At 59.2% G+C, this 226,135-nt stretch carries 199 protein-coding genes, 17 tRNA genes, 1 other RNA gene and 6 pseudogenes (2 of these 223 cut by a window edge); 126 read left to right on the top strand and 97 right to left on the bottom strand.

Features of this window, described 5'->3' with window-relative positions:
* Nucleotides 1-399 carry the 3' end of an AMP-binding protein gene (locus tag QYQ99_RS05255; protein ID WP_302091729.1) on the top strand. It extends 1,227 nt beyond the left edge of the window, so 399 of the gene's 1,626 nt are visible here — the last part of the coding sequence; the start codon falls outside the window, past its left edge; it ends in the stop codon at nt 397-399.
* A 102-nt stretch (nt 400-501) separates the two neighbouring features.
* Here the strand turns inward: QYQ99_RS05255 and QYQ99_RS05250 are convergent, their stop codons facing one another.
* Nucleotides 502-954, bottom strand: coding sequence for a hypothetical protein (locus QYQ99_RS05250; RefSeq protein WP_302091728.1), 453 nt, complete (start codon nt 952-954; stop codon nt 502-504).
* A gap of 225 nt (nt 955-1,179) precedes the next feature.
* Nucleotides 1,180-2,895, bottom strand: a complete 1,716-nt coding sequence (locus QYQ99_RS05245; protein ID WP_302091727.1) for an N-acyl-D-amino-acid deacylase family protein — start codon at nt 2,893-2,895, stop codon at nt 1,180-1,182.
* A 244-nt stretch (nt 2,896-3,139) separates the two neighbouring features.
* Here QYQ99_RS05245 and QYQ99_RS05240 point away from each other — a divergent pair, with 244 nt between their 5' ends.
* Both QYQ99_RS05240 and QYQ99_RS05235 read left to right on the top strand, forming a co-directional pair.
* Nucleotides 3,140-4,435 (top strand): MFS transporter, encoded by a 1,296-nt coding sequence (locus QYQ99_RS05240; protein ID WP_302091726.1) that lies wholly within the window; start codon nt 3,140-3,142, stop codon nt 4,433-4,435.
* 11 nt (nt 4,436-4,446) lie between these two features.
* On the top strand, nt 4,447-5,157 hold the full coding sequence (locus QYQ99_RS05235; protein ID WP_302091725.1) for an EthD domain-containing protein: 711 nt from the start codon (nt 4,447-4,449) through the stop codon (nt 5,155-5,157).
* Between the two features lie 172 nt (nt 5,158-5,329).
* Here the strand turns inward: QYQ99_RS05235 and QYQ99_RS05230 are convergent, their stop codons facing one another.
* The 3 genes from QYQ99_RS05230 to QYQ99_RS05220 all read right to left on the bottom strand — a co-directional run bounded on the left by QYQ99_RS05230 (nt 5,330) and on the right by QYQ99_RS05220 (nt 8,791).
* Entirely contained in the window at nt 5,330-6,439 is a 1,110-nt protein-coding gene (locus QYQ99_RS05230) for a Rieske 2Fe-2S domain-containing protein (protein ID WP_302091724.1), read from the bottom strand.
* A gap of 158 nt (nt 6,440-6,597) precedes the next feature.
* A complete protein-coding gene (locus QYQ99_RS05225) occupies nt 6,598-7,434 on the bottom strand; it encodes an SDR family NAD(P)-dependent oxidoreductase (protein WP_302091723.1) in 837 nt (278 codons plus the stop codon).
* A 22-nt stretch (nt 7,435-7,456) separates the two neighbouring features.
* The gene (locus QYQ99_RS05220) at nt 7,457-8,791 is read right to left on the bottom strand and encodes a spinster family MFS transporter (RefSeq protein WP_302091722.1); all 1,335 of its coding nucleotides are present in this window, start codon (nt 8,789-8,791) and stop codon (nt 7,457-7,459) included.
* Nucleotides 8,792-8,915: 124 nt separating this feature from the next.
* On the opposite strand from QYQ99_RS05220, the gene QYQ99_RS05215 reads away from it, so the two are divergent.
* Nucleotides 8,916-10,340, top strand: coding sequence for a coniferyl aldehyde dehydrogenase (locus tag QYQ99_RS05215; RefSeq protein WP_302091721.1), 1,425 nt, complete (start codon nt 8,916-8,918; stop codon nt 10,338-10,340).
* A gap of 250 nt (nt 10,341-10,590) precedes the next feature.
* On the top strand, nt 10,591-11,361 hold the full coding sequence (locus QYQ99_RS05210; RefSeq protein ID WP_302091720.1) for a glucose 1-dehydrogenase: 771 nt from the start codon (nt 10,591-10,593) through the stop codon (nt 11,359-11,361).
* A gap of 284 nt (nt 11,362-11,645) precedes the next feature.
* On the opposite strand, the gene QYQ99_RS05205 is transcribed toward QYQ99_RS05210, so the two are convergent.
* Nucleotides 11,646-12,581 carry a LysR family transcriptional regulator gene (locus QYQ99_RS05205; protein ID WP_302091719.1) on the bottom strand — a complete coding sequence of 312 codons (936 nt, stop codon included), beginning with the start codon at nt 12,579-12,581 and terminating at the stop codon, nt 11,646-11,648.
* A gap of 67 nt (nt 12,582-12,648) precedes the next feature.
* Here QYQ99_RS05205 and QYQ99_RS05200 point away from each other — a divergent pair, with 67 nt between their 5' ends.
* From QYQ99_RS05200 to QYQ99_RS05185, 4 genes are read left to right on the top strand one after another with little or no spacing between them, the layout of a single operon-like run.
* The gene (locus QYQ99_RS05200) at nt 12,649-13,299 is read left to right on the top strand and encodes a DsbA family protein (protein WP_302091718.1); all 651 of its coding nucleotides are present in this window, start codon (nt 12,649-12,651) and stop codon (nt 13,297-13,299) included.
* Between the two features lie 48 nt (nt 13,300-13,347).
* Nucleotides 13,348-14,247, top strand: a complete 900-nt coding sequence (locus QYQ99_RS05195) for an MBL fold metallo-hydrolase (protein WP_302091717.1) — start codon at nt 13,348-13,350, stop codon at nt 14,245-14,247.
* Nucleotides 14,248-14,264: 17 nt separating this feature from the next.
* Nucleotides 14,265-14,657, top strand: a complete 393-nt coding sequence (locus QYQ99_RS05190; protein ID WP_302091716.1) for a nuclear transport factor 2 family protein — start codon at nt 14,265-14,267, stop codon at nt 14,655-14,657.
* Nucleotides 14,658-14,675: 18 nt separating this feature from the next.
* Nucleotides 14,676-14,936, top strand: a complete 261-nt coding sequence (locus QYQ99_RS05185; RefSeq protein ID WP_302091715.1) for a hypothetical protein — start codon at nt 14,676-14,678, stop codon at nt 14,934-14,936.
* 87 nt (nt 14,937-15,023) lie between these two features.
* Here QYQ99_RS05185 and QYQ99_RS05180 read toward each other — a convergent pair whose 3' ends face one another.
* The 6 genes from QYQ99_RS05180 to QYQ99_RS05155 all read right to left on the bottom strand — a co-directional run bounded on the left by QYQ99_RS05180 (nt 15,024) and on the right by QYQ99_RS05155 (nt 22,315).
* Complete coding sequence (locus tag QYQ99_RS05180) at nt 15,024-15,857, bottom strand: aminoglycoside phosphotransferase family protein (RefSeq protein ID WP_302093116.1); 834 nt, start codon at nt 15,855-15,857, stop codon at nt 15,024-15,026.
* Between the two features lie 139 nt (nt 15,858-15,996).
* Nucleotides 15,997-16,488 (bottom strand): hypothetical protein, encoded by a 492-nt coding sequence (locus QYQ99_RS05175; RefSeq protein ID WP_302091714.1) that lies wholly within the window; start codon nt 16,486-16,488, stop codon nt 15,997-15,999.
* Nucleotides 16,489-16,735: 247 nt separating this feature from the next.
* Nucleotides 16,736-17,212: a GNAT family N-acetyltransferase gene (locus QYQ99_RS05170; RefSeq protein ID WP_302091713.1), complete on the bottom strand. Its 477-nt coding sequence runs from the start codon at nt 17,210-17,212 to the stop codon at nt 16,736-16,738.
* Nucleotides 17,213-17,335: 123 nt separating this feature from the next.
* Nucleotides 17,336-17,920, bottom strand: coding sequence for a nucleotidyltransferase family protein (locus tag QYQ99_RS05165; RefSeq protein WP_302091712.1), 585 nt, complete (start codon nt 17,918-17,920; stop codon nt 17,336-17,338).
* A 236-nt stretch (nt 17,921-18,156) separates the two neighbouring features.
* Entirely contained in the window at nt 18,157-20,283 is a 2,127-nt protein-coding gene (locus tag QYQ99_RS05160; RefSeq protein WP_302091711.1) for an NAD(P)/FAD-dependent oxidoreductase, read from the bottom strand.
* 16 nt (nt 20,284-20,299) lie between these two features.
* Nucleotides 20,300-22,315 (bottom strand): NADPH-dependent 2,4-dienoyl-CoA reductase, encoded by a 2,016-nt coding sequence (locus QYQ99_RS05155; protein ID WP_302091710.1) that lies wholly within the window; start codon nt 22,313-22,315, stop codon nt 20,300-20,302.
* Between the two features lie 154 nt (nt 22,316-22,469).
* On the opposite strand from QYQ99_RS05155, the gene QYQ99_RS05150 reads away from it, so the two are divergent.
* Entirely contained in the window at nt 22,470-23,243 is a 774-nt protein-coding gene (locus QYQ99_RS05150) for a 3-alpha-hydroxysteroid 3-dehydrogenase (RefSeq protein ID WP_302091709.1), read from the top strand.
* A gap of 157 nt (nt 23,244-23,400) precedes the next feature.
* Entirely contained in the window at nt 23,401-23,778 is a 378-nt protein-coding gene (locus tag QYQ99_RS05145; protein ID WP_302091708.1) for a steroid Delta-isomerase, read from the top strand.
* A gap of 162 nt (nt 23,779-23,940) precedes the next feature.
* Here QYQ99_RS05145 and QYQ99_RS05140 read toward each other — a convergent pair whose 3' ends face one another.
* The 3 genes from QYQ99_RS05140 to QYQ99_RS05130 form a co-directional block, all read right to left on the bottom strand.
* Nucleotides 23,941-24,852 (bottom strand): bifunctional GNAT family N-acetyltransferase/nucleoside diphosphate kinase regulator, encoded by a 912-nt coding sequence (locus tag QYQ99_RS05140; RefSeq protein ID WP_302091707.1) that lies wholly within the window; start codon nt 24,850-24,852, stop codon nt 23,941-23,943.
* A gap of 402 nt (nt 24,853-25,254) precedes the next feature.
* The gene (locus QYQ99_RS05135; protein WP_302091706.1) at nt 25,255-25,695 is read right to left on the bottom strand and encodes an acetyltransferase; all 441 of its coding nucleotides are present in this window, start codon (nt 25,693-25,695) and stop codon (nt 25,255-25,257) included.
* 44 nt (nt 25,696-25,739) lie between these two features.
* Nucleotides 25,740-26,651, bottom strand: a complete 912-nt coding sequence (locus QYQ99_RS05130) for a LysR family transcriptional regulator (RefSeq protein WP_302091705.1) — start codon at nt 26,649-26,651, stop codon at nt 25,740-25,742.
* A 108-nt stretch (nt 26,652-26,759) separates the two neighbouring features.
* Here QYQ99_RS05130 and QYQ99_RS05125 point away from each other — a divergent pair, with 108 nt between their 5' ends.
* Together QYQ99_RS05125 and QYQ99_RS05120 are read left to right on the top strand one after the other, a co-directional pair.
* Nucleotides 26,760-27,527, top strand: a complete 768-nt coding sequence (locus QYQ99_RS05125) for an SDR family NAD(P)-dependent oxidoreductase (protein WP_302091704.1) — start codon at nt 26,760-26,762, stop codon at nt 27,525-27,527.
* Nucleotides 27,528-27,653: 126 nt separating this feature from the next.
* The gene (locus QYQ99_RS05120) at nt 27,654-28,133 is read left to right on the top strand and encodes a GFA family protein (RefSeq protein WP_302091703.1); all 480 of its coding nucleotides are present in this window, start codon (nt 27,654-27,656) and stop codon (nt 28,131-28,133) included.
* A 5-nt stretch (nt 28,134-28,138) separates the two neighbouring features.
* Here QYQ99_RS05120 and QYQ99_RS05115 read toward each other — a convergent pair whose 3' ends face one another.
* Nucleotides 28,139-28,951: an enoyl-CoA hydratase gene (locus QYQ99_RS05115; RefSeq protein WP_302091702.1), complete on the bottom strand. Its 813-nt coding sequence runs from the start codon at nt 28,949-28,951 to the stop codon at nt 28,139-28,141.
* Between the two features lie 108 nt (nt 28,952-29,059).
* Here QYQ99_RS05115 and QYQ99_RS05110 point away from each other — a divergent pair, with 108 nt between their 5' ends.
* From QYQ99_RS05110 to QYQ99_RS05045, 14 genes are all read left to right on the top strand, one after another.
* Nucleotides 29,060-29,851 carry an SDR family oxidoreductase gene (locus tag QYQ99_RS05110; RefSeq protein ID WP_302091701.1) on the top strand — a complete coding sequence of 264 codons (792 nt, stop codon included), beginning with the start codon at nt 29,060-29,062 and terminating at the stop codon, nt 29,849-29,851.
* Nucleotides 29,852-29,869: 18 nt separating this feature from the next.
* Complete coding sequence (locus QYQ99_RS05105) at nt 29,870-30,814, top strand: Zn-ribbon domain-containing OB-fold protein (RefSeq protein WP_302091700.1); 945 nt, start codon at nt 29,870-29,872, stop codon at nt 30,812-30,814.
* A 15-nt stretch (nt 30,815-30,829) separates the two neighbouring features.
* On the top strand, nt 30,830-31,933 hold the full coding sequence (locus tag QYQ99_RS05100) for an acyl-CoA dehydrogenase family protein (RefSeq protein ID WP_302091699.1): 1,104 nt from the start codon (nt 30,830-30,832) through the stop codon (nt 31,931-31,933).
* A 12-nt stretch (nt 31,934-31,945) separates the two neighbouring features.
* Nucleotides 31,946-32,362, top strand: a complete 417-nt coding sequence (locus QYQ99_RS05095; RefSeq protein WP_302091698.1) for a MaoC family dehydratase — start codon at nt 31,946-31,948, stop codon at nt 32,360-32,362.
* A 32-nt stretch (nt 32,363-32,394) separates the two neighbouring features.
* Complete coding sequence (locus tag QYQ99_RS05090) at nt 32,395-33,567, top strand: lipid-transfer protein (protein WP_302093115.1); 1,173 nt, start codon at nt 32,395-32,397, stop codon at nt 33,565-33,567.
* 17 nt (nt 33,568-33,584) lie between these two features.
* Entirely contained in the window at nt 33,585-34,766 is a 1,182-nt protein-coding gene (locus tag QYQ99_RS05085) for an acyl-CoA dehydrogenase family protein (protein ID WP_302091697.1), read from the top strand.
* Nucleotides 34,767-34,808: 42 nt separating this feature from the next.
* Nucleotides 34,809-36,620, top strand: coding sequence for a long-chain-acyl-CoA synthetase (locus QYQ99_RS05080; protein ID WP_302091696.1), 1,812 nt, complete (start codon nt 34,809-34,811; stop codon nt 36,618-36,620).
* Nucleotides 36,613-37,680: an MBL fold metallo-hydrolase gene (locus tag QYQ99_RS05075; RefSeq protein ID WP_302091695.1), complete on the top strand. Its 1,068-nt coding sequence runs from the start codon at nt 36,613-36,615 to the stop codon at nt 37,678-37,680. The genes QYQ99_RS05080 and QYQ99_RS05075 overlap by 8 nt, the downstream gene beginning before the upstream one ends.
* Nucleotides 37,681-37,692: 12 nt before the next feature.
* The gene (locus QYQ99_RS05070; protein ID WP_302091694.1) at nt 37,693-38,889 is read left to right on the top strand and encodes an acyl-CoA dehydrogenase family protein; all 1,197 of its coding nucleotides are present in this window, start codon (nt 37,693-37,695) and stop codon (nt 38,887-38,889) included.
* A gap of 133 nt (nt 38,890-39,022) precedes the next feature.
* On the top strand, nt 39,023-40,150 hold the full coding sequence (locus QYQ99_RS05065) for an acyl-CoA dehydrogenase family protein (protein WP_302091693.1): 1,128 nt from the start codon (nt 39,023-39,025) through the stop codon (nt 40,148-40,150).
* A 1-nt stretch (nt 40,151) separates the two neighbouring features.
* The gene (locus tag QYQ99_RS05060; protein ID WP_302091692.1) at nt 40,152-41,858 is read left to right on the top strand and encodes a class I adenylate-forming enzyme family protein; all 1,707 of its coding nucleotides are present in this window, start codon (nt 40,152-40,154) and stop codon (nt 41,856-41,858) included.
* 282 nt (nt 41,859-42,140) lie between these two features.
* Complete coding sequence (locus QYQ99_RS05055; RefSeq protein ID WP_302091691.1) at nt 42,141-43,520, top strand: DUF1329 domain-containing protein; 1,380 nt, start codon at nt 42,141-42,143, stop codon at nt 43,518-43,520.
* A gap of 35 nt (nt 43,521-43,555) precedes the next feature.
* Nucleotides 43,556-45,067, top strand: a complete 1,512-nt coding sequence (locus QYQ99_RS05050; protein WP_302091690.1) for a DUF1302 domain-containing protein — start codon at nt 43,556-43,558, stop codon at nt 45,065-45,067.
* Nucleotides 45,068-45,138: 71 nt separating this feature from the next.
* On the top strand, nt 45,139-46,242 hold the full coding sequence (locus QYQ99_RS05045) for a dienelactone hydrolase family protein (protein ID WP_302091689.1): 1,104 nt from the start codon (nt 45,139-45,141) through the stop codon (nt 46,240-46,242).
* 169 nt (nt 46,243-46,411) lie between these two features.
* On the opposite strand, the gene QYQ99_RS05040 is transcribed toward QYQ99_RS05045, so the two are convergent.
* The 3 genes from QYQ99_RS05040 to QYQ99_RS05030 are packed head-to-tail and all read right to left on the bottom strand — an operon-like array spanning nt 46,412 to nt 50,357.
* Entirely contained in the window at nt 46,412-46,870 is a 459-nt protein-coding gene (locus tag QYQ99_RS05040) for a nuclear transport factor 2 family protein (protein WP_302091688.1), read from the bottom strand.
* A complete protein-coding gene (locus tag QYQ99_RS05035) occupies nt 46,870-49,353 on the bottom strand; it encodes an efflux RND transporter permease subunit (RefSeq protein WP_302091687.1) in 2,484 nt (827 codons plus the stop codon). Before QYQ99_RS05035 ends, QYQ99_RS05040 begins: the two co-directional genes overlap by 1 nt.
* On the bottom strand, nt 49,350-50,357 hold the full coding sequence (locus QYQ99_RS05030) for a WD40/YVTN/BNR-like repeat-containing protein (RefSeq protein ID WP_302091686.1): 1,008 nt from the start codon (nt 50,355-50,357) through the stop codon (nt 49,350-49,352). The genes QYQ99_RS05035 and QYQ99_RS05030 overlap by 4 nt, the downstream gene beginning before the upstream one ends.
* Nucleotides 50,358-50,567: 210 nt before the next feature.
* On the opposite strand from QYQ99_RS05030, the gene QYQ99_RS05025 reads away from it, so the two are divergent.
* From QYQ99_RS05025 to QYQ99_RS05010, 4 genes are all read left to right on the top strand, one after another.
* Nucleotides 50,568-51,782, top strand: coding sequence for a thiolase family protein (locus tag QYQ99_RS05025; RefSeq protein WP_302091685.1), 1,215 nt, complete (start codon nt 50,568-50,570; stop codon nt 51,780-51,782).
* A gap of 4 nt (nt 51,783-51,786) precedes the next feature.
* The gene (locus QYQ99_RS05020) at nt 51,787-52,725 is read left to right on the top strand and encodes an OB-fold domain-containing protein (RefSeq protein ID WP_302091684.1); all 939 of its coding nucleotides are present in this window, start codon (nt 51,787-51,789) and stop codon (nt 52,723-52,725) included.
* 351 nt (nt 52,726-53,076) lie between these two features.
* Entirely contained in the window at nt 53,077-53,280 is a 204-nt protein-coding gene (locus QYQ99_RS05015) for a hypothetical protein (RefSeq protein ID WP_003057306.1), read from the top strand.
* Nucleotides 53,281-53,469: 189 nt separating this feature from the next.
* Nucleotides 53,470-55,569 carry a TonB-dependent receptor gene (locus QYQ99_RS05010; RefSeq protein WP_302091683.1) on the top strand — a complete coding sequence of 700 codons (2,100 nt, stop codon included), beginning with the start codon at nt 53,470-53,472 and terminating at the stop codon, nt 55,567-55,569.
* 243 nt (nt 55,570-55,812) lie between these two features.
* On the opposite strand, the gene tesG is transcribed toward QYQ99_RS05010, so the two are convergent.
* From tesG to QYQ99_RS04985, 5 genes are all read right to left on the bottom strand, one after another.
* Nucleotides 55,813-56,865 carry a 4-hydroxy-2-oxovalerate aldolase TesG gene (tesG, locus tag QYQ99_RS05005; RefSeq protein WP_302091682.1) on the bottom strand — a complete coding sequence of 351 codons (1,053 nt, stop codon included), beginning with the start codon at nt 56,863-56,865 and terminating at the stop codon, nt 55,813-55,815.
* Nucleotides 56,866-56,879: 14 nt separating this feature from the next.
* The gene (tesF, locus tag QYQ99_RS05000; protein WP_302091681.1) at nt 56,880-57,803 is read right to left on the bottom strand and encodes an acetaldehyde dehydrogenase TesF; all 924 of its coding nucleotides are present in this window, start codon (nt 57,801-57,803) and stop codon (nt 56,880-56,882) included.
* A 6-nt stretch (nt 57,804-57,809) separates the two neighbouring features.
* Nucleotides 57,810-58,604: a 2-hydroxyhexa-2,4-dienoate hydratase TesE gene (tesE, locus tag QYQ99_RS04995; protein ID WP_302091680.1), complete on the bottom strand. Its 795-nt coding sequence runs from the start codon at nt 58,602-58,604 to the stop codon at nt 57,810-57,812.
* 20 nt (nt 58,605-58,624) lie between these two features.
* Nucleotides 58,625-59,464, bottom strand: coding sequence for an alpha/beta fold hydrolase (locus tag QYQ99_RS04990; RefSeq protein WP_302091679.1), 840 nt, complete (start codon nt 59,462-59,464; stop codon nt 58,625-58,627).
* Between the two features lie 76 nt (nt 59,465-59,540).
* A complete protein-coding gene (locus tag QYQ99_RS04985; protein ID WP_302091678.1) occupies nt 59,541-60,521 on the bottom strand; it encodes a flavin reductase in 981 nt (326 codons plus the stop codon).
* 288 nt (nt 60,522-60,809) lie between these two features.
* Between QYQ99_RS04985 and QYQ99_RS04980 the strand changes: the two genes are divergently transcribed.
* The 9 genes from QYQ99_RS04980 (at nt 60,810) to QYQ99_RS04940 (ending at nt 70,271) form a co-directional block, all read left to right on the top strand.
* A complete protein-coding gene (locus tag QYQ99_RS04980) occupies nt 60,810-61,997 on the top strand; it encodes an acyl-CoA dehydrogenase family protein (protein ID WP_302093114.1) in 1,188 nt (395 codons plus the stop codon).
* 105 nt (nt 61,998-62,102) lie between these two features.
* Nucleotides 62,103-63,833 carry an FAD-dependent oxidoreductase gene (locus QYQ99_RS04975; protein WP_302091677.1) on the top strand — a complete coding sequence of 577 codons (1,731 nt, stop codon included), beginning with the start codon at nt 62,103-62,105 and terminating at the stop codon, nt 63,831-63,833.
* Between the two features lie 15 nt (nt 63,834-63,848).
* Nucleotides 63,849-65,585, top strand: a complete 1,737-nt coding sequence (locus QYQ99_RS04970; protein ID WP_302091676.1) for an FAD-binding protein — start codon at nt 63,849-63,851, stop codon at nt 65,583-65,585.
* Nucleotides 65,586-65,668: 83 nt separating this feature from the next.
* On the top strand, nt 65,669-66,736 hold the full coding sequence (locus QYQ99_RS04965) for a ferredoxin--NADP reductase (protein WP_302091675.1): 1,068 nt from the start codon (nt 65,669-65,671) through the stop codon (nt 66,734-66,736).
* A 3-nt stretch (nt 66,737-66,739) separates the two neighbouring features.
* Nucleotides 66,740-68,362, top strand: coding sequence for a FadD3 family acyl-CoA ligase (locus QYQ99_RS04960; RefSeq protein WP_302091674.1), 1,623 nt, complete (start codon nt 66,740-66,742; stop codon nt 68,360-68,362).
* A 99-nt stretch (nt 68,363-68,461) separates the two neighbouring features.
* Nucleotides 68,462-68,537: transfer RNA gene (locus QYQ99_RS04955), tRNA-Gly, on the top strand.
* Nucleotides 68,538-68,636: 99 nt separating this feature from the next.
* Nucleotides 68,637-68,725 (top strand) — tRNA-Leu (locus QYQ99_RS04950).
* 225 nt (nt 68,726-68,950) lie between these two features.
* On the top strand, nt 68,951-69,580 hold the full coding sequence (locus QYQ99_RS04945) for a DUF6806 family protein (protein WP_302091673.1): 630 nt from the start codon (nt 68,951-68,953) through the stop codon (nt 69,578-69,580).
* A 73-nt stretch (nt 69,581-69,653) separates the two neighbouring features.
* Nucleotides 69,654-70,271, top strand: a complete 618-nt coding sequence (locus QYQ99_RS04940) for a YgjP-like metallopeptidase domain-containing protein (protein ID WP_302091672.1) — start codon at nt 69,654-69,656, stop codon at nt 70,269-70,271.
* 9 nt (nt 70,272-70,280) lie between these two features.
* Here QYQ99_RS04940 and murI read toward each other — a convergent pair whose 3' ends face one another.
* From murI to QYQ99_RS04920, 4 genes are all read right to left on the bottom strand, one after another.
* A complete protein-coding gene (gene murI / locus QYQ99_RS04935; RefSeq protein ID WP_302091671.1) occupies nt 70,281-71,177 on the bottom strand; it encodes a glutamate racemase in 897 nt (298 codons plus the stop codon).
* Nucleotides 71,178-71,262: 85 nt separating this feature from the next.
* Nucleotides 71,263-71,655 (bottom strand): hypothetical protein, encoded by a 393-nt coding sequence (locus QYQ99_RS04930; protein WP_302091670.1) that lies wholly within the window; start codon nt 71,653-71,655, stop codon nt 71,263-71,265.
* A gap of 241 nt (nt 71,656-71,896) precedes the next feature.
* Nucleotides 71,897-72,487 (bottom strand): hypothetical protein, encoded by a 591-nt coding sequence (locus QYQ99_RS04925; RefSeq protein ID WP_302091669.1) that lies wholly within the window; start codon nt 72,485-72,487, stop codon nt 71,897-71,899.
* A 49-nt stretch (nt 72,488-72,536) separates the two neighbouring features.
* On the bottom strand, nt 72,537-73,001 hold the full coding sequence (locus QYQ99_RS04920) for a GNAT family N-acetyltransferase (RefSeq protein WP_302091668.1): 465 nt from the start codon (nt 72,999-73,001) through the stop codon (nt 72,537-72,539).
* 224 nt (nt 73,002-73,225) lie between these two features.
* Here QYQ99_RS04920 and QYQ99_RS04915 point away from each other — a divergent pair, with 224 nt between their 5' ends.
* From QYQ99_RS04915 to QYQ99_RS04880, 8 genes are all read left to right on the top strand, one after another.
* Nucleotides 73,226-76,201 carry a monovalent cation/H+ antiporter subunit A gene (locus tag QYQ99_RS04915; RefSeq protein ID WP_302091667.1) on the top strand — a complete coding sequence of 992 codons (2,976 nt, stop codon included), beginning with the start codon at nt 73,226-73,228 and terminating at the stop codon, nt 76,199-76,201.
* Entirely contained in the window at nt 76,201-76,566 is a 366-nt protein-coding gene (locus QYQ99_RS04910; RefSeq protein WP_003057261.1) for a Na+/H+ antiporter subunit C, read from the top strand. Before QYQ99_RS04915 ends, QYQ99_RS04910 begins: the two co-directional genes overlap by 1 nt.
* Nucleotides 76,563-78,395: a monovalent cation/H+ antiporter subunit D gene (locus QYQ99_RS04905; RefSeq protein ID WP_302091666.1), complete on the top strand. Its 1,833-nt coding sequence runs from the start codon at nt 76,563-76,565 to the stop codon at nt 78,393-78,395. Before QYQ99_RS04910 ends, QYQ99_RS04905 begins: the two co-directional genes overlap by 4 nt.
* Nucleotides 78,392-78,892: a Na+/H+ antiporter subunit E gene (locus QYQ99_RS04900; RefSeq protein WP_302091665.1), complete on the top strand. Its 501-nt coding sequence runs from the start codon at nt 78,392-78,394 to the stop codon at nt 78,890-78,892. The genes QYQ99_RS04905 and QYQ99_RS04900 overlap by 4 nt, the downstream gene beginning before the upstream one ends.
* Nucleotides 78,889-79,167 (top strand): K+/H+ antiporter subunit F, encoded by a 279-nt coding sequence (locus QYQ99_RS04895; protein ID WP_003057255.1) that lies wholly within the window; start codon nt 78,889-78,891, stop codon nt 79,165-79,167. The genes QYQ99_RS04900 and QYQ99_RS04895 overlap by 4 nt, the downstream gene beginning before the upstream one ends.
* Complete coding sequence (mnhG, locus tag QYQ99_RS04890) at nt 79,164-79,592, top strand: monovalent cation/H(+) antiporter subunit G (protein WP_302091664.1); 429 nt, start codon at nt 79,164-79,166, stop codon at nt 79,590-79,592. The genes QYQ99_RS04895 and mnhG overlap by 4 nt, the downstream gene beginning before the upstream one ends.
* A gap of 53 nt (nt 79,593-79,645) precedes the next feature.
* Entirely contained in the window at nt 79,646-80,023 is a 378-nt protein-coding gene (gene crcB, locus QYQ99_RS04885; RefSeq protein WP_302091663.1) for a fluoride efflux transporter CrcB, read from the top strand.
* A gap of 217 nt (nt 80,024-80,240) precedes the next feature.
* Nucleotides 80,241-81,119: a TIGR00730 family Rossman fold protein gene (locus QYQ99_RS04880; protein WP_302091662.1), complete on the top strand. Its 879-nt coding sequence runs from the start codon at nt 80,241-80,243 to the stop codon at nt 81,117-81,119.
* Nucleotides 81,120-81,241: 122 nt separating this feature from the next.
* On the opposite strand, the gene QYQ99_RS04875 is transcribed toward QYQ99_RS04880, so the two are convergent.
* From QYQ99_RS04875 to QYQ99_RS04845, 7 genes are all read right to left on the bottom strand, one after another.
* Nucleotides 81,242-81,763, bottom strand: coding sequence for a DUF2199 domain-containing protein (locus QYQ99_RS04875; RefSeq protein WP_302091661.1), 522 nt, complete (start codon nt 81,761-81,763; stop codon nt 81,242-81,244).
* 11 nt (nt 81,764-81,774) lie between these two features.
* Nucleotides 81,775-82,407, bottom strand: a complete 633-nt coding sequence (locus QYQ99_RS04870; RefSeq protein WP_302091660.1) for a DUF938 domain-containing protein — start codon at nt 82,405-82,407, stop codon at nt 81,775-81,777.
* Between the two features lie 79 nt (nt 82,408-82,486).
* Nucleotides 82,487-83,071: a hypothetical protein gene (locus tag QYQ99_RS04865; RefSeq protein WP_302091659.1), complete on the bottom strand. Its 585-nt coding sequence runs from the start codon at nt 83,069-83,071 to the stop codon at nt 82,487-82,489.
* A 189-nt stretch (nt 83,072-83,260) separates the two neighbouring features.
* Nucleotides 83,261-83,980 (bottom strand): hypothetical protein, encoded by a 720-nt coding sequence (locus QYQ99_RS04860; RefSeq protein WP_302091658.1) that lies wholly within the window; start codon nt 83,978-83,980, stop codon nt 83,261-83,263.
* A 300-nt stretch (nt 83,981-84,280) separates the two neighbouring features.
* Nucleotides 84,281-84,781: a GNAT family N-acetyltransferase gene (locus QYQ99_RS04855; RefSeq protein ID WP_302091657.1), complete on the bottom strand. Its 501-nt coding sequence runs from the start codon at nt 84,779-84,781 to the stop codon at nt 84,281-84,283.
* A gap of 135 nt (nt 84,782-84,916) precedes the next feature.
* A complete protein-coding gene (locus QYQ99_RS04850) occupies nt 84,917-86,470 on the bottom strand; it encodes a fumarate hydratase (protein WP_003061052.1) in 1,554 nt (517 codons plus the stop codon).
* A 135-nt stretch (nt 86,471-86,605) separates the two neighbouring features.
* Complete coding sequence (locus tag QYQ99_RS04845) at nt 86,606-88,792, bottom strand: putative bifunctional diguanylate cyclase/phosphodiesterase (protein ID WP_302091656.1); 2,187 nt, start codon at nt 88,790-88,792, stop codon at nt 86,606-86,608.
* Nucleotides 88,793-89,037: 245 nt separating this feature from the next.
* On the opposite strand from QYQ99_RS04845, the gene fumC reads away from it, so the two are divergent.
* From fumC to QYQ99_RS04830, 3 genes are all read left to right on the top strand, one after another.
* Nucleotides 89,038-90,429 carry a class II fumarate hydratase gene (gene fumC, locus QYQ99_RS04840; protein WP_302091655.1) on the top strand — a complete coding sequence of 464 codons (1,392 nt, stop codon included), beginning with the start codon at nt 89,038-89,040 and terminating at the stop codon, nt 90,427-90,429.
* A 105-nt stretch (nt 90,430-90,534) separates the two neighbouring features.
* Nucleotides 90,535-91,179: a ParB-like protein gene (locus QYQ99_RS04835; protein WP_302091654.1), complete on the top strand. Its 645-nt coding sequence runs from the start codon at nt 90,535-90,537 to the stop codon at nt 91,177-91,179.
* A complete protein-coding gene (locus tag QYQ99_RS04830; protein ID WP_302091653.1) occupies nt 91,176-92,843 on the top strand; it encodes a SulP family inorganic anion transporter in 1,668 nt (555 codons plus the stop codon). The genes QYQ99_RS04835 and QYQ99_RS04830 overlap by 4 nt, the downstream gene beginning before the upstream one ends.
* Here QYQ99_RS04830 and QYQ99_RS04825 read toward each other — a convergent pair.
* Genes QYQ99_RS04825 through QYQ99_RS04815 form a run of 3 tightly spaced genes read right to left on the bottom strand, consistent with a single transcriptional unit; the run spans nt 92,798 to nt 95,160 of the window.
* Entirely contained in the window at nt 92,798-93,376 is a 579-nt protein-coding gene (locus QYQ99_RS04825) for an SMI1/KNR4 family protein (protein ID WP_302091652.1), read from the bottom strand. The two genes, QYQ99_RS04830 and QYQ99_RS04825, sit on opposite strands and share 46 nt — an antisense overlap.
* 53 nt (nt 93,377-93,429) lie before the next feature.
* Nucleotides 93,430-94,626: a multidrug effflux MFS transporter gene (locus QYQ99_RS04820; protein ID WP_302091651.1), complete on the bottom strand. Its 1,197-nt coding sequence runs from the start codon at nt 94,624-94,626 to the stop codon at nt 93,430-93,432.
* A 51-nt stretch (nt 94,627-94,677) separates the two neighbouring features.
* Nucleotides 94,678-95,160, bottom strand: a complete 483-nt coding sequence (locus QYQ99_RS04815) for a MarR family winged helix-turn-helix transcriptional regulator (RefSeq protein ID WP_302091650.1) — start codon at nt 95,158-95,160, stop codon at nt 94,678-94,680.
* Nucleotides 95,161-95,411: 251 nt separating this feature from the next.
* Between QYQ99_RS04815 and QYQ99_RS04810 the strand changes: the two genes are divergently transcribed.
* Nucleotides 95,412-97,532 carry a PQQ-dependent dehydrogenase, methanol/ethanol family gene (locus QYQ99_RS04810; RefSeq protein WP_302091649.1) on the top strand — a complete coding sequence of 707 codons (2,121 nt, stop codon included), beginning with the start codon at nt 95,412-95,414 and terminating at the stop codon, nt 97,530-97,532.
* Between the two features lie 74 nt (nt 97,533-97,606).
* On the opposite strand, the gene QYQ99_RS04805 is transcribed toward QYQ99_RS04810, so the two are convergent.
* On the bottom strand, nt 97,607-98,305 hold the full coding sequence (locus QYQ99_RS04805; protein WP_302091648.1) for a DUF3334 family protein: 699 nt from the start codon (nt 98,303-98,305) through the stop codon (nt 97,607-97,609).
* Between the two features lie 124 nt (nt 98,306-98,429).
* Here QYQ99_RS04805 and QYQ99_RS04800 point away from each other — a divergent pair, with 124 nt between their 5' ends.
* Nucleotides 98,430-98,942, top strand: a complete 513-nt coding sequence (locus tag QYQ99_RS04800; protein ID WP_302091647.1) for a hypothetical protein — start codon at nt 98,430-98,432, stop codon at nt 98,940-98,942.
* A gap of 76 nt (nt 98,943-99,018) precedes the next feature.
* Here the strand turns inward: QYQ99_RS04800 and proX (QYQ99_RS04795) are convergent, their stop codons facing one another.
* From proX (QYQ99_RS04795) to QYQ99_RS04770, 6 genes are all read right to left on the bottom strand, one after another.
* On the bottom strand, nt 99,019-100,065 hold the full coding sequence (gene proX, locus QYQ99_RS04795; RefSeq protein WP_302091646.1) for a glycine betaine/L-proline ABC transporter substrate-binding protein ProX: 1,047 nt from the start codon (nt 100,063-100,065) through the stop codon (nt 99,019-99,021).
* 107 nt (nt 100,066-100,172) lie between these two features.
* Nucleotides 100,173-101,243 carry a glycine betaine/L-proline ABC transporter substrate-binding protein ProX gene (gene proX / locus QYQ99_RS04790; RefSeq protein WP_302091645.1) on the bottom strand — a complete coding sequence of 357 codons (1,071 nt, stop codon included), beginning with the start codon at nt 101,241-101,243 and terminating at the stop codon, nt 100,173-100,175.
* A gap of 175 nt (nt 101,244-101,418) precedes the next feature.
* Complete coding sequence (gene proX / locus QYQ99_RS04785; RefSeq protein WP_302091644.1) at nt 101,419-102,474, bottom strand: glycine betaine/L-proline ABC transporter substrate-binding protein ProX; 1,056 nt, start codon at nt 102,472-102,474, stop codon at nt 101,419-101,421.
* 20 nt (nt 102,475-102,494) lie between these two features.
* A complete protein-coding gene (proW, locus tag QYQ99_RS04780) occupies nt 102,495-103,736 on the bottom strand; it encodes a glycine betaine/L-proline ABC transporter permease ProW (protein WP_302091643.1) in 1,242 nt (413 codons plus the stop codon).
* A 15-nt stretch (nt 103,737-103,751) separates the two neighbouring features.
* Complete coding sequence (gene proV, locus QYQ99_RS04775; RefSeq protein WP_302091642.1) at nt 103,752-105,047, bottom strand: glycine betaine/L-proline ABC transporter ATP-binding protein ProV; 1,296 nt, start codon at nt 105,045-105,047, stop codon at nt 103,752-103,754.
* A gap of 719 nt (nt 105,048-105,766) precedes the next feature.
* Nucleotides 105,767-106,405 (bottom strand): YqhA family protein, encoded by a 639-nt coding sequence (locus QYQ99_RS04770; protein ID WP_302091641.1) that lies wholly within the window; start codon nt 106,403-106,405, stop codon nt 105,767-105,769.
* 358 nt (nt 106,406-106,763) lie between these two features.
* Here QYQ99_RS04770 and acs point away from each other — a divergent pair, with 358 nt between their 5' ends.
* Complete coding sequence (gene acs / locus QYQ99_RS04765; RefSeq protein WP_302091640.1) at nt 106,764-108,758, top strand: acetate--CoA ligase; 1,995 nt, start codon at nt 106,764-106,766, stop codon at nt 108,756-108,758.
* Nucleotides 108,759-108,899: 141 nt separating this feature from the next.
* Complete coding sequence (locus QYQ99_RS04760; RefSeq protein ID WP_302091639.1) at nt 108,900-109,355, top strand: LapA family protein; 456 nt, start codon at nt 108,900-108,902, stop codon at nt 109,353-109,355.
* A gap of 106 nt (nt 109,356-109,461) precedes the next feature.
* Here QYQ99_RS04760 and argG read toward each other — a convergent pair whose 3' ends face one another.
* The 5 genes from argG to QYQ99_RS04735 all read right to left on the bottom strand — a co-directional run bounded on the left by argG (nt 109,462) and on the right by QYQ99_RS04735 (nt 112,976).
* Nucleotides 109,462-110,799, bottom strand: coding sequence for an argininosuccinate synthase (gene argG, locus QYQ99_RS04755; RefSeq protein ID WP_302091638.1), 1,338 nt, complete (start codon nt 110,797-110,799; stop codon nt 109,462-109,464).
* 106 nt (nt 110,800-110,905) lie between these two features.
* Nucleotides 110,906-111,223 (bottom strand): pyrimidine/purine nucleoside phosphorylase, encoded by a 318-nt coding sequence (locus QYQ99_RS04750; RefSeq protein WP_302091637.1) that lies wholly within the window; start codon nt 111,221-111,223, stop codon nt 110,906-110,908.
* Between the two features lie 149 nt (nt 111,224-111,372).
* Nucleotides 111,373-112,116, bottom strand: coding sequence for a glycine zipper 2TM domain-containing protein (locus QYQ99_RS04745; protein WP_302091636.1), 744 nt, complete (start codon nt 112,114-112,116; stop codon nt 111,373-111,375).
* 125 nt (nt 112,117-112,241) lie between these two features.
* Nucleotides 112,242-112,613 carry an ArsC family reductase gene (locus QYQ99_RS04740; RefSeq protein WP_302093113.1) on the bottom strand — a complete coding sequence of 124 codons (372 nt, stop codon included), beginning with the start codon at nt 112,611-112,613 and terminating at the stop codon, nt 112,242-112,244.
* Nucleotides 112,614-112,709: 96 nt separating this feature from the next.
* Nucleotides 112,710-112,976, bottom strand: a complete 267-nt coding sequence (locus QYQ99_RS04735) for a helix-turn-helix domain-containing protein (RefSeq protein WP_302091635.1) — start codon at nt 112,974-112,976, stop codon at nt 112,710-112,712.
* 185 nt (nt 112,977-113,161) lie between these two features.
* Here QYQ99_RS04735 and QYQ99_RS04730 point away from each other — a divergent pair, with 185 nt between their 5' ends.
* The 5 genes from QYQ99_RS04730 to QYQ99_RS04710 all read left to right on the top strand — a co-directional run bounded on the left by QYQ99_RS04730 (nt 113,162) and on the right by QYQ99_RS04710 (nt 115,932).
* Nucleotides 113,162-113,389 carry a hypothetical protein gene (locus QYQ99_RS04730; protein ID WP_302091634.1) on the top strand — a complete coding sequence of 76 codons (228 nt, stop codon included), beginning with the start codon at nt 113,162-113,164 and terminating at the stop codon, nt 113,387-113,389.
* A gap of 12 nt (nt 113,390-113,401) precedes the next feature.
* Entirely contained in the window at nt 113,402-113,677 is a 276-nt protein-coding gene (locus QYQ99_RS04725; RefSeq protein ID WP_302091633.1) for a hypothetical protein, read from the top strand.
* A gap of 198 nt (nt 113,678-113,875) precedes the next feature.
* Nucleotides 113,876-114,790 (top strand): hypothetical protein, encoded by a 915-nt coding sequence (locus tag QYQ99_RS04720; RefSeq protein WP_302091632.1) that lies wholly within the window; start codon nt 113,876-113,878, stop codon nt 114,788-114,790.
* 2 nt (nt 114,791-114,792) lie between these two features.
* Complete coding sequence (locus QYQ99_RS04715; RefSeq protein WP_302091631.1) at nt 114,793-115,434, top strand: hypothetical protein; 642 nt, start codon at nt 114,793-114,795, stop codon at nt 115,432-115,434.
* A 126-nt stretch (nt 115,435-115,560) separates the two neighbouring features.
* Entirely contained in the window at nt 115,561-115,932 is a 372-nt protein-coding gene (locus tag QYQ99_RS04710; protein WP_302091630.1) for an H-NS histone family protein, read from the top strand.
* Between the two features lie 48 nt (nt 115,933-115,980).
* On the opposite strand, the gene QYQ99_RS04705 is transcribed toward QYQ99_RS04710, so the two are convergent.
* Nucleotides 115,981-116,280 carry a hypothetical protein gene (locus QYQ99_RS04705; RefSeq protein WP_302091629.1) on the bottom strand — a complete coding sequence of 100 codons (300 nt, stop codon included), beginning with the start codon at nt 116,278-116,280 and terminating at the stop codon, nt 115,981-115,983.
* A gap of 122 nt (nt 116,281-116,402) precedes the next feature.
* On the opposite strand from QYQ99_RS04705, the gene QYQ99_RS04700 reads away from it, so the two are divergent.
* Nucleotides 116,403-116,786: a hypothetical protein gene (locus tag QYQ99_RS04700; RefSeq protein WP_302091628.1), complete on the top strand. Its 384-nt coding sequence runs from the start codon at nt 116,403-116,405 to the stop codon at nt 116,784-116,786.
* Nucleotides 116,787-116,816: 30 nt separating this feature from the next.
* On the opposite strand, the gene QYQ99_RS04695 is transcribed toward QYQ99_RS04700, so the two are convergent.
* The 9 genes from QYQ99_RS04695 to QYQ99_RS04655 form a co-directional block, all read right to left on the bottom strand.
* A complete protein-coding gene (locus QYQ99_RS04695) occupies nt 116,817-117,929 on the bottom strand; it encodes a prepilin-type N-terminal cleavage/methylation domain-containing protein (protein WP_302091627.1) in 1,113 nt (370 codons plus the stop codon).
* An 11-nt stretch (nt 117,930-117,940) separates the two neighbouring features.
* Nucleotides 117,941-119,242, bottom strand: coding sequence for a relaxase/mobilization nuclease domain-containing protein (locus QYQ99_RS04690; RefSeq protein ID WP_302091626.1), 1,302 nt, complete (start codon nt 119,240-119,242; stop codon nt 117,941-117,943).
* Nucleotides 119,223-119,594, bottom strand: coding sequence for a plasmid mobilization protein (locus QYQ99_RS04685; protein WP_302091625.1), 372 nt, complete (start codon nt 119,592-119,594; stop codon nt 119,223-119,225). The genes QYQ99_RS04690 and QYQ99_RS04685 overlap by 20 nt, the downstream gene beginning before the upstream one ends.
* 217 nt (nt 119,595-119,811) lie before the next feature.
* The gene (locus tag QYQ99_RS04680; protein ID WP_302091624.1) at nt 119,812-120,012 is read right to left on the bottom strand and encodes a hypothetical protein; all 201 of its coding nucleotides are present in this window, start codon (nt 120,010-120,012) and stop codon (nt 119,812-119,814) included.
* A gap of 20 nt (nt 120,013-120,032) precedes the next feature.
* Entirely contained in the window at nt 120,033-120,317 is a 285-nt protein-coding gene (locus QYQ99_RS04675; RefSeq protein ID WP_302091623.1) for a hypothetical protein, read from the bottom strand.
* A gap of 9 nt (nt 120,318-120,326) precedes the next feature.
* A complete protein-coding gene (locus QYQ99_RS04670; protein ID WP_302091622.1) occupies nt 120,327-120,656 on the bottom strand; it encodes a hypothetical protein in 330 nt (109 codons plus the stop codon).
* Nucleotides 120,650-120,796: a hypothetical protein gene (locus QYQ99_RS04665; protein ID WP_302091621.1), complete on the bottom strand. Its 147-nt coding sequence runs from the start codon at nt 120,794-120,796 to the stop codon at nt 120,650-120,652. Before QYQ99_RS04665 ends, QYQ99_RS04670 begins: the two co-directional genes overlap by 7 nt.
* 995 nt (nt 120,797-121,791) lie before the next feature.
* Nucleotides 121,792-122,079, bottom strand: a complete 288-nt coding sequence (locus tag QYQ99_RS04660; RefSeq protein ID WP_302091620.1) for a hypothetical protein — start codon at nt 122,077-122,079, stop codon at nt 121,792-121,794.
* A 95-nt stretch (nt 122,080-122,174) separates the two neighbouring features.
* Nucleotides 122,175-123,512, bottom strand: a complete 1,338-nt coding sequence (locus tag QYQ99_RS04655) for a tyrosine-type recombinase/integrase (RefSeq protein ID WP_437439075.1) — start codon at nt 123,510-123,512, stop codon at nt 122,175-122,177.
* A 267-nt stretch (nt 123,513-123,779) separates the two neighbouring features.
* Between QYQ99_RS04655 and folC the strand changes: the two genes are divergently transcribed.
* The 26 genes from folC (at nt 123,780) to QYQ99_RS04525 (ending at nt 140,228) form a co-directional block, all read left to right on the top strand.
* Nucleotides 123,780-125,105, top strand: coding sequence for a bifunctional tetrahydrofolate synthase/dihydrofolate synthase (gene folC, locus QYQ99_RS04650; protein ID WP_302091618.1), 1,326 nt, complete (start codon nt 123,780-123,782; stop codon nt 125,103-125,105).
* 58 nt (nt 125,106-125,163) lie between these two features.
* Nucleotides 125,164-126,114 carry an SPOR domain-containing protein gene (locus QYQ99_RS04645; RefSeq protein WP_302091617.1) on the top strand — a complete coding sequence of 317 codons (951 nt, stop codon included), beginning with the start codon at nt 125,164-125,166 and terminating at the stop codon, nt 126,112-126,114.
* Between the two features lie 28 nt (nt 126,115-126,142).
* The gene (locus tag QYQ99_RS04640) at nt 126,143-126,640 is read left to right on the top strand and encodes a CvpA family protein (RefSeq protein WP_034393958.1); all 498 of its coding nucleotides are present in this window, start codon (nt 126,143-126,145) and stop codon (nt 126,638-126,640) included.
* 106 nt (nt 126,641-126,746) lie between these two features.
* On the top strand, nt 126,747-126,893 hold the full coding sequence (locus QYQ99_RS04635) for a hypothetical protein (RefSeq protein WP_230847665.1): 147 nt from the start codon (nt 126,747-126,749) through the stop codon (nt 126,891-126,893).
* The gene (gene purF, locus QYQ99_RS04630; protein WP_302091616.1) at nt 126,838-128,346 is read left to right on the top strand and encodes an amidophosphoribosyltransferase; all 1,509 of its coding nucleotides are present in this window, start codon (nt 126,838-126,840) and stop codon (nt 128,344-128,346) included. Before QYQ99_RS04635 ends, purF begins: the two co-directional genes overlap by 56 nt.
* A 304-nt stretch (nt 128,347-128,650) precedes the next feature.
* Nucleotides 128,651-129,862: an O-succinylhomoserine sulfhydrylase gene (locus tag QYQ99_RS04625; RefSeq protein WP_003061097.1), complete on the top strand. Its 1,212-nt coding sequence runs from the start codon at nt 128,651-128,653 to the stop codon at nt 129,860-129,862.
* Nucleotides 129,863-130,012: 150 nt separating this feature from the next.
* Entirely contained in the window at nt 130,013-131,422 is a 1,410-nt protein-coding gene (gltX, locus tag QYQ99_RS04620) for a glutamate--tRNA ligase (protein ID WP_302091615.1), read from the top strand.
* Between the two features lie 70 nt (nt 131,423-131,492).
* Nucleotides 131,493-131,568 (top strand) — tRNA-Ala (locus QYQ99_RS04615).
* A gap of 44 nt (nt 131,569-131,612) precedes the next feature.
* Nucleotides 131,613-131,688: transfer RNA gene (locus QYQ99_RS04610), tRNA-Glu, on the top strand.
* Nucleotides 131,689-131,736: 48 nt separating this feature from the next.
* Nucleotides 131,737-131,813 (top strand) — tRNA-Asp (locus QYQ99_RS04605).
* 86 nt (nt 131,814-131,899) lie between these two features.
* A tRNA-Glu gene (locus tag QYQ99_RS04600) sits at nt 131,900-131,975 on the top strand.
* 48 nt (nt 131,976-132,023) lie between these two features.
* A tRNA-Asp gene (locus tag QYQ99_RS04595) sits at nt 132,024-132,100 on the top strand.
* A gap of 9 nt (nt 132,101-132,109) precedes the next feature.
* Nucleotides 132,110-132,185, top strand: a tRNA-Ala gene (locus QYQ99_RS04590).
* Nucleotides 132,186-132,229: 44 nt separating this feature from the next.
* A tRNA-Glu gene (locus QYQ99_RS04585) sits at nt 132,230-132,305 on the top strand.
* A gap of 48 nt (nt 132,306-132,353) precedes the next feature.
* Nucleotides 132,354-132,430: transfer RNA gene (locus QYQ99_RS04580), tRNA-Asp, on the top strand.
* A gap of 8 nt (nt 132,431-132,438) precedes the next feature.
* Nucleotides 132,439-132,514: transfer RNA gene (locus tag QYQ99_RS04575), tRNA-Ala, on the top strand.
* A 44-nt stretch (nt 132,515-132,558) separates the two neighbouring features.
* Nucleotides 132,559-132,634: transfer RNA gene (locus tag QYQ99_RS04570), tRNA-Glu, on the top strand.
* A gap of 48 nt (nt 132,635-132,682) precedes the next feature.
* Nucleotides 132,683-132,759: transfer RNA gene (locus QYQ99_RS04565), tRNA-Asp, on the top strand.
* Nucleotides 132,760-133,140: 381 nt separating this feature from the next.
* A complete protein-coding gene (locus QYQ99_RS04560; RefSeq protein ID WP_302091614.1) occupies nt 133,141-133,434 on the top strand; it encodes a hypothetical protein in 294 nt (97 codons plus the stop codon).
* A gap of 332 nt (nt 133,435-133,766) precedes the next feature.
* Nucleotides 133,767-135,056, top strand: a complete 1,290-nt coding sequence (locus QYQ99_RS04555) for a TolC family protein (RefSeq protein ID WP_302091613.1) — start codon at nt 133,767-133,769, stop codon at nt 135,054-135,056.
* Nucleotides 135,057-135,102: 46 nt separating this feature from the next.
* Nucleotides 135,103-136,308, top strand: a complete 1,206-nt coding sequence (locus QYQ99_RS04550) for an efflux RND transporter periplasmic adaptor subunit (RefSeq protein WP_302091612.1) — start codon at nt 135,103-135,105, stop codon at nt 136,306-136,308.
* Between the two features lie 4 nt (nt 136,309-136,312).
* Nucleotides 136,313-139,402, top strand: a complete 3,090-nt coding sequence (locus QYQ99_RS04545) for an efflux RND transporter permease subunit (RefSeq protein ID WP_302091611.1) — start codon at nt 136,313-136,315, stop codon at nt 139,400-139,402.
* Between the two features lie 20 nt (nt 139,403-139,422).
* Nucleotides 139,423-139,758 (top strand): P-II family nitrogen regulator, encoded by a 336-nt coding sequence (locus QYQ99_RS04540; protein WP_302091610.1) that lies wholly within the window; start codon nt 139,423-139,425, stop codon nt 139,756-139,758.
* Nucleotides 139,759-139,907: 149 nt separating this feature from the next.
* Nucleotides 139,908-139,983, top strand: a tRNA-Ala gene (locus QYQ99_RS04535).
* Nucleotides 139,984-140,027: 44 nt separating this feature from the next.
* Nucleotides 140,028-140,103 (top strand) — tRNA-Glu (locus QYQ99_RS04530).
* A gap of 48 nt (nt 140,104-140,151) precedes the next feature.
* Nucleotides 140,152-140,228: transfer RNA gene (locus tag QYQ99_RS04525), tRNA-Asp, on the top strand.
* Between the two features lie 94 nt (nt 140,229-140,322).
* Here QYQ99_RS04525 and QYQ99_RS04520 read toward each other — a convergent pair.
* Both QYQ99_RS04520 and QYQ99_RS04515 read right to left on the bottom strand, forming a co-directional pair.
* A complete protein-coding gene (locus QYQ99_RS04520; RefSeq protein ID WP_302091609.1) occupies nt 140,323-141,081 on the bottom strand; it encodes a 3-hydroxyacyl-CoA dehydrogenase in 759 nt (252 codons plus the stop codon).
* Between the two features lie 266 nt (nt 141,082-141,347).
* A complete protein-coding gene (locus QYQ99_RS04515; RefSeq protein ID WP_003076988.1) occupies nt 141,348-141,896 on the bottom strand; it encodes a phasin family protein in 549 nt (182 codons plus the stop codon).
* Nucleotides 141,897-142,247: 351 nt separating this feature from the next.
* Here QYQ99_RS04515 and QYQ99_RS04510 point away from each other — a divergent pair, with 351 nt between their 5' ends.
* The 7 genes from QYQ99_RS04510 to QYQ99_RS04480 all read left to right on the top strand — a co-directional run bounded on the left by QYQ99_RS04510 (nt 142,248) and on the right by QYQ99_RS04480 (nt 150,360).
* Nucleotides 142,248-142,727: an acyl-CoA thioesterase gene (locus tag QYQ99_RS04510; protein WP_302091608.1), complete on the top strand. Its 480-nt coding sequence runs from the start codon at nt 142,248-142,250 to the stop codon at nt 142,725-142,727.
* A 228-nt stretch (nt 142,728-142,955) separates the two neighbouring features.
* Entirely contained in the window at nt 142,956-144,191 is a 1,236-nt protein-coding gene (gene pncB, locus QYQ99_RS04505) for a nicotinate phosphoribosyltransferase (protein ID WP_302091607.1), read from the top strand.
* Nucleotides 144,192-144,273: 82 nt separating this feature from the next.
* Complete coding sequence (locus QYQ99_RS04500; RefSeq protein WP_302091606.1) at nt 144,274-145,692, top strand: sodium:proton antiporter; 1,419 nt, start codon at nt 144,274-144,276, stop codon at nt 145,690-145,692.
* Between the two features lie 64 nt (nt 145,693-145,756).
* Nucleotides 145,757-146,734 (top strand): 2-hydroxyacid dehydrogenase, encoded by a 978-nt coding sequence (locus QYQ99_RS04495; protein ID WP_302091605.1) that lies wholly within the window; start codon nt 145,757-145,759, stop codon nt 146,732-146,734.
* A 139-nt stretch (nt 146,735-146,873) separates the two neighbouring features.
* Complete coding sequence (locus tag QYQ99_RS04490; protein ID WP_302091604.1) at nt 146,874-147,281, top strand: tautomerase family protein; 408 nt, start codon at nt 146,874-146,876, stop codon at nt 147,279-147,281.
* Nucleotides 147,282-147,559: 278 nt separating this feature from the next.
* The gene (rmuC, locus tag QYQ99_RS04485) at nt 147,560-149,170 is read left to right on the top strand and encodes a DNA recombination protein RmuC (RefSeq protein WP_302093112.1); all 1,611 of its coding nucleotides are present in this window, start codon (nt 147,560-147,562) and stop codon (nt 149,168-149,170) included.
* Nucleotides 149,167-150,360, top strand: coding sequence for an MFS transporter (locus tag QYQ99_RS04480; protein ID WP_302091603.1), 1,194 nt, complete (start codon nt 149,167-149,169; stop codon nt 150,358-150,360). The genes rmuC and QYQ99_RS04480 overlap by 4 nt, the downstream gene beginning before the upstream one ends.
* Before the next feature lie 50 nt (nt 150,361-150,410).
* Here QYQ99_RS04480 and lapB read toward each other — a convergent pair whose 3' ends face one another.
* From lapB to gyrA, 9 genes are all read right to left on the bottom strand, one after another.
* The gene (gene lapB / locus QYQ99_RS04475) at nt 150,411-151,568 is read right to left on the bottom strand and encodes a lipopolysaccharide assembly protein LapB (protein WP_302091602.1); all 1,158 of its coding nucleotides are present in this window, start codon (nt 151,566-151,568) and stop codon (nt 150,411-150,413) included.
* Nucleotides 151,558-151,893: a LapA family protein gene (locus QYQ99_RS04470; RefSeq protein WP_302091601.1), complete on the bottom strand. Its 336-nt coding sequence runs from the start codon at nt 151,891-151,893 to the stop codon at nt 151,558-151,560. The genes lapB and QYQ99_RS04470 overlap by 11 nt, the downstream gene beginning before the upstream one ends.
* A 110-nt stretch (nt 151,894-152,003) precedes the next feature.
* Nucleotides 152,004-152,324: an integration host factor subunit beta gene (locus QYQ99_RS04465; RefSeq protein ID WP_003077008.1), complete on the bottom strand. Its 321-nt coding sequence runs from the start codon at nt 152,322-152,324 to the stop codon at nt 152,004-152,006.
* 109 nt (nt 152,325-152,433) lie between these two features.
* Complete coding sequence (gene rpsA, locus QYQ99_RS04460; protein ID WP_034371361.1) at nt 152,434-154,116, bottom strand: 30S ribosomal protein S1; 1,683 nt, start codon at nt 154,114-154,116, stop codon at nt 152,434-152,436.
* A gap of 197 nt (nt 154,117-154,313) precedes the next feature.
* The gene (locus QYQ99_RS04455; protein ID WP_302091600.1) at nt 154,314-156,386 is read right to left on the bottom strand and encodes a bifunctional 3-phosphoshikimate 1-carboxyvinyltransferase/cytidylate kinase; all 2,073 of its coding nucleotides are present in this window, start codon (nt 156,384-156,386) and stop codon (nt 154,314-154,316) included.
* Nucleotides 156,387-156,493: 107 nt separating this feature from the next.
* Complete coding sequence (locus QYQ99_RS04450; protein ID WP_302091599.1) at nt 156,494-157,390, bottom strand: prephenate dehydrogenase; 897 nt, start codon at nt 157,388-157,390, stop codon at nt 156,494-156,496.
* The gene (pheA, locus tag QYQ99_RS04445; RefSeq protein WP_302091598.1) at nt 157,390-158,490 is read right to left on the bottom strand and encodes a prephenate dehydratase; all 1,101 of its coding nucleotides are present in this window, start codon (nt 158,488-158,490) and stop codon (nt 157,390-157,392) included. Before pheA ends, QYQ99_RS04450 begins: the two co-directional genes overlap by 1 nt.
* 122 nt (nt 158,491-158,612) lie before the next feature.
* Entirely contained in the window at nt 158,613-159,722 is a 1,110-nt protein-coding gene (gene serC, locus QYQ99_RS04440) for a 3-phosphoserine/phosphohydroxythreonine transaminase (protein ID WP_302091597.1), read from the bottom strand.
* A 129-nt stretch (nt 159,723-159,851) separates the two neighbouring features.
* A complete protein-coding gene (gene gyrA / locus QYQ99_RS04435) occupies nt 159,852-162,551 on the bottom strand; it encodes a DNA gyrase subunit A (RefSeq protein ID WP_302091596.1) in 2,700 nt (899 codons plus the stop codon).
* Between the two features lie 229 nt (nt 162,552-162,780).
* On the opposite strand from gyrA, the gene ompA reads away from it, so the two are divergent.
* The 14 genes from ompA (at nt 162,781) to QYQ99_RS04365 (ending at nt 177,024) form a co-directional block, all read left to right on the top strand.
* Entirely contained in the window at nt 162,781-163,425 is a 645-nt protein-coding gene (ompA, locus tag QYQ99_RS04430) for an outer membrane protein OmpA (RefSeq protein ID WP_003077020.1), read from the top strand.
* Between the two features lie 83 nt (nt 163,426-163,508).
* Complete coding sequence (gene ubiG / locus QYQ99_RS04425; protein ID WP_302091595.1) at nt 163,509-164,222, top strand: bifunctional 2-polyprenyl-6-hydroxyphenol methylase/3-demethylubiquinol 3-O-methyltransferase UbiG; 714 nt, start codon at nt 163,509-163,511, stop codon at nt 164,220-164,222.
* A gap of 5 nt (nt 164,223-164,227) precedes the next feature.
* Nucleotides 164,228-164,887: an HAD-IA family hydrolase gene (locus tag QYQ99_RS04420; protein ID WP_302093111.1), complete on the top strand. Its 660-nt coding sequence runs from the start codon at nt 164,228-164,230 to the stop codon at nt 164,885-164,887.
* A 19-nt stretch (nt 164,888-164,906) separates the two neighbouring features.
* Nucleotides 164,907-165,283, top strand: a transfer-messenger RNA (tmRNA) gene (ssrA, locus tag QYQ99_RS04415).
* A 283-nt stretch (nt 165,284-165,566) separates the two neighbouring features.
* Nucleotides 165,567-166,811 (top strand): tyrosine-type recombinase/integrase, encoded by a 1,245-nt coding sequence (locus tag QYQ99_RS04410; RefSeq protein ID WP_302091594.1) that lies wholly within the window; start codon nt 165,567-165,569, stop codon nt 166,809-166,811.
* An 847-nt stretch (nt 166,812-167,658) separates the two neighbouring features.
* Nucleotides 167,659-168,828 (top strand): PP2C family protein-serine/threonine phosphatase, encoded by a 1,170-nt coding sequence (locus QYQ99_RS04405; protein ID WP_302091593.1) that lies wholly within the window; start codon nt 167,659-167,661, stop codon nt 168,826-168,828.
* A 2-nt stretch (nt 168,829-168,830) separates the two neighbouring features.
* Nucleotides 168,831-169,892, top strand: coding sequence for a serine/threonine-protein kinase (locus QYQ99_RS04400; protein ID WP_302091592.1), 1,062 nt, complete (start codon nt 168,831-168,833; stop codon nt 169,890-169,892).
* A 71-nt stretch (nt 169,893-169,963) separates the two neighbouring features.
* The gene (locus QYQ99_RS04395) at nt 169,964-170,968 is read left to right on the top strand and encodes a serine/threonine-protein kinase (RefSeq protein WP_302091591.1); all 1,005 of its coding nucleotides are present in this window, start codon (nt 169,964-169,966) and stop codon (nt 170,966-170,968) included.
* A 447-nt stretch (nt 170,969-171,415) separates the two neighbouring features.
* Nucleotides 171,416-171,664 (top strand): hypothetical protein, encoded by a 249-nt coding sequence (locus QYQ99_RS04390; protein WP_302091590.1) that lies wholly within the window; start codon nt 171,416-171,418, stop codon nt 171,662-171,664.
* 3 nt (nt 171,665-171,667) lie between these two features.
* Nucleotides 171,668-172,111, top strand: coding sequence for a hypothetical protein (locus tag QYQ99_RS04385; protein WP_302091589.1), 444 nt, complete (start codon nt 171,668-171,670; stop codon nt 172,109-172,111).
* A gap of 139 nt (nt 172,112-172,250) precedes the next feature.
* Entirely contained in the window at nt 172,251-173,084 is an 834-nt protein-coding gene (locus QYQ99_RS04380; RefSeq protein WP_302091588.1) for a hypothetical protein, read from the top strand.
* A gap of 201 nt (nt 173,085-173,285) precedes the next feature.
* The gene (locus QYQ99_RS04375) at nt 173,286-173,510 is read left to right on the top strand and encodes a helix-turn-helix transcriptional regulator (protein WP_149355957.1); all 225 of its coding nucleotides are present in this window, start codon (nt 173,286-173,288) and stop codon (nt 173,508-173,510) included.
* A 17-nt stretch (nt 173,511-173,527) separates the two neighbouring features.
* Nucleotides 173,528-174,049 (top strand): hypothetical protein, encoded by a 522-nt coding sequence (locus tag QYQ99_RS04370; protein WP_302091587.1) that lies wholly within the window; start codon nt 173,528-173,530, stop codon nt 174,047-174,049.
* Nucleotides 174,046-177,024: a DUF927 domain-containing protein gene (locus QYQ99_RS04365; protein WP_302091586.1), complete on the top strand. Its 2,979-nt coding sequence runs from the start codon at nt 174,046-174,048 to the stop codon at nt 177,022-177,024. Before QYQ99_RS04370 ends, QYQ99_RS04365 begins: the two co-directional genes overlap by 4 nt.
* Before the next feature lie 452 nt (nt 177,025-177,476).
* On the opposite strand, the gene QYQ99_RS04360 is transcribed toward QYQ99_RS04365, so the two are convergent.
* Nucleotides 177,477-177,869, bottom strand: a complete 393-nt coding sequence (locus QYQ99_RS04360; RefSeq protein WP_302093110.1) for a very short patch repair endonuclease — start codon at nt 177,867-177,869, stop codon at nt 177,477-177,479.
* Between the two features lie 157 nt (nt 177,870-178,026).
* Here QYQ99_RS04360 and QYQ99_RS04355 point away from each other — a divergent pair, with 157 nt between their 5' ends.
* Entirely contained in the window at nt 178,027-179,643 is a 1,617-nt protein-coding gene (locus QYQ99_RS04355) for a DNA cytosine methyltransferase (RefSeq protein ID WP_302091585.1), read from the top strand.
* A 71-nt stretch (nt 179,644-179,714) separates the two neighbouring features.
* On the opposite strand, the gene QYQ99_RS04350 is transcribed toward QYQ99_RS04355, so the two are convergent.
* The 4 genes and pseudogenes from QYQ99_RS04350 to QYQ99_RS04335 all read right to left on the bottom strand — a co-directional run.
* A complete protein-coding gene (locus QYQ99_RS04350; RefSeq protein WP_302091584.1) occupies nt 179,715-184,850 on the bottom strand; it encodes an FtsK/SpoIIIE domain-containing protein in 5,136 nt (1,711 codons plus the stop codon).
* 68 nt (nt 184,851-184,918) lie between these two features.
* The gene (locus QYQ99_RS04345) at nt 184,919-186,211 is read right to left on the bottom strand and encodes a hypothetical protein (protein ID WP_302091583.1); all 1,293 of its coding nucleotides are present in this window, start codon (nt 186,209-186,211) and stop codon (nt 184,919-184,921) included.
* Nucleotides 186,211-188,088 (bottom strand): hypothetical protein, encoded by a 1,878-nt coding sequence (locus QYQ99_RS04340; protein WP_302091582.1) that lies wholly within the window; start codon nt 188,086-188,088, stop codon nt 186,211-186,213. Before QYQ99_RS04340 ends, QYQ99_RS04345 begins: the two co-directional genes overlap by 1 nt.
* A gap of 1,568 nt (nt 188,089-189,656) precedes the next feature.
* Nucleotides 189,657-190,208, bottom strand: a pseudogene (locus QYQ99_RS04335) (site-specific integrase); the annotation flags it as partial.
* On the opposite strand from QYQ99_RS04335, the pseudogene QYQ99_RS04330 reads away from it, so the two are divergent.
* Together QYQ99_RS04330 and QYQ99_RS04325 are read left to right on the top strand one after the other, a co-directional pair.
* Nucleotides 190,203-190,301 (top strand): annotated as a pseudogene (locus tag QYQ99_RS04330) (IS5/IS1182 family transposase); the annotation flags it as partial. The pseudogenes QYQ99_RS04335 and QYQ99_RS04330 overlap by 6 nt on opposite strands.
* 256 nt (nt 190,302-190,557) lie before the next feature.
* A pseudogene (locus QYQ99_RS04325) lies at nt 190,558-190,809 on the top strand (lipocalin family protein); the annotation flags it as partial.
* A gap of 219 nt (nt 190,810-191,028) precedes the next feature.
* Here QYQ99_RS04325 and QYQ99_RS04320 read toward each other — a convergent pair.
* On the bottom strand, nt 191,029-191,211 hold the full coding sequence (locus tag QYQ99_RS04320) for a hypothetical protein (RefSeq protein WP_302091581.1): 183 nt from the start codon (nt 191,209-191,211) through the stop codon (nt 191,029-191,031).
* 401 nt (nt 191,212-191,612) lie between these two features.
* Between QYQ99_RS04320 and QYQ99_RS04315 the strand changes: the two genes are divergently transcribed.
* The 6 genes and pseudogenes from QYQ99_RS04315 to QYQ99_RS04290 all read left to right on the top strand — a co-directional run bounded on the left by QYQ99_RS04315 (nt 191,613) and on the right by QYQ99_RS04290 (nt 193,522).
* Nucleotides 191,613-191,831, top strand: coding sequence for a hypothetical protein (locus QYQ99_RS04315; RefSeq protein WP_302091580.1), 219 nt, complete (start codon nt 191,613-191,615; stop codon nt 191,829-191,831).
* Between the two features lie 31 nt (nt 191,832-191,862).
* Nucleotides 191,863-192,132, top strand: a complete 270-nt coding sequence (gene infA, locus QYQ99_RS04310; protein WP_302091579.1) for a translation initiation factor IF-1 — start codon at nt 191,863-191,865, stop codon at nt 192,130-192,132.
* 61 nt (nt 192,133-192,193) lie between these two features.
* Nucleotides 192,194-192,445 (top strand): RNA recognition motif domain-containing protein, encoded by a 252-nt coding sequence (locus QYQ99_RS04305; protein WP_302091578.1) that lies wholly within the window; start codon nt 192,194-192,196, stop codon nt 192,443-192,445.
* A gap of 185 nt (nt 192,446-192,630) precedes the next feature.
* A pseudogene (locus QYQ99_RS04300) lies at nt 192,631-193,005 on the top strand (integrase core domain-containing protein); the annotation flags it as partial.
* 57 nt (nt 193,006-193,062) lie between these two features.
* Nucleotides 193,063-193,359: a DUF2829 domain-containing protein gene (locus tag QYQ99_RS04295; RefSeq protein ID WP_302091577.1), complete on the top strand. Its 297-nt coding sequence runs from the start codon at nt 193,063-193,065 to the stop codon at nt 193,357-193,359.
* Entirely contained in the window at nt 193,349-193,522 is a 174-nt protein-coding gene (locus QYQ99_RS04290) for a crAss001_48 related protein (protein ID WP_302091576.1), read from the top strand. The genes QYQ99_RS04295 and QYQ99_RS04290 overlap by 11 nt, the downstream gene beginning before the upstream one ends.
* Nucleotides 193,523-193,640: 118 nt before the next feature.
* On the opposite strand, the gene QYQ99_RS04285 is transcribed toward QYQ99_RS04290, so the two are convergent.
* The 5 genes from QYQ99_RS04285 to QYQ99_RS04265 form a co-directional block, all read right to left on the bottom strand.
* Nucleotides 193,641-194,876, bottom strand: a complete 1,236-nt coding sequence (locus tag QYQ99_RS04285) for an MgtC/SapB family protein (RefSeq protein WP_302091575.1) — start codon at nt 194,874-194,876, stop codon at nt 193,641-193,643.
* Between the two features lie 327 nt (nt 194,877-195,203).
* Nucleotides 195,204-195,767 (bottom strand): fasciclin domain-containing protein, encoded by a 564-nt coding sequence (locus QYQ99_RS04280; RefSeq protein WP_302091574.1) that lies wholly within the window; start codon nt 195,765-195,767, stop codon nt 195,204-195,206.
* Between the two features lie 206 nt (nt 195,768-195,973).
* On the bottom strand, nt 195,974-196,702 hold the full coding sequence (locus tag QYQ99_RS04275) for an anti-sigma factor (protein WP_302091573.1): 729 nt from the start codon (nt 196,700-196,702) through the stop codon (nt 195,974-195,976).
* Complete coding sequence (locus tag QYQ99_RS04270; protein ID WP_302091572.1) at nt 196,699-197,277, bottom strand: sigma-70 family RNA polymerase sigma factor; 579 nt, start codon at nt 197,275-197,277, stop codon at nt 196,699-196,701. Before QYQ99_RS04270 ends, QYQ99_RS04275 begins: the two co-directional genes overlap by 4 nt.
* Before the next feature lie 66 nt (nt 197,278-197,343).
* The gene (locus tag QYQ99_RS04265) at nt 197,344-197,919 is read right to left on the bottom strand and encodes a DUF3455 domain-containing protein (RefSeq protein ID WP_302091571.1); all 576 of its coding nucleotides are present in this window, start codon (nt 197,917-197,919) and stop codon (nt 197,344-197,346) included.
* 591 nt (nt 197,920-198,510) lie between these two features.
* Between QYQ99_RS04265 and QYQ99_RS04260 the strand changes: the two genes are divergently transcribed.
* The gene (locus tag QYQ99_RS04260; protein ID WP_302091570.1) at nt 198,511-198,807 is read left to right on the top strand and encodes a hypothetical protein; all 297 of its coding nucleotides are present in this window, start codon (nt 198,511-198,513) and stop codon (nt 198,805-198,807) included.
* A gap of 407 nt (nt 198,808-199,214) precedes the next feature.
* Here the strand turns inward: QYQ99_RS04260 and QYQ99_RS04255 are convergent, their stop codons facing one another.
* A complete protein-coding gene (locus QYQ99_RS04255; RefSeq protein ID WP_302091569.1) occupies nt 199,215-200,183 on the bottom strand; it encodes a Bug family tripartite tricarboxylate transporter substrate binding protein in 969 nt (322 codons plus the stop codon).
* A gap of 86 nt (nt 200,184-200,269) precedes the next feature.
* Here QYQ99_RS04255 and QYQ99_RS04250 point away from each other — a divergent pair, with 86 nt between their 5' ends.
* On the top strand, nt 200,270-201,169 hold the full coding sequence (locus QYQ99_RS04250; protein ID WP_302091568.1) for a LysR family transcriptional regulator: 900 nt from the start codon (nt 200,270-200,272) through the stop codon (nt 201,167-201,169).
* Between the two features lie 2,029 nt (nt 201,170-203,198).
* Here QYQ99_RS04250 and QYQ99_RS04245 read toward each other — a convergent pair.
* Together QYQ99_RS04245 and QYQ99_RS04240 are read right to left on the bottom strand one after the other, a co-directional pair.
* Nucleotides 203,199-204,268, bottom strand: a pseudogene (locus QYQ99_RS04245) (ISL3 family transposase).
* Nucleotides 204,269-204,701: 433 nt separating this feature from the next.
* Nucleotides 204,702-204,920 (bottom strand): hypothetical protein, encoded by a 219-nt coding sequence (locus tag QYQ99_RS04240; RefSeq protein ID WP_302093295.1) that lies wholly within the window; start codon nt 204,918-204,920, stop codon nt 204,702-204,704.
* Nucleotides 204,921-205,234: 314 nt separating this feature from the next.
* On the opposite strand from QYQ99_RS04240, the gene QYQ99_RS04235 reads away from it, so the two are divergent.
* Nucleotides 205,235-205,311: transfer RNA gene (locus QYQ99_RS04235), tRNA-Arg, on the top strand.
* 108 nt (nt 205,312-205,419) lie between these two features.
* Here QYQ99_RS04235 and QYQ99_RS04230 read toward each other — a convergent pair.
* Together QYQ99_RS04230 and QYQ99_RS04225 are read right to left on the bottom strand one after the other, a co-directional pair.
* A complete protein-coding gene (locus QYQ99_RS04230) occupies nt 205,420-207,297 on the bottom strand; it encodes a M14 family zinc carboxypeptidase (protein WP_302091567.1) in 1,878 nt (625 codons plus the stop codon).
* A gap of 71 nt (nt 207,298-207,368) precedes the next feature.
* Entirely contained in the window at nt 207,369-209,216 is a 1,848-nt protein-coding gene (locus tag QYQ99_RS04225) for a DEAD/DEAH box helicase (RefSeq protein WP_302091566.1), read from the bottom strand.
* 264 nt (nt 209,217-209,480) lie between these two features.
* Here QYQ99_RS04225 and ettA point away from each other — a divergent pair, with 264 nt between their 5' ends.
* Together ettA and QYQ99_RS04215 are read left to right on the top strand one after the other, a co-directional pair.
* A complete protein-coding gene (ettA, locus tag QYQ99_RS04220; protein WP_302091565.1) occupies nt 209,481-211,142 on the top strand; it encodes an energy-dependent translational throttle protein EttA in 1,662 nt (553 codons plus the stop codon).
* A 48-nt stretch (nt 211,143-211,190) separates the two neighbouring features.
* The gene (locus QYQ99_RS04215; protein ID WP_302091564.1) at nt 211,191-213,494 is read left to right on the top strand and encodes a DUF1631 family protein; all 2,304 of its coding nucleotides are present in this window, start codon (nt 211,191-211,193) and stop codon (nt 213,492-213,494) included.
* Here QYQ99_RS04215 and QYQ99_RS04210 read toward each other — a convergent pair.
* On the bottom strand, nt 213,491-214,528 hold the full coding sequence (locus QYQ99_RS04210) for a P1 family peptidase (RefSeq protein ID WP_302091563.1): 1,038 nt from the start codon (nt 214,526-214,528) through the stop codon (nt 213,491-213,493). The two genes, QYQ99_RS04215 and QYQ99_RS04210, sit on opposite strands and share 4 nt — an antisense overlap.
* A gap of 162 nt (nt 214,529-214,690) precedes the next feature.
* Here QYQ99_RS04210 and QYQ99_RS04205 point away from each other — a divergent pair, with 162 nt between their 5' ends.
* Together QYQ99_RS04205 and QYQ99_RS04200 are read left to right on the top strand one after the other, a co-directional pair.
* A complete protein-coding gene (locus tag QYQ99_RS04205) occupies nt 214,691-215,527 on the top strand; it encodes a MetQ/NlpA family ABC transporter substrate-binding protein (RefSeq protein ID WP_302091562.1) in 837 nt (278 codons plus the stop codon).
* A 206-nt stretch (nt 215,528-215,733) separates the two neighbouring features.
* The gene (locus QYQ99_RS04200; RefSeq protein ID WP_302091561.1) at nt 215,734-216,576 is read left to right on the top strand and encodes a MetQ/NlpA family ABC transporter substrate-binding protein; all 843 of its coding nucleotides are present in this window, start codon (nt 215,734-215,736) and stop codon (nt 216,574-216,576) included.
* Nucleotides 216,577-216,579: 3 nt separating this feature from the next.
* Here the strand turns inward: QYQ99_RS04200 and QYQ99_RS04195 are convergent, their stop codons facing one another.
* A complete protein-coding gene (locus QYQ99_RS04195; protein ID WP_302091560.1) occupies nt 216,580-217,782 on the bottom strand; it encodes a leucine-rich repeat-containing protein kinase family protein in 1,203 nt (400 codons plus the stop codon).
* Nucleotides 217,783-217,847: 65 nt separating this feature from the next.
* On the opposite strand from QYQ99_RS04195, the gene QYQ99_RS04190 reads away from it, so the two are divergent.
* Both QYQ99_RS04190 and QYQ99_RS04185 read left to right on the top strand, forming a co-directional pair.
* Nucleotides 217,848-218,825 (top strand): SMI1/KNR4 family protein, encoded by a 978-nt coding sequence (locus QYQ99_RS04190; RefSeq protein ID WP_302091559.1) that lies wholly within the window; start codon nt 217,848-217,850, stop codon nt 218,823-218,825.
* A 1-nt stretch (nt 218,826) separates the two neighbouring features.
* Nucleotides 218,827-219,336, top strand: a complete 510-nt coding sequence (locus QYQ99_RS04185) for an ankyrin repeat domain-containing protein (protein ID WP_302091558.1) — start codon at nt 218,827-218,829, stop codon at nt 219,334-219,336.
* A gap of 57 nt (nt 219,337-219,393) precedes the next feature.
* Here QYQ99_RS04185 and QYQ99_RS04180 read toward each other — a convergent pair whose 3' ends face one another.
* The 8 genes and pseudogenes from QYQ99_RS04180 to QYQ99_RS04145 form a co-directional block, all read right to left on the bottom strand.
* The gene (locus QYQ99_RS04180) at nt 219,394-219,762 is read right to left on the bottom strand and encodes a copper-binding protein (protein WP_302093109.1); all 369 of its coding nucleotides are present in this window, start codon (nt 219,760-219,762) and stop codon (nt 219,394-219,396) included.
* A 23-nt stretch (nt 219,763-219,785) separates the two neighbouring features.
* Nucleotides 219,786-220,274 carry a DUF411 domain-containing protein gene (locus QYQ99_RS04175; RefSeq protein ID WP_302091557.1) on the bottom strand — a complete coding sequence of 163 codons (489 nt, stop codon included), beginning with the start codon at nt 220,272-220,274 and terminating at the stop codon, nt 219,786-219,788.
* A gap of 19 nt (nt 220,275-220,293) precedes the next feature.
* Nucleotides 220,294-220,776: pseudogene (locus tag QYQ99_RS04170) on the bottom strand (cupredoxin domain-containing protein).
* A gap of 15 nt (nt 220,777-220,791) precedes the next feature.
* Nucleotides 220,792-222,198 carry a multicopper oxidase family protein gene (locus QYQ99_RS04165; protein ID WP_302091556.1) on the bottom strand — a complete coding sequence of 469 codons (1,407 nt, stop codon included), beginning with the start codon at nt 222,196-222,198 and terminating at the stop codon, nt 220,792-220,794.
* Nucleotide 222,199: 1 nt separating this feature from the next.
* Nucleotides 222,200-223,645, bottom strand: a complete 1,446-nt coding sequence (locus QYQ99_RS04160) for a TolC family protein (RefSeq protein WP_302091555.1) — start codon at nt 223,643-223,645, stop codon at nt 222,200-222,202.
* Nucleotides 223,642-224,001, bottom strand: coding sequence for a hypothetical protein (locus QYQ99_RS04155; RefSeq protein WP_437439062.1), 360 nt, complete (start codon nt 223,999-224,001; stop codon nt 223,642-223,644). Before QYQ99_RS04155 ends, QYQ99_RS04160 begins: the two co-directional genes overlap by 4 nt.
* A gap of 115 nt (nt 224,002-224,116) precedes the next feature.
* On the bottom strand, nt 224,117-224,578 hold the full coding sequence (locus tag QYQ99_RS04150; protein WP_302091553.1) for a hypothetical protein: 462 nt from the start codon (nt 224,576-224,578) through the stop codon (nt 224,117-224,119).
* Between the two features lie 104 nt (nt 224,579-224,682).
* Nucleotides 224,683-226,135: the 3' portion of a heavy metal translocating P-type ATPase gene (locus QYQ99_RS04145; protein ID WP_302091552.1), read on the bottom strand. It continues 683 nt past the right edge of the window; the window shows 1,453 of its 2,136 coding nt (coding positions 684-2,136); its start codon lies beyond the right edge, outside the window; the stop codon is at nt 224,683-224,685.

Genomic DNA, 226,135 nt, shown 5'->3' with positions numbered 1-226,135 from the left:
GTGCTGACGGGAGACAGGGCCCGCATCGACACCACGGGTGAATTGATGGTGCTTGGACGAGGCTCGCAGTGCATCAACACCGGAGGTGAGAAGGTCTACCCCGAAGAGGTGGAGGAAACCGCGCGCCGCTACCCGCCGGTTCAGGATGTGGTGGTCGTGGGGCTTCCCGACGAGCGCTGGGGCAGCAAGGTGGTGGCCGTGGTGCAGGTGCAGCAGGGCCGCGAGTTCGATCTGCAGGAGTTCGAAAAGATCTGCCGCAGCAATCTGTCGGGCTACAAGATCCCGCGTGCCGTGTATCTGGCCCCGGAAGTCAAGCGCAGCCCGGCAGGCAAGGCGGATTACCGTTGGGCCAAGGCCTATGCGGCCGAGCATGAACCGCTGAGCGCCATAGAGGCCTGAACCGGAGGCAAGAGAGCAGTTGCAGACAGCAGAAAGAATACCCTGTTCGTCGCGCCTGACGACGGGATTTAAAGGAGGCTTCGGCCTCCTTCTTTTTTATCTTCAGCGTGCCGCAGCGCAGATCCGGCGCGCCGTCTTCTCGGACTTCAGCTCCACAAAGGCCTTGGCCTGCGCGTCATAGCGGTGTGCGATCACATACCGGCTGCAGCGGTCCGAATAGCGTGCGCAGGTCTGCATGGCAATGCAAAGATGAGGCCCGTTCCCCCAGACCTTGGCGGGCGGCCTGTCGTAAATGCCTTCGTACAGCGTCTGCTCCTGCGCTTCCCCGTCATTCCATCTGGCCACGATTTCAGAAGAGAAATGGTCAAAGCCGGCGCTGCTGTAGCTCACCTCGTAGTCAATCCTGCCCAGCTTGGTGATGGATGTGTGGCCCGTGACCTGCTTTTCCCAGGCCGCAGCTTCCTGCGCGCCGCAAGGCATGGCGCAAAAGCCCAGCAGCATGAGCCACGTTTGAAGCGGGGGGTAGAACTTGCGCAAATGCATGGGGGCAGACATGGAGGATGACGGGGTCACTATATCGCCGGCATCACGCATGGCGTGAACACGATCTGCCCAAGGCACCTGTTCGATGCACCTGCTTGATGCACCTGCTTGAGGCGCTTGGTCGAGACGCTTGGTCGATGCGTCCGATCTGTGCGAAGGAGGCCAGGGGGTATGGCGGCTCGCAAGCAGGGCGGATCGAGCGGATCTGCTCCGCTCTGGCGGCAGGACTCACAGCGTTCAGCTGGCCCTTTGCTCGCTGCGCTTGAGCAAGCGGCCCGGCAATGCATCGGTGGCCATGCTGTCGCGGTAGGTGATCTGGCCGGACTTGATGGTGTAGCGGTAGCCTTGCGCCCCTTGCAAGAAGCGCTTGCCGCCGGCGGGCAGGTCGCGAGCGATGTGCGGCGGCAGAATTTTGAGCGCCTGCAGATCGATGATGTTTATATCAGCCAGTTGGCCGACCTGCAGGACTCCTCGGTCGGCAAAGCCGTAGAGCGAGGCCGGCCGCTGCGTCAGCATATGGACGGCCTGCTCGATACTGAACAGGCCGCGCTCGCGCACCCATTCGGTGAGCAGAAAAGTCGTTGCGCTGCCATCGCAGATGGTGCCCACATGGGCGCCGCCATCGCCCAAGGCGGGAACGGTGTGGGGATGGCCGATCAGCTCGTGCAGGGCGCTGCAGTCATGGTTCAGATAATTGGCCATGGGCAGATAGACCAGCGCCTGGCCTTCATTGCCCAGCATGAAGTCATACATCCAATCGAGCGGCTGCTGGCCGGCTGCGTCGGCCAGCGCCTGAACCGATTCGCCTTCTTGCGGCAGATAGTTGGGCTCTTGGCCGCACCAGGGGTACATGCCCGCAAAGTTCTGGCCGAAGTACTCTATGAACAGGTGGGGGTTGCGGTCCTTCTCGCCGAGGATGGCGCTGCGCGTGCCCGGTCGGGCCAGCTCCTGGAGGCGTTCTGCTGGACTGAGCTGCGCCAGCGCTTCATAGCTGGGCTTGCAGGAGAAGGGGTTCAGGCTGCATTCAAACCCCATGAGTACGCCCACAGGGCGGTTGAGCACCTGGCCCACGATGCGCAGCCCGCCGGCATTGGCGGCGTCAATATGCCGCAGCAGCTCTCGGTGCAGCTGCGGGCGGTGCGGATACTGAAGCACGGTGAGCGTGCTGGCGCAGCCCGTGTCCTGACTGACGCGTGTGAGGATGCTGAATTCGTCCTCGACCTGCTCGAAGTCCGAGATCATCTGGAAGACGCTGTTCGGATAGCTCTTGAGCGAGAGTCCCAGTGCCAGCAACTCCTCGCTCACGGCCTGGTACATGGGGGTGAAGTCCCCCGACTTGGAGCGATGGGCCATGGTGCGCGAGGTGGACAGACCCACGGCTCCGGCTGCCAGGCCTTGCCTGATCAGCTCCTGCATGGTTTCGATGTCCTCGGCGCTGGCCTGCTCGCGCCGTATGGCACGCTCGCCCATGGCATAGACGCGCAGTGGAGCGTGAGGCAGCAGGGCGGCAATATCGATGTCGTAGCGCTGCTCAGCCAGGGCTCGCAGGTACTCAGGGAAGCTTTCCCAGTTCCATGGCAGGCCTTCATGCAGCGCGGTGTCGGGGATGTCCTCGACGCCCTCCATGAGCGCAATCAGCGTGTCGCGGTCCTCGGGCCGACAGGGGGCAAAGCCCACGCCGCAGTTGCCCATCACTGCGGTGGTCACGCCCTGCTGGGAGCTTGGCCAAAGCCTTTCATCCCAGGTTGCCTGACCGTCGAAGTGCGTGTGCACATCCACAAAGCCCGGCGTCACCAGCAGTCCGCTGGCGTCGATTTCCTGCGCAGCCGTGCCCAGGTCTTGGCCGATGGCGGCGATGCGCTCATGGCGCACACCGATGTCTGCGCGGTAAGCGGGGGCCCCGGTGCCGTCCACGATGCGGCCGTTACGGATCAGCAAGTCGAAGTGCTGCATGTGTCAGTCTCCTTGAGGTTCTGGTGTGCGGTCGAGCCCGCAGCCGCGTTCCATTAAGAGGCAATCCGCGCCCAAGGCCTATCGGGGTTAGGGAATCGTCCGTTGGGACGATGTGAGGGAGGCTTCCCATGACCACGATGCTCAAGGCGGCGCCATCGGACTGGAGATGGATGCGGCCGCCATCTCGTCCTGGCAGCGGCGCAAAGGTGTGAGCTGCGGCGTGATGCAAAAAACCAAGAAAACAATGACAAACAAAAATCAACAGAATCCATCAAGGGTGTATGTGCTGGCGCTGCTAACGGCCTTGTCTGGCCTGACCTTCATGGACCGGCAGATCCTGGCTGTGCTGCTGCAGCCCATCAAGCAGGAGTTCGGCTTCTCGGACCTGCAGATCGGCCTGATTACCGGGCTCGGTTTTGCGCTGACGTTCGCAGTGCTGGGCATTCCTCTGGGGCGACTGGCAGACAGGCATGAGCGTCGCAGCCTGATTGCATGGTGCCGTGGCGTTGGTGGCAGCGTTGCGGCGCTGGGCGCGCTGGCCACGGGTTCGGGTGGACTGACTGCATCGCGCGCCGGTGCCGCATTGGGGGATGCCGGTGGCGGCGCTGCGTCCATGTCCATCCTGGCCGATCTGTACAAGCCCCATGAGCGCTCGCGTGCCATGAGTGTCTTTGGTGTCGGCAATGCGATGGGCGCCTTGCTGGCTTTGCTGCTGGGGCCGTTGTTTGCCGAGTGGTGGGGGTGGCGGGTGACCATGGTCATCATCGGCGTGGCCATCATGGTCCTGTCCCTGGTGCTGCGCCTGAGCATCAGCGAACCCGTTCGTACCATCCCGCAGGTGGCCTGCGGCCCGCAGGACGGCCGGCCACAGGCCCAGTCTGCCGTCGCCCTGATATGGACAGAGCCCGTGACCCGGTTTCTGATCGTGGGCGCTGCCTGTGTCCTGATCGCGGGAATCTCGATCGGTGCCTGGAATGTGGCCCTGCTTGCGCGGCGTTTCGATCTCAGTCTCAAGCAGGCAGGGTCGATTTCCGCAGGCGCTGCCGTGCTCTCGGTATCGGGCAGCCTGTTCTCCGGCTGGTTGACGGACCGGCTGGCGCGCAGCGATGTGCGCTGGCAGATTCGCATCCCCGTGATCGGCACCAGCCTGGCCATGGTGCTGGGGTTCGGCTATCTGCTGGTGGGCTCGGACATGTTCATGCTGTCCATTGCCTGCATGTTGATTTATTCGTTTTTCACGGCCTGGTGGGCTCCGGCCACCTACGCAGCCCTGAGCCTGGTCGTGCCGACCGAGCGGCGCGCCACGGCCAGCGCCATGGTCCTGATGGCCGGAGCCCTGCTGGGCAACGGAGTGGGACCTATCGTGGCGGGCTGGCTCAGCGATGCGCTCAACACCGTTGTACCTGGCGAAGGCCTGCGCTATGCCATGGCGATCATGATGTGCACGCTGTTGCCGGCGGTGTGGGCGTTTTACCGTGCTCTGCAGCACTACCCTGGAGCCTATCGCAGGGCCCACGCACCCGTGGTCGTTGCCGCATGAAGCCGGCAAAGATGAGCGAGAAGGATTCCTGCGCCGTATGGAAGATGATCTATCTGGCGCGGCGCAATCCGGCGTTGCGCCCGGAGGATTTTGCGCAGGCCTGGCGCGAGCATTCCGCGCTGGGTCGTCAGTGCCGCAACGTGGGCCAGCGCGTCAAGGCCGTGGCCCAGTGCTCACGAGATCTGCAGGCAGATGCCGCAGCCCTGAGCAAGGACTATGACGGCGTCAATCTCATGGTGCTGGCAGAGCGCGAAGCCGGCTCTGCGATCTGGTGCGACCCGCAAACCCTGGCCGTCATGCGTCCCGACGAGCCACGCGTTTTTGCCGACTATGTGCGCAATTTCTCGCTGCTGTGCCGTCAGCAGGTCTTGCATGGCTGCCGGTCCGTGGATGTCCTGCCGCAGCAAAAGCAAGTCATGTTGATCGGTTTTTTGCAGCGCAGCGACGTCTGGCGGGGCGCTGCGGCCTTGCCGGAGATTTGTCCACCGCAGTGGCAAAGCGCTGCTCTGGGCCTGGCCAGCCGCATTGTCTGCAACACCGTCGATGAGCAACCGCCTTCCGGCTACGGCTACCACCATGTGGTCGAGTGGTGGTTTGACTCGGTGGAGCAGGCGCAGGCGGCAGCGCTGTCACTCGATGTCTCGGCCCGTGCGCAGGACGGCGAGTTCGGCTGGGGCGAACATGTCTTCGCGCTGACACAGGTGACGCATGCCAGACCTTGAGGATGTATAAATTGATAGCTGTTATCGCTTTATAAATAAGGATTTCAATATGTTTTGTATTGAATTTCCTTTTGGATAAAGCGCTAGAAGCTATGATTTTTAAGTGGATTCCTTCCCCCAGCAAAAAGGCCCATGCAAGTGCATGGGCCTTTTGCCTTGGAGATTCTCGGGATCAGGCCGTCGCTTCTTCGGCTTCCTGGGTATAGGCCACCATGCCGCGCGGAATGTACCTGCCTTCGCACTGGTCCAGATACTCGGCCGCCTTGGAGCGGGGGTTGTAGAACTGCTTGTACCAGATGCGGGCCTTGAGGAAGGCGCCGTCGCTGGGGATGAACAGCGGGTTCAGGCAGGGTGCCTTCTGCGACCAGACTTCGAAGTCCTGGGCAAAGGCCAAGCGGCTGGCCTCCTGGTACTGCTTGGCTGCGATCTCATCCGCCTTGGTGGGCAGGCCGCCATGCGCGGTCTTGACCAGCAGGTTGTGCCAGACCTTGATCCTGCCGTCCTCGATGGGGGTATGCATGATCATCATGAAGGAGTTGAACATGCCGCTGACCTTGGAGACCAGGATGGCGGGGCCGTGGTACCAGGTGTCGGTGTGCAGATCGGCGCTGGCACCGCCTTCGCCCACCAGGGTGCGGTGACCGCCGCACTGGCGCTGGATGGCGTTGTGGCCCTTGAATTCGTTCTCGAAGCGCGCCACGGTGGAGCCGTGGATGGGGCTGAGGTGACCATAGTCGGCAATATTGTCCACGACCTCCATGGGGTGCTGGTGCAGCTCGCCCAGGTAGTCCCACTGGCCGTTGACATAGGTCTCGTCATGCCAGTCGCCAAAAGTGGGCAGATCGTAGTCGGGCTCGCCACCTTCGGGATCGAACCAGACCCAGATGGCGCCGTACTGCTCGACCACCTTCCAGCTCTTGACCGCAGCCGCAGCCGGAATGGCTCCGTCGTGATAGGGGATGTGGTTGCACTTGCCGTCCGCGCCGAAGCGCCAGCCGTGGTAGGGGCAGCGGATGCCGTCGCCTTCCACATTGCTGCCGCCTCCGTCGATCACCACATAGCTGGTGGCGTTGGGCGCTGCCAGATGGGTCTTCATATGGGGGCAGTAAGCGTCCAGCAGCACGACCTTGCCGCTTTCGCGGCCACGGTAGAGCGCGAAATCCTGGCCGAAGAAGCGCACGGCCACGGGCTTGTGGGTGTCGAGCGCACTGGCCTCGGAAATCATGAACCAGCCACGCGGGTAGGTGAATTCACCGAGGCGGTAGTCCTTCGTGGTTGCCATTGCAGAGGTCTCCGTATTGAGTTTTGGACGGATGAATCTTCTGGCAAGTGACGTCGCTGCGCATACTCTGTTTGGACGAGTGAATGCGCGGCTTTGATATGGCGCAAATCGCACAGGGTTTGCCCTGGGTTGGGTGTTTGCGCACGCTTACATGCTGCTCACGTGGTCGCCGCCACGCGCTCTTTGTGAAGTGGTTGCAGGTCAATCATGGTGTAGCTCTTGGCCAGTGGCAGAGCGTCTTTCTCCGTGCCCAGCCAGAACAGTGCCTCCGCAATCTCTTCGGGGGTGGAGGCACCATAGCGCTGAGCCAGCAGGCCGTCGTCGCCCAGCGTGGCCTTGACGGCCTCGGTCGTCACCACGCCGGGGTTGACGCTGAAGGCGCGCACATTCTGCTGCTTGTATTCGGTGTTGATGCAGCCGGCCAGGCGCGCAATGGCGGCCTTGGAGGCTCCATAGGCAAAGCCCCAGCCGCCCTGGTCGGCGGGCACGGGCGGGTTGTACTGACCGGCAGCCGAGCACACATTGATGATGCGGCCGCCGCCTTGTGCCGCCATGGCCGGCAGCAGGCGCTGCGCCAGATGGAAAGGGGCGATGACATTGCCCTGCATGCAGCGCTGCAGCGACTCGGCCGTGATCTCGGGGATCAGGTGGTTGATCTCGCGGTTCTGGTAGACGGCGTTGTTGATCAGCAGATCGACACGGCCAAAGCGTTTGAGCACAGCGTCTGCGGCCTTGTCCAGGCTGCTCAGGTCCATCAGGTCCATGACATGCGCAAAGACCTCGCCCCCGGCGGCCTCGATGGCCTTGGCGGTGGACTCCAGACTGCCGGACAGAAGCTGGCCGCCTGGCAGGCGCAGCTGGTTTGCCATCTGCGCACCTTCGCTCAGCGTGCGGGCGGTGATGGCCACGCGCCATCCCTTGACGGCAAAGAAGACGGCGGTTGCCGCGCCGATGCCGCGGCTGGCACCGGTGATGAGAACGACGGGTCGGCTCATGAGAGTCTCCAATTTTTGATGATCAGGCGGCAGCCATCTGCAACTGCTGCAGGCGCTGCTGATAGGAGCGGATGGCCAACGCGAAGAAAAGCGAAGTGATGACGAGCAGCGAGGTCACGCCCATCAGCGCCCAGCGCAGGCCTTCGGAGCCATGGGCCCGGGAAAAGTAGTCCGACAAAATGCCGGTTACCAGCGGACCCAGGCCCACGCCGAGCAAGGTCATGAAAAGATTGAGAAGTGCCGAGGCAACGCTGCGTTCGGCGGCAGTCACCATCTGGCTGACGGCGCTGTAGGAGAGCGTGGCAAACCAGCTCGCAAAGAAGCCGAACAGCAGGGCAAATGCCATGGCATAGGGAACCTTGATGCCGGCAACCGTCCAGAAGTCGGACACGGGCCAGAAAAACACGGCCACGCCTGCAGGCACGGCGCAGAAGGTGCCCATGGCGGCCAGGCGCAGCTGCCAGCGCGAGTCGCGCTGCGTCAATCTGTCGCTGAGCCAGCCGCAGAACATGGCGCCGAACACGGCACCCAGGCCGCTGGCCAGGCCGAACACCAGGCCGGCGTGGGAGATGCTCATGCCGTGAATGCGCATGAAAAAGCTCGGCGCCCAGACACCGTAGCCATAACCGGCAATACCGGCCACGCCGCAGGCGATGCAGATATTGCGCAGCGGTGCCATGCCCAGCAAACGCCTGACCTGGGCAAACATGGATTCGCGCGGGGTGCTGCCCTGCGCTGCGGGCCTGGTGCTTTCATAGGCGCCACGTGCCGGCTCCTTGACAAAGAAATACACCAGCAGCGCAAGAATTACGCCCGGAATGCCGAAGGCGAGAAACACCGAGCGCCAGCCGTAGTGCTGGGCCACCATGCCGCCGATGACCAGGCCCAGCAGCGTTCCCAGGTTGGGGCCCATCATGAACAGACTGATGGCAAACGAACGCATCCTGGGGGGGTACAGGTCCGAGACGATGGACACCGAGGGCGCCATGCCGCCGGCTTCGCCCACGGCAACGCTCATGCGGGCCAGCAGCATGTGCCAGTACTGCGTGGCCATGCCGCAGGCAGCGGTGGCAAGGCTCCAGATGCCGCAGCACAGGGCCACGATGTTGCGGCGGTTGCGGGTGTCGGCCAGACGCCCCACAGGCACACCCAGCATGGCATAGATCAGACCGAAGGCCAGCCCCGTGAGCAAACCCATCTCGGTGTCGGAGGCACCGAATTCCTGTTTGACGGGCTCCAGCAAAATAGACAGAACCTGTCGGTCGATGAAGGAGAAAATATAGACCAGCGCCAGCAGGGCGAGGCTGAGATGAGTGCGCCAGCTGACGGCGGGAGGCGGGGTTTGAGGGGTGTGCATGCGCTGCATCGTGCGAGGGGCCTAGGGTTATGCCATCGTCTTTTTGGACGACGACCGCGAAATCCTCAGGTCTGAGCATGTGCCTTCCGTTCATGGCTTTCAAGAGAAATATCGAGGAGACAAAATGACCCAGACGAATTCGTCCATCGGCATTCGCCAACTGCTGGACATGCAAAAACAGGCCTTTATCGAAGAGGCCGCAGTCAGCGCCGATGTGCGCATGCAGCGCATTCAGCAAGTCATCGACATGCTGGTGGAGCACAAGGAGGCACTGTGCCAGGCCATGGGCGAAGACTTTGGTGGCCGCCCCGCTGTGTTCTCGCTGGCCAATGACATTCTCGGCTCGCTGTCCTCGCTCAAGCATGCACGCGATCACCTCAAGGGCTGGCTGGGTGACTCCGAGCGTCCCAGCGTCAAACCCTTCGACATGTTTGGTGCCACGGCCTGGGTCAAGTACCAGCCCAAGGGCGTGATCGGCATCATCGGCACCTGGAATGCGCCTCTGTTCACCTTGCTGTCGCCGCTGGCCTGCGCGTTCGCGGCGGGCAACCGGGCCGTGCTCAAACCTTCCGAAATTGCACCGCGTACGGCCCAGGTGCTGGCCGAGGCCGTGGCCAAGCGCTTTGACCCCCAGGTGCTGGCCGTGGTGCAGGGCGGTCCCGAAGTGGCTGCGGCATTTGCCGAGCAGCCCTGGAACCATCTGGTCTTCACGGGCTCCACCAGCGTGGGCAAGCTCATCATGGCGGCCGCCGCCAGGAACCTGGTGCCCGTGACGCTGGAGCTGGGTGGCAAGTCCCCCGTGCTGGTGGGCGATTCCGCCGACATCGCCAATGCGGCCGAGCGCATCGCCGTTGGCAAGTCGCTCAACTCCGGCCAGCTTTGCGTGTCACCCGACGTGGTCTGGGTCCATGAATCCCGCCTGCAGGCGCTGGCCGATGGCATTGCCTCGCAATACCAGGCGCTGTATCCCTCGGTGACAGGCAACGCAGACATGACGCCCGTGATCAACGAGCGCCACCACGCACGTGTGAAAGCCTATGTCGATGATGCCAGGGCGCGTGGTCTGACCGTGCTGGAAGTCGGTGCCGCGCAAGCCGGCGCAGACCGCCGCCTGCCGCTGGCGCTGGTCGTCAACCCGCCAGCCGAAGCCGAAATATCCCAGCACGAAATCTTCGGCCCGGCCCTGGTGCTGCGAAGCTTCCAGAACATCCGCGATGCGGTGGCCGCGATCAATTCCGGTGAGCGCCCGCTGGCGCTGTACTACTTCGGCAGCGACGAGACGGAGCAGAACTGGGTGCTGGACAACACGCTGTCCGGCGGTGTCTCCATCAATGATGTGGTCATGCATCCTGCGTTGGAGGATGCGCCGTTTGGCGGCGTCGGTGCTTCGGGCATGGGCCACTACCATGGCCGCGAGGGTTTTCTCGAGTTCAGTCATGCCCGCTCCGTCTACAAGGCCGGCAACCACGACCCGCGTCGCGAGTGGGGCATGCTGCCGCCCTATAACGAGCAGTTTGCACAGATGCTGCAGGCAGCAGTCACTCCCTGAGCCGCTGCGCGGCTTTCCCCTCTCTGCCTCGCGGTAGAGGGACGACAGCCTCGCTGTCTCTGATCTGGAATTTTCCTGATTCGTGGCGCTGCCGTGGTGCAGCGCGATCAATGTCAAGGGCTCCATTTTTCGTGTTGACGCAAGCTGAGGGGTCCGACCATGGGGCTTGCCCCATGGTCCGTTTGGTGGATGTTTCAAAAGCGTTTCATGCAGAGCATGGCTGGGTTGGAACGCAATCAGAGGAAGAGACATGAACGAGATTTTTCGCCAGTTTTCGCTGGAGGGGCAGGTGGCCGTGGTGACCGGCGCGGGCAAGGGTATCGGCCGTGCATGCGCTGTCACGCTGGCGAAGGCCGGTGCCGATGTGGCGCTGTTTGCGCGCACCGAAGCGGACCTGCAGGCAGTCAAGGCCGAGATTGAAGCGCTGGGCCGCCGCGCCATTGCCGTGCAGGGCGATGTGAACAAGGAAGAAGATCTGGACCAGCTCATCGTCCGCACCGTGGAGGAGCTGGGCAAGATCAATGTGCTCATCAACAATGTGGGCGGTGGCGGCCCCAACGACCCGCGCAAGGTGGCGGGCAAGGCGGTGCGCGAGATGCTGGCGTTCAATGTGGTGCCGGCGTACACGCTGATCCAGAAGGCCGCTGCGGCCATGGAGGCGGCGGGCGGCGGGGCCGTGGTCAATATCTCGTCCACGGCCGCACGCTATTCGCAAAAGTACTTCAGCGCCTATGGTGCGGCCAAGGCCGCGCTCAACCAGATGACGCGCTGCCTGGCGCAGGACTTCGGTCCCAAGGTACGTATCAACGCCATCGAGCCCGGCACCATCATGACCGATGCACTGGCACCGTTTCTCACGCCGGATCGCAAGGAGCGCATGGAAAAAACCACACCCATGGCACGCCTGGGTCAGCCCGAAGACATCGCCAATGCCGCGCTGTTTCTGGCCAGCCCCGCATCCAGCTGGGTGACCGGCAAGGTGCTGGGGGTGGACGGTGGCGTGGAAGCGCCCAACTTCTGACTCTGAAGGCATCGCTCAGGCGGGGCCGACCGTTTCGCGCAGAAAAAGGGGAGCTTGGGCTCCCTTTTTCTATGCACGCCTGACGATGTCGCTTGAGCCGCTCCGCAGCATGAGTCGAGCCTTTGCGTTCCCGGTCAAGCGCCATTGCAAGGTCTGCAAGCTGCAGCCCCGGATGACGCGGCTGCTGTGCGATGGCGCTCTGGGGTGGATTCAGCATGTCGTCGCCTGAGCCGCCTGCTTGCCGCCTGTTCGCTGCCTGTTTTCTGACTGATGGCCGGCCTCTGTCATGCTCTGGAGCGGATTTGCTCCTGCATCAGATCCACGAAAGCTTTGACCTTTGCAGGCCGGAATCGTGCGGTCGGGAACACGGCATGAATGCCCCCCGATGGCAGTGACCACCTGGGCAGCACCTGTATCAGCGTGCCGCTCTTCAAATCATCGGCCACGGCGAAGTCGGGCAATACCGACAAGCCCGCCCCATGACGCACGGCTTCGCGCACGGCCAGCGTCGCATCGAGCGAGATCACCGGGTGCACGGTCACGCTCTGGCGCTCCAGTTCGCTGCGCGAGAAGCTCCAGTTGCATGGCTCACGCAAGGCAGTGTTTGCAACAAAGGGCAACTCGCTGATGTGCTGCGGCTGTTTGAGCTGCGTCACTTGCCGGCGCAACGAGGGAGCGGCGACCAGCAATTGCCTGAAGCTCCCGATCTGACGAGCCTGCACATTCAAGTGGGAAAGCCAGCCGACGCGGATTGCCAGCTCGACCTGCCCCGACATCAGATCAAGCGGCTGGTCGCTGAACACGGCGTCCACCTTGCATTGGGGATAGTGCCGCGTGAACTCGGTGATGGCGGGTACCACGGCCGTGATGCCATAGTCCAGCGGGGCGGTCAGACGCAAGGTTCCCGAAGGCTCGGCCGCCACTTCCCCCAGCTCGTCGAAGGCATCGCCCGCATCCTTGAGGATGGATGCGCAGCGTTGATAGAAGATCCGGCCTGCGTCGGTGGCAACGACCTTGCGGGTGGTGCGCGTCAGAAGCGTCGTGTGGAATTCGCGCTCCAGCCTTGCGACCTGCTGGCTGACCACGGCCTTGGTGATGCCCAGCCGGTCCGCAGCCGCCGTGAAGCTGCCGGTTTCCACCACGGCCGCAAAGTAGGCCAGGCGCTTGAGATTGGCCAGCTTGCCGGCGACGGATTCTTCGGAATTGTTTGCTATTGACATACAGTTTATCTATTCGATAAGGCTTTTTCTGTCAATGCTTTGTTCCTACGATCACGGTATTGAAGCAATGGAGTCCATGGTGACCAAGACCCTGCATTACGTATTCGACCCCCTGTGCGGCTGGTGCTACGGTGCCGCCGCCGCGGTGGCGGCTCTGCGCAAAGCGCCTGAGGTCGAACTGCGCCTGCTGCCCAGCGGCCTTTTCGCAGGCGAAGGTGCCCGTCTCATGGACGATGGCTTTGCCGCCTATGCCTGGGGCAACGATCAACGCATCGAGCTCCTGACGGGCCAGCGCTTTAGCGAGCGCTACCGCAGCCATGTGCTGTCGGATCGTCAGCAGATGTTCGACAGCGGCCCGGCCACCCTGGCGCTGAGCGCTGTCAGTCTGTGCAATCCGGAGCGTGAACTTGACGCCCTTGAAGCCATTCAGCATGCCCGCTACGTCAATGGCGAGGACATCACGCAACCGCAGACACTGATGGCAGTTCTGCAGGCCCTGGGGCTGGAGCAGGCTGCGGCAAGCCTGCTGCGCTCTGATGGCGAACTGCTGGCTGCCAATCGAGCCCGCATTGAAGGGGCAAAGGCGCTGCAGAGCCAGCTTGGCGCACGTGGCGTTCCAAGCTTCATCCTGCAAACCAATGGCCAGCGCCAATTGCTGAACTCCAGTGCCGCTTACTCCAATCCGCAGGCCTTTGCCGAGCAAATCGCCAAGGCCTGAGGCTTTCGCTTTCAACCCCGCCATCCCGAAACTCACCGGAGAACCATCATGATGAATCGCCGAGACTTTGTCCAAACCGCCGCCGCTGCCGGCATCGCCACAGGCCTGGCTGGTTGCGCCGCTGCCGTGACCGGCCATTCCAAGCTGCAATGGAAGCACTTTCCCGCAGACGACAAAGGCTTCTTCCGTGCGCCCGTGCTGCTCTCGGGCGACAGGGAGGCCATTCTCATCGATGGCGGCTTTTCCCTGCCCGATGGCCGTGCCGTGGCCGAAGCCATCAAGGCATCGGGCAAGCAACTGACCACCATCTACGTCAGCCAGAGCGACCCGGACTATTACTTCAGCCTGGGCCCGATCAAGGCCGCCTTTCCCGCTGCCAGGGTGCTGGCCGCCTCCGACACCATTGCCGCCATCCGCGCCAACGTGCAAAAGAAGATAGCTACCTGGGCACCCCAGCTCAAGGAGAACGGTCCGCAGAAGCTCGCCGACATCGTCTTTCCTGAAGCCTATGACGGCCCCGCGCTGATGCTGGAGGGCAGCACCATCGAAATCGTCAAGGCACAAGGACTGGAGAACCGCCGCTACCTGTGGGTTCCCTCGCTGAATGCGGTCTTCGGTGGCGTGCTGGTCTTCTCGGGTCTGCACGTGTGGACGGCCGATACCCCGACGCCAGCCTCCCGCGCCGCCTGGGTAAAGAACCTGGAAGCCATCGCCGCGCGCAATCCGGCCGTGGTCGTTCCGGGCCACCTGGGCACCCAGGGAGCGCTGGATGTTTCGGCCGTGAACTACACCCGCGAGTACCTGCTGGCCTTCGAGCAGGAGCTGGCCAAGGCGGCCAACAGCGACGCGCTGATCGCAGCCATGAACCGGCGCTACCCTGACGCCGGCCTGGCCGCTGCGCTGCAGATCGGTGCCAAGGTGGCCATGGGTGAGATGAAGTGGGGCTGAAGCCCGGGACGCACACCATGACCACCAATCTGGATATCATCCGCGCGACCTACGAAGGTTCGTCCGAAGAGAACGGCAGGAATCTGCTGGCCGTACTGGCACCCGATGCCAGATGGACAGAGGCTGCCGGCTTTCCCTATGCCGGCACTTACGTCGGCCCGCAGCAGATTGTCGCGGGCGTGTTTCAACGGCTGGCAACGGAGTGGGACGGCTACAGCGCCAAGGTCCATACCTACCTGGCCGATGGCGATCGTGTGGCAGCCTTCGGCGTCTATTCGGGAACCTACCGCAAGACGGGCAAAGCGATGACGGCGAGCTTCGCTCACCTGTATCGGCTCAGCGACGGCAGGATCACGAGCATGGAGCAGTATGTGGACAGCCATCCGGTGCAGCAGGCGCTGCTGGCCTGAGCGCGGCGGAGTCCTGTCATGAACGAAGTCAATGCCAAGCTGCAAGCCATTCTTTTGCTGATGCAGGCCGGGCAATGGAATGCCGCGCACGATGCCGTGCAGCGGCATGAAGGCCTGCTCGCGGCCTGGCTGCACGGGCTGCTGCATCTGCAGGAAGGCGATCTGGAGGACGCCGAGAACTGGTATGAGAGGGCCGGCCTGCGCTTCAGGCAGCGCGGCACGCTGCAGCAGGAGCTGGCCCGGTTTGAAGCGGCGCTGCGCGCTGGGCCTGGCGCGTGAACCGGGGCAGGCCGTGCGGTATCCGATAGCCGGCTGTCCGAGAGTCGGCCGTCCGATGAAGGCCTTTAGGCGGCGGAGCTGAAAGCCTCAGCCCAGCGCCTGTCGGGCGAGCTGCGCAACGGCCAGTTGCCTGTTGGCCCGGGCGCGCTCTCCGTCCTCCAGGAACCAGGCCGCCGACAAAGCGGCGTGAGCCATGACCCATTTGAGCAAACGCCGACGCTCCAGCCCCGTGACCTTGATGACTACGGCAAGCTGCCGAGCGAAGCGCTCCGGGTCGGTGCAAGTCTCCAGCTCGGGGTTGCACAGCACGCTCACGTAGTCGTAGTACCGCTCACCGGTGACGCGCTTTGGATCTATCGCCAGCCATCCACGCCTGTCGAAATCGAGTATGTTGCCGTGGTGCGCATCACCATGCAGGACGACAGGCTCACGCTGCTCATTGAGCAGCTCACCTGCCACCGTTGCGCATTCGGCCATCAAGCCGCCTTCCTGCTGCGCCATCAGCGGGAGAGACTTGAAAAAATCCGTCAGTGGCAGCAGTTCTTCAGGGGGTGCCGAGGGTCTCTTCGAATGCAGTTGCTCGATGGTGCGGCAGATACAGCTTGTCGCTGCATCATCTTCGCCTTCTCTGGCCATGTGCAGCAAATGCCTGGAGCCGGTTGCGCGCTCCATCAGCAGCGCTCCTGCATCTTGGTCGCAAGCATAGACTCGCGCTGCGCCATTGCCACCCCACCATTGAAGCACCCTGGCGCCGATGCGCTCATCAAGGCTTCGCATGATTTTGATCATTGCAGGCAGACCTGCCCAGTTCCTTGTAAGGGTGACGGGCAGAAGGTCACTTGTATGCGTGGTGAAGGGGTCACCGGCCACCTTCGCGCTCCAGCGTTGGAGATGGATATCAAACAGGTCGAGGTTGGGCATCTGGCTGATTTTGGGGTAGTCCATGCCATCCGAGGATTGGGTGCAGCGGTCCAATGGCCGCTGATGGCGGTGGCTTCAACGGGGCAATGCAGCTCCTTGCCGGGGGCCGGCTTCCGAGCAAGTGGCTTGCTTGAGAGGCTCAGTCCTCGCGATCACGCGGGTAGCCTGCGTCTGCCCAGTGCTGTGCAGACGCACGGGTGAGACTATGGCCGGGTCGCACTCGTACCTTGGCCAATTCGCTGCCGTCCGCTGCGGTGGCAGTGAGAGTCGCCGTGGGGTTGTCCTCATCGGGCTCAATATCGAGAGCCACCGTCACGCGCAATCCGCGAACTTCAATCTGGATGGCTTTGTGCAACAGCGCTGCCTGGTGCTGCTCATGGCGACGTATCACTTCGCTGGCAGTCTTCACCAGCGTGTTGAAGGCCGACACGTCAAGAGGCTTGGGATTCTTCTTGTCGCGCCCCATGGTCCATGGGCCGACCAGAGCGGGTTCCGCTTGGCCGTCCCGGGTCATTGAAACTGCCCAGCCATCGTCGTCTTCATTCTTGATGACGCGGGCTTCCCAGCCCTTGTGGTGCCAAAGGCGGTCTTCGAAGATTGAGATGTCTTCTGGTTCGAGTTCTGCTGGCATGTCTGGACTTTTCCCTGAGCTATCAAGTCCAAAGTCTACTGTTTTTTCATACAGCTTGTGGGGCTGGGTCTATCTCCAGCTTGGGCGTCTTGGGCCATGCATGCCCTGACCAGGTCGATGCAGGGGCCTCGCCCAAAGGCACTGGGCAAGACCATCCTGTTTGAAGGCAGAGGCTGCACGTGACTGTCGATTCGACCCGAAGCCGCCGTCAATTCACGAGCCTCATTCGTTCATCTGGAGCAAGAGGCTAGAGTTCATGGCTGTACACGATGAAACCGCTATGTTTGGCTAACTTGTCGTAGAGCGCACGGCCGGCTTCATTGGTTGATTGTGTTTGCCAATAGACGCGATTTGAGCCAGCCAGCATGGCTTGCCTGTAGACGCCGTTGATGAGCGCCTTGCCAATTCCAAGCTGACGCCTTGTCGGGGCCGTGAAAAGATCCTGCAGGTAGCAGACAGGGCCCAGTCTCGTGGTACTACGGTGAAATATGTAATGCGCCAGACCAACCACTTCTCCTGCATTTTCAGCGACCAGCGCAAAGACCGGTTCGATGGGATTAAAGAATCGCTCCCAAGTTTTCTGGGTAATTTCCTTTGCCAGTTCGGTAGCTCCGGCCCTTCCATAGAAAGCGTTGTAGCCATCCCAAAGTGAAAGCCACGCTTCAAAGTCATGTGGTTGGACTTCTCTTACTACGACAGTTGTTGCAGCGTCATTTTTGGACATAGGAAAGACTTTTCATCGTGCGAGCCGGGGGTAAATAGAGCGACCTGTATTGAAGTGTAAGGTCTGCTCGTGGCCGGTAGGCAACGGTCCCGGAATGACTCAAGGCGAACATGCACGCACACATCAGCGTGCATCAGTTCTCTGAGCCGGATGACCCTGGGCAACGATTCGCAGCCATGGCCAACGCGCCTGGTAGGACTCGGCCTTTTGCTCGAAAAGCTCACGATGCGGGGTCAATGGATTGAGCGCCAAAACGCCGTCATAGATCAGCTCCAGGCTGTTCGGCGCATAGAGGCAGCCTGGGCGAAGGCCCACGCAAGTAGCTGGGATCAGGAAGCGATCGATTCCCTCGCAAGAGCTTCGCAGTGCCTGATAGGGACGACCGAAATATGACTCGTACCACAAGTGAACCCGAGCCTGGTTCGTGACTTCAATCTTGATATCCAGGTCGCGTAAAACGCGATCGGCATGTGCTTGTACTTTCTGTTCCGCACTCTCAGTGGTGCTCGATGGATCAAAGTAGAAGAGATCGTAATCTTTGATGGAATCCGCAGGATTTCGTTGCGCCTGCAAATTCCACACTGTCTGAAATAAGCAGCCTGCAACAAGCCAGCCATCTGGAAGATTCAAATCATCCCAGCGCTCCACAATCGTGCGATTGTTGATATTTTTCAGAACATCCGCAACGAAGCGCTCAGGCGTAGGCATCGGGACAGTCAATTCCTGGTGAAACAAAAGTGAAAGGCAAGATCGAAGCTATTTTGCTTCAGTTGCGAAGACCCGCTTCGGGCCGGATGAAACCCCTCGCTTCGGCCGGCCGCGCAGCGGCAATCGGCAATCGGCAATCGGCAAAGGGCCAGGTTCTGCCGAAATACGGTGACTCCAATGGAAAACCGCCCGCGAGTTCCATGCTCGCAGGCGGTCTCGGCGATCAAGGAGTATCTTCAGACTTCGCGTCCGGCCTGATGGCCTGAATGCATGGCGCCCTCGATATAGCCCAGGTCCTGGCAGTCGCCGATGCGGCGCACAGGAGTCCGGGTAAGGGATTGCAGCTGGTCGGCAACGGCGGAGTCGGCCTCGGCTCCAATGGCCAGCACCACGGAGTCGGCTGGCGTGCGGTATTCCTCGCCCTTTTTGTCCGTCCAGACGACTTCCTTGCGCTCGATACGCGTGACGTTGGACTGCATCAGCAGCTTGCCGTGGCTCTTCACGGCGTCATACACGCGCCAGCGGCGCACGATGGCCAGCTCGGTGCCGGGGTGGGTGCCGGGGTCCAGCACGGTGACTTCGCGGCCGCGATCGAGCAGGAACTCGGCCAGCTCCAGGCCTACCAGGCCGGCGCCGATGATGACCACGCGCTTGCCCAGGGGCATCCACAGCTTGGACAGGTTCTGGATCGCTGCCGTGCTGTCCGTCACCTTGAGCATGCCGCCGGCCTTGAACAGTGCGCGCTCGGCCAGATTCAGCTTGGCCTTGGCAATTTCTTCGGCGCGATCGCCCGTCATCAGGCGGCGCAGTTCATCGCCGCTCCAGACATGGCTTTGCTGCGCGCCTTCGATGGCGGGGGCGGCACGCCTGGCGCCGGTGCCCACCAGAATTTCGTCGGGCTTGAGTTCATCGAGCAGCTTGGCATCGACGCTGGTGTTAATGCGAACCTGAATATTGGGGTGGTCCATCTGCTTGACCAGATAGTCGAGCAGGCGGCCGTTCTCGGGATAGGCCAGTGCGGCAAAAAACAGCGTGCCGCCCAGGCGGTCGCTGCGCTCGACCAGCGTCACGCGATGGCCGCGCAGGGCGGCGACGCGGGCGGCCTCCATGCCCGAAGGGCCGCCGCCGACGATCAGTACATGCTTGGGCTTTTCGGCGAAGGTGATGGTCTTGCTCGCCTCGTGGCCGGTCTGTGCGTTGACCGCGCACTTGATGCCCTTGTTGATGAAAATCTCGCTGACGCAGGCATAGCAATAAATGCAGGGGCGCACGCTCTGGGCGGTGTTGGCTTGCAGTTTGTTGGCCAGCTCGGGGTCGGCCAGCAGCTTGCGGCCCATGGCCACAAAGTCAATCTCGCCATGGCTGATGGCGGCGGCAGCGGCATCCAGCTCCCAGCGGCCGGCCGAGATGATGGGAATGCCGACCGCCTTCTTGATGCCGGTGGCAAATTCGCGGTAAGCATTCTGCTTTTGCGGAATCGGTGCATCCGTGAAGGCCGAGCCTGTGGGCAGGCGCGCATAGGCCGAGACATTGATGGCATCCATGCCCAGCTCTTCGCAGAGCTTGGCGGTCTTGAGTGCCTCGTCCATGGTGATGCCGCCGGGCGTGTGCATTTCCTCGGCGTCGATACGCACCCAGATGGGGAAGTCTGCGCCTACGCGCTCGCGCACGGCAGTCAGCACTTCGCGCAGCAGGCGGCTACGGTTTTCATAGCTGCCGCCGTATTCGTCGCTGCGGCTGTTGAAAAAGGGCGAGAGGAAGTTGGCGATCATGTAGTTGTGCGCGCAGTGCACTTCCACCGCATCGAAGCTGGCCTGCTTGGCGCGCAGGGCGGCCGCAGCAAACCATTCCACCATCTGCGCAATATCGGCCTTGTCCATCATGCGGTAGCGGTCGGGGTAGGGGCCAACCCCCACAAAGGTCGAGAATTCCTTGGGTGTGACGGTGCGCATGGCTTCGGCCACAGGACCGTCGGGCGGAATCGAAGACACCCACATCTCGCGCCCGTGGGTGCGGTCGTTGGCCGCGACCTTGCCGCTGTGATTGATCTGGATGGCGACTTTGCCGCCGTGCGAGTGAACGCGGCGCGTGACTTCCGCCAGACCGGGGATGAAGTGATCTTCGGAGATGCCCAGCTGGTGCGGCTCGCTGGTGCCGGTGGGCCAGGAGATGGCGGCCGTGCCCATGATGATGAGGCCGGTGCCGCCCTTGGCACGCTCTTCGTAATAGTCCTGGGCACGTTCGCCGCAGATACCGTCGATGCCGCCGTAGTTCTCGCCCATGGGGGCCATGATGATGCGGTTCTTCAGCTCCATGGTGCCGATACGGCCCGGCTGCAGCATTGATGCGTGGGGATTGCTCATTTTGTTTCGCTGTCTCCTATAGTTTTCGGCCGAGTTCGGCCCCTTCTTCGATGGCGCGCGCTGCATCAATTTTGTGAGCGTTGCGCGCGCCCCCAATCACAGTGTGCGCAATGTTGTGTGCTTGAAGTCTGGATGACCAGGGGTCATGTGATTGCTGGCCGGCGCAGACCACGATGTTGTCCACGCTCAGGCAGCGCTGCTCGCCGCGTATGCGCAGGTGCAGGCCGTTGTCGTCGATGTGGATGTACTCCACGTCGTTGAACAGGCGTGCGCTTTTGTTCTTGAGCCGGGCGCGGCGAATCCAGCCCGTGGTGGTTGGCAATGTGCTGCCCATGGCCGCCTTGCTGCGCTGAAGCAGCCAGATCTGACGCGGCGAATCGGCTTTCTCGCTGGCCTTGATGCCGCCGCGCAGCTCGCGCTCGGGATCGATGCCCCATTCGCGTTCAAAGGCCGCCACGCTGCCGTCCTCGGCCTTGTGGTGGGCCAGCAGCTCGGCCATGTCAAAGCCCAGCGGCCCCGCGCCCACGATGGCCACGCGTTCGCCGACAAAGCGGGGGCTGCGCAAGGCCTCGATATAGTCCACCACCTTGGAGCTGTTCTCGCCCTCGATGCCGCTGCGCCGCGGCGTCACTCCCGTGGCCACGACCACATGATCAAAGGCGCTCAGGCAGTTGATGTCCGGTGTGGTGTTGAGCCGCAGCTCTATGCCCAGGCGCTGGATTTCATGCTCGAAATAGCGCAGCGTCTCGCCCAGTTCCTGCTTGCCGGGCACTTTTTGCGCCAGGAAGAACTGGCCGCCGATGCGGATTCCGGGCTCGAACAGCGTCACCTTGTGGCCCCGGTCGGCCGCCTCGCGCGCACAGGCCAGTCCGGCAGGTCCAGCGCCGAGCACGGCGATCTTGCGCGGTGCAGCGGCTTTTTCCTGCGGCCATTCCCATTCGCGGCAGGCTCTGGGGTTGACCATGCAGCTGACCTGCTGGCGCGTGAAGATGCGATCCAGGCAGGACTGGTTGCAGGCAATGCAGGTGTTGATGGCGCTGCTTTGGCCCGCCTGCGCCTTGCGCACAAAGGCCGGGTCGGCCAGAAAGGGGCGGGCCATGGCCACCATGTCGGCATGACCCTGGGCAATCAGGTCATCGGCCACTTCGGGGGTGTTGATGCGGTTGCTGGCCGCCACGGGAACGCTGACGGCCTGCTTGAGCTGCTCGGCAGCCCAGCTGAAGGCCGCGCGCGGCACCATCATGGCGATGGTGGGAATGCGCGCCTCATGCCAGCCCACGCTGGTGTTGAACAAGTCCACGCCAGCGGCTTCCAGTTGTCGGGCCAGGTCAAGCACTTCCTTCCAGTGGCTGCCATGCTCGACCAGGTCCATCAGGGACAGGCGAAAGCTGATGACGAAGTTCTCGGGCACGGCCGCGCGGATGCCCTGCACGATGCGCAGCGCAAAGCGGCTGCGGCCGGCGGCGTCTCCGCCCCACTCATCGGTGCGGAAATTGGTCAGCGGCGCCAGGAACTGGTTGATCAGATAGCCCTCGCCGCCCATGACCTCCACACCGTCATAGCCGGCCTCCCGGGCCAGTCGGGCGCAGCGCACATAGTCGGCAATGATCTGCTCGATCTGCGCTGTGCCGAGTTCGCGCGAGCTGCGGTTGCTGAGCTTGGAGAGCACGCTGCTGGGCGAGACGCCGCCGCTGCCGTGGTCATAGCGGCCCACATGCAGTACCTGCATGAGGATATGGCTGCCTTCGGCATGTACCGCGTCAGTGATGAGGCGGTGCCGGGCCGCCTGCTCGGGCGTGCACAGCGTCGAGAACTCGGCGTGCTCGGGCATGCCCAGCGCCCACTCGTTGACGCCGAAGCCCCCGGTGACGATGAGCTGCAGCCCTTCCCGTGCACGTTCGGTGTAGAAGAGGGCCAGCTTCTCGAAACCCTGCGTCTGGTCCTCCAGCCCGGTGTGCATGGAGCCCATCAGAATCCGGTTCTTCAGGGTGAGATGGCCAATGGTGATGGGCTGGAAGAGGTGGGGGTACATGGCTGAATTTCCTCACGCGCAAATGTTGAGCCAGTGTAGGAAGGGCCACGGTATATTTTCCCTAGGGGAATTACATCGTCCGTTTGCATGTAGCCTGGTTGTCCAGGATGGGCTTTGATGTGCGCCATCACCACCCAGAAAAAGGAAACAAGACATGTCCATCATCGTGATGAGCGGCTGCGCCACGGGCATTGGTGCCGCTACGCGCAAGGTCCTGGAAGCGGCCGGCCACCAGATCGTAGGCATCGATATACGCGATGCGGAAGTGATTGCCGATCTCTCGACGGCCGAAGGTCGAAAGCAGGCAATTTCCGATGTGCTGGCGAAGTGCAGCAAGGGCATGGACGGCCTGGTGCTGTGCGCCGGCCTGGGGCCGCAGACCAAGGTTCTTGGCAATGTGGTTTCGGTCAATTATTTTGGCGCGACCGAGCTGATGGATGCCTTTTTGCCAGCGCTGAAACAGGGCCATCAGCCCGCAGTCGTCGTCATCTCGTCCGTGGCTTCCGCGCATCTGGATTTTGACAAGAACCCACTGGCACCGGCACTGGAGGCCGGCGAGGAAGCCAAGGCCCGCGCCATTGTCGAGCATGCGGGAGAGCAGGGCGGCAATCTGGCCTATGCGGGCAGCAAGAATGCGTTGACGGTGGCTGTGCGCAAACGTGCCGCCGCCTGGGGCGAGGCCGGTGTGCGCCTGAACACCGTCGCACCCGGGGCAACCGATACCCCCTTGCTGCAGGCGGGTCTGCAGGACCCGCGCTATGGCGAATCCATTGCCAGGTTCGTGCCTCCCATGGGCCGCCGTGCCGAGCCGTCCGAGATGGCTTCGGTCATCGCCTTTTTGATGAGCCCGGCCGCAAGCTATGTGCATGGCGCGCAGATCGTCATTGATGGCGGCATTGATGCGGTGATGCGTCCGGCACAGTTCTGACCTCCTCTGAGGCGCTTTGCCTGGGATGCCCTGCGGCTTCCCGCTCTCTGTGCGGGAGAGGAGCGACGGCCTCGCCGCAAGGCAGCCTTTTTGTTCACTGCCCCCCCGTTTGGGCATTGCCGGTTTTCAACGGCGCTTGCTAAAAGGATGATTTGAGATGAATACCCCTGAACATATGACCGCCGTGGTGCAACGCTATGTGGCCGCGCTCAATGCCGGTGATCTGGACGGCATCGTCGCGCTGTTTGCCGATGACGCCACGGTGGAGGACCCCGTGGGCTCCGAGCCCCGCCGTGGCAAGGCTGCGATTCGTGCATTCTTCACCGACTCGCTCAAGCTGCCTTTGACGGTGGAGCTGACGCAGGAGGTGCGCGCGGTCGCCGATGAAGCGGCCTTCGCCTTCACCGTCGGCTTCGAACACCAGGGCCACAAGACCGTGATTGCGCCCATCGATCACTTTCGCTTCGACGCGGCGGGCAAGGTGGCGAGCATGCGCGCCTTGTTCGGCGAGCAGAATATTCACCCCGGCGCCTGAGCAGGGGCAGGCGCTTGACTGCTCCTGATAGGGGAGCAGTCTTCGCTTGATATAAAAGGATTTCAAGGCTATTTGAATCTGAAATCCATATAGTTTGAGCGCAAGCTGCTATTGATTTTGCTGTTCAAAGCGGTGCGGTGAGCGCTCCCGGCCCGAGCCGACTTACAGATGGAAGTGCCCGGCTGCCTCGGGTTGGTAGAGCACTTTCTCGATCCGGATATGGCAGGTGCGATCGAGAATCCGCCAGTCGATGCGGTCTCCTTCCCGACAGCCCAGAATGGCCGTGCCCACGCCCGAGAAGACCGAGAACCTTCCGGCGCTGTCATTGGTATCTTCGGGGTAGACCAGGGCCACTTCAATGGCCACCTCATCAAGGCGCAGCAAGGCTCTGGAGTTCATGGTGACCACATTGCGCTGCACCAGTCGCGCATCGACGACGGTGGCGCGTTCGATTTCATGCTCCAGGTCGGCCGCTTGCGACTCCCATTCCAGCGCGAGCCTGTCTCTGAGGCGTGCCTGATCCACGGCGGTGATGCAGATGCCCGTCGCAGCGCCCGGCAGCCCGGCGCGCAAGCGCTGGAGGTAGCGCTGCGCCGTCATCGCATAGGACTTGAGTGCGGGTGTCTCGTTCTCCAGCACAAAGCCGTTGTGCACAAAGGCCTTGAGCGAGCGCGTGTTGTCGGCATGGATCCTGGCAATCAGTCTTTGGGCCCGCATGTCGAAAAAGGCCAGCTTCATGCCCTCGTGCAAGGCGCTGGCGCCGAGCTTGCGCCCCCAGTTGTCGCGCTTGCCGATGACCAGCACGATTTCGCAGTCCGGCCCGTTGCGGACCAGACGCACGAAGCCCACGGGCACGTCATCGCGGTCGTAGGCCATGAAGAAGCGGCCGCCCTGATTGAAGAGATGGGTGAGTATAGGCAGCTGAACCCGGTCGATGAGCTGCTCGATGTGACGCGAGACATGGCGCGAATCGCTGAGGTGGCGCACGACGTCCTCGTCGTTCAGCCAGTCCACCAAGCTCAGCGCATTGGCTCGCGTGATTTCCGGGCACAGGGACATGAAAGGCTTGCTCATCTTCAACACCGTCGGTTGCAAGAATGAAAGCCTTTCATGGCCACGGCGTTGGCCATGACGGTTCTTTCGATACAGACACTGATTCTAGGCAAGCAGATTCTGCTGCACAGGCACAGCGCCGATCTCGCATCTCTTTGCTCGGTCTATGGCGAGCCTGCCCCGCAGGCGCAGAAGCCATGGCACCGGCGCTGCAGGGCGGCAAAGGCCGACGCCTGCAATGCTCCGTATTAAGGAGCTGCTTGCGCTTGACTGAATTCGAATTCAGATTGTTTTATATCTGAAATTGTTAATGGATTTGCGCTATAAGCTATTATTTATATAGCATTTGAGATGTTGAATGCAGCGATCCGGTCTGGACCGGCGCGCGCAGTCCAGCCAGGCCGGCCTTTCAGGGGTCAGGGATCAGGGATTGGTGTATTTGAGATGGATGATCGGGTAGGCGCGGCCTTGTCCGTCCTGCGGGGAGCGGCCAGTGCGCTTGAAGCCCATCTTTTCGTAAAAGCCCACCGCTTGCGCGTTCTGCTCGTTCACATCGGTGCTCATCTCGGGATGCAGCGCCAGGCCGTGGCGCACCAGCGCCGCACCGAGGCCCCGGTGCCTGAAGGCGGGGTCCACAAACAGCGCTTCCATATGGCCCTGGTCCACAAGCATGAAGGCCAGGGGATGCTCCTGTTCGTCGACAGCGAACCACAGCGGGGCATCTGGCAGAAAGCCGCACACCATCTCATCAATCTCGGCGCGATCCTGCGGACTCAGAAAGTCATGGGTGGCATCAACGGCATGGCGCCAGATCTCGATCGCTCGTGCCCCGTCTTCGGGGCGGGAAGCTCGAATGCAAGTCATCGCCGAATGATACATATGCACCATGCTCGCCCCGGTGCCGGGCATCAAGAGCGGTCCATGCCTGTCAGATGGGGCTGTATCACCTCGGTGATCCAGTTCAGAAAGGCCGTGACCCGCGGCGCGATATGTCTGCGATGCGGATACAGCAGGGACACCGGCATGGGCGCCGCCTTGAAGTGGGGCATGACCTCGACCAGCAGGCCCTGATCCAGCAGATGGCGCGCACCCCGGACAGGGGCCTGAATCAGGCCCAGGCCGGCAAGACAGGCTGCCTGGTAGGCATCTGTGCCGTTGACCACCAGGGCGCTGCGCATGGGCTGCAGCGCGATTTCCTTGCCGCGCTGATATTCCCAGCCCGCGCCGTGCCGCCCGAGCTGGTTTGCATAGTGAATGATCCGGTGCCGTGACAGATCGGCCAGTGTCGCGGGCGTGCCGTGGCGCTGCAGATAGGCGGGGCTGGCCAGATTGCACATCTCCATCGCACCGATGGTGCGGGCGATCAGGTCGGTATCTGCCAGCGCGCCGATGCGCACCACGCAGTCAAAGCCTTCCTGCACCACATCCACGCGGTGGTCCCTGGTACTGATGCCTACTTCCAGCAAAGGGTGGGCCGAGAGGAATTCGGGCAGTTTGGGAATGACGACATCCCGGGCCAGAGAGTTGGGCATATCGATGCGCAGACTGCCTCGCAGTCCGCTGGTGGCGGGCTGGAACATGGCTTGCAGCTGTTCCAGGTCGGCCATCAACTCCTTGCTTCGCTCGAGGAACTGCTCGCCATCGGCGCTCAGCCGCACATGTCTGGTGGTGCGTTGCAGCAGACGGGTTCCGAGCTGCTTTTCCAGCTGCTGCACCACGGTCGACACACGGCTTTTGGTCAGCCCGAGCTGCTCTGCGGCCAGGGTGAAGCTGGAGAGTTCGGCCACGCGGGTGAACACATGGAGAGCATTGAAGTCCATGGCTTTATTGTATTTTTAAAGTGAACAGTGCGATCTTTTCTAAATTGTTTATTCATTGAGGGAGAACACCTAAAGTCCTGGCTCGTTGACACACTCCATGAGACCGACATGCAAGCATCTGCACCCCGTATCGCATTGATCACCGGCGCAAGCCGTGGCCTGGGCCGTAGCGAAGCCCTCAAACTGGCCGAGCGCGGCGTTCATCTGATCGTCACTTACAAGGACAGCGAAAGCGATGCGCAGGAGCTGGTCTCCCGCATCGAGGTGCTGGGCAGCCGCGCCGTGGCGCTGCGCCTGAATGTGGGTGAGAGCAAGAGCTTTGCCGCGTTTGCCGACCGTGTCGGGCGCGTGCTGGCCGAGACCTGGCAGCGCGAGCAGTTCGACTATCTGGTGAACAATGCCGGCATCGGCCTGGTGGCGCCGTTTGCCGAGACCACGGAAGAGCAGTTCGATCTGCTCGTCGATATTCACCTCAAGGGCACGTTCTTTCTGACGCAGAAACTGCTGCCCCTGATCCGGGACGGCGGACGCATCATCAATACCTCGTCCGGGCTGGCACGCTTCAGCCTCCCCGGCTATGCCGCCTACGCGGTGATGAAGGGCGGCATTGAGGTGATGACGCGCTATCTGGCCAAGGAGCTGGGAGCACGCGGCATCGCCGTGAACACCATTGCCCCTGGCGCCATAGAGACGGATTTCGGTGGCGGCGTGGTGCGCGACAACGCACAGCTCAATGCCCATATCAGCGGCCTGACCGCCATGGGCCGGGCGGGGCGCCCCGACGATGTGGGCGCCGCGGTTGCCGCCTTGCTTGCCGATGGCAACAACTGGGTCACGGGCCAGCGCATTGAAGTCTCTGGTGGCATGATGCTCTGAGCGCGTATCAATCTTGAGGACTCCATCCGGATTTCTCGGGGTGAGCGGCATCGGGTATGCAGGTACGCAGCGGCAGAGGTGATGCCTGCGGCCCCGTTTTGGGACAGAGGATCTGGAGACTGAGTCGTGCCCGAGAGCTATCTGGGAAGCTGTTTATGTGCAAGAGTCGGCTACAGGCTGCGGTCGCCGCTCAGGGCCGTGACGCATTGCCATTGCGGGCAATGCCGCAAAAGCCATGGCTCCGCGTTCGCGAGCTATGGCGCCGTGCCGCGCAAGGATTTGTGCATAGTCTCAGGGCAGGGCGACATCAAGTCCTACGCATCGTCAGCTTCCGTGCACAGGCAGTTTTGCCCGCACTGCGGCTCATCCCTGTTCTGGTCCAGGCAGGCCGGTGACTGGGCCGACTGGATATGCATTGCACTGGGCACGCTGGACTCGCCTTTTTCGGCGCTCAAGCAAAAGCATGTGCATGTGGAGTCGCAGCCTTTGTGGTCAAGCTTTGCCAGTGGCTGCATGCGCAATGACCGAGGGCTGCCTGAGACCTTCGAGCTGCTGCACCGGCCTCAAGCCAGGCGATGTTGCGGCCCTGTTGCGGCGCTGGCTTGATGCGTTCACTCCCCCTTGAACACTGGCTGGCGTTTCTCAATGAACGCATTCATGCCTTCCTTCTGGTCGCGGGTCGCAAACAGAATCTGGTTGGCCTTGCGCTCCAGCATCAGGGCGGCGTCCAGCGATGCGTCCATGCCGGCAATCACCACTTCCTTGATCTGTTCCACGGCCAGTGGGGGCATATTGGCAATCAGCTTCGCCATTTTCAGCGCCTCAGGGATTACCTGATCGTCTGCACAGACTAGGCTGACCAGACCCATGGCATAGGCTTCGTCGGCGCTGACGGGTTTGCCCGTCAGCAGAATGCGCATGGCCTGGAACTTGCCCACGGCGCGCACCAGTCGCTGGGTGCCGCCGATACCGGGCATGATGCCGATGCGAATCTCGGGCTGTGCAAAGCTGGCCCCTTGCCCGGCAATGATGATGTCGCAATGCATGGCCAGCTCGGCCCCGCCGCCAAAGGCATAGCCGCAGACCGCTGCAATGATGGGTTTGGGGCATTTCTCAATGGGGGCCCAGACGCGCTCCGTGTGGCGCTTCATGATCTCTATGGGGCCGCAGGAGTCCATGCTCCTGATGTCCCCGCCTGCCGCAAACACCTTGTCGCCGCCAGTCAGAACGATGCAGCGCACGCTGGCGTCTGCGCTCAGCTCCGCGAAGGTTCTGGACAGCGCTGCCTGCAGAGAAAGACTCAGCGCATTCGTTGCCTCGGGGCGGTTGAGCTGAACGATGGCCACGCCATGGTCCTGGTGCCGAACCAGTAGCTCTCGCTGCGCGGTGTCCATGTTTTCAATAGCGGAAAGCGTTGCCGACATAAGGATTCCCAGGGAGTTGAACAGGGACGATGGTCGTTTTCAAGGGATGGACCAACATCGTCCTTTTGGACGTATCTGCTGCTGGTGCCGAAACCTAAATTGGCAGGCATGGACACGAACAACAACTTTCAAGACAAGGTGGTGCTGGTCACTGGCGGCACCAAGGGCATCGGCAAGGGCATTGCCCAAGCGTTTCTCGCGGCAGGAGCCACGGTGGTCGTGTGCGGCCGTCAGCAACCCGAAGCGTTGCCAAGCATCAATGGGCGCAGCGCAGACTTCATTGCCTGCGATGTGCGCGAGGCCCAGGCCGTCAAGGACATGGTCGATCAGGTGCAGCGTCGCCATGGTCGTCTGGACGTTCTCGTCAACAACGCCGGCGGCGCTCCCCATGTCGATGCCGCCACGGTGTCGCCGCGCTTTCACGAAAGCGTGCTGCGCCTGAATCTCTTCTCGACCCTGCATGCCTCGCAGGCCGCCAATGCCGTGATGCAGCAGCAGGACGGCGGCGGTGTGATTGTATGCATCGGCAGCATCAGCGCGCTGCGTCCTTCCCCCGGTACGGCCGCCTACGGCGCGGCCAAGGCGGCGGTGCTGAGCCTGGTCAGTTCTCTGGCCGTGGAGTGGGCGCCCAAGGTGCGCGTGGTGGCCGTCAGCCCCGGCCTGGTGCGCACCGAGCAGTCCCATCTGCATTTCGGGGACGAGGCCGGTATCGCCTCTGTCGCGCAGACCATTCCTGCGGGCCGCCTGGCCGAGCCCGAGGACATTGCCAACGCCTGCCTGTATGTGGCCTCGCAGAGCGCTTCCTACATGAGCGGCACCAATCTGCTGCTGCACGGCGGCGGCGAGCGCCCCGCATTTCTGAGTGCCTCGAACTCGGAATCCGTGCCGCAGAAACACTGAATTTCAAAGGAGACAATCTTGACCGATCAAGACTGGATGGCAGAGGTCCGCGCATACGTGGGCAAGCAATACGGGCGTGTCCATGCCTGGGACAAGGTCAACAGCCCCATGATTCGTCAGTGGAGCGAGCTGATGGGTGTGGCCGTAAAGACCAACAAGGATGGCAGGACCATTGCACCTCCTGCGATGCTGCAGGTCTGGTGCATGGAAGGGCCGGTGCAGAACAACTATCCGCCAGGCTCCACGACAGAGAACCCTTATGAAGTTCTGAAGCTGATCGAAGCGCACGACTTTCCTTCCACCGTGGCGGTGAATTCCGAGCTGAGCTTCGAGCGCGATGTGCTCGAGGGTGAAGACCTGTACTACACGACACGTCTGGAAGCCATCAGCGAAGAGAAGACCACGGCCCTGGGCACGGGCTACTTTGTCACGCAGATCATGGAGTACTTCTCGATCAAGGCAGCGAATGGCCAAGACGAGAAGGTCGGCCAGCTGATGTTCCGCGTCTTCAAGTTCCGTCCCGCCAATGTGCAAAAGGCCGACCCCGCGCAGGTTGCCGCCCCGAAGATCAAGCGACCCGCACCGGGCGTGAGCGACGACAACCGCTTCTTCTGGGAAGGCCTGAAGGAAGGCAAGCTGCTGATTCAGCGCTGCAAGAGCTGCGGCGATCTGCACCATCCACCCGGTCCCGTCTGTCCCCAATGCCATTCGTTCGACTGGGACACGGTCGAGGCCAGCGGCAAGGGCACGGTGTACTCGTTCGTGGTCATGCACTACCCCGAAGTGCCGCCTTTCGACCACCCCAATCCCATCGGTCTGGTGGAGCTGCAGGAGGGCGTGCGTGTGATTGCCCAACTGGTCGGCGTCAAGCCCGGCGAGGTGCAGATCGGTCAGAAGGTGCAGGTGGAGTTCAACACCTTTGACGGTGATCTGACTCTGGCCCAGTTCCGTCCCGTGGGCTGATGCGAGGAGACCGTCATGGACTTTCAACTCAGTGAAGACCAACGTGCATTTGCAGACATGGCGCAAAGCCTGTTTGCAGACTATTGCACCGACGACAAGCTGCGCGAGCACGACGCCTCGGGCCGGCCTTTCATGCAGGAGCTGTGGCAGCAGTGCGTGGCTGCGGGCCTGCACAGCATCCTGGTGCCGGAAGCTGCAGGCGGCCTGGGTCTGGGAATGAGCGAGATGCTGGCTGTGCTGGAGCAGCAAGGCCGTGCGCTGGCGCAGGTTCCGCTGTGGCAGCAGCAGGTCGCTGCGGCCGCGATTGCGAAGTTTGCCGAGGGGCAGGACGCAGTCGTTCAGTCAGCCTTGGAGGGCGAGTTGCTGGCTCTGTCGCTGCAGGCCGCAGTGGCCACACGCGGGCCGGCGCTTCAGTTGCAGGGTGAGCGACTCAAAGGCCAGCTGCAAGCCGTGCCGTTGGGCGAGCAGGCCCAGATGGCTCTGGTGGCAGCGGCGGCGGGCGATGAGATCAAGCTGGTGCTGGTGAACCTGCAGGCCGATGGCGTCAGCCGCGTGGCCGGCATGCGCGAAGACTACTGTGCGGTGGCAGACATCAGCTTTCGCAACACGCCGGTGCTGGCCGTGCTGGGCGGCCGTGCGCTGGACTGGGTCAACGAAATGGCAATCGCCTGCCTGGCCAGCCTGCAGCAGGGCGTGACACAGGAGCAGTTGCGCCGCACCGTGGAGTATGTGAGCGAGCGCAAGCAGTTCGACCGTCCCATCGGGACTTTCCAGCTGGTGCAGGGCCAGATGGCCGACGGCTACATCCTCATGCAGACGCAGCGCAGCGCACTGAGCCAGCTGGTCTGGCGTCTGGATGCCGGCCTGCCCTGCACGCCGCAGGCCCATGCAGTGCGCGCCCAGTCCAACGAGCTGGGCCTGATGGTAGGCCGCGTTGCACAGCATGTGCATGGCGGCATGGGTGTGGATGTGACCTATCACATTCACCGCTTCATGTTCTGGTGTCGGGCACTGGCTGCCGAGGTCGGCAGCGCCGAACAGCACCTGCAGGCGCTGGGCCAGTGGCTCGCAGACAACGACACGCTCGGCTGGAAGTACGACCTGCCCGAAGACCGCTAAGGAGACAACAACATGGCAAACCAATCTATTCGCTTCGAGTCGGTAAACGTGGGCGACGAACTGCAGCCCGTCAGCGTGCCCATCACCGTGCCGCTGATTGCCGGCGGCGCCATCGCCACGCGTGACTATTTCCCCGGACATCATGACCGCGATGCCGCACGCGAGCTGGGCTCGCCCCATATCTTCATGAACATCCTGACCACCAACGGTCTGGTGCAGAGCTTTGTCGAGAGCTGGGCTGGCGAGGATGCGCGCCTCATGGATCTGAAGATTCGCCTGGGGGCCCCCAATTACCCCGGCGACACCATGAAGTTCACGGGCTCCGTGACCGAGAAGAACGAGGCCACACGCAGCGTTCAGATCGCACTGAAGGGCAGCAATTCCATGGGCTCTCACGTCAGCGGCACTGTGCAAGTGGCGCTGGCCTAAGAACAACAAGCGGAGACATTCCTGTGAACGATATGAATATTTCCGGTCGCGCCGCCATTGTGGGTCTGGGTGCAACAGAATTTTCCAAGAACTCGGGCCGTACCGAGCTGCGCCTGGCCATGGAGGCCACGCTGGCTGCGCTGAGCGACGCCGGCATCGACCCCAAGGAGGTGGACGGCTTTTCCTCGTACTCCGTGGACAAGGTCCCCGAGTATGAAATCGCCCGCCTGCTCGGGGCTCGCAATGTGAGCTTTTTCTCGCAGGTGCCGCATGGTGGTGGCGCGGCCTGCGGCCCTGTGCTGCATGCGGCCATGGCCGTGGCCACGGGCATTGCCAAGACGGTCGTGGTCTACCGCGCCATGAATGAGCGCAGCTGGTACCGCTTTGGCACCGGCAGCTATGGCTTTGGCAGCACGCCATTCTTTGACAATGTGAACTATGGCTGGTACATGCCCCACGGCTTTCACACACCGGCATCCTGGGTGGGCATGTTTGCCCGCCGCTATATGCATGCCTTCGGTGCGACCAGCGAGGACTTCGGCCGTGTGGCCGTGGCCGTGCGCGACTTTGCCGCCACCAATCCCAACGCGTTCTTCTACGGCAAGCCCATCACGCTGGAGGAGCACCAGGCCAGCCGCTGGATCTGCGAGCCGCTGCACCTGCTGGACTGCTGCCAGGAGTCCGACGGTGCCGTGGCCATGGTCATCACATCGAGCGACCGTGCCCGTGAGATGAAGGCCAAGCCGGTCTACATCAAGGCGGCGGCCCAGGGTATCTCTGACGGTCAGCAGTCCATGACCTCGTTCTACCGCGAGGACATCACCGGTCTGCCCGAGATGGGACATGTCGCCAGCCAGCTGTGGCAGCAAAGCCGCCTGACTCCCAAGGATGTGCAAAGCGCGGTGCTGTACGACCACTTTTCGCCCTTTGTGCTGCCTCAGCTGGAGGAGTTCGGGTTCGTCAAGCGCGGCGAGGCCAAGGATTTCATTCGCGCCGGCGAGCATGCACGCGGCGGCTCCATGCCCATCAACACCCATGGCGGCCAGCTGGGCGAAGCCTATATCCACGGCATGAACGGCATTGCCGAAGCCGTGCGCCAGATCCGGGGCAGCTCCGTCAATCAGCTCAAGGACGTGCACAACATGGTGGTGACCGCCGGTACAGGCGTGCCCACCAGCGGCCTGATTCTGGGCGACGAGGCCTGATTGCAAGGGAGACATTCATGTTCATTGACCTGACTCCTGAGCAGCATGCGCTGCGCCTGAAGTGCCGTGACTACTTTCAGGCGTTGATGACGCCCGAGCTCAAGGCCCGCATGCGCGGTGCAGAGGGCGGCGACGAATACCGCGAGCTGATCCGCAAGATGGGGCGCGATGGCTGGCTGGCGATCGGCTGGCCCAAGGAGTTCGGCGGCCAGGGCCTGTCGGCCACCGAGCAGCTGATCTTCTTTGAGGAAGCGAATATCGCCGGGGCTCCACTGCCTTTCGTCACCATCAGCACCGTCGGTCCCGCGCTGATGGAGTATGGCACCGAGGCGCAGAAGCAGGAGTTTCTGCCGGGCATGGCCAGCGGAGACATCATCTTCGCCATTGGCTACTCCGAGCCCGGTGCGGGCTCCGACCTCGCCATGCTCAAGACGCAGGCGCAGCTGCAGGGCGATCTGCAGACCGGGCACTTTGTGGTCAACGGCCAGAAGCTGTGGACTTCAGGCATCGAGTCGGCCGACTACGTGTGGCTGGCTGCCCGCACCGACCCGGAGCTGGCCCGCCACAAAGGTATTTCCATCATGGTGGTGGATACCCGGGACAAGGGCTTTTCGCACACGCTGATTCAGACCGTGGGCAACTACACGGCAGCCACGTATTTCGACAACGTTGAAGTGCCCGCGGCACGTCTGATCGGCCAGCTCAATGGCGGCTGGAAGCTGATCACTGCACAGCTCAACCACGAGCGCCTGGGTCTGGGGGCCTGGTCGGACAAGGTGTTTGCGCCCTTCGTCAAGGTGCTGCAATGGGCCAAGGCCAAGGATGAGCAGGGCCGGCGCGCTGTCGATCAGGCCTGGGTCAGGCGCAGTCTGGCGCAGTGCTATGCCCGCCTTGAAGCCATGCGACTGACCAACTTCCGCATCGCGGCCAGTCTGGAAGCCGGTGCCATGGACGTGAGCCTGGCATCTGCCACCAAGGTCTATGGCTCGGAAGGCATGGTCGAGGTGCTGCATCGATTGATGGACATCGTGGGCAGCAGCGCTCTGGTGCGTGGCGGCTCGGCGGCTTCCTATCTGATGGGTGAGCTGGAGTATGAGCTGCGCGCCTCCAGCATCAACACCTTCGGTGGCGGCACGAACGAGATTCAGCGCGAGCTGATTGCCCAGTTCGGCCTCGGCATGCCGCGCCCTCAGCGCTGATCGAAGACATCTCACACATCAAAAATACCAAGGAGACATGTGATGAGCGACACGACTGTGGTGTCGCGCGAGCAGACCCAGCTCAAGCTGGATCGTCGCGCGCCCATTGCGGCCAAGTACCTGGCCGATACGCCCTACACCATGGCGGATCGTCTGGAGGACTGTGCGCGAGATTTCGGCGAGCGCATCTTTCTGACCGAAGGCGATGTGCGCTACACCTATGCGCAGTTCAACCAGCGCGCCAATCAGGTGGCGCGTGCGCTGCATGAGCAGGGGGTGAGAAAGGGCGATGTGGTGGCCATGGCCATCGAGAATCGCCCGGCCTTTTTCTTTGCCTGGTTTGGCGTGGCCAAGCTCGGTGCCGTGGTGGCCTTCATCAACACCCATGTGATGGGCAAGCCTCTGACGCACGCACTGGAGGTGACCAACGCCAGCCATGTGATCGTGGGCGAGGAATGTGCAGAGCGCTTTGCGCAGACTGAAGGACTGAACACCGCGCTGAGCTACTGGCACTGGCCCGATGAAGTGCGCCCCGCCGCAGCGGGAGTTCTGCAGCAGTTCGGCTCTGATCTGCAGGCCCTTGCCATGAGCCGGGACGGCACGGCGGTGCCGCTGGAGTGGCGCGAGGGCGTGGTGGCCGGCGATACGGCGCAGTACATATTCACCTCGGGGACCACCGGTCTTCCGAAGGCTGCGGTCATCAGCCATGCACGCTGGCTGATGGCGGGGGACTCCATGCAGCTGCTGTGGGAAATCACCCGGGATGACTGCTTCTACTGCTTCTTGCCGCTCTACCACGGCGCAGCTTCCATGTCGCTGACGGCAACCGCCATGGCTGCGGGAGCGCGCATCGTGGTGCGCCGCAAGTTCAGCCGCAGCGAGTTCTGGAGTGATATCCGCGCACATGGCATTACCTTTTGCCAGTATGTGGGGGAGATCTGCCGTTTTCTGCTCAGCGCGCCCGCGACGGACAGCGACCGGGAGCACAGCTTGCGCAAGATGGCCGGAACCGGCCTCACGCCCGAGATCTGGCAGCAATGGACATCGCGCTTTGGCGCCGTGTTCCAGATCTATGAAGGCTGGGGAGGCACGGAGTCCAACACCAATACCATCAACCTGGACAACCGCATCGGCTCCTGCGGTCGCGTTCCGTTCTGGGAAAAGACCAATTTGCGCCTGGTTCGCTACGACCAGGAAAGAGGCGATTACATCCGAGATGAAAACGGCTTTTTGCAATTGGCAGGCGTGAACGAGCCCGGCGAGGCCATCGGCATGGTCATCCAGTATCCCGGTGTGGTTGCCGGGCGCTTTGAAGGCTATACCAGCGAGGAGGCTTCCGAAAAGAAGCTGCTGCGCAATGTCTTTCAGCAGGGCGACCTCTGGTGGACATCGGGCGACCTGCTGCGCTGCGACGAAGACGGCTACTGCTGGTTTGTGGACCGTATCGGCGATACCTTCCGCTGGAAGAGCGAGAACGTCTCGACCATGGAAGTCAGCGATGCACTCGGGGACTTCCAGGGGCTGGATGCGATTACCGTCTATGGAGTGCAGGTTGCCGGCCATGGCGGTCGTGCAGGCATGGCAGCCTTGGTGATGCATGAGGGTGCCGGGTTCGACCCCGGGGCCTTCTGGGAACTGGCTATCTCCCGCCTGCCGCGCTATGCAGCACCGCTGTTCGTGCGCCTGATGGATACGCCGGACATGACCGGCAACTACAAGCTGCGCAAGGTGGATCTGCAAAAGCAGGGCTATGACAGAGCTCAGACGGGCGACCCGCTGTTTGTTCGCAATGACAAGCTGCAGACCTATGTGCCGCTGACCGCTGCAACCCTTGAAGAGGCCCTGCGTGGATAGCGCCGTCGCGCAGGAGCGCGTACGGGCCAAGCCCGCAGATGTGCTGCGTTATCCCTTTGCGCCACCGGCATCAGATGGCAGCCATGTGGAGATCGTCCCCGGTCTGCTGTGGCTGCGCATGCCCATGCCCATGGCTCTTGACCACATCAATGTCTATCTGCTCAGGGACGGCGACGGCTGGGCGGTGGTGGATACAGGGCTGGGTATTCCCGGCACCTTCGAGCTGTGGGAGAAGATCTTCACGGAAAAATTGGCCGGCCAGCCGCTGACCCGTGTGATCTGCACCCACTGTCACTATGACCATGCGGGTGCGGCATGGTGGTTGCAGGAGCGCTTTGGCGTGCCGCTGCTCATGAGCTATGGGGAGTTCATGATGCTGCGCTCGCTGATGGGGCCGCCGCCCGATCCTCTGCCCGAGGCGCATCGCGAGTTCTATGCACGTGCCGGGGTGAGCAGCCAAGAGCTGGACGACATGCTGACTGCCATGCGCAAGGATCCGTTCATGCCGAGGCAGCCCAGCCATTACCAGCGCATTCGTCCGGGGGAGGTGCTGCAGATCGGCGAGCGCCGGTGGCGCATTGTGCTGGGCGAGGGGCACTCGCCCGAGCATGCCTGTCTGTATTGCGAGGAAGACGGAATTTTGCTGGCCGGTGATCAGGTGCTGCCGCGCATCACCTCGAATGTGATGGTCAGCCCCATCGAGCCCGAGGGCAATCCGCTCAGGCTCTGGATCGATTCGCTGCATCGTTTGCATGAGCTGCCGGCCGAGACCTTGGTGCTTCCATCGCACCAGGGTGTTTTCTACGGTCTGCACGAGCGCCTGGTGCAGGTGCTGGAGCACCATGCCGAGCAGTTTGCACTGCTGACCGGACATCTGGGCGAGGTGGGGCGGGCAACGGCTGCCGAGCTGGTGCCCGTGCTCTTTCCCAGGCTGCGCAGCCCCGTGGATCGCCTGATGGCCCTAGGGGAAACGATAGCCCATTTGAACCTGCTTCACCAGGATGGAACGCTGCTGCGTACCTCGGGTGAAGGCAAGATTGCATATTTCTCGTTGGCCTGAGGTGAGGAAGCCATGACGGAACTGGAAACATTCAAACAAGAAGTGGCGCAGTGGCTGGAGGAAAACTGTCCTGCAAGCATGCGCCGGCCCATCGTTTCAGAGGAGATGGTCTGGGGCAGCTCCAGGCTGCAGTTTCTGAACGAGGATCAGAAGCTGTGGTTCGAGCGCATGCGCGATCGTGGCTGGTTTGCACCGTCATGGCCGCGTGAGTACGGCGGTGGTGGCCTCTCTCCCAGGGAGGCCCGTATCCTGGACACGGAGATGGCTCGTCTTGGCTGCCGCCAGCCCCAGTACAACCTGGGCGTGTGGATGCTGGGGCCGGTCCTGGTGGAGGTGGGGACGCATGAGCAAAAGCTCGAGCATCTGGTGCCCATGATGCGCGGCGAGCAGCGCTGGTGCCAGGGATTTTCGGAGCCCAATGCCGGCTCGGATCTGGCCAGCCTCAAAACCTCGGCCAGGCGGGTGAGCGACGAGCAGGGCGAGGCCTATATCGTCAACGGGGGCAAGATCTGGACCTCGGACGGAGACAAGGGCGACTGGATGTATGCGCTGGTGCGCACCAGCAGCGAAGGCAAGAAGCAGGATGGAATCAGCTTTTTGCTGATCGACATGAAGAGTCCCGGCGTCACGGTCAAGCCCATAGAGCTGATCAGCGGCAAGTCCAGTTTCTGTCAGGTCTTCTTCGACGACGTGCGGGTGCCTGTGCGGCAGCTTGTGGGCAAGGAAGGCGAAGGCTGGTCGTTGGCCAAAAAGCTGCTCCAGCATGAGCGTGCAGCCATGTCCAAGTTCACGGAAGGTGGCGCGCCGTCGCACGATGCACTCACGACCGCTTTGCCCTACATGGTGGACGAGCAGGGGCAGATCAGCGATGGCGTGCTGCGCGAGAAGCTGGCAGGACTGCTGATGGATGCACAGTCTTTTGCCCTGACCCATCGTCGGGTGACCGAGAAGGCTCTGGCGCGTCAGGACGTTGCCGGCCTCTCCAGCATCATGAAGCTGGTGCAGACCGAGCAGGAAGTTGCCAAGTACGAACTGCTGGAGCAGGTGCTGGGCCTGCGCGGCCTGGGCTGGGAGGCAGGCGATTGCCTCACAGCCGATGAGATCGATATAGGTCGGGCATGGCTGCGCTCCAAGAGCTACACGATTGCAGGCGGAAGCTCGGAAGTGCAGCTGAACATCATTGCCAAGCGCGTGCTGGAATTGCCTTGACCCCCTGAGCCGCTGTGCGGCGACAGCCTCGCTGCGGGGCGACGGGGCTGCCTAGGCCCTTGCCCGCTGTCTCTGCGCTGGGCCGTGTTGCTCGGGCAGGCTGAGGAAAACGAATTGAAATGGAGACAAGAATATGACCATGCTTTTGTCGCAAGAGCAGGAATTGCTCAAGGACAGCGCTGTTGCCTTTCTCGCGCAGGAAGCGCCCGTGGCCCGGCAGCGCCGTCTGCGGGATGACAAGGTGGAACAGGGCTTTGATACGCAGCTATGGCAGCAGATGGTGGAGATGGGCTGGCCCGTGGCGGTGCTGCCCGAGTCGCATGACGGGTTGGCTGCGGGCTACCTGGGCATGGGTGCCGTGTTTGAAGCCATCGGCCGAAACCTGTCGGCACAGCCGCTGCTGAGCCAGGCCGTGATCGCGCCTGAGCTGTTGATTCGCGCCGGCTCCGCGGCTCAGCAGACGCAGTGGCTGCCTCTGCTTGCAAGCGGGCAGGCCAGGCTCGCACTGGCTCTGGATGAAAAGTCCGGCCAGCACCTTGCAGCCAGATTGGGCACGGTAGCCGAGCAGACCGGCACGGGCTGGTGCCTGAGCGGTGAAAAAGCCTTTGTGATGGATGGCGTGGGCGCCAATGGCTTTGTGGTGCTGGCGGCATCCGGCGAAGGTGCTCCCGGCCTGTGGCTGGTGCCAGCGGATGCACAAGGTGTCAGCATCAAACCCATGAGCATGATGGACAGCCGCAACATGGCCCACGTGCAGTTCGATCAGGTGGAGCTGAGCGCTGATATGGCGTTGGTGGCCCGGCCTGCTGCTCAGGTGCTTGATGAAGTGCTGGACCGAGCCCGGGCCTGCCTGGCCGCAGAGTCTCTGGGCCTGCTGCGTGAGGTGTTTGACCGTACGGTGACTTATCTGAAGGAGCGCGTTCAGTTTGATGTGCAGATCGGCTCATTCCAGGCATTGCAGCACCGTGCGGCACGTCTGTATGTGGAGCTTGAGCTGCTGGAGAGCTGTGTGCTGGCAGCTCTCGAAGCCATTGATTCCGGTTTGCAAGCCAAGGTGCCCGAGCTGGTCAGCGCGGCCAAGGCCAAGTCATCCGACTTGTGCGAGAAGCTGTGCAACGAGGCGATCCAGTTGCATGGCGGCATCGGGGTGACCGATGAACTGGATATCGGCCTGTTCTTCAAGCGGGCACGCGTTTTGCAACGCCTGCTGGGTGACGGCCGCTATCACCGCAACCGCTTTGCACAACTGAAAGGTTTCTGAGATGAGCGATGCCTTGGTTTCCATGGGTGAAAAGATCAGGAACATTCGTGCGCAGCTGACTTCGCAGGGCGCACCTTTTGAAGTGCAGCAGGTCACGCTGCCCGATGGACGCAGCGTGGCAGCCTATCGCAATGCCTTTCAGAATCTGGCACAGGTCATTGATGCCGGCCGGGTTCATGGTGCGGCCGAGTTCATGGTCTATGGCGAGGATCGATGGACCTTTGACAGGTTCTTTGCGGCAGCCGACGCATTGGCCAGTCGCTTGCAAAAGCAGCGCGGCATCCAGCCCGGCGACCGGGTGGCGATCGCCATGCGCAACCGTCCCGAATGGGCCGTGGCCTTTGCTGCCACGGCCTTGCTTGGCGCAGTGCCGGTGCCTTTGAACAGCTTTGGCCTGAGCAGCGAGCTGATGGCCAATCTGGAGGACACCCGGCCGGTGATGCTGATCTGTGATGCGGACCGCCATGCTCGCATCAGCCAGGCCATTGCGCAGACGGCCATCAAGACGGTGGTGGTGGATGGCAAGGGGGGCGATATCAGCTGGTCCGAGTTGACCGCAGGCGGTCATGATGGCTTCGTGTCCCCGCAGCTCAGTGCCGATGAGCCTGCGCTGATTCTGTTCACATCGGGCGCCACCAGCCGGGCCAAAGGCGTGGAATCCACCCACCGCGCAGTGTGCCAGGGCATCTTCAATATCGACTTCATCGGTGCAGTGGCGGCCATGACATCGCCAGACGCCATCGCCGCCATCATGGCGCGACAGCTGCAGCCCACGACCTTGTCGGCAGTTCCTCTGTTCCACGTCAGCGGCCTGCATGCCCAGTTGCTGATCAGCCTGCGCCATGGCCGCCGTCTGATATTCATTCACCGCTGGGAGCCCGAGAAGGCCGTAGAGCTGATTCGCAAGGAAAAGGTCACGCAGTTCAACGGTGCGCCCAGCATGGTGCAGCAGCTCATTGGTCTGCCCGGCTTCGAGCTGCCTGAAAGCTCTGGCAACCTCTCCGGTGTGGGCTTTGGCGGAGCGGGCCTGCACCCGCGCCTGATCGATGAGGTGTTGGCCAAGTTCAAGGGGCGCATGTCGGGCATTGGATTTGGTCTGACCGAATCCAATGGCGTCTGTGCAGGCAGCTCGGGGCGCATGTTCGAGGCGCATCCGCGCAGCTCGGGGGTGCTGTCGCCCATCATCGAGGTACGAATTGCAGACCTGGATGGCACAGCCTTGCCTATCGGCGAGCCCGGTGAGATCTGGCTGCGTGGCGTGACCCTGATGGAGCGCTATTGCGGTGATGCAGAGGCCACCGCCAAGGCCATGCAGGGTGGATGGTTCCACACCGGAGACATAGGCGTTCTGGACGATGAAGGCTTTTTGACCATCGTCGATCGCATCAAGGACGTGATCAACCGCAGCGGTGAAAAGATTGCTGCGGCGGAGGTCGAGGCCTGTCTGCTGCAGCATGAGGCGCTGGAGGAGGCTGCGGTGTTCTCCATGCCGCATGAGGTCACGGGCGAGCAGGTCGTTGCCGTGGTGGTCGGAAAGTCCGGGAGTCAGGTGACTCCCGAGCTGCTTCGCGAGTTCGTGGCCCAGCGTCTGGCGGGCTACAAGGTGCCCAGCCGGATCGTCGTGCGTGCCGAGCCTTTGCCTCGCAATCCCGCCGGCAAGATGCTCAAGGCATCGATTCGCAAGGAATGTGCTGACCTGCTGACCTGATGTACGGAACTGGGGGGGGGCTAGGACTTTCCCGATCACTCTCCGAAAGCCTGCTGCTGCTTCGTGCACCAGCAGGTTTTTTCATTCGGGCAAGTGCTTCATGTGACCCATGTGGACTAGGTCGCTAGGGTCTGTCAGTAGTCGAGTCAGACGATGGTTGAAGAGGCCTTCTGACGCAGTATGCAACTGCCTGCAAACGGCAAAACCAATGGGGCGATGCGAGGCAATGCAACTCGTTTGTAGCACCCGCCAAAAATAAGTTCTAGAACCTAGGAGACAGAGATGAAGTTTGTGACAGCCAAGACTCCACTCGCAGTGGCAGTGGGTTTGATGGTGGCGACGTCGGTATGGGCGAAGGTGCCGGCGAACGAGGCAGAGCAGCTGGGCAAGGAATTGACATGCGTGGGTGCCATCAAGGCCGGCAACAAGGAAGGCACGATCCCTGAGTTCACCGGCAAGTGGGTAGGCGCGCCCACCGGCGTGGCCCATGTGCAATCCAGCGGCAAGCACCCCGTGGACATCTATGCCGATGAGAAGCCGATTGCGGTGATCACTGCTGAGAACGTTGACAAGTACGGGGACAAGCTCAGCGACGGCCAGAAAGCCATGTTCAAGAAGTATCCCAAGACCATGCAGATTCAGGTCTACAAGGGTCATCGTGACTTCCGCTACACCGATGAAGTCTGTGCGGTTGCCAAGAAAAATGCACTGGAATCCGAGGTAAGTCCCGACGGCAACAGCATCAAGGGCAGCATGGGAGCCATCAACTTCCCGATTCCCAAGACCGGCTTGGAAGTGGTCTGGAACAACCTGCTGCCCACACGTGCCTACAACGAGCACATTGTTCGCGATATGGCGAATGTGATGTCCGATGGCTCCATTGCCTGGGGTCGCCAGGAGAACATCAATCTGAGCCTGGACAACCTGCCCTCCAACGTTGGCAAGCCTGTGGAAGGTGTGATGGCCTATAGCCGCACTCGTGTGCTGGCTCCAGAGCGCGAAAAAGGTGGTGTGACCCACTCTGTGGAGCCCGTCAACTTCGCCAAGGACAAGCGCCTGGCCTGGAGCTACGACCCCGGTACGCGCCGCGTGCGCCAGGTCCCCGAGTATGGCTTCGACCAGCCCATGGCGGGAACCGGCGGCAAGATGACCATTGACTCCGATCGCCTGGCCAATGGCTCGCCCGAGCGCTACAGCTGGAAGTTGCTGGGCAAGAAGGAGATGTACATCCCCGCCAACAACTTCAAGATCCATCAGCCCACGGTGAAGTACGCCGATCTGCTCAAGCAGGGGCACGCCAACCCCGACTTCATGCGCTACGAGCTGCGCAGAGTCTGGGCCGTGGAAGGCACGCTCAAGGAAGGCTTCCGCCATGTCTATGGCAAGCGTGTGCTGTTCGTGGATGAGGATACCGGCCAGGCCGTGGCATCCGATATGTATGACACACGTGGCCAGCTGTGGCAGCACGCGTTCATCAACTATTACTACTCGCCCGATATCAAGGCCTGGCACGCAGGAACGTCCTTCTATCACGACCTCAATTCCGGTGGATACATGGGCTACAACTTGTTCCAGGAACGTCCCAAGGGACCCATTCTGAACAAGGGTGACCTGACCCCTGCCATGTTCACGCCCGAAGCCGCACGCAACGTGGGCAACTAAGTTTTATCAACGAGCGACTCATCATGACAAACAATATGAAGAAACTCACTCCCATCGCAGTGGCGGCGCTGCTGTCCCTGGGTATGGGTGCTGTGCACGCGGGGGAAACTGTCGAGCTTGGCAATGGCGTCAAGTTCGACTGGCGTCTGAACATGAGCTATGGCCTGGGTGTGCGACTGGACAACCCGTCGCCGGTCCTGAGCACGGATGGCAACAACAATTTCAAGAAAGGGGCGTTGACCGCCAACCGTCTGGGCGCAGTCTGGGAGAGCAAGCTGTCCAAGGGCGACAGCGGGTTTGTGCTCAATGCCAGTACTTTCTACGACGACGTCTACCACCAGCGTAACGACAACAAGGGCCCGATCAGCACGGCTGGTCCCGTGGACGAGTTCAACTCTGCTGCCAAGCGCTATGGCGGCGGTTATTCGCGCCTTCTGGATACCTACGCCTACACCAGCTTCAACATGGGGGAGACCCGTGCCACGGTGCGTCTGGGCAAGCAGGTGGTGAACTGGGGCGAGTCCATGTACTTTGCCAATATCGCTTCGGCCCAGGGCCCCAGCGATGCGGCAAAGGCAGCTTCGCCCGGCGCTGAGGTCAAGGAAATCCTTCTGCCGGAAGATCAGATCTCGGCTTCGCTGGAAGTCAGTCCCAAGCTCTCGCTGCTGGGCCACTACCAGTTTGGCTTCCATGAAACATTGCTGCCGGCTCCCGGCATGTACACCAGCACCAGCAATGCCCTGGGCCCTGGCGCCTCCTGCCTGGGGGTCTACAACGGCGCGACCTGCCGAGGCCTGCGACGCGGCAATGACATTCGCCCCAGTAGCTCGGGTCAATGGGGTATCGGTGGCCGCTATCGCGTGACCGACGAGACTGAAGTTGGCTTGTACTACCTGAACTATAACGACCGTAACCCTTCGCTGGTTGTGAACATGAATGGTGCCGTACCGACGGGCTATCAGGTCCGCTATTTCGACGATATCAAGATGCTGGGAACGACGGTCAGCACGACCTTCGGAAAGTTCTCCGCATTTGGTGAAGCCAGCTATCGCAAGGGTACGCCAGTGCTCAATGGCAATGGCGTGGCAGTGCGTGGCGATGTGGTGCAGGGCAACGTCGGCGGTATCTTCAATATCGGCCGCACCGGTATCGCGGACGACATGTCCCTGGCTGCTGAAATTTCCGGCTCTCGCGTGCTCAGTGTGGCCGATGGAAGCTCTACCGATAACCTGAGCTTCAAGACCCGCAACTCCCTGGTGGCCGGTGCGACGCTGACGCTGGGCTATCCCGGCATCTTCGAAGGCTGGGATCTGAGCATTCCCATCAGCTACCAGTCACAACTGCGCGGCCGTTCTCTGGTCGGCACCTTCGGCGGCGGCCAGAGCGACAGCCGGTTGAGCATTGGCGCGACTTTTGTTCGCAAGAGCAATTTCTCGATCAACGTGGCCTACATCAACTACCTGGGCAATCCTTCTGCCGATTCCCTGCGTGCACGCCCGCTGGCCGACCGCGACCAACTGTCTGTTACCGCCAAGTACTCGTTCTGAACCACACCAACGAGCCAACACCACAAAAGCCCGGCTCTCCGGGCTTTTGTGTTTGAAAGAGGCGCAAGCGAATGCAAATACTGACCGGAAAATGGGTGACCCCTTTGGGCGCAGCAGCCCTGAGCCTGATGAGCAGTGCGGCATCAGGGCAGCATCTGTTCGATGCTTTGCCTCCTTTGCCCAAGGTAGCCCCCTTGATGGCTCCCACGGAGCTGCATGGTGATACACAGGGCGATATCCGCTTCAAGTCCAGCAGTCCGTATGACCTCGATGTGCTGCTCAGTCAGCCTGCCAAGGCAGAGGCAAGCATGGGTATGGGAAAGCTGTTCCTGCCCAAGGGGGCCAGCGACAAGAAGCAGGTGCCGGCCATGGTTGTCCTGCCGGGTGGCGCGGGGGCCATTCCCGGGCGCGAGAGCGAAATGGCCCAGATGCTTGCCGACAACGGCATAGCTGCGCTGTTGGTCGATAACTTCAAGCCGCGTGGCATCAGCGAAGACATGCCTTATGCGCTCAAGATCATGGGGACCTCCGAGTTCGATGCCGTGGCCGATGCCTATGCCGCACTTAAGGCTTTGAACAAGCACCCGGCCATCGATGGCTGGCGTATCGGGGTGATGGGATTTTCCAAAGGTGGCATTGCGGCACGCATGAGCCTGGATGCACGCATTCGTGACAAGCTGGCGCCTTTCATTCAGCCCTTTGCCTTGCATGTGGACTTTTACGGGCCTTGCTATGCGCTGCTTCAGTCCCGTAAAACCACGGGTTCGCCCTTGCTCAGTTTCAGAGCGGGGGAGGATGCATCGAATGATCTGGTGGCCTGTGCGCAGCAGGAAAAAATCCTGCGTGAGGCGGGCTCCGAAGTCAGCACCGTGGTTTATGCCAGAGCAGGCCATGATTGGGAAAGCGACAAGCCACGAGAGATGACGGATCGCCCCTATCTGTCCGGCTGCACGATTGAGTTCAATGACAAGGACTTCCCCGTCCTCAACGGCCAGCCGCTGATTCCCGCCGGGGCTCAGCCCGATCGCCAGACGCGTTACAGGATTCGGGTGCAAAGCGGCAAAGCGCTGGGGGACTGCGTCAAGGTGGGCTATATTGCCGGACGCGATGAAACCGCGCGCAGTCTGGCCGGCAAGCAGTTGCTGCAGTTTCTCAAGGTAAAGTTCGAGCAGTAGACAGGACTCAACGCGAAAGCAGAAGGCCAGCATTTGCTGGCCTTTTTTCAAGTGTCAAATTTGCCCGAAGTTCTTGTTCATGAAGCGCAGGCTTCTGTCAATTGAGGCCTCCGGAAACAAAAAAGCCGTGCAGCATGGCCGCGCGGCTTGATTGATGGAGTGTGGCCGCTCAGGTTCCGGGCTGCAGCACGGAGCGCTCACCGATCTCAAGCAGCACGGTCATGCTGCGCTTCTGGATGCGCCAGCCTTCGGGCAGCCTTACCCATTCGTCTTCATAGAAGCCGATGGCGTCGTAGCGCAGATGACTGCGCTCGCCCAATCCTTGATGCGCGGCTCGCACCTGAATCCTGCTGAGCGGGCGCTGCGTGTCGCCGGCATCGACTTCCAGATTGCCAAGCAGATGCTGGGTGGGGCCGCAGCCGTCAAGGTGGGTGCTGATCATGCGGCGAACCTTGGCGACTCCTTCGCAGAGGTAGCTGCCTCCGTAGACCGTGGTGCAGTCAGGTGCGAACACCTGCTTCAGCAAGTCCCAGTTGCGTGTGTCGCAGGCCGTGGCGTAGCGGGTCAGGGTCTGGGCCAGAGCATGTTCAAGAAGAACCTGCTCCAGCGTGCTTGCTGCGGTCTGCATCACACTTTGCCGTTCAGGGATGACTGGGGTTCGGGTTTGAGCATGCCGCCCGCATGGCTGACGCCGCCTGCGCTGCCTGCCGCATGGGCATGTCTGGGTTGCCGCTGCAGGCGCTTGATGCGTGCCTTGGCTTCCGCTGCGCCCACATTCAGCCAGTAGGCCATGGCAGGCAGCAGGAAGATCGCTCCCAGCATGTTCACCAGGAACATGAAGGCCAGCAAGATACCCATGTCGGCCTGGAACTTCAGTGCCGAGAACGCCCAGGTGCCCACACCGATGGACATGGTCAGTGCTGTGAAGATGGCGGCGTTGCCACGCTGGCGCATGGCTTCATAGAAGGCCTCGCGCAGCGTGATGTCTCGCTCGCGCAGCTCATGCTGCATGCTCTCGAACAGGTAGATGCCGTAGTCCACGCCCACGCCCACACCCAGGGCAACCACGGGCAGCGTGGGGACCTTCAGGCCAACGCCCAGCAGGGCCATCAAGGCATTGCAGAGTATGGAGACGATGGCCAGGGGCACGACAATGCACAGCACGGCACGCCAGCTGCGGAAGGTCAGCCAGCACAGCAGCGTGATGGCGCCGAAGATGGAGCCCAGCATCTGCACTTCGGCATGTTCCACGGCCTCGTTGGTCGCGACCGCCACGCCGGCGTTGCCGCCAGCCAGCAGGAACTTGACGTTGGGTGTCTTGTCCGCGGCGATGAAGTCATGCACTTCATTGACGACATGGGTCAGCGTGGCGCCTTCGTGGTCCTTGAGGAAGACCTGCAGATTGATGACCTTGCAGCCCTCGGTATTCAGGCCCAGATCGGGAGACAGCGCCTTGGCACCCGAGCGCAATGCGGCTTCGGTGCGCTGCAGCGCCGCCCAGCGGGGGTTACCCTCGTTGTTGCTGGAGGCCGCGATCTTGGCCAGACCGGAGACGGTGGAGACCGATTGCACGCCGTCAACCCGGCGCATGCGCGATTCAAAGCGCTCCACGGCGTTCATCACCTGCCAGTTAAGGCAGCCTTCGTCGAGGTTGGAGGTCTCGACGAAGACGGACAGCACGTCCATGCCGATGGAATAGCTGCCGATGATGGTGTCGTTGTCACGGTTGTAGCGCGACTCGGCGCGCAACTCGGGAGCGCCCGTGCCAACGTCACCTGTCAGCAGGTTGCGCGACTCGTAGGTGCCCACGGCCAGCAGCATCAGCGATACCAACAGCGTCAGCATGGCGGGCTTGCCTTCGGCCAGCGCAGACAGTTTCCACCAGATGGGGTTGCGACCGTTTGCGGTGGAGGAGGGGGCTTGCAGCGCCTTTTTTTCCAGTCGCAGATTGGCCAGCACCGCAGGCAGGAACACCTTGTTGGTGATGATCATCAGCAGCACGCCCATGCAGGCGGTCACGCCCAGCTCGTGCACGATGGGGATGTCGATCAGCATGATGACCATGAAGCCCAGAGCATTGGTCAGCAGCGCCAGAGATCCGGGAACGGCCAGCTTGCGAATCGCGTTCTCGGCGGCCAGCCTGGAGCTTAGGCCGGCGCGCACATCATGCTTCCAGGCTCCCGTCATCTGCACGGCATGAGAGACACCGATGGAGAAGATCAGAAAGGGAACCAGGATCGACATGGGGTCGATGCCGTAGCCGATCAGCGGCAAAATGCCCAGCAGCCAGATCACGGGCAGCAGTGCCACGGCCAGGCCCACCACCGTGAGGTTGGTGGACTTGGTATACATGCGCAGCATGATGGCGGTGATGACGAATGCAATGGCGAAGAAGGTCATCACGGTGGTCAGGCCGTCCATCACATCACCCAGCACCTTGGAAAAGCCAATGATGTGGATGGAGATGTCCTTGCCTTCGAACTTGCTGCGGATCTCTTCCAGGCGCTGCGCCACCTTGTGATAGTCGAGTTTTTCTCCGGTCTTTGGGTCGACTTCGAGCAGGTCGGCGCGCACCATGGCGGACTTCAGGTCGTTGCTGACGAGAGATCCGATCTGGCCGGACTTGGCCACGTTGGAGCGTACCTGGGCCAGGCCTTGTTCGTTGGCCTCGAAGCGCGAAGGAATCAGCACCTCGCCCACATAGCCGTCTTCGGTGATCTCGATGTACTTCACGTTCGGGGTGTACAGCGAATACACCTGACCGCGGTTGACGCCGGGGGTGAAGAAGACCTCGTCCGTCACGCCACGCAGTGCTTCGAGGAATTCCTTGTTGTAGATATCGCCTTGCTGGCCCTTCCACTCCACGCTCACCAGAATGCGGTTGGCGCCCGAGAAGGTGGTTGCATGCTTGAGAAATGCCGTCATGTACTCATGACGCATGGGGATCAACTTGTTGAAGCCCGGATCCAGGTGCGTGCGCATGGCCGAGACAGCCAGCAGTGCCGTGGCAATCAGCGTCAGCACGACTATGGACTTGCTCCACGAGATCAGCCAGCGTGCCGTGGATGCAATAAACCGGTCCAGCCGGTTGGTGGGTTCGCTCAGAGTCATTTGGTCGCTCCTGGGTCAGCCTGGGCGGCTGCCTTGGCTTGTTGTGCAGGGGGAAAGGGCTGCAGGCCTGCGTCGCTGGAGATCCAGCCGCTATCGGGGCCGGTAAGCACTATGTCGGTCAGGGTGGCGCGGCCCTTGGCGCGTTGCAGGCTGAAGCTCTTGCCGCCGTCCTTGCTCAGGCCGAGCATGCTGCCTTGTCCTACCAGGATGATGGTTCCATCCTTTTCCTGGGCGTGGCCAAAGAAGGAGACCGGAGCCTGAATCGCCGACTTGACCCATTGTGCGCCCGGTGCGGCCTGCACAAAGGCGTTGCCGCGCATGCCATAGATCAGCCAGCCGCCGTCGCGTGTAGCCATGGCGTTGTAGAAGGATCCGTTGTAGAACCCGGGCTCGATCTGCCAGCTGGCGCCGGAGTCCTCGGATTTGATGACCAGGCCGCGCTCGCCCACGATCAGCCAGTGCTTGCCATCTTCGGAGCTGGCAATGCGGTTCATGTGCTTGTCCTCCACCTCCGAGGGCAGGGGCAACTGCCCCCAGGTCTGACCGTTATCCTTGGAGGTGATGGCACGACCGAAGGCGCCGACGCTGATCCAGTCGCCGGAAGGAAGGCGCGCGATCGACATCAGAGGCTCTCCGTTTTCCTGGGAGAAAGCGACTTCCTCCCAGGTGCTGCCGCCGTCCTTGGTGCGCAGAATCCAGCCTTCGTGGCCAACGGCAAAGCCGGATTTCTTGTCGGGAGCAAAAGCCATGCTGACGATGAGCGCCTGACGCTGCTCCTTGAGCTGCGCCTGCTGCCAGTGGGCACCCTTGTCGTCCGAGTACAGGATTTCACCGAGTGCGCCGGCTGTCAGAAGACGATCGCCCACCTGCGTGATGGTGTTGAAATGGCTGCGCTCGACGCCCATGGTGGTTGGCGCTAGCGCAGGCGGTGTGCGGGGCGCAAAGGCGAGCGCTGAGGCAAAGGCCACCAATGCTGCTGCGCCTATACCGACGGCTGTTTTCACGTTGTCTCCTTGTTGATTCGTACACGCTGTGCATGTATTGCAAACACGGGTGCAGGTTCTTGATTTGGAGCCTCAGCAACATCGTCCGAATGGACGTTTGCCCGGAGAATTAGGGGTATGTACGGGGCCGGCTTTTTAGTCTCTACAGACGATGGATTCGGTCTGCTTCATTTACACAATGAATGCACACTTTCTTGGTAAGGGAGACATATGGGTTTGCAAGGAAAAGCGGCGCTGGTTGGCGTCGCGCAGTACAAGCCGCAGAAGTACGCAACGGCGCCGCGCATGTTCCATCTGGAGCAGGTTGCCGACCTGACGCTGCAGGCTCTGGAGGACGCCGGCATGGAGCTGTCCGAAGTGGACGGCCTGATCACGAGCGCCCCGCACTTTCATGAAGCCAGCTGCTTTGTGCCGGCCATGGCCGGCGAGTACCTGGGCGTGCGCCTGAACTTCGCCGAAGTCGTGGACCTGGGAGGGGCCAGCTCCGTGGCCATGGTCTGGCGCGCGGCGGCCGCGATCGAGCTGGGGCTGTGCAACACCGTGGTCTGCGTGCTGCCGTCGCGCATGGCGCCGATCTCGGAGCACGACGACCACATCAAGGAAGTCATGAAGGCCAGCCGCTTCGGCGGCCACAGCACCCGCTTTGGAGCGCCCGAGGCCGAGATGGACCTGCCCTATGGCCATATGGCGCAGAACACCGGCTATGCCATGATCGCCCAGCGCTACGGCGCGATCCATGGCTACGACGCGGCCGCTTTGGCGCGCATCAGCGTGGACCAGCGCTTCAACGCCTGTCACAACCCCGATGCCATGTTCTACGGTCAGCCCATCACCGTCGATGACGTGCTGAACTCGCGCATGGTGGCCGACCCTTTGCATGTGCTGGAAATCGTGCTGCCGGCTGCGGGCGGTGGCGCCATGATCGTCACCCGTGCCGACCGTGCCAAAACCACCAGACACCGCCCCGTCAGCATCGTCGGCTGCGGCGAGCACGTGAGCAGCAAGTCGCCCACCTATATGGCCGACATGCTGCAGACACCCATTGGTCCGGCCTCTGCCAAGGCTTTCGAGATGGCGGGCATGCGCCCTTGCGACATGCATATGGCGCAGATCTATGACTGCTACACGATCACCGTGATGCTGACGCTGGAAGACGCGGGCTTTTGCGAGAAGGGCAAGGGCATGGACTTTCTGCGCAACAACGATTTCACCTTCAAGGGCAACTTCCCCATGAACACCCATGGCGGCCAGCTGAGCTTCGGCCAGTCCGGCACGGCGGGCGGCATGTCCCAGGTGATCGAAGCGGTGCACCAGATTCAGGGACGTGCCGGCGACAGGCAGCTGGGTCGCAACGATCTGGCCTATGTGTCCGGTACCGGTGGCGTGATGAGCGAGCAGGGCGCCTTGATCCTGCGGGGAGCATAAGAACATGGCTTGGAACAAACCTCTGCCCCATCCCACGGAAATTTCTGCGCCGTACTGGGAAGGTCTCAAGGCCCACGAAGTGCGCATCCAGCAATGCGATCGTGGACATTCGCTGTTTTTCCCGCGCACCCATTGCCCCACTTGCGGATCGCGCACCCTGAAGTGGAGCAAGGTGTCGGGCGAGGGAACGCTCTACAGCTTCACCGTCGCGCGCATTCCCACCATGCCCGAGTTCACGGACGAAATGCCTCAGGCCCTGGCCGTGGTCGAACTCCGTGAAGGCGTGCGCATCAACACCACCATGGTCGGCGTGGATCCGGACGCACTGAAGGTGGGCATGGAGGTGCGAGCCGTGTTTGACGAGCGCCCCGGCGAGGTCACCCTGCTGCGCTTTACCGCGCATGGGGGCAGCCATCCGAGCGTCATCAAGGCGGACGCGGTGGCCGGGGCTGCCGTGGTGGAGCAGGCTGTCGCTGCCAAGCGCAAGATCTCCGTCAAGGACATCGAGGCCATGAAGTCGCTGGTGTCCGAGGAGTACAGCCCCTGGTCCAACGAGTTCACCGTGAGCCAGGAAGTCATCAACGAGTTCGCCAGGCTCTCGGGCGATGACTACTGGATTCACACCGATCCCGCGCAGGCGCGTGAGAAAAGCCCGTTCGGAACCACCATCGCCCATGGCGCCCTGGTGCAGGTGCTGGCCAGCCAGCTCAGGATTCCGCTGGACTACGAGGTGGTGGACTTCAACAACATGGTCAACTATGGCTCGGATCGTCTGCGCTTCCCGAGCCCTGTGCCCTCAGGCTGCAAGATCCGTGCACGGGCTCGCATCAAGGCGGTGGAGCAGGTCAAGAGCGGTGTTCAGACGACGATGGAGCTCAACATCCATGTGGTCGGCCAGGATCGTCCTGCAGTCATCAACGATCTGGTGATTCTCTACATGTGATCGCCGCAGCCCGTCCTCGGAGGGCGGGTGTTTCAGTTTCTTCAAGGGTTGGGGCTTTGCGCAGGCAAAGCCCTTTTTTTGCGGCCATTCACAGATGGGCTCCTGGCTCTGTAGGAATGCGAAAAATATCAGTCAAATTCGCTTTATACCTATGTCTGCAAAGCGCTGGAAGCTATCAAATTATTGAAATCTGCTTGGCAGGAGTCAAAGCCATGCGATGGCGCCAAAGGGACGTCGATCTGGGGTTGCCACCTAAGTAAATACCTGCTCATCAAAATGGACGATGTTGCGTTTTCCGTGCTGGCCATACTGCAAACCATAAAGGCCATAGAGCCCGCACAGGAGACAAGCATGAAAACCTCTTTTCGCTGGATGAATGCACTTCGCACAGTGTCGCTGGCCGCTGCGGCACTGGCGCTATACCTGCCCGCGATGAATCTGCCACAGAGTGCTGCAGTGGCGGCGCAGGCGGACTCTGCGCCCAAGCTGCCCGCCGGCATCGTGCTCGCCAGTGCCCAGACCTCCTGGAGCGCGGTTTTTGCATCGGGCTATTGAGTCCCGCCAGACCTAGACGACTTTGATCTCTGGGCGATTTCTGTACTGTAAAGTACATGTAAATGAGACTGATTCTCGATTATGATGCGCACGCTTTTGCACAGCACAGAGGTTGTAGCCAATTGATGCCGTAGTCCCTGCGGACGATACCCGCCAAGCCGAATTACAACTCCGTATAACAAGGCATTTATGGCATTGAGGTATTCGCCGCTGGCGGCGGCATTGGGGCTGGCTTTTTCCGGCGCAGCCTGGGCGCAGCAAGCTTCAGAGGTGGTGCTGGACGAAGTACAGGTTCGCAGCGATCGCCAGTCTGATTCGAGCTACAACCCACCCACGGCAACGAGCGCCACCAAGATCGAGGCCCCGCTGCGTGATATACCTCAGGCCGTGAATGTGGTGCCGCAGAGCCTGCTGCGCGACCAGGCCGCGCAGTCCATGCAGGATGCTCTCAAGGCCGTGCCTGGCGTGGGCTTCTCTCATGGTGACGGTCAGCGCGACCAGGTCACCATTCGCGGCTTCTCGGCGATCGCCGATCAGTTTGTGGACGGCTTGCGCGATGACGCGCTGTACTTCCGCGATCTATCCAATATCGAGCAGATCGAAGTGCTCAAGGGCCCGGCCTCGGTGCTGTACGGGCGTGGTTCGTCGGGCGGCCTGATCAATCGCATCACCAAGAAGCCGGGCGTCAATCTCAGCGAAGTGGGGCTGACGCTGGGGCGCTGGAACCAGCGCCGGGGCGAGTTCGACCTGGCCCGCGCGCCCCAAGACGGTGTGGTGTCTTATCGCCTGACCGGCGCCGTGGAGCGCGCCGACAGCTATCGCGACCAGCAGTTTCTGGACCGCAAGGCATTGGCCGCATCGGTGCTGATCCAACCCAGCACCGATACCAGCGTGCTGCTGCAGGCCGACTACCTGAAGGACAGCCGCCTGACGGATTTCGGCATTCCCGCATATCAGGGCAGGCCCGTCAATGTGTCGCCAAGCACCTATTACGGCGCAGCCAATGCCAGGGATGTCGATGTGAGCAGTGCCGAGGTCGCATCACTGGGTGCGACTCTGAATCACCGCATCAGCGAGAGCTTGTCGCTGCGCAATGCTTTGCGCTACTACGACTATTCGCTGGATAGAAGCAACACGCTTGTGGGCTCGGTCAATGAGAAGGCGATGACGGCATCGCTCACGCGCGGCAATGTGCAGCGCGACGAAAGCGGCTTTTTCAATCAGACCGAGCTGACCCAGAAACTGGAGCTGGCAGGCATGAAGCACCAGCTGCTGTACGGCCTTGAATTCGGCCGCCAGAGCAAGGATCTGCTGTCCTACAGTCGTGCCAATGTGGCAACGGTTTCGCTCTTGAATCCGGTGCTGCCAATCCTGCCTTCGCGCATCGATGGCAAGCCTGCGGCGGACAATCACAGCGTCTTCCAGGTGGCCAGCTTGTATCTGCAGGATCTGGTCACCATTACTCCGCAGTGGAAGGCTCTGGCGGGGGTGCGCTATGACCGCTTCCAGCAGGACACACATGAGCGACAGCCGGGCAAGCCGGACTTGAGCCGCACGGACACCGCCTGGAGTCCGCGCGTCGGCCTGGTCTATCAGCCCTCGTCTGCATGGTCTTACTACGCTTCCTGGAGCAAGTCCTTCCAGCCCTCGGGCGAGACCTTTGCGCTGGCGGCAAACAATGCGCAACTGTCACCGGAGAAAACGACCAGCCAGGAAGTCGGCGTCAAATGGGATCGGCCGGACGGCAAGGCTTCGGTCACGGCCTCGCTGTTCAAGCTCGAGCGCACCAATATCAAGAGCGTCGACCCTACAAGCAATACCGTGGTGCCTCTGGGTGTGCAGCGTACCAATGGACTGGAGCTGACCTTTGCAGGCGAGATTGCGCCCAACTGGCAGGTCTGGGCCGGCTATGCCTTCCTTGATGGCGAGATGACCACATCGCCTGCCGTCGATGCCGGCCAGCCGGTTCAGGGCAAGCGACCCACGCTGACGCCCAGGCAAAGCGCCAACCTTTGGGTGACCAAGGCGCTGGGCCACGGTTTCGGTCTGGGTGGGGGGCTGAACTATGTCGGCGCCCGGTTTGCCAATCCTGGCAATACCGTGACCTTGCCAGGCTACACCACGGTGGACGCCATGGCCTACTACCGCATGGGTGCCTGGGATGTGCAGCTCAAGCTCAACAATCTGCTGGATCGTCGCTATATCGTTGCCGGTCATGGCAGCTCGCCCAACCTCAACCTGCCCGGTGCTCCGCGCTCGGCCCAGGTGGTGGCGCGCTATCGCTTCTAGAAGTGGTGTGCCATATGGCCCGGGTCGGCGGGGCTGGACCAGGGCCGCTGCCAGGGGTGACGGCCTGGATGAATAGAGGCCTGACGCTCAGGACGATGCCGCAAAAAAGGGTTCAACGGCCGCCCCAAGCAGCCGTTGAACCCGATACAAAGTGGCAAAGAGAATGTGAAGTCAGGCGATCAGGCGATCAGGCGATCAGGCGATCAGGCGATCAGGCGATCAGGCGATCAGGCGATCAGGCGATCAGGCAGTCACGGCCACCTTCTGCGCCAGCTTCTGGCGCTCGCGCACCATGGTCAGGGCCGTGTCCTCGATCATGTCTTCCTGGCCGCCCACCATGCCGCGGCGGCCCAGCTCCAGCAGCAGCTCGCGTGCCGGGATGCCGTACTTGGCTTCGGCACGCTTGGCAAACAGCAGGAAGCTACCGTAGACGCCCGCGTAGCCCAGGGTCAGCGCGTCGCGGTCGATGCGGATGGGAAAGTCCATCAACGGCACGACCAGATCTTCGGCCACGTCCTGGATCTTGAACACGTCCACACCGGTTTCAATGCCCATGCGCGCGCACACGGCGACCAGCACTTCCATGGGCGTGTTGCCTGCCCCCGCACCCAGGCCGGCCGCTGCCGCATCGATGCGGTTGGCGCCGGCTTCGATGGCGGCCAGCGAGTTGGCAATGCCCATGGCCAGGTTGTGGTGGCCGTGAAAGCCCAGCTCGGTCTCGGGCTTGAGAGCCTGGCGAACGGCGGCGAGGCGTTCCTTCACGTCATCGGGCAGCATATAGCCGGCCGAGTCCGTGATGTAGATGCAGTTGGCGCCGTAGCCTTCCATCAGCTTGGCCTGCTTGAGCAGACCTTCGGCGCTGTTCATATGCGCCATCATGAGAAAGCCCACGGTGTCCATGCCCATCTTGCGGGCCATGGCGATGTGCTGCTCGGAGACATCGGCCTCGGTGCAATGGGTGGCCACGCGGATGGTGGAGACGCCCAGCTCATGGGCCATCTTCAGGTGGTCGACGGTGCCGATGCCGGGCAGCAGCAGGGCTGAGACCTTGGCCTGCTTCATCAGCGGGATGACGGTGGACAGGTATTCCTCGTCCGTGTGGGCGGGAAAGCCGTAGTTGACCGAGCTGCCGCCCAGGCCGTCGCCGTGGGTCACTTCGATCAGCGGAACGCCAGCGGCGTCCAGACCGCAGGCCACGGACTTCATCTGCGCGAGCGTCATCTGGTGGCGCTTGGGGTGCATGCCGTCACGCAGCGTCATGTCGTGAACGGTGATCTTCTTACCTTTGAGGGACATGTTCTTCTCCTGGATCAGACAGCCACAGCGGCTTCGGCCAACTCGAAACGGCCGGCGAGGATTTCTTCGGCAAACATCTCGGCCGTGCGTGCCGCAGCGGCGGTCATGATGTCCAGATTGCCCGCGTACTTGGGCAGGTAGTCGCCCAGGCCTTCGACCTCCATATAGATGGAGACGCGGTTGCCGTCGATGACGGGGCCGTTGACCAGCTTGTAGCCGGGCACGTATTTCTGCACTTCCTTGATCATTGCGTGTACCGAGGCTTCGATCTCAGCAGGCTTGGGCGTATCTACCGTCAGGCAGTGGATGGTGTCGCGCATGATCAGCGGCGGCTCGGCGGGGTTGATGACGATGATGGCCTTGCCCTTTTGCGCACCGCCAATTTGTTCGACAGCGCCAGAGGTGGTGCGCGTGAACTCGTCGATGTTCTTGCGTGTGCCGGGGCCGACCGAGCGGCTGGAGACCGTGGCCACGATCTCGCCGTAGCTCACGGCCTGCACGCGCGAGACAGCAGCCACCATGGGGATGGTGGCCTGGCCGCCGCAGGTGACCATGTTCACGTTCATGGCCTTTTCTGCCACCTTCTCGGCCAGGTTCACGCTGGGCACGCAATAGGGGCCGATGGCCGCGGGCGTCAGGTCGATCATCAGCACGCCCAGTTCATTGAGCTTGCGGCTGTTTTCGGCGTGGACATAGGCGCTTGTGGCGTCGAAGGCGATCTGGATGCCGTCTTCCTTGACAAAGGGCAGCAGGCCGTCTACGCCCTCGGCCGTGGTCTTGATGCCCATTTCGCGGGCGCGCTTGAGGCCGTCGGATTCGGGGTCGATACCGACCATCCACACTGGCTCCAGAATGGCAGAGCGCTGCAGTTTCATGAGCAGGTCGGTGCCGATATTGCCGGGCCCGATCAGTGCGCACTTGATTTTCTTTTGCGTCATGGTGTCTTACTCCGTGAATTGAATGGAACAGTGGCCCATGCCCTCAATGACCATCTCGAAGTGGTCACCGGCAGCGGCGGGCACCAGGGGGGCGAGGGAGCCCGAGAGAATCACCTCGCCGGCCTTGAAGGGAATGCCGAAAGCGCCAAGCGTGTTGGCCAGCCAGGCCACGGCTTCGGCCGGGTGACCTTGCACGGCGCTTCCCAGGCCCGAACCTGCGGGCTGGCCGTTCTTGGTCATCTGCATGGCAGCGGCAGCCAGATCCAGCGAGGCTGGATTGGTGTGCTGCTTGCCGATGACAAAGACGCCGCAGGAGGCGTTGTCAGCCACGGTGTCCTGGATCTTGATCTTCCAGTCGTTGATGCGCGAATCGACAATCTCGAAGCAGGGCGCTACCCATTCGGTCGCGGCCAGTACATCTTCCTTGGTCACACCCGGGCCTTGCAGATCCTTGTTGAGCATGAAGGCAATTTCGCCTTCGGCGCGAGGCTGGATCAGGCCGGATGCCTTGAGCGAGACGGCAGCGCCGTCTTCATACTCCATGCTGTCGGTCAGAAAACCGAAGTCAGGCTGGTGCACATTCAGCATGTCCTGCACGGGCTTGGAGGTAACGCCGATCTTCTTGCCAATCACGCGCTCGCCCGATGCTTCTCGCAGGCGCAGCATGTGCAGGGAGATGTGATAGGCGTCCGCCACCGTCATCTCGGGGTGGCTGTCGGTCAGCGGTGCCAGTGTCTTGGCGGTTCGCAGCGCGTCATACAGGCGCCGGCCTTGCTGTTCGATGAATTGCTTGTCACTCATATTTGTCGCTCGCGGTGGCTTCAACCATTCTTCATGAAGTCGATGCAAGTGCGGTTGAACATCTCGCGATGCTCGACCTGTACCCAGTGGCCGCACTGGTTGACCAGCACCACGCGGCAGTTCTTGATGCCCTTGGCCAGCTTGTCGGCACCGCCCACGGGGTTGAAGGCGTCCTGCATGCCCCAGAAACCCAGCACATTGCACTTCAGATCGGGCAGCTGCTCTGTCATATTGGGGATATACAGTCGCTGGCGCGAGGCTTCGGTCTGGGTCAGGGCAATGGGCGCGCGCTCGTTGATGATCTCCTCGGTCAGCAGGGCCTGGTCCACCACCTGCATGCTCATCACGGCGCGCATGGCTTCGGGGCCGGTCTTGCCCGACTTGTAGACATTGAACATATTGGCAATGCCGGGCATGGCCATATAGGCTTCAAACTCTTCCACCCCACCGGGTGCCATGAGGATCAGGCTCTTGACGTCCTCGGGGTACTTGAGCGCATAGCCCAGCGCCACGGCGCCGCCCAGCGAGTTGCCCAGCAGGGTGATGTTTTTCAGGCCCAGTTGCTCCACCAGACCTTTGACGCCAGCGATGAAGAAATCCATGTCGTACTGCCTGGGCTCCTCGGTCTTGGACGAGAGGCCATAACCGAGCAGGTCGGGAACGATGGAGCGAAAGCCGGCCGCCGCAAACTCGGGGTAGTTGCCCTTGAAGTTGCTGTAGCCGCTGGCGCCGGTGCCTGCGCCATGCAAAAAGATCACGGCTTCACCCGAGCCCTGTTCGTGGTAGTGCACGCGCTGGGGATGGCCGGCCACGTTGCCGATGTCCACATATTTGCCTTCTGGAATGGAAAAAATGTTCATCTCTGTTCTTTATGCTTGGAGTGGATAGACGAAGGCTGTCTCCTGCCTTCGAGCGAGAAATCTTGGACGGCGAGGCTTATCGAGCCCTGGCTTGCCATAGCTTGGGCAGGCCGGGGTCGGTGGCGGCAATTGCTTTTTTGAGCAGATTGCGCAGCGTGGCTGCTTCCATCTCGCCAAGGCTCGCTATCAAATCGGTTTCCACGGCTTTGGCTGCGGCCAGCACACGCAAGATGGCTTCGTTGCCCTGGGGTGTGAGCTGCAGCGACTCGGCTCGCTCGCGGCTTTCCTCCACCCAGCCTTTGCTGATCAGCGACTGCAGGGCCACGGCTCCGATGTCGGTGCCGGTGTAGGCCATGTGAGATGCAATTTCGGCAAGCGACTGGGGCTGTTGGATGCTCAGCAGCGAGAGCACATAAAAATCGGCATCGGTCATGCCGTAAGCCGCCATGGGCTTGCGCAAGCCGCTCAGGAATTGAAAGTGCGCGCGGCCCATCAAATATCCGATCAGGTTTTCCGAATAGGCGGTATTGGTGTCTGCTGCAGGTTCGCTGGCCACGGCGTTGGCCTTGCGCGAAGCCAGGGCGTAACCGCCGGTCACGTAGAGCAGGGGTGGGTGCGGGTTGGCGTCGTAGTCGGTCACCTCGCCCACAAAGATGATGTGGTCGCCGCCGTCGTACTGAAATGCGGTCTTGCACCTGAAGCGCGCGCTGCAGTCCTGCAGCAGCGGGGCATGTGCTTCCTCGGAGTCCAGCGGCAGGCCGGAGAACTTGTCTTCGCCGGCACGGGCAAAGCGGTTCGACAGGGCTTCTTGCTCGTTGGAGAGGATGTGCACATTCCAGCTGTCAGCGTTCTGGAACACAGCCAGGCTGCGGGCGTTCTTGGCCAGGCTCCACAAAACCATGGGAGGCTCCAGCGAAACCGAGTTGAAGCTGTTGGCCGTGATTCCTACAGGCTCGCCATTCTCGGCACGGGTGGTGACGATGGTGACCCCAGTGCCGAACATGCCCAGGGCGCGGCGGAAGTCTTTGGGGTCGAAGGTTGCTGCAGTGCTTTGCATGGGGTGAATGTCTCCTTGGTGCAAGAGTGCGGCGAACAGGGCTTTTATGAATCCTTCACATGGACTAGCAGCGCAAAGCAGGGCTTGGTGTTTGTCCTAGGCTCAGTGTTTTTGCCGTGCGGGATCAGGCTTGGAGGAAGTCCGCAAATGCCTGCTGCATCGTTAGTCTGATCGGACGATGAACGGAAAATTGCATGGTGAGAGCATTTCTGTCATAGGCGAAAAAGCCTTGCCCACCACACCACAAGCCGTCCGGTGGAGCGGCAACTGGAGAGCTGAATGAACACAATGACAGATAACTACCTCACCCCTGATGCGCTGGCCGTGATCGAGCGTGCCAAGGCCCTGGCGCCCAAGCTGGCGGCACGTGCGCAGCAGGCGGATCGCGAAGGAAAGATCAGCGACGAAACCGTTCAGGAGATGGCTGAGGCGGGTCTGTTCCGTGTGCTGCAACCCAAGCGCTGGGGGGGGTATGAAATGGATCCCCGTGTGTTCTACAGCGTGCAGATGGAGCTGGCCAAGGGTTGCATGTCCACGGCCTGGATTTACGGGGTGGTCGGCGTTCACCCCTGGCAGTTGGCGCTTTTCCCCGACCAGGCCCAGCAAGATGTGTGGGGCAAGGACAATGGCGTGCGCATCGCCTCGACCTATATGCCGACTGGCAAGGCCGAGCCCGTGGAAGGTGGCTTCAGGTTCAACGGCCGCTGGAGCTTTTCCACCGGCTCCAAGCATTGCGACTGGCTGTTTCTCGGCGGTCTTCTGCCCAAGCGTGATGGCACGCCTGGCCTGGAACATGTGACTTTTCTGGTGCCCAAGGCGGACTACCGCATTGAGGACAACTGGGATGTGCTGGGCCTGCGCGGCACAGGCAGTCATGACATCGTGGTGGAAAACGCTTTCGTCCCGGCACATCGCATCCAGTACACCAACGACCACAGCGATGTGGGCTGCCCCGGTCGCGCCGAGAACACCAGCTGGCTGTTCCGCATCCCCTTTACCCATGTGTTCCAGCGTGCGGTGTCCACCGCCTGCCTGGGCGCGCTGGAAAGCGCCATCGCGTCGTTCACCGAGCGCGCGACGGCGCACGTTGGAAAGCATGGCAACAGGATGGCCGAGGACGTGAACGCCCAGACGGCCGTGACCGAAGCCACGATTGCGCTGGACCAGCTCAAGATGGTTCTGTTCCGCAATTACGCACGCATTGTGGATGCGGCCAAGACTGGTATTCAGCTGACGCTGGAAGAGCGTCTGCTGCAGAGAGCTCAGGCGTCATACGTTCCCAAGCTGACGGGCTTTCATGCCAATGAGCTGATGCGCGCCTGCGCAGCCAGCGGTACCTTCAAGAACAACCCCATCGAGCGCATCTTCCGCGACATCCATCAGGGACGTACCCACATTGCGAACAATACGGATGCCTATGTGCGCGCCTATGGCTCGCATGTGCTGGGCATTCCCAACCAGGAACCCTTTGTCTGATTGAATTCAGGCAGCAAGCTGCGGCAGCGCTCCCATAACGGAGGCTGCCGCCAGCGTGTATTTGCGACAGTCCATCCATAAAACAAAGATTGACGGAGACAAGGTATGGCAGAACAAGAATATGACCTGATCGTCGTGGGTTCGGGGGCAGGTGCCCTGTTGGGCGCCATTCGCGCGCAGGAGCAGGGCCTCAAGACTCTGGTGGTGGAGAAGACCGAGCTGTTCGGTGGCACTTCGGCTCTGTCGGGGGGCGGTATCTGGATTCCGCTCAATTACGACCAGAAGACCGCTGGCATCAAAGACGATCTGGAAACCGCATTTGGCTATATGAAGCGCTGTGTGCGCGGCATGGCAACCGACGACCGCGTGCTGGCCTATGTGGAAACCGCGAGCAAGATGGCCGAGTACCTGCGCCAGATCGGCATCCCTTATCGCGCCATGGCCAAGTATGCGGACTACTACCCCCATATCGAAGGCTCCAGGCCCGGTGGCCGCACCATGGACCCGGTGGACTTCAATGCCGCCAGGCTGGGCCTGACGGCACTGGAAACCATGCGCCCCGGCCCTCCCGGCAACCAGTTGTTCGGCCGCATGAGCATCAGTGCCTTCGAGGCGCATTCCATGCTCTCGCGCGAGCTCAAGTCGCGCTTCACCATCCTGGGCATCATGCTCAAGTATTTTCTGGACTACCCCTGGCGCAACAAGACCAGGCGCGATCGTCGCATGACGGGCGGTCAGGCGCTGGTGGCAGGCCTGCTGACTGCTGCCAACAAGGTCGGCGTCGAGATGTGGTGCAACTCTCCGCTCAAGGAGCTGGTGCAGGATGCATCGGGCCGCGTGACGGGTGTCATTGTTGAGAGGAATGGTCAGCGCCAGCAGATCAAGGCCAGACGTGGCGTGTTGTTGGGTGCGGGTGGTTTTGAGCGCAATCAGGAGATGCGTGACCAGTATCTGAACAAGCCCACCAAGGCTGAGTGGACGGCAACCCCTGTGGGAGGCAATACCGGTGATGCCCACCGGGCCGGTCAGGCCGTGGGCGCACAGCTGGCGCTGATGGACTGGTCCTGGGGCGTGCCCACCATGGATGTTCCCAAGGAGCCGGCCTTTCGCGGCATTTTCGTGGAGCGCTCGCTGCCGGGGTGCATGGTGGTCAACGACAAGGGGCAGCGCTTCCTCAACGAGTCCGGCCCGTACCCGGAATTCCAGCAGGCCATGCTGGCCGAAAATGCCAAGGGCAATGGCGGTGTACCTGCCTGGATTGTGTTCGACGCCAGCTTCCGCGCGCAAAACCCCATGGGGCCGCTGATGCCAGGCTCGGCCGTGCCAGACAGCAAGGTGCGCAAGAGCTGGCTGAACAATGTCTACTGGAAGGGCGAGACGCTGGAAGATCTGGCGCGCCAGATCGGCGTGGACGCTGCTGGGCTGCAGGACAGTGCGCGTCGCATGACCGAATACGCCAGAGCTGGCAAGGACCTGGACTTTGACCGGGGCGGCAATGTGTTTGACCGCTACTACGGCGATCCGCGTCTCAAGAATCCCAACCTGGGTCCCATCGAGAAAGGTCCGTTCTACGCCATGCGTCTGTGGCCCGGTGAGATCGGCACCAAGGGGGGGCTGCTGACCGACAGGGAAGGCCGTGTGCTCGACACGCAAGGCAGGATCATCGAGGGGCTGTATTGCGTGGGCAACAACTCCGCCTCCGTCATGGGGCCGGCCTACGCCGGCGCTGGCTCCACCCTGGGGCCGGCCATGACGTTTGCCTTCCGCGCCGTGGCTGACATGGTAGGCAAACCCTTGCCTCTCGAGAACCCGCATCTGCTGGGCAAGACGGTTTGACCAGGAGGCGCAGAGATGTCCAATGTCAAAAAGCATGTCAGCACCATCAATCCTGTGGGGGAAGTCCTGGATGTGGGGTCGGCCGATGAGGTTCAGTGGTCCGATGCCAGCGATGTGGTGGTGGTCGGCTGGGGAGGGGCAGGTGCCAGTGCAGCGATTGAGGCGCGCGAGCAGGGGGCAGAAGTTCTGGTGATCGAGCGCTTCAGCGGTGGCGGTGCCAGTGTGCTGTCGGGCGGTGTGGTCTATGCCGGTGGCGGTACCCGCTACCAGAAGGAAGCCGGCTTCGAGGATTCACCCGAAGCCATGACTGCCTACCTCAAGCATGAGGTCAATGGTGTGGTCAGTGACGAGACTCTGGCTCGCTTCAGCCGCGACAGTGTGACCAACCTGAACTGGCTGGAAAAGCAGGGCGCTACTTTTGCGTCGACCATGCCTGGGTACAAGACCTCTTATCCGGCCGATGGCATGTATCTGTACTACTCGGGCAACGAGGTGGTGCCCGCCTACGGCAACCCGCAACTGCTCAAGAAGCCCCCACCGCGCGGCCATCGCGTGGTGGCCAAGGGGCAGTCGGGAGCGATGTTCTTTGCCGCGCTGCAAAAATCCACATTGGCGCACGGAGCCCGCACATTGACGCAGGCACGCGTCCAGCGCCTGGTGCGCGAGAAGGACAGTGGCCGTGTATTGGGCGTGGAGGTGATGGTGTTGCCCGAAGGCGATCCACGTACCGAACGCCACAAGAAGCTCGATGAGCTGGTGGCCAAGTGGCGCCTGTATCAGGCGCCGCGTGCCCAGGCGGGTCGCCGTGAAGCTGCGCAGATCGAGAGCGAGATCGGCGAGAAGCGCTACATCCGTGCCCGCAAAGGTGTGGTGCTGTCCACTGGCGGCTATATCTTCAATTCGGAATTGCTGGAGCGGCATGCGCCGGCTTACAAGCCCGGCTGGCTGACCGGTGCTGCGGGCTGCGATGGCTCTGGTCTGCGGCTGGGGCAATCCGTGGGAGGGATCGCTCAGGATCTGAACAATATCTCGGCCTGGCGCTTCATCACGCCACCCTCGGTCTGGCCCAAGGGTCTGGTGGTCAACACCCAAGGCGAGCGCTTTTGCAATGAGCAGGTCTACGGCGCCAAGCTCGGCTACGAGATGATGGAAAAGCAGGGGGGACAGGCTTGGCTCATTATTGATAGCAAGCTGCGCAGGCAGGCTGCGTGGCAGTGCCTGTTTGGCGGTTTGTGGGCTTTCCAGTCCATGCCCGCGCTGGCGCTGATGTACAAGGTCGCGATCAAGGGCAAATCCGTCGACGACCTGGCCAAAAAGCTTCGCATGGATGCCGCAGTGCTGCAACTGCAGTTCGATCGTGCCAATGCCGCTGCACGCGGTGAGATCGAAGACCCGTTGGGCAAGTCCCAGGACATGCGCCATGAGTTCAAGGGCGGCTCGCTGTTTGCCATCGATATCTCCATCAGCCAGAAGATGTTCCCGTTGGCCGTCCTGAGCCTGGGGGGGCTCAAGGTCAATGAGGACAACGGTGCAGTGATTGACGGCGCCGGCTATGACATTCCCGGGTTGTATGCCGCGGGGCGTACCGCCATTGGTGTGGCTTCCTCGCGTTACGTGAGCGGCTTGTCTCTGGCCGACTGCGTGTTCTCGGGCCGCCGAGCGGGCAAGGCGGCCGCACTGCAAGGGGGCGAGTCCCCTGCTGCCCAGGCGGTGTGCCCGCAGGCAAGCGCTGTGGAGAGCGTCAGTTCCTGACCCCGTGGATTGGGGACGATCTTGTGCCGGGGCGCCAGTGCAAGGTTGCACAAAAAGAGTGAGTGAGTAAGGGGTAAGAAGAAATGAGCAGTGAAGCCACAACAACCGCATCGCGGTATCACCCGCTGCGCGTGCGCGCGGTGATCGACGAGACGCACGATACCAAGTCAATTGTGTTTGAGGTGCCGGAGGCCCTGGCTGAGCAATTCAGCTATCGTCCCGGCCAGTTTCTGACCCTGCGACTGCCTATCGAGGGCCGCTATGTGCCTCGCTGCTACTCCATGTCCAGTGCCCCGGTGCTCGACGATGCCTTGCGGGTGACTGTCAAGCGCGTCGACAAGGGACGAGGTTCCAACTGGGTTTGCGACAGGGTTCAGGTGGGTGATTCCATCGAACTGATGCCTCCCTCGGGCCTGTTCTCGCCCCGGAATCTGTCTCAGAACTTTTTGCTGCTGGCCGGTGGCAGCGGAATTACACCGGTGTTCTCCATCTTGCGCACTGTTCTCAAGCAGCATCAGGGCAACGTGGTGCTGTTCTATGCCAACCGCGACGAGCGTTCGGTCATCTTCAAGAAGGACCTGCAGCAGCTGGCGGCCGAGTATCCGGATCGCCTGCAGGTCCTTCACTGGCTGGACTCCGTGCAAGGCGCGCCTTCGCAAAAGCAGCTCGCAGCCTGGGCCTCGCCCTGGGTGGTCGATGCAGGCCAGGCCTTTATCTGCGGGCCGGGCCCCTTCATGGATGCCGCACAGGCCGCGTTGATCGAGGCCGGCATGCCTGCCGAGCAGGTACATGTGGAGCGCTTTGTCTCTCTGCCTGACGAGGAGACTCTGCAGCTGATGCAAGAGGCAACTGCCCCCGTGGAGGCAGCTGTCGACCAAGCCCTGGTGCAGCTGCGTCTGGACGGCCAGGAATACGAATTCAGCTGCAGTGGCACGGAGACCATTCTGGAGGCCGGACTGCGCGCTGGCATCAATGTGCCCTACTCCTGCCAGGCCGGCATGTGCGCATCCTGCATGTGCCAGGTGCAGGACGGCAGCGTACATCTGCGACACAACGAAGTGCTGGATGCCAAGGATCTGTCCAAGAAGTGGACGCTTGCCTGTCAATCCGTGCCCACCAGCGAAAAGCTGCGCGTCAAATTTCCGGAGTAACTTATGTCGAAACCCAACCAGAACGCGATGCCCGAGTCCTCGCTGACCTTGCCCGGCATGCTGGCCGACGTGGTCAGCCGCTTTGCCGGTCGCGCGGCGATTGTCGAAAACGGCAAGTCCATCAGCTATGCCCAGCTGCAGCAGCTGAGCCGGCTGGCCGCACGTGCCTTGATGAGTCTGGGTGTGCAGGCTGGCGACCGTGTGGGTCTGTGGGCACCGAATCTCAGCGAGTGGATCGTTGCCGCCTGCGGTGTGCATGCTGCCGGCGGCGTGCTGGTGCCCTTGAACACCCGCATGAAGGGCGCTGAGGCTGCCGATATTCTCGAGCGCAGCCGTGCCAGGGTGCTGGTGTGCGTGGGTGACTTCCTGAACAACTACTACCCGGATCTGCTGAGTGGCCTGCGTCCTGTCACACTGCAGCAGGTGGTGGTACTTGGTGACAAGGTGTTGCCCAGTGCAGACCTGAGTTGGGCGCAGTTCATGGCCAGGGCCGAGGACACCAGCGACCAGGCCCAGCAGCAGCGCGAATCCCGGATCAAGCCCGACGATACGGCCGATCTGATGTTCACCTCGGGTACCACGGGACGCCCCAAGGGGGTGATGTGCGCGCACCGCCCGACGATCCTGGCTTTCAAGGCCTGGTCGGATGTGGTGGGTTTGACCGAAGGCAGCCGATACCTGATCGTCAATCCGTTCTTTCACACCTTCGGCTACAAGGCAGGCTGGGTGGCTGCCCTGCTGCAGGGCTCTACCGTCTATCCCGAGCAGGTATTTGATGCGCAGGCCATCTTGCATCGCATCGAGAGCGACCGTATCAGCTTCCTGCCCGGGCCGCCTACCTTGTTCCTGTCCATGCTGGCGCATCCCGGGCTCAAGAATTTCGATCTGAGTTCGCTGAAGTCCTCCGTGACCGGTGCTTCCACCGTACCTCCCATTCTCATCAGGCGCATGCGCGAGGAACTGGGCATCATGAATGTCACCACGGCCTACGGCCTGACGGAGTGCGGTGGTTGTGCCACGCTCTGCGAGCCCTCCGACAATGTGGAAACCGTGGCCAACACCTGCGGCAAGGCCCTGCCAGGGACCGAGGTGCGCTGTGTGGACGAGCAAGGACAGCCTGTTGAACCAGGCGAAGCGGGAGAGGTGCTGCTGCGCGGCTATCACATCATGCAGGGCTACTTCGAGGATGAAAAGGCCACGGCGGAAACCATTGATGCCGATGGCTGGTTGCATACCGGCGATGTGGGCGTGCTTGACGAGCGCGGCTATCTGCGTATTACCGACCGCCTCAAGGATATGTTCATCGTGGGCGGCTTCAACTGCTACCCCGCAGAAATCGAGCGCATGCTATCCAACCACCCCGAGGTGGCGCAGGTTGCCGTGGTCGGCGTGGCCGATGAGCGCATGGGCGAGGTAGGCTGCGCCTGCGTGGTGACACGCAACGGCGTGACACTGGACCAGGAGGCCTTCATCGCCTGGTGCCGCGCCAATATGGCCAACTACAAGGTGCCGCGCTTTGTCCTCCAGCTCGAGGGCCTGCCCGTCAATGCCTCCAACAAGGTGCAAAAGCGCGATCTGCTGGAGATCGTCAAGAGTCGCCTCGCACCTGTTTTACAGCCGGCCTGAACTGGACTATCTGAAAAAGCCCCGCGGTTTTCGAAAACCGGCCCCAAATTATGGCTATAATTCGTGTCTGCTCTGTAAGGCGAACGGCTTTTCAGAAATGCGGGAATAGCTCAGTTGGTAGAGCGATACCTTGCCAAGGTATAGGTCGACGGTTCGAACCCGTTTTCCCGCTCCAGATTTCGAAAAGGGAAGCAAAAGCTTCCCTTTTTTATTGCTTTGGTCGCATGGCTGATGCAGCACTTCTCGCTGGCGCACAGCGCCGGTTGTGAAGTGGGCCCCGATGGTGAAATTGGTAGACACTGCAGACTTAAAATCTGCCGCTTTTAACGAAGCGTACCGGTTCGATTCCGGTTCGGGGCACCAGAATTGAAAAGCCTGCTATATCTTGTGTAGCGGGCTTTTTTATTTGTGACTTGAGTAGCCGTTGCTGCCCGCAGTCTTGCTGAAGGTGGGAAAATTCAGCCACTGCGATGCCATAGGGCCGTGGGCGTCAAGGCTTGCCAAGGTGCTTGGAAAAGTCCTGGCTTCGATGCAATATGGCTTGCAGTTCTGTCATGCTGACGAGGCCTGCACTCCCAGAGAAAAAAGATGTCTAGTTACAACGCTGCTTTTGAAATTCATGTCCACGGACAGGTTCTGCTCCGTGCTGATGTTACGTATGAGCAGCTGCAAGATGCATTGCGTCCCTTGTGGGCCTATGCTGGTGCGCGCTCATTGACTGACGGCGAGGGAAGTCTCTATGAAGAAGAGCCCGGCATTCAGTTCGACGCCAAGGAGCATCTGCTGCAGATGTGCTGGACCGTGCGTGGTGACGATGACTTCCGCCAGGCCCTGGACGATATGTGCATGGGGCTCAACGAGCTGGCCGAGCAGGGCGCGCCCATCGAGGTGACCTTCTACGACACCGAGTTCGACGAGGAAGAAGCTCCTGCCGAGGCGCAAAGCCGCGATGACTTCCTGATGCTGTTTGTCGGTCCCAATCCCGCAGCCATCATGCAGGTGCAGCGCGATCTGCTGGTCCAGGATGTCATCAACATGATGGAGCGTCACTTTGACGGCGCAGAGCTCGGCGGAGTGGTGCAGGAGATCGACAAGCTGTTCTCGCAGCGCTTCGAAGCCCTGGTCAGCTCGCTGGAGCTGGGCAAGCCGCCACGGGGTGGATCGGGGGGCTCGGCCTCCGGTCATGGCGGCAATCGCCGCCCGCGCCATCTGCATTGATTCATCGGTCATTCGCCGTCAAAGCCCTCTGTGCTGCAGTCCCGAGACTGTGGCGGAGGGCTTGTCTTTTGTCATGAAGCCCATTCCTACCCCCAAGTATTCAGGAGCCGTGGTCGAGCAGCTGCGCAAGGGCAGGGCTGCGCGCGCCAGCATGGGTGAAGAAGGGGTGAGTGCATCTGTGCCGCTGGCATTGCCCTATCTCTCGGGCTACGCGCCATCGCTGCAGAATCAGGTGCGCGACTGGTTGCTCGCGGGCAAGGCCGGTGAGTGGCTGCTGCGCAAATATCCGCAGGCCCACGCGGTTCGCACGGACAGGGCGCTTTATGACTATGTCGATGCGCTCAAGGCCCAGTATTTGCGCAATGCAGGCCAATTGCACAAGGTGGCCTATGACAGCAGGATTCATGTGGTGCGCAATGCTCTGGGTCTGCATACGCGGCGTGCGATTGTGCACGGCGGCAGGCTCAATGCCCGGCACGAGATTCATGTGGCGGCCATGTTCAAGCAGGCGCCAGATGCCTTTTTGCGCATGATCTGCGTGCATGAGCTGGCGCATATCCGCATCATGGATCACGACAAGGCTTTCTATCAGTTATGCACGCATATGGAGTCTGATTACCACCAGTTGGAGTTCGATGTGCGTTTTTATCTCAGTTATCTGGACCAGGGCGGCCAGCAGCTCTGGATCTGATGGCGCAGATCAGGCAAGGGTTGGCACTGTGCTGGGCGAGCACACGTTGACGGCCTGGCTGCAGTCGACGGGCAGATCCAGCCAACGCTGGGCCGCAGCTTGCATGGCCGTCAGGCGGCCGGTTGTCATGAGCTGAATCTGATCGGCCTGGGCCAGCTGCAGCGATCCATCGGTCTCGGCTCCCAGCAGATTGCGCTGCTCCAGCATGCGTCGGGTCTGGCGTGCCACGGGGGCACCCGTGTCCAGGAACTGAATATCGGGCCCCAGCAGGGCACGCAAATCGTCCTTGACAAACACATAGTGGGTACAGCCCAGCACCAGCGTATCCATCTGCCCTGTCTTAAGGCCGAAACTCCCTAAAGCGCTTGTGTACTTTGCGCACAGCGCTCTGATCTCCGTGGCGCTTGCATCCTCGGGCAATGCCTGCTCCGTGCTTTGCTCGATCGCCCTGGCCAGGCCGTCGCAGGCCTGGAGGTGAAACTCGGCGCGCTGGCCATGCTCCGACACCAGGCGCGCCACGCGCTGGCTGGAGATGGTGCCCCGGGTGGCCATCACGCCTACATGATGGGTCTGACTGGAAAAAGAGGCTGGTTTGATGGCCGGCTCCACTCCAATGACGGGCAGTTGCGGAAGGCGCTCGCGCAACAGCTCCACGGCTGCAGCGGTGGCGGTATTGCAGGCAACCACGAGAATCTTGATGCCGTGCCGCTCCAGCAGGTACTTTGCAATGGCCAAGCTGCGCTCCTGCACAAACGCATCGCCGCGTGCATCGCCATAGGGTGCATTGCCGCTGTCGGCCAGATAGACAAACTGCTCGTGCGGCAACTCATGGCGCAGCGCCTGCAGCACACTGAGGCCGCCCACACCGCTATCAAAAATACCGATGGGGGAGTGAGGAGTGGGCATGGTGCAAGAGGTAGGTGGAGGCGATGGTGCGGTCGTCAGTATGCGCCGCTTTGCGTGCCGGCGGCGCCTCCAGGGCTATGGTCTATCAGGAATTCGTGCTGCCCTGGGCTGGAGGCAAGCCGCAGACCGGACAGAAATTATCACCATGACCGACTTCATGCCCGGCCGGGCAGTGGCGGGTTCTGAGCATGGAAGGCAGGTTCCAGCTTGAGAAGAAGATGCAGAACGCCATGCCGTAGAAGATCATCCAGTGGCCCGAGAACATACGCAAGCCGTGCTGCTGCTCGGCCATGCCGCCCACAATGCCGAGAAAAAAGTTGGCAAAAGCGTAAATGAAGACCGCATAGGCAGAGTTGCGCATCCAGGCGGGGCAGCCTGCGAGCACCTTCTTCCAGGAAAACTGCAGGCGATTGCCGTTGTTGATGCGCTGAGCAATCAGTGCCGCAGGCGCCCAGACGGCAAAAATCCCGATGGTCATGACGCTTGTGAATATCTTCAGGGCATCTTGAGGCAAATGTGTTCCAAGCGTATCGATCTGGCCCGCAAGTGCAACCAAATGTGTGATTGCACTGAGTACAAAGCCCATTGCGGAAATCAGCATCAGTGGCGGCAGAAGAATTTGCATGGCGGCTTGAAAATACAAAAAAAAGGAGCTGAAAGCGATTGTCTACTGGAGATCTCAATAGTCAAACATATGTTTTTTTATTGTGGCACAGTGGTCAGTGCTCCTCTTTTTGCTTTGAGGTCGCTAGGCGAATGCTGTCCACAAGCCTGCCAAAGTAGCTTTCGCGCATGGACAGCGAAGCGGGCAATGGAGCAAATGGCAGGCTGTCGTAGCCATCTTTATCAATGCAGAACTCGAAAAACAGGTAGTCAACTTCGCTCAGCTTGAGCTGATGGCGGCAGGCGTGGCGGCCCGAGCCCCGTTTTTTCTCGGCAATGGTCTGCATGCTGGTATTGCTTCCCATGACCGCCGTATAGGCCATGGGCAGGGTGGCCGCCAGGTTGAGCCAGAGCATGAAAGCCATAAAAGCGGTGCATAGCAAGGCCATCAGCCAGCGCTTGAAGGGTCCGTAGCTGAGCCAGGGGCCTGCCGGTTGCCAAAGCCCCAGCCTATGGAGTCGCTGCAGCCAGATGCCATAGGCTGCCGTAAGTGCCAGCGCCAGATACAGCGCGGTCTGCTGCCAATGTGCATCGGGTATGAAGCTGCGCCAGAAAATGGGGGCGAGTGCGCCCATCATCACCGCCATGAAAACGACGATCAGCCATTTCTGCGGATTGGATGTTTCAGGTTTCCAGAGCCAGTTCATGCTTGTTGTATCGGCTGGGGTGGTGCCGGTAGTTTGGTCTGAGCCAGGTTCAAAGAGTTTTTCGCATGCGCGCGTTTTGCAGGGCAATGCCACGTACGACGGGGATTTGCCGGCGCTGTAGCTCAAAGCCGAAATGTGCGAAGAAGGCCTGGGCATTGAGACTGACATCGGCGCTCAGCTCATGCAGGCCGCTTTGCCGTGCTGCTAGCTCGATATGTGCAAGCAGCAATCGGCCCACGCCCTGGCGCGCGTATTGCGAAGCTACAAAAAAGTGGTCGATATAGCCATTGGCTTGCAGATCTGCATAGGCCATGGCCTGATCATTGTCCCAAACGGCGACAAAGGGCTGGAGCGCCTGAATGCGCTGACGCCACTGTGTCCAGTCCGGTCGCTGCGGCGCCCAGGCGTCCAGTTGCTCCTGGCTGTAGTGGTTCGCAGCCAGCTGATGAACCGCATCGTGAAACACCTGCCATAGCGCGATTTCATCTCCGGGACGATAGCTGCGTACATGCATGGGTTGGCAGATTGATTGAGTTTGGCAAAAATGGTTTGCAGCAGATGCATGACATCGGTGCAGCGCGCAAGGGCGATTGTGGAAGCACTTCTTTATCTGCATGCAACCCGCTGTTTTGATGAATTTTCTGTCATCAACTGAAGGTGAACGGCGGTCTAAAGTCTATGAAATGCTCAGGTTTTTATAGCGGAAAAAATAACGCTAACCTCTAGAATGATCCGCCCATGCCCTTGATATACCTCATCCTCCTACCTTTTGCCGGCAGCCTTTTGGCTGCTTTATTGCCTGCGAATGCGCGCAATACTGAATCAACACTCGCGGGTGTCATTGCGCTGATATGCGCAATTCAGGTAGGGATGCTGTTCCCGGAAATGGCCGATGGAGCGGTGCTCAGGCAGGAGATTTCCTGGCTGCCGGCGCTGGGGCTGAATCTGGTGATCCGCATGGACGGGTTTGCCTGGCTGTTCTCCATGCTGGTTTTCGGCATTGGTGCGCTGGTGGTGCTGTACGCACGCTACTACATGTCGCCCACTGATCCTGTGCCGCGCTTTTTCTCGTTTTTTCTGGCTTTCATGGGGGCCATGGCGGGGGTGGTTCTCTCGGGAAATATCATTCAGCTGGTGTTTTTCTGGGAACTGACCAGTCTTTTCTCGTTTTTGCTGATTGGCTACTGGTATCACCGCAAGGACGCACGCCGGGGCGCGCGCATGGCGTTGACGGTCACGGGCACGGGTGGGCTGGCCATGCTGGTGGGCATGCTGGTGCTGGGTCACATCGTGGGCAGCTATGACCTCGACAATGTGCTGGCAGCTGGGCAGCAGATTCGCGACAGTCACCTCTATCTGCTGGCATTGGTGCTGATTTTGCTGGGTGCGCTTACCAAAAGCGCTCAATTCCCCTTCCAGTTCTGGCTGCCCAATGCCATGGCTGCGCCTACGCCAGTGTCGGCCTATCTGCACTCGGCAACCATGGTCAAGGCCGGCGTGTTTTTGCTGGCACGGCTGTGGCCGGTGCTGGCAGACACCGATGCCTGGTTCTGGCTGGTCGGTGGAGCCGGTGCCATGACGCTGCTGATCGGCGGCTATTGCGCGATGTTCCAGCATGATCTCAAGGGTTTGCTCGCGTATTCGACGATTTCGCACCTGGGCCTGATTACCTTGCTGCTGGGCCTGAACAGCAAACTGGCCGCTGTGGCCGCAGTTTTCCACATCATGAACCATGCGACCTTCAAGGCTTCGCTGTTCATGGCTGCAGGCATTGTTGACCATGAAAGCGGCACGCGTGACATCCGGCGTCTCTCGGGTCTGCGCTTCATGATGCCGATCACGGCCACGCTGGCCTGTGTGGCCAGTGCTGCCATGGCGGGTGTGCCGCTGCTCAATGGATTCATTTCCAAGGAAATGTTCTTTGCCGAGACCGTCTATCTGGATGCAGCGCCGTGGGTCAAGACTGTGCTGCCGGTGGTTGCGACCGTGGCGGGAATGTTCAGCGTGGCCTATTCGCTGCGCTTTACGTTCGATGTCTTCTTTGGGCCCCAGGCAAACGATCTCCCTCACGAGCCGCACGAGCCGCCGCACTGGATGCGTGTACCGGTGGAGTTGCTCGTGCTGGCTTGCCTGATTGTCGGCATCTTCCCGGCCTGGGCGGTGGGCGGTTTTCTGGCTGTCGCTGCCACTCCAGTCGTAGGCGGTGACTTGCCGCAGTACAGCCTGGCCATCTGGCATGGCTGGAATATGCCGCTCATCATGAGCCTGGTGGCACTGGCCGGCGGTATCGTGCTCTACACCATGCTGCGCTGGCAGCGCACGGTCGGCCACTTCGACACCACACCCGTGCTGGGCCGTGTCAGCGGTCGCAGGATCTTCGAGAATCTGCTGGCCCGCATCACCTGGCTGGGCCGGGCTGGGCGCCGCAATCTGTCCACGCGCCGCCTGCAGTGGCAGATGCTGTGGCTGGTCTGCGTTGCTCTGGTGGCAGCCGCATTGCCGATGTGGCTATGGGGCATGAAGCTGGGCAATCGCGGCACTTTGCCCGTGTCTTCGGCTTTTGTCCTGCTCTGGGCAATTGGCTGCCTGTGTGCGCTGGGCACGGCCTGGAAAGCCAAGTACCACCGGATGACCGCATTGATCATGCTCGGCGGCACGGGCCTGTGCACGGTGCTGACCTTCCTCTGGTTCTCGGCTCCCGATCTGGCTCTGACCCAACTGGTGGTCGAAGTCGCCACCACGGTGCTGATCCTGCTGGGGCTGCGCTGGCTGCCCAAACGGGACAAGAATATGCGTACGGCCGATAGCGCCGATGCCAGGGCCAAGGCACGCCGCCTGCGCGATCTGGTGCTGGCGCTGATTGCCGGTGGTGGCATGGCCTGGCTGGCGTTTGCCATGATGAGCCGGCCTTTCTATGAAAGCACCTCCACCTTTTTCCTCGAAAATTCGCTGGGCGGCGGTGGCGGCACGAATGTGGTCAATGTGATGCTGGTGGACTTCCGCGGCTTCGACACCTTTGGCGAAATCGTGGTGCTGGGCATTGTGGCCATCGTCATCTATGCGCTGCTGCGCCGCTTCCGTCCTGCACGCGAGGCCATGGACATTCCGGAGCAGCAGCGTTATGTGCCTGGCGATTTGCAGACCGACCTGCTCAACCCGCGCAATGCCAGCGATACAGCCGTGGGCTACCTGATGGTGCCGGCCGTGCTGGTGCGGCTGCTGCTGCCGTTTGCGACGCTGGTGGCTGCCTATATCTTTGTGCGCGGCCATAATCAGCCTGGCGGCGGGTTTGTGGCGGGGCTGGTGTTCTCGGTTGCCTTGCTGATGCAATACATCATCTCGGGCACGCATTGGGTGGAGGCGCACCTGCCGCTGTATCCACGTCGCTGGATTGCCGCGGGTCTGTTGTTTGCGCTGGGCACGGGCCTGGGCTCGGTGGCCGTTGGCTACCCATTCCTGACCAGCCACAGCTTTGACTTTTCGCTGCCGTTGGTGGGGCATGTGCATTTCGCCAGTGCCACGTTCTTCGATATTGGCGTGTTTGCGTTGGTGGTGGGATCCACCATGCTGATCCTGACAGCGATCGCTCACCAGTCGGTGCGCGGACATCGCTTCCATGCGCGCTTGCTGGAAGAGCAGGAACAAGAGGCCAAGAAGGCCGAGGCCGAGGTGCAGGCTGCCACAGCTGCAGCACTGGCAAGGGGAGGTATTTAATGGAAATCGTTCTGGCCATTGCCATCGGTGTGCTCACCGGCTCCGGCGTCTGGCTGCTGCTGCGCCCGCGTAGCTACCAGGTCATCATGGGGCTGGCGCTGCTGTCCTATGCCGTCAATCTGTTCATCTTCTCCATGGGCCGTCAGGGCCTGTCGATCAACAAGGTGCCGGTGCTGCAAAACGGTGTGCCGACCGATTTGTCGCACTATGCAGACCCCATGCCTCAGGCCCTGGTGCTGACCGCCATCGTCATCGGCTTTGCCATGACGGCGCTGTTCCTGGTCGTGCTGCTGGCATCGCGCGGCGCTTCCGGCAATGACCATGTGGATGGCGCGCACTCGCGAACCGAACAGGAAATGCTATGAGCGGGTGGATTGAGCGTCTGATGCCGCACCTGATGCTGGCCCCCATCATGCTGCCCATGCTGACGGCGGCGCTGATGCTGTTTTTGCGCGAGGAGCGCCAGCGCCTGAAGCTGGGCATGAACATCCTGTCCACCACGATCAGCCTGGTGATCGTGGTCATGCTGCTGGGCTGGACCAACCAGGCGGGCTCTGCCGTCACCATGTCGGTCTATATGCCCGGCAACTGGCCGGCGCCCTTTGGCATCGCGCTGGCGCTGGACAGGCTGACTGCCCTGATGCTGCTGGTCACCTATGTGGTGGCACTGGCCGCGTTGGTGTTTTCCGCTGCGCGCTGGCACAAGGCCGGAGTGCATTTCCACCCCTTGTTCCAGCTGCAGTTGATGGGGCTCAGCGGTGCCTTCATCACGGCAGACCTGTTCAATCTGTTCGTGTTCTTCGAGATCATGCTGGCAGCCTCTTACGGCTTGCTGCTGCATGGCTCCGGCAGCACGCGCATTCAGGCAGGTCTTCACTACATCGCCATCAATCTGGCCGCGTCTTCGCTGTTCCTGATCGGCGTGTCCATGCTCTACGGCATTACCGGAACGCTCAATATGGCCGATCTGGCCCGCGCCATTCCGCAGGTGCAGGACGCCGACCGCGGCCTGCTGCATGCGGCAGCGGGCGTGCTGGGAACGGCCTTTCTGATCAAGGCGGCGCTATGGCCGCTGAACTTCTGGCTGGTGCCGGGCTACAGCGCGGCGACTGCGCCGGTGGGAGCCTTGTTTGCACTCATGACCAAGGTGGGGGTCTATGTCATCTTGCGCCTGTGGACCTTGCTGTTCAGCTCGGAAGCCGGGGCATCGGCCCTGTTCGGCAGCACCTGGCTGATCGTGGGCGGCATGCTGACCATGGCCTTTGGTGCGATAGGGATGCTCGGCTCGCAACGGTTGACCCATCTGGCGGGCTTCGCCGCCATTCTCTCGTCCGGCACCCTGCTGGCCGCAACGGGCTTCGGGCAGAACCTGCTGACGGCCGGGCTGCTGTATTACCTGCCGGGCTCCACGCTGGCCGTGGCGGCCCTGTTCCTGATTGCCGATGTGGTGGACCGCTGGCGCGTGGATGACGATGCGGGCGAGCCCTATGAGGACAATGAAGCGCCGTTCCTCAATGCAGAGCTGTTGCCCACCGAAGGCTTCAATCTCGACGATGAGGAAGAGCTCATGATCGGCCGGGCTTTCCCGGCTGCGGCGGCTTTTCTGGGCCTGAGCTTCATGGCCTGCACCTTGCTGATCTCGGGACTGCCGCCACTGTCCGGCTTTCTCGGCAAATTCGCCATGCTGACCAGTTTGCTCAATCCGCTGGGCATGGGGACCTCCAGTGGTGTACAGGCCGGTCCGCTGGGCTGGAGCATGGTGGCCTTGCTCATCATCACCGGTTTGATGGCGTTGGTGGCCCTCACGCGCGTCGGCATCCGACATTTCTGGGCCAACCCGGAGCAGAGCGCGCCATCACTCAAGGTGGCGGAAGGCCTGCCCATCGCTGCGCTGCTGCTGTGCTGTATGGTGCTGACGGTCAAAGCCGATGACGTGATGCGCTATACCCAGCGAGCGGCCAATGCACTGCATTCGCCCGATGTCTATGTGCGTACCGTCTTGGGTCTTACCCCGGTACCTGCGCCCAAGGAAAAGAAGGCTCAGGAGGCCGCAAGTCCCGAGGCGGCGGCACGTGCTGCAGCACTGGAAATGCAGGCAGAGCCCGTCCCCGGTATTGGCGATGAAAGCGAGGCTGGGCAGGATGCCGCTACTCAGACTGCGGCATCGGCTCAGAAAGAGGAGGGCCGCCCATGAAGACCGTCATGAAATCCATCTTCCCGGCACCGTTGCTGTCGATAGCGCTGCTGGTGCTATGGCTGCTGCTCAACCGATCGGTCAGTGCCGGCCAGATCTTGCTGGGCCTGATCCTGGGCCTGTTGATTCCCGTGCTGCTGCGCGGCCTGCGCCCCTTGCCGGTGCGAGTCAGCCATCCGCTGAGCATTCTCAAGCTGGCATTCCGTGTGGTCTGCGATACCTCGGTCTCCAACTTCAACGTGGTGCGTTTTCTGTTGTTGCCGCGCATGCGCAAGCATCCGGCGGCCTTTGTCCATATTCCGCTCGAGCTGCGCGATCCCAACGGGCTGGCGGTGCTGGCCATGATTGTCTGCCTGACGCCCGGCACGTCCTGGGCCGAGATTTCGCGTGACCGCTCCATGCTGCTGCTGCATGCGCTGGAGGTGGAGGATGCCAAGAAGCTGGCCGACTTCGTGAAGTCCCGCTACGAAAGCCTGCTGATGGAGATTTTTGAATGAACCCCTGGTTTTATTGGGTGCTGATGGCATCTCTGGTCATGCTGCTGGCGGCCATGGGCTGCTCGGTGCTGCGCCTGCTCAAGGGGCCGCATGCGCAAGACCGCGTGCTGGCGCTGGACTGCATGTACCTCAACGGCATGCTGGCCATGCTGGTCATGGGCATTCTTTATGACAGCACCAACTACTTCGAGGCGGCCTTGCTGGTGGCTCTGTTCGGCTGCGTCGGCTCCACGGCCATGGCCAAGTTCCTGCTGCGCGGCGAGGTGATCGAATGAGTACCGAGGTCATTGGCGTGGATCTGCCGCTGTGGGCCCAGATTCTGGTGGCGGCCCTGGTGTTCGCAGGCTCGTTGATTGCGCTCATGGGCTCCGTGGGCTTGCTGCGGCTCAAAAGCTATTTCGAGCGCGTGCACGCGCCCTCCATCATCGCCACCATGGGCTGCTGGCTCATCATGCATGCCACCTGGATTTATTTTTCCGTCAGCGGCCAGGGCTTTGTCATGCACTCGGTGCTGATTGCCATCTTCATTGCCGTGACCGTGCCCATCACCACCATCTTTCTCATGCGCGCGGCGCTGTTTCGCTCGCGCCGTGCGGGAGAGAGCGTGCCGCCCACGCTCAGCAACCTGGTGCGCAACGAACCCCTGGACGAGGAAGAGGTCGCCGAGGCCGTTGAGAAGTCTGTGGCGAATAAAGCCTGAAATCCTGCCGCCCAAGCCTCTCAGGGCCGCAGCCTTGCGCTAGATTGGCAGCCATGCTCAATATTGTTGCCATCTGCATCGGTGCCTGCCTGGGCGCCCTGTCGCGCTGGGGGTTGGGAATATGGCTGAGTGCCGGATCCAGCATGCCCTGGGGCACTCTTGCCGCCAATCTGATCGGCGGCTATCTGATCGGCGTCTTCATCGCGCTGTTTCAGGCCATGCCTCAGCTGGATCCGGCCTGGAAACTGGCCATCATCACCGGCTTTCTTGGTGCTCTGACCACGTTCTCCAGCTACTCGGCCGAGGTCATCGGCCTGCTGCAGCAGCAGCGCCTGGTCGCAGCCCTGGGCTGGGCCAGCGTGCATCTGGTGGGCTCTCTGTTCATGACCTACATGGGTATGCTCAGCTGGGGCATCGGGTTCAGCCGTTAAGCTGGCAGACCATTTGTCACTATTGCGGCAAACTGCTTCAGCGTTTAGAGGCGAAATACTCTCATGGGCTATAGCTTTGTGAGCGTATAGTGCAAGCATCATCTGCACTACAGGTGCATTTGAGCTTGAAGTACTTGACGGATGGGCGGTCAGCGCTACGAAATCTTTAGGGATGGCTGTAGTCCGTGCTGCTCAGCATTCTAAGAACCGAGGGTCCATGCAAATTTCTTCACCCCTGTCCGATACCGATCTGGCCAATGCCTGGGCCGAGTTGCACAACCAGGCCCATAACGGCAAAGAGCTGGAACCTCAATCCAACCGCCTTGCATTCGCCGATCCGGAGTTCATGTTCCGCCGCGAAACCCGTGGCATCCGCATGCAGCTGGAAATGCTCAAGCCAGATCTGACCCAGATCGAGCGCGGCATCGAGCACACGGTGGTTGTCTACGGCAGCGCACGCTTTGTGGATATGGAGCAGGCGCGTCAGCAGCTTGCACAAGCCAAGGCCAGCGGCGATACCCAGCGCATGGCGCTGGCTGAGCGCGGCATGCGCAATGCCGAGCGCTATGAGGCGGCACGCGCTTTTGCGCGCATCGTGGCGACCGAAGGCATGAAGCAGGCCCCCGGCGAGCGCGTCTACATCTGCACAGGCGGTGGTCCCGGCATCATGGAGGCGGCCAACCGCGGCGCGCATGATGCAGGAGCTCCCAATGTGGGGCTGAACATCTATCTGCCGCACGAGCAGCATGGCAACCCTTACATCACGCCGGGGCTGAGCTTCAAATTCCACTATTTTGCGCTGCGCAAAATGCATTTCATGATGCGTGCCAAGGCGCTGGTAGCCTTCCCTGGCGGCTTCGGCACCATGGACGAGCTGTTTGAGGTGCTGACGCTGGTGCAGACCCACAAGAGCAAGCCCGTGCCCGTGATTTTGTTCGGCACGGAGTTCTGGAAGCGGGTGCTGAACTTCGATGTGCTGGTGGAAGAGGGCACCATTTCCGCCAAGGATCTGAACCTGTTCCGCTACACCGACGATCCGGCCGAGGCCTGGTCCTTCATTCAGCAGTTCTACCAGAGCGGCTGGAATAACGGATAAGCGCTCACGCCTGATCCCATAAAGACCAGAAGCCGCCAGAAGATTTTCCTCTGGCGGTTTTTTGTTGTTCATCAATGCATACCGATAGCTCTTGATGAGCCAGTGCCTGGGCCTTGCTCGGCTTACAGGCCATGCAGCGATTGCTCGGCCAGTTGCTGGGCACGCGCGATCGAAATGCCTTCATGCTGATCGACGACCAGCGCATCGCTTTGCTCATCGCTGCGGTGCAGCACCACGCGAGGGCGTGTACCGTCGGTCTGGATATGCACATCGGCCGGGCGTGACTTTTGCGTGGGGTAGACAGCAATCAGATTGGACAGCCAGCCAAAGAAAATAGGGTCTTCGGGCGGTGTGTCGAAGGAGTCCAGATAGCGCTGAAAACTGGCTTCGCTGGCCGAAACCCAGATGCCCCAGAGAAAGGGCTCGTCCACGCCATGAATCGGGACTTCCAGAATGGCGCGCACATAGTATTGCGTGCCTTTGGGGTGGGCGATGACGCAGAGGTCTTCGGTCAGCTCGGCCCATTCCTCGCGCTCTTGCTCGTTCAGGCGTCTGTAGGGCGCAGGGGCATCGAAAGCAAAGCTTGGCGATCCTTCGTGAATCTCATCGCATTTGCTGCATTGGTAGGCAAAGATGGCGGCCATGGAGAGAGCTTTCAGCGTTTGCGAAAGAGCAGCGTGCGGTTGTTGGCCGGCATGGCCTGATCGAGTTCAAGCTGCAGGCCGTGCTGAGCGGCCAGGGCCACGATGGCTTCAAAGTCGCGCAGGCCGCTGCGCGCATCACGCTGGCGCAGCCAGGCGTCGAAGGCGCGGTTGCTGTCGCTGGTGAAATGGCCGCCATAGTTGAACGGGCCATAGATGGCAAACAAGCCGCCTTCGGGCAGGTGCGAGCCCACCAGCCCGAACATGTGCTGCACCAGCGGCCAGGCCACGATATGACAGGTATTGCTGGTAAAGACGGCATCAAAGCCTGATGGATCCGTAGTGGTGGGCCAGGCATCGGTCGCCAGGTCGAACTCCAGCGGAGCACGCAGATTGGGTGCTCCGTGGGCGGCGTGCCAAGCCTGGATGCCTGCATGACTGTCGAGCAGGTCGCTGGTCTGCCAGATCAGCTGCGGCAGGCGCGGTGCGAAGTGCACGCTGTGCTGGCCGGTGCCGGAGCCTATCTCCAGCACATGCCTGCTGTGCTGAAAGGCGGACTTCAGCACCTCGAAAATAGCGGCCTGATTGTTTTCGCAGGCCTGGGAGAAAGGCCGTTGCGGGGCTGTCGATGGAAGGTTTGGGGTCATGAGAGACTTGGCGGGCAGACAGGGGAAATCGTACAGACATCTTCTCCCGAAATGCCAAGTCCGAGCACTGCGATAGCCTTCACGGCTTGAAGCGCAGCCTGATCTCGGGTCGTACGTTCAGGCTGCCGATTTTCCAGCTGTACGCGCCCAGGCCCAGCGTGGGCGTGGAGCTGGCGTTTTGCGAGAGTACCTCGGCATTGCCGGGCAGGCTGATCTTCAGGCTGCCGTTCATGGTGATGCCCAGTTGCGCGAAGTCTCTCTTTTCCTTGTCCTTGAGCGGCTTGGCGGCAATCGTCATCACGCCATTTCTGTCCGTCTGCACGGTGAACATGTCCAGCAATCGCAGGCCTTCACCGGGCTTTCGCTGGCCGGCAATCTCCAGCGCATAGCGTGCATTGCCTTTGTAGACGGCTTTCCTGACCTCGGGTTCGCGGCTCAGCTGCTGCGCTTGCGCCGCCAGCTCCTGGTGGTCTTTCTCGCTCAGCACGCCTTGTTTTCTGAGCTTCATCACTGCCATGGCATTGACCACCGTGCCGTCAAAGTGGTAGCTGTAGCTGCCATCGGCTTGCACTTCCACGCTGGCGGAGAAGCGCTCGGGTACCAGGCAGGCGGTCAGCAAGGCGACGAGGGCGGTGGTCGCCAACAGCGCAAAGAGCTTGTGCATGAGGACTCCTTTTGAGCGGCATTGCAGTGGCTCAGGTTGCAGAGGTTTGAGTCATCCTAGGGCAAACAGGGCATGTGCCAATAGGGGCTGCCATCAAGGCTGCGCGGAGTCTTGCCGGAAGAATATTCAAAAACAGTAGCCGAAAGCGATTGCTACATAAGGGATAGAGACCTGGGGCTGTAGCGATCTTCACTTGGATTTTGACTCGGCTTTGAGCTGGCTGATGGCTTCCTGAAAGCCCTGCAGATACTTGGTGCGCGTCTGCTCGGCCAGGGCAGGCCATTGCGCCGCTGGCAGGCTCAGCGATTCCATCGTCAGCCTGGCGGCCAGTTGCGGGTCCCGGGAGGCCTGAACCGCCTGCGTGCCGTGCAGGTTGATCCAGTGCGGGTCATAGGCGTGGGGCGTGCGGCGATCCCAGTCCACGACCCTGGCGATCAACTCCTGAGCCTTGTCCAGATCCTGGAACAGGTGGCGATTGATGGGGGCTCCATAACTCTGATTCATCACATCGACCGCTTGCCTGGCAGTGACGTCAGCACAGCGATTGGCGTCGAAGCGGGCACGCAGCTGGCCGGCGTAGAACCAGAAGGCCGCCTCGTCCCTCAGACCTGCCTTGAACAGTGTTTGCGACAGCACATAGAACACGGGCGGTTGAAAGCGCTCGGGCGCGGCGCGTACGCGCTCGAGCACAGATTGCTGCTGCTGAGGCGTACCCTGCGACAGCAAGCGAAGAGCTTCCTGCCCCAGTCTGGTGTCGATCTGCGCATAGACCCCCTGGGGGACCAGTGCCTGAGTCGCAGGGGAAGGCAATGGCTTGGGCGCAGCCGATGGCTGCTGAGTCTGTGCGGAAGCAAAGCCCGATAGCGCCACCAGCGCACCGGTCACCATCTTTGCTGCGACATGGCTCATGCTGAACTCCTTGTGCTTGCGATGCAAATCATTCTGGACGGTGTCAGACAACTACCCACTCTGTCGCATATCTTAAATAGCATGCTTGGTATCTGTGTCTCGTATTTACCAAGAAGCCCTGATTTCAATGAAGACGAGGTGTCGCGTTGCCGTAAAGCCCAAAAGCTCTGCTTGCGGATGGGGGCGATAGGCCCAATGCCGGTCTGGCCGGCACATCGGCTTTGTCATCGGTGCTGCGCCAATGGCAGAGAACCGATGCAGCCTCGCCGCCGAGCCGACAGACTGTCAAAACCGCCAGGCTCAGTCCCGGGCGTTGAATGCCCTGTGATAACTCACTTCGCCTTGTGGCGGCGGGCCTTTGAAAGACAGGGCTTGAAAGTACTCGGCAGGCACTCCGGGCAGCACCAGGCCCTGTACCGTCCGGAAACCAAAGCGCCGGTAGTAGTCAGGATCACCAAGCAGCACGCATCCCTGCGCAGACTGCGCTTGCAGAGCGCTGATGGCTGCCTGCATGAGCGCACTGCCAATACCCTGTCGCTGTCTTTGGGGAATGACGGAGATGGGTCCCAGGCCAAACCAGTGCTGGCTGCCGTCGCTGATGTTGACGGGTGAGATGGCGACATGGCCGACGATTTGCTCGTCAATCTCTGCGACAAGGGACAGGGCAAGTGCCCCGGCTGCGCGCAGCTCACGCACGATGAAATGCTCGGTGTGATCGGTATGCGGTGCGTCCTTGAAGGCCTGGATCGTCACCTGCTCGATGGCCTCGGCATCGGTGGGCAGTTCTGCTCGGATATGCATGGGTTGGATTGGGCCCTAGAAAAATCCCGGGAAAAGGCCAATTCGGCCCATCAGCCTATTGAAACTGCTTTCTCGAAGCTGCGGAACAAAAAAACCGCCCGAAGGCGGGTCTTTGCGGCGGGGCCTGCTGGGTGATTACACACCGGCTACTTCAATGCCCTTGAATTCCCCGGTCGCAATCTTTTCCTTCCAGATGGCGGGGCCGGTGATATGGGCGCTGGTGCCGCCGGCATCCACGGCCACCGTGACAGGCATGTCGACCACGTCGAATTCATAGATGGCTTCCATGCCCAAGTCTTCAAAGCCCACCACCTTGGCTTGCTTGATGGCCTTGGAGACCAGGTAGGCGGCGCCGCCCACGGCCATCAGGTAAGCGCTCTTGTGCTTCTTGATGGCCTCGATGGCGACAGGGCCGCGCTCGGACTTGCCGATCATGGAGATCAGGCCGGTCTGGGACAGCATCATGTCGGTGAACTTGTCCATGCGGGTGGCCGTGGTGGGGCCTGCAGGGCCAACCACTTCGTCGCGAACGGGGTCCACGGGGCCGACGTAGTAGATCACGCGGTTGGTGAAGTCCACGGGCAGCTTTTCGCCCTTGGCCAGCATGTCCTGGATGCGCTTGTGGGCAGCATCACGGCCGGTCAGCATCTTGCCGTTGAGCAGCAGTGTGTCACCGGGCTTCCAGCTGGCCACTTCTTCCTTGGTCAGATTGTTCAAATCGACCTTCTTGGACTTGTTGTAGTCGGGGTGCCAGTCGATCTTGGGCCAGGTGTCCAGCGAGGGGGCATCCAGGTGCACGGGGCCGGAGCCGTCCATCACAAAGTGGGCGTGGCGGGTGGCTGCACAGTTGGGAATCATGGCCACGGGCTTGGAGGCCGCGTGCGTGGGGTACATGTTGATCTTGACGTCCAGCACCGTGGTCAGGCCGCCCAGGCCTTGGGCGCCGATGCCCAGGGCGTTGATCTTCTCGAACAGCTCCAGACGCAGCTTTTCCACGTCGTCGAGCTCTGCACCGCTGGCAGCTTTTTGCTGCAGCTCGTACATGTTGAGGTCTTCCATCAGGCTTTCCTTGGCCAGCAGGACTGCCTTTTCAGCCGTGCCGCCGATGCCGATGCCCAGCATGCCGGGCGGGCACCAGCCTGCGCCCATGGTGGGGACGGTCTTCAGAACCCAGTCCACGATGTTGTCGCTGGGGTTCATCATGATCATCTTGGACTTGTTCTCGGAGCCGCCGCCCTTGGCGGCCACGGTCACGTCCACCTTGTCGCCGGGCACGATCTGCACATTGATCACGGCGGGGGTGTTGTCCTTGGTGTTCTTGCGCTTGAACTGGGGGTCGGCCACGACGGAGGCGCGCAGCGTGTTGTCGGGGTGGTTGTAGCCACGGCGCACGCCTTCGTTGATGGCGTCTTCCAGCCCCATGGTGAAGCCTTCCCACTTGACGTCCATGCCCACTTTCAGGAACACGTTGACGATGCCGGTGTCCTGGCAGATGGGGCGCTGGCCGGTGGCCGCCATCTTGGAGTTTGTGAGGATCTGAGCCATCGCATCCTTGGCCGCAGGGCTTTGCTCGCGTTCATAGGCGCGGGCCAGATGCTGGATGAAATCCGGCGTGTGGTAGTAGCTGATGTACTGGAGGGCACCTGCGATCGAATCGATCAGGTCCTGCTGGCGGATGGAGGTGGTCATCGTGAAGCTTCTCGGGGGTTGCAATCTGTACGCGTGGGGCACGTACGGTAAACCCATCGATTATCGGCCCAGACGGAAAATCTTGCAGCCATAACCCAGCAGTCTTATATATGACTGCTGGGTGCTGTGCGGCGCTCAGCTGGTCAGTGCACCGAGGATGGAGGCCGAGAAATCGGCCTGGCCGCCTCGGCGATCGTCTCTGGCCCAGGCCAGAAGGCTGTCCGCCGGCATGGGGCGCGCATAGAAGTAGCCCTGAAGCTCATCGCATTGCATGTCGATCAGAATGTCCCGCTGGCCCGCAGTTTCCACACCTTCGGCCACCACGCGCAGGCCCAGGGCATGGGCCAGGCGCACGACGGCGTGCACCACGGCGCGGGCATCTTCCTCGGTTTCCAGGTCGCGGATGAAGCTGCGGTCGATCTTCAACTGCTGGGCGGGAAGCTGACGCAGATAGTTGAGGCTGGAGTAGCCGGTGCCAAAGTCGTCGATCGAGAGAAAGATGCCGATGCTGCGCAATTCCTCGATTGCACGCTGCGTGGCCTGGGTGTCTTCCATCGCCACGGATTCGGTGATCTCGCACAGCAGCTGGCTGGCCTGTACATCGTGGCGCAGCAGCGTCTGGGTGATGCGATCTGCCAGGCCGCTTTCGCGCAACTGGTGCACGGAGAGATTGATCGCCACCCGCATCTGCAGTCCCATATTGCGCCACTGGGCCAGCTGGCGGCAGGCTTCTTCGATCACCCAGTTGCCGAGGCTGTTGATGATGCCGAAGCGCTCGGCCAGGGGGATGAAGATATCGGGCGCAATCATGCCGCGTTCGGGATGAGCCCAGCGCAGCAGTGCCTCTACCCCGATGATGTTGCCGCGCTCGCTGTCGATCTTGGGTTGGTAATGCAGCTCTATCTGACCGCGTTGAATGGCGTAGCGCAGGTCGTTTTGAAGTTCCAGCTGCTCGGATGCATCGCTGCCCATATGTGGCTCGAACACTGCAAAACCGTTGCCGCCATTGCGTTTGGCTGCGTACATGGCGGCATCGGCGTTGGCGATCAGGTGGTCGCGGTCACCATGGTCGGGAAAGGCCACGATGCCAATGGAGCAGGTGATCTGCAGCTCCTTGTTGCCTAGCCGAAAGGGCTGACTAAGCGCCTTGAGAATTCGGTTGGCTACTGCCATGCATGCGGCCACGTCCTGGGTGTCTTCCAGCAGCACCAGGAATTCATCCCCGCCCACGCGGGCCACGGTATCGCTGCTGCGGGCTTCCGCAGTCAGCCGCTCTGCGGCGCTGATGAGGATCTGATCGCCTGCGGCGTGGCCAAAGGAGTCATTGATGGGCTTGAATCCGTCCAGATCCACAAACAAGATTCCCAGCCGCTCCTTGATTCGTGAGCGGTTGGCGCGCTCCAGGCGCAGCAGGGCGTGGATGAGACGATCTTCAAACAGCAGGCGGTTGGGCAGATTGGTCAAAGGGTCTGCAAAGGCGCGCTGGCGCAACTCGGTATTGGCCAGTTGCAGCTTGGCATTGGTTTCCTGCAGCGATTGATTGAGCTTGAAGGCAGTGCTTTGCAGGCGGGCATCTAGCAAGGTGCTGAACATCGCCGCAATCAGCAGCATGACCGTGGTGATGATGATGATGGTGGTGAGCTCGGGGCCGCTCAGGGCTTCCGCACTCAGGCAGACCGAGCCACTGGCAAAGCTGGCTGCCGACATCCCGGTGTAGTGCATGCCGCAGATGGCAAAGCCCATGAGCAGTGCCGCCGATGTCTGAAATAGCCACAGCCGCTTGCCGGAGAGCGAAAACAGCGCGCGAAACAGAGTCAGCGCCGTGGCCGAGGCCAGTACTGCGACCAGAGCGGAGGTCGCCACCAGCGGCCAGTCCCAGGCAATCGGGATGGACATCTCGATGGCGAGCATGCCCAGGTAGTGCATGGCGCAGATGCCGCCGCCCATGAGCAGCGAGGCGCCCAGAAAATGAGGCCAGCGGTATTCGACCCGGGTTGCCACTCCAAAGGCCAATGCCGATGCCGAGACTGCCGCGACCCAGGAGGCCAGCGTCAGAGCACCGCCGTAGCCCAGTGTGATGGGCAGCTCAAACGCCTGCATGCCGATGAAGTGCATGGCCCAGACCCCCGTGCCCATCACCATGGCGCCGATGGCCCACCAGATGCGTCCGATTCTGCCTGAGGCCATGCGCATGCGACGGACCAGGCCCAGCGTCACAAAAGAGGCAAATACCGCGATGACGATGGAGACACACACCATCATCGTGCTGTAACTTGATGTCATGACGGTGGTGGCGATGGGGGTGGAAAGATCAGTGAACATTGATGTGGCGGGCCCGCAAGGCCGGTCGGATTCTCTGCCCGATATTGATTTAATGTAACTATGTATGTCTGGCCTTGCCGGCGCAGGGGTGTTGGCTCGATTGTGCTTGCCGCCTGTCGGGCTGAGCTAGCATGGATCGGTTGTGGAAGTGGCCTGCCTGGCGGTGGGCCGACTTCCGTTTGCGGCCAACGGCAGCCAGATTTCTTCAGCCAGCTGCGCCGAGTTGTATTGCAAGGAGCGATTCCATGACAGTCACCCGCCAGGAAAAAGATACTTTTGGCCTGATCGATGTACCCGCCAACAAGCTTTGGGGCGCGCAGACGCAGCGCTCGCTGCAGAATTTTGACATCAGCGGCGAGCAGCAACCGCGTGAAATCATTGCTGCGCTGGCGCAGGTCAAAAAGGCCTCCGCCAGCGTCAACCAGGCGCTGGGTCTGCTGGACGAAAGAAAATCCAGAGCCATCAATTCGGCCGCCGATGAGGTGCTAGCGGGCAAGCACCCCGATGAGTTCCCCCTGGTGGTCTGGCAGACCGGCTCCGGCACGCAGACCAATATGAACGTCAACGAGGTGCTGGCCAACCGGGCCAGCGAGCTGATGGGCGGCGAGCGCGGTGAAGCCCGTCTGGTGCACCCGAATGACGATGTGAACAAGAGCCAGTCCAGCAACGATGTCTATCCCACGGCCATGCATGTGGCGGCGGTGACGGCCATTGAGCACAAGCTGCTGCCTGCCATCGCCAAGCTGCGACTCACGCTGCTGGCCAAGAGCGAAGCCTTTGCCGATATCGTCAAGATCGGTCGCACGCATTTGCAGGACGCCACGCCGCTGACGCTGGGTCAGGAAATATCCGGCTGGGTGGCCCAGCTGGCCCATGGCGAAGCCCATGTGCGGGCCGCATTGCCGCATCTGTATGAGCTGGCTCTGGGAGGAACGGCCGTGGGTACGGGGCTGAATGCCCCCAAGGGCTACGCCGAAGGCGTGGCGGCGGAACTGGCCAGACTGACGGGCTCCCCGTTTGTCACCTCGCCCAATAAGTTCGAGTCTCTGGCGAGCTGCGACGGCTTGGTTTATGCGCATGGTGCTCTCAAGACGCTGGCCGCAAGCCTGATGAAAATCGCCAACGACGTGCGCTGGCTGGCATCCGGGCCGCGCAGCGGCCTGGGCGAAATCTCGATCCCGGAGAACGAGCCGGGTTCGTCCATCATGCCGGGCAAGGTCAACCCCACGCAGTCCGAAGCCGTGACCATGCTTTGTGCCCAGGTGTTCGGCAACGATGTGGCCATCAATTTCGGCGGAGCCTCGGGCAATTTCGAGCTCAACGTGTTTCGCCCAATGGTGGCGCACAACTTTTTGCAAAGCGTGCGTCTGCTGGCCGATGGCATGCTCAGTTTCAATGATCACTGTGCCGTGGGCATAGAGCCTAACCGCGCGCGCATCGAAGAGCTGGTGGGCCGTTCGCTGATGTTGGTGACGGCGCTCAACACCCATATCGGCTACGACAAGGCTGCCTATATCGCCAAGAAGGCGCACAAAGAGGGTACGAGCCTGCGCGAAGCCGCCATTGCCAGCGGACATGTGACGGGCGAGCAGTTTGACCAGTGGGTGGTGCCTGCAAATATGGTGGGTAATCTCTGAAGATTGGTGAGCGCTGACTGTTTTTGAAAAAGAGCCCGCAAGTCGGGCTCTTTTCTTTTGCCTTGCGTCTGCCCACAATGGCTGATCTCAATCAAGGGAGTCGGCATGAGCGCGCAGCAGCACCTGGAGCAGGTATCCCTTTCCGATCTGCGCCCTACGCAGATGACGGTGGGCGCGGCGGAGGTGGCGCTCAAGCGCGCCGAGTGGGCCAGGCTCAAACCCAAGGCGCGGGGCAAGCTGCTGCTCAGCCACTGGTTTCCGGCGGTCAAAGGCCCCAAGGGGCTGCACTACATCGTCGACCACCACCATCTGGGGCAAGCGTTGTGGCAGGAGCAGGTGACATCGGTCTGGGTTATGCAACTGGCGGACTTCAGCGCCATGGAGATGGGTATGTTCTGGCGGCTCATGGAGTTTCACCAGTGGGCCCATCCGTACAACGACAAGGGCGAGCGCTGTGAGTTCTCGGCCATTCCCAAGCAGCTTGAGCGACTCAAGGACGACCCCTATCGCAGCCTGGCCGGAGAGGTGCGCAAGGCCGGTGGTTATGCCAAAGAGGCTGCACCCTATACCGAATTTCTCTTGGCCGATTTCTTTCGCCCGCTGTTTCGCAAAAGCGATCTGCGCAGCAGCGGCGGGCAAGGCCTGCCTGAATCGCTGGTGACCGAGGCTGTGGCACTAGCGCGCAACCCCAAGGCGCAGTTTTTGCCCGGCTGGTCAGGTGTGACCAGCAATCTGCACAAGCCTTTATGACTGCGCGCTGGATGCTTGCCGGCGCGGACTGGATTGCGGGCCTGTCTATCGCGGGGCTGCTGCTGCCCGAGGCCGTGGCCTATTCTGGCATTGCCGGTGCGCCGCCCCAGGCCGGGGTGATTGCGCTGTTTGCGGGCTTGCTGGTCTATGGGCTGCTCGGTACCAGCCGCTTTGCGATTGTGTCGTCGACCTCATCCTCAGCGGCTGTGCTGCTGGCTGCCACGGGCTCGGTGCTGCATGTCTCGGCCGATCATCGCGCGCTCATGGGTGTGGCTATGGTGCTGGTTGCTGGTGTGATGTTTGTGCTGGCGGGCCTGCTGCGGCTGGGCGGCATCTCGCAATTCATTGCCAAGCCCGTGCTGCGCGGCTTTGCCATTGGTCTGGCGCTGACCATTGTGGTCAAGCAACTGCCATTGGCTGTGGGCGTGCATCCCGCGCACAGCGACTTTCTGCATTTCAGCAGGGACTTGATCGTGCTGCTTCCGCACTGGAACTGGTATGGCCTGACTATGCTGCTTGTGGCCTTGCTGGCGCTGCGGCTTCTGGCGCGGTGGAAGGCCGTGCCCGGTGCTTTGTTGGTGATTGCAGCGGGCATTGCGCTCGATGCACTGGGCTTTTGCAGGAGCTGGGGCATAGCGCCTGTGGGTTCGCTGCAACTGGGTGCTGCGCATCTGGCCCTGCCTGAGCTGGACTGGGCCGACTGGCTGCGCGTGGGGCAGCTGGCTGTGGCGCTGGCCTTGATTCTGTATGCCGAGTCATACAGCTCCATCCGCTCGCTGGCGCTGCGCCATGGCGATGGGGTGAACAGTAACCGCGATCTGCTGGCGCTGGGCGGCGCCAATATGGCCTCGGCCTTGTTTCAGGGCCTGCCTGTGGGTGCGGGGTTTTCGGCCAGCTCGGCCAATGAGGTGGCTGGCGCGCAGACCAAGGCCGCAGGCCTGATTGCCTGCGCCGTGGTGGCCGTGCTGGTGTGGCAGGTGCTGCCCTGGATGGAGCGAATCCCTGAGCCCTTGCTGGCCGCCATCGTCATTCATGCGGTGGCGCATTCGCTCAACTGGCGCACGCTGCAGCCTTATTTCATCTGGCAGCGTGATCGCGCCGTGGCGCTCACAGCTTTTGCTGCCGTGATTGTGCTGGGTGTGCTTGATGGCCTGCTGCTGGCTATGGTGGTCAGCATTGTGATGCTGCTCAAGCGCATGGCCCAGTCCCATGTCAGCGAGCTGGGGCGGCTGGTGGGCAGCCATGATTTTGTGGACCGCCAGCGCCACCCAGAAGCGCAACCTGTGCCGGGTCTGCTGATTTTGCGGCCCGAGGAAAGCCTGTTCTTTGGCAATGCCGAGGCCGTGATGAGCGATATCCGCGCGCGCGTGGCGCAAGCTGCAGATGTGCATGCCGTGGTGCTGAGTCTGGAAGAAAGCCCTGATCTGGACAGCACCGGCATTGAGGCACTGGGCGAGCTGGCGCGTCAGCTGCAGCAAGCCGGGGTGCTGCTGCGGCTGGCCCGCGTCAAGGACAGTCTGCGCGAGCTGCTGCAGCGCGTGCAGATGCCGGGGCTCAACCCCGACTGCTATTCAGCCTGGAGTGTGGACGATGCCGTGCAGGCCTTGACCGCCGATTTTCACCAGGTGCCCGGCGGTGCCACGCAGCCTGCGTCTTCGATATAGACATGCTTGCCTTGCTCCAGCTCGTCGGCCAGTAGCTCCAGCCAGGCCGAGAAGCTGGGTGCAAACAAGCCCTTGGGGCCTGCCTCGTGATCAAACTCGATGATCTGGCCCGCATGGCCACCAGCCGCTGGCGCAAGGTCCAGCATGGCACCATCGCCGCAGTTGTCGGTCAGGGGAATACGCAGTGCATCCCAGTACACGGGGCGCAGGGGGCCTTGCAGATAGTCAGGGTGGTAGTCCGGGCCAAGCCCCCACCCTTCGCTCTTTTGCATGTCCGCATACATCTGCCAGACCTCCTGCATGCGCTGTGTGGACAGCAGCTCGCCAAAGTACAGCAGATAGGCCTCATTGGCCGCGCCGTTGTGCAGGGCCAGTGACTCACGCACATCGTCCGGCAGGCGCTGACCCAGGGCGGCTTCCAGCTCGGCCATTTCTGCCTCGCTGGCGCCATCGGCCAAGACCAGAGTGTCTTTGGGTGTGTTCTGGGCATACCAGGCGCCGATGCGCTGCCAGCTTTGGGCGATGGATGACATGGTGCTCCTAGAATCTGTTTGCTACTGAATATATAGCTGTTTACGATTTTCCATCAGGCGCTAGAGGCCGGTTTCATCTTGAGCGCGCTGCGAAAGCCCAACTGACCCACGATGCAGGCAATCAGCAGCACTGTAAAAGCCGATAGCGCCGGGCTGCCGCCCAGGCTGGCGCCAAAGGTGCACAGGCCGCCCACGGCCATCTGGGAGAAGCCGTAGACTCCGGCGGCCGACCCCGTCAAATCGCTGTGTACGCCCAGAGCCTTGGAGAGTGCGGCGGGGCTGGTCATGCCTGAGCCCAAGGTAAACAGCAGCATCAATGTCACTACGGCGGGTACGTTGATCAGCTGCAGCAGTGTCAGGACTACCAGTGCTGCCGCGCAGCCCAGGCTCAGCATATTACCGCCCAGTATCAGCCGCTCCAGCGGCCAGCGTTTGATGAGCTGGCGTGCCAGCGCATTGCCTGCTGCCATGCCGGCCATCAGCACCCCCAGGTAGATGCCAAGCTGCGCTTTGCTGGTGTGCAACTGCTCGATGAAGATGAACGGCGCTGCAGCAATAAAGGCGTACATGGATGTGGTGGCGCTACCGCCGCCTATGGCGAAGCCCAGAAACTGGGGTGAACCCAGCAAGGTTCGATAGTCATTGCGCACGGTGCGCCAGTTCAGCTTGCCGGTGGGGTGACCGGTCTCAGGAAGCAGGCGCCAGACTCCGATGGCCGTTAAAGCCCCCATGAGCGCCAGCACCGCAAAAATGATGCGCCAGCCGAACAGTGCATCCAGACCTGAGCCTATGGAGGGGGCGATGCCCGGGCCAATCATCATCATGAGATTGAGCAAGGCCAGGCTGCCTACGGCGGTTTCGGGTGTCGCAGTGTCGCGGGCAATGGCGCGGCCCAGTGCCAGGCCGGCGCAGCCGCCCAGAGCCTGAATCAGGCGCGCGCCAATCAGCATATTTGCGCTGGGGGCCAGAAAGGCCGCAAGGCTGGCGACGGTGTAGAGACACAAGCCGACAAGCAACAGGGGCCGGCGGCCCAGTGCATCCGACATGGGGCCGTAGATCAGCTGGCCCAGTGCCAGGCCGAGGATGTAGACGGTAATGGTTTGCTGCATCTGTCCGCTGCTGGCGCCGAAGTGGCGAGCTGCATCGGGCAGAGCCGGGATGAACATATGCATGGCCATGGTGCCAGCAATGGTGACCATGACCAGCAGCCAGAGCGGCGCTTTGCGGACAGGGGTGACAGGACTATGCATACAGTGAAATCCGAAACTAGCGGTGTGGGTTCTGTTGCGTGTGGCGCTAGTTCAGCTCTCGGGCTGGGAGCCCGCGCTGGCGCTCGCTTCCAGAGCAGCCATCTTTTCCAGCATGGCTTCCAGTGCATCCAGTGTGGCATCCAGCAGATCGGGGGGAAGCTCCTGCATGACTTCGCTGCGGACATCCGCCACGATTGTCTTGACGGTCTCGACCTGAAGTAGCCCGGCCGCCGTGAGCTGTATGCGCTTGACGCGCCGATCTGCATCATCGATGCGTTCCACCCAGCCTTGGGCCTGAAGGCCGTCAATCAGGCGCACGATGGAAGAGCTGTCCAGCGCCAGCGCCAGAGCAAGGTCCTTTTGCCGCATGGCACCCGCACTGCGCTCCAGGTGGACCAGGGGCAGCCACAGCGCCTGCGTCAGACCCGAGGGTGCCAGGACCTTGTCCAGCGTGCGGCGCCATTGCTTGTTGACCTGCGCCATGACGAACATGAGCTGACGCTGACGGCTGGGCAGTGAGGCGGTGTTGGACATTCCGAGTGCATTTAAATGGTTGGCATTCAAATTATTGCGCAAACACTATTTATCTTGTTAACAGGGTTTTAGACAAGGATGCGGTGGCCTGACTGTCGTCAGAGATGGCACCTTGTCGAATGTGCAGTGCATCGTCCAGATGGAGTGCGGATTTGCCTGTGATGTGAACAGCTTCTGCTTGCTCAACAATTTCCTGATTGTTGGCGGGAGAGATACGGCAAAACGACAACTCACCACAGGAGACAGACTCTATGCAAAGCCCTGCGTGCATTCGATCCCAGCACAGGCAAAACCGGCGTTTGGTGACCCTGGCCGTTGCAGGATTGCTGGGCTGGCTGTCCATACTGGCGCTGGCTGCGGAGCAGGTGGATGACGCTCATATTGAAGCCAATGCCAGGACTGGCAAGGACTGGCCAATTCATGGGCTGAACTATCAGGAAAATCGCTTCAGCCCGCTCAAGCAGATCCACAGTGGCAATGTGGACCAGTTGGGCCTGGCCTGGTCGTACAAGCTCGATTCGTCGCGTGGCGTGGAAGCCACACCCGTCGTGGTGAATGGCGTGATGTATGTCTCCGCTCCCTGGAGCGTGGTGCATGCGGTGGATGCACGCACGGGCAAGGCGCTGTGGACCTACGACCCACAGGTGCCCCGCGAGATGGCCTACAAGGGCTGCTGCGATGTGGTCAACCGCGGGGTGGCCGTCTACAAGGGCAAAGTGTTTGTGGGTGCCTTCGACGGGCGGCTGATTGCGCTTGACGCTGCCACGGGCCATCAGGTCTGGTCCACGGACACCATAGACAACAAGAATTTCTCATACACCATCACGGGTGCTCCGCGCGTGTTCAAGGGCAAGGTCTACATCGGCAATGGCGGCGCCGAATATGGTGCTCGCGGTTATGTGACGGCCTATGACGCGGAGACCGGCAAGCAGGTTTGGCGCTTTTATACCGTGCCAGGCGATCCAGCCCAGGCTTATGAGAGCAAGGCTCTGGAGGAGGCGGCCAAAACTTGGGACCCGGCAGGCAGGTATTGGGAGAGCGGTGGTGGCGGAACGGTCTGGAACTCGCTGGTGTTCGATCCTGAACTCAATCAGATGTATATCGGCGTGGGCAATGGCTCACCCTGGGCGCACCGCAAGCGAAGTCCCGCCGGGGGAGACAACCTCTATCTGGGCTCAATCGTGGCGCTGGATCCGGACACGGGTGCCTACCAATGGCATTACCAGGAAACACCGGGCGACAACTGGGACTTCACTTCCTCCCAGGACATCGTGCAGGCAGACATCAGGCTTGACGGCAAGCTGCGCAAGGTGCTGTTGCATGCGCCCAAGAATGGCTACTTTTTTGTGATCGATCGCCGGAACGGCCAATTCATCTCCGCGAGGAACTTTGTACCCGTGAACTGGGCCAGGTGCTATGACGCCAGGGGCCGCCCCATCATGGAGGAAGGCGTGCGCGTCGCGGGCAAGGCCGAGATCATTCCCGGCACGCTGGGAGCGCACAACTGGCATTCCATGGCCTATAGCCCCCAGACGGGGCTGGCCTATATTCCGGCCCAGCATATTCCCACGGCGATGGCCGACGATCCGGACTGGACCGGCTTCAATAGCAATACGCCGGGCCAGTTCATGAGTAATAACGGCTGGAACACAGGACGCGTGATGCTGGAGCCCCGCAGCCTGCCCTTTGGCAGATTGATTGCCTGGGACCCGGTACGGCAAAAAGAGGTCTGGCATCAAAAGCATGTCTCGCCCTGGAATGGCGGCACGCTGGTGACGGCCGGTGATCTGGTCTTTCAGGGAACGGCCGATGCACGGCTGGTGGCCTATCACGCCAGAAGCGGCAAAAAGCTCTGGGATGCCCCCATGGGCAGCGGCGTGATTGCGGCACCGGTGAGCTATGAACTGGACGGCAGGCAATATGTCTCGATTGCCGTGGGCTGGGGTGGTGCTTTTGGCCTGGGTGACCGCGTGGCCGACTTCAGGAGCCCCGGCACGGTCTATAGCTTTGCGCTCGGAGGCAAGGCCCCCATGCCGGAACGTGTGGCCTACCAGATGAATGCCCTGATCGGTGGACTCAAGTACGACCCGCAACTGGTGCCGGCGGGTGGCGCACTCTACAACAGCAACTGCATTGCCTGTCACGGCTACCCGGGCGTCAGCAAGGGCGGAGCCCTGCCTAGCCTGACCTATCTGCCTGCGTCCATGATTGACAATTTGGGCAGCTTCATCATCAACGGCCCGGCCACCTCACGCGGCATGCCCGATTTTGCGGGCAAGCTCAGCGATCAGGATGTGCAAAAGCTGCGCGCCTTCATTCTCGCAATGGCAGATGCTGTAAGGCCGGGCCTGCAGGCAGAAAAAGGCCGGTAGGCGCACTTGTCGGAAGACCCATTGTGTAAAAAAGCGACCTCTGAGATCGCCTTTGGCATGCAAGGATTGACGGCTTACAGCCCCAGCGACTTGAGCAGGTCGTCGGTATCGCTGGGCGCTGCAGCAGTATTTATAGCGGCAGACGCTTGACCAGATTGGGCTTCACGAGTCTGGGCCATGACCAGATCGGGGTCGGGCTTTTCCTGGGCTTCGAAGTCCTTGATCTTGATGAATTCCATGTGATCCACCGCCATCTCCAGATAGAAGATGTTGTTGTTGCCCGTGTAGAAGGTCACGCGGCGGGCTTCGGGGGCATCGAGGTTGGCATCCACGCTCAGATTGACTTGCTTGTTCAGGCGGATCATCTTGGGCTGGCTTTGCGCGATATAGGTCTGCAGCTCGCGCTGCACCTTGCTGGTGAAGTCGCCAACGACCTGATTCATCAGCTCGCCCATGACGTTGCTCACGTCATCCGAGGTGTAGGAGCTGGCCAGATCGCTCTCGGCCATGCCCATGGACAGCAGATAGCTGCGGTAGAGCTCCATGGCCGCATCGGCCGAGAAGTTGATGATGATGAGCGCAGAAAAGCCGCCATCGATCAGCACAAAGCAGCCGATATCGGGTTTGAGACTGGTCTTGGTGATGCGTTGCACCATGCCCGAGTACTGGATCGGGCACTGGGTGGCCGCCTGCAGCACGCGCGAGACAGAGTTGCACAGTGCAATCAGCACATCTTCGGTGCCGTGGACGATGGGGGCGTTGGGTTGGCTCATGGCTGCATTGGTTCAAGAGATGGCTGATTATGTATGCAACACTTTGTTGCATAGAGATATCTGCAGCAATTGCAGGCTGCCGCTGTCTGTTAACGTGCCTGCTTTTGAAAAATCAGAGGTATTCATGCAGAACAAGCTGTTGCGCCTGGCGGCCAGTGTCATTGTGGTGACGGGTTTGACCGCCTGTTCGAGCTTGTCCGGCATGACGGACAAGGTTTCCCAGACATGGGACAAGACCTGGACCGGTCTGACGGGCAAGAAGCAGGTTCAGACCCAGGCTGCGGTCAAGCAGACCGGCCTTGCACCCGCCGGCATCAAGGTCAGTGAGGACAGCGGGCGCTGGCAGGGCCTGTACAGCCTGGACGGCGAGACGGCCCGGTTTCAGGAATGTGAAAGCGGTCAGATCATCGGCGTGCTGCCCGAGGGCGACAGCGTGCTGCTGGAGCAGGCCTATCTGAACACGCGCAGCAGTGCCACCATCGCCATGCTGGCCGAGGTGCAGGGCAGGGTGGTGGAGCGCCCCGTGGCCGATCCGGTGCTGGCCCGGCAGGGGCGCAAGATGCTGGCGCTGCGGGTGGAGCGCTTTGTCGCCCTGTCCAGCCAGGCAGCCTGCCGCAATGCCAAGGCCAACTGGTAGGCAGCGGCCCGCTGTTCAAAGCACTTTTGATAGCTTCCAGCGCTTTGCCATCAAGCGCTGGAGTTGTTTTTGATACTTATTTGGCAGCGGCGCGCGCCTGCTCCAGCCAGCCGTCAAAAGTGTGCTGATGGGCCTTGATCCAGCCGTCCACATGGCGGCCGACATCGGCCTCGCTGCTCTCGCCCTGGCGCATGCGCATGTTCTGGGCGTTGATGTCCTCTATGGGCAGCTGCATCACGGCAAACAGCTTGGCAGCGGCCGGATTTTTCTCGGCCCAGGCCTTGTTGGCCAGGATGTATTGCTGATTGAGCCTGAAGCCGTAGTTCTTGCCATTGGGCAGCTGGGTCTGGTCTTCGCCCTGGGCACCGGGGATATTGGGTACCTCCAGCCAACTGACCTCCTTGCCCGGGCGCAGCACGGTGTTTACCCAGAACGGGGTCCAGACGTAGTAGAGAATGGGCTTGCCGCTTTTGTAGCGGGTGATGGTGTCGGCAATCAAGGCCTGGTAGTTGCCTTGCCTGTGGGTGATGCTGGACTCCAGATCCAGTCCCTTGAGATGCTTGTTGATGGCCAGCTCGCAGCCCCAGCCAGGGTTGCAGCCTGTCAGATCGGCCTTGCCGTCGCCATCGGTGTCGAACAGCGCTGCCAGCTTTGAGTCCTTGAGCTGCGTGATGCTGGTGATTTTGTACTTCTCGGCCGTGGCCTTGTCGATCAGATAGCCTTGCACCGCATTGCGCGAGTAAGTGCCGGCGCGATAGAAAGCCTTGTCTGCGCCATGGCTTTCATAGAAGGCGCGGTGCAGCGGTATCCAGTGAGTGGCGGTAAAGGTGGCGTCGCCCTGGGCCACGGCCACATGCTGGGTGCCGTTTTCCAGACTCTTGACGGGCTGTACCCGGTAGCCCAGCTTCTCCAGAGCGCGCGCAACCAGCAGGGTCTGGAACATTTCCTCATCCACCGTGCCCTTGAGCGGTTGCACCGAGACGCCTTTGCCGGGCAGGTCGCGAGAGTTCGTTTGCGCTTGTGCGGCAGCGGCGCCAAAGCTCAGCAAGGCGATGGCAGCCAGACAGCGGTATTGGTGCTGCAGGGGTGGGAGAGGGGAATGTGCGGGCTTGTTGCTGTGCATGAATACTCCTTGGGTGCTGGGTGCCTACCCCGAAATCGGCATGGAAAAAGCGAGAGGGTTGATGAAGGAAACGGCGCCCGAAGCCGGTTCGGCGCGCCGTTGGCGAATCAGGATTTCAGGGCTGCGGCCTTGGCCTGGGCAATCCAGGCGTCAAAAGTCTTCTGGTGGGCCTTGATCCAAGCATCCACATGGCGCTGGATATCTGCGGGCTTGCTTTCCCCTTCGCGCAGCAGCTGGTTCTGACGGCTGATGTCGTTGATGGGAATCTGCATGATCTCGAACAGCTTGCCGGCAGCCGGGTTCTGCTTGACCCAGAGCTTGTTGGCCACGATGTACTCGTTGTTGAGCGGAAAGCCGTAGTTGCGGCCATTGGGCAACTTGGTGTCGGTGCCGGCCTGCACGCCGGGCATGGAGGAGCGCGACACCTGCAGCCACACCACTTCCTGGCCGGGACGCAGCACGTTGCTGAGCCAGTAGGGCGTCCAAGCGTAGTACAGCACAGGCTTGCCGGCCTTGAAGCGCGCCAGCGTGTCGGCAATCAGGGCCGGATAGTTGCCCTGGGTGTAGCTGACGGTGTTTTCCAGACCGAAAGTCTTGATCTGGTGAGCCACCACAGCCTCGCCACCCCAGCCGGCGTTGGGGCCGATCAGATTGGCCTTGCCGTCGCCGTCGATATCGAACAGGGCCGCCAGTGCGGGATCTTTGAGCTGGTCGAGATGGGTGATTTGGTGTTTATCGGCCGTCTTCTTGTCGATCATGTAGCCCTGCGCGGCACCGGCTGCATACACGCCCTTGCGCGAGAGCTTGGCGTCGCCGCCGGCCTGCTGATAGAACTCGGCGTGGTGCGGGTTCCAGTGGTTGGCCATGAAGCTGGCATCGCCATTGGCCACGGCCAAGTGGATCAGCGGGTAGTCCAGCTCTTGCCAGGGCTTGACCGTGTAGCCCAGTTGCTGCAGCGCCTTCATCACCAGCAGCGTCTGGAAGTTCTCCTCTGCCAGAGCGCTCTTGACAGGCTGCACGGTGATACCCTTGCCCGGAAGCGCATCGCTAGGCACATTCTGCCCGGCCGCCCAGCTCGATGTGTGGCCCAGACCCAGCGCCGCAGCGCCGGCAGTAGCCAGCATCAACTGGCGTCTGGTGTGTTGGCTTGAGGTCGGGGTCTGCACAGACTTGCTCATTGTTCTTGTCTCTCCTTGGTTTGGGTGGGCTTGCAGCCCGATGGAAAATGACACCCCACGCTCCCCACCGCGTGTGGTTCGCTGCCCCTCCAGGAGGGGCGTTTTTATCTTGGGGCGGCCTGGCGATAAAAAAACGGCGGCCGCGCAAGCGGTCGCCGTGATTCAGGGATTGTGATCAGGACTTCTTGGCAGCCGCCAGCGCCTGGCTGATCCAGCCGTCGAAAGTCTTCTGATGGGCCTTGATCCAGCCGTCGGTGTGACGCTCGATGTCGGAGGCCTTGTTCTGGCCCTGGCTCATCATGTAGTTCTGGGCGTTGATGTCGCCCACGGGCAGCTTGATGATTTCAAACAGCTTGGCTGCCGCAGGGTTCTGCTCGGCCCAGGCCTTGTTGGCCACGATTTGCTGGTTGTTGGCAATGAAGCCGTAGTTCTTGCCGTTGGCCAGCTTGGTGTCAGTGCCGGACTGCTCGCCGGGCAGCGCGGAGAACGGAACCTCCAGCCACACCACATCCTTGCCGGGCTTGAGCACATTGCTCACCCAATAGGGCGTCCAGGTGTAGTAGAGAATCGGCTTGCCCGCCTTGTAGCGGGTGATGGTGTCTGCCATCAGCGCCGAATAGGTGCCCTGCTTGTGGGTGACCGTGTCGCGAAGCTTGTAGGCGCCGAGCTGGTGCTCGATCATGGCCTCGCAGCCCCAGCCGGGCGTACAGCCCGTCAGGTCGGCCTTGCCGTCACCGTCGGTGTCGAAGAGCTTGGCGATCTCGGGGTTCTTGAGCTGGCCCAGATTCGTGATTTTGTGGGCATCGGCCGTCTTCTTGTCGATCAGATAGCCCTGAGCGGCATTGGCCGAGAACACGCCCTTGCGGTAGAGCTTGGCGTCGCCGCCTGCATTCTTGTAGTAGTCCGCGTGCAGCGGGTTCCAGTGATTGGCCATGAAGGTGGCGTCGCCGTTGGCCAGGGCAATATGGGCCGTGGGATATTCCACTTCCTTCATGGGCTGGACCTCGTAGCCCAGCTTTTCCAGGGCCTTCATGACGAGCTGGGTCTGGAAGCTTTCCTCGGCAATCGAGCTCTTGAGCGGCTGTACCTTGACGCCCTTGCCCGGCAGTTCGTCGGCGGCAAAGGCGCCGGTGCTGACCATGGACAAGGCCATGGAGGCTGCGGCCGTGCTGGCAAGCAGCCAGTGGCCCAGCCCATGGCGGATGCTGGCAGTGTGGTTGACTGTATTCATGCGTTCTCCTTGTTCTTGATTCAGATCGTCGCGGGCTTGGCGGCCTCGCTGTCGGGCTTTGGGGCCGGCGCAAAGCGTTTGCTGTGCAGGCGCATGACCAGACCGGCTGGGCCCGTGGCCCACCAGCGGGCACTGCCGCGCTTGGGCTCGCCCATGGCTTGGGTGATGCGGTCCAGCACGATGGCCAGCAGCACGATGCCCAGGCCGCCGACGGTGGCCAGACCCATGTCCAGACGGCCGATGCCGCGCAGCACCATCTGGCCCAGACCGCCGACGGCGATCATGGAAGCGATCACCACCATGGACAGAGACAGCATCAGCGCCTGGTTGATGCCCGCCATGATGGAAGGCATGGACAGCGGCAGCTGCACCTTCCACAGCAACTGGGCAGGCGATGCACCGTAGGCACGGCTGGCCTCGATCAGGTCGGGGCGTACCTGGCGGATGCCCAGATTGGTCAGTCGGATCAGCGGCGGCAGCGCAAACACAATCGTCACGATCACTCCGGGCACGTTGCCGATACCGAACAGCATGACCACAGGCACCAGATAGACGAAGGCCGGCGTGGTCTGCATGGCGTCCAGCAGCGGGCGCGTCCAGCGCTGGGCTCGGTCGCTGCTGGCCAGCAAGATGCCGACGGGCAGGCCGATCACGATGCAAAAGAACAGCGAGGTCAGAACCAGGGCCAGCGTGACCATGGCTTCGGACCAGATGCCCAGCAGGGCCACAATCAGCAGCGATACTGCCGAGCCAATGGCCAGCTTGCGGCCCGCAAACTGCCAGGCCAGAAGGGCGATCAGCAGCACCAGCGCGGGCATGGGAATGGTCTGCAGTACATCGGTCACGCCGTTGAGCGTGGCGTCGATGGGGGTGCGCACTGCCTGGAAGAAGGGGCGGAAATGATCGACCACCCAGGTCAGGCCGTTGTTGATCGAGTCCTGCACGGGCAGGCCTTCGGTGGTGATCTGGTGCCAGAGCTGGCCTATGCCGCCGTCATGCTCGGGCACATCGGTGGGCGAGGGGGCGCTGAGCCAGTCGGTACTGCTGGCCTGGCTAGCAGCATCTCCGCCGCTCCAGGCATCAGTACTTGAGTCGGCACCCGCGTCGGCATAGGAGGCAGCCCAGGGATCGGCATCTGCCGCCGAGCTAGTGACATTGGCGCTGGCCGGCTCGGTGGCGGGCGCAGAGGCTGCGGCCCACGGGTCGTCAAAAGCCGCGCTGGTGGTTTCTGTGTTGGTATTGTTCAGTGCGTTATCGTTCAAATCGGCTCCCTTCTTTTAATGCGCTGCGTGCTGGGCAGCTTGCGTATTGGGCTTGGGCTGGAAGTGCTGATCCAGCGTGATGGGCGGAATTTCCTTCTGGGGTGGTGGCACCGGTGGGGTGGCGCGATCCAGGAACTTGAGCATCGTGGTGCGACTGATAACGCCCAGGTATTTGCCTTCTTCATCCACTACAGGCAGCGGGTAAGCCGGAGTGGCCACGGTGCCGAACAGCTCGGCCACCGGCGTGCTGCTGGCGATAGGCTGCACATCGGAGATGAAGGCGTGCTTGAGGCCCAGCATTCCTTCGTGGCCGTGCAGCGCATCGCGCAGCGACTGCGACGAGACCACGCCCAGAAAGCGCTTGCGTGCATTGAGCACATAGGCGTAATCGCGGTCGGAGTCCTCCAGCAGGCGAAGCGCGGCGCGGCAGCCGCGGTCGCTGTGCTCTGAAATCACGGTCAGCGCCTGGCGGGCGATGTCGGAGGCCTTGAACACGGCTGCGGCATCCACGCCCTGAATGAAGGTGCGCACATAGTCGTTGGCCGGGTTGCGCAGAATCTCGTCGGGCGTGCCGACCTGCTGCACCATGCCGTCCTTCATGATGGCGATGCGGTCGCCAATGCGCATGGCTTCGTCCAGATCGTGAGAAATGAAGACGATGGTGCGGCGCTTGATTTCCTGCAGGCGCAGAAGCTCGGACTGCATTTCGGTGCGGATGATGGGGTCCAGTGCCGAGAAGGCTTCGTCCATCAGCAGGATGGATGGGTCGGACGCCAGCGCACGGGCCAAGCCTACGCGCTGCTGCATGCCGCCGGAGAGCTCGTCGGGGTAGCTGGCGCCCCAGGCACCCAGGCCCACCTGCTCCAGGGCGTCCTGCGCCTGTTGCTGGCGCGTGGCGCGGTCCACGCCGGCGAGCTCCAGACCAAAAGCGGTGTTGTCCAGCACCGTGAGGTGGGGCATGAGAGCAAAGGACTGGAACACCATGGAGATGTCCTTGCGGCGCAGTGCACGCAGTTGCTTGTCATTGAGCGCATTGATGTCCTGGCCGTCGACCAGGATGCGGCCGCTGGTGGGCTCAATCAGGCGATTGAGCATGCGCACCAGGGTGGACTTGCCCGAGCCCGAAAGGCCCATGACGACAAAGATTTCACCGGCTTCAATGGTGAAGTCGGCATCGAACACGCCGATGGATTGCCCGGTCTGGGCGAGGATCTCCTGCTTGCTCCGGCCCTGTTTCACAAGGTTGAGAGCGGTTTTCGGATCGTTGCCGAAGACCTTGAAGACATGATCGATAGCGATTTGCTTGGCCACTGTGGCGTTCTCCTTTTTGATGGGATGGAACACAGTCCAGCGCCCACGACCGGTAATGCCGGTGGGCGCTGGCGCACAAGCCAAAATAAAAGCCCTGATGCCGCAGCCCAGCCCGGTCTGGTGAACGGGACTGTGCAATGCAGATGGCGCAGCGATGGCGCCGAGTTTTCAGCCCGGATGGCACAGCCAGGTGTGCGCAAGAGCTGGCAAATTGGAAGAAGCAGCTGGCTGGCAGAGCAGGTACCGACTGGCACGCATCTGCACGGCTTCTTGTCAGGCCAACCCCGGCACATCGGCCGGGGAGAGCCCCCTACATCAGGGCCGTGTTTCGGCCCGGTTGACGGGGCTGCGCCAAAGAGCGGCAAGCGCTCTTGAATTGACACAACGATCCGCCGGGAAGTGAGTCAACCGCATCTCAACAATGCGGTGACGACCTGCGCGGCAGGTTGTAAATGACTTTTTAATATATCGAATTGGGTTTTATGCGTCAAATGGAGCTGTAAGCTTTGCCGCCTGTATCCGCCGGAAATGGTGCGGCTGAAACATTCGCATACGTAAAAATAAAGGGCACAAGTTCTTGATAGATAAGGACTTATGCCGAATTGACGGCTTGTTTTTGACGGTTGTCAGCTTTTGACGAGCTTTGCGCTTGCTCAAGGCATGAAAAAAGCCCCTTCATGGACAACCATGCGGGGCTTTTTTGGGGGAGGAGTGCGGCTTCAGTGGTGAGCGCTTTGGGTGAGCTTGTCCGTCAGCGCGATGGCCAGTGCGCTGAGCAGGAAGACCACATGGATGATGGTTTGCCACATCAGCACCTGGACTTCATAGCTGCCGGCATTGATGAAGCTCTTGAGCAGGTGGATGGAGCTGATGCCGATGATGGACAGCGCCAGCTTGACCTTGAGCACCGAGGCATTCACATGACTCAGCCACTCGGGCTGGTCGGGATGGGACTCCAGGCCCATGCGGCTGACAAAGGTTTCGTAGCCCCCCACGATGACCATGATCAGCAGATTGGAGATCATGACCACATCGATCAGGGCCAGTACCACCAGCATGATGATGGTTTCGTTCAGATGGGTGATCTGGACATCGCTTTTGTAGCCAATATTGGTGATCAGGGCATGCAGGGCTTCCTGATTGCCGAAGACTGCCTCCACCAGATGCCAGAGTTCCAGGAGAAAGTGCCAGACATAGACACCCTGGGCGGCAATCAGACCTAAGTACAGTGGCAATTGCAGCCAGCGGCTGGCAAAGATCAGCGAGGGCAAGGGGCGCAATGCGCCAGAGGGCTGGTAGCCGCCATGCGGCGTGTGTTGGGTGGAGTTGCCTGCTTCGTCGGAAGGGATGCGGCTCATGATGTGTATGCGGGGCGGACTGGGTGCGATGGGGGGCAACGGGATGCCGCCACCTTGTAAGACTGGTTTTGCTGGGGCCGCATCCCGGACTGCCTGCGCCTTCGAGAGCAGGCCGCAACGTGGGCCCCGGCTTCAGCAGCAGCAGGTGCGCGATTCTAAGGGTTTGTTCCGGGGTGTTTTGAGAAAAGTGCAGGCAAATCAACACCAAGCAGGCGCTTTCTGCTGCAAAAATGGGAGCGAATGACGGGCTTGATGGCGTGCAAAAGCCGCTTCTCAATTTCAGTCAGTGGGGTGTAAGACCGAGCCTTGACAGTACACCCACAATTATTTCATTGCTTATGCATCAGGAGACAAAACGATGAGCGCTTCGACATCAACCATCGAATCCGTACTGGTGGAAAACCGTGTGTTTCCGCCCCCAGCGGATTTCGCCGCCAAGGCCCGCATCTCGGGCATGGCGCAGTACCAGGCCTTGTGCGATGAAGCCGAACGCGACTATGAAGGCTATTGGGCACGTCTGGCCCGCGAGAACGTGAAGTGGACCAAGCCCTTCACCCAGGTGCTGGACCAGAGCAACCCGCCTTTCTACAAATGGTTTGCCGATGGCGAGCTCAACGCCAGCGCCAACTGCCTGGACAAACACATGGGCACGCCCGTGGAGAACAAGACGGCGATCATCTTTGAAGCCGACGGCGGCGAGGTCACCAAGGTCACTTACAAAGAGTTGCTTGCCCGCGTCAGCCAGTTCGCCAATGCGCTGAAGTCGCGTGGCGTGCAAAAGGGCGATCGTGTGCTGATCTACATGCCCATGACCATCGAGGGCGTGGTGGCCATGCAGGCTTGCGCACGTATCGGCGCCACACATTCCGTGGTGTTCGGCGGTTTCTCGGCCAAGGCCGTGCAGGAGCGCATCGTGGACGTGGGTGCCAGCCTGGTCGTCACTTCCAACTACCAGATGCGTGGCGGCAAGGAGCTGCCGCTCAAGGCCATCGTCGACGACGCGCTTGCGTTGGGCGGCTGCGAAGCCGTCAAGAGCGTGCTGGTCTATGAGCGCACGGCCAGTGCCTGCAATATGGTTGCGGGCCGCGACATCAGCTTCACCGATGCGCTGGCCGGTCAGTCCACCGAGTGCGAGGCCGTGCCCGTCAATGCCGAGCACCCGCTCTTCATCCTCTACACCAGCGGCTCCACCGGCAAGCCCAAGGGCGTGCAGCATGCCACCGGCGGCTATGTGCTGTGGGCCAAGCAGACCTTTGAATGGACCTTCGATGCCAGGGACAGCGATGTCTTCTGGTGTACGGCCGACATCGGCTGGATCACCGGCCACAGCTATGTGGCCTATGGCCCGCTGGCGGCCGGTGCCACGCAGATCGTCTTCGAAGGCGTGCCGACCTTCCCCAATGCGGGCCGCTTCTGGCAGATGATAGAGCGCCACCAGTGCAGCATCTTCTACACGGCGCCCACGGCCATCCGCTCGCTGATCAAGGCGGCGGACTCCGATCCCAGCGTCCACCCGAAGAACTGGAATCTGTCCAGCCTGCGTCTGCTGGGCTCGGTGGGCGAGCCCATCAACCCCGAGGCCTGGATTTGGTATCACAAGCATGTGGGCGGCGAGCGCTGCCCCATCGTGGACACGTTCTGGCAGACCGAGAACGGCGGCCACATGATCACGCCGCTGCCCGGTGCCACGCCTCTGGTGCCCGGCTCCTGCACCCTGCCTCTGCCCGGTATCACGGCGGCCATCGTCGACGAGGCCGGCAATGAGATTCCCAATGGCGCTGGCGGCATCCTGGTGGTGAAAAAGCCCTGGCCTTCGATGATTCGCACCATCTGGGGCGATCCCGAGCGCTTCAAGAAGAGCTACTTCCCCGACGAGCTCAAGGGCTACTACCTAGCCGGCGACGGTGCCGTGCGCAGCGAAGATCGCGGCTACTTCCGCATCACGGGCCGTATCGACGATGTGCTCAATGTCTCTGGCCACCGCATGGGCACCATGGAAATCGAGTCGGCCCTGGTGGCCAAGACCGATCTGGTGGCCGAAGCCGCCGTGGTCGGCCGTCCCGACGACCTGACCGGCGAAGCCATCTGCGCCTTTGTGGTGCTCAAGCGCGGCAAGCCCACGGGCGAAGAAGCCAGGCAGATCGCGGCCGAGCTGCGCAACTGGGTGGCCAAGGAGATCGGCCCGATTGCCAAGCCCAAGGACATTCGCTTCGGCGACAACCTGCCCAAGACCCGCAGCGGCAAGATCATGCGCCGCCTGCTTCGCTCGCTGGCCAAGGGCGAGGCGATTACCCAGGACACCAGCACCTTGGAGAATCCCGCAATCCTCGAGCAATTGTCGGAGACCAATTGAGCCGGCGAATACCGCTGATCTGAACGCATGATGATGACAAGGCCGCTGGAAACAGCGGCCTTGTCATTTCTGGCGCTTGCTGACGCAAGCCGGTGCGATCTTGGGTTAAAACAAGGTATTTCGGAGTACAAGGAAAAGAGTATGAACTTTCGCACCATCTGCATTGCCATCATCGTGACCCTGATTGCGGTGTTGGCTGCCTTCAACTGGACGGCGCTGTCCACGCCTGCCGCAGTTTCGTTGGGCGTGACCGAAATTCAGGCGCCGCTGGGCGTGCTCATGCTGGCGCTGACGATTTTGCTGAGCGTGTTCTTCATCGCCTATGTGCTGTGGATGCAGGGCTCGGTGCTGCTGGAGGCACGTCGCCACGCCAAGGAGATGCAGGCCCAGCGCGATCTGGCCGACAAGGCCGAGGCTTCGCGCTTCACCGAGCTGCGCAGCGTGCTCGAAGCACTGCATGCCAGGGACAAGGAAGAGGTGATGGCACGGCTCGATGTGCTGGAGGCACATCTGGTGCAGCGCGCCCAGGAGTCGGACAACAGCACGGCCGCCTATGTGGGGCAGCTGGAGCAGCAAGTGCATCAGATCAATCGCTGAAAATGCAATATTGATAGCTTCAATCGCTTTATTTACCAGCGATTGAGGCGTGTTTTGCATAAAAAAGCCGCTGCAATGCAGCGGCTTTTTCGTGGGGCGGGCCGAATTACTTCTTGTCGTTGCCCAACTGCGGCAGAGCGTTGGCGCTGCTCACGCTCAGCAGGCCAGCTTGCGAGTAGATGGCCAGCTTGGCGCGGGTGTCGATCAGGTCCAGGTTGCGCATGGTCAGCTGGCCGATGCGGTCGATGGGGCTGAAAGGCGCGTCCTCGACCTTTTCCATGGACAGGCGCTCGGGAGCGTAGGTCAGGTTGGGCGACTCGGTATTCAGGATGGAGTAGTCGTTGCCGCGGCGCAGCTCCAGCGTCACGGTGCCGGTTACGGCACGGGCCACCCAGCGCTGCGAGGCTTCACGCAGCATGATGGCCTGGGGGTCGAACCAACGGCCCTGGTACAGCAGACGGCCCAGGCGCAGGCCGTTGATGCGGTACTGCTCTATGGTGTCCTCGTTGTGGATGCCGGTCACCAGGCGCTCGTAGGCAATGTGCAGCAGGGCCATGCCGGGGGCTTCGTAGATGCCGCGGCTCTTGGCTTCGATGATGCGGTTTTCGATCTGGTCGCTCATGCCCAGGCCGTGGCGGCCACCGATGCGGTTCAGCTCCAGGAATACTTCCACGGCATCGGTGTATTCCTTGCCGTTGATGGCCACGGGGCGGCCTTCTTCGAAGGTGATGGAGACTTCTTCCGCCTTGACTTCGACTTCGGGCTTCCAGAATGCCACGCCCATGATGGGGTTCACGATGCGGATGCCGGAGTTCAGGAACTCCAGATCCTTGGCTTCGTGGGTGGCGCCCAGCATGTTGGAGTCGGTCGAGTAGGCCTTCTCGGCCGACATCTTGTAGCCGAAGCCCTCCTGGGTCATGAAGGCCGACATTTCGGCACGGCCGCCCAGCTCGTCGATGAAGTTGCTGTCCAGCCAGGGCTTGTAGATCTTCAGCGCCGGGTTGGTGAGCAGGCCGTAGCGGTAGAAGCGCTCGATGTCGTTGCCCTTGAAGGTCGAGCCGTCGCCCCAGATGTTGACGTCGTCTTCCTTCATGGCGGCCACCAGCATGGTGCCGGTCACGGCACGGCCCAGGGGCGTGGTGTTGAAGTAGGTGATGCCGCCGGTGGAAATGTGGAAAGCGCCGGACTGGATGGCGGCAATGCCTTCGTTGGCCAGCTGGGGACGGCAGTCGATCAGGCGGGCCTTTTCTGCGCCATATTCCATCGCCTTGCGGGGGATTTCGTCGTAATCGGCTTCGTCGGGCTGGCCCAGGTTGGCCGTGTAGGCGTAGGGCAGGGCACCCTTGTTCTTCATCCAGCGCAGGGCGGCAGAGGTGTCCAGGCCGCCGGAGAAGGCGATGCCGACCTTCTGGCCGACGGGAACATGTTGCAGAATGGTTTCCATGAGATTTCTCTTAAAAATGATAGCTGCAAGCGCTTTATGGGTAAGCGATTGGGGCTGAAAATGCTTGAAGTTCTCGGGCCTGGGCTGGAGCCGGGCCATGTGCGGATCAGGCGTAATGGCAGATGTAGTGGTAAGCCTCGGTCACGCGAATGTCGAACTTGGAGTTCGCGGGGATCTGAAAGCTCTCGCCAGTCGAGGACTTTTTCCACTCATCGCTGCCGTCGAGCTTGTATTCGCAGGAGCCGCCCACGCATTCCATGATTTCTGCAGCTGCGGTGCCAAAGGTCAGCGTTGCAGGCAGCACCACGCCCACCGACTTCTTGGTGCCGTCGGCCAGGGTGAAGCTGTGGCTGACGCACTTGCCGTCAAAGTAAACATTGGCCTTGGTGGTGAGGCTGACGCCTGCGATGGTTTCGGTGGTCATGGAAGAAGTACGCTATGCGTGGTCGAAGATCAAAAGCATTGATTTTAGGCCACGGGATTTGCACCTGCGCGAATGCCTGGCAAAGGCAGGAAAAACAAGAGCCCCGTAAAGGGGCTCCTGAGCGGCCTGCAAGGCCGGATCGACTCGGGTCAGCGGCGCCAGCCGTGGCCGCCATGACCGCCGTGCCAGCCCGGACGGTAGTAATGGCTGGGGCGGGTGGCGTAGTAGGCGCCTGCACCAATGGCGGCGCCTATCAGCAGCGGTGCCACATAGTCAGACGCCGAATAGGTCGAGCCTACCGAGTAGGTGGGTGCCACGGGCTGAGGGGCGTAATAGCCGCTGTCGTAGTTCTGTGGGTAGCTGGTGCTGTAGGCGCCCTGAGGAGGCGTCTGGGTGCTGTAGTAGCCGTCGTTGCTGTAGACCGGGTCGTTGGCCACGGGTTGCACATTCAGCGCAATCCATTGGCCGGGCGGGTTGGCGGTCTGTGTGGTGTAGCTGCGACCGTTGTACTCATAGGTCACGTTGTAGCCCACGGTACGGTTCTGATAGAAGGTCTGCGTGCTGCACTGGCGCATGTTCTGGTACTGCACCGGGCCGGAGGCTTCGGCCTGATTGCCCAGCATGGCACCGCCGACCACGCCGGCGGCAGTGGCCGCTGCACGGCCGCCGCCACCGCCGATGGCATTGCCGATCAGGCCACCGGCAATGGCTCCGACCACGGCACCCGCACCGGTGGGGCGAGGGGCGACCGCTACAGGCTGGTCGCTGCAGACCTGCTGCGGTACGGCGACCTGCTGGGTGATGGGGGTCGAGGACAGCACGCGGCCCCGCTCCTGGGCATAGGCCCCAGTGGCGGCCACGGCGGTCAAAGTCAAAACTGCCAGAGTTTTCATCAACATCTCTCCTGTCTCTGAAGCTTTAACGCATCAGATCACCAAAAAGTTTAGGGGATCTGCGTAAATTCAAGCTCTCGGCGCCGTAAAACTAGGTAAAGCCATGTGTAAATGTGAGCGGTTGCTTATGTATTTTGCACCGTATCCCATTCATCAGCCTTGAAACCGACGGTAATTTTCCCGTCGGCCCATTCCACCACGGGGCGCTTGATGGTGCTGGCGTGCTCCCGCATTACGGCAGCGGCACTGGCTGCGTCAACGGCAGCGGCTTTGGTCGCCTCATCGAGCTTGCGCCAGGTCGTACCCTGGCGGTTGAGCAGCTTTTCCCAGCCCACGGCCTGCATCCACTGAGGCAGGCGCTCGACGGGAACGCCTTGCTTCTTGAAGTCATGGAACTGGTAAGTAATACCTTGCTCACTGAGCCAGCTGCGTGCTTTCTTGACGGTGTCGCAATTGGATATCCCGTAAACTGTTGTTAAGTTGTTGTTTTCATTCATTTTGTGAAATCCTATCTGCCTGATTTTTTGTGAAATATGTGGTTTTTTCACAAATTCAGGAGTTTGCATATAGCATATTTAATATTGTTGAATTTATTACTCTGCTACTTCTTCCGTAGCGTCCAAAGCTTTGAAGAACTCCGATGGCTTCATCTCCAAGGCTTTGATGATTTTGAGGATGTTGATAAGAGCTAGGTTGTGCTCACCTCGCTCAATTCCTCCCATGTAGCTACGGTCTATCCCACATCTATCACCAAAGGCTTCTTGAGAGTAGCCAAGAGCCTTCCTGTGGTGCCTCACTGCTTGACCAAATGCTATCAATTCAGGAGAGCTTTTCTTTGCTGGGTCTTGTGTTCTAACCATTCCCCATCGTCCCAATGTGTTGCATAAAGCTCCACGGGATAAGATTTCACGGGATATAGTTACCAATCGAGTTAAGATGTGTGACTTGCTGTGACCGCCTGCAAAGATGTTCAAAAATTTTTTGAACCTACTGGATTAGTGCAGCGAATAACGAGACACAAACAAAGGCAAAACATATGTTCATCATGGATTTTATTATTGAGCACGAAAAAATCATTAAGCAAATTATTTGGATTGTATTGCTTTGTGCTTTTGCAATTGTTTTTTGGAAAAAAGTATTGCTCTTTGTTTGTGTTGTTGGTGCTTCTGTTTTCACTGCTGAATTTATTGCTAAAGACATTGGCGTTTTAATTTTTGTGTTTTATTGCCTATATGTGTTCTTTAGCTTCTTTAAAGAGCATTTTTACGACTGAAAAGGAGGAGTTATGATGAAATCTATGAAGGTACTGGGCTTGGTTTTGGGTGCTGTTATGCTGGTTGCTTGCAGTCAAGATGTCCGCGACATTAAGATGTCTCAAATCACGGCAGAGCAAAAAGAGCAAGCTCTTAAGCAAATGAAGCCTGAAGACCTTAAGTGGGTAAAAACTTATGAACTTGGTCAAGGTATGAAAATGGAAGGCACTGATGTTGACCGTAGTTACAACGAAATGATTTCTTTCGTTAAGGAAGAATTTGAAAAAGAAGAAAAGAATAAGAGGTAATCTCCTGAAATTCTTAAAGAAAGAAAGACCCTTCGGGGTCTTTTTTTTTGTTCCTATAGCTTGTTATATGATTTCCCTATTGCTTGAATGTTAAAAGTTGTGTATAAAATCTTTCTTCGGGTAGGCGTAGAAAAATATTCTATTGCCTTCTGTATAGAGAGCTGTTTTTTATTAAAACTTTAAAATCTAGGTGTAATTATGGAGTTTATTGGTCTTATCATTCTTGCATATATTGTATATTACATATACAGAAAGAATAAAATAAGAATAAGTAATAGAAATTTTTATGAAAGTGAACAAGGAAGAAGTGTTAATTCCTTTGAGGAAAATTTAAAAAAATCATCAATTAAAAATTGCGACGCAATTTCTAGGGGTGATGATTGGGAGGCTAGAGACTATAAAATACCAATCCCCAAAGGAATGCAAATCTATGAAAACTTCATGGTTGCAGGTAGTAACTATAAAAAATCCAATATTAGAAATTTTTTTGACTCTGGTAGTCAATCTACAAAAATAGAGAAGGACCATGAAAACGAGCATGATTCTTACGCTATTAAAATTATTGGAGTATCAAATCAAAACAAGTATGATTTGGGATTTATACCGAAAGATACCGCTAAAAAAATTCATATAACAAATTTTTCTGAAAAAATAATTACACGCTTAAATAGAATTTTTATTGGAAAAAGTGGATATTGTGAGGTTTATGTTCAAATCCTCGGTCCAAAATCTGAAATTTCAATTTATAGGCAATACGAGGAAGATAAGCCTGCAACAAAAGAAAATGTTGAATATTTAAAATTTTTTAAAATCAAATTTAATAAAAATATAACAAATTCTGAGGCTGTAGATCTTATAAAAGATCACAAAAACAATTCTTCTCCAGTGGATTTGGCAGAGTGGGATTTATTAAACAATATCTATGATGATTTTGTTGATAGTGGAGAGTATAAAGAATACAACTTAAAAAAACCCAGTAAAGCCAATTTAAGAGAATGCATTGATACACTTAAAAAAGCAGGGTATAAATATGAAGATATTGATTGTGATTTCGATTTGCTGGCTGAAAATTTATTAAGAGTAAATCCAAATTTGAAAGCACAAAGAGGTTGAAGATGTTATTTGATGAGATAGAAAATTTAATTGACTACATGAATTCACAGAATAAATGTGATTTCATTTTTAAGACGGATTTAACATCTTCTGTTGTTTATGCAAAAGTTTGGTTTGAAGTCGATGATGAATATGCGGACATCAGAAAATCAGATGATTTTTATTTCATAAAAAATGAACATGGTTTAATTATTGGTGCTGTTCATGATATGCCTAAAATAAATGATCTGGAGTTATTTGTTAAGAAAAATTTTAGAGGAAAAGGCTATTTATCAAAAGCCATGAATGAAGCAATACTTCCTTTTCTAAAACTTAATGGCCGAAAGATTCAAAGAATCACATTTGAAGATCCTCAAGTTGGAGAGTATTGTAAAAAACATTTTGGATTTAAAGATAAAGAAGAGAATGTTTTGGAATTGAACTTGCTTGAGATTAAAAAAGAAATAAAAAATAAATACAAGGGACGCATATTTCTGGATGAAGTTGATCAAATAAGAAAACGGTTTAAGAAGTCTCTAATAGAATTCAAAATGGCTAAAGATCAAATTTATATGAGCTATGGATACGATGTTCTAAAAATTGATTGGCTAGAAGAGGAAATATCAAAATTAGATGATTTTTATTTGGATTTGCCTGAAAATTAAGGTTGTAGGTTTAGATAAAAACCTATAACCCCCAGCCCTGGGGGCCCCTATGCTAAAAAAAGATAAAAATTTCTTTAAAACCAGGTTAAGATAAGCTATAAATAACTTTTTTTGGAGGTTTAAGATATGGCTAAAGAATTGACACTTGCAGAACTTCAAGCACAGATTGAAGAGCTTCAGAACAAGGCAAAAGCAATCATCCAAGCTGAAAAAGCTGGGGTTGTTGAAGAAATTAAGGCTCAAATTCTTCAATACGGCATCACAGCAAGTGAACTTGGATTTAAGCTTGCAGAGGCTGGAAAGCCTGCGAAATCTGGCAAAGCTACAACAGTTCCTATGTATAAGAACAAAGACAATGAGGCCGAGACTTGGCACGGTGGCAAGGGTCGCTTGCCTTTGTGGTTGCAAACTATTCTTAAAGAAATTCAAAAGACAAAGCCAGAAGCTGGAAACCCAGAATTGAAGGCTTGGCTTGATGAAAACGGCTATAAGATTTAAAGATATTGGAAATAGAAAAGCCCCATCGCTGGGGCTTTTTTTATTGCTTTAACAATTTCTTAGCATTTGCCAATCTTCATAATTTTCTTGAATATCAATTTTCTCATATGCTAAGTGTTTTTCTAATTCTGCTTTATGCTCTTTTAAATACTCATCTTCTGTCATAAATAAACTATCAAGAATAAATCTAGCTTTTTCAGTTGAAATTTTACCCCTGATGTCACACCAACGATAAGCGACAATTTCCTCATCTTTCAAAAGATTAAAGTGAACTCGCGTATAGTGCTTATATAAATTTGTTCCCTTAAATTGGTCTATTTCAATAATTGAAGTTCTTTTATTAGTCATATTCTCTCCTTTATTTGCTATATGATAAATTCAATATAGCAAATTAAAATTTATTGTCAATATTGATTTATAAAATATAACTGCTATATTGAATTTATCATATAGCAATAGGAGGGGCGAAAATGAAAATAAATAATAGTAGATATAGCTTGGTAATGGCGAGCAATGGGAGACTTGGCGGATTAGCAAAAGGTAGAAGTTACGATAATAAGAGAAGACAAGCACAAGAGCTTTACATTGCAAATATAAGCATAACAATTAAAGAAATCGCCGAAAAATTAGGTGTTTCTGTTGGATTTGTGAGTGATTGCACCAAAAAACAAATAATCAAAAGATTGCGATACTCTCAAAGTCACACAATACAAGATTTGTTAAAGTTAAATGATGAGCAATTTGAAGCCTTAACTCTTCAAGATGATATGTTGCAAGACTTAGAAAAGATGAAAAGAATTAAAAATAGTGATGATTACAAGCAATTGAAAAGAGATAAGTTATTGAAGTTCTAATAAATAAAGCCCCTTCTGGGGCTTTTTCTTTTACCAATTTGCATAGTCTACGCTTCCGTTATCCGTGCATTTGTATGTGTATTGACTGCTAGGTTTTAAGATAAATCCTATGGCTTCATCATAGCTTTGTTTTGAACTTGCTCCACTGCTCCAAAACTCTCCAAAACTTCCAAACTTTGCATAGTATTCGTTTGGTGTGTATAGCTGTTCATTTCCATAGAGCTTATTCCCCATCCATCTAAAAGTGCCAACAGTGACCGAGTTGCCGTTATATCTTTTACAGACATTTAAAGTATTTCCTTTAACTATTGATATGCCTGTTGCTGGTGGTGTAGGTGCTGGTGGTGGTGGAGGCGGTGGTAAAGGGTTTTGGTCTATATCGTCCGGTGGTGCCGCTGTGGCTGGTGGTGCTGGTGTGAATAGTGGCGGTGTCCATTGAGGCGGTGTTACTGGTGTTCCTCCCGCTGTTCCTGGTGTGATGGCAATGGGTCCACCAGATGGGGCTACAACTGGATAAACAGGAGCTACACCCGTAATACTGTAAGTTATTGGTATAGCTGTAGATGGTGTGAAAGCTGGAACTGTGGGAACTGGTATAGGGATAGGAATTTCAGGAATAGCAACATCAACATGCGGAGGCGGTGGAGTGTTTACGCTTGCTGTGATTGTGTTGATTGTGTAGCTTTGACTCTTGTTTACGACAATTGAAATCTCGTTTGTATTGCTAAAGCAAGAGTTTGAAATCTCGTTTAAATCATTATTTGATATGTCTTTGCCATTGATTACAGCACTAATGTTCTTATTTGCTGAAATCATCTTGCTTACGAAATCAACACAAATACGAGCTTTCACATTGCTATAGTTCAATAGCAAATTACCGTTCTTTGATGTGATTGAAGCAAGTTCTAGGTTGCTTTTGTATTGTTGGAATGTCTGTATAGCTTCATCGTTGAAAACTGTTGTGTTCGTTGTGTTTTCAATGCCTTTGATGAATTCGCTTAGGTCACTCACTTCGCTTTTTGTTGTTCTTATATCATTTGCATAAGTTGCTATGCTATATGTTGAAACTGAAGCAATGGATACAAGGCCAACGCCTATCAATAATTCAACCAATGTAAAACCTTTATTTTTATTCTTATTCATATATTCCTTTTTTATCTTATTTTTATCTTGCTCAATCTTTTCTTCTCTGCTTCTTTCTCTCGTGATAAAGCCAAATTTCTTTGTGCTGTAACTGCTATCAACTGAGCCAATAAAGCATATTTTCTCACTGGGTCTTTTTCTGCATTCATTAAAGCAGCTAAAGAAAGCATCTTTGCAGACAAAGAACCTGAGCCACTAGATGAAGCACTTCCACCGCCAGAGGGTCCAGATGAGCCTGTAAGAGCTTTTTTCTGTGTTGCTGTGGCTTGGGTAGCTGAAAAGGTTTGAAGCTTCTCTGTGAGTGTTTGAGAAGGTTTGGAGGCTGGAACCTGTTCCACAATCTGGGGACTTTGTGCTGTTGCCTGACCGGCAACCTTGGGCACATCTACAAGAGCTTTATTCTTTATAGAACCCTTTAAATTCAAGCTTCTATTTTTGAAATTTGGAACTTTATTAAATGTCTTTTCGTTATATTCTGCTCTGTATTTAATGCCATTGCTTAGGCTGGTTTGAACCTTTAGCAATTGGTCTGGGTTTAACTTTGTAGGCTGGTTGCTTGATTGTTTTAATAATTCTCTATAGTCTGCCTTGCTAGTAAAAGCGGGACCTTTTAAGCGTATTGGCTTATCTTTTCCTGTTGGAATTACAGAAATGTAATCATCACCTATACGAGAGACTTTCCATTTCAAATCGTGCTGTAAGTGTCGGAGAAGGTCACTTCTGTTTTGAATTTCGTTATTCTTAACCTTTTCTACTAAATAACTAGAAAACTTCGCTTTTCTTGTTCTCTTTTCAAAATTTAGGAACTGAGCTTTTAAGAGGCTGGGAACTACTTGCTTAAATCCTAATTTATCGTTTTGAAGCTTTTGAAAATCTTCAAAAAGTTTTTCGGAGGCTGGGCCAGGTGGTGCAATGTTTAAAGCTTTTTGAGTTTTGGCGTCTTGTTTAGCTACTACAAAATGAAGTTCAACATTTCCTTTGTCTCTGTGCATAACCCAGAGCACAGGTGCTCTGTTTTCATCTAAACCAGGCAAGAAGGTTTTGCGAAAGTCTTTAAGAATTTCTTGTATTTGCTTAGGTGTTGGCTTCTCATCATCTCTAAAAGCTATAACGCCAGATGTGTATTTGTTTTGTCTCGTATTGCTATCAATTAAAAAAGCTACGGCATCTTTTGAACCCTCTGATGTTGTTAATTCATTTAACAACACGGGAGCAGGATTTCTTACTTTCCCGTCTGCATCTTTTCCGAGAAGGTAAGAAATCGGTCCTCTGCTTGAGCTTTTACCAACCTGCTTAAATATCTTGATTATCATTTAAGCTCCTTGTGTATTGTTGTTTTTTCAAGGTCTTGAATGACTGTAAAAGCTCTTGAAATTCTTGGATTATGAAAAGCTCACCGCTATTGATGCGATGGGCAATTTGGTTAAGATTTACACCAATTTTATTGAGTTGATTTAATAGTTCTGTTTGTTGCTTGATGTTTGCTTTATGAACTTTTTCATATAGCAAAGCATCGCGGCAATATTTAGCTGTTGATGTTCTTTTTAATTTGGCTTTATCTTCAAGCTGTTTAAATTCATCTTCATCAAGTCTTATGTGAAGTTGTTTATTTCTTACTTTCCCAAGCTCTCCAGATTGTCCTGTCCTTTTCTTTTTTCGTGTCATTGATAAACCTCTTTTTATTATTTTTATTGGTGCCATCAGGCAAAGCAAAGATTGAAAATCTAGGGGTCTGGGTCTCCCAGATATAAATAAAGCAAAGCTTTATTCAGGTCGCTAAGCGAGTCATCTTGCTTATGTATTACTATCTTAGGAAATTGGTTTGCTAAGTCAAACCTATAGGCGATAAAAAACCAGCTCAAAGGCTGGTTAATTTATGGTATTAAAGTTTTGTAATTGATATTTTTTTATCATCAATATGTTCAATTTTAATTGCTCCAATTACTTCCAGCATCTCTAAAAAATCCCCCATTTTTTCAAACTGGCTTTTGGTGAAAGTCTCAGGGTTATCATTCATAAATGCAATCATAAATAAAACCTCATCAATTTTATTGCTAACAATCATCATTCTTTTTTTATTCATAACATTCTCCTTTTTTATTGTTATTTAATATTTATCAATTTATATAGGTTATCAGATATTTTTGAAAGTATCTTTTTATCCTTGCCGTCTGTAAAAACCTCTTTGTTTTCAATCCAAAATTTGTTCAAAAGAAAGGTTTGGTAATCGTCACTATCAAACTTAAACACATTTCCAAAATATTCAAGTATTACTATAGTGTTTAAATAATATCTTTCTTTGCCCGTTTTTTTGTTGGTGTACTTATTTCCAATGATTTCATAAAGCTTCTTTAATTCTTCTTTTGTTAATTTATTTAATTGTTTCATTTTTATCCTTTACTTAACTCTATCCACTTTGAAATTTGGATCTTTTTTAGGTGGTTGCTTATCTTCATTTTTCTTAGCTTGCATAAGCTTTAAAACATCTAAATCCATTCCTGCTAATGGCTTAGGTTGTTCTCTGCTTGCAAATGGGTCTGAGGCTTTCATCATTAAATTTATCATGTAACATAAAATAAAAATCCAGAAACCAAGTATTAACCAAATAGATAGAGGATTAAAAATAATGTCATCGCTAGGATTTGAGCCTCTGCCGAATAATAAATTCCAAACTGCTTTAGCTACTCCAACAATAACCCCTACTACTGTTCCTAATAGTCCTAACATAATTTCTCCTTATTTTCTTTTTGCATTTCATCAATCTTCCATTCAAGATTAAAGATTTCTAATTGTCTTATCAAAACTAAAGTCTCTAGTTCTTCTATCTTTTGCTTTAGTTCTTTGTTTTCTTTTATTATTCCAAACATCAAACCCTCCTTTTTTTCTTTATTGTTATATTTATTAAGGTAGCTTAATAAAATAAGAAATCAAGTTTTTTAAGACGAAAAAAAGCCCCTGAGGGCTTTAAGATGGTTGGAAGTGTTAGAAGCTTGAAAGATGTATTGAGCTGGTTTTTACCGTGTTTGAGCGATTTTTTTTTGCTGGTTGGTGTGTTGGGTAGGGTAGAGGCTGAAAAGCTCGTGGCGGCGGTTTTTTGTCGCTTCGCTCCTACTACTGATATAAAGAATGATTGTTCTTAGTTCTTATATATCCCCCTTCCGTCCCCGTAGGGGAAACATCCTAGCCGGATGGGAAAGATAAAGGCTAGAACAAGTCTAGCCTTTACTTTGATGATGGTTTCGTTTCACTCCACAAAACACCATTTGTTTTATCTAATATTTAAAAAAATACATAATTTGTCTTTTTTTCCCTCTCTTAAGATATGCTTAGGATTGAGCCAGAGAGGGAAAAAGTTTTCCCTAACCCGTGCCAAATTAAAAAACTCTTGTGAGCTTTGGCAAAGGCGGGACTTTTTCCCTCTCTGTGATATGCCTAAAAACTCTTAATAAATTTATCAAAAATTCTTAGGCATATCGCCGTCGTGGGGTGGATAAGATTAAAGTTCTATCACACTTAAACAGTTCGCAATACTTTAAATTGCTCTAACCAGGTCTGTTCTTAGTCTTCTGTGTTGCTTTGTTAGATTACCGTTCTAGCAACTTAAAAACACTTTTAAATGCAGTTTTCACCGCGTTTTAGGCTAGTCCGTTAGCCAGTGTTAATTTATATCTGCCAATAAGCCGGTGCTTATTTTCAATTTAAAAAAGGACTTATTGTCATTGCCTCACTTCACGAGTTTTACTGTGTTTTTTGTAGACATACGAACCGAGAGAGTGAACCGACGAATAATATATCTATATTCATTTAAGTAAATTTTTGCTTATTTGTCAAATGTCATAAAAAAAGCCTCAATTTATGAGGCTTAATTTATTTTGAAAAATTTTCTTTTTGCTTTGCTGAAGTGATATTTAAACATATTCGTTATTTCGTTCTCTGTATAGCCTTCCATCAAAATTCTTTCAATATTTTCTATATCATCAGTGTGAAAGCGTTTCAATTCGCTTTCTGTCCAATTAAGTAAGACATTAAATTCAATCTGTTTGGGGTGGTTGCTGTCGTATTCTTTGATTTTTAAAAGTAGGGCGGTTTTCTTGTGAATTAAGAAAATTATTCGTTTTACATCGCTTATCGTTAATATTAGTTTAGACATATAGAGCCTTTATTGTTGTTATTTTATCTATACTAGCAATTACTTTTTAAATAGCAAAAAAACAGGCCGAAGCCTGTTTTGTGTGGTTATGAGTTTTATTTTTTATTTTTTAAATTCAATGAGAAGTAATGTTTCTTTGTCACTGCTGATGTCGTGTGACCAACGGATTTAAGTACTTCACTTTGAGAAGATAGGCCAGAAGTTGGCATTGTCTTAATTTCTCTCTCTAATCCAGCAATGTCACGAATTCCAAGGATTTCAGAAATTAACAGGGAGTTATCAGAGCCAATAACTTCCACAAATTCACTAATGGAATTCTTTCGGAGCTTGTGAGGTGTGATATCTCTTAAGCCAAACTTGTTCAAGTGGTATCTCAAGGAGGCTTCAAAGCCCGTCACCGTGTAATTAAAAACCCTATCTTGATTCGGTTTCTTGGGGATAGAGTTTAATATCTCTTTGGCTTCAGTAGTGAGATAGACAGGGCGAGGGTTTGTCTTCGTATCTGTTAACTGAATAAAATTGTCGTGAACTTGCGACCACTTCAAAAGAATAACCTCAGCTCTTCTCATTGCTGTTGTCATCATCAATTTAACAATAGCAATTAAATCAGTGCTTTTGTTTGTCTCAATAGCCTTTAAAAATTCTTCTTTACTTACTTCGTTAAATCTGAAAAATTTAGGTTTTGCAGGAACTGCAATAGAATAAAGCTTCTTGTCAAAATCTTTGATTGGATTTTTGTAATCTGTCAGGCTTGTGTCTATTGTTTTTGCATGTTCTATAACGCTGTTAATCAATACAATTTCAACGCGAATAGACGAACCCCTTAAATTGTCTTGTATTCTTGTTTTTACATAGGAATTGATTGTTGATGGTGTAATTTCCCTAAGTGGAATGTCTCCGAATTTTATTTGTTCTCTGTTAAATTGATGATTGAAAGACATTTCAAGAACTCCCAAAGAGTTATCTTGAACTTTAAATTTCACTATCCTTTTTAGTTTGCTTAATTTATTTGTATAATTCTTATACTTGTGCTTTTCCTCGGCTGTCATTTCTGAAAGCTTTTTATTGATTAAATTTCTATATTTTATATTTAGATAATCATCTATATATCTTTGAACATATCTATCAAAAGTGGGATTTGTTAGGAAGTTTTTTATAAATTCTTTGCCTTTGCCGGTCTCACTTAATTCAAGCATCAGCTTTTGCTTATAGGCTTTTGCTTTTTCTTGGTCTTCTTCAATCACCAAGCTTTTTAAACCTAACTTTTTTCGCTCGTCGTTTAGATAAGCCAAAGCTTCATTGATGGAGCCAAAAAGCTTGTCCAGCTTGATACCTTTGCGGTTCATCTGCACACGGTAAGCAGTCACAGGAGAACCGTCCTTGTTGCTTCGTGTTGTCTCTTGAATACCCCTAGGCAACTTGTAAAAATTCATTTTTTTCACCCCATTTTTCTTGTGAAATGTCCCTGAAATTTTGTGAAATAAATTCAAAAATGTGAGACACAGTATAAGAAAAAACAAGCACTTAGAGCTATTTTGTGAAAAAAATCAATTAAGGGTTTTCAGTTGGGGATGCCGTAGACGGTGGTGATCTTGCTCATGGTGTTCGGTATCGGTGAAACGGTTGGAGTCAGATGTAACGCATTTGCCAAGTGTCGGCAGCCATAGGGCCTCTGACAGTGGGCGACAATAGCGCCCAGTATGCACACCATATTTCCCACCTTGGATGCCTGGCTGGCTTATTGCGAGCGCCTGCATCCCCAGAACATCGCCCTGGGTCTGGATCGCGTGCGTGAAGTCGCACAGCGCATGGGCCTGCAATTCGACTGCCCCGTGATCACGGTGGCCGGCACCAATGGCAAGGGTTCGACCTGTGCCATGCTGGAGGCCGTGGCCCTGCAGTCCGGCTATCGTCCCGGTGTCTATACCTCGCCGCATCTGGTGCATTTTGAAGAGCGCTGCCGCGTGGGTGGCGAGATCGTCAAGGCAGAGGAGCTGATCCCGCATTTTGAAGCGGTGGAGCAGGCCAGGGTGAAGGGCGGCAAAGAGGTGGCACTCACTTACTTCGAGTTCACCACGCTGGCCATATTGCGCCTGATGAGCCTGTCCAGGCTGGATGTGGCGATTCTGGAAGTGGGCCTGGGAGGCCGACTTGATGCCACCAACATCATCGATGCCGACTGCGCCATCATCACCAGCATCGATCTCGATCACATGGAGCTGCTGGGCCCTGACCGGGAGAGCATCGGCCGCGAAAAAGCCGGCATCATGCGTGCCGGTCGCCCCGTCATCGTCAGCGACCCGGTGCCGCCGCAAAGCGTGATCGATCATGCGCTCGAAATCGGTGCCGACCTCTGGCGCTTCGGCAAGGACTTCCACTACGACGGCGACAAGCAGCAATGGGGCTGGGCCGGCCGTGGCCGCCGCTATGCGGGACTGGCCTATCCGGCACTGCGCGGCGCCAATCAACTGATGAATGCTTCCGGTGTGCTGGCCGCCTATGAAGCCATTCGCGGCAAGCTGCCGGTGACGGCGCAGGCCGTGCGCACGGGCTTGTCCATGGTGGAGCTGCCCGGCCGCTTCCAGATCGTTCCCGGTCAGCCTACGCTGGTGCTGGATGTGGCGCACAACCCGCACTCGGTGGCGGCGCTCACGGCGAACCTCGATGCCATGGGTTACTTCCCCACCACGCATGCTGTATTCGGTGCCATGGCAGACAAGGACTGGGAGCCCATGCTCACCAAGGTGGGGCCGCTGGTCGATCGCTGGTATTTCACCGATCTGCCCACGCCGCGCGCGGATTCTGCAGAAAACCTCAAGGCCAAGCTGCAGCAGTTGCAGGCTCAGGGCGTGATCCGCAAAGATGTGAGCATGCAGACCTTTGCCAATCCCCAGCAGGCCCTGGATGCCGCAGTCGCGGCCTCGGAGGCGGCTGATAGAATCGTGGTCTTTGGATCGTTCTTCACCGTGGGCGGAGTGTTGCAAAACGGCACGCCTCGTCTGAACGCCAAACACCTGGCTCACTGAGTCAGCGGCCTGCCGCCCCGGCTTTTGACCGGTGGCGGGCCTCAACAAGTCCTCACTCATGGCATTTTTCAATTTCCGTTGGCCTGGCAAAAAAGACGAAGCCGAGTCCGTGGCTGGAGCCAAGCGCCCCAGTCGCCTGGCCCAGGGCGAAAGCGTGGAAGCCATGCGCCGCCGCGCACGTCATCGCCTCATCGGGGCGGCCGTGCTGGTGCTGATCGGTGTGGTGGGCTTCCCGCTGCTGTTCGACACGCAGCCACGTCCCATTCCGGTCAATATCCCGATTGAAATTCCCGATCAGGCCAATTCGGCACCTGAGGTCGTACCTGGCACCCAGGTGGCGAGCCAGACGGCTGCACCCTCAGGGCGTGTCGCTGCCAATGCGTCTTTGGATGACGGTGAGGAAGTGCTTGCACCTTCGGCCAGGACTGCCGCTTCTGTGACTGCTGCCATTGCGCCGGCTGCTCCTGTGGTGGGGGCTGCGGTCACTGCGGCTGCCGTCGGTACAGCCGCTGCGGTGGCATCTCAGGCCAAGCCCGAGCCCAAACCAGATGTCAAACCTCAGCCCAAGCCTGAGGTGAAGCCCGAGCGAAAGCCGGAGCCCAAGCCCGAAAAGCCCAAGGCCGAGGTCAAGCCAGAGGTCAAACCTGAGGCCAAGAAGCCGGAAGCAAAACCCGAGCCCAAGCACAAGCCTGAAGCACCCAAGGTGGACGAGGCCGCCCGTGCCCGTGCCCTGCTCGAGGGGCGCAGCACCTCGGAGCCTGCCGCGCCCAAGGAGGCTGCAGCCTCCAATGAGCGCTTCATCGTACAGATCGGCGCCTTTGCCGAAGTCGGCAAGGCCAACGAAATCAAGGGCAAGCTGGGTGCCGGAGCCTTTACCCAGACCGTGGACACCAAGGACGGCAAGCGCACACGTGTTCGCATGGGGCCTTTCAAGAGCCGCGAGGAAGCCGAGAAGGCTGCCGCCAGGGCCAAAGCGTTGGGCTTGCCTGCATCGGTGTTCAAGGCTTGAGAGCGGTTTTCCGGCATCGGTTTGATTGATGAGCACGCTTGACTGGATTTTTGTGGTCGTTGTGCTGGGCTCCTTGTTGCTGGGGGCCTGGCGCGGTCTGGTCTATGAAGTCCTTTCCTTGCTGGGCTGGCTGGTGGCCTTTATGGTCGCGCGAACCTGGGCACAAGAAGTGGCGGTATGGCTGCCGCTGGATGGTTGGGACATGCAGCTGCGTTATGCGGCGGGCTTTGTGCTGCTGCTGGTGGGGTCCATGTTTGCCTGGGGAGTGATCTCCTGGCTGTCCAAGCAACTGATTGAGGCCGTGGGGCTGAGGCCTGTGGATCGCACCCTAGGCGCCTTGTTCGGTGTCTTGCGCGGCGGCCTGCTGCTGCTGGTGCTGGCTCTGGTGATCCAGTACACGCCGCTGCACAAGGCTTTGTGGTGGCAGGACTCGGTGCTGGCGCCCTGGTTGACTGAGGCGCTGGGCTGGGTGCTGCCTGCTCTGCCAGAGGAGTGGGGGCAGTATCTGCCCAAGGCTTCCTCTTGAAGCGAAGTTTTTTTGCCGCAATTTACCTAAGGGTTGAAAGTGGCTAAGGCGCTTGCTGTAAAACGCAGTGGGTGCCGACGAGAGTTTGGTGTTGGCGTGATCCGCCATGCCGGATATCAAAGCGCAGGCTAGCCAATGGGTGGCGAAGCAGGCGAGTGTGGCGAAGGGCGACTTTCGCGAACAGATGGAACGCAACTATGTGTGGAATCGTTGGTGTGGTGAGCACCGCACCCGTGAATCAGCTGATTTATGACGCTTTGCTGCTGCTGCAGCACCGTGGGCAGGATGCAGCCGGCATCGTGACCCAGCAGGAACGCAAGTTCTTCATGCACAAGGCCAAGGGCATGGTGAAGGACGTGTTCCGCACCCGCAATATGCGTGCTCTGCCTGGTGATGTGGGTCTGGGTCAGGTGCGTTATCCCACGGCTGGAAATGCCTCCAGCGAGGAAGAGGCTCAGCCCTTCTACGTGAATGCGCCCTTCGGTATCGTCATGGTGCACAACGGCAATCTCACCAATGCCAAGCAACTGCGCCGCGAACTGGCGGATACCGATCATCGCCACACCAACACCGAAAGCGACTCCGAGGTCTTGCTCAACGTGCTGGCGCACGAGATCGGCCGCGCCTCCAGCGGTGCGCCGCTTCAAAGCGAGGAAATCTTCAAGGCCGTGCGTGCGGTGCACAAGCGCATCAAGGGCTCTTACGCCGTGATCGCGCTGATCGCCGGCTACGGCTTGCTGGCCTTCCGCGATCCCTTCGGCATTCGTCCGCTGTGCATGGGCCGCGGCAATGATGGCACCATCATGCTGGCCAGCGAGTCCGTGGCGCTGGAAGGCACGACCCATCAGTTCGAGCGCGACATCGCTCCCGGCGAAGCGATCTTTGTGCACAACGACGGCCGCATCGAGAGTCAGCAATGCGCTGAAAAGACCCAGCTCAATCCCTGCGTGTTCGAGTATGTGTATCTGGCACGTCCCGACTCCACCATGGACGGCATCTCGGTCTATCAGGCTCGCCTGAACATGGGTGAGACGCTGGCCAAGCGCGTGATCTCCATGGTGCCTCCCAATGAAATCGATGCGGTGATTCCCATCCCCGAGTCGAGCCGCCCCAGTGCCATGCAACTGGCACAGTTGCTGGGCAAGCCCTATCGCGAAGGTTTTGTGAAGAACCGCTATGTGGGCCGTACCTTCATCATGCCGGGCCAGGGTGCGCGCAAGAAGTCGGTGCGCCAGAAGCTCAACGCCATCAGCAGCGAGTTCAAGGGGCGCAATGTGCTGCTGGTTGATGACTCTATCGTGCGTGGTACTACCTCCAAGGAAATCGTGCAGATGGCGCGCGATGCCGGTGCCAACAAGGTGTATTTGGCGTCCGCTGCGCCCCCTGTGCGTCACCCCAATGTGTACGGCATCGACATGCCCACGCGCTCCGAGCTGGTGGCTCACGGCCGTACGGTCGAGGAAATTCGCCAGGTCATCGGCTGCGACGCGCTGATCTATCAGGATGTGGAAGCCATGAAACAGGCCGTGGGCAAGATCAATGCCCAGGTGAGCGGCTTCGAGGCCTCCTGTTTCGACGGCATCTATATCACCGGTGACATTTCCGATGAAGAGGTGACAGCGCTCAACGAGGGACGCAACCGCGGCAGCGAAGAGGAGAGCGAAGACACTTCGCGCCTGTCTCTGCCGAATGCTCAGGAAAGCTGAGCGCTGGCGTTCAATCGCAGCGAATGACTGAGTGTGAAAGGGTTGCTGAGGCAACCCTTTTCATTCAGGAGGACAATGGCAGAGCTGTGCGGTCGGTATGCTCTTTAAAAGTGAGCTAGTGACGTATGTGCATCAAGCGTTTGAGGTTGAATTGACTCAAATTCCATGATGTGCGAGCAAGGCATATTCAAAGACCGGTACACCGAGTGCCGCCGGTCAAGCCGGTAGAGCAGCATGCGTGCGGGCCTGATTGGCGGTCTGCAGCGGACTCATGACCGGTACCAACCATCTGGATTTGACGATTGTGACCAACAAGACATTACCCGAAGGTTTGCATCCTGAAACTCTGGCCGTGCGCGAAGCGGTCGAGCGCAGCCAGTGGGGCGAGCATTGCGAAGCCCTGTACATGACCAGCAGCTTTGTGCAACCCGATGCGGCGACCGCAGCGCGCCGCTTTGCCAATGAAGAGCCAGGTTTCACCTATAGCCGCACCGGCAACCCCACGGTCACCAGCTTTGAAAAGCGTCTGGCGGCCATGGAGGGGACGGAATGTGCGGTTGCGACCTCCACCGGCATGTCTGCCATCTTGCTGGTCGCGCTGACGGCGCTCAAGACAGGCGATCATGTGATCTGCTCGCAGTCCATGTTCGGCTCCACCATCAAGCTGTTGGGAACCGAGATGGCACGCTTCGGCGTGGAAACCACGTTTGTCTCGCAGACCGATATCGAAGCCTGGAAGGCGGCCATCAAGCCCAACACGCGCATGCTGTTTGCCGAGACGCCCACCAACCCGCTGACCGATCTCTGCGACATCGCCGCACTGGCCGAGCTGGCGCACGCCAACAACGCGCTGCTGGCCGTGGACAACAGCTTCGCCACTCCCGTGCTACAGCAGCCCGTGAAGTTTGGCGCCGACCTCGTCGTGCATTCGGGCACCAAGTTCCTCGACGGCCAGGGCCGCGTCATGGCCGGTGCGGTTTGCGGCACCATTGCCCTGGTCGACAAGGTCATGGGCACTTTCTTGCGCAGCGGCGGTCTGAATATCGCTCCCTACAACGCCTGGACGGTGATGAAGGGCCTGGAAACCCTGGCTTTGCGCGTCAAGGCACAAAGCGCTGCGGCGCTGGAGTTTGCCGCCTGGCTGGAGGCCCATCCCAAGGTGGCGCGTGTCTACTACCCGGGCCTCAAGAGCCATCCTCAGCACGAGCTGGCCATGCGCCAGCAAAACGGCATGGGCGGTGCCGTGCTGGCGTTCGACGTGGTGGGTGAGGGGGCGGAGCAGCTGCGTGCGAATGCCTTCCATGTAGTGGACAGCACGCGTCTGTGCTCGATTACGGCCAACCTTGGTGATGTGAAGACCACCATCACCCATCCGGCCAGCACCTCGCATGGTCGTCTGACCGAAGACCAGCGTCAGGCTGCTGGCGTGGGTCAGGGTCTGATTCGTATTTCCGTGGGTCTTGAGCATCTGGAAGACCTCAAGGTCGATCTGGCTCGTGGACTGGATACGCTGTGAAAAACTCCCTGAGTCGCTTCGCGCCTTCCCTCTCAAAGGGGGCGATGCCCGCGCTGCGAGGTGACTCTTGCTTGGCATCTCTGACCGAGACTGCGTGCGCATCAAGCGCCGCAGCCTTGACGCAGGGAATGCCGCACAAGGATTTCTGATATGACAACCAACAAAATTCGCACCCGCTTTGCCCCTTCGCCCACGGGCTTCATTCATCTGGGCAATATTCGTTCGGCCCTCTACCCCTGGGCTTTTGCGCGCGCCAATGGCGGTGACTTCGTGCTGCGCATTGAAGACACCGATCTGGAGCGATCCACCCAGGCTTCCGTGGACGTGATCCTGGAAGGCATGGAATGGCTGCAGCTGGACCACGACGAAGGTCCGTTCTACCAGATGCAGCGCATGGACCGCTACAAGCAGGTGCTGGCCACGCTGCAGGAAAAGGGCTATGTCTACCACTGCTATATGAGCATGGAGGAGCTGGACGCGCTGCGTGAAAAGCAGATGGCCGCCAAGGAAAAGCCCCGCTACGACGGCACATGGCGCCCCGAAGAAGGCAAGGTGTTGCCAGCGATTCCTGAGGGCGTGAAGCCCGTGCTGCGCTTCAAGACTCCTCAGTCCGGCGTGGTGGCCTGGGAAGACAAGTGCAAGGGCCGTATCGAGTTCCAGAACTCCGAGCTCGACGATCTGGTGATTGCACGCCCTGACGGCACGCCCACGTACAACTTCTGCGTCTGCGTGGACGACATGGACATGAACATCACCCATGTCATCCGTGGCGACGACCATGTGAACAACACGCCGCGCCAGATTCACATCTTTGAGGCGCTGGGGGCCACCGTGCCGACCTTTGCCCATCTGCCCACCGTGCTCAACGAGCAAGGCGAGAAGATGAGCAAGCGCAACGGTGCCAAGGCCGTGACCCAGTACCGTGATGAAGGCTATCTGCCCGATGCCATGGTGAACTATCTGGCCCGTCTGGGCTGGAGCCACGGCGACGACGAAATCTTCAGTCGTGCCCAGTTCCTGGAGTGGTTCAACCTGGATCACCTGGGTCGCAGCGCCGGTCAGTTTGACGAAGCCAAGCTGCGCTGGGTCAATGCCCAGCATCTGAAGGCCATGGACGACGCCGAGCTGGCCCAGTTGGTCAAGCCCTTTGTCGTCAAGGCGGGTGTGGCCGAGAGCCTGATCGACGCCGATGACCGTCTGGTGCGCATTGTTGCCTTGTTCAAGGATCGTTGCGAGACCTTGGTGGATCTGGCCAACTGGGCCAAGGTCTTCTATGTGGACAGCGTGCAGCGCAATGCTGAAGACTATGCCAAGCATGTGAGCGAGGCGGCCACCCCCGTGCTCGATGCATTCGCTGCCGTGGTGGAAAACGTGGAATGGACCAAGGAAGCCATTGCGGCTGCGATCAAGGAGTTGCTCAAGGCGCAGGGTGTGAAGATGCCTGTGCTGGCTATGCCCGTACGCGTTCTGACGGTGGGCACAGCCCATACGCCCTCGGTCGATGCGGTGCTGGAATTGCTTGGACGTGAAAAAGTTATCGCGCGTTTGAAAAATCGCTAAAAACCTGTCTATAATTCGAGTCTCTGCAAAACGCGACTGATTAAAAGGTTGTCTTGCAGAAAAAGTTTTAGGGGGTATAGCTCAGCTGGGAGAGCGCTTGCATGGCATGCAAGAGGTCATCGGTTCGATCCCGTTTACCTCCACCAAAATTTTTGACGGCAAGTCGCAAGGCTTGAATCGTTCTAGGATTGACCCTATCGTCTAGAGGCCTAGGACATCACCCTTTCACGGTGAGTACCGGGGTTCGAATCCCCGTAGGGTCGCCAAGTTTGAAGCGCTTGCAGCTATACAATGGGTAGCAAAGCTTCCTGCCAGGAGTGGTAGTTCAGTTGGTTAGAATACCGGCCTGTCACGCCGGGGGTCGCGGGTTCGAGTCCCGTCCACTCCGCCAGTTTGGCTAGTCGCTTGATTAAAAAAGCGCCTTTATTTTCAGAAGGCGCTTTTTTAATCGGTGCGAAAGCAAAGATTCTAGGTTATGACCCTATCGTCTAGAGGCCTAGGACATCACCCTTTCACGGTGAGTACCGGGGTTCGAATCCCCGTAGGGTCGCCAAGTTTGAAGCGCTTGCAGCTATACAATGTATAGCAAAGCTTCCTGCCAGGAGTGGTAGTTCAGTTGGTTAGAATACCGGCCTGTCACGCCGGGGGTCGCGGGTTCGAGTCCCGTCCACTCCGCCACAGTTTTTTGGGGGTATAGCTCAGCTGGGAGAGCGCTTGCATGGCATGCAAGAGGTCATCGGTTCGATCCCGTTTACCTCCACCAAAATTTTTGACGGCAAGTCGCAAGACTTGAATCGTTCTAGGATTGACCCTATCGTCTAGAGGCCTAGGACATCACCCTTTCACGGTGAGTACCGGGGTTCGAATCCCCGTAGGGTCGCCAAGTTTGAAGCGCTTGCAGCTATACAATGGGTAGCAAAGCTTCCTGCCAGGAGTGGTAGTTCAGTTGGTTAGAATACCGGCCTGTCACGCCGGGGGTCGCGGGTTCGAGTCCCGTCCACTCCGCCACAGTTTTTGGGGGTATAGCTCAGCTGGGAGAGCGCTTGCATGGCATGCAAGAGGTCATCGGTTCGATCCCGTTTACCTCCACCAAAATTTTTGACGGCAAGTCGCAAGACTTGAATCGTTCTAGGATTGACCCTATCGTCTAGAGGCCTAGGACATCACCCTTTCACGGTGAGTACCGGGGTTCGAATCCCCGTAGGGTCGCCAAGTTTGAAGCGCTTGCAGCTATACAATGGGTAGCAAAGCTTCCTGCCAGGAGTGGTAGTTCAGTTGGTTAGAATACCGGCCTGTCACGCCGGGGGTCGCGGGTTCGAGTCCCGTCCACTCCGCCAGATTCAAAAAGCCGCAATCAAGCAATTGGTTGCGGCTTTTTTCTTGTCTGCGCACTCTGGCAGAACTGATGTGCTCCTGACTTTCTAGCAAGATACCCTTGCCATGCAAGTGCTATGGCAATACGCTATCGTTCACCCTTACAGATGTTGACAAAAGCTTTTCATGCGGGAACTTTTGCTGCCAATCGGTACACCATCTTTTCACCATTGGGTCTGCTTCCCAGTGACTGTCTCATCCCTTCATTGTTGTTCGTTTAACCACAGCTCCTTCGATCCATGCGCCCGGCGTCTTCCTTTCTGCTGTCGCTGCTGATGTTTGCCTCCATCATCGGAGTGCAACTCATTGCCATGTTGCCCTCAGGTTCGCAAGATGTAGTGGCAATGGCTCATGTACTCGACGCGCAGCCGCACGAATACGGTGTCGATGTGCTGCAGGAGTTCGAGGACGATGTGGAAGAAGATACGGTGGAGTTCTCCATTCACCGTCCGCATCGCACTGCCGAACTCAATCCGGCGCAAGATGATCGCAATGAATTGTTTGGCCCTCCCGAAGCGGTAGCTGTAGGTGTGGCCGATGTCCGGGTGCCTCCTCAGGGGCATGTGGTGCACCCGACTTATCCCTGGCCGGAAAGCATGTTGCGTCCGCCAAGTCTCGGCCTGCCGCTGGCAGGCTAGCTCCAGTTCAGCTGACGTCATCACGTCAGAACGTTTGCGCTGGGCTTTTTAGACCTCCGTTACCTGCCGCCCGTCATTCCGGCGCCTGCTGGCCTGGAAAGTGCTTGTCTGCTAGAGCATGGCTCTGAGACAGGTCTGGGGCGGCTTCACCTGCTCAGGTGTAACTGATTCTGCATCGCATGCGGCAGCTGCCGCATGTGCATGACAGTTTTCCGACTCCTTCCTCACTTTATCTGCCCTCAAGAAGGCAGCTGTGTTCTATGTTCAACAGATCGATAGTGCCGGCTTCTTTGCCGGCCAAGGCCAGTAAGAATTCTTCTGGCCATACTCCATTGCGGAGCCCCAAACGCGCGGCTGTGTTCGGCCTGTGTCTCGCCGCAGCTCTGGTTGCGAATGCTCAGACCAATGCCTATGGCACACAACAAGTCAGCAGCACCATTTCAGATCTGGTGCAGCCCAAGCTGACCCTCACGCAACTGGTGCAGACCGTGCTGGACAACAACCCTGAACTGCGTTCCGTTCAGCAGTCGAGCGTCACGGCTCAGGCGGCTGTGGTCAGCGCCGGTGCTCTGCCCAACCCCAAGCTGGAGTGGAGTCGCGGCGACAACAAGGCGCGTCTGGCATCGGCCACGCCCGGCAATGTGCAGACCATGGGGATCTCGGTTCCCATAGAAATGCCTTCCGTGCGTGCTGCACGTGTCGAGGCGGCGCAAGCCGGGCAGCGAGCATCCGTGCACCAGATTGCTGCATCGCGCAATGCGCTCGTGGCCCAGGTCAAGCTCAAGGCCTACGAGGTGGTCCTGCGACAGGCGCAGGCACAGGCCGCCTATGACGCCGTCAAGTTGCTGGAGCAGGCTCATGAGCGTGTACGCGTACGTGTTTCCAGCGGTGAAGCAGCTCGTTACGAAATCATCAAGGCCGATGCCGAACTGATCAACGCTCGTCAGCAGGAGCAGTCTGCCCGTTTGCTGGCTGAGCAATCCCAGCTCACGCTCAATCGTCTGGCTGCAGGCCAGTTGCCCAATCGCTTTGATCTGGCTCTGTCTCTGCAGGATCCGGTGGAGAAGGCGCAGTTGCAGAACATCAACTGGCAGTCCCATCCGGAGCTGCTGCAACTGCAGTCCGATGTGGACAAGGCCGAAGCGCAGAAAAATGGTGCCAAAGCCAGCCGTTGGCCAGGTCTTGAGCTGCGTTACGCGCAGACGCGTGAACCCGACATCCGCAATAACACCATCGGCGTGAGCATGCAGATTCCGCTGTTCGACCAGCGCCGCGGCCCCATTGATGAGGCCGCTTCGGAGGCCGAGCGTGCTCGCCTGCGCATGGAAGGTCGCAAGGCCGAGTTGGAGCAGCAAATGTTGCAGGCCTGGAAGGTCATGGAAATGGCGCAGGTACGCACCAAAGCGCTGAGCGAGGGTGCGGTGCGCGAGGCCGAGTCGGCCTTGCGCGTAGCAGAGGCGGCTTACCGCTTCGGCGAGCGCGGCATTCTGGATGTGCTGGATGCACAGCGCGTGCTGCGCACGGTGCGCGCCGATTTGCTTGAAGCCCGATACCAACTGCAATCCGCCCGGATTGAACTGGATTTTCTGGCTGGTCGCTATGCGCAGCCTTCCTCGCTTTGAGCTTTCAAAGTCAAGACCACGTTTTCGTATTTTTTGAATTCGCTTTATGTCTTCTCATCATCACTCCTGGACTGCGCGTCCCGCCTCACTGGTTCTGGCACTGGCGCTGGCCGGGCTGACAACATTGACCCTGACTGGCTGCGGCAAGGAGGGGCCGGCTGCTGCAGTTGCTGCAGCAGATATCAAGGCCGAGCTTGACCCCATGGAAGTGGTTGTCTCTGCCGAAATGGCAAGTAACTTCAAGACCGCTGCGCTAACGCAGGCCGAAGTTGCATCGGTGCAGGAAGTTGCCGGTCGCATTGAGGCCAACGAACGCAAGGTCACCCGCATCGGTGCGGCAGTGACAGGACGTGTGACCGAGGTGCTGGCCGAAACCGGCGATCGAGTCAAAGCGGGTCAGACTCTGGCTCGCGTCGCCAGCCCCGAGTTGACCACGGCTCAACTGGCCTATATGCGTGCCAGCGCCACGGCGACTCTGGCCGAGCGCTCCGTAGAGCGCGCACGTCAGCTGATTGCTGCCGATGTGATCGGCTCTGCAGAACTGCTGCGTCGCGAATCAGAAGTGCAGATTGCGCGCGCAGAGTTGAGGGCGGCAGGCGATCAGCTCAAGCTGATGGGCTTGTCCGCCGATGCGCTGAGCAGTTTGCGCGCCAAGGGCAGTGTTGCACCGAATGCCGCCATCACTGCTTCTGCTGCCGGTATCGTGATCGAGCGCCAGGTCAGCCAGGGTCAGGTTGCGCAGCCGGGGGACCCTCTGTTCACTGTGGCGGATCTCTCCAACGTCTGGGTGGTAGGCGCCTTGCCTGAGCAAATTGCACGCAGTGTGCAGACTGGCCAGAACGTCCAGATCGATGTGCCGGCGCTGGGGCTGAGCGTCGAGGAGACACCCATCTCGGGCAAGATCATCTACGTGGGTGACACAGTGTCCCCCGAAACCCGCACCGTGACCATTCGCACTCAGGTGGACAACAAGGATCTGGCGCTCAAGCCCCAGATGCTTGCCACCATGAAGATCCAGGGGGCCATGGAGAAGACTCTGGCGATCCCTGCACTGGCAGTGGTCCGCGAGAACGACAAGGACTACGTCTACGTCAAGAAGGCCGAAAACCACTACCGCCTGACTCCGGTGGAGCTGGGTGCGACCAGCGGTGGTCTGCGACCTGTGGTCAAGGGGGTGAGCGAAGGCACGCAGATCGTGGTCGAAGGTGCATTCCACCTGAACAATGAGCGCAAGCGCGCAGAACTGGAGTAAGCCCATGATTGCCTCCATGATTCGTGCCGCACTATCGCAGCGGCTGGTGGTGGTCGTGCTGGCGCTGGTGATGTGTGGCTTTGGCCTGCGTGCCGCCATGAATCTGTCGGTGGATGCCTTCCCCGATGTGACCAATGTGCAGGTTCAGGTTGCCACCGAAGCCCCTGGTCGTTCGCCCGAGGAGATCGAGCGTTTTGTGACCGTGCCTCTCGAAATCGCCATGACGGGATTGCCCGGGCTGGCGGAGATGCGCTCGCTCAACAAGAGCGGTCTGTCCATCATCACGCTGGTGTTTACCGATGCGACCGATGTGTACTTTGCCCGGCAACTGGTGACGGAGCGTCTGATCGAAGTCACGCCGCGCATGCCTGAAGGCATCGTACCGGTACTGGGGCCGGTATCCACTGGCCTGGGGGAGGTCTATCAGTACACGCTGGATCACCCCGATGATGGCAAGCGCGAGCTGACCCAGGCCGAGTTGACGGAGCGTCGCACCATTCAGGACTGGGTGGCGCGCCCGTTGCTGCGCTCCATTCCCGGTGTGGCTGAAATCAACTCCCAGGGGGGATATGTCAAGCAGTACCAGGTGCTGGTCGATCCTGCCCGTCTGCGTCACTACAACCTGAGTGTGCGTCAGGTGGTGCAAGCCGTGGCGGACAACAATGCCAATGCCAGCGGCGGCATCCTGCCGCAGGTGACTGAGCAGTATCTGATTCGCGGCGTGGGCATGATCCGTACGCTGGACGATATCGGCAACATCGTGCTCAAGGAGCAGGGAGGAGTGCCGGTCTATGTGCGTGATGTGGCCAAGGTGCAGATTGATGCCGAGGTGCGACAGGGTGCCATCATCAAGGGGGGCTATACCGAGGGCGTGTCCGGCATCGTGCTGATGATGCGTGGCGGCAATGCCAAGGAGGTCGTGACCCGCGTGAAGGAGCGTGTCGAGGAAATCAACTCCAAGGGCATGCTGCCCGGCGGCCTGCAGATCGTTCCCTATTACGACCGAACTGACCTGGTGGATTCGGCCCTGTGGACCGTGGGCAAGGTGCTGATTGAAGGTATCTTCCTGGTGGTGGTGGTGCTGTTCATCTTCCTGGGCGATGTGCGTTCCAGCCTGATCGTTGTGGCGACACTGATCATCACGCCGCTGACCACCTTCATCATGATGAACAAGTACGGCATTTCGGCCAACCTGATGTCCTTGGGGGGCTTGGCGATTGCCATTGGTCTGATGGTGGATGCCACCGTGGTGGTGGTTGAAAACGTATTCCACAAACTGGGGCAGGTGGGCAATTCGCGTGGTGAGCGTATTCGAACCGTGCTGTCGGCCACCGTGGAAGTCGCTACACCCACCATCTTCGGTATTGCCATCATCATCTTGGTGTTCCTGCCGCTGATGACGCTGCAAGGCATTGAAGGCAAGATGTTCGGCCCGCTGGCGCTGACCATCGCCATGGCTCTGGCGATCTCGCTGGCCGTGTCGCTGTTCCTGTCGCCCGTGCTGTGCTCCTACTTCCTCAAGGGCGGCGCCGATCACGATACCAAGCTGATTGGCTTCCTCAAGCGCCACTATCTGCGTTTGCTTGACGGTGCGACTGCACGCAATCGCCTGACGCTGGCCGTGGCCGTGGCTTTGCTGATCGGATCGCTGGGCCTGTTCCCGTTCCTGGGCAAGTCTTTCATGCCGACCATGAAAGAAGGTGCGCTGACACCGCAGATCAACCGCGTGCCCAGCATTTCCCTGGATGAATCCATTCGCATGGAAATGGCTGCCATGAAGGAGGTGGCGCAGGTGCCTGGCGTGAAGTCCGTGGTCTCCAAGCTGGGGCGTGGCGAATCGCCGGCCGATCCTGCTGGCCCCAATGAGTCTGACCCCATCGTGCTGCTGGACCCCGAATCCGAGCGTACCCAGGATGAGATCGACGAAGAGATTCGTCAGCGCCTGTCCAAGATTCCCGGCGTGCAGATTGTGCTGTCCCAGCCTATCTCCGAACGTGTGGATGAAATGGTGACCGGCGTGCGCTCGCAACTGGCTGTGAAGGTGTTCGGGGACGAGCTGGAAGAGCTCAAGGAAGTCTCCGAGCAGGTGGCGCGCATCCTAAAGAGCGTCTCCGGCAGTACGGACATCCGTATCGAGCGACTCTCGGGTCAGCAGGCTCTGACGGTGGATATCGACCGTAAGGCGATCGCCCGTCACGGCCTGAACGTTGCCGATGTGCAAAGTCTACTGGAGTCCGCTATTGGCGGCAGGGACGTGACGACCTTGTATGAGGGCGAGCGTCGTTACTCGGTCGTCGTGCGCTTCCCCGAGTCCTATCGTGGATCGCCCGAAGCCATTGGCGCAACTCTGCTGACCACGGCGGCTGGCGCGCAAGTGCCACTGAGCAGCCTGGCCAAGATCGAGCTGGTCGATGGCCCTGCGCAGATCAGCCGCGAAGGTGGCAAGCGCCGCGTGGTTGTGGGCGCGAACGTGGAAGGGCGTGACCTGGCTGGCTTTGTGGCTGAGGTCGAGCAGCGCCTGGGCAAGGAGGTGAAACTGCCCGAGGGCTATTACTTCAAGTTCGGTGGTCAGTTCGAAAACATGGAGCGCGCCATGGGCACGCTGCAGGTGATCGTGCCGCTGACCATCGTGGCCATCTTCTTCCTGTTGTTCCTGCTGTTCAACTCCATCAAGCTGGCAAGCCTGATCATTTTGGTGCTGCCCTTTGCTTCGATTGGCGGCCTGATCGGTCTGTTTGTCACGGGTGAATATGTGAGCGTGCCGGCATCGGTGGGCTTTATTGCCCTGTGGGGTATTGCTGTGCTGAACGGCGTGGTGCTTGTATCTAGCATTCGCCAACTGCGCCAGGATGGGATGGACGTGGCTGAAGCCGTGCGCGAAGGCTGTACTCAGCGCTTCCGCCCTGTGATGATGACCGCAACCGTGGCTTTGCTGGGCTTGGTGCCATTCCTGTTTGCGACAGGTCCCGGCTCCGAGGTTCAGCGTCCCTTGGCTATTGTGGTGATCGGTGGTTTGATTACTTCGACTTTGTTGACGCTGGTGGTGTTGCCCACGCTGTACCGCTGGTTTGACGATAAGCCGACCGAAGCTTGATTTGAGAAAGGAGTGATCCGATGACGATGAAAGAAATCCGCGCCATCGTGCGTCCCAGCCGTCTGGAGCGTCTACGAACCGAGCTGCGTGCGATTCCGAATTTTCCCGGCGTGACGATTTTCAAGGCCGAGGGCTTTACGGCCCCCGCGGCAGTGGACAAGCGTACGGTCAAGGATGAGCTGACCGACTTTTCGGACAAGCTCATGGTCTGCGTAATTGTGGAAGAGTCCATGGTGGAGCCGATTCGTGCAGCAATCGTCGCGGCCTGCCGCACCGGGCAGATTGGCGACGGTCTGGTCTGGACGGTGGATATCGGCGAGATGCATCGCATCCGTGACGGCGGTGCCGTGAGCTGATGCAGGCTTGGCACTGAAAGAAAAGGGATGCGTTCTGCATCCCTTTTCTTATGCTTTCGACAAAATCTCGGAAGTTAGGGAAAACTGGCGAAAACCCTGTGCTACAATTTTCGCATTGCAGCAGAGAAACACTGTTTCATTGCTTCAGGGGGGGTATAGCTCAGCTGGGAGAGCGCTTGCATGGCATGCAAGAGGTCATCGGTTCGATCCCGTTTACCTCCACCAAAATTTTTGACGGCAAGTCGCAAGACTTGAATCGTTCTAGGATTGACCCTATCGTCTAGAGGCCTAGGACATCACCCTTTCACGGTGAGTACCGGGGTTCGAATCCCCGTAGGGTCGCCAAGTTTGAAGCGCTTGAAGCTATACAATGTGTAGCAAAGCTTCCTGCCAGGAGTGGTAGTTCAGTTGGTTAGAATACCGGCCTGTCACGCCGGGGGTCGCGGGTTCGAGTCCCGTCCACTCCGCCAGATTCAAAAAGCCGCAATGAAGCAATTGATTGCGGCTTTTTCTTTGCCCGGGATCCGGAGAAAAGGCCTTACGGCAAGGCCTTTGATTTATCCGTTATTTCGGGGCCATGCGAATGGCGCCGTCCAGGCGGATGACTTCACCATTGAGCATGTCGTTTTCCAGGATCTGCTTGACCAGCTTGGCGTAGTCCTCGGGCTTGCCCAGGCGACTGGGGAAGGGGACGCTGGCGGCCAGTGCATCCTGAACTTCCTGCGGCATGGTGAAAAGCATGGGGGTGCCGAAGATGCCGGGAGCAATCGTCATATTGCGAATGCCGCTGCGAGCCAGGTCGCGAGCAATGGGCAGCGTCATGCCGACCACGCCGCCCTTGGATGCAGAGTAGGCTGCCTGTCCGATCTGGCCGTCATAGGCAGCGACGCTGGCGGTGGAAATCAGAACGCCGCGCTCGCCGGTGGGCTCTGGTTCATTCTTGCTCATGGCGTCCGCCGCCAGGCGAATCATGTTGAAAGTGCCGACCAGGTTGACCATGATGGTCTTGGTATAGACGGCCAGGCTGTGCGGGCCGTTCTTGCCTACGGTTTTCTCGGCCGGTGCAATGCCGGCGCAGTTGATCAGGCCGACGAGTTTGCCCAGAGTGGTGGCTTTGGCGACCACAGCCTGACCGTCGGCCTCATTGCTGACATCGCAGCGCAGATAGACTCCGCCGATTTCGCTGGCCACGGCCTCGCCGCGCTCTGCATTCATGTCGGCAATTACGACCTTTCCGCCGTTGGCGGCCAGCATGCGCGCCGTGCCTTCACCCAAGCCCGAAGCGCCGCCGGTCACGATGAATACGCGATCCTGAATCTGCATGAACTATCTCCTTGTTCGATGTCTATTGACGTAAACGTCAATTATGCACAGGGCGGAGGAGTTGGAGACCTGAGGAAAGCGCGCATAAAAAAAAGCCCAATCGGAAAGATTGGGCTTTGAAGGGATCCATGAAACGGGGGTTTCAGGAGGATCCAAGGAGACAACTTGCGCAAGGTCGGCATCCACATCAATGCATGCTGACCTGACATGCTGGCAATTATAGGGTAAACACCTAGTTTTTGCCAAGCATGTCAATAACCATGTGCTTAACGCTTGGCAGTGGTTGTGGCCTTGACAGCTTCGGTTGCTGTCTTGGTGGCCGCGTTGAAATTGGCTTCGGCCATGTCGGAGGCTTGCTTCACCGCCTTTTGCACGGACTCAAAAGCGTTGTTGGCGGCAGAGACTGCGCTCTTGACCATGGCCACAGCGGATTCGGAGCCGGCAGGCGCATTCTTGGTGGAGTTGTCCAGCAGGGCGTTGAAACTCTTGCGAGCTTCGGTGGATTGCACTTCCAGAGCCTTGTTGAATTCGCCGGCAGTGTTGCTGGCGATGTCATACAGATGGCGGCTGTAGGAAGCAGTCTTCTCGGCCAGAGGCTGGAACAGGCCGGCTTGCAGAGTCAGCAGTTCCTGGGCGTCCTTGACGCTGAGCACGGCTTGGGTGTGCTGGGCAGCTTCGGTCAAGGCGGCGCGCGAAGCGGTGACGTTCAGTTCAACCAGCTTTTCCACGCCTTCGAAGGCTTTGCTGGTCAGGCCGAACAGCGTCTCGAAGTGGGCTTTTTGTGCGCTCAGGATTTGGTCAGGGGTCAGGCTCATGGCAATTCTCCAAAATTACGGATCTAACAAAGGGATCGGACCGGAGGAAACTTCTGCCCTGACATGGCCGCTAGCTCTGAGCTAGTTTTATGTTGCAGTGCAGCATGGGTGCATTGTGGAAGAGAATTTGCAGCAATGCAAGCATTAATTTGTTGCGTTGCAGCAAAAAAATTAATGACTCCTTGTTTTCGATAAGTATCTGATTTTTAAAAACTTTGTTATGTCTGATAACTGACAAAAAATGCATGGCTGTGCTTTTTGCTGCGCTGCGTCATGCGTTGGCGAGCGGTGACTTCCAGGCCCTGTCGCGGTGGTGCTGGCGGCGCCTGGGCAGCTCTGCACAATGGCTGCATGACCGCATCGTTATCTCATGGCAAACCTCTGCGCGCCCAGCCACAGGCGCGTGACTCCTATCCCGTGTTTCGTGAAATCAGCACCCGCTGGTCAGACAACGATGTCTACGGCCATGTGAACAACGTCATCTACTACAGCTGGTTTGATACCGCGGTCAATGCGTATCTGATAGAGCAGGGCGCGTTGGATATCCATGCAGGGCAGACGATTGGCCTGGTGATAGAGACCCATTGCAATTACTTCGCCTCGCTGGCTTTCCCGCAAACCGTGGAAGCGGGTATTCGTGTGGCCCATCTGGGCAGCTCCAGCGTGCGCTACGAAGTGGGTCTGTTTGCCAAGGGCGCGAGCCAGTCGGCTGCAGCAGGGCATTTTGTGCACGTCTATGTCGACAGACAGACGCGTCGGCCTGTGCCTTTGCCAGAGCCCTTACGCATGGCACTGCAGCCACTGCTGCGCGCAAAGCTGGCTGATCAATAAAAATTGATAGCTTATTGCTTATGCATATCAAGGGTTTAACGCTGATTTCAGTGTTAAACATAGTGGCAATTCCGAAGCCGGCATTTGCAAGAAGCGCTTAGAGGCAGTGAGTGCGGTGCAGGGTGTGGAATCGCCTACACTCGTCAGTCTCTGTTGAGGCCGGCTTAGTCTGTGTTTTGAGCCAGCCTTGTTCCATGACTGAACGGACCGCCAGGCCCACCGTCGTCCATGATCATCACCAGTCTGCTAGACACCGACCTGTACAAATTCACGATGATGCAGGTGGTGCTGCATCAGTTTCCGGGCGCGCAGGTCGAGTACCGCTTCAAATGCCGCAACCCCGGCGTGCAGCTGGCTCCGTACGTCAATGAAATCCGCGAAGAGATCCGTTCTCTGTGCAAGCTGCGCTTTCAGGATGCCGAGCTGGCCTATCTGAGTTCGCTGCGCTTCATCAAGAGCGATTTTGTCGATTTCCTGAGTCTGTTCCAGCTCAACGACAAATACATCACGGTCACGCCCCTGGCCAGCGGCGAGATCGACATCACCATCCAGGGTCCTTGGCTGCACACCATCTTGTTCGAGATCCCGGTGCTGGCCATCGTCAACGAGGTGTATTTCCGCAATACCCAGCCTGTGCCCAACTTCCTGGAAGGACGCAAGCGCCTGGACGAGAAGATCGAGCTGCTGCAGGCGCCCGGCCTTGAGTCGCTCAAGATTGCCGATTACGGCACCCGCAGGCGCTTTTCCAGGGCCTGGCATGAAGAGGTGCTGCGGGTACTTTGCGCCAGGCTGGGTCACTCGGGGGCGGCGCGCGTCAACGGTCAGCGCAAGGGACAGTTGGCGGGCACCAGCAATGTGCTGTATGCGATGAAGCTGGGCCTGATCCCGCTGGGAACCTTGGCCCATGAATATCTGCAGGCCTGCCAGTCCCTGGGACCGCGCCTGCGCGACAGCCAGATCTTCGGCTTCGAGTCCTGGGCGCGCGAGTACCGGGGCGATCTGGGTATTGCGCTGTCCGACGTTTATGGCATGTCGGCTTTTCTGCGTGATTTCGATCTGTACTTCTGCAAGCTGTTTGACGGTGCGCGCCATGACAGCGGTGACCCGTTTGACTGGGGTGAGCGCCTGATTGCGCATTACAAGGCTAACAAGATCGATCCGTTGAGCAAGGTGCTGATCTTCAGCGATGGGCTGACCATCCCTAAAACCATCGGGCTGTTCGAACGCTTCAACGGTCGCTGCCAGTTGGCTTTTGGCATCGGCACCAATTTGACCAACGATCTGGGCAATCCCCCCGAGCATGTGCCCTTGCAGATCGTGATCAAGATGACGCGCTGCAACGGCCAGCCCGTGGCAAAGCTATCGGACACGCCGGGCAAGAGCATGTGTGACGATGAAAAATACCTGGCCTATCTGCGCCAAGTGTTCAGCATTGCACCGCCGGAGCCGGTTTCGCTGGCATAGAAATCAAAGAATCATTGGCGGGAGTTGTGCCTATTGCAGGGCATAGAGCAGAGAGGATGGGCGTTTGAACAGCAAATCTTGTATGAAAGTCGCAGCTGCCACGCTGCTGACGCTGGCAGCGGCCACCGCGCAGGCCGCAGACATTGACGGTGCAGCCATGTCCGTGGCCTGGGGCCTGCCATTTGTGGGTATGCTGCTGTCGATTGCGCTGATGCCCTTGCTGTCGCCGCAATTCTGGCATCACCATTTCGGCAAGGTCACCGCCGGCTGGGCGCTGGCCTTCCTGCTGCCTTTTGCGCTGGTCTACGGCTTGGGCGCGGCGGGCGTGAATCTGGTGCATGCCTTGCTGGCCGAGTATCTGCCGTTCGTGGTCCTGCTGACCGCCTTGTACACGGTGGCTGGCGGCATCTATGTGCGTGGCAATCTGCGCGGTTCGCCGGGGCTGAACACCGCCATCCTGGCCATCGGTGCTGTGCTGGCCAGCTTCATGGGCACGACAGGGGCTTCCATGCTGCTGATCCGTCCGCTGCTGCGCGCCAACGACAACCGTCGTCATCAGGCCCATGTGGTGGTGTTCTTCATCTTTATCGTCTCCAACGCCGGGGGCGCACTGACGCCATTAGGCGATCCGCCGCTGTTTCTGGGCTTTCTGAAGGGGGTGGATTTCTTCTGGACCGTGCGCCATATCTGGGGCTCCATGCTGTTTCTCACGCTGGCGCTGCTCGCCGTTTTTTATGCGATAGACCGCAAGCTGATGGGGGAAAAGGGTGAGACCGATCTGCCCGATCCGACGCCCAGCATGGACGTGACCGGAGCACCAAGTCGTCTGGGCTTTGATGGCCGTGTGAATTTTGCTCTGCTGGCAGTGGTGGTGGCGCTAGTGCTGGTCAGCGGCATCTGGCGCACTCCTGTGGGTATCGAGATCGCCGGGACGCATGTGGGCCTGCCTGGTCTTGTGCGCGATCTGGGTTTGCTGGCCGTGGTTGTGCTTTCGCTCAAGCTCACACCCGCCCGTGTGCATCAGGCCAATGAGTTCGGCTGGGGGCCCATGCAGGAAGTGGCCAAGCTGTTTGCAGGTATTTTCCTGACCATCATTCCCGTCATCGCCATGCTCAAGGCCGGTGTCGATGGCCCGTTCGGCGCCGTGGTGCGAGCAGTTACCAATGCCGATGGCACGCCCAACCCGGCCATGTATTTCTGGGCTACGGGTCTGCTGTCCTCCTTCCTGGACAACGCGCCGACCTATTTGGTGTTCTTCAATACCGCTGGTGGCGACCCCGGGCATCTGATGACCGATATGGCGCTGACGCTGACCGCCATTTCTGCTGGTGCCGTGTTCATGGGGGCGAACACATATATTGGCAATGCGCCTAACCTCATGGTGAAGGCGATTGCCGAAGATCGTGGCGTGAAGATGCCGGGCTTTTTTGGCTACATGATCTGGTCGGTCTGCGTGCTGGTGCCGCTGCTGGTTTTGATTACCTGGATTTGGTTCCTGTAAGCCGCGCAAGGCTGTCCGGACTGCGGTGCGCCGCCATCATGCATAACTTGAAGAGGAAACTACGATGAGCAACAAGCCTCGCATTCTGATCGCCCGTGCCATTTCACCCGAGGTGGTGCAACGGCTGCAGCAGCACTTTGAAGTGCAGTCCAATCAGGACGATGTGGTCTGGTCTCCGATGGAGCTGGCGCAGCAGTTGCAGGGCAAGGATGGCGTGCTGACCACGGGTTCGCAGCGCATCGATGCCGAGTTGCTGGCCGCCTGTCCGCAGCTCAAGATCGTGGCCAATATGGCGGTGGGCTACAACAACTTCGACGTGCACGCGATGACGGCCGCAGGCGTGCAGGGCACGAATGCCCCCGATGTGCTGACCGAGACCACGGCCGATTTCGGCTTTGCCCTGCTGATGGCCACGGCCCGCCGCATTACCGAGAGCGAGCACTATCTGCGTGCCGGGCTCTGGAAGGACTGGCATTACGACCTGTTTGCCGGTGCCGAGGTGCATGGCAGCACGCTTGGCATCCTGGGTATGGGCCGCATCGGTCAGGCGATTGCGCGTCGTGCGGCTTACGGCTTTGGCATGGAGGTGATCTATCACAACCGCTCGCGTCTGGATGCGGCGCTGGAAGCCGAGTGCAAGGCTGGCTATGTCGGCAAGCAGGAGCTGCTCGAACGTGCAGACCACCTGATGCTGGTGCTGCCATTCACCCCCGAGAACCGCCACACCATCGGCGCGGCAGAAATTGCCCGGATGAAGCCCACGGCCACGCTGATCAATATTGCACGCGGCGGCATCGTGGATGATGCGGCTCTGGCCCAGGCGCTGAAAGACCGGCGCATTGCCGCAGCGGGGCTGGATGTGTTCGAGGGCGAGCCAGCCGTGCATCCCGATCTGCTGACCGTGCCGAATGTGGTGCTGACCCCCCATATAGCCAGCGCCACCAAGGGCACGCGCACGGCCATGGCGGCGCTGGCGGCAGACAATCTGATCTCCTTCTTTGCAGGCAAGGGGCCGCTGACACCCGTCAATCAGCTTGTCTGATGCGCCTCCATTAGGTCAGCTCTCGTCACATCAGTTTGAGGGCGGATGTGTGATCTGAGCGCTTTTTCGGCTTTGATAATTTCTGCCCGTCTGGCGCTTTGGCGCTCAGCGGGCTTTTCTTATTTCAATCGAGACAGCAATGCCTTTTATCCGCACCAGCGTCCACAAGGACACCACGCCCGCCCAGCGTCAGGCCATCGTCAACGGGATTCATCAGGCCTTGATCGATGGCATCGGCATGCCTGCCGACGAGTTGTTCAACATGGTTGATGACTATGACGAGCAGAAGTTCTTCTTCAGCCGCACCTTCAACGGCTACCAGCGCTCGGGCCGTGTGGTGGTGGTGGAGATCACCATGCGCCGTGGCCGCAGCGACGCCATGAAGCGTGCCCTCTACGCCAATATCGCCGCCAATCTGGAAAAAGAGGCGGGCGTGTCACCCAGCGATGTGTTCATCTTCACGCACGAAAACGACTACTCCGACTGGTCGGTGGGCGGCGGCAAGTTCGCCATGGCCATTGCCCAGCAGGTCGGCACCGACGCCTGATTCTTGCGTCAACCGGTTGCAGCCTCGCTGTCGCCAAGTCTGCAACCGGAAGCTGCACTTTTGACAGCATTGAATTTTTCGTGGCTCTGAGGACTGATAATTTGCCTGCGCGCTAGTGCTTGCAAACTTCAGTCTGCAATGCCATTCGCGAAATTTCAATGCAAAACAGCCTGTAGCGCTTTACTGAAAAGCGCTCCTAGCTATGAAAAAAAGAGTGCGAAAGGCGTGGCAAGACAGTGACTACGTGGTGGCTTGGGTTGGCGGCAGTGGCCGTATTGATGGTGGCCCTGCTCCTGGTGCTGCTGTGGCGGCTGCAGGGGTTGCGCCGTCAGACGGAGCTTGCTCTTGGCCCTGATGCTTTGAGGCTGCAAGCCCAGTTGCAGCAGGGATTGCAGGCGCTGGATGTCAGGCTGCAGCAGCTCGAGCGCAGCAGCCAGAGTACGCAGATGACGGTGGCCAAGAGCGATGGCGCCCTGGATCGAGTCACTCAGCATGTACAGACCCAGTTGGCCCAGGCCCAGCAAGATGCATTGTCCGCCAGACGCGAGCAGGCGGCGGCGCTGGCATCCTTTCGTGAAGAAGTTGCCCAGCTTGCGCAGCGGCTGACGGGCGACAGCCAGCAAGCCCGCGCGGCACTGGCCCAAAGCAGTGCAGAGCAGGCAGTCCATGTCCAGCAGCGCTTCGAGGCCCTGGCCGAGACGACGCGCGGCACGCTGGACTCGCTCAAGGGCGATATCCAGCAGCAGCTCACGCATATGAGTACCAATATGGGGGCTGCGCTCAAGGATCAGCTGGGCAGCAATGGCGAGCAACTGCGCCATCAGTTTGCCGTGCTGCAGGATGCGGTGAGCCAGCAGCTGGGTGCCCTGGCACAGGGCCAGCAGACCACGGCGGAGCAACTGCGCGCAACGCTCAACGAACGACTGGCCACGATTCAGAGCGACAACGCCCTCAAGCTCGACGAGATGCGCCGAACCGTCGATGAAAAGTTGCATGCCACGCTGGAGCAGCGTCTGGGCGAGTCCTTCAAGCTGGTCAGCGACCGGCTGGAGCAGGTGCACAAGGGGCTGGGCGAGATGCAGACTCTGGCGGGCAGCGTGGGCGACCTCAAGCGTGTGATGACCAATGTGAAGTCACGCGGCACCTGGGGCGAGCTGCAACTGGGCAGCATCATCGACAATGTGCTCACGCCCGAGCAGTACGCGAAAAACGTCAAGGCCGTGCCTGACAGCGATGAGTTGGTCGAGTTCGCCATCCGGCTGCCGGGGCGCAACGACGAGCAGCCCGTATGGTTGCCTATCGACGCTAAATATCCGGTCGAGCATTACCAGCGCCTGCAGGATGCGCAGGACAGCGCAGATCGTGTGGGCATTGTCGCGGCGGGCAATGCCTTCGAGAGCTCGATTCGCGGCGAAGCCAGAAAGATTGCGAGCAAGTACATCGCGCCGCCCCACACCACGGACTTTGCCGTCATGTATCTGCCCAGCGAAGGCCTGTTTGCCGAGGTGCTGCGCCGCCCGGGGCTGGTCGAGGCGCTGCAGAACGAGCATCGCATCGTGGTTACCGGTCCCGCGAATCTGGCCGCCATGCTCAGCAGCCTGCAGATGGGCTTCAAGACGCTGGCAATCGAGAAGCGCTCCTCTGAAGTCTGGGGCGTTCTCGGTCAGGTCAAGACCGAGTTCGGCAAGTTCGGCGAGGTGGTGGAGGCCACGCGCAAGTCCATCGATGCCGCTGCGCGCAAGTTTGATCAGGTGGGTGTGCGCACGCGCGCCATTCAGCGCCATTTGCGCAATGTGCAGGAGCTGCCGAATGGGGCGGGGCAGGAGCAGCCCCTGTTTCCGGTCGCATCGCCTGGTGGTGATCAGACAGCCAGCGAGGACGACGAATGAATGCGGCCCTGCTGCGCCTGATCCTCGCGCAAATCTGTATTCATGGCACCATGACCGGAATGCGCATGGCCACGCCGCTGCTGGCGCTCAAGCAGGGGTACAGCGCGGCCGCGGTCGGCATGCTGCTGGCACTGTTTGCACTGACCCAGGTGTTTCTGTCGCTGCCTGCGGGGCGCTATGCGGATCGTCACGGGCTCAAGCGTCCGCTCATCATCAGTGTGGCGGCCGCATGTTCCGGAGCAGGAGTGGCTGTGTTGTTCCCGCTTTATCCGGTGCTGTGCCTGAGCGCGCTGCTGACGGGCGGTGCAGCCGGCATGGCACTGATCGCCTTGCAGCGCCATGTGGGGCGCATGGCGCACAACAAGGACGAGCTGCGCAAGGTCTTCAGCTGGCTGGCGATTGGCCCGGCCATTTCCAACTTTCTGGGGCCGTTTGCGGCCGGGTTGCTGATCGACTACGCAGGCGGTGAAGCGGCCAGTACCACAGGCTTCAGGGCCGCCTTCCTGCTGCTGACCCTGATGCCTCTGGCGGCCTGGTTCTGGGCAAGAACGGTGCAGGAGCTACCGGCTCAGCAGACCGAAGGTGCGAGTCAGAAAGCCGCGGCCTGGGATCTGGTTCAGAACCGGGGCTTCAGGCGCTTGCTGCTGTTGAACTGGGCGCTTTCCTCTTGCTGGGATGTGCACACCTTTGTCGTGCCCATTCTGGGGCATGAGCGCGGGCTGCCTGCCTCGGTGATCGGCAGCATCCTGGGTGCTTTTGCGATTGCTGCGGCCGTGATCCGCATGCTGATGCCTATCATCACGCGCCATCTGACCGAATCGCAAGTGGTGCTGGGTGCCATGGTTGCCGCCTGCGCCTTGTTCATCGCCTATCCCTTCATGCCTGGTGCCTGGAGCATGGGTGCCTGTTCGGTCTTGCTGGGCGTGGTGCTGGGGTCGGTGCAGCCCATGGTGATGAGCATGATTCATCAGATCACGCCACCCGAGCGCCATGGCGAGGCGCTGGGATTGCGCATGATGGCCATCAACGGCTCCAGCGTGCTGATGCCGGTGCTGTTCGGCTCGCTGGGCACGGTGGTCGGAGTCTCGGCCCTGTTCTGGGCAGTGGGGGGGCTGGTCGCAGTGTCCTCGCGCCTGCCCTGGCTGATCGGCAAGCAGGATATGCCCACGGATGAGTGGAAGGTACATTAGTCAGCCCGGCAGCATGCATGAAAAAGAGCGCCCTGGGCGCTCTTTTTGTCTTACAGCTCTTCGACCCTGCGTGCCGGGTAGCTGTCCCAGCTCTGGCAGCCGGGGCAGTGCCAGAAATGGGTGCGAGCTTCAAAGCCGCAGGCTGCACAGCGGTAGCGGGTCAGGGGCTTGGCGGCATGGTTCAGTGCCTTCTGCACGGTGGCATGGTACTGCTCTTCGGTCAGTGTCTCGCCTTCCAGCCATTGGGCGGCAGCCACCAGGGAAGACTCATGCTCCAGATGTTGCACCAGGCGCTGGCGGCCGGGGGCTTCAGCATCCCCGCTTTTCTGATCGACAGCGACCAGTGCTTGCAGCAGGTCCAGTGATGGAGCTTGTTCATAGTGCTTGAGCAACAGATTGTGTGCCTCGCTCAGCGCACCCGTTGCCTCAGCCACTTCCACCAGCAGGCTGGCCGCCAGAGGCAGGGCTGCGGGGCTGTTCTGTGCCAGAGCCTGAAGGCTTGACAAAGCCTGTGCAGACTGGCCCTGTCGATGCTGGAGCTGGGCCAGCTCCAGCCTGGGGCGCGGAGCTTGCGGCGCAGTCTCCAGAGCCAGCCTGAGCTGCGCAAAAGCCTTGTCGAGCTGGCCTTGGGCCACCTGAGATTGAGCGTCTTCACAGAGGTAGTGGGCCAGCCGGGTGCTGAAGTCCCCTTGGCCGGCGGCCTGCATTTTGCGCACGATGGCCGCTGCCTGGGCCCAGTCGCGCGAGCGCTCGTAGATGGCCAGCAGTGCCAGGCGCGCCTCGCCCTCGTACTGCGTGCCTTCCAGGCGGTTCAGCGCCTCTTCTGCGCGATCCAGCAGCCCGGCCTTGAGAAAGTCCTGTGCCAGTGCATGCTGGGCACGGTCCCGGTCGGGGCGTGTGAGGTCGGCTCGGCTGAGCAGATGTTCGTGGACGCGTACCGCGCGGTTGTATTCACCGCGTCGGCGAAACAGATTGCCCAGTGCAAAGTGCAGCTCGGTCGTGTCGGGGTCGTTCTGTACGGCCTCGATAAAGGCATCGATGGCCTTGTCCTGCTGCTCGTTGAGCAGAAAGTTCAGGCCTTTGAAGTACGCCTTGGGAGCCTGGCGGTTGTCGGCACGCACCTGGCGCAAATCCCAGCGGGAAGCCAGCCAGCCCAGCACAAAGGCCGCAGGCAGGCCCAGCAAAATCCAAGTCAGATTAAATTCCATGCACGTCGCCCGGCGCAATGATCGAAGAAGAGTTCTGTTCCTTCACCGCAGGCGCTGCACTGGTGGCGTTGTCTGCGGTGTTCGGTGCCTGTTGCGTGGCCTGAGCCTCGCGCGCTGCGCTGCGATGCTTGAGCCAGCGCGGCACCATGCCAAGCACTCCGACAAAAAGACCCAGCGCAAAAGCCGCCAGAACCACCAGTACCAGAGGTGCGGTCCAGGCCGTGCCAAAGAAGAAATGCACGGTGGCGTCTTGCTGGTTGTTGAGCGCGAATGCGAACAGAGTGAAAAAAATGGCTGCCTTGAGCAGCCACAGCAGGTATTTCATGCTTCCCTTTATGCGCCTTGTGTGACGGGAAGATTTTAGGCCAGCCTATGCGCGGACTGGCAAACGGACGGCATGGTCAGTCCTGAGGTGGCTGACGGTGCCCATGGACTTCAGGCGGTCTGCGGCTGCTGGGCAGCGGAGTCTTCGGCCTTGAGATTGTCCACGGCTTCGCGCAGGGCCTTGCCGGGCTTGAAATGAGGAACGCGCTTGGAGGGAACCTGAACGGACTCGCCGGAGCGGGGGTTGCGGCCTATGCGGGGCTGGCGGTGATTGATGGCAAAGCTGCCAAAGCCGCGAATTTCAATGCGGTGACCGCGCACCAGGGCATCACTGACGGCATCCAGAATGGTTTTGACGGCCTGCTCGGCATCACGTTGGTTGAGTTGGCCAAATTGGGCGGCAAGTTCTTCGACGAGATCGGATCGGGTCATCGGGTGGCAGAGGCTCTAGGTTGAAAACAACAACGGGCGCACAGGGCGCCCGTTGTCTTTGACGCTTAGCGGTCAGTCAGGCGAGCTGGCTGACCGGCTGATGCAAGATTTACTTGTCAGCGTCCAGCTTGGCGCGCAGCAGAGCGCCCAGGCTGGTGGTACCAGCGTTTTCCTTGGAGGACTGAGCCGACAGGGAAGCCATGGCGACTTGCTGTTCAGCGTGATCCTTTTGCTTGATGGACAGCTGGATGTTGCGGCTCTTGCGATCCACGTTCACCACCACGGCAGTCACTTCGTCGCCTTCCTTCAGAACGGAGCGAGCATCTTCCACGCGGTCTTGCGAGATTTCGGAAGCGCGCAGGTAGCCGATGATGTCTTCACCCAGGTCGATTTCAGCGCCCTTGGCGTCCACGGTCTTGACCTTGCCGGTCACAATCTGGCCCTTGTCGTTCACGGTCACGAAGGTCGTGAAGGGGTCGCTGTCCAGCTGCTTGATGCCCAGGGAGATGCGCTCGCGCTCAACGTCCACGGCCAGCACGATGGCTTCGACTTCTTGACCCTTCTTGTAGTTACGAACAGCGGCTTCGCCGGCTTCGTTCCACGACAGGTCAGACAGGTGCACCAGGCCGTCGATACCGGCAGCCAGACCCACGAACACGCCGAAGTCGGTGATGGACTTGATGGGGCCCTTCACGCGGTCGCCGCGCTTGGTGTTCTGGGCGAATTCTTGCCAGGGGTTAGCCTTGCACTGCTTCATGCCCAGGGAGATGCGACGCTTGTCTTCGTCGATTTCCAGAACCATGACTTCCACTTCGTCGCCCAGGGACACGAGCTTGGTGGGAGCGATGTTCTTGTTGGTCCAGTCCATTTCGGAAACGTGCACCAGGCCTTCGATGCCGGGTTCCAGTTCCACGAATGCACCGTAGTCGGCAATGTTGGTGACCTTGCCGAACAGACGGGTGGCGGAGGGGTAGCGGCGAGCCACGCCCATCCAGGGATCGTCGCCCATTTGCTTCAGACCCAGGGACACGCGGTTCTTTTCGGTGTCGAACTTCAGGATCTTGGCAGTGATTTCCTGGCCTGCAGTCACCACTTCGGAGGGGTGACGCACACGGCGCCATGCCATGTCGGTGATGTGCAGCAGGCCGTCGATGCCGCCCAGGTCCACGAACGCACCGTATTCGGTGATGTTCTTGACCACGCCCTGAACGATAGCGCCTTCCTTCAGGGTTTCCATCAGCTTGGCGCGCTCTTCGCCCATGGAGGCTTCCACCACAGCGCGGCGCGACAGCACCACGTTGTTGCGCTTGCGATCCAGCTTGATGACCTTGAATTCCAGGGTCTTGTTTTCGTAGGGGGTCAGGTCCTTGATGGGACGTGTGTCGATCAGCGAACCGGGCAGGAAAGCGCGGATGCCGTTGACCAGAACGGTCAGGCCGCCCTTGACCTTGCCGGAAGTGGTGCCGGTCACGAATTCGCCGGATTCCAGAGCCTTTTCCAGCGACAGCCAGGAAGCCAGACGCTTGGCGGTGTCACGGGACAGGATGGTGTCGCCGTAGCCGTTTTCGATGGAGCCGATGGCCACGGACACGAAGTCACCCACTTGGACTTCGACTTCGCCCTGGTCGTTCTTGAACTCGTCGAGGGGCACGTAGGCTTCCGACTTCAGGCCGGCGTTCACCACCACGAAGTTGTGCTCAACGCGCACGACTTCAGCGGTGATAACTTCGCCAGGACGCATTTCGGTGCGTGTCAACGACTCTTCAAAAAGGGCGGCAAAAGATTCAGACATGTAGTTCCTTGGCCGCAATCAGGTTTCCGTCGGCACCATTGCCAAGCGTTTCTAAGACTGATTGCGGAGGTTGTGGATTCGAGACCCACGGGGTTAAAGGTTAACAACCTTGCTGCCGGCTCGCGGTCTGCGAGAACCTGGCATCAAGGGCCAACGAGCCAGATGCAGGGCTGCCCTTGAAACTTCAAGCTGAAATTTCAAGGACGGCCGAACGGCTGGCGTTCCTGCCACCACGACAGCACCTGGGCAACCACTTCTTCAATGGTCATCTCGGAGCTGTCGAGCTGCAAAGAATCCTCGGCGGGCTTGAGCGGAGCGGTGGCGCGATTCATGTCGCGGGCGTCGCGCGCCTCAAGGTCTGCCAAAAGGGTGGACATATTAGCTGAAATTCCTTTGGAAATCAACTGTTTATATCGGCGCTCGGCGCGGCACTGGGCAGAGGCCCACAAATAGACCTTCAGCGGGGCGCGAGGGAAGATGACCGTACCCATGTCGCGGCCATCGGCAACCAGCCCGGGCAGGGCCTGGAAGGACAATTGCAGATCCACCAGCGCGGTGCGCACGGCGGGTAGGGCCGATACGCGCGAGGCATTCATGCCGGCTTCTTCGCTGCGAATGGCCAGGCTGATGTCCTCCTCGCCGAGCCAGACACGCTGCTGCGCATCGAAGCGCACGGGCATGTCCAGCGCCATCTCGGCAATGGTTTCTTCGTTCGATTCATCAAGCGTCATGCCGGCACGCGATGCGGCCAGGCCGGTGATGCGATAGAGCGCACCGGAGTCCAGCAACTGGTAGCCCAGTGCCCTGGCGACTTCTGCGGCAATCGTGCCCTTGCCGGAGGCCGTGGGCCCGTCAATGCAGATCACGGGAATATGCTCGCGCTCGGCTTCGCTGACGGAGAACAGTGCCTCGAAGTAGTCGGGGAAGGTCTTGGCCACGCACTTGGGGTCTTCGATGCGCACGGGCAGCTTGGCCGGGTTGAAGGCCGCCAGGGAGAAGCACATGGCGACGCGGTGGTCGTCATAGGTGTGGATGCTGGCTGCTTTCCAGGCGGTCTTGCCGGCCGGGGGGGTGATGCGGATGTAGTCCGCGCCTTCTTCCACGGAAGCACCCAGTTTGCGCAGCTCGATCGCCATGGCGGCAATGCGGTCGGTTTCCTTGACGCGCCAGCTGGCGATATTGCGCAGCGTGGTCACGCCGTCGGCATACAGCGCCATGGTGCCCAGCGTCATGGCCGCGTCGGGGATATGGTTGCAATCGAGGTCAATGGCCTTCAGAGGCCAGCTGCCACGGCTGACCTGCAGCCAGTTGGGGCCGCTTTCGATCTGCGCACCCATGGCCTGGGCGGCCTCGATGAAGCGGATATCGCCCTGGATCGAGTCCTGGCCCACGCCCAGAATGCGGATGCTCTTGGGCTGCGGCGCGTTGTCTGCATCGGCGTCATCGGTCGTTCCGGTGGCAATTGCCCCCAGCGCGATGAAGTAACTGGCGGAAGAGGCATCGGCCTCCACATGGATGGCACCAGGCGACTGGAAGCGGCAGCCTGCAGGGATCACGAAACGTTGCCAGTTGTCGTTTTTCACGGCAATGCCGAAGCGCGCCAGCAGCTCCAGCGTGATGTGGATATAGGGCTTGGAGATCAGCTCGCCCACCACCTCGATGGTGATGTCGCGCTGTGCCCCGGGGACATTGGCCAGCAGGGGCAGGGCCATCAGCAACGAGGTCAGGAACTGGCTGGAGACATCGCCGCGCACCTTGATGGATTCGCTGCCCAGTTGGCTGAAGTCGGGCTGGCCGATCTTCAGGGGCGGAAAGCCTTCATCCTTCAGATAGTCGATCCTGCAGCCCAACTGGCGCAGCGCATCGACCAGGTCGCCGATAGGGCGCTCGTACATGCGGGGAACGCCCGTCATCTCGAAGTCGCCGCCCAGTACCGACAGCGCCGCAGTCAGCGGGCGCATGGCCGTGCCGGCATTGCCCAGGAACAGGGTCGCCTTGGTGCTGGCGGGCAACTGGCCGCCGATGCCGGTGACGTCAATGGCCTGGCCGGGCGTGACGGAATCGGGGCTGATGCTGCAGCCCAGTTGCTTGAGTGCGGTCAGCATGACGCGGGTGTCATCCGAATCCAGCAGGTCGTGGATGGTGGTGGTGCCCTGGCTCAGCGCGGCCAGCAGCAGCACGCGATTGGAGATGCTTTTGGAGCCTGGCAGGCTGACGCTGCCGTTGGCGGAGTCCAGTGCGGGCAGATCCAGAAATTCGGTGGTGAACATAAAACTCTCGTAACCCCTGCGCAGTCTGGCTGCTTGGACACCGGGGCTGCGCGGCGGGCTTTGCCCGGTGTCTGTGGCGGTTGGGTGAATAGATCGACGCCGCTAGTTTAAGAGCCTCGCTTGCCGCCCAAGGTCCATTCGGCGCGAGCGGCGCTGGCCAGGGTCAGACGGTCCTGCAGGCCCTGACCGTCGTTGGCCTGCATCAGCCCTTCGAGCTGCTCCAGTGCCTGGCGGAACTGGCGCGACTGGGCCAGCACCTGATCGCGGTTGGCCAGCAGCACGTCGCGCCAGAGCTTGGGGTCGCCGGCACCGATGCGGGTGAAATCGCGAAAGCCAGGCCCGGCCAGCGACAGCATATCGTCGGCGCCGGGCTGGTTCAGCACGCTTTGCATCATGGCGAATGCCAGCAGATGGGGCAGGTGGCTGACGGTGGCGAGTGCGCAGTCATGGGCCTCGGGCGACATGGCCGTGACCTTGCAGCCCAGGGCCTGCCACAGCGCCTGGGCCTTGGTCAGATGCGCGGTCAGCGTGCGCTCCGTAGGGGTCAGCACGACCTGGGCGCCCTGGTAGAGCTTGACGTCGGCGTGCTCCACGCCGGCCACTTCCTTGCCGGTGATGGGGTGGGCGGGCACAAAGCTGCCCATCTGGTCGCGCAGCGCCGAACGTGCGGCCTGCACCACATCGACCTTGGTGGAGCCCACGTCCATGATCATCATCTGGGGCGTGACCAGATGCTTGATGGACTTGAGCGTGGCCTCGGTGGCCGCCACGGGCACGGCCAGCAGCACCAGGTCGGCACCGGCCGCCGCCAGCAGGGCGGAGGGAGCTTCCACATCGATCACGCCCATCTGGCGGGCGCGCTCGGTGGTCGAGGGCGATTTGCTGTAGCCCACCACGCGCTTGACCAGGCCGGCCTTCTTGAGTGCCAGGGCGAAGGAGCCACCCATCAATCCGCAGCCGATCAAGCCGAGCTGCTCGAACGGCTGCAATTCCTGAGTCGCCATCACTTGCTCACCGGGTAGGTGCCCAGCACCTTGTAGAACGCGCACAGGCCCTGCAGCTCCTGCAGGGCGGCGGCCACATTGGCCTGGGCCGGGTGGCCTTCGATGTCGATGTAGAAGTAATACTCCCATTGGCCGGTGCGGGCCGGGCGCGACTCGAAGCGCGTCATCGAGACGCCATGCTTCTTCAGCGGCACCAGCAGGTCATGCACGGCGCCGGCCGTGTTGGGCACCGAGATCACCAGGCTGGTGCAGTCGCTGCCGCTGGGCGCGGCCGTGGCCAGCGTGTGCGGCAGGCAGATGACGGCGAAACGGGTACGGTTGTAGGCATCGTCCTGAATCGCGTGGCTGACGATGTGCAGGCCGAACTGCTGGGCGGCGCGCTCACCTGCAATGCCGGCCCAGTTGGGGTGCAGGGCCGCCAGGCGTGCGCCTTCGGCATTGCTCTCCACGGGGCGACGTTCGGCATGGGGTAGATGCTTGGACAGCCAGCCCTGGCACTGGGCCAGAGCCTGGGGGTGGGCGGCCACGACCTCGATGCCGTCCAGCGTGTTGCTGGTGCGCATCAGATTGTGGCGGATCAGCATGCTGACCTCGCCCACCACATGGCAGGGCGTGTGCAGAAACATGTCCAGCGATCGTGTGACCACGCCCTCGTTGGAGTTCTCCACGCCCACCACGCCGTACTGGGCGCTGCCGGCGGCCGTGGCATGAAAGACTTCCTCGAAGCTGTTGCAGTACATCAGGTCGGCTGCGCCGCCGAAGTACTGGATCGCGGCTTCTTCGCAGAAGGTGCCGGCCGGGCCGAGCACGGCCACGCGCTGGGGAGATTCCAGCGCCAGGCAGGCCGACATGATCTCGCGCCAGATGGCGGCCACATGCGCGCCCTTGAGCGGGCCGGGGTTGTTGGACTTGATCTTCTCGATCACCTGGGCCACCCGGTCCGGGCGGAAGTAGGCCGAGCCTTCCTTCTTCTTGAGCTCGCCCACCTGCTCGGCCACATGGGCGCGCTGGTTGACCAGCTCCAGCAACTGGCGGTCCAGGGAATCGATCTGGTTGCGCAGCGACAACAGCTCGGGGCTGGCTTGGGGTTCTTGGCTCATGAATCTCTCAAATTTCATAGCTGCTGGCGCAAGTTGCACAAGGATTTCAGACCAAAACCTTGGTGAAGTACTTGCAGATAAAGCGCTGGCAGCTCATCTTTTTACAAGGCTAAGGGTGGGGCTCAGGCCTGACGTTGCTCGAAGTCCCGCATGTAGTCGACCAGCGCCTGCACGCCTTCGATGGGCATGGCGTTGTAGATGCTGGCACGCATGCCGCCCACGGACTTGTGGCCCTTGAGCTGCAGCAGGCCGGCTTGCTTGGCGCCGGCCAGGAAGGCGTCGTTGCGCGACTCATCATGAAGGAAGAACGGAATGTTCATGCGCGAGCGGCAGTTCGCGGCCACCTTGTTCACATAGAACGAGGACTGGTCCACATAGTCATAGAACAGCTTGGCCTTGGCGATGTTGCGCGCTTCCATGGCGGCCACGCCGCTCAGATTGCCCTCGGTCTGACGCTTGAGCCACTGGAAGGTAAGGCCGGCCATGTAGATGCCCCAGGTGGGAGGCGTGTTGTACATGCTGCCGTTGTCGGCCACGGTTTTGTAATCAAACGCCGAGGGGCAGACGGGCAGGGCATGGCCCAGCAGGTCTTCGCGCACGATGACGATGGTCAGGCCTGCGGGGCCGATGTTCTTTTGCGCGCCGCCAAAGGCCAGACCCACGCGGCTCCAGTCGATGGAGCGCGAGGCTACGTGCGAGGAAAAGTCGATGACCAGCGGTGCATCCGAGCCCAGGGCCTGGAGGTCGGGCAGCTCATGGAACTCCACGCCGTGAATGGTCTCGTTGCTGCAGATGTGCACATAGCTGGCGCCGCGGCTCAGATTCCAGCTGCTGGCAGCGGGAATCGTGGTGTAGTCGCTGTCCTTGGCGCTGGCGGCCACATTGGCATCGCTGGCGTATTTTGCGGCTTCCTTGGCCGACTTCTGGCTCCAGCTGCCGGTCACCACAAAGTCCACCACACCGGCGCGCGACAGGTTCATGGGCACGATGGCGTTTTCGGCAATGCCGCCGCCCTGCATGAACAGGATCTTGAAGTGGGCGGGCACGGCCAGCAGCTCGCGCAGATCGGCTTCGGCGGCTTCGTAGATGCTGATGAATTCCTTGCCGCGGTGGCTCATTTCCATCACCCCCATGCCGGATCCGTGCCAGTCCAGCATTTCGGCGGCTGCGGTCTGCAGCACTTCTTCAGGGATGGCGGCGGGGCCTGCGGAGAAGTTAAAAGGGCGGTTCATCAGATTTACGCTCAAAACATGTGAAAGCGCTTGTCTAGCCTGCGCTTTCAGCGATCAAAAATTGGGCCACGGGCATGGGGCCATGCCCGTGGCATCCGGTCCGGACCGGGTCAGCCAGGGGCTGGTCGATCAGGAGGCGTCGCCGGACTCGGCTGTGCCTTCTTCGGCGCCGGCGCTGCCGGAATCATCGGCTTCACCGTCCTCGCCGGCACTGTCGTTGGCATCATTTTCGACGATGCGCTGCAGGCCGATGAGCTTGGCACCTTCGTCCAGGTTGATCAGCGTCACGCCCTGCGTGGCGCGGCCCAGCTCGCGGATTTCCGCCACCCTGGTACGCACCAGCACGCCGGTGTCGGTAATCAGCATGATCTCATCCTCGGGTGCCACCAGGGTGGCTGCCACAACCTTGCCGTTGCGCTCGGACTGCTGGATCGCAATCATGCCCTTGGTGCCGCGGCCGTGGCGCGTGTATTCGCTGATGGCGGTGCGCTTGCCGTAGCCGTTTTCGGTGGCGGTCAGCACGCTTTGCGAACCCGCCACCACATTGCCCGTGCCGTCATCGGCCTCGGCAACCAGCATGGCGATCACGTTCTGATGCTCCTCGATGTTCATGCCGCGCACGCCGCGCGCATTGCGGCCCATGGGGCGTACATCGTTCTCGTCAAAGCGCACGGCCTTGCCGCCGTCGCTGAACAGCATCACATCATGCTTGCCGTCGGTCAGCGCGGCGCCGATCAGGTAGTCGCCTTCGTCCAGGCCCACGGCAATGATGCCGGCCTTGCGCGGGTTGCTGAACTCGGTCAGCGCCGTCTTCTTGACGGTGCCCATGCTGGTGGCCATGAAGACGAAGTGATCTTCGGGGAAGCTGCGGTTTTCGCCCGTGAGCGGCAGCACCACGTTGATCTTCTCGCCGTCCTGCAGCGGGAACATGTTGACGATGGGACGACCACGCGAGCCGCGCGAGCCCGAGGGCACTTCCCAGACCTTGAGCCAGTACATGCGGCCACGGTTGGAGAAGCACAGCAGGTAGTCGTGCGTGTTGGCAATGAAGAGCTGGTCGATCCAGTCGTCTTCTTTGGTAGCCGTGGCCTGCTTGCCGCGGCCGCCGCGCTTTTGCGAGCGGTACTCGGACAGGGGCTGGCTCTTGATGTAGCCGGTGTGCGAGAGCGTCACCACCATGTCGGTGGGCGTGATCAGATCTTCGGTGGACAGGTCTTGCGCGCTGTACTCCACGGTGGAGCGACGCTCGCCCTTCTTGGACTGACCGAACTCGGCCTTCACGGCGTTGAGTTCTTCGCCAATGATGATGGAGACGCGCTCGGGCTTGGCCAGGATGTCCAGCAGGTCTTCGATGACCGACATGACGTCCTTGTACTCGGCCACGATCTTGTCTTGCTCAAGGCCCGTCAGGCGTTGCAGACGCATCTGCAAAATTTCCTGGGCCTGGGTTTCGGACAGGCGGTACTGGCCGTTTTGCTGCATGCCGAATTCGACTTCCAGGCCCTCGGGGCGATAGTCGTCGGCATTGACCACACCGCCGTCGGTGCGCGTGCGGGTGAGCATCTCGCGCACCAGCTTGCTGTCCCAGGATTTCTCCATCAGCGCGGCCTTGGCCACGGGAGGTGTGGGAGCGTTGCGGATGATGGCGATGAAGTCGTCGATATTGGCCAGTGCGACGGCCAGACCTTCCAGCACATGGCCGCGGTCGCGCGCCTTGCGCAGCTCAAACACGGTGCGGCGGGTCACCACTTCGCGGCGGTGCTCCAGGAAGACCTGGATCAGATCCTTCAGGTTGCACAGCTTGGGCTGGCCGTTGACCAGCGCCACCATGTTCATGCCGAAGGTGTCTTGCAGCTGGGTCAGCTTGTAGAGGTTGTTGAGCACCACCTCGGGCACTTCGCCGCGCTTCAATTCGATCACCAGGCGCATGCCGGACTTGTCCGACTCGTCCTGGATATGGCTGATGCCCTCGATCTTCTTTTCGTGCACCAGCTCGGCCATGCGCTCCTGCAGCGTCTTCTTGTTGACCTGGTAGGGCAGCTCGTCAACGATGATGGACTGGCGCTGGCCCTTGTCGATGTCCTCGAAGTGGCACTTGGCACGCATCACCACGCGGCCACGGCCGGTGCGATAGCCTTCCTTGACGCCGTTAATGCCGTAGATGATGCCGGCCGTGGGGAAATCGGGCGCGGGAATGATCTCCATCAGCTCGTCGAGGGAAGCTTCGGGGTTGTGCAGCAAATGCAGGCAGCCGTCCACTACCTCATTGAGGTTGTGCGGCGGGATATTCGTGGCCATACCCACGGCAATACCCGAGGAGCCGTTGACCAGCAGGTTGGGCAGGCGGCTTGGCAGCACCAGTGGTTCGCTCTCGGAGCCGTCGTAGTTGGGGCCGAAGTCCACGGTCTCCTTGTCGATGTCGCCCAGCATTTCATGGGCGATCTTGGAGAGGCGGATTTCCGTGTAACGCATGGCGGCGGCGCTGTCGCCGTCCACCGAGCCGAAGTTGCCCTGACCATCGACCAGCATGTGGCGCAGCGAGAAGTCCTGAGCCATACGCACGATGGTGTCGTAGACCGCGCTGTCGCCGTGAGGGTGGTATTTACCGATCACGTCACCGACGATACGCGCCGACTTCTTGTAAGGACGGTTCCAGTCGTTATTGAGTTCGTGCATGGCGTACAGAACGCGGCGGTGCACGGGCTTGAGGCCATCACGCGCATCAGGAAGCGCCCGGCCCACGATCACGCTCATGGCGTAATCGAGATAACTGCGACGCATCTCCTCTTCAAGGCTGATGGGCAGAGTTTCTTTAGCAAACTGGGTCATGTCTAGTGATACTTTGACGGCTGGAAAACAGCCATTTTAGGTCGAATGCCGTGTGGCAGCAGAGCAACATAACTGAGGAATTACATAGCTGTCCTACTTGTTGGTGCCTAGTTGACAACACTCTTGCATGTTACGTATGGCACAATCATTTCAACGTTTTTGGTGATGGTCACTGATGACGTCCACAGATTCGCAGCCCTGCTGCGGCTTTTTCCCCAAGAGGAGAACCATGAAGAAACTGAACAAAGTGGCGATGTTGTTTGCCTCTGCTGCCCTCGTGACAGCCGCTGGCGCACAAGTGAAGGCTGCTGACGGTGGCAAGACTATCGACAACTGGCAAAACGGCACCAGCGAACTGGTGTGGAAGAACGGCACGAACGAACTGTGCTGGCGCGATGCCAACTGGACTCCTGCTACTGCCGCTGTTGATTGCGACGGTGCTCTGAAGGCCCAGGTTGCTGCTCCCGCTCCCGCCGTTGTGCCTCCCGCTCCTGTGGCTCCCCAGCCTGCAGTGGCATCTAAGGTTACCTACTCTGCTGACGCTTTCTTCGACTTCGACAAGTCCGTGCTGAAGCCCGCAGGCAAGGCTAAGCTGGATGACCTGACCGGCAAGATCAAGGACATCAACCTGGAAGTCATCATCGCCGTGGGTCACACTGACTCCATCGGCTCCGATGCGTACAACCAGAAGCTGTCGGTGCGTCGCGCTGAAGCTGTGAAGGCTTATCTGGTGTCCAAGGGCATCGAAAAGAGCCGCGTGTACACCGAAGGCAAGGGCAAGAAGCAACCCGTGGCAGACAACAAGACTGCTGCTGGTCGCGCTCAAAACCGTCGCGTGGAAATCGAAGTTGTGGGCACCAAGGCTGCTCAGTAATCTTTCGATTGCTACACAAAAAGCCCCGGTAACGGGGCTTTTTTTATGCCTGATCCATTGCGGTAATCGCGGACAATTGCATCATGAGCAACACTATCAATGCCGACCCGGCAGAACTGGAAAAATTCTCCAGCCTGGCCCATCGCTGGTGGGATCCCGAGAGTGAATTCAAGCCACTGCATCAGATCAACCCTCTGAGACTGGACTGGATCAACGCCCAGGCGCCATTGGCGAACCAGCGTGTGCTGGATGTGGGCTGTGGCGGAGGCATTTTGGCGGACTCCATGGCGCGCAAAGGGGCCAAAGTGGTGGGTATCGATCTGGCAACCAAGGCTTTGCGCGTCGCGCAGTTGCATGCTCTGGAGGCGGGAACGCCCAATATTCAATACCATGAGGTCAGCGTCGAGCAGCTGGCGCAGGAGCAGCCTGCCAGTTTTGATGTGGTGACCTGTATGGAAATGCTGGAGCATGTGCCCGATCCGTCATCCATCGTGCGGGCATGTGCCCAACTGGTCAAGCCTGGTGGCTGGGTGTTTTTTTCCACCATCAATCGCAATGCCAAGGCTTTTGCGCTGGCGATCGTGGCTGCCGAATACATGCTCAAGATGATTCCCAAAGGGACTCATGAGTACGCCAAGTTGCTGCGCCCAAGCGAGTTGGCTCGCTTTGCGCGCGAAGCCGGTCTGGATGTGCAAGGCAGCAAAGGCATGGAGCACAACCCGATCTCGGGCCGCTATTGGCTCAGCAATGACACCTCGGTCAATTACATGCTGGCAACACGCCGCCCGCAGGAGTGAAGGCCATGTGGAAGCACGTTAGAGCCGTTCTTTTTGATCTGGATGGCACTTTGATTGACAGCGCTCCTGATCTGGGTGCTGCAGCGGACAAAATGCGTGTGGATCGCGGCATGCCGTCGCTGCCGCTCCATGCCTACCGCCATATGGCCGGGGCCGGAGCGCGTGGAATGCTGGGTATTGCGTTCGGTATGACGCCTGAGTCTGCCGGCTTCGAAGAAATGCGGGAGGAGTTCTTTCGCAACTACGAGCAATGCATGACCGAGCGTACCTATGCTTTTGATGGCGTGCCTGAGTTGATCCGGGCATTGGAAGCCGGCCCGCTTCTATGGGGTGTGGTGACCAACAAGTCCATGCGCTTCACTGACCCGTTGACACGGCAAATGCCCTTGTTTGCTCAGGCTGCAGCCGTGGTGAGCGGGGATACGACGCCGCATGCCAAGCCTCATCCCGCACCTCTGTTTGAAGCCGCACGACGCATGCAGATTGCTCCTGAACATTGCATTTATGTCGGAGATGACGAGCGCGATATTCAGGCGGGTGCAGCAGCGGGTATGAAAACGGTAGCTGCACGCTATGGCTACCTGGGTGCGGCAGCAGATACGGTTCATTGGGGTGCTGATGCACATATCAATTCACCACTTGAGTTGTTGAAGTTGCTGGGATGAGGCTAGAATAGGCAACTGAGGGGCTGTTCTGGTTTCGACGTGGGTTCGGGACCGGTGCGGTGCATGTCGAGCTTGAGTGATGCTCGTAAATCTCCATTCAAAAAACTAACTGCAAACGACGAACGTTTCGCACTCGCCGCTTAATCCGGTGAGCCTTGCAACAGCACGCTAGTGGGCTGGGCAAGGGGGTAGCAATACCTCCCGGCTGCAAGGGAATTTACATTAGCTGGCTGGATACCGGGCTTCTTGGTATTTGGCGAGATTTTAGGAAGCTGGCTACCCAAGCAGCGTGTGCCTGCGGGGTTTGGGTGGCGAGATTTAAAACAGAGCACTAAACATGTAGATCTGTCCGGCGAAGGCTTACGGACGCGGGTTCAATTCCCGCCAGCTCCACCACCATAACGTCCAAGGGCGTTCACTGAAGTCCAGTGAGCGCCCTTTTTCTTTGGTAAATCAACGACTTGCCTTCCGTAATCGTCCGCCAAGGTTCGCGGGCATCCGAGGTCAAGTGGGGGTACAAGTGGGGGTACAACTCGCCAAAAGCCTATACTTTGGCTAAGTTGTACCCCCACTTTCAGCCCAAACCCAGCAACCATGCGGCCTGGCGGCCCATGCGTTGTACCCCCACCCTGGGGCTGAGAGCGGGAATTTGTACCCCCACCCAGGAAGGCTGTACTCCATGCTGACCGATGCCCATTGCCGCAACGCCATCTGTCCACCTGATCGCAAGCAGGCGCGCTTCACCGATGCTGGCGGGCTGTACCTGCAAGTCAGCCCCAGCGGCTCCAAGCGCTGGTTCTACAAGTACCGCACCGACGGAAAAGAAAAGCAGCTTGCTTTGGGCAGTTACCCCGTCGTGGGGCTGACGGCAGCCCGCAAAGCGCGTGATGTTGCCAAGATGCAACGTGCGCAGGGCAGCGACCCTATCGAGGCCCGCAAGCTGGAAAAGCTCAAAGGCGGGCTTGATCGCGGGGACAGCTTCCAGGCCGTGGCGCTGGACTGGCACGGCAAGCAGGTAGCTGGCTGGAGTGCCGGCCATGCCGAGCGCACCTTGAGGCAGCTGGAGCGCGACCTGTTTCCCTGGCTGGGCCAACGGCCCATGGCCGGCATCGAGCCCATGGAGCTGCTATCCGTCTTGCAGAAGGTGGAAGAGCGCGGCGCACTGGAGACGGCCGACCGGGCACTCATGCTGGCCCGCCAGATATGGCGCTACTGGCTGCCCACTGCCAGCAACAGCCAGCGCGACATTACCGAAGGCCTGAAAAGCCGCCTCACCCCGTACCATGCAAAGAACTTTGCCGCCATCGTCGAGCCACAGCGCTTTGGCGAGCTGCTGCGGGCCATGCATGCCTACAAAGGCGGGCCGCTGGTGCGCACCGCCTTGCTGCTGGCGCCCTTGCTGTACCAGCGCCCTGGCAACCTGCGCATGATGGAATGGGCCGAGCTGGATCTGGATGCCGGCCTGTGGACCATTCCCAGCGAAAAGATGAAGCGCACCAGGCAGGAGAAAGAAAACGGCGAGCCGCATGTGGTGCCCATGCCCGTGCAGGCGGTGGATCTGCTGCGAGAGCTGCACTCCCTCACAGGCCGCGGCCGCTATGTGTTCCCCGGCCAGCGCAACCACGACCGACCCCTGTCCGACAACTCCGTGCGCAGCGCCCTCTATGGGCTGGGCTTCGGCACGGAGCAAAGCTGGCATGGCTTCAGGGCCAGCGCCCGCACCATGCTGGTGGATCAGCTCGATCTGGACCCGCTGGCCATCGAGGCCAACCTGGCCCATGCCGTGAAAGATGCCAACGGTCGCAGCTACAACCGTACCAAGTACCTGGCCAAGCGCTTCGATCTGGTTCAGCAGTGGGCCGACTACCTGGACAAGCTGCGCCGCGGTGCCGATGTGATCGAGCTGCACCAACGCAGCAGCTAGGCCGCATCAAACGCTCTCATCAGCCGCCCGCCGAGGCGGCTTTTTTGCGCCCGGCGCATGGCCGAAAGAGGGCGCGAAAGTGCAAGCCTATCGAGTTGGGAGATGATTTTTCTTGGGAACGTGGGAACACGACGCTTTTTTGAAGCCCAATTGCCTTCAAACGCTGATGGGTAGAGCGGTAGGTGCTACTAAAATTTTTGGGAACAAAGTGGGAACACTTTGGGAACAAGTTGGGAACAAACAAAGAATTTTTCTTTATATGAAATATTGAGTGTTCTTTTGATCTTCTACCTGCTCTTTGCTTGTGATCGCTTTGGCTTAAAAACTGCGGCAAAGCACCAATGCAGAGCTTTGGACTATCTGGCCTGGTGCTTGCCTGCTGCGCGCCTGTCGCTCGGGCGTATGGCGTTGCGCTGCGTGCTAATGGTGGACGTGAGCGGAAGGTGCAGGAATGCGGCGCAAGAGGTTTTCCTGAGAGCCCCCATTCACAGGCGAGGTTGACCAAAGTGGAGCCCTAGGAGACTGGGCTTCATATAGATTTCAGTTAAGGCGCCTTTGTGCTTAACTACTGTCTTGAAGTTTTTTTTGTTCGATGGGGTGTTGGGCGCACGACAGCATCATTAAGCTTTGCGGCATCAGGCTGCTCGACCCCTCGACCCCTCGACCCCTCGACCCCTCGACCCCTCGACCCTTGCTGCCGTAAAGCGTCAGTCATAGTGCTCGCTTTGTGAGAGGTCGGGTTCCAAGTTTGTGCCGCTATGTACGATCAGGAGCGCTTTAGATAGAGCTAGGGGCTGCGAACCATTACTATTGTGTAAGTAGTAGATTGAAGCAAAGAAATCGACGGATGAATTTCAGCACCACCACACCAGCAGCGATGCTCTCTGCATGGTTTATGAGACGTACCGCGTTACGCGGGGTACGGCGTGTTGCACAGTTCGACGGTGCATTGGCCTCCGATATCGGATCTGTGCGCGAGGAGAATCAGGATCGAGTGGCGTTAGTTCGTGGGCGCGACCGTTTAGGGCAGCCTTTCATCCTCGCTGTGCTCGCCGATGGCATGGGCGGTATGAAGTCCGGCTCTGAGTGCGCAGCATTGACTCTCGGAACCTTTATTGACTCGGTTCTAACAGACGCGCAGCTTTCAATGGATGCATCGGATGAATGGCTTGTTCGAGGGGCGCATCGAGCAAATAAAGCAGTTCATAAAAAGTATGCAGGACAAGGTGGGTCAACCTTGGTCGCCGCGGTACTCATGAATGGTTTTTCGCCGCGCTGGCTTAGTGTCGGTGACAGCCGAGCCTACCAAGCCGGGAAGGGATTGCTAAATCAACTTTCCCTCGATGACACTCTTGATGGTCAGCTAGGTAAAGCAGGCGAGGGCCGTCGCCGTGACTTACTTCAGTTCATTGGCATTGGTGATGCTCTTGAGCCGCATATAGGAACAATTGGCAGCGATGCCGAAACAGTACTTTTGACTTCGGACGGAGTGCATTTCATAGATGCAGATCTCCTAGCGAAAGTGGTTCATTACGCCCCTAACTTGGGATACTGTGCTAGTCGCTTGACAGAGTTGGCAAAGATGCTGGGTGGGCCTGATAACGCATCAGTAGTTGCGCTTAGCTTCAATGCCCTAATGGTCAATATAGAGACATACCTCAATGATGTTTATGAGGTCTGGGATCCATTTGGTGAGCTTCAGGTTATGTTTGATCGAAGAGCTTACCAGTCAGTCTCCTCGCCTTCACAGCTTCAATCTTCTTCCAAGGAAGTAAAACCTCTAGCTAATTTGCCTGTGGCACCCAAGGAGAGTACTGCGGATAAACTTGTGTCTGGAAGTAAGCACAAAGAGGTCCCCTCTGATGAAAAAGGTGCTCTTACAGCCAAAGCACCACAAAAGCGTTCAAGAGGTCCTCGCAAAAAACGCAACTTGAGCTCTGAATCTGAAAGTATTAGGAAGAGCGAAGAGGCAGAAGAGCTTCAGCTCTTCATCGAATTTCCCAACAAGAAGTCTTGACAATGAGTGGTATGCCTTCTCGCTATGTTCCCTCTGGCTCTTACATGTCGGGAGGGATGGGCAGCGTAATCGTTTGCACAGATGCAATCCTTGAGCGCCCAGTCGCAATCAAATTCATAAATAGCACCGACCATAGGCGTCGTATAGATGATGAAATTGCAGCATTGCTGAAACTACGATCAAAACATGTTGTCCAAATTTACGACGTAATTCAAACTCCGGAGGTGGGAATTGGAATAGTCCAGGAGTTTATTGACGGTAAAGATCTATTTGAATCTTATGTTCAGCCCTCATCGCTATACGACTACTACCTCCAGTTGTGGCAGATTTCCTCTGGGATAACGGATATTCACCAGCTTGGAGTTATTCATAGAGATATCAAACCGAACAATATGAAGACCGATCCGGAGAAGGTAATCAAAATTTTTGATTTCGGATTGGCGCGTGACGATGGTCTAAGTGCCATGACGAGAGGCTTCGTGGGCACAAAGGGCTTTGCTGCTCCTGAGTTGTACGAGCGACCCTTTGCCTTCACCAATGCCGTTGATACTTACGCATTCGGTGCAACTGCGTTGTTTTTAGCCACAGGAACACTTCCTGATGAGTTGCTAGAGCAACCTCCGACGATCAACCCTGCGGGCTATTTTCATCTCCTCCCCCTGGGGCTGGCACCTGAGATTTCGATGCTTTTAAATCGATGCATTGCTCAGGATGTCGCGCTACGCCCCGAGATGCGAGAGGTGCGTGATGCATTGGCTCGACACATACTTTTTGACAAACATCGTGCCTTGGTCGTGTACCAAGGCCAAGCATCCGCACTCAGCGCAACCAATAGATCTGTGAGGCTTGCTTTCAGCACAATTGGCTCGATTGAAATTCAATACAACGGCCTTGCTTTTGTGGTGGCCAGTGTGTCTGGCGAAGTACAGATCAACAATCGGCCTGTGAGTGCCGGAACGAGCTTGCCAGGTGCATGTGTCATAGCACTTGGTGGACCTCAGCGTAAAGCCATTGAGCGACGATTTATCACCTTTGACATTTCACATCCGGAGATCGTGCTGTGACTGGAACACTAAATATTGGGGATGTAGTCGGTGGTCGATATGAGATTGAGCGATATATAGACGAAGGAGGGATGCAGTTCGTTTATGCAGCGAAGGACAACGTCGCAAATCGCGTGGTGGCTCTGAAAACTCCCAAGAACAATTCTGCTACTAAGCGATTTCGACGTAGTGCTGTTGTTGCGGCCAAGGTAAACCATCCGAATGTTGCGAAGACGCTGGACTATGTTCGGGAAGGCGAGAAACGCTACTTGATTGAAGAGCTGATCGTCGGAACTGACTTGAGTAAGGCCTTGCTGCGGAAAACGACGTTTCTGGACCCTTACCTTGTGGCCAAGGTTTTTCATCACATGGCAAAAGGGCTTGCCGCAGCTCATCACGCAGGAGTTATTCATCGTGATTTGAAGCCAACAAATGTAATGATGGTTGGTGACTACTCAATAGATGAGTTGAAAATCACGGACTTCGGTATCGCGAAAATGGCTGAGGAAGAGCTTGCGGAAGCGGCAGAGGGCGGTGGACAAACGCTGTCAACGTCGCAGACCGCTGTTGGTGCTCTTCCATATATGGCTCCGGAAGCTATTGATACTCCGAAGGCTGTCACGCAGGCCGCAGACGTGTGGTCTCTGGGGGCAATGATTTTTCAGCTTCTTACAGGAGATTTGCCCTTCGGCTCGGGCTTGCGTGCTGTACAGAAGATCATGGAGGCGAGTAAGCCTAAACCGCCATCCTTCGTTTCTGATAATCCTCAGTTTTCTCCTTTGGCAAATGAGTTGCTGGAGATGACGTATGCCTGTTTACAGAAAGATCCCGCTGCTCGTCCAACGGCTGATGATCTAGTTGCGCGTTGTGGGATGCTCTGTTACACAGTCGCGGATCGATCCGAAGGCATTGTGAGGCGCATCGAGCACGGGGCTTGGGGATTCATCGGGACGAATAATGGAGATGTTTTCTTCCACAGAGATAGCGTTTTTGGCCCTCAACCAGGGCTAGCTGTCGGTGATCGAGTGATATTTTCTGCATATGCTGGGGGCGGCGCTCCCAGAGCCTATCCGGTGTTGAAAGCGGTCACCATCTAGTGCATTTATTAAACTGTGCTTTCTGCTTCAACTCAATAACTTAATTCGAAACTCTCAAGACTACTGCGGTGAGTAGCTCTGATCGTTTGGATTGCAGAGTCATTTGAAAAGATTGATTACCCAAGCTTGCTCAGCCTAGCTGTTGGTGACAGTTGGCGCGGGGCAGTCATTTAGTTCATAATCTACCTCAGCCCCCTGTCCCGGGGCCGGTGCTTCAAAACATCCGATCACACAGCGGCTGAGCCTCCCCGATAGCGAGGCCTTGTCACGTCTGAACACTGGAAAAGTGGGCATAGCGCCCGCACATCCACACGGTTACGGACGGGATGGGGCTCACCGTAAGGCTGCCCGCACGTCTGTGTGCGTGTTTTGAACATCCCGTCCACCTTCTTTGTGCTTCAAAACACAGGGAAGGTGGCTTCAAGTCTCACACAGGAGCACGGAACCATGAACACCGTTTCTCACCCTCTGGCCAGCACCCAGCCTTCTGGTGCTGCATGCCTGTCTTTGCCTGCCGCAACTGCGGCTGTGCCTTCTCTCTCGCTCAATCCCATCCAGCTCCACGCCGATGCGCATAACGCACTGGCCATGGCGCTGCACTACCTGCGTCAGCCTGCGGCCAATGTGCCCGGCGCTGCCCGCAAGACGGTGCAGGCCCTGGCGGCCTTGCGCGTGTTGATCGCACAGGAGGGCTGAGCCATGACCAGCCCCCAATGTGAACGGCAGCCCGGCGCTGCCGCGCAGATGCGCGCGCCTGCCTCCATCGGCTCTGTCGGCGTGCCCGTGCCGCAGCCGTCTCAATCTCCCGCTTGTCGCCTGCCTGTGTTTTCGCCCGGCGCCGTGCTGCGCATGCTGTGGCAGCACGCCCGCCGCAGCCTGACGCCGCAAGAGCTGTGGTGGCTGGCCGAGGGCGTGCCCGAGTTCTCCAGTATGTACAGCGGCGAGCTGGCGGCCGTGCTTGAAAGCTTGGCCTGCATGGTGGCAGCCGATGGCGACGAGTCGCGCTCCGGCTGTTTTCAGAACAGCAAGGATTTGCCGGATCTGCTGTTTGTCCAGGCCAACCAGATGAGCGTGCTTAGCGGCCTGCTGTACGTGGCCGGCGATGCCACAACCATGCTGCGCGAAGGCGCTGCGGCGCATTGATTTGCCGACTTTGAATAACTGTATATAAATACAGCTATTCAGGCGTTTCAGCAAGCCGGGCCTGGTCCGGTTCAACGGCAGAGCCCCGGCTGCCTTGCTGGCGCGCAGACAGCCGGGGTCGTATCTGACGGAGGATGCAATGGCAGTGAATTTGAAGTGGCGCGATGCCATGGCCGATTGGCGCATCGGCAACTGCTTCACGCCGCAAGAGCGCGAGCAGGGCTGGCCGCAACGCATGGACCTGGAGCAACTGGCCGCCATGCAGCGGCCCGGCAAGGGGCCGGATGCGGCAAGTTTGAAGGCCAAGAATGATTTGCTGGATGCGCTGTATGACGCCTGCGAGGCGGGCACGTTGCCCAGCATGGCAGACGCGCAGCGCATTGCCGTGACCGAGTATGACGACCGCGAGCTGTTCAGGCCCATCCCCCTGGTGGACGACGGGCGCGGCTATGAGGGCCAGTCGATGTATGCGCCCCCGCCGAAGGTGACTTACGAAGAGCACACCTTTTATCTGGTTGCAGCGGCGGACTTTGCTGCATGGCTTGATGCGCAGGACATGCCGCCCAGCGGACATATCGCTGCGTGGTTTAAGGCCGAGGGCTTTGCGGTGGGCAATCAGTTGGCCGGTGCTGTGACTGCGCAGACGGCTGCAGTGCGGGCGGCCAAGGACGTCAAAGACATGGCCGCTTTGCTGCAGTACCGTCAGCAGTTTGCGGCGCAGCCCGAGCAGGAGCGCGAGCCCTGGCATGCAGACCATGTGGCGTTGCTGGCAGGGTGGCTGCGGCAGGAGATTGCAGAGGGCAAGGCACGCGGGGCCATCACGCGGCTGGAGAAGCTGGTGGGCGTGCGCCGGCAGACGCTGGCAGAGCTGCTGGCAAGACATGGCTACACGCCCACGGGCGAGGCAGAACAAAAGGCCGTGCGCAATGTGCAGGACGTATCGAGCGTGTGGGGGAGCAAGCGCCATGGATAGGGCGGTGCTGTCTTTCGGATGTCCTGCGCTTGTCCTGCGGTGGCCCTGCCGTGTTGCAGCGGTTGGCGCACATCCTTCGCCCTGCGCGGCAGCGGGCGGACATACGCAGGGCGACGGCAGGACGGTGCGAGGGAAAGACTTTCTCTCAAGCCACAAGCGCACCACGTCGGATGCGTTGGCGTCTGTTGAAGGAGTTCACTCATGCACGTTGTTCATTCCGCCCGCCCCGTAGTGCCCCGCGATCGTCTGCTGCGCCTGTCCGATGTGGAGGCTGCGACCGGCTGCAAGAAAAGCACCATCTACAAGCTGATGAAGGAGGGCAAGTTCCCGGCCTGCGTGCGCATCACATCGCGCATGGTGGCGTGGCCCGAGACAGCGGTGCTGACCTGGGTGCAGGCGCGTATTCAAGGCCAGCAGGTCGCGTGAGGTACGACATGCAGAACATGAACCACAACCAAGGCAGCGCAGCACCTGCTGCAACCATCAACGACGCCATGGCCAAGGCGCAGGCCGAGGCCCGCGAGCACGCTGCGCAGCGCCTGCGCTGGGGTGTCAGGGCCTTGGAGGAAGAGGCCATGCGCAAGGGCTATTTGCTGATGGCAGTGCAGCGCACGCGCCATGCACCGGAGCAGGGGCTGCTTTATTGGCCGGGCACGGTGCAGGTGCTGGAGATCGCCAGCGGCAGCCTGTTGGCCGAACTGCCCGCCGCAGATCTGCAGAGGCTCAGGCCCGATCTGATGGAGCTGTTCATCGCCAAGGCCAGAGACAAGCCGATTCTCGGCAGTGCCTTTACCTCGCCGCACGGCACGCGTTTGCGCGCCAGCCTGAGCGTGCAGGGCGTGGTGACGGTGTATTCGCAGGTCAGCAAGCAGATGCTGGCCATGTCCGAGCCCTGGCAGCCAGGCGTGCTGCGTTCGGATTTTCAGCTGTTCAGGCCCGAAGACATGAGGCCGCGTATCCAATGACCCAGACCACGATCACCCCCGAGCTGCTGCGCAATGCCTTGAGCTTTGTGCCGTCCAACCTGCCCCGCGACGAGTGGGCGAGGGTGGGCATGGCCATCAAGAGCGAGTACCCGGACGACCTGGGCCTGCAGTTGTTCAGCGACTGGAGTGCAGCCAGCGGCAGCAGCTTCGATGCCGGTGCGGTGCGCAGCACATGGCGCAGCATCAAGGCCGGAGGCGGGGTGGGTGTGTCTACGTTGTTGTTCCTGGCCAAGCAGCATGGCTTCAAGCTGCCTCGTGCTGATAAAGCAGCACAGCCGGCGAGCGCTGCTCAACGTCAGCAGCGGGACGAGGAGCGCATGCAGCGGCAGCAGGCCGAGGCACTGCGCATCGAGGCCGAGCAGGAAGCTGCAGCGCATGAGGCGCAAGCCATCTGGGAGGCCGCCAGCACCACCGGGCAAAGTGCTTATCTGCACCGAAAAGGCGTGCACGGCTTCGGCGTGCGCTACACGCCCGACGGCTGGCTGCTGGTGCCGGTATGCGATGGGGAAGGGCGCTTGTGGAACCTGCAGCGAATTGCGCCGCAACGGCCCGCGGAAGGGGTGGATAAGCTGTTCCTGAAGGGCGGCCGCAAGTCGGGCCTGTGGCACATGCTGGGCAGCCTGCAAGGCGCAGCCGTAGTGCTGGTGGCCGAGGGCTATGCCACGGCAGCCAGCCTGCGCATGGCCACGGGCTGGCCGGTAGCAGTGGCCTTTGATGCGGGCAATCTGCAGCATGTGGCCAAGGCCTTGCGCGCATTGCAGCCGCATGCCTTGCTGGTGGTGTGCGGCGATGACGATGCTGCGACCGAGGCCCGTACCGGGCGCAACGCCGGTCGCATGAAGGCTGAAGCGGCAGCCGCTGCCGTCAACGGTGTGGCCGTGTTCCCGTCTGCGCTGCCCGAAGGCGGCAGCGACTTCAACGACATGCACCAAGCCTTCGGGCTTGAGGCCGTGCAGGCCTGTGTGCGGAGCACTGTGAGCGCTGTTCAGACAAAGGCTGGCGGCGATGGTGCGGCCAGTGATGGCACAGGCACTGCCGGCATTGCGGCAAAGCCTGCTTCTGGTGCTGGTGGCTCTGGTGGCTCCGGTGGCTCAGGCCGGGGTGGTGGTCGTGGCGGCAAACGCAAGGCTGCACCGGATCATGACGACGAACCGGCGAGGGAAGAGCCTTTCTCGTTGGACGAGAGCGGGGTGTGGTTCCACGGCCGCGACAAGGACGGCAACCCTGCGCGCCCGCTGTGGCTGTGCTCGCCCTTGCAGGTGGAGGCGCTGACACGCAATCAGGAGGGCGCAGGGTGGGGCTATCTGCTGACCTTTGCCGACCCGCTGGGCGTGCCCAAGCAATGGGCCATGCCCGCGCGCATGCTGAGCAGCGATGGCGGCGAGTACCGTGCAGCGCTGCTGAACATGGGCCTGCGCATTGCGACAGCGCCCACGGCACGCAACCGGCTGACGGAGTACATCCAGACGCGCAAGCCCGAAGCGTTTGCGAGTTGCACCGACCGCATCGGCTGGCACGGCCGGGCCTTTGTGCTGCCGCATGAAACCATTGGCGACGATGCCGAGCGCATCGTGTTCCAGTCCGACAACCAGATGGAGAACACCTTCCGCATTCGGCGCGATGCTCAGGACTGGACGGACCGCATAGGCCGGCTGTGCGCAGGCAACAGCCGTCTGGTGTTTGCAGTGGCCTGTGCGTTTGCAGGGCCGCTGCTGCGCCCTGCGGGCATGGAAAGCGGCGGCTTTCATCTGCGGGGCGATAGCTCTTGCGGCAAGACCACCGCACTGCGGTTGGCGGCCAGCGTGTACGGCGGTCAGAACTACATGCAGCGTTGGCGCACCACCGACAACGCACTGGAAGCCATTGCAGCCCAGCACTGCGACAGCCTGCTGATTCTGGACGAGCTGGCCCAGGTGGAGGGCAAGGTGGCGGGCGAGTGCGCCTACATGCTGGCCAACGAGCAGAGCAAGGCACGGGCCACGCGCAACGGTGCAGCCCGCACGCGCCTGACGTGGCGGCTGCTGTTCTTGAGTGCCGGCGAGCTGGGCCTGGCCGACCACATGGCCGAAGGCGGCAAGCGCACGCGCGCCGGGCAAGAGGTTCGCATGGCCGATATTCCGGCAGATGCTGGCAAGGGCATGGGCGCCTTCGAGCAGTTGCACGGCCTGGCTGACGGGGCTGCATTCTCGTCACACCTCGCACGCGAGGCGCAGCTCTGCCATGGTGCGGTGGGTCACGCCTTTCTGCAGTGGGCAACCGGGCATGCAGACACATTGTCTAAGCGTGTGCGCCAGCAATCCGGCACCCTGGCGGCCAGCTGGACGCCCGGCAAGGCCAGTGGGCAGGTGGCACGTGTGGCGGCACGCTTTGCGCTGGTGGGCGTGGCCGGCGAGCTGGCGACAGAGGCGGGCTTGACGGGCTGGGAGCCGGGTGAGAGCGAGCGGGCGACCAAGGCCTGCTTTGAGGCGTGGCTGCTGGCCCGTGGCGGTGCAGGCAATGGCGAAGTCACGGCAATGCTGCGGCAGGTGCGCGGCTTTCTGGAAGCGCACGGAGAAGGGCGCTTTACCTGGTGGCACCGGGCGACCGACGACCACAACGCCAAGACGCTGCAGCGCGCAGGTTTCAGGCGCCTGATCGATGAAGACGGCAAGCCGCTGAAGATCCTGAAGACCGGCTACACGCCAGGCACATCCAAGGAAGACAAGGAGGTCTACGAAGCCATGACCGCCATCGACGGCGAGGAAACGCGGGTGGAGTACTTTGTGCTGCCCGAAGTGTTCCGCACCGAGATCTGCCGGGGCTTCGACTACAAGGCAGTGTGCAAGGTGCTGCTGCAGCACGGCTGCCTCAAACCCGCCAAGGGCCGCGAATACGACGCCAAGCACCGACTGCCCGGCGTGGGCCATGCCTGGTGCTACCAGTTCACGCCCGCCATCATGGAGCTGGAGATTTAGGCCTGTTTTGAGGCTGGAGGTAATGCGGATCTTTCTTGGCCAGCATTGGGCGATGAGATGGCTGGAATGATTAATGTGAGCATGGGCAGCTTCGCTCCCGTGCCGTCGTTCGTGCTTCGTCAGCAGATGTCTGTTCTACAGAGTTCGCGGAGTTTCCCAAATGCACTGTGAGTTCACGCTGTCGGCCATATTTCGGTCATTCATGACAGTCCAATCCAAGTTTGTATTGGAGGTGACGCCGACGCTGCGAAATTGAGGACCATGCATCGTCAACCTGAATGACTTTCGCAGCCCAATTGTGGTGGGCCATGCCAACCTTGAGGAGTATCATTGTCCTCGTGATCTTGAGGTGCGTTGGCGAGTAAGAGCTGTCCGTCCAAGTCGCGCCGGTCTAGCCGACACGGCTCGTGGAGCCATGGAGCACTCAGCAATTTGAGTGCGGTTTGATGTCGTCATCGTCGGCACCCTACTGGCTGCACTTCCAAGATTGCCCTCGCGAGAGCGTCCAGCTCTATCTCTTCTTTTGTCTGGCATTCCCAGATCGTGAAAACCTGCCAGCCGAGAACCGTCAGTCTCTCAACGACCGATGCATCTCTGGCCTTGTTGGCCGCGAACTTTGCCTGCCAGAAATCCGGGCGAGTGGTGGGCGTTGTCGCAAGTGGACACCCAGGATGCTGATGCCAGAAGCAGCCGTGCACAAATATGACCACCTTGCGGCCAGGCAAGACTAGGTCCGGGCGACCAGGAAGGGATCGGTCATGGAGGCGAAACCGCAATCCTGCGGCATGCAGATACCGCCGCACCCTCATTTCAGGCTGGGTGTTGCAGCCTTGGATGGCTCGCATCATCCTGGATCTGACCTCGGGAGAGACTGTGTCTGCCAAATGCAGCTCCTTCTGACTCTATTTTCCGTTTACCAAGTGCACCCATTATCTGACCTGGTAGTATTCCGGCCAATCCACCTACGAAGCCCGCCCGGGTTTCGTTCAGACAAGACCATAGATGACGATTCCTGTAATTGACCTGTTTGCAGGCCCAGGGGGGCTGGGCGAAGGATTTTCACGTTCTGCCAGAGGTGATTTCCGGATCACCATATCCATTGAGAAGGATGCGATGGCGCACGAGACCCTGCGTCTTCGAGCTGCCCATCGCGAACTCACGCGCAATCCTGCAACAACTGATGAAGACTGGCAGCTTTGGGATGCACTGGTAGAGGGTGTGCCATGGAACACCCTCTTCACCACACTCCAGGCCTGCGAAAGCCTGAGAATCCGGGAAGCATGCTCCCATGCAGACCAGGAAGCCCAGCAGATCGAGCTTGGTCCTAACAACCGCAACGAGGTTTCGATCGAAATCCGCAAGCGGCTTGGACCCTACCTGGAACACGGCATGCTGCCGGACAATGCCGTGCTGATCGGCGGACCTCCCTGCCAAGCCTATTCAGTCGTCGGTCGTGCACGCAACAAGGGGGAAGAGGGCTATGTCGCCGAGAAAGATCAGCGACATTTCCTCTACCGGGAATACCTTCACGTCATCGCGGAGTTCCGGCCAGCGGTCTTCGTCATGGAGAACGTGAAGGGAATCCTCTCATCCAAGGTGGACGATGGTCATATCTTTCATAGGATCTTGGACGACCTGAAGAATCCTGGCCTGGCGGACGGTTCTCGGGATCCCCTCGAATATGTCCTCACTCCACTGGTGGACCCTGAATCGCGGATAGTGCCCGCTCCCGAAGATTTCATCATCAAGGCAGAGAATTTTGGTATCCCCCAAGCTCGCCACCGAGTGATCATCCTGGGAATCCGCAAGGACGTCTACGAAAGGCTCAAGGGCTTTCACGGCCTCGAGGCGTCACCACGTCTCACCGTGCGACAGGCGCTGGGAGACCTTCCCAGCCTGAGTCCCCAGGTGTCCAGGCGGGGAGAGGGCATGACCTGGTTAGATGCGCTGTCGCTCCCGATCTTTGACAAAGCGGTCCACGAGCTGAGACTGCAAGGAACTGGATCGAGTCATGAGATCGCCGACTTGATGATGAACCTTCGCCAGGATCTATTGTCTAGACAGCATGACCCAGGCCCAGGTCGCGACCGGATGCGCCTGCCTCGAAGCGACCGGCGAAATCAGCTTCGTGCAACGCCTGAGTGGTACAGGGATCGCGAAACGAATCTGCTCACGAACCACGAAAGCCGCTCTCATATGCCGAGCGACTTGGTCCGTTACATGTTCATATCAGCCTACGGAAAGATTGTCGGGGAAAGCCCGCGGCTGGCCGATTTCCCCATATGTCTGCTTCCGGACCACAAGAATGTCAACCCTGAGAAGGTCAGTGAATCTATCTTCAAGGATCGTTTCCGGGTGCAGGTCGGGCACAGGCACAGCATGACCATCACGAGTCACATCGCCAAGGATGGGCACGCATTCATTCACTACAAGCCAAAGCAGTGCCGCAGCCTCTCGGTACGAGAGGCTGCGCGCCTTCAGACCTTCCCGGATACATATGTGTTCCTGGGAAACAGGACATCCCAGTACACGCAGGTAGGCAATGCCGTCCCGCCTAGGCTCGCCAATCAGATAGCTGACGTTGTTGCCGAGATACTCAAGCAGGCAAGGCTCTCCTGAGGCTTGGTCAAACTGCCCCCGGCCGGGGCAGCACAGGCCGGATCATCGATACTCCAGCGGATAGCACCGAATCAGGCTGGAGGACCCGACAGGGCAATTTGCCAATCTGCAGGATCTACGCGTGAGCATTGGATACGAACCAAGCGGCCATCGGCTTTCAGTAACCCATCACCCTTTCCATTCAGGTTCTCGGCACCCGCCTCGTCGATAATCACGCGACTCTCCGTCGCACTCTTGACCCGCAGCGCCAGCTGGGCGGGCAGATTGCTGCGCAGGTTGGTACTGATGACTTCGGCGCTTGGCTTCTGGGTGGCAATGATGACGTGAATTCCTGCCGCGCGAGCCTTCTGCGCAAGCCGTTTGAGTTCCGCCTCGATCTCCTTTTTTGCCAGGGGATCGTGCGTAAGGTCAGCGTACTCATCAAGCACCACGAGCCACCACGGCAGGCGATCCTTGTCGAGCACAGCGGCATTGAATTCGGCCAGACTTCGTTTTCCGGCTGTCTTGAAGACTTGGTAGCGCTGCTGCATTTCCTCGACCGCGGCCTTCAGTAGCTTGATCGCGTCTGCATCGTCCCAGCCAATGCCTCCTTCAAGATAGGAGGAACCATCGAACGGTGCGAGTTCCGTGCCCTTAGGGTCCACTAGCATCAGACGCAGTTCGTCGGGAGCATAGTGCCGGGTCAAACCGAACAGGATCGTGTTGAGAGCTTCCGACTTGCCGCTTCCGGTGGTACCCGCGACCAACAGGTGAGGGCTGTTGGACGAAGAAAAGTTCACCTCGACAAGCTGTCCGAAGCGATCCTCTCCGATAGGCACTGCAAGTGCTGCGGATGGTCGTCGCCATATGGACCAAGTTTCCATCGCATTGACGAAATAGCGCTGCTCGGCTCGCTTCGGCATGTCGATGGTCACGAAACCGCGGTCGATGCTGAAAGTGACGTTCTGATCCTGCTCGAGCTGCAGAACCAGTTTCAGGGCTGCCCCCTTCTCCGAGAGCTTGCGAGGGTCGACGCCTGGACCAGGTCGCACCTTGAAGAGTATTGATGCTGGCCCTTCAATGAAAGGCTGCTCCTCATCGTGTGCAGCTGATACGGTAATTCCATGAGTCGCGAAACAGCCAAGAATGTTTTCGTATGTGCGACGCAGCATGTTGTGCGGCATCCCTCGAATATTCCCGGGAGTCGGCTGCAGATGCGTGGTAACGGAACTGGTTGTAGGAGAAGTGGCTTGCTCATTGGTCGCCAGATTGTGAGCGAGACCCTCCAGTGCAGGCTCAGTAGCAAGCGGCGTTGAATCAACAGGATGCGTCGGCTCAACCTCAGTTACAGCTTTATTTCGTCCGGGGTCGAGGGCATCCTTGTTACCTGGAGACAGTGCACCCGAGTGGCCCACGGTCGATTTCTGACACGAGTTAGAACTGGTCTCGGTAATTGTCTGGCGCTCCGCTCTTCCCTCGCAGCGTTGGACGTGATCGACTAGGTGGAATCTTGTTGACCGTAGTACCGTAATGCCCTCTGCATCCGATCGCAGGAGGTCTTGGCTCTCGCTGTCCCAGAGGCACACGGAGTAGACACCATTGACGGCCCGAAGGCGGATTGATCCTGAACGCAGGTCAGAGATCGTGCGGTGCACAAGGTCGGTTTCTGAGTTTCTGATGTCTCCCGCCTCTGCCCCCATAAGTTGAACTGCGTCTGCTGGAAGGCTCTCTACGGCGGATGCGATCTGCTCCCGCCACATGGCTTCGTCCACGTTGCGCGCTGTGTCGCTACCCGATCCAGCAAGCACAGATCGGAAGAAGTCACAGGTCCGCTGCACTTGGACAACGCCGTGGCCATCGTAAAGCTGACGCAGCTTGCCCTCAACTACTAGGACGTCCACATCGACGAAACCGTCGTCGCCTCGTTCCAAAGTAAGACGGCACATATCCGCACGCACCTGGGCATGACCACCAAACCAGTCCGTGTGCTCATCCAGGCTGATCCATGCGACAAGCCCGCTCCCCAATCGTGCCGGGTAGATCTCCTCAGCCAGACTCCGGGCGACCGTAAGCCCGATGATTTCCTCGGTGACCCGAGCTACGCCCAGAGCCTGCAGCGCGAGTCTTGGAGCTAGCCGCCTAGTTGAGTCGTAGATGCCTTCAGCAAGGCTGGCCAACAAGTCGGGCGAAACCCCGGACTGGGTTTGCTGTGGAATCAGCCGCCGCAACTTTCTGGCCAGACGAGCCTGGATCAGCTCACGCCCCGATCGCGAGGAAACTACCAGCGTGTTGAGGCGGTTGGCACCAACACCATCTTCGATGCTCAAGACGTCGGGCGCGCCTGCCTCGTCGGACTCGATCTGCTCACGTGATATGTGCCGTTCGAGCGTGACAACCCAGTGGCAGTGCTCGTGCAAGTCCTTGAAGAGCCTGGCAGAGTCTTGAAAGTTCACGCGCAGTTCGACCAGGTCGGTGTTTTCTGGCTGGCCCGGAGCGACAGGCCTGGACCGGTTTGCTCGTACTGTCAATGTGCTCCATGACTCGAGTACCGGGTCTGGGTACTTTGGCAGCATTACCAGCGAGATTGCTCCCCCACCACCTCCTGCCTCCAAGCGGAGCGGCCGGTGCTGAAGGGCATCGAAGACCCCGGTGCGCTCAACTGGTGCCTCGGTGTTCTGCTGGCTGACGATCTGCTCCTGGAGTACATGGGTAACAACAGCAATGTCAAGCTGGAGATCTGCCAGCAGTCCAGCGAGACTGTCGCCTGCCCTGTAGTCGATCAGGGCGAGATCCCTGTCGGGGAACAAGCGTGCATGTGGCCCGCTGTCTCCCCCATCGGATACCTTCTCTACCGCCCTTGCGATCGCCTCCCATCTGCTCTTTGGGGCTGCAACGTGCATCGAGATGCGCAGCGATCGATTCGCCCTCGCAGTGATCCGCCGGAGAATTTCCGCTGGCATTGAGTCATTGGTGGGCAAAACAACCAGCAGTGACAGTCCGTCTCGCTTGTAGGGGTGAGCATCGAGATAGCTGACGATGCGGGTAGCTATCGATCCAATGGCCTCTGCATCAAACGAGACGTCTCCGCTGTCGGTATCGAGCGGAGAGAAGTCCTCCCACCAGCCGGACTCGGATTTCGAATAAAGGAGCTGTCCCATGTTCCCCACCGCAATCGGTGGTGATTCACGAGGTGTGAGCTTCTCTAGCCAGTCGAGATAGAAATCGCCCTCTCCGTCAGAAAAACTGGCTGTACCAGAAAGGAATTCGTGAGCGAGTCGCCTTGTCTGCTCCAAATATCTACATATCCACCGCAGGCGTATCGGGTGCAGGGGTAGCATCAAGCGTCGCTCGGAGCCAGCGATGGCGACAAGGTCTGTACCAAGAAATGCATCAAGCTCCTTGCTACGGGTACCGTCCGGGACGAAGTGCTCGCGAGCTTGCCGGAGGAGCGATTGCCAAGCGTCCAAGAACGACTGAATTCGCCCGGTATCCAGACCAACTTTCTGAAAAGCATCGCGCAGCTCATGGCGCAGTGTCAGCAACTCATCCAGTAGCGGGCTGTTGTCTTCGGACCGGTGAGCTGGATCCAGTGCCAGTCCATCCAGACCAGCCTCACGATATGCCAGCGGCGTTCGCCAGTCGTCTCCGTCGGCGGGTTGGGTGATCAGCAATGTCCCGGCCATGTCCAGAGCAGGAGAATCCGGTGCCGCAGCCAGGAACCAGAAGAGCGCAAACTGTTCAATTGGTGAAGGCAGCCACTCCATCTGGTCGATGACCTCTAGCGTCTTTCCGTTCGAATCACGAAGCGTGAAGCGCAGAGGGAGCGGATCCCAGGTGTACTCCTGGACGGCATCGTCGGTGTCGTCAGGCTGGTCCTCGAGTAACGGAGGCACTGGCAGCGGGTGGATCAATTCCTCAGCAGGCTCCAGCAGACAGGCGTCAGGCAGTCCTTCGAGGTCCGCAGAGATGGAACGCAACGTGTCGCCGAAGAGAAAGGCAAAGAGTCCGTGTGTCGGTGTTCCTGCAGCGTCCTTGCTTCCGATTTCGATGGAGATGCTCGCTACCCCGGCTGCGGTTGCATCCGCCCGAACCCGCTGAACAAGTCTCACGATCTCTATCGCTGGATTGAAGAATTGCCTGCGCGGTGGTTCAGCGAGGCGTTCGACAGACTTTCGTGTGGCTGCAGTGAGCGCGTCGGTCAGAGAAGCTGCACCCTCAGCAGGTACCGCCTCAAGCAGGCGGTTCGCGTCCAGGCTGTTCCGGGCGTTCAGGCCGACGGTCACGTCAAGGGAGTCAAATTCCCCGAGGCGGCCGGGTGCAGAGCTTTCGATCTCGGCACGAACGCGGTCACCTAGGCGCAGGCCGGCGGTGTCCCTGACAAACAGCTGGCTGAAGATTTCATAGGGGATCTGTCTGCGGAGCTCATCGGTCGGTGTGAAGCCGTAGCTGGAGCAGAGCTCGTGCCAGCGGGTCGCATCGGAGTCTGGCATCGGGCTGCCATCGGAGCGCTTGAAGCGTGTCGCCTCTGACCTTGCGGCTACTTCCTCTGCAGCGAGTTCGGTTGAGCCATCGAGCAGGTCCGCGTGCCGAGCGTTCATCTCTAGCCTGCGGCGGCATCGCGCCTCAGCACCACCTTCGTTCCAGCGTTCGTCTGGGAACATGTCCATGGCCCAGAGTGTGCTCCCCACAATGCGGTCTGCCTGCATTTCGTCTATGACGCGATCGTGAGCAATCCAGGCACGGCAAGCCAGTTCTACAAATGCAACGTAGCGGCGAACTGGTACCGGTTCGATTTCTGGATGAACGAGCCGGATCACCTGCAGGAGGCGCTCGAGCAGAAGCTGCGGAACACCGTGCGAGCCACCAGCGCTCCGCCAAGCCTCCTCAATCAGGAGGCCAGGAATGCCACGACTTGCTTTCGCGTAGTCATCAAAACTGCCGTCGAGAAAGTTGCTGTCACGGAGGCTGAAAATGTCTTTCAGACCCTGCTCATCACTTTGGACACTGCTCTCGATGTAGATGAGGCCACCAGGATTATGGTTTCGGTAGTGCGTGATCGAGTACCCGGACTCGGCAACAAACTGCGGAGGCAGGGTGCCGTCCAGGCCGTCTGCGACAACCAGTCGAACCTGCTCAAGTTTGGCTGCGTGAGCAGCTTCTGGCCACGCCTCCACAAGTTGAACGATTTCGTCCGCGTGCAGGTTCTTGATCCTGAAGCACTGGTGCATGGCTGCTCGGTCACGAGTCAGTGCCAATGTGGCGACTCTGGCGGCCACCTTTGCAAGAGTCCTGGACATCAGCTGCGCCCTCCCGGAGCGACCATTCTTGTGGCATCGGAAAATACCTTCAGCAGACCTGCGGCGCGCATCTGGTCAGCTAGGCGTCGTTCGTTTTCTTCGAAGATGGTTCCGTCAAATGCCATCAGCATGCCGGCACGAGCGGCACTCTCCCGGCCAGCGACTATGCGACATCTTTCAAAAAGCCATTGAGTCAGGAAATTCTCGAACTCCAGCTCAGTGCCAGCGGGCACTGCGGCTAGTACTAGTGCCTCGATCGCTGAAAGCTTTAGCGTGAAGTGGCGTCGTCCTTTCCAAGAGTTCAGAAGACCTCCGGCCGCCGCTGTATTGCCAAAGAAAGCGCGGATCTGACCAAGCTGCTGGCCGCTCAGTTGGCCCTGGCTTGCACCTTCTTCGCGTGAGACCTGCTCGATAACGCCAACGATGTCCTTGAGACAACGTTGCGCCGCACGTCGCAACTGTGGATGTGAACCGGCACAGTCGACTACTACAGCCATGCCAGGCCCTGCCTGAATTGCGAGCGCGCGCGCTGCCTCTACCAAGGCGAGCCAGATGGACGTCCAAGCCATGACCGCCTTAGCGCGTTGGACTGCGGGGAGACCCGTGTGACTGAGAATGTTCCGCATGCCGTCCCTGAACAGCTCCTCCCAGATATCGTTGCGAACCTCTGTCGCGGCTTCAACTACATCAAAGGACGGGGCATCCTCGTCGTCGTACTTGCCTTTTGCACGAAGGGTGGCTGACAGAAGTTCTAGCGGCGATTCACGGTCTTTCGGGTAGAGTGCATCGAAGCCGTCCCGCATTGCCTGTAACCGATCGTGGTCAGGATCACGTCGCAGGACTGCAAACGCATAGGCCCCGGCACCGCGCAGGTACCGTCTCTCCATCTGCACTTCTACGCCGGCCTTGCGGCCCTTTCTGGCATCCCAATGCACCAGTGACCGTGTGTATGGAAAAAAGTGCGTGCGCTCCCACCCCTTCGCCTTGATCGCATTGGGTACGTCAAGCTCCAGGCAGCGCAACAGGTGGCCAACGGCAACGGCTGTGTGCTCATTCAGGAGGACGGATGCCTTGCGCGCTGGGTCTAACTGTTCCGTTATCAGTTGTCGTGCAAAGTCATGTGCGGCGCGATGGACGTGAACCCTTTCGGTGTCTGGCAAGGTGCCTTCTGCACAGCAGACGACGAGGTTGATCAGCTCTAGGCCTGGGTAGTGACCGGAACCGTCGACGACGAAAATGCCGCCGAAGAGCTTCTTGGTGATATCCGGTGCTTGGACAGATGCAGTCGCCATTACTCGCCTCCTACCTGAATGACGCCCTGATCGAGGGAGACGTTTTGAAGTTGCCCGCGCATGAAGACCGAGATCTGAGCCGATTCCTCCGTTGCGCTTTCAGAGAGTTGTCCCAGAAAGGTTCGGACTCGCCGAATCTCGTTGGCATAGAACTCTTCGCTGACATAGCCAGACGCCGCACGGCCGATGCATTCGAATGACAGCAGGTCAAGCGGAAGGTCCTTTAGCAAACCAAGCCGCTCATCGATTTGAAGGATGACGCTTCTGTCTATCCAGTCGACTGAGCGTGGCATGAACCATCGGTCGTCCTTTCCGCCTAACCAGGCCGCCTTGGCTGGATACAGGTTTATCCTGCTACTGGGAATCTGTCTCGCGATGATTGCAGCATCAGCGCTGGCCTTTCCGAACGCAGGGTCGACCAGATAGAGCATCGTTTCGGTTCGGCCAATTCTCAGTCCCTGGATCGAGTGCAAGCCCGCAATCATGACGTTCTTGACTCGGACCCGCTCCTGCGGCGAAAGTCTGCCTTCGAGCACGCTGAGGAATATGTCACCAAACTTGAAGCCCAGCTTGAGCATGACGCTTTCTGAGCCTTCTATGTCATCGAAGAAGGCCCGTCTTCTAAGGGCGGCAACCGCTAGGCCAGTTGTCTCTGCCTCACGTGCATGGTCAGCACGTGTCTGAGGATTCCCATTGAAGTCATCGATGCCCAGTGCGGCGTCGACGATAGTGGCCCGATTGGTCGAACCGGCAAGGAACTTCAAATCCAGCTGATTCGGCTCGAATACTTCACCACGATTCAGTATCCTTTCGTCGACGCGACGAACAGCAATAGCGCCGGGATCCAAGCGTCTGAGCGCGGCCAGCAGCGGAATTCCCTTTTCCGCGCGGTCGGCCGGAAGATTCGGCGGAGCGCGGAACAGCAGGTTGTAGAAGACCCACGCGTGCTGCCATCCCGTAGGGTGACTGCTGGACGTCAGGCGCTGGTCCACATCCGAGCAGGTCAATCCACCGGTAATGAGGTACGACACTAGCATCAGCATTTCGCGAATCGTGACTACATTGCCAAGCCTCTCAAGTGCCTCGAACACTTCCTCCAGACGCCTGAGGCGCAATTCAGAAGCGGCGCCGTGTTCGGCAAGCAGGGCTCGATTGTGGCGGATGGGGCAAAGTGATTCGTGCACGCAGGAACCACAGGAACGGTCTCCCCATCGTCGACCGTCTGAGACCCAGCTTGAAAGTACCCGCCGCAGCAAACTGGCAGGGAGCTCATCTGATTGAGCAGCTACCGACTGGTAGTTGAGGTTGATGATGTGGACCGTGCCTTCTGCGTTGGCCGTAACGCCGCGTTCGAACGAATCCTTGAATAGCTCTGAGATTGATCGGCAGACTGGACCGGCATTTTCCGAGCTGATGATCGCTCTCAACCGCCCTTCGTTCGCACAAACGACTAGAGCTTCGTTACTTCGATTACCTGCCTCTTCGAGGAGTGTCGCTGCATTAGAAGGTGGCTGAATCTCGGAAAGATCCTTGTGGATTCGCAGAGGCACGCCTTCAATCCCGCTCGCCGGAGGTATTGCAGAGCTGCCATCGCAGCTTTCGAGCAGAAACTTCCTTGCGCTTCCTGGGTCATGTCCCAGTAGACCAGTCTCGATCAGCCGCCTGCACATGTGGGTCTTACCATGACCTGCATCCCCAGTAAGTATTACGCAGCGTGCACCTGCCTTGACTGCATCTGCGGCATACGAAATAGCAACCGTGGCGAGATCGAGGTTGTCCTCGCCAGTCTGGTACTCCTCGTAGATCTGATCATGGGCAGCGCTGAACGGCAGGAAGCGGTGCAGGCGAACGATGTGGCTGTTGATATTCGCTGGCATATCAGTCTCCCTCTGTGCTCAATTATTCTTGGTTGTATTTGTAACATGTCTTGAATCGGGGTTTCCATTCAGCGGTGATGCGGAACGATCCCATAAATCCTCCACTGCCCCTATTGGCAGGAGTTCTGCTTTCAGTGGGGCAGAACATACTGAATCGATCCGGGCTTGATAGACGCTTCTTGGTATCTGTAGCGGAGTACTCGCGTTTTCATTCTTTGGTTGGCGACTATGAGTTGGTGGTGCATTTACAGGCCGCGTCAGTCTACCCATTCATAGTCTGTTTTTCGGCACTACACATTGAATGTCCAGTCTTGGTCGTAGGGCGCGCCATGCGAGCCACCGTCAGTCGAAAGTCTGGTAATGAACGCTGCAACGCTCCGGCTACAGAACGTGAGCAGGTCAGGTCATCCCAGAATGGTCGGCTTGGAAAAAACTCTGACCGGCCTAATGTCGTAGGTCTCAACCTGAGAACTGACTAGCTGTCACCGGCAAGGGGGCCTGGTCGGAAGATGTATGGCGGGAGTGCACGCAGGGGTGAGCCAGCCCAAAGTGGAAACCTTGGACTTTCGCATTGAGCTGCCTGTTTGCCCGTCTGTAAGCGGGAGTGGTATGCCCATGGGGCCGCCTCGGGACTGGCGGTGCGTTTACGGGCCGCTATCTGCTATCTAGGCATGAGCATGCAGGTTAATTGCCGAAGGGAGAGCAGCCAAGCGCCGGAAGGGGCGGTAGGGGAGGTTTATTCCGCGGTGGAATTAATTGTGTGCCGTTCCTGATTCAATCATTAACTGAAGTCTGCACCAGAAAAGTAAAGACTTCGGCCGCTTTGCCTTAAAAGAAGAGTATTCTGATTAGCTTTTTTTCTTCAAATCAGTAGATTTAGGCCGATTTGTTCCCAATGTTCCCAAGAAAAACGGCTGTTCCCAAAGTGATTCTGGGAACACTTTTATTCAATAGCGACAATGGCTTGGATGAATATTTTTAGATTGTTCCCAGTGTTCCCAAGATTTTCGGTCATATCCTAGAAGACATATTCGCTGGATGTTGTGCAACTGATTCCTTCATGGAATGTCTAGTCGCTGCTTTACCGTTTCGCAATGGGGTGAGGTCATCAGCAAGGAGGGTGGGGCCTTCCCCGGTTCCTCTGTAGCGGGTAATTCGAGCCGCATCCTCGGACTGTTGCGAGAACTGCCCAAGGGGGTTGTAGCGTAAAGGTGAGGGAAGGGTAGGGGCGTGAGGCCGGAAGGTCGCGGGTCCTTCCTGGGAGCTTCAGATGCGGGTAATTCGAGCCGCGTTGTCGGGCTGTTGCGTGGCTTCCTAAGGGGGTTAAGTGAAGGTCAGATGCTCAGGGCTGGGCTAGCGCAAAGCGGGGTACCAAAACCAGGGAGGGGGTACAAAGTGGGGTACAGGAGTAAAATTGATTCTCAAGAATCTTTATTCTATGCGGGTTTCAAGAGATGATTCAATTGACGCCAGCCCCATTCAAGACACCGCCACACACTGGAAAGCCTAGTGTGTGGCGGTTTTTCTTTGCCTTTTGGTGTCCTGTGGTGTCCACCAAATCGCACCGATCATTTTTCTCCCACAATGCGAAATTCAGGCTTTGGCTTCTGGTAGTCGTCCCTGATGAACTTGCCGTAGGTGCGGAAAACCACCTCCACATCCTCATGCCCCAGCTGGCTGGCCACGTACCAGGGATTGGCGCCAGCCGTCAGCAGGGCCGAGGCATAGGTGTGGCGGACTTGGTACGGGTTGCGGTACTCCACTTCGGCGCGCTTGCAGACCGGCTGCCAGAGCGTCTTGCGGATCTGGGCGTCGGTGCTCCATGGCTCGCTCGTCCGAGGGTTGAGCCAGATGCGCTCGCCCTTGAGCTCGGAAATAGGGCGCTGGGCGCGCAGCGCTGAAAGTGCCTCGGCGGACAGCTCCACATCACGGATGCCGGCGGCTGTCTTGGGCCCCTTGATCACGCCAGCGACCTGATTGAGCTCTATCCAGGCAATGGCTCGCTCCCAATCGATGTTGCTCCACTGCAACGCCTGCAGCTCGCCTGGGCACAAGCTCGTCTCGAACCAAAATTGGAGCATGGACCTTTCGTCGGGGCGGCAGGCCTTGAGGATGGCAGAGGCATGACTTGCTGGCGGCGCCTGCGCGACTGGAATGCCGCTGGTGTCTGGGAGCAGTTGCACCAAGCCATGCGTACTCGCTTGCGTGAACATGCCCTCGCAAAAGACCATCGAAGCTGCACGCCGACAAGGGCTATGACTACAAGCGCTGCCGTGCGCATCTTCAATGCTCTTTTCGTCAACGTCACCGGGCGCTATGTGCCTGGCTGCAATGAGATTGCGCAGCGTCTGGTTCGGCAACGGGTTTATTTCGTTGTAGTACGCCGGCTTCATGGCTCCAGAACGCAAAAAGCCCGCTCTTCAAGGCGGGCTGGTTGGTGGATGGTTGAATGACGCTTTCAACCTCAGGAAGGCGCGATTCTTGAGCGATCCCAGCGTCGCGGCGCTCAAGGTGTCTTTCTTCGGTCCGTTCTACGGTGGCTACCACGTGGTGAGTCTGGATGATCAGTACCAGACGTCTTTGGTGATTGGCAATAGCCTCGACTACTTCTGGCTGCTTTCCCGAAGCAAGAGCATCCCTGAGCAGCAATTTAGGCGATTGCTGGACAAGGTTCAATCGCAGGGGGTGGACCTGAGCCAAGTCCAGGTTGTCCCGCAGTAGGGAGACGAGTCTCAGCTCCAGAGAATTAGAAAAGCCCGTGGCGGCAGGCTGGAGTGTTGGTAGTCAATGGCCGCAAGGCAGTACTTATCCCTGGCCTTCTTGAAAGTTGGGTGCGCCGCAGCTTCCGCAATGCTTGTTGGTATTGGTATTTGTCATATCGGTGCTCTTTACAAAAAAGCCCGCACGAAGGCGGGCAATGGCAATGTAGTGGAAGGACTTCTAGGTCTTGTTTCGGCCTCGATAGTTGAGGTCGGTGGCAGAGTAGTTCTCGCGCTTGCGCCAGTCCATCTGGATGGGGCCGGCATGGTCGGCGGGATAGGTGATGCGTTCTTTTTCCCGACTGAGCTCCCATCGCTTGGCTTCCACGGTATGGTGGACAGCGGACTTTGTAGTTTTGCTCATTGCTAAGGCCCTCAGTAAATTTCCGAACAGTTCGTCCCACGGTACCGCGTTACTGCGGACAGGTCTATCGATTTCGTGTTCGAAAGAGCAGGGGAATACGGCTCAAGCACCGCCCCGCAGTTGGCGTTGAATGTTGTAAACCAAAGGTCTTTCAGTTGGCCTATACTCGTTTCACTCGCTGTTTAGGCCGTTCGCCCCAACAGTGCTTGTCTGACACCATTGCCGCCCCTTGGCCGCAGGTAGCCGCTCTTCTAGCAAAGCACGCGGTGGTCACTCCCCTCTAGGCGAACTCCCCAGATCCTGAACATCCTTATGGATCTGCGTTGCCCCCTGCATTCACAGTGGGCCTTCCCTATCTCATTTGACGGTCTGCGCGATCATGCGTGCGGCCGTCCGTTTTCATGCTGCATAAAAACATTACAGAGCAGATTGGCCGCTACGTGGTCACACCTCTGCCACAGCCGAGCACCAGCGGCCAATTCCTGGCTGCCGTTTCCATTCGCCGCGGCGCTTATGACCGCGTCATTCGATTTGTCCCTCAGTTTTCTAACGAGTCGCTCGCCTCTGACTATGCCCTGACCGAGGGGCGCAACATGGTGCTGAACCGCAGTCTGAATTGAGCGGCTGAATCCTTCACTCACAGGAGCTACTTTGGCAAAAGAAGAACTAATCGAGATGTCAGGACGAGTTGATGAAGTGCTGCCGGACGCGCGATTTCGCGTGACTCTGGAGAACGGCCATCAGCTCATCGCATACAGCGGCGGAAAGATGCGCAAGCACCGTATTCGCGTTCTGGCTGGCGACAAAGTGACCGTTGAAATGTCGCCCTACGACCTGAACAAAGGACGAGTGACCTTTCGCCATCTTGCTCCACGCACTGGCGCTGCTCCTGGAGCCAAGCCGGCCTTCAAGCGCCGCTAACTCCTCTCAACCTCTTGTCCGCTCATTGCATCAATGCCTGAGCAAACTTTGAAAGAACACTATGCAATCCAATCTCTATGTGACCAATCTCAGCTACACGATTGACACTGATGCTCTTCGTGCACATTTCGGCGGCTGCGGCGATGTCGTCGCCGCTGACATCATCATGGATCGCGAAACCGGCCGTTCGCGCGGCTTTGGCTTTGTTGAAATGAGCACCGCAGAGCAGGCGCAAAAAGCCATCGAGCAACTGAACGACCAGCCATTGGGTGGTCGCGCTCTGGGTGTGGCTTTGGCCCGTCCACGCAAATAAACTTCTTTGATTTGCAGGAAGAAGGCTCACGCCAAAAGCGTGAGCTTTTTTCTTTTGTGCATGTTTTTTAGTTGCGCCTACTTAGGCGACTACCTTCTTTATTTACTGGAGTTGAACCTCGCGCCAGCCAGTCTTGATGGCCATCTCTTTGCACTGCAGGGCAGCTTCTTGAAGGATGAGCGTGCCGCGTAAAACGCCTGCTGACAGACAACGGTGCAGCCTTCCGGTCCAAGGAGTTTGCTGCAGCCTGCAAAGCCTTGAGGGTGCAGCACAAGTTCACCAGACCGTACCGGCCGCAGACCAACGGCAAGGCCGAGCGGTTCATCCAGTCAGCGCTACGCGAGTGGGCCTATGGCTGGAGGTACCAGAACTCAGCTGAGCGGGCCCATGCGCTGGCGAGCTGGCAGCACCACTACAACTGGCACAGGCCACACAGCGGTATCGGTCACATCGCTGCGATGTCCAGGCTCAAATCTGCAAATAACCGTCTTGACGGTTCACCGCTATTGCAGCCAGCGATCCACAGAGCTGGCAATTCGAGCAGATGGCCACGCAGCTGATGCGGCAACCTGGCGCACAGCGTGGCCAGTGATCCCTCTGACCAAGGAGAACCCTCAATGAATTTCAGCGACGCCATCAAGGAATTGACGCTGGGTAAGCGCCTGCAGCGTACGGGCTGGGGCGGCAAAGGCCTGTTTGTCTATCTGGTGCCTGCCGCCAGCTGTCCGGTGCAGACCGGCGCTGCCAAGGAGCATTTCGGCGTGGGCGCGATGGTGCCCTACAACGCCTATCTCGCTATCAAGAACGTAGACGAGACTGTCAGTACCTGGGTGCCAAGCGTCAATGCCTGCCTGGCCGATGCGGGGTGTGGTGGGCTGCACGGTCTCGCCCCCCCATCAGCGCGTGCTGGATGAAAAGCAAGAGCTGGACGTCCGCATCACCAAGCTGGACGAGCTCATTCAGCGCAATGCCCTGTTTCGCCAACTGGGGAGCGATGAGCAGTCCCGCATGCGCAGCCAGCTCGACGTAATGCGCGAGTACGCCGTGAGCCTGGGCGAGCGCATCTCTGCTTTCTAAGCCTACTGGCCTGCTCTGGGCAATGAGCTTGCTGCTTCCTCAATAGCCTTCGACCAAAGGCAATTCCGTCCCATCGACCGCAATCATCACGCACCACATCGCTGATGAGCTGTCCGCATTAGCCAATCCATAGCAGTGACAGACTTGCTCCTGTCACCATAGAGGCTAGTCCCAGACTGACTCGTGTTCCATATTTGGCTCCCCCGACGGCGAACGCCAGTACGGATTTGGCGATTGCGCTGGAAGCAAGAATCACAACCAACCCCCACTGAGCGGTGGACAGGGGCAAACTACCTGACGCAAAAAGCTGCCCTAAGCTAGCAGCAGCGGCATGCAGTTCGGCCAAAGCTGCAAATGCCGCCGCGACCAGTACGCCAGTGCTGCCAACGACATGTTGGAGCCAGGCGCCTAAAACTAACATCAGCGCAATGGTTCCGGCAATCAGCAATGCAGTTGAAAGCTTAAATACCCGTTCGGTCTCAAATTCAGTTTGCGTGGCAGTTTTTTGTCGATTCAGCAATCCTGTGGCTGCAGCCAACACAAGGCAGAGAGCTGCAACGAGTAGAGGGAGTGCCATAGATAGCATCAGAGCTATGGATGTTGTCGAGAGAATCGCTATGAATAGGCATAGCGAGGCCAACTGAGCCAGCATTGCGCAGCCGAAGGCTTGCGCTTGCTGATGTTCGTCTGCCTTGGCCAAGTTGCCAAGGCTGGCTATAGCCGCAGTAGATGACACAAATCCAGAAAAGAATCCGGTCACAGGTAGGCCCCAGTGCGGGCCCAGCACTCGAGTAAGTATGTGGCCCAGCATACCCACAGCCATGAACAGCACAACCACTTTCCAAAGGGCTGCGAGGCTTAGTACACCCCATGGATCTACAGGTGCCTGCGGCAGAAGTGGCATCACGACCAGCGCCGCAGCGCCCAGCAGAAGGCCATCCCTCAATTCATTCTCACTGAGTAACTCACGACTCCAGCGTTGTATGGGGCCTTTGGAATGCACCAGCAATGCGCAAAGGATGCCCAGAGCTGCAGTCAAGGTAGGACTCTTGTGCGATAAGGCACCCAGAGTTAATGAGAAAAGTAGAGTCACTTCACTGGTCAAGCCTGGGTCTTTGGAGGCTGAGTGCCAGTAGGCTGCAACGGTCAGTGCACCGACCAACAGAAGTACAACGGCAAAGGGCAGCACGCCTAACCACCAGGCCGCGCAGCCAAGCAACGCTGCTATGGCATGGGTACGAGTTCCAGCGATGCTTTCTTGTTCACTCCCGCGACGCTCGCTAACGAGACCGATAAGCAGACCGCAGCCTAAGGAGACTACCCAATGATCGACACCGGCCCAACTCAGCTGCATAAGTCTCAACCTCTCGATGTGAATAAGGCTCGTCCGATTGATGGGACTGCGCCTTAGCTACTGCTACGCAGCATAGTTGAGTACGAGATGACGCCGCAAGCAACAAGAGCTGGATCGTAAAACGTTCAAATCTCTATCTAAGTCCTCCTGTGTGAAGGAGCGTGACAGAGGAGGAGTCAAGGTTGCGCGCTCCCTCAATAGCCTTCGACCAAAGGCATTTCCGTCCCATCGGCCGCAATCATCACTCCAGTGGTGTTGCGGTCGATTTCAAGGGACGTTCCATATTCCAAGCTGAGGCTTGTTTAGAACCTCTAACTGCAGGTTTGCTTATTTGGGAAGCAATACCTTGTCGATCACGTGAATCACGCCATTGGATTGATAGACGTTAGGAATGGTCACTGTGGCTGTGCCGCCTTTTTCATCCGCCAGCATGATTTTCTTTCCGCTGGCCTTGGCCGTCAGGGTGCCGCCACTGACTGTTTTGATCATGGCCTTGCCTTTGCCGTCCTTGATCATCTTGCTGAGTGCTGTGGCGTCCAACTTACCCGGGACGACGTGGTATGTGAGGATGTTTGTCAGCGTCTCTTTGTTTTCAGGCTTGAGCAATGTGTCAACGGTACCAGCGGGAAGAGCATCAAATGCGGCATTGGTGGGCGCAAAGACGGTAAATGGACCGGGGCTCTTAAGCGTATCGACGAGGCCCGCAGCTTTGACCGCAGCGACCAGCGTAGTGTGATCCTTGGAATTGACTGCGTTGTCGATGATGTCCTTGGAGGGTCGCATGGGGGCTCCACCTACCATCACATCAGCCATTGCCGAGACGGATACAGCAGACATAGAGATAGCCAGGCTGAACGAGGCCAACTTGTGTGCAGATTGAATCGAGAACATGGATGCTCCTTAATGTTCAAGCCGAAAAATGCCGGCTGAAAGGAATACGCAGCCACTCCTTATCTGGATTCATTGAATTTCGTTATTTGTTTTTACTGGCGATTCGTCGGGTGCACGGGTGTAAGGCAAGGTTGCCTTTGACGGCTGCAATGCTTGCTTTTGAAGATGCAGGCAGGTGGCTCATCAAGCCCTGACTGGCAGAGGTCCTAGATCTTGACGGCTCGACCAATGAACTGGATGGGGCCAGTGGGTCGTCCAATCGGTGAGCCGCCATAGGGTTCCAGGGTCAGTTCAAACAATTGATTGGGCTGCAGAGGGGGGAGCTTGTCCACCGGAACCTCTATGGCCTCGCCTGGCTTTACCAGGCCAAGCGATACTGGAGCGCTCCAGCCATCACCCTTGGTCCAGAACTGAAGGGATTTTTCTGCAGGAACGTTATCGGTACCCAACGGCACCAGACGAAGCCTGCCTTCGGTCTGGGCCTGCACCAGCCAGCCAGGAGACTGACTTTGAGGCGCAGCCAGTACCACAAAGTAGCGTGGTGCGGCGGGAGGAGGAGCCTCGCGCGCTACAAGGACTGCTGCTAACACTGCTGCCGCCGCGAAGCCAGTGCCTGCCAGTCCGCGCCATAGAGAAAGGCTGTCCCACTGCCACCAGCGAATCTTTGTCGCTGTAGCTTGAGTAGCCTTGGGTTGTGCAATGCTTGCGACGATGCGCTGCCACAGGCCGGCTGCCGGTTCAATCGGCTCGGCCAGGGATGTGAGCGGCAACAGGCGCTGCTCCCACTCATCCACTGCTGCACGCAGGGCCGGCTCACATGTCAGGCGGGATTCAATGGAGCGACGCTGGTTTGCGTTGAGCGTGCCTAATACATACTCTCCGGCCTGGGTATGCAGGTCGTCTGGAGGCAGTGATTGTTGGGTTTCGCCGCTCATTGCATGCATTCCCGCAGTGCGCGCAGTGCGCGCTGAATCCAGGCTTTTACTGTGCCCAAAGGGGCTTGCACCCTCTCGGCAATTTCACTGTGTGTGCAGCCGTCAACATAAGCGTGCAGCAAGCAGGCGCGGCGTGCAGGCTCCAAACCGTCCAGGCAATGCCCGAGACGGCCAAGCGCTGCCTGTCGCGCAAGCTCATCGCCACTTTCCTGCCAGGCCGCAAAAGCCGCCTGTGCATCCATGTGCGCTGTAGCCGGTTCATCCAGCACGGTCTCTCGCGCACTATTGCGCACTCGATTCAGGGCAGCATGTCTGACGATGCTGTAAATCCAGCCTCGGCCAGCACCACGGCTGGCGTCGAAGCTCGATGCACGTTCCCAGATGGACACAAAAGCGTCGTGAAGCACATCCTCTGCCGTAGCGCGGTCACGAACTATTCTGAGAGCAACACCTAGCAGATAGCGGGTTTCGCGCTCATAGATGCTGCGCAGAGCTTGGAGATCACCTCGCGCACAGGCTTGCAGCGCAGCGTCGTGGTCGAAAGCGTCGTCTTGGAGGGCAGCAGCAGGCGGCACAAATAGAAGATGAGAGGGAAATAGAGATAAATCCTTCAACCATTCTAGTCATGCCGTTGCAAAACCTTACATCGTGGGTTTCCAAAAAATGTAATCGGCTTGGTACTTGACCATGGTCTTCTGGCCTTTGGTGGCTGTGGTGCAGGGTTTGTCTGCAGGAGCAACACCCCCTTGGAGCGCGACGCGCTGGATGTAGCTAACGTCTACCAGCGCGCCGGCACCCATGGCGGGATTAGCCTTTACCAACTGATAGGGCAAGCTGCCAGGGCTAGATGGTGCGACTGCAAGTTGCGTAGCCGTGAGCTTGGAGCCGTCATTGGCTTCCCAGGTTGCGGGAGGTCCGTAGTAGCGGCCCACGGTCTTGCCGGAGCGATCTTTCAACACCGCATCGGGACCGACGAAGACCCATTCGGTTTGGCCGGGTGCATTGGCCTTGTCCCGGCACTCATAGGTGATGTCACCACTGCCAACCGTTTCCCAGGCTACCTTGTGACCTGCGGGAACCTGTATGGGGGCAGGCAGCGAAGCCTGAGAGAAGCTGCTGGCTGGCGACTTCATCGAGCCGCATGCAGTGAGCAGGGCTGCTGCTGAAGTGATGGCAGCAAAGGCGGCGAGGCGGTATGTGAAGCGAGTGGTCGACATCGAGATTCTCCAATTAGATCGGTTGGAAGGATTCACTGAAGCAGCACGTTGCTTGTGTTGCTGCAGGTACTACCCACGAGATCGATGTTTGGATGCACCCGGTGCAAATTTTTTTGAAAATGTTCCGTGACGCTGTAACTCGTGGCCGCTTTAGTAGCCCTCATCCAAGGACATTTCCGTCCCATCGACCGCAATCATCACTCATGTGGTGCTGGGGTCGATTTCAATTGGCACGCCCCTCATCTCATTGGGCCTACCAAAGGAGATGACGATGTTGAACTGGCGCAACTCTTCCTGCGTCACCTTGATCAGCTTTAGATAGGCGTTCTTGTGGGCCTTCCAGTGCCTCAGGAAGGTTTGGCAAACGCGCTTGTGGACGGTGTGGATCGGAGTTCATCGGTCATGGCGCGATTCTCTCAGAGCTGGACGCAGCTCCTAGGCGTACGACTGGGAACGGTTGAATCCGCCGCCAGAAGCGGTCATATAGGGGCACGAAATGAACAACGGCTTCTGACGGCATCCAGTTAACATGCGACCCTACAGTTGCGACGAAATGCTCATTTTCGTGAGAGTTGCCTCAAAGGCAGTTTGATGCCACTGGCCCTCGTTTTCGGTTCAGGCTTGAAGAACCTGCGAGTCAATCCGAACAGTGTCGCTTCCATCTTTTCTGACTGCGACCAGCATCTGTCGACCAGTTATCACGACAGTGTCACCCAGCACCTGAACGAGAAGATCAGAACGATCGGTTTGCTGATAGTTGACATGCGTTCCGCCGGAGCGGAATCGGTTCCTGGATTAAGAGCGCGCCAACCTCGAAGCCAGTGCAGCCAAGAAACTTGGACTTCAGCAGCCCAGCAACTCTTCAAACTGATCTATCAAGCATCTTGAAACTGGAAGCTGTAGTTTGCTTCCAGTTTCCGCTCTTTTAAGCATTTACCAAAACCATCCGTCCTGTCTGGTACCGAGAGGGCTTGCGCGTCTGCACTTTCAGCAACTTCTGCAAACCGGACCTAGGGCGACAGTACGTGAAGGGCTGCACTGGCTCGATCGGAGATTGCTCGCGCCGACCGGCTAGAAACAGTGAACGCTCCAGACTGATTGGATTCCTTCGCGTCCCTGTGTCAAAACTGCAGGAAGCGCCAACACCCGTCATTGAGCTGAATGAGCGCCCAGGTGCCGAACTGCATGGATCCACGTCCCACGGGACCAAAATACCGCTTCTGTGCGCGGTGCCAGGCTTGAGGCCTCCATCGTTTCCATCGATCTTTTGCAATCCGTGTCGACTTGCCGCTCAGTTAATCTGCCGTGATTTTTCGTTCACGGATGATGCGACTCCATTTTTCGTTCTCTGTGGAAATGAATTTGGCCAATTCTTCTCGTGATGTTGGAGCTGCAGTTTGGCCGTGTTTAAGCAGGCTTGCTCGCACGTCAGGTGCGTTCAACACCTTCACGAGCTCGACATTCCATCTGTCCAGTAGCGGCTTGGGTGTTTTCCCTGGCGCAACGAACGCATACCAGTTAGTGGCGTTAAAGCCGGGATAGGTCTCTGCGACGGTGGGCACATTGGGCAGGTAGGCTGGTCGTGTCAGTCCGGTGGTTGCCAGCGGAATGAGCTTGCCCGACTCGATATGCGGCAGCGCTGTGGGTGGTGCTGCATAGAAAGAGCTGACGCGTCCGCCCAGGACATCCTGTAAAGCGGGGGCTCCACCCTTATAGGGAATGTGAACCGTGTCGATCTTTGCAATGTCGTTAAGCAGTTCGCCGGCCAAGTGGGCAGCTGATCCAGGGCCCGTAGAGGCAAAGTCCAGTTTGCCCGGTTCACGCTTGGCGGCAGCCACAAACTCGCTTAGGGTTTTGATGCCTTTGCTTGCAGGCACCACCAGAACGTTGGGAAAGGTCACGCCCATAGTGATGGGTGCGAGATCCTTTAGCGGGTCGTAGCTCACCTTCATGAAGTGTGGCGAGATGCTCAAGGGGCCGATGGAGCCGAACAGCAAGACAGAGCCATCGGTAGGTCCATGGGCAACCTGGGCATGCGCCAGATTGCCGCCGGCACCAGGCTTGTTATCCACGACCACGCTCTGGCCTATGTTTTCGCCGAGCTTCTTGGCAATGATGCGTGCCGCGATATCGGCCGAACCGCCTGCGGCAAAGCCGACAACCATGGTGACCGGTCTTTTGGGGGGGAAGTCCTGGGCATTGGCACCGGCGAGCGGCAGGCAGGCGGCCAATGCGGCAGCCAGTACGAGAGGGCGTCGTTGCATGTTGTCTCCTGATCGAGTCGTTATCAACGGCGATGGTAAATTTCCAGGACTATTCTGTAAATTGCAATATATGATTAAACTATTGCATGGGATGCATTAAATTCGATATTGCCGAGCTACAGGCGTTTGTCGCCACGGCAGAGAATTCAAGCTTTCGTGTAGCTGCGGAGCGTCTTTTTTTGTCTGCGCCGGCGTTGAGTCGCAGGGTGGAGCGTCTGGAGGAAGCACTTGGAGCCAAGCTGCTTGAGCGCACCACCAGGCATGTCCAGTTGACCGCAATTGGTCAGGAATTTCTGACTGAGGCGCGCGCAGCGTTGGAGAGCCTCGAGACCGCAGCGCAGCGCATCAGCGATCAGGCCGTGACTCGCCGGGGATCGGTGACAGTGGCTTGCATTCCATCAGTGGCAAACCATCTTTTGCCGAACGCATTGCGCGCCTTCGCCGATGAGTACCCGGATGTGCAAGTTCACGTCATTGACGAGAATGCTAGCCATGTCTTGGATGCCGTGGTAAGGGGACGAGCTGATTTTGGGCTCAGCTTTACGGGAAGTCAGGAACCCGGAATTCAGTTCGAGACATTGGCACGCGAGCGATATGTGTTGGCGATGCTGCGCAGTCATGCTTGGGCATGCCGCTCAGAGGTGGCGTGGTCAGAGCTTGCCGGAGTGCGTCTCGTATCCGTATCGCACCAGAGCAGCAATCGACTGCTTTTGGACCAAGTCATGGCAGGCCTGCTCGAGCAGCCAATGGCTTGGTACGAGTGCAATCACGTAACTGGGGCTCTGGCTCTTGTCGAAGCAGGTTTGGGAATGGCTGCCATCCCGCAGCTTGCCCTGCCTGAGTGCAATCCTAGGGTCTGCGGTGTACCACTCATCGAGCCTCAGTTGTGGCGGACTTTAGGCTTGATACAGAAGCGAGAGCGTGTGCTTAGTCCTGCCGCTGAATCCCTGAAGAACCGCTTGCTCGCCCTTCATGTGAACTGCTGATCACGCACAGAGCGCTCGACAACAGCTTCTCCGATGAACGCCACCCCATTGAAAAGGGGTGGTCTGTAGAACTTCACGCCATCCAATCAGTTCGACGAATCCTGAGCGGGACTGCAAAGATGAAAGCTACAAAACAGCTCGTAAGCAGTCATCGATCTCACTAACGAGTAATGGGTCGTTACGGACCTGCGCTCAGAACTCAAAAGGGTGCAGGGGAGGACACAACACCTGCCGGGCCGGGCCCGAAATACACAATCTCGTCGCCAGTGGTGATCCCAAGCATCCATCCGGGGTGAACTGCTTCTGTGATGTAGTCGCTGGCGCTGCCAGGCAGGATGCGTTCATTGGGAAAGCCATATCTGCCGGGGGTGCGCAGCAGTGTTGGATATGTCTGCTCTGTGAGTGGCCGGTCAGTGCTGAGCATCTTCGGTGATCCACTTCTTCAGGAGTGCTAGGGGCTGAGGGTAGGGCGCGTGGATTTTCAGTGGGCAGACCGGTAGCAGAGATTCGTAAAACGCGCGAGCAGAGGTGCCCAGCGTCGAAACATCACCTTCGTTTAATCGATCTTCAGACCATCGCAACCAGCGCGCCAGCATTTCATCTCTCACTTCGTGAGGGCTGAGCGTTGAGATTACTTCGGCGTGGACAGCCCCCAGAAGTACTGGGTGGCCCACCGGTGCATATTGGATTTGTGTAGTGCGTAGATCAGGCGCACGTGCCCCAGCATCATGGTGTCAATGGGTCGATGCAGGCGACTCGCGGCCAGCGGTGGGCAGAGTCTTAAGCGCCGGCCCAAGCTCCGGTCCGGTCACACGCCGAGGCATCCATGGGTCGATGACATCTCAAGGCCCTTCTATTCAAAAAAACTGTTGATTTATACAGTAAATCTAAAGGAGGGCTGATCTGGAATCCATTAGAGGGTCAGGTGTTGATACGGCAAAGATGGCTATGGCGGTGACTACTGATCTAGCGACGGACCCAAGAAAAGCGCCCTCAGCTCGAGGGCGCTTTTGTTCCAGTGAGCGGGACCATAGCTACGGCTTTTAGGCCGTTGAGTTGAGCTGGACGTAAAACAAAAAAACACTTCCGGGCGAATTAAGACTCCCCAGGACGGTACATCGGTTATGGTGGGTAACTTAAACCACTAAGGAATCGCCTGATGCCAAAACCCAACTACCAATTCGAAAAAAGGCAGCGGGAGCTCGAGAAAAAGAAAAAGAAGGCTGAGAAGGCTCAGCGCAAAGCTACAGGGTCCGAAACAGCTGCGCCAGTCTTGGCGTCTGAGGCACTGGTTGAAAACAAGTAGGTAAGGGGGCAGGCTTTGTGTCAGCGTGACTTTTGAGTGTCTCAAAAGAGCCGCTCCGGCACTTAGCTCAGTGGCTTACCAAAGTGTGATCAATGGTGTCTGGATATCCACAGCCTTGAACTTTGTAAGCTGAAAAAATTGCCTGCAAGATGCGTCATCGTGCAGGCAATTTTTTGCTAAAAACCGGAACACATGCCGGAACAGTTCCCGGAACGTCTTCAAAGGTTATAGCATTACATCTCTGGTGTCCCGGGGCCGGAATCAAACTGGAACGCCTTGCGCGGGGGATCTTGAGTCTCGTGCGGTATGAGCTATTTAGCGGTGCTCGAACGGTGTTTGCTGTGTTTCGAAATGATGCAAATAACCCGCAATCACATGCTCGGAAGGCTCAATTTCCGGCAATAAAGCCACGGCGCTGGAGCTGCACAAAGCGCTGTCGGTGTCCTGCCGTCTCGTGTGAAGGGGACAAATCGCACCGATTTCGCACCGATGCCCTGAGTGCCGCATGGAGCCAAGTGTGGACGCGGGTTCAATTTCCGACAGCCAGCGTCCAATGGCGTTCACTGAAGTCCAGTGAACGCCATTTTTATTTGGTAAATCAACAATTTGACTTCCTTGGTCATCCGCCGAGGTTCATGGGCATCCGAGGCAAAGTGGGGTGCAAGTGGGGGCAACTTGCCAAAAGCCAATGCGTTGGCTGAGTGATCCCCCACTTTTTTGGGTTCATCGCGCATTACCGGGGAATGCTGCGCGAATCTTCAGAAAGAAGTAGTCCTGATCGCGGTAGCCATAGGCCCGGCGCTTGATGACCTTGATGGTGTTGTTGATGCCCTCCACAACACTTGTGTTCAACGGATGCCTGCATCGGGCGATGATCCCGTGCAGGTAGCTTTGCAAGCGCTGAGCGAAGGTGCTCAGTGCGGCAATGCCGCTTTGATGGGCTTGATCACACCAGTGCCGCCAGGCGCGATGCGCCCAAGTCGCACGACGGTAGAACCACAACTGTTTGAGCTAGTCGCGCAAGACGTATACCGTCATCAATGGTTGATTGGCCGCCAGCAGTTCCTTGAGTTGCACTGCTTGTTGAGGCTGCAGCTTGTTGCGATTGCGCAGCAGCAGCCAGCGGCTGGATTTGAGCACCTTACGTGCTGAGGGCTGTTGGCGCAGCAGGTTGGCCTGATCGACACGCACTCGGTCGATAACCTCCCGGCCATACTTGGCCACGACATGGAACAGGTCATAGACGATCTCGGCGTTAGGGCAGTGTGCCTTAATCTCCAGCTCGTAAGCCGTAGTCATGTCGATAGCAACTGCGCGAATGCGCTGGGCAACGCCAGCGGGCAACTGCTCGAAGAACTGGCGGGCCGTCTCGCGTGAGCGCCCTTGCCCCACCCACAGCACCTGCCGGCTGATGGGGTCGACGACGACTGTGGCGTAGCGATGGCCCTTGTGCAGCGCAAACTCGTCCATCGCCAGGTACTCGATCTGATCCCATTGCGGCTGCGCAGTGTTGGCCAGCAGCAAGGCTTTGTCGATGGACTTGACGGTGTGCCAGCCCAGATCGAAGAAGGCCGCTACCGCCTTGATGCTGCTGCTGCGAAGCAACTGGCTGCACGCCTGCGCCAGACGGTCTGTGACGCGCTGGTAGCGAACGAGCCAGCTGAGCTTCTCCAGGTGCGGGCCACCACAGCTATCGCACCGCAACGCTCGCAATGCATGACGCTGGCCTGCGGCTTCAGATAAATCGACACGGTGTGGCTATCGCCCTGTGGCCACTGCACACGTTCAACCATGTAGCCCTACCAACCGCCAAGAGCCTGCAATAACGTCGAGTCCGGCATTTGATTTGTTCTCCGATGTCAGCTTCGTTGCCATCAGATTGCAAAACGAACGGGCTTATCTCCACGGAATTCCTCGATGAACCTGAAAAAGCACGCTTTAAAGTGGGCAGTCATACGAAGTGGGTAGGAAAGCGGTTGGACAACAAGTATTTACAGCTGGGTCTTTCTGCAAGATTACTCTGTAGGACTCCACTTTCTGAAGGAGTTGCTATGAAAGCGCTACTTTTAATTGCCGCAGTTACCGTCGCGCTGGCGGGGTGCTCGATGATGCCGGGGCATAGTTCCGGCTCGATGCCTGCTCAGGGGGCCGGTCAGAACATGGGATCAATGAATATGAGTGCAGGCCGAGACTCCTGGTTGGTTGACGACAATGGACGCCCTTGGACTAGCGGTGACGGCGCTTTCTACGGCTCTCAGAACAGGTAGACAAGGGGCGTAAGGGCTTTTCCTTGAGGCATTGCACGGTCTTGTCATCCAGCCACTCGGCATGCTTGAGCGGCGAGTTCGTCGCGCAGGCTTTGGGTGATGGTTTGGGGTTCGTTGGCTTGGGCGTCGGGCGCGGACAGTCAGGCTGCAGCAGGGAGTCAGCAATCGTCTTCAGCATGAGGATCTCCTGTTCTTTAAATTGCGTGGAGCTATTAAAGCTGAATGCTCAGAGTGGCCATGCCTCTGACGTGAGCGCCATCACCACGGCAGCGCCGACCAAGCAGAACAGGCCGAGGCCGGTAAGAGTCCATTGCGCTGCGAGCAGCATTGTGGTGGAGTGGGGACAATCCAGGCTGCAGGTTGAGCCAATGACGGGGGCTGAACCGAGGCATAATAACGATCGGTCATATCAAACGAGAAATGATCGATGCGGAGCGCGCTCCACAAATCTAGGTTTAAGCGAAGCAAGAAAAAACTAGTGAAATCAATCATCTGCCCGTAGCTCAGTTGGATAGAGCAACAGCCTTCTAAGCTGTGGGTCACAGGTTCGATCCCTGTCGGGCAGGCCAAGTGAAGAAAAAGTCCATTCATGCAATTGCATGAATGGACTTTTTATTTCTGCATCAGCAGTGTGCCGCAGAGCGTTTCTAAGACTCTGCGATCTTGCCCTTATATTTTCATTCCATCTCTTCTTCGAAAACGACCGAGGGTGCGGCGACGACGCGTGCAATGTCCGTGGGTGCCGTAATCAGACTTTTGCTTACATAGCTGAAGGGGGTGTCAGGCTCGAGGGCTGCAGTCGCCAAATGCGCTTTTGCCTGGTTAAGAGTGATGTAGTAGCTGCCTATGGGGGCTTCAATGGCACCACGCGTCAGCACAGGGGTGTTGCTGCCGGTACGGGATGGGGTGTAGTTTTCTGCCAGCATCTGGCCGGATTCTGCAATCTGCATGACTTGCACTCCCTGCAGGCGCAAACGGTCGACGGCTCGCCCTGAGTCAGCCGACAGCCAGTAACCGCATGGCCGGGGACGGCTTTGTTCGGGCTTTATGTTCAGTGATGAATTCCAGTCCACACGGGCTTCGATTTCCTGTCCGGATTCGGCCTGCAGCATGTGGATGGTGCGCTGCTCAGGTGTTTGTTTGGCCTGGATGGTCAGGGTGTTGCGGCAAGCGAGCGCGGAAATGTCGCGGGATACAAAGGATTCGACCTGCTTCAGATTTTTCGATTTTTCGGCCGTGGCTCGCAGTGCTGCAGTTGCCGCAGTGACCAGGCTGTGCACGCGGCGCTGAATGTGCAGGCGCCCCAGATCAGAGCCGCGGCTGGCGATCAGCAGGGCAACAGAGTTTTTGAGGCTGCTGGTGTTGGCAAGAGTGTCGGCAGTTAAACCGGCCATGGACATTGATTTGTCCTCAGGCTGAGCACTGGGCTGAAAAAACCATTCATTACTGAGCTCTGCCTGTTTGAGAGCGTTGCGTATAGGTTGGCTGAACCACTCTCGCGCAGCCTTGTTGACAAATTCGTGTGCATTGGCCGTGGCCGCAGGTTGGAGCAGTACGTCGTAGCGTTGCACGGCCTGAAATCTCTGCAGCAGCGTGCCAGCTGCTGCAAATTCACGTAGATCAATCACTGCGGCTGGGCGGTAGTTACGGGTCAGGCGGGCGAGGGCCTGTGCTTCCGGAGTGCTCAACAGCAGATGATCGTGAACGAGATCGGTGCCGTCTGCTGTGACGTGGCTGGACGTGCCTGCCGCATCAGGATTGGCCCGAGGTACGATGATGATGTTGGTTTGCTGCAATAACGGTGCAAGCAGGCCGCCCTGGCTCAGTTCGCGTGCGACGACCAGCAGGGCCTCAGTGCTGGCAGGTTCGTCGCCACGCTGGCCGCCGACCAAGAGCACGGTGGGTTTGCCGCTGCTATTGATGGCCGTTGCCTGGGTGCTTTGGCCCTGAGTCGCAATAAGTGCCTGAATCGGCAGTCCTCTTTGAGAGGTGCCGATAGTGACGGTTGACAGTTGCGAGCCGTTACCGGCCTTGCTGCTCACTGTTTGCAGCCATGCAGCAATTTCTGTCTGCGTGCTGAACTGCTGTCGCCCGCTACCCAGACCCGGAGTGTCATAAAGAGTAGTGGGATCGGTAAAGAGAGACTCGATGGCCGGGTTATAGGGCAGGGCTGGCAGCTGTTGCGTAGGGGCAACCGCTTGGCTGATCACTGAAGGAGCGGCAGGAGAACTTGCTGCGGAGGGGGTTGTGCCCGGTGCTGGGCCTGACATGCCAGTCCAAGGGGGCAGCTGCACATTGGCACAGGCCGTCAACAGCACTGCCGAGCCCACTGTCGTCAGCTTGAGCATGCTTTGGGTCCAGACGGACTGCGTGCGCTTGGCATGAGAGAAAACAGGCTTGGTAAGAAATGTCATAAGTTCAACGCAGATAAAAAGAACATGCCAAGAACGAAAGCTCAAGCTTCGCACATCTGGAACCCATATTAGGTCGGCTGGCTTGCTGTCGGCTGTCAGCGCGCAGCGATGCTGAAGCTGGAAAAAACAGAAGGGCTGCAATATTGGAGATTGCAGCCCTTCAGGAGGTTGGGTTGAAGGTGACTCACACCTTCAACCATAGACGCAGTGGATTAACGTCCGTAACCGCCGCCAAAGCCTCCACGGTTGCCACCACGATTGCCTCCGCCAAAACCACCGCGACCGCCGCCGCCGCCGCCAAAGCCGCCACGGCGACCACGGTCAGCCATGCTGTCCACGCTGGTGCGCATGGGATCGGGCTGGCCACCACCGTTGCTGCCGCGCGCGCCGTTGAGGCGGGCGTGGCCTTGCTGCGTACCCAGGTGCGCATCGGCACGGGGGGGCTGGTCGTCGTAGCGGTTGCCGCGCTCACGATCACCGAACTGGCGGGCACTGCCGCGTTTGGGGGCTCGCTGTTGATCGCTATTGCCCTGGGGGCGTGGAGCGCGGTCGCTTTGACCAAACGAGTTGCTGCGCTCGCCATTGCGCTCGGTGCTGCGATCGGAGTTGCGTTCGCCACGTTCCACCGCTTGCTGGCCCTGGCCGCGCTGGTTGTTGACGCGGCTGTTGCTGCGGGGCTTGTGCTGGCGTGCGGGACGTTGCAGTGCTTCACCTTCTGTCTCGCCTTGCGGGGCATCTGCAGCAGGACGGCGACCACTGCGGCTGCCATTGGGAGTCTTATTGGAGCGGATGCGCTCCATCATTTCCTGGCGGGCTGCCTTGGCAGCTGCCTGCATCACATCGCGGCTGGGAGGCTTGCCAGCGCCACCCCACAGGGTCTGTCGGCCCATGGCGATGGGCTCGGCGATTTCGCCTTCTTCAGGACCAAAGCCTTCGATGGGCTGCACCGGAATCTCCTGCTTGGTAAAGCGCTCAATATCCATCATGAAGCCTTCTTCGTCCATGCAGACCAGGCTGACTGCGTTGCCTTCGCGACCGGCACGGCCGGTACGGCCGATACGGTGTACATAGTCTTCCGAGATATTGGGGATCTCGTAGTTCACCACGTTGGGTAGCTCGTCAATGTCGATGCCGCGTGCCGCGATATCTGTTGCCACCAGCGCGCGCAGCTCGCCCGTTTTGAAGCCTTCCAGGGCTTGGGTACGGGCGCTCTGGCTTTTGTTGCCGTGCAAAGCCATGGCGGAAACGCCGTTCTTGGTCAGGTACTCGGCCACGTTGTTGGCGCCAAACTTGGTGCGGGTGAACACCAGCACCTGACTCCAGTTGTTTTCCTGGATGATGTGCAGTAGCACCTGCTTTTTCTTGCCCCGACCCACGGGGTGGATGACCTGCTTGATACGCTGCACGGTGGTGTTGCGCGGCGTGACCTGGATGGATTGGGGGTTGCGCAGCAGGCCATTGGCCAGTTCGCGAATTTCATCGCTGAAGGTGGCAGAGAACAGCAGGCTTTGCTTGTCCTTGGGTACTAGAGCCAGAACCTTCTTGACGTCATGGATGAAGCCCATGTCCAGCATGCGGTCGGCCTCGTCCAGTATCAGCATCTCGACGGTGGACAGGTCCATAAAGCCCTGACCGGCCAGGTCCAGAAGACGGCCGGGCGTGGCAACCAGAACGTCAACGCCTTTTTCGATGCGGGCGATCTGAGGCTTCATGCCGACACCGCCAAAAATCACGGTGGAGGTAATGTCCAGGTATTTGGCGTAGCCACGCAGGTTTTCTTCCACCTGGGCCGCCAGTTCGCGGGTAGGGGTCAGCACCAGAGTGCGGACGCCCTTGCCGCCAAACTTGTTCTTTGGCGCTGTGCCGCTTGCCAGGCGCTGCAGCATGGGCAGCGTGAAGGCGGCTGTCTTGCCGGTGCCGGTTTGAGCGCCGGCCAACAGGTCGTGCCCGGCGAGAACCAGAGGAATGGCCTGTGCCTGAATGGGAGTCGGGTTTTCATAACCCTGTTCTTGTACGGCCTTCAGAATGGCGGGTGCCAGATTCAGTTCTTCAAATGTCATTGTGATCAATTGCGCCAATCCTGGGCGCGGGGTATCAGCCTGTCATGGCACCCGTGGGGTGCCTGGCCAGTTGTAGGCAGATATAGTTTGCGTGTCGGGAGCTTGGAAACGCTTCCTTTGTCCCCAGCTGAAGTGCTGCTGCAGTAGGCAACTGGACGCCTGTTGCGAGGGGTATTGTCGCATGCACTGATAATCATGGTTTGATTGCCGTGTAAAGCGGCACACTTTTTTGCATAAATCCAAGTAACTCAAAGCAATTCGGACATGGCTCAATACGTTTTTTCGATGAATCAGCTGACCAAGACGGTGCCGCCCAAGCGCCAGATCTTGAAAGGCATTTCCCTGAGTTTCTTCCCCGGCGCCAAGATCGGTGTGCTGGGTCTGAACGGCTCGGGCAAGTCTTCGTTGTTGAAGATCATGGCCGGTGTGGACAAGGAGTATGAAGGCGAAGCCATCCCCATGCAGGGCCTGTCCATCGGCTACCTGCCCCAGGAGCCTCAGCTCAATCCCGAGCACACCGTGCGCCAGGCTGTGGAAGAAGCCATGGCCGAGGTGAACAATGCCAAAGCCCGTCTGGAAGAGGTGTACGCTGCTTACGCAGAAGAGGATGCGGACTTTGACGCCCTGGCTGCCGAGCAAGGTGAGCTGGAGGCCATCATCGCTGCCGCGGGTACGGACTCCGAGCATCAGCTGGAAATCGCTGCGGATGCACTGCGCCTGCCGGCATGGGACGCTATCGTGGGTCAGCTCTCTGGTGGTGAAAAGCGCCGCGTTGCCCTGTGCAAGCTGCTGCTGTCCAAGCCTGACATGCTGCTGCTGGACGAGCCGACCAACCACTTGGACGCCGAGTCCGTGGACTGGCTGGAGCAGTTCCTGCACCGCTTTAGCGGCACCGTGGTGGCCATTACCCACGACCGCTACTTCCTTGACAACGCGGCCGAATGGATTCTTGAACTGGACCGTGGCCATGGCATTCCCTACAAGGGCAATTACTCCGACTGGCTGATCCAGAAGGGTAACCGCCTGGAAGCCGAGCAAAAGGGCGAAGAAGCACGTGCCAAGGCCTTGAAGAAGGAGCTGGAGTGGGTTCGCCAGAATGCCAAGGGTCGTCAGGCCAAGTCCAAGGCCCGTATTGCGCGCTTTGAAGAGCTGAGCGATTACGAATACCAGCAGCGCAATGAAACCCAGGAAATTTTCATTCCTGTGGCCGAGCGACTGGGCTCCAAGGTCATCGAGTTCACCAATGTCTCCAAGTCCTTTGGCGACCGCATGCTGATCGACAACCTTTCGATGAACATTCCCGCTGGTGCCATCGTCGGCATCATCGGACCGAATGGTGCTGGTAAGTCGACTCTGTTCAAGCTGATCGCGGGTAAGGAGCAGCCTGATTCAGGTACGGTGGACATCGGCCAGACTGTGAAGATGGCCTTTGTGGACCAGCACCGCGATGAACTGGCCAACGAAAAGACCGTGTGGGAAGACATCTCTGGCGGTTTGGACATCATCACCGTGGGCAAGTTCACCATGGCGTCGCGCGCTTACGCGGGCCGCTTCAACTTCAACGGCCAAGACCAGCAAAAGAAGGTCGGCAACCTCTCCGGTGGTGAGCGCGGTCGTCTGCACTTGGCCAAGACGCTGATTCAAGGCGGAAACGTGCTGCTGCTGGACGAGCCCTCCAATGACTTGGACGTGGAAACCCTGCGTGCGCTGGAAGACGCGCTGCTGGAATATGCCGGTACCGTGATGGTCATCTCGCATGACCGCTGGTTCCTGGACCGTATTGCCACGCATATTCTGGCCGCCGAAGGCGATTCTCAATGGGTGTTCTTTGACGGTAACTACCAAGAGTACGAAGCCGATAAGAAGAAACGACTGGGTGAAGAAGGTGCTGCGCCCAAGCGTATGCGTTACAAGGCGTTGAAGTAAGCATCAAAATGTCTCCGGCAGCAGCTGGAGCGGGTATTCTTAGGGGCTATGAGCCTCGCACATGCATCCGTTTCCGTGCTGCGCACCTGCCTTGTCCAGGTGGTGCGTGGCGCTGATGCATTCGCGCTGCGATTGTTGCAGCGCACCGAATATGCGTTAGAGCAATCGCTTGCGACGGGTTTCCACTGTGCAAGGCGCGATGTGCTCAGCGCTGCGCTGCACAACCTGCAGCAGCACAGGGCCTCGGTGATCAGCAGCTTCCCACAGAACTTGCTGGAGGCGCTGGTACTGTCAGCGCGCCAACCTTTTTCCTTTTCTGCACAGACGCTGGATACCGTCACTGGCCGGCTTTTGCCATTGGCGGCCATGGCCGAGTCGGCCGGCCGTCAGCTCAAGGCCGAGCACAAGCTGGTGCAGATGGTCGAGCCCCAGGTCGAGCTGGCCCTGGCCGATCTGGATGCGTTGATGAGCGGCGCTCAGGGGCTTGAGTCCGCTCAGCCAGAGTGCAATCCGCTGCGGCTGGAGAACTATGTACGCGCTTTGAGCCAGTCGTTGACGGCTGTTCAGCCCGCCACGGAGGTGGCCGATTGCTGGCATGAACTCATGTCGCAGCAGTTGGGCTCGATTCTGGCTTCTGAATATTCCCGTGCTGCCAATTTGCTGCGCCAGCATGGCGTGCAGCCTGCCCGCTATGGGGCGGACGGCGACACCCGGCCCCAATGCCTGCTGACCTTGCGGCTATTGCAGGAGTTGGCCTCCGATCTGCGCTGGATTGATGATTCGCGCTGTACCGTCCCCCAGACGCTGACAGACTCCATGCTGGCGGGGTGGCCTGCGACCGAGCCGGCCTCCATTGCACCTGCGCAAGACTTGGGGCTGGAGGCGGGCTGGACTTCGTATTCGGCCAATGCGCTGCAGACTTCGCAGCAACCCTGGGTGCCTAGTGCTCAGAGGGGATTGCGCGCGCCACAGCCCAGTCAGGCGCCCAGTGCTCTGATTCAGATACGCACGCTGCAGCGCATGATGAGTCATATGACCAGCGACGGCCGCCTGCTGCTGCCGGTGCAGCGGGTCTTGTTGCGACTTGAACCCATGTTGAGCCAGTTGGTGGCGCAAGACGGTGCTTTCTTTGAAGATCGCTTGCACCCGGCACGGCAGTTGCTCGATGAGCTGACGGCTCGCAGCCTCTGGTTCGCCAGTGAATCTGCTATGGGATTTGCTCACTTCATCACCGTGGCGGAGGCTGCGGCGAACCAGTTGGCTAGTGCTGGGCAGGCAAATGCGCATGTGTTTGCCCAAGTGCTGCAATTTGTGCGCGAGCAGTGGCCGCCGGAAGGTCGTATGAGCCGCGTTGCGCCTCTGAGCCAGCATACCGAAGTCGAGCATTCCACGCGACAAGGGCTGATGAGCTCGGCGCTGGGGCTGGTCGATCGTCAGATCGTGGGCGCCATCGAGCAGATCAAGCCCGATGCTCTGCAGCTGGCGCAGATGATTCGCAGCTTGCCCAGTGCCAAGGGGGTGCCTGAAGATATTCTGGATTTTGTGACCGGCCCTTGGGCCGGTGTGATTGCCCAGGCACAGCAGCGGGCTGAACCAGGGCAGGAGCGCGATCCGGGTGGCTATCTGGCGCTGGTGCCCAGCCTGTTGTGGAGCGTGTCGCCACAGGCCGCTCAGGATGTAACGCGATTGGTGGCCATGGCCCCCAGGTTGCAGCGCCGTCTGGCGCGAGGCTTGCGCAGCGTGGGTCGAACGGATGTCGAAATCGCCGCACTGGCGGCCCGACTGGGAAGCCTTCAGCAGCGGGTACTGGATGCAGCCGAAGCCGCAGACCGGTCCGGCTCCGACGAATTTACCAGGGCGGATGTGCTCGGTGAACTGCCCAGCGTGCTGGCGGGTCTGGATGGTGCCTCAGAAACCGTGCGTGCCGGACTGGATATCACCTTGCCGGTACTGACCGACAGAGTCGAGGGACTACCATCAGTGGCCGTGATGCGAGAGCCGCAGCCTCAGGCCGCAACCCATTCATCGGGGCCTGTCTTCAAGACCACAGCGTCGCAAAAGACAGTAAGTGCTCCATTGGGCGAGACTGAGGCAGTTGTTTCTGCTCCCATGCAGACGCGCGCACCCATGGGGCAGAGCAAGCCTGCAGATGTTGCCGAGTGGCCTTTGGGCACCTGGGTGGAGCTGTGCAACGAGCGCCAGCAACTGCGCACCAAACTGACCTGGGTCAGCCCGCAACAAAGCCTGTTTCTGTTTACCGCCGAAGACGGAAGCACCCAGTCCATGACGCGCCGCATGCGCGACAAATTGCTGACGCAGGGGCAGTTGCGGCGCCTCGAGGCGATTGCCTAACTTCTTGCCTGTAGATCCTGATAGCTGGGCAGCGTTGCCTGGCCTTCGATCCGCACCGATTGGGCGAGCAAGACAGCGCGCGCGGTGGCTACGGCCACGGCTTCGGCGGCCAATGTGCTCAGCGTCATCATTCCCAGCGACTTGCCGCTGCACGCAGTACCAAGGGCAAACAGGCTGTCGCCATCGCTCATGGTATGCACGGGGTTAATGGCACGTGCCAGGCCGTCATGGGCTACCACGGCCAGGCGGTGAGCCTGGGCCTTGCTGATGATGGCGTCGGTCGCCACGACGCCAATCGTGGTGTTGCTGCCGGCCAGAACCGGCCTGGGCTCCTCGCCCGCCAGCAAGGCATCGCGGGTGCCACGTAATTGCAGGCCGTCTGCCGTGCGTGCCCCGGCCAGCAACTCGCCGTTGAAGGGGTTGAATACATCGCCCAGCGCATTGCAGGCAATGATGGCTCCCACGGTGACGCCATCGACGGTAAAGCTGGCCGTGCCTATGCCGCCCTTCATTGCACGTTCATGGCCGAAGACCTTGCCTACCACGGCACCCGCACCAGCGCCTACGCTGCCTTCGGCGGGACGCTTGGTGCCGGAGTCAGGCCCCGCATTGCGGCTGGCTGTATAGCCGGCTGCGGCATCGGGGCGTATGCGCATATCGCCCATCATCACGTCAAACAGCACGGCGGCGGGCACCAGCGGAATGCGGCCCACGCCGATATTCAGGCCCGCACCTTGCTCTTCCAGCCAGCGCACGGCCCCTGTGGCCGCGTCCAGCCCCCAGGCGCTGCCGCCGGCCAGCATGATGCCGTGGACCTCATGCACCAGATTGCTGGGGTTCAGCAAATCGGTCTCGCGTGTGCCGGGGGCTGCGCCGCGCACATCCACACCGCCCACGGCACCCAGAGGGCACAACACGGCGGTGCAGCCCGTGGGGCGGCGCGAGTCGCTGAAATGGCCGACGGAAATGCCCTGCACACGGCCGATATGGCCTTCGTGTGCGAGCAGATCCTGAAACGTTGAAAAAGCGCTCATGCCAGTCCTCTTTGCATTTCTTATATGTTTTTATGGATAAACAGATGGTTTTTTATTCTTTAGGGTTTGCACGTGTAAGGTTCATACTTGCTCACATTGTTGCAGCCCGGTAAACAAATGAGAACCATGCTGCTCACGCGCATCAAATTCAAGGAGTGATCCATGCCCGCCCATTTTTCTTTTGCCGCCAGCCGTCGTTCCGTTCTGGCCACTGCCGCAGTCGCATTGCTGGCGACTGCCGGTGTGCCTGCTTTGGCGCAGGATCCAGCCAAGAAGAACCTGCTGATCGGTGCCACCGCCGGCTCCAACTATGACCTGCTGCAAAAAGGCATAGTGCCTCAACTGCAGAAAAAGGGCTACCAGGTCAAGTTGATCGAGTTCAATGATTATGTTCAGCCCAATCTGGCGCTGTCCGACGGTTCGCTGGATGCCAACTTCTTTCAGCACCGTGCCTATTTCGATCAGTTCACCACGGATCGCAAGCTGGCGCTGAGCGCGATTGCCCAGGGACCGGTGGCACCCATGGGCGTGTACAGCAAAAAGCACAAGTCTCTGGCCGATATCAAGAGCGGAGCCAAGGTGGCTCTGCCCAATGACCCCAGCAACCTGGCCCGTGCATTGCTGGTGTTGCAGCAGGCTGGACTCGTCAAGGTCAAGGAAGGGGTGAACCCGGCTCGCATCTCCGAGCTGGATCTGGCCGCCAATCCACACAAGCTCAAGTTTGTGGCTCTGGAGGCAGCCCAGTTGCCCCGCGTGCTGGAAGACGCTGACTATGTGGTGGTCAATGGCAACTTTGCCGTTTCCTCGGGCCTGAAGCTGAGCGAAGCCGTGGTGCTGGAAAAGACTCCCGATCTTTACCTGAACGTGGTGGCCGTGAAGACCGGCAACGAAAACAGCCAATGGGCCAAGGACCTGTCCGCAGCCTACCGCTCGCCCGAGTTCAAGGCCGTGGTGGACAGCCAGTTCCCCGGCTACTCCAAGCCTGCTTTCCTGAAGTGATCGGGCTGGCCTGAAGACGCCAAGGGCCGCAATGCGGCCCTTTTTTCATGCCCGTGGATTGGCTGGCTATAGATGAAAAGCAAATAAGAGCATGGGTTTTTATTGGTTGGAATTTGCTCTCCTGATCTGGATACTGCAAAGGCCTCTGCAGGCTGCAGAGCCAAACCTTTCGCATCAAAACTCAGTACATCAACGAGGAGCAAAGCATGACCACTCTTTTTTCCGCAGCGCACCGTCGCCGCCGTCTTCTGGCCACAGGCTTGCTGGCGGGAGCCGCTCTGGCCATGGGCGCCCTGCCGGCTGCGGCCCAGGACGCGGGCAAAAAGCAATTGGTCATTGGCGGCACGGCCGGCTCCAACATTGATCAGCTGCAATACGGCATCGTCCCCATCCTGCAGAAAAAGGGCTACAAGGTGCGTCTGGTGGAGTTCAACGACTATGTGCAGCCCAATCTGGCCCTGGCCGATGGCTCGCTCGATGCCAACTTCTTCCAGCACGAGGTGTATTTCAATCAGTTCAAGGGCGACCGCAAGCTGGATCTGACGGCGCTGGTCCAGGGGCCGATTGCGCCCATGGGCGTCTACAGCAAGCAGCGCAAAAGCCTGGCCGAGCTGAAGGAGGGCGATCGCATCGCCCTGCCCAACGATGCCAGCAATCTGGCTCGGGGCATTCTGCTGCTGCAGCAGGCGGGGCTGGTCAAGCTCAAGGAAGGCGTGAACCCGCTGCGCGTCTCCGAGCTGGATCTGGCCTCCAATCCCAAGAAGATCAAGCTTGTGCCCCTGGATGCGGCTCATCTGCCGCGTGCGCTCGATGATGCGCAGTACGCCATCATCAACGGCAACTTTGCGATTTCCTCGGGCCTGAAGCTTTCGGATTCGGTGCTGCTGGAAAAGACCCCCGAGCATTATCTGAACATCGTGGCCGTCAAGACCAAGGACAAGGATGCGCAATGGGCCAAGGATCTGGCGGCAGCCTACAAGTCCGCCGAGTTTAAGAGCGTGGTGGACAGCAAGTTCGCGGGCTATGCCAAGCCCGCATTTTTGCAATAAGTCTCAGCCGGCAAGGGCCTGAACCTCATGCTCCAGATGGCGCAGCGCACGCAGCTCGATCTGCTGCAGCTGCGCTTGCTGCGTTTCGGGCAGGCCCTGTAAAAGCGCGGCGGCGCCAAAGTCGCTGAGCATGGCCTGCCCGGTCTGCAGATTGCACAGGATATTGTGGGCGTACAGATCTCCATGCAGCAGACCACGGCCGTGCAGGTGGGCGATCGCAGAGCGTATGCCTTGCAGCAGTTGCTGGGCCAGGCCGCTTTGCAGGCGCAGTGCGGGGTCATAGACATCACGTGTGCAGCTGTCGAAGCTTGGCGGCCCGGCCAGCGGCTGCATGGCTGAATCCAGTAGGGGCAGGGCCGTGGCTGTTTGCCCGTCAGGAGCACCCAGAACCTGCGCCAGCGGCGTCAGTAGATGAGGGTGCTGTCCTGCCGCAATGCCTGCCGCCAGTTCGGATTGTGGCGTGCCGTCGCTGGTCTGGGCGGCCTTGAAAACCTTGAGTGCTAGCTCCTGTCCGTTGAAGCTCGCGCGGTAGATATGGCCACTGGCGCCTTCGCCCAGCTTGCCGGCGATTTGCAAATTTTGATAGAAAATGGGCTCCACCACATGCCCTGAAAGGGTATCCAGCTCCTGTTTTTGAGTCATTGGATTACCTGCCAGCGCCAGCCATGCCAGGTGTGGCAGCCGGAAGATGACTTCGGGAGCATCTTCGAAACGGTTGCTTGCAATGCGCAGCAACTCCAGCGCCTGGCAATGTTCCAGGCTCTGGGGCAGCTGATTCAGCCGGTTGCATGACAGCATGAGCTTTTGCAGGCGCATGCATCGGCCCATGGATTCGGGCAGCCGCTGCACGCGGTTGTCCGTGAGAATCAGCCAGCGCAGGCGCGGCGGCAGGCTGTCCTCGGGCACATGCGCGATGCGGCAGGCCTTGAAGCCCACCATTTCGAGTTGCGGCATGCGGCCCAGCACGCGAGGCAGTTCGCCGAACGGATTGTTCGAGGCAAACAGAATGCGCAGCCGTGCAAAGCGCGTCAGATCATCGGGCAGGGTGCTGAGCCGGTTGCCCGACAGATCAAGGATCTCCAGCGTCTCGGTCAGCTGATAAAGCGCGTCGGGGAACTCGGTCAGCCCATCGCTGAGCCTGATATGGTGTGCGCGGGCCAGTGAACCATTGGCCAGCCCGGGGTGAAACTGTTCTAGCGTCAACATAGGATGCGCAGTCTAAGCCCCGCGCACGAAATGCACAGGAAACACGAAATGCACGGAATGCCTGCATGAAAATCTTCAAAAACCTGCCTGCGCTGGTGCAGGAATTGCCCGAGCTGTCGGTGAGCGACTGGGTGGATCTGCCTACCGATGCTGCTGCCCAGCTCGATGCGCCACATCAGTCCCCGCAAGCGGATCTGCTGACACAGCCTGCCTTGCGCTTTGTGGTGCGCGATGCGAATAAGGTGCCGCGCATGGGCTATGTGCCCTGGATGCCGGTAGCGGTACTCACCCAGATGCACTGGCCTTGCCCAGCGGACGCGCAAGCATGGGCCGGGTTTCTGCAGGCCGAATTCGGGCTCAGCCAGCACCTTGCTGCACGGCCGCAGCTGTGGGATGAAGCCGATGTGCCCGAGCCGTATTGGCTGACGATCAATGCTACGGCACAGCAGCGGCTGGCTTACTGGTATCAAGGCCTGCAGGCTCATGCCTGGATGGACGAAGAGACTGCCCAAGCCAAGCCCTTCAACCGGGCCGAGCTGCGCTTGTGCGAATGGCGCCTGGGCTGCAGCCTGCCCCAGTCCTTGCGTGATTATCTGTCGCAACTGGGTGTGCTGGACTGGGCCGAGCGCTTGCTGAGCCCGCGTTTTGATTTGATGGCGCCCGACGCAGATATGGATGCCATCGGTCCGGTGCAGGTCGTGTTCCCGGGTATCGCCGATATTGTGCAAATGAGTGCGCCGCAACAGGCGCAGGCCCTGATGGCGCAACTGAATGAGCTGGTCGCCTTTGGCGATTATCTGGGCAATGGCAATCTCTGGTGCTTTAGCCGCAAGGACGGTGCAGTCTGGTATCTGGACCATGACAGCGCGCCGCTGCTGACGCGTATGTTTGACGATGTGAGCGACTATCTGGACGCGCTGGCCATGATGTCACTATGCCGCAGCCATGCCGTGGCCCAGGGCCGGGACGATGGCGATGAGCAGGCCGAAGCGCTGCTGGCAGAGCGCTTCGGGCAGGCGCTAGTCCGGAAATGGATGTACTGAGATGACGATGAAACTGCTCAAGGCCGCTGAAAAAGGCGATATCACGGCGCTGGAGCTGCGCCTGAAGGACGGTGACGATATCGCCTATGTGCAAAAGAGCACAGGCCTCAATGCGCTGATCACGGCCCTTAATTGCGGCAACGATGCCGTAGCCCAATGGCTGGTGGAGCATGGCAGTCCGCTGGATCAGGTGAGCCTGGAAACGGGCATGACGGCCACCGCTTGGGCGGCCTTCAACGGGCGCACAGAGATGCTGCAAGTGCTGCGGCAAGCGGGGGCCGATCTCGACAAGACCGGGGATGACAAAGGCCGCACCCCGTATCTGTTGGCCGTGGAGCATGGCGCGTGGGAGGTTGTGCGCTGGTTCTGGTCGGCCGGGGTCGATCTTCGACGAAGAGACGCCCAGGGGCGCAATGCCCATGATCTGCTGGTGCAGAGCGCTCGTGATGTGCCTGGGGATCTGCTGGAGCGTGTAGCACGCTATGCCGACGCACCGCCCACGGGGCGGTGACAGGATGACGATGCCATGGTCGCATGGCATCGTCATCGTCTCAGCCGCAAGACCGCATCAGGACGCAGGTTGGATGCGGGTGATGATCAGTGATCCATCCTTGTCCTCGGCATGGAACAGCACCTTGTCGCCGGCCTTGAAAGAGGCTGGCTGTGCCGAGCCTGACAGCGCAAACACCATGGTCATGGGGGGCATGTCCAGGTTCTTGATTTCTTCATGGCGGATCGTCAACTTGCCTGTGCGGGCATCCACACGGGTGATTTCACCGGCGGTCAGCACATCGGTCTGGCCAGCCGATGAGGTTGTCGAAGCATCGGCCATCGCCCCATGGCCTGCGTGCGCCGAGTGATCCTGTGCGATAGCGGGGGCTGCCAGTGCAATGCCGAGGCTCAGGGCTGCCAAAGTGGTGTGAAAGAGGTTTCTCATCATGTTCTCCTGAATTGAGGGGGTCAGCCGCGATAGCTGGTGAAGACGAAGGTGCTGACATCGCTGTTCATGAGGTTCTTGGTGACCAGCAGCACGTCATAGGGGTCTTTGCGGCCACCATATTCGGGGCCGTCCATGCCGGGGCTGCCAATGGGCATGCCCGGTACGGCGATGCCCAGCGCCTTGGGCTTTTGCTTCAGCAGCTTGTGCACGTCGGCGGCAGGCACATGGCCTTCGACCAGATATCCGCCCACCAGGGCGGTATGGCAGGAACCCAGGCGGCCAGGCAGGCCCAGCTTGGCGCGTACGGCGTTGTTGCCCACGTCGTGCACTTTGACGGCGAAGCCAGCCTGCTCCATCAGGGCAATCCAGTCCTTGCAGCAGCCGCAGTTCGGGTCTTTCCAGACCTCCATGGAAATTTTGGCGGGAGCAGCCGCCATTGCTGGCAGCGCTGCCATGCCAGCAGCGGCGGCCAGCAGACGCAGGGCCTGGCGGCGGTTGGTTCTTGTCATCGGGAATTCCTTTCGTGCGTTATTCGGTGACGGTGATACGCCCTGTCATGCCGGCCTGGTAGTGGCCGGCGATCAGGCAGGCGAAGTCGAAATCACCTGCGCGGTTGAAGCTCCAGACCATGTCTTCGGTCTGGCCTGCGGCGACATGGGCCATATAGGGTTCGGCATGCTCCATGCCGGGGTACTTGAGCATCATCTGCGCGTGCTCATCAAGCGATGCCCGGGTGCCCAGCACCATCTCGTGCATGAGAAGGCCTTTGTTGACCACGCGCAGGCGCAGGGTCTCGCCCTTTTTTACGCTGAAATGACTGGGGTTGAAGCGCATGTCGTCCGTCATCTGGATGGTGATGGTGCGCTGGGCGTCCCTGCCCTCGGCTGCAATGCCCCAGGGCTTTTACTCCTTGATCACGGGACCGCTGGTATGGGCGTTGTTTCCATGCGCAAAACTAGCGCTGGTGCTTGCTGCCAAAGCGCAGGCAGCTATGAAATGAATAATCTTCATGGGAGTCTCCTGGCGTCAGTGCTGGGGGTGAGCACCCGTGGCGGGGCCGGTTTCGGGTTTGCGTACGGTGGCGGCACCGGGAGCGGTGCCGGGCGTGGCCTGGCGGGGGGCCTTGGCATCGAAAGGTGTGCCTTGCCATTCATAGGCACGGGTACCCTTGGGCTGTTGGTACCAGCCAGGATCGCCGTAGTCATTGGCCCCCAGGTTTTTGCGCACCTTGAAGCTGGTGAACATCCCGCCCATTTCGATAGGGCCGTAAGGGCCCTGGCCGGTCATCATGGGGAAGGTGTTGTCGGGCAGAGGCATTTCCATGGCGCCCATATCGCCCATGCCGCGCTCGCCCATCAGCATGTAGTCGGGCACGATCTTCTGGATCTTGCCCACCAGGCCGCGGTGGTCCACGCCGATCATGGTGGGCACGTCGTGACCCATGGCGCCCATGGTGTGGTGGCTCTTGTGGCAGTGGAAAGCCCAGTCGCCGGGTTCGTCGGCAATGAATTCCACCTGGCGCATCTGGCCCACGGCCACATCCGTAGTCACCTCGGGCCAGCGGGCGGTCTTTGGCACGGGGCCGCCGTCGGTGCCCGTGACCTCGAACTCATGGCCGTGAATATGGATGGGGTGGTTGGTCATGGTCAGATTGCCCACGCGGATGCGCACCTTGTCACCCTGACGAGCCACCAGCGGGCTGATGGCGGGGAAGGCGCGGCTGTTGAAGGTCCAGATATTGAAGTCCGTCATCTCGTTGATGCGCGGCGTCATGGTGCCGGGCTCGACCGCATAGGCGCTGAGCAGGAAGGCATAGTCGCGCTGCACCTTGTCGATCAGCGGGTGGGCTGTCTTGGGGTGGGTGATCCACAAGCCCATCATGCCCATGGCCATCTGCACCATCTCATCCGAATGCGGGTGGTACATGAAGGTGCCGGGGCGGCGCGCCTCGAACTCGTAGACGAAGGTCTTGCCTGGCGGGATATGGGGTTGGTTCAGGCCGCCCACACCGTCCATGCCATTGGGCAGACGCTGGCCATGCCAGTGGATGGTGGTGCTCTCGGGCAGGCGGTTGGTGACGAAGATGCGCACCTTGTCGCCTTCCACCACCTCGATCGTGGGGCCCGGCGACTGGCCGTTGTAGCCCCACATATTGACGAAAAAGCCGGGCGCCACCTCGCGCACCACGGGCTCGGCCACGAGGTGGAACTCCTTGACGCCCGCATTCATGCGCCAGGGCGTGGTCCAGCCGTTGAGCGTGACCACGCCCTGGTAGGGGCGACCGTTGGGCGGCGTCAAAGGCGCAGCCGTGTCGGCGCTGCCTTGCATGACGGGCTCGGGCAGGGCCGCCATGGCAACCCGGCTGACGGCCATTGAAGTTGTGGCGGCTGCCACTGCAGTGGCAGCGCCGGTGAAAAAGGATCGGCGTTGCATATCAGTGACCTGCTTCGTTGCTGGCAGCGGGCGCTGCGCTGGTGTTGACGGTGGGGGCGGTTCCTGGTGACGTGCCTGTCAGGGCCAGGCGCAGATCGGTCTCGGCCAGCCAGAAATCGCGCTGGGCCTCGGTGGTGGTCACCACGGCCTGGGTGGTGCTGCGGGCCTGGGCCAACAGTTGCCACACACTCATGAACATGCCGTTGTAGCGGTAGACGGTTTCTTCCTGCATCAGCTTGGCCAAGGGCAGAACCTCGGCCTGCTGTTGCTGGGCCAGGTCGTAAGCCGTGCGGTAGGCCAGCCAGTTGCTGCGGGCTTCGCTGCGTGCGCGTATGGCGTTGTCGCGCAGCAGCGATGCACTGCGCAGCACCTGGTTGCGCGCCATGCCGCGCGCGGCAAAGCCCCAGTCAAACAGCGGCAGCGGTACGTCGAACTCCCAGCCCTGGGTCTTGTCGCTGTGACCGGTGGCTCGTTCGGTGCTGGTGTTGTTGCTGTAGCTGGCGCCGATATCGCCAAAGATGGTGCCAATCGTGGCCCAGCCCTGGCGTCCGGCGGTCACATCCAGGTCGCGGCGTAGCGCGCCCAGATCCAGCCGCTGGCGCAGCGCCGTGGCCTCGGCGTCATCGCCGCCATGCAATTCGGCTATTTTCGGCAGAGCGGGCAACTGGGCGGGCAGCTTGTAGGCCAGTTGCTGTCCCCACAGGCCCATGCGGCGGGCCAACTGCTCGCGTTCCAGTTGGGCGTTCAGGCGTGCGCGTGCCAGCTGGGCGGCGGCCTGCTGCTGCTGGGCCAGCTCTTTGGCCTGGTCCATCTTGCTGAAGTTGCCGACCTGGGCCATGCGGCGTGCCAGCTCGCCGCCCAGGGCCGCAGCCTCATGCATGCGTTCGTTGGCGGCCAGGGCTTGCTCGGCGGCCACGGCGCGCAGCCACGCGCGGCGTGTATCGGAGGCCAGCAGCAGCACCTGCTGGGCGGCCGTCAGCGTGGCCTGCTCCATCTGCCAGCCCTGCCAGCGGCTGCGCCAGGGCAGGGTGATGAGCTGCACCAGTCCAAAGCTGAGCTGGCGCTCGATCTCGCGCTCGTGGCCGTTGCGAAAGCGGCCGAAGGTAAAGCTGGGGTTGGGCAGGGTCAGGACCTGCACGCGCTGCGCGTCGGCAATGCCGAGCTGCGCCAGCTGGGCCTGCAGGCCGGGGTTGTTGAGCAGGGCGATGCGCACGGCGGTGTCGGCATCGACAGGGGTTTTGAGCCAGTCGGCAATCTGGGTCTGTGCATCCTGCAGGGCCTGGGCATCCGGCGAAGGCAGCTGTGCGCCCGCAGGCAGTCTGCCTTCGGTATGCCTGGCCACGTCGCCGCGCAGTCCGTCAGGCGAGATGCTGGCGCAGCCGGCCAGCACGAGTGTGAGTGACATTGCGGCGAGCAATGGCGCGGCCTTGAATGCAAGGCGCTTCATGGCTGGCCTCCGTGATGGTGCTGATGTGCGGAAGCACCGCTGTCCGGGGCTGGGCCGGAGGCATTGCCCTGGGATTTCTCCCACCTGAGCACATCGCCATGGCCGCGCGGGAACTCGCTCACCGCGGCATTGGCGGCTTTCCAGTCACCGGGCTGGGTGACGATGGCAGCGCTGGCGGCGAGCGGCCGGTGCTGCAGCGCCAGCGTGGGAGCGGCGGGGTCGAAAACGTCGTGACTGCTGACTGGGGACTGGGCCACCGGGAGAGTCTGCGCGGACGGCTGGGCCAGGGCCGGCAGGCTGACACCGGCTATGAGCAAAGCCATGGCTGTCATAGAAAGAGGATGCGCTTGGCGCATAGAGGATTCCTGTCGTCTAAAACCGGGAGAAGGACCGCAGTTTTGAGCGTGTTACGGCTCAAGCCTAGACAGCAAGCGCGATGGCAGCTATCAAAAAGCGGACGCACCTAGGGTGTCAGAGCGCAGAAATCGGTGGTTTGACGAGTTCGGAAGGCGCGGCACTGGCAAAGCGCGCAGCACCATGGGCCGGCTGGGCGGCCAGGGGGAGGCTGGAGTGAAGCGTCAGCAACTCAGGGTTGGCCAGCGTCGAGTGGCAGATGCCGCAGGCCGTGCAATGGCCTTCATGCTGGTGGCAGTCGCTGTCGGCTGCATTGGCGCTGCAGCTGACAGCCCCGGCGGGGCCTGCCTTGTGGGGCGCGGCCATGTCGTGATGCGGCTGTGCGTCGGCCACGAGGCTTGCATGCGCGTGGTGCGCAGCGGCTGCCATGGCGGCCACTTCGTCCAGGCTTGGCATCTGCACCAGCGCATGTCCCATGTGATGGGACTGGTCGGTGTTCTGCTCCATGGCCATGGCATCGCCTGCCAGGCCGCGCAGGGCCAGCAGCAAAACCAGGAACGAGGAGAAAAAGCGACGCATGGGCTGAATGATAGCGAAGGGCGGGGTTTAGTTCCCCGCCCGGTGCAGCAAATCGCAAATTAGATAGCTGCTTGCGCTTGCCCATCAAGGGGCAAGGGCGTATTTCATGCATTTTCAGGTCTGTTACCCCAATGGCGCAGGCGCAGGCCATTGGCGACCACCAGCAGGCTCACGCCCATATCGGCCAGCACGGCCAGCCACATGCTGGCATTGCCGCTGACGGCCAGAATGAAGAAGGCCAGCTTGATGCCCAGGGCCAGGCTGATGTTCTGCCAGAGCACGCTGTGCGCGCGCTGCGAGAGATCGACCACCTCGGGAATGCGGCGCAGGTCATCGTTCATGAGCACCACATCGGCAGTCTCCATGGCCATGTCGGTGGCATGCATGCCGCCCATGGCAAAGCCTATGTCTGCCTGGGCCAGCGCCGGCGCGTCGTTGATGCCGTCGCCCGTCATGGCCGTGGGGCCGATGTCGCGCTGCAACTCGCTCAGGGTCTTGAGCTTGTCCTCAGGCAGCATATTGCCGCGTGCATCGCTGATGCCTGCTTCTGCGGCCACCGTGCGCACGGTGGCGCTGTTGTCGCCGCTGAGCACAATGGGCTTGACGCCGAGCGCCTGCAGTTGAGCCACGGCCGCCTTGGCCTGCGAGCGCAGCGGGTCGGCCACGGCAAACAGCGCCTGCACGCCCTGCTCATTGGCCAGCAGGGTGACGGTGCGGCCCTGCTGCTCCTGCAGCATCAGCGCGGCCTGGAGTTCGGCACTGTCCCAGCCTTGCTCGCCCACCCAGCGCAGATTGGCCAGCGTCCAGCGTTCAGCGCCGATCTGGGCCTGCACGCCGCGGCCGGGCAGGGCCTGCAATTGCTGTGCTTCGGCAAAGTTCGTGCCGACCTGGGCCTCCAGCCCCTGGGCAATCGCGCGCGATACCGGGTGGTCGGAGCGCGATGCCAGCGCATAGGCACGCGGAGCGGCGTCATCGCCGCTCGCCGCATTCCAGCTCTGCCAGTCCACCAGCTTGGGCGAGCCTGTGGTCAGCGTGCCGGTTTTGTCGAATGCAATGGCTTTGAGCTGTCGGGCCGACTCCAGTGCGCTGCCGCCCTTGATGAGAATGCCGCGCTTGGCTGCAGCCGTGAGCGCGCTGACTACGGTGACGGGGGTGGACAGCACCAGGGCACAGGGGCAGGCGATGACCAGCAGGGCCAAGGCCTGGTAGGCGGCCTGATGCCAGCTCCAGTCCAGCAGCCAGGGCGCGAGCAGGCCCAGGGCAATCGCCAGCACCAGAACGATGGGGGTATAGATCTCGGCGAAGCGGTCGACAAACCGCTGAGTGGGGGCCTTGGAGGATTGGGCCTGCTCCACGGCATGGACGATGCGTGCAATCAGGCTGTCGCTGGCCGGCGCGGTCACGCGCAACTGCAGCTCGCCATCCTGGTTGATGGAGCCCGCATACAGCTCATCGCCCGGGCCTTTGTGCGCCAGCGCACTCTCGCCGGTGATGGGGGCCTGGTTGACCGAGCTTTCGCCCGCGGTGACCAGGCCGTCAAGCGGGACACGGGCACCG

Source organism: Comamonas testosteroni, assembly GCF_030505195.1.
Lineage (GTDB): Bacteria > Pseudomonadota > Gammaproteobacteria > Burkholderiales > Burkholderiaceae_C > Comamonas > Comamonas testosteroni_G.
This window is presented reverse-complemented; position numbering and strand designations above follow the sequence as displayed.

Bases quoted from the DNA above. Each gene is read 5' to 3' on its own strand.
- QYQ99_RS04510 (WP_302091608.1), top strand. From the start codon at position 142,248: ATGACCGCATCGTTATCTCATGGCAAACCTCTGCGCGCCCAGCCACAG.
- QYQ99_RS04740 (WP_302093113.1), bottom strand. From the start codon at position 112,613: ATGAATGAAAACAACAACTTAACAACAGTTTACGGGATATCCAATTGC.
- QYQ99_RS04945 (WP_302091673.1), top strand. From the start codon at position 68,951: ATGTCTAGTTACAACGCTGCTTTTGAAATTCATGTCCACGGACAGGTT.
- QYQ99_RS04960 (WP_302091674.1), top strand. From the start codon at position 66,740: ATGTCGAAACCCAACCAGAACGCGATGCCCGAGTCCTCGCTGACCTTG.
- QYQ99_RS04180 (WP_302093109.1), bottom strand. From the start codon at position 219,762: ATGAGAAACCTCTTTCACACCACTTTGGCAGCCCTGAGCCTCGGCATT.
- QYQ99_RS05060 (WP_302091692.1), top strand. From the start codon at position 40,152: ATGAGCGATGCCTTGGTTTCCATGGGTGAAAAGATCAGGAACATTCGT.
- QYQ99_RS04350 (WP_302091584.1), bottom strand. From the start codon at position 184,850: ATGCACCAGTGCTTCAGGATCAAGAACCTGCACGCGGACGAAATCGTT.
- QYQ99_RS05160 (WP_302091711.1), bottom strand. From the start codon at position 20,283: ATGAGCAATCCCCACGCATCAATGCTGCAGCCGGGCCGTATCGGCACC.
- QYQ99_RS04845 (WP_302091656.1), bottom strand. From the start codon at position 88,792: ATGTTCACTGATCTTTCCACCCCCATCGCCACCACCGTCATGACATCA.
- QYQ99_RS04685 (WP_302091625.1), bottom strand. From the start codon at position 119,594: ATGACACGAAAAAAGAAAAGGACAGGACAATCTGGAGAGCTTGGGAAA.
- QYQ99_RS04815 (WP_302091650.1), bottom strand. From the start codon at position 95,160: ATGTCCAACACCGCCTCACTGCCCAGCCGTCAGCGTCAGCTCATGTTC.
- purF (WP_302091616.1), top strand. From the start codon at position 126,838: ATGTGTGGAATCGTTGGTGTGGTGAGCACCGCACCCGTGAATCAGCTG.
- tesF (WP_302091681.1), bottom strand. From the start codon at position 57,803: ATGACGCAAAAGAAAATCAAGTGCGCACTGATCGGGCCCGGCAATATC.
- QYQ99_RS04320 (WP_302091581.1), bottom strand. From the start codon at position 191,211: ATGAGCAAAACTACAAAGTCCGCTGTCCACCATACCGTGGAAGCCAAG.
- QYQ99_RS04690 (WP_302091626.1), bottom strand. From the start codon at position 119,242: ATGATAATCAAGATATTTAAGCAGGTTGGTAAAAGCTCAAGCAGAGGA.
- QYQ99_RS04700 (WP_302091628.1), top strand. From the start codon at position 116,403: ATGAAAATAAATAATAGTAGATATAGCTTGGTAATGGCGAGCAATGGG.
- pncB (WP_302091607.1), top strand. From the start codon at position 142,956: ATGATCATCACCAGTCTGCTAGACACCGACCTGTACAAATTCACGATG.
- QYQ99_RS05140 (WP_302091707.1), bottom strand. From the start codon at position 24,852: ATGAGCAAGCCTTTCATGTCCCTGTGCCCGGAAATCACGCGAGCCAAT.
- QYQ99_RS04215 (WP_302091564.1), top strand. From the start codon at position 211,191: ATGAGCCTCGCACATGCATCCGTTTCCGTGCTGCGCACCTGCCTTGTC.
- QYQ99_RS04380 (WP_302091588.1), top strand. From the start codon at position 172,251: ATGGCAGTGAATTTGAAGTGGCGCGATGCCATGGCCGATTGGCGCATC.
- QYQ99_RS04200 (WP_302091561.1), top strand. From the start codon at position 215,734: ATGACCACTCTTTTTTCCGCAGCGCACCGTCGCCGCCGTCTTCTGGCC.
- QYQ99_RS04265 (WP_302091571.1), bottom strand. From the start codon at position 197,919: ATGTCGACCACTCGCTTCACATACCGCCTCGCCGCCTTTGCTGCCATC.
- QYQ99_RS04280 (WP_302091574.1), bottom strand. From the start codon at position 195,767: ATGTTCTCGATTCAATCTGCACACAAGTTGGCCTCGTTCAGCCTGGCT.
- QYQ99_RS04160 (WP_302091555.1), bottom strand. From the start codon at position 223,645: ATGAAGCGCCTTGCATTCAAGGCCGCGCCATTGCTCGCCGCAATGTCA.
- QYQ99_RS05155 (WP_302091710.1), bottom strand. From the start codon at position 22,315: ATGTACCCCCACCTCTTCCAGCCCATCACCATTGGCCATCTCACCCTG.
- QYQ99_RS04185 (WP_302091558.1), top strand. From the start codon at position 218,827: ATGACGATGAAACTGCTCAAGGCCGCTGAAAAAGGCGATATCACGGCG.
- QYQ99_RS04635 (WP_230847665.1), top strand. From the start codon at position 126,747: ATGCCGGATATCAAAGCGCAGGCTAGCCAATGGGTGGCGAAGCAGGCG.
- QYQ99_RS04980 (WP_302093114.1), top strand. From the start codon at position 60,810: ATGACAGATAACTACCTCACCCCTGATGCGCTGGCCGTGATCGAGCGT.
- QYQ99_RS05115 (WP_302091702.1), bottom strand. From the start codon at position 28,951: ATGTCGGCAACGCTTTCCGCTATTGAAAACATGGACACCGCGCAGCGA.
- tesG (WP_302091682.1), bottom strand. From the start codon at position 56,865: ATGTCCCTCAAAGGTAAGAAGATCACCGTTCACGACATGACGCTGCGT.
- QYQ99_RS05205 (WP_302091719.1), bottom strand. From the start codon at position 12,581: ATGTCAATAGCAAACAATTCCGAAGAATCCGTCGCCGGCAAGCTGGCC.
- tesE (WP_302091680.1), bottom strand. From the start codon at position 58,604: ATGAGTGACAAGCAATTCATCGAACAGCAAGGCCGGCGCCTGTATGAC.
- QYQ99_RS04250 (WP_302091568.1), top strand. From the start codon at position 200,270: ATGGGATGCATTAAATTCGATATTGCCGAGCTACAGGCGTTTGTCGCC.
- QYQ99_RS04925 (WP_302091669.1), bottom strand. From the start codon at position 72,487: ATGAACTGGCTCTGGAAACCTGAAACATCCAATCCGCAGAAATGGCTG.
- QYQ99_RS04770 (WP_302091641.1), bottom strand. From the start codon at position 106,405: ATGAGCCGCATCCCTTCCGACGAAGCAGGCAACTCCACCCAACACACG.
- QYQ99_RS05130 (WP_302091705.1), bottom strand. From the start codon at position 26,651: ATGGACTTCAATGCTCTCCATGTGTTCACCCGCGTGGCCGAACTCTCC.
- QYQ99_RS05065 (WP_302091693.1), top strand. From the start codon at position 39,023: ATGACCATGCTTTTGTCGCAAGAGCAGGAATTGCTCAAGGACAGCGCT.
- QYQ99_RS05190 (WP_302091716.1), top strand. From the start codon at position 14,265: ATGACCACCAATCTGGATATCATCCGCGCGACCTACGAAGGTTCGTCC.
- QYQ99_RS04520 (WP_302091609.1), bottom strand. From the start codon at position 141,081: ATGCAGATTCAGGATCGCGTATTCATCGTGACCGGCGGCGCTTCGGGC.
- QYQ99_RS04965 (WP_302091675.1), top strand. From the start codon at position 65,669: ATGAGCAGTGAAGCCACAACAACCGCATCGCGGTATCACCCGCTGCGC.
- lapB (WP_302091602.1), bottom strand. From the start codon at position 151,568: ATGGAATTTAATCTGACTTGGATTTTGCTGGGCCTGCCTGCGGCCTTT.
- QYQ99_RS04500 (WP_302091606.1), top strand. From the start codon at position 144,274: ATGAAAGTCGCAGCTGCCACGCTGCTGACGCTGGCAGCGGCCACCGCG.
- QYQ99_RS04850 (WP_003061052.1), bottom strand. From the start codon at position 86,470: ATGACCACCTCCATCCGCCAGCAGGACCTGATCGATTCGATCGCAGGT.
- QYQ99_RS05025 (WP_302091685.1), top strand. From the start codon at position 50,568: ATGGGTTTGCAAGGAAAAGCGGCGCTGGTTGGCGTCGCGCAGTACAAG.
- QYQ99_RS04725 (WP_302091633.1), top strand. From the start codon at position 113,402: ATGATGAAATCTATGAAGGTACTGGGCTTGGTTTTGGGTGCTGTTATG.
- QYQ99_RS04835 (WP_302091654.1), top strand. From the start codon at position 90,535: ATGAGCGCGCAGCAGCACCTGGAGCAGGTATCCCTTTCCGATCTGCGC.
- QYQ99_RS05145 (WP_302091708.1), top strand. From the start codon at position 23,401: ATGAATACCCCTGAACATATGACCGCCGTGGTGCAACGCTATGTGGCC.
- QYQ99_RS04940 (WP_302091672.1), top strand. From the start codon at position 69,654: ATGAAGCCCATTCCTACCCCCAAGTATTCAGGAGCCGTGGTCGAGCAG.
- murI (WP_302091671.1), bottom strand. From the start codon at position 71,177: ATGCCCACTCCTCACTCCCCCATCGGTATTTTTGATAGCGGTGTGGGC.
- QYQ99_RS04370 (WP_302091587.1), top strand. From the start codon at position 173,528: ATGAACCACAACCAAGGCAGCGCAGCACCTGCTGCAACCATCAACGAC.
- QYQ99_RS04190 (WP_302091559.1), top strand. From the start codon at position 217,848: ATGAAAATCTTCAAAAACCTGCCTGCGCTGGTGCAGGAATTGCCCGAG.
- QYQ99_RS04450 (WP_302091599.1), bottom strand. From the start codon at position 157,390: ATGGCGACTCAGGAATTGCAGCCGTTCGAGCAGCTCGGCTTGATCGGC.
- QYQ99_RS04515 (WP_003076988.1), bottom strand. From the start codon at position 141,896: ATGAGCCTGACCCCTGACCAAATCCTGAGCGCACAAAAAGCCCACTTC.
- QYQ99_RS04760 (WP_302091639.1), top strand. From the start codon at position 108,900: ATGAACTTTCGCACCATCTGCATTGCCATCATCGTGACCCTGATTGCG.
- pheA (WP_302091598.1), bottom strand. From the start codon at position 158,490: ATGAGCCAAGAACCCCAAGCCAGCCCCGAGCTGTTGTCGCTGCGCAAC.
- QYQ99_RS04295 (WP_302091577.1), top strand. From the start codon at position 193,063: ATGAATTTCAGCGACGCCATCAAGGAATTGACGCTGGGTAAGCGCCTG.
- QYQ99_RS04315 (WP_302091580.1), top strand. From the start codon at position 191,613: ATGCTGCATAAAAACATTACAGAGCAGATTGGCCGCTACGTGGTCACA.
- ompA (WP_003077020.1), top strand. From the start codon at position 162,781: ATGAAGAAACTGAACAAAGTGGCGATGTTGTTTGCCTCTGCTGCCCTC.
- QYQ99_RS04970 (WP_302091676.1), top strand. From the start codon at position 63,849: ATGTCCAATGTCAAAAAGCATGTCAGCACCATCAATCCTGTGGGGGAA.
- QYQ99_RS04240 (WP_302093295.1), bottom strand. From the start codon at position 204,920: ATGCTGAAGACGATTGCTGACTCCCTGCTGCAGCCTGACTGTCCGCGC.
- QYQ99_RS05225 (WP_302091723.1), bottom strand. From the start codon at position 7,434: ATGAGCCGACCCGTCGTTCTCATCACCGGTGCCAGCCGCGGCATCGGC.
- QYQ99_RS04665 (WP_302091621.1), bottom strand. From the start codon at position 120,796: ATGTTTGGAATAATAAAAGAAAACAAAGAACTAAAGCAAAAGATAGAA.
- QYQ99_RS04825 (WP_302091652.1), bottom strand. From the start codon at position 93,376: ATGTCATCCATCGCCCAAAGCTGGCAGCGCATCGGCGCCTGGTATGCC.
- QYQ99_RS04150 (WP_302091553.1), bottom strand. From the start codon at position 224,578: ATGCGTCGCTTTTTCTCCTCGTTCCTGGTTTTGCTGCTGGCCCTGCGC.
- QYQ99_RS05180 (WP_302093116.1), bottom strand. From the start codon at position 15,857: ATGCCCAACCTCGACCTGTTTGATATCCATCTCCAACGCTGGAGCGCG.
- proX (WP_302091645.1), bottom strand. From the start codon at position 101,243: ATGAGCAAGTCTGTGCAGACCCCGACCTCAAGCCAACACACCAGACGC.
- QYQ99_RS04410 (WP_302091594.1), top strand. From the start codon at position 165,567: ATGCTGACCGATGCCCATTGCCGCAACGCCATCTGTCCACCTGATCGC.
- QYQ99_RS05015 (WP_003057306.1), top strand. From the start codon at position 53,077: ATGAAAACCTCTTTTCGCTGGATGAATGCACTTCGCACAGTGTCGCTG.
- QYQ99_RS04870 (WP_302091660.1), bottom strand. From the start codon at position 82,407: ATGACCCCAAACCTTCCATCGACAGCCCCGCAACGGCCTTTCTCCCAG.
- QYQ99_RS04695 (WP_302091627.1), bottom strand. From the start codon at position 117,929: ATGAATAAGAATAAAAATAAAGGTTTTACATTGGTTGAATTATTGATA.
- QYQ99_RS04745 (WP_302091636.1), bottom strand. From the start codon at position 112,116: ATGAAAACTCTGGCAGTTTTGACTTTGACCGCCGTGGCCGCCACTGGG.
- ettA (WP_302091565.1), top strand. From the start codon at position 209,481: ATGGCTCAATACGTTTTTTCGATGAATCAGCTGACCAAGACGGTGCCG.
- QYQ99_RS04355 (WP_302091585.1), top strand. From the start codon at position 178,027: ATGACGATTCCTGTAATTGACCTGTTTGCAGGCCCAGGGGGGCTGGGC.
- QYQ99_RS04545 (WP_302091611.1), top strand. From the start codon at position 136,313: ATGATTGCCTCCATGATTCGTGCCGCACTATCGCAGCGGCTGGTGGTG.
- folC (WP_302091618.1), top strand. From the start codon at position 123,780: ATGCACACCATATTTCCCACCTTGGATGCCTGGCTGGCTTATTGCGAG.
- QYQ99_RS05195 (WP_302091717.1), top strand. From the start codon at position 13,348: ATGATGAATCGCCGAGACTTTGTCCAAACCGCCGCCGCTGCCGGCATC.
- QYQ99_RS04720 (WP_302091632.1), top strand. From the start codon at position 113,876: ATGGAGTTTATTGGTCTTATCATTCTTGCATATATTGTATATTACATA.
- gltX (WP_302091615.1), top strand. From the start codon at position 130,013: ATGACAACCAACAAAATTCGCACCCGCTTTGCCCCTTCGCCCACGGGC.
- QYQ99_RS04375 (WP_149355957.1), top strand. From the start codon at position 173,286: ATGCACGTTGTTCATTCCGCCCGCCCCGTAGTGCCCCGCGATCGTCTG.
- QYQ99_RS04465 (WP_003077008.1), bottom strand. From the start codon at position 152,324: ATGACCCGATCCGATCTCGTCGAAGAACTTGCCGCCCAATTTGGCCAA.
- QYQ99_RS04915 (WP_302091667.1), top strand. From the start codon at position 73,226: ATGCCCTTGATATACCTCATCCTCCTACCTTTTGCCGGCAGCCTTTTG.
- rpsA (WP_034371361.1), bottom strand. From the start codon at position 154,116: ATGTCTGAATCTTTTGCCGCCCTTTTTGAAGAGTCGTTGACACGCACC.
- QYQ99_RS04660 (WP_302091620.1), bottom strand. From the start codon at position 122,079: ATGTCTAAACTAATATTAACGATAAGCGATGTAAAACGAATAATTTTC.
- QYQ99_RS04810 (WP_302091649.1), top strand. From the start codon at position 95,412: ATGCAAAGCCCTGCGTGCATTCGATCCCAGCACAGGCAAAACCGGCGT.
- fumC (WP_302091655.1), top strand. From the start codon at position 89,038: ATGACAGTCACCCGCCAGGAAAAAGATACTTTTGGCCTGATCGATGTA.
- QYQ99_RS04905 (WP_302091666.1), top strand. From the start codon at position 76,563: ATGAGCGGGTGGATTGAGCGTCTGATGCCGCACCTGATGCTGGCCCCC.
- QYQ99_RS04260 (WP_302091570.1), top strand. From the start codon at position 198,511: ATGCCACTGGCCCTCGTTTTCGGTTCAGGCTTGAAGAACCTGCGAGTC.
- QYQ99_RS04340 (WP_302091582.1), bottom strand. From the start codon at position 188,088: ATGCCAGCGAATATCAACAGCCACATCGTTCGCCTGCACCGCTTCCTG.
- QYQ99_RS05150 (WP_302091709.1), top strand. From the start codon at position 22,470: ATGTCCATCATCGTGATGAGCGGCTGCGCCACGGGCATTGGTGCCGCT.
- QYQ99_RS04675 (WP_302091623.1), bottom strand. From the start codon at position 120,317: ATGAAACAATTAAATAAATTAACAAAAGAAGAATTAAAGAAGCTTTAT.
- QYQ99_RS05165 (WP_302091712.1), bottom strand. From the start codon at position 17,920: ATGCCTACGCCTGAGCGCTTCGTTGCGGATGTTCTGAAAAATATCAAC.
- QYQ99_RS04550 (WP_302091612.1), top strand. From the start codon at position 135,103: ATGTCTTCTCATCATCACTCCTGGACTGCGCGTCCCGCCTCACTGGTT.
- QYQ99_RS04880 (WP_302091662.1), top strand. From the start codon at position 80,241: ATGCAAATTTCTTCACCCCTGTCCGATACCGATCTGGCCAATGCCTGG.
- QYQ99_RS04405 (WP_302091593.1), top strand. From the start codon at position 167,659: ATGAATTTCAGCACCACCACACCAGCAGCGATGCTCTCTGCATGGTTT.
- QYQ99_RS04345 (WP_302091583.1), bottom strand. From the start codon at position 186,211: ATGGCGACTGCATCTGTCCAAGCACCGGATATCACCAAGAAGCTCTTC.
- proX (WP_302091646.1), bottom strand. From the start codon at position 100,065: ATGCACAGCAACAAGCCCGCACATTCCCCTCTCCCACCCCTGCAGCAC.
- QYQ99_RS04805 (WP_302091648.1), bottom strand. From the start codon at position 98,305: ATGAGCCAACCCAACGCCCCCATCGTCCACGGCACCGAAGATGTGCTG.
- rmuC (WP_302093112.1), top strand. From the start codon at position 147,560: ATGGTGGCCCTGCTCCTGGTGCTGCTGTGGCGGCTGCAGGGGTTGCGC.
- ubiG (WP_302091595.1), top strand. From the start codon at position 163,509: ATGAGCAACACTATCAATGCCGACCCGGCAGAACTGGAAAAATTCTCC.
- proX (WP_302091644.1), bottom strand. From the start codon at position 102,474: ATGAATACAGTCAACCACACTGCCAGCATCCGCCATGGGCTGGGCCAC.
- QYQ99_RS05250 (WP_302091728.1), bottom strand. From the start codon at position 954: ATGTCTGCCCCCATGCATTTGCGCAAGTTCTACCCCCCGCTTCAAACG.
- QYQ99_RS04225 (WP_302091566.1), bottom strand. From the start codon at position 209,216: ATGACATTTGAAGAACTGAATCTGGCACCCGCCATTCTGAAGGCCGTA.
- QYQ99_RS05175 (WP_302091714.1), bottom strand. From the start codon at position 16,488: ATGCCAGCAGAACTCGAACCAGAAGACATCTCAATCTTCGAAGACCGC.
- QYQ99_RS05100 (WP_302091699.1), top strand. From the start codon at position 30,830: ATGGACTTTCAACTCAGTGAAGACCAACGTGCATTTGCAGACATGGCG.
- QYQ99_RS04205 (WP_302091562.1), top strand. From the start codon at position 214,691: ATGCCCGCCCATTTTTCTTTTGCCGCCAGCCGTCGTTCCGTTCTGGCC.
- QYQ99_RS04875 (WP_302091661.1), bottom strand. From the start codon at position 81,763: ATGGCCGCCATCTTTGCCTACCAATGCAGCAAATGCGATGAGATTCAC.
- QYQ99_RS04175 (WP_302091557.1), bottom strand. From the start codon at position 220,274: ATGACAAGAACCAACCGCCGCCAGGCCCTGCGTCTGCTGGCCGCCGCT.
- QYQ99_RS04730 (WP_302091634.1), top strand. From the start codon at position 113,162: ATGGATTTTATTATTGAGCACGAAAAAATCATTAAGCAAATTATTTGG.
- QYQ99_RS04210 (WP_302091563.1), bottom strand. From the start codon at position 214,528: ATGAGCGCTTTTTCAACGTTTCAGGATCTGCTCGCACACGAAGGCCAT.
- QYQ99_RS04900 (WP_302091665.1), top strand. From the start codon at position 78,392: ATGAAGACCGTCATGAAATCCATCTTCCCGGCACCGTTGCTGTCGATA.
- QYQ99_RS05045 (WP_302091689.1), top strand. From the start codon at position 45,139: ATGCAAATACTGACCGGAAAATGGGTGACCCCTTTGGGCGCAGCAGCC.
- QYQ99_RS05125 (WP_302091704.1), top strand. From the start codon at position 26,760: ATGCAAGCATCTGCACCCCGTATCGCATTGATCACCGGCGCAAGCCGT.
- QYQ99_RS04390 (WP_302091590.1), top strand. From the start codon at position 171,416: ATGAACACCGTTTCTCACCCTCTGGCCAGCACCCAGCCTTCTGGTGCT.
- QYQ99_RS04800 (WP_302091647.1), top strand. From the start codon at position 98,430: ATGCAGAACAAGCTGTTGCGCCTGGCGGCCAGTGTCATTGTGGTGACG.
- QYQ99_RS05235 (WP_302091725.1), top strand. From the start codon at position 4,447: ATGAGCGAGAAGGATTCCTGCGCCGTATGGAAGATGATCTATCTGGCG.
- serC (WP_302091597.1), bottom strand. From the start codon at position 159,722: ATGAACCGCCCTTTTAACTTCTCCGCAGGCCCCGCCGCCATCCCTGAA.
- QYQ99_RS04645 (WP_302091617.1), top strand. From the start codon at position 125,164: ATGGCATTTTTCAATTTCCGTTGGCCTGGCAAAAAAGACGAAGCCGAG.
- QYQ99_RS04560 (WP_302091614.1), top strand. From the start codon at position 133,141: ATGGCTCATGTACTCGACGCGCAGCCGCACGAATACGGTGTCGATGTG.
- QYQ99_RS05080 (WP_302091696.1), top strand. From the start codon at position 34,809: ATGAGCGACACGACTGTGGTGTCGCGCGAGCAGACCCAGCTCAAGCTG.
- QYQ99_RS04275 (WP_302091573.1), bottom strand. From the start codon at position 196,702: ATGAGCGGCGAAACCCAACAATCACTGCCTCCAGACGACCTGCATACC.
- QYQ99_RS04305 (WP_302091578.1), top strand. From the start codon at position 192,194: ATGCAATCCAATCTCTATGTGACCAATCTCAGCTACACGATTGACACT.
- QYQ99_RS04360 (WP_302093110.1), bottom strand. From the start codon at position 177,869: ATGCGAGCCATCCAAGGCTGCAACACCCAGCCTGAAATGAGGGTGCGG.
- QYQ99_RS04710 (WP_302091630.1), top strand. From the start codon at position 115,561: ATGGCTAAAGAATTGACACTTGCAGAACTTCAAGCACAGATTGAAGAG.
- QYQ99_RS05020 (WP_302091684.1), top strand. From the start codon at position 51,787: ATGGCTTGGAACAAACCTCTGCCCCATCCCACGGAAATTTCTGCGCCG.
- QYQ99_RS04385 (WP_302091589.1), top strand. From the start codon at position 171,668: ATGACCAGCCCCCAATGTGAACGGCAGCCCGGCGCTGCCGCGCAGATG.
- QYQ99_RS04285 (WP_302091575.1), bottom strand. From the start codon at position 194,876: ATGCAGCTGAGTTGGGCCGGTGTCGATCATTGGGTAGTCTCCTTAGGC.
- QYQ99_RS05220 (WP_302091722.1), bottom strand. From the start codon at position 8,791: ATGCACACCCCTCAAACCCCGCCTCCCGCCGTCAGCTGGCGCACTCAT.
- QYQ99_RS05070 (WP_302091694.1), top strand. From the start codon at position 37,693: ATGACGGAACTGGAAACATTCAAACAAGAAGTGGCGCAGTGGCTGGAG.
- QYQ99_RS05035 (WP_302091687.1), bottom strand. From the start codon at position 49,353: ATGACTCTGAGCGAACCCACCAACCGGCTGGACCGGTTTATTGCATCC.
- QYQ99_RS05085 (WP_302091697.1), top strand. From the start codon at position 33,585: ATGTTCATTGACCTGACTCCTGAGCAGCATGCGCTGCGCCTGAAGTGC.
- QYQ99_RS04705 (WP_302091629.1), bottom strand. From the start codon at position 116,280: ATGACTAATAAAAGAACTTCAATTATTGAAATAGACCAATTTAAGGGA.
- QYQ99_RS05170 (WP_302091713.1), bottom strand. From the start codon at position 17,212: ATGTCCAAAAATGACGCTGCAACAACTGTCGTAGTAAGAGAAGTCCAA.
- QYQ99_RS04195 (WP_302091560.1), bottom strand. From the start codon at position 217,782: ATGTTGACGCTAGAACAGTTTCACCCCGGGCTGGCCAATGGTTCACTG.
- QYQ99_RS04480 (WP_302091603.1), top strand. From the start codon at position 149,167: ATGAATGCGGCCCTGCTGCGCCTGATCCTCGCGCAAATCTGTATTCAT.
- QYQ99_RS04975 (WP_302091677.1), top strand. From the start codon at position 62,103: ATGGCAGAACAAGAATATGACCTGATCGTCGTGGGTTCGGGGGCAGGT.
- QYQ99_RS05200 (WP_302091718.1), top strand. From the start codon at position 12,649: ATGGAGTCCATGGTGACCAAGACCCTGCATTACGTATTCGACCCCCTG.
- QYQ99_RS04735 (WP_302091635.1), bottom strand. From the start codon at position 112,976: ATGGTTAGAACACAAGACCCAGCAAAGAAAAGCTCTCCTGAATTGATA.
- QYQ99_RS04865 (WP_302091659.1), bottom strand. From the start codon at position 83,071: ATGCACAAGCTCTTTGCGCTGTTGGCGACCACCGCCCTCGTCGCCTTG.
- QYQ99_RS04455 (WP_302091600.1), bottom strand. From the start codon at position 156,386: ATGTTCACCACCGAATTTCTGGATCTGCCCGCACTGGACTCCGCCAAC.
- QYQ99_RS04855 (WP_302091657.1), bottom strand. From the start codon at position 84,781: ATGCATATCCGAGCAGAACTGCCCACCGATGCCGAGGCCATCGAGCAG.
- QYQ99_RS04540 (WP_302091610.1), top strand. From the start codon at position 139,423: ATGACGATGAAAGAAATCCGCGCCATCGTGCGTCCCAGCCGTCTGGAG.
- QYQ99_RS04830 (WP_302091653.1), top strand. From the start codon at position 91,176: ATGACTGCGCGCTGGATGCTTGCCGGCGCGGACTGGATTGCGGGCCTG.
- QYQ99_RS04470 (WP_302091601.1), bottom strand. From the start codon at position 151,893: ATGAAATACCTGCTGTGGCTGCTCAAGGCAGCCATTTTTTTCACTCTG.
- QYQ99_RS04420 (WP_302093111.1), top strand. From the start codon at position 164,228: ATGTGGAAGCACGTTAGAGCCGTTCTTTTTGATCTGGATGGCACTTTG.
- mnhG (WP_302091664.1), top strand. From the start codon at position 79,164: ATGAGTACCGAGGTCATTGGCGTGGATCTGCCGCTGTGGGCCCAGATT.
- QYQ99_RS05210 (WP_302091720.1), top strand. From the start codon at position 10,591: ATGAACGAGATTTTTCGCCAGTTTTCGCTGGAGGGGCAGGTGGCCGTG.
- QYQ99_RS04490 (WP_302091604.1), top strand. From the start codon at position 146,874: ATGCCTTTTATCCGCACCAGCGTCCACAAGGACACCACGCCCGCCCAG.
- QYQ99_RS05215 (WP_302091721.1), top strand. From the start codon at position 8,916: ATGACCCAGACGAATTCGTCCATCGGCATTCGCCAACTGCTGGACATG.
- QYQ99_RS04365 (WP_302091586.1), top strand. From the start codon at position 174,046: ATGACCCAGACCACGATCACCCCCGAGCTGCTGCGCAATGCCTTGAGC.
- QYQ99_RS05110 (WP_302091701.1), top strand. From the start codon at position 29,060: ATGGACACGAACAACAACTTTCAAGACAAGGTGGTGCTGGTCACTGGC.
- QYQ99_RS04255 (WP_302091569.1), bottom strand. From the start codon at position 200,183: ATGCAACGACGCCCTCTCGTACTGGCTGCCGCATTGGCCGCCTGCCTG.
- argG (WP_302091638.1), bottom strand. From the start codon at position 110,799: ATGGAAACCATTCTGCAACATGTTCCCGTCGGCCAGAAGGTCGGCATC.
- QYQ99_RS05010 (WP_302091683.1), top strand. From the start codon at position 53,470: ATGGCATTGAGGTATTCGCCGCTGGCGGCGGCATTGGGGCTGGCTTTT.
- QYQ99_RS05135 (WP_302091706.1), bottom strand. From the start codon at position 25,695: ATGACTTGCATTCGAGCTTCCCGCCCCGAAGACGGGGCACGAGCGATC.
- QYQ99_RS04655 (WP_437439075.1), bottom strand. From the start codon at position 123,512: ATGAATTTTTACAAGTTGCCTAGGGGTATTCAAGAGACAACACGAAGC.
- QYQ99_RS04155 (WP_437439062.1), bottom strand. From the start codon at position 224,001: ATGCGCCAAGCGCATCCTCTTTCTATGACAGCCATGGCTTTGCTCATA.
- QYQ99_RS04680 (WP_302091624.1), bottom strand. From the start codon at position 120,012: ATGAATAAAAAAAGAATGATGATTGTTAGCAATAAAATTGATGAGGTT.
- QYQ99_RS05050 (WP_302091690.1), top strand. From the start codon at position 43,556: ATGAAGAAACTCACTCCCATCGCAGTGGCGGCGCTGCTGTCCCTGGGT.
- acs (WP_302091640.1), top strand. From the start codon at position 106,764: ATGAGCGCTTCGACATCAACCATCGAATCCGTACTGGTGGAAAACCGT.
- QYQ99_RS05185 (WP_302091715.1), top strand. From the start codon at position 14,676: ATGAACGAAGTCAATGCCAAGCTGCAAGCCATTCTTTTGCTGATGCAG.
- QYQ99_RS05055 (WP_302091691.1), top strand. From the start codon at position 42,141: ATGAAGTTTGTGACAGCCAAGACTCCACTCGCAGTGGCAGTGGGTTTG.
- QYQ99_RS04400 (WP_302091592.1), top strand. From the start codon at position 168,831: ATGAGTGGTATGCCTTCTCGCTATGTTCCCTCTGGCTCTTACATGTCG.
- QYQ99_RS05245 (WP_302091727.1), bottom strand. From the start codon at position 2,895: ATGCAGCACTTCGACTTGCTGATCCGTAACGGCCGCATCGTGGACGGC.
- QYQ99_RS05090 (WP_302093115.1), top strand. From the start codon at position 32,395: ATGAATATTTCCGGTCGCGCCGCCATTGTGGGTCTGGGTGCAACAGAA.
- QYQ99_RS04860 (WP_302091658.1), bottom strand. From the start codon at position 83,980: ATGAGCCATGTCGCAGCAAAGATGGTGACCGGTGCGCTGGTGGCGCTA.
- gyrA (WP_302091596.1), bottom strand. From the start codon at position 162,551: ATGACCCAGTTTGCTAAAGAAACTCTGCCCATCAGCCTTGAAGAGGAG.
- QYQ99_RS04640 (WP_034393958.1), top strand. From the start codon at position 126,143: ATGAGCACGCTTGACTGGATTTTTGTGGTCGTTGTGCTGGGCTCCTTG.
- QYQ99_RS04930 (WP_302091670.1), bottom strand. From the start codon at position 71,655: ATGACCATCGGGATTTTTGCCGTCTGGGCGCCTGCGGCACTGATTGCT.
- QYQ99_RS04990 (WP_302091679.1), bottom strand. From the start codon at position 59,464: ATGAACATTTTTTCCATTCCAGAAGGCAAATATGTGGACATCGGCAAC.
- QYQ99_RS04670 (WP_302091622.1), bottom strand. From the start codon at position 120,656: ATGTTAGGACTATTAGGAACAGTAGTAGGGGTTATTGTTGGAGTAGCT.
- QYQ99_RS05230 (WP_302091724.1), bottom strand. From the start codon at position 6,439: ATGGCAACCACGAAGGACTACCGCCTCGGTGAATTCACCTACCCGCGT.
- QYQ99_RS04910 (WP_003057261.1), top strand. From the start codon at position 76,201: ATGGAAATCGTTCTGGCCATTGCCATCGGTGTGCTCACCGGCTCCGGC.
- QYQ99_RS04895 (WP_003057255.1), top strand. From the start codon at position 78,889: ATGAACCCCTGGTTTTATTGGGTGCTGATGGCATCTCTGGTCATGCTG.
- crcB (WP_302091663.1), top strand. From the start codon at position 79,646: ATGCTCAATATTGTTGCCATCTGCATCGGTGCCTGCCTGGGCGCCCTG.
- QYQ99_RS04715 (WP_302091631.1), top strand. From the start codon at position 114,793: ATGTTATTTGATGAGATAGAAAATTTAATTGACTACATGAATTCACAG.
- QYQ99_RS05040 (WP_302091688.1), bottom strand. From the start codon at position 46,870: ATGCAGACCGCAGCAAGCACGCTGGAGCAGGTTCTTCTTGAACATGCT.
- QYQ99_RS04920 (WP_302091668.1), bottom strand. From the start codon at position 73,001: ATGCATGTACGCAGCTATCGTCCCGGAGATGAAATCGCGCTATGGCAG.
- QYQ99_RS04820 (WP_302091651.1), bottom strand. From the start codon at position 94,626: ATGCATAGTCCTGTCACCCCTGTCCGCAAAGCGCCGCTCTGGCTGCTG.
- QYQ99_RS04750 (WP_302091637.1), bottom strand. From the start codon at position 111,223: ATGACCACCGAAACCATCGCAGGCGTCAGCCTCACCACCAAGGCCAAT.
- QYQ99_RS05095 (WP_302091698.1), top strand. From the start codon at position 31,946: ATGGCAAACCAATCTATTCGCTTCGAGTCGGTAAACGTGGGCGACGAA.
- QYQ99_RS05240 (WP_302091726.1), top strand. From the start codon at position 3,140: ATGACAAACAAAAATCAACAGAATCCATCAAGGGTGTATGTGCTGGCG.
- QYQ99_RS04495 (WP_302091605.1), top strand. From the start codon at position 145,757: ATGAGCAACAAGCCTCGCATTCTGATCGCCCGTGCCATTTCACCCGAG.
- QYQ99_RS04395 (WP_302091591.1), top strand. From the start codon at position 169,964: ATGCAGTTCGTTTATGCAGCGAAGGACAACGTCGCAAATCGCGTGGTG.
- QYQ99_RS04985 (WP_302091678.1), bottom strand. From the start codon at position 60,521: ATGCAAAGCACTGCAGCAACCTTCGACCCCAAAGACTTCCGCCGCGCC.
- QYQ99_RS04165 (WP_302091556.1), bottom strand. From the start codon at position 222,198: ATGCAACGCCGATCCTTTTTCACCGGCGCTGCCACTGCAGTGGCAGCC.